Source organism: Gallaecimonas kandeliae, assembly GCF_030450055.1.
Classification (GTDB): domain Bacteria; phylum Pseudomonadota; class Gammaproteobacteria; order Enterobacterales; family Gallaecimonadaceae; genus Gallaecimonas; species Gallaecimonas kandeliae.
The window spans coordinates 2,674,116-2,899,937 of record NZ_CP118480.1 but is presented as its reverse complement, the minus strand read 5'-3'; the positions used below and the strand labels follow the sequence as shown (position 1 = coordinate 2,899,937).

Annotated in this window: 210 protein-coding genes, 2 tRNA genes, 1 pseudogene and 1 riboswitch (2 of these 214 running past the window's edge); of the genes and pseudogenes, 110 read left to right on the top strand and 103 right to left on the bottom strand. The window is 63.3% G+C overall.

Annotated features, from left to right (window positions below; all coding sequences use genetic code 11):
- Positions 1–397, bottom strand: partial view of a glutamate synthase large subunit gene (gene gltB / locus PVT67_RS14320; RefSeq protein WP_301494668.1) — the start only. The gene continues 3,929 nt to the left of window position 1, outside the view; 397 of the gene's 4,326 nt are visible here — the first part of the coding sequence; the start codon lies at positions 395–397; its stop codon lies off the left edge, out of view.
- A 347-nt stretch (positions 398–744) separates the two neighbouring features.
- Between gltB and arcB the strand changes: the two genes are divergently transcribed.
- A complete protein-coding gene (arcB, locus tag PVT67_RS14315) occupies positions 745–3,066 on the top strand; it encodes an aerobic respiration two-component sensor histidine kinase ArcB (protein ID WP_301494666.1) in 2,322 nt (773 codons plus the stop codon).
- A gap of 63 nt (positions 3,067–3,129) precedes the next feature.
- Here the strand turns inward: arcB and arcA are convergent, their stop codons facing one another.
- Positions 3,130–3,855, bottom strand: coding sequence for a two-component system response regulator ArcA (arcA, locus tag PVT67_RS14310; RefSeq protein WP_301494664.1), 726 nt, complete (start codon positions 3,853–3,855; stop codon positions 3,130–3,132).
- Positions 3,856–4,173: 318 nt separating this feature from the next.
- Here arcA and PVT67_RS14305 point away from each other — a divergent pair, with 318 nt between their 5' ends.
- From PVT67_RS14305 to PVT67_RS14290, 4 genes are all read left to right on the top strand, one after another.
- Complete coding sequence (locus PVT67_RS14305; protein WP_301494661.1) at positions 4,174–4,587, top strand: DUF3293 domain-containing protein; 414 nt, start codon at positions 4,174–4,176, stop codon at positions 4,585–4,587.
- Positions 4,588–4,661: 74 nt separating this feature from the next.
- Entirely contained in the window at positions 4,662–6,095 is a 1,434-nt protein-coding gene (locus tag PVT67_RS14300; protein ID WP_301494659.1) for a coniferyl aldehyde dehydrogenase, read from the top strand.
- Positions 6,096–6,273: 178 nt separating this feature from the next.
- Positions 6,274–7,413, top strand: a complete 1,140-nt coding sequence (locus tag PVT67_RS14295) for an HD-GYP domain-containing protein (protein ID WP_301494657.1) — start codon at positions 6,274–6,276, stop codon at positions 7,411–7,413.
- A gap of 73 nt (positions 7,414–7,486) precedes the next feature.
- Positions 7,487–10,015 (top strand): EAL domain-containing protein, encoded by a 2,529-nt coding sequence (locus tag PVT67_RS14290; RefSeq protein ID WP_301494655.1) that lies wholly within the window; start codon positions 7,487–7,489, stop codon positions 10,013–10,015.
- Positions 10,016–10,225: 210 nt separating this feature from the next.
- Here the strand turns inward: PVT67_RS14290 and PVT67_RS14285 are convergent, their stop codons facing one another.
- Positions 10,226–11,404 carry an acetyl-CoA C-acetyltransferase gene (locus PVT67_RS14285; RefSeq protein ID WP_301494652.1) on the bottom strand — a complete coding sequence of 393 codons (1,179 nt, stop codon included), beginning with the start codon at positions 11,402–11,404 and terminating at the stop codon, positions 10,226–10,228.
- A 140-nt stretch (positions 11,405–11,544) separates the two neighbouring features.
- Here PVT67_RS14285 and tcdA point away from each other — a divergent pair, with 140 nt between their 5' ends.
- A complete protein-coding gene (gene tcdA / locus PVT67_RS14280) occupies positions 11,545–12,318 on the top strand; it encodes a tRNA cyclic N6-threonylcarbamoyladenosine(37) synthase TcdA (RefSeq protein ID WP_301494650.1) in 774 nt (257 codons plus the stop codon).
- Between the two features lie 102 nt (positions 12,319–12,420).
- On the opposite strand, the gene PVT67_RS14275 is transcribed toward tcdA, so the two are convergent.
- The 6 genes from PVT67_RS14275 to glgB form a co-directional block, all read right to left on the bottom strand.
- Entirely contained in the window at positions 12,421–13,374 is a 954-nt protein-coding gene (locus PVT67_RS14275) for a DMT family transporter (RefSeq protein WP_301494648.1), read from the bottom strand.
- Positions 13,375–13,752, bottom strand: a complete 378-nt coding sequence (locus PVT67_RS14270) for a SufE family protein (RefSeq protein WP_301494646.1) — start codon at positions 13,750–13,752, stop codon at positions 13,375–13,377.
- A complete protein-coding gene (locus PVT67_RS14265) occupies positions 13,749–14,948 on the bottom strand; it encodes an aminotransferase class V-fold PLP-dependent enzyme (RefSeq protein ID WP_301494644.1) in 1,200 nt (399 codons plus the stop codon). Before PVT67_RS14265 ends, PVT67_RS14270 begins: the two co-directional genes overlap by 4 nt.
- An 84-nt stretch (positions 14,949–15,032) precedes the next feature.
- Positions 15,033–17,585, bottom strand: coding sequence for an alpha-glucan family phosphorylase (gene glgP, locus PVT67_RS14260; RefSeq protein ID WP_301494642.1), 2,553 nt, complete (start codon positions 17,583–17,585; stop codon positions 15,033–15,035).
- 87 nt (positions 17,586–17,672) lie between these two features.
- Positions 17,673–19,100: a glycogen synthase GlgA gene (glgA, locus tag PVT67_RS14255; protein ID WP_301494640.1), complete on the bottom strand. Its 1,428-nt coding sequence runs from the start codon at positions 19,098–19,100 to the stop codon at positions 17,673–17,675.
- On the bottom strand, positions 19,101–21,284 hold the full coding sequence (glgB, locus tag PVT67_RS14250) for a 1,4-alpha-glucan branching protein GlgB (RefSeq protein WP_301494637.1): 2,184 nt from the start codon (positions 21,282–21,284) through the stop codon (positions 19,101–19,103). It lies immediately after the preceding gene.
- A 152-nt stretch (positions 21,285–21,436) separates the two neighbouring features.
- Between glgB and glgC the strand changes: the two genes are divergently transcribed.
- The 6 genes from glgC (at position 21,437) to glgP (PVT67_RS14220) (ending at position 29,653) form a co-directional block, all read left to right on the top strand.
- A complete protein-coding gene (gene glgC, locus PVT67_RS14245) occupies positions 21,437–22,702 on the top strand; it encodes a glucose-1-phosphate adenylyltransferase (RefSeq protein WP_301494635.1) in 1,266 nt (421 codons plus the stop codon).
- A 201-nt stretch (positions 22,703–22,903) separates the two neighbouring features.
- On the top strand, positions 22,904–24,628 hold the full coding sequence (locus PVT67_RS14240; protein ID WP_301494633.1) for a glycoside hydrolase family 57 protein: 1,725 nt from the start codon (positions 22,904–22,906) through the stop codon (positions 24,626–24,628).
- Positions 24,625–26,052, top strand: a complete 1,428-nt coding sequence (gene malQ / locus PVT67_RS14235) for a 4-alpha-glucanotransferase (protein ID WP_301494631.1) — start codon at positions 24,625–24,627, stop codon at positions 26,050–26,052. Before PVT67_RS14240 ends, malQ begins: the two co-directional genes overlap by 4 nt.
- A gap of 179 nt (positions 26,053–26,231) precedes the next feature.
- Positions 26,232–26,585 (top strand): PilZ domain-containing protein, encoded by a 354-nt coding sequence (locus tag PVT67_RS14230; RefSeq protein ID WP_301494629.1) that lies wholly within the window; start codon positions 26,232–26,234, stop codon positions 26,583–26,585.
- Between the two features lie 70 nt (positions 26,586–26,655).
- Positions 26,656–27,138 (top strand): CBS domain-containing protein, encoded by a 483-nt coding sequence (locus tag PVT67_RS14225; RefSeq protein ID WP_301494627.1) that lies wholly within the window; start codon positions 26,656–26,658, stop codon positions 27,136–27,138.
- 28 nt (positions 27,139–27,166) lie between these two features.
- Positions 27,167–29,653: an alpha-glucan family phosphorylase gene (gene glgP / locus PVT67_RS14220; RefSeq protein WP_301494625.1), complete on the top strand. Its 2,487-nt coding sequence runs from the start codon at positions 27,167–27,169 to the stop codon at positions 29,651–29,653.
- A 3-nt stretch (positions 29,654–29,656) separates the two neighbouring features.
- On the opposite strand, the gene PVT67_RS14215 is transcribed toward glgP (PVT67_RS14220), so the two are convergent.
- The 16 genes from PVT67_RS14215 to PVT67_RS14140 form a co-directional block, all read right to left on the bottom strand.
- On the bottom strand, positions 29,657–30,364 hold the full coding sequence (locus PVT67_RS14215) for a glutathione binding-like protein (protein WP_301494623.1): 708 nt from the start codon (positions 30,362–30,364) through the stop codon (positions 29,657–29,659).
- Positions 30,365–30,469: 105 nt separating this feature from the next.
- Positions 30,470–30,853, bottom strand: a complete 384-nt coding sequence (locus PVT67_RS14210) for a YciI family protein (protein ID WP_301494621.1) — start codon at positions 30,851–30,853, stop codon at positions 30,470–30,472.
- Entirely contained in the window at positions 30,850–31,674 is an 825-nt protein-coding gene (locus PVT67_RS14205; RefSeq protein ID WP_301494620.1) for a YciI family protein, read from the bottom strand. The genes PVT67_RS14210 and PVT67_RS14205 overlap by 4 nt, the downstream gene beginning before the upstream one ends.
- 83 nt (positions 31,675–31,757) lie before the next feature.
- Positions 31,758–32,978 (bottom strand): RNA polymerase sigma factor, encoded by a 1,221-nt coding sequence (locus PVT67_RS14200; RefSeq protein WP_301494618.1) that lies wholly within the window; start codon positions 32,976–32,978, stop codon positions 31,758–31,760.
- 63 nt (positions 32,979–33,041) lie between these two features.
- Positions 33,042–33,779 (bottom strand): COG4705 family protein, encoded by a 738-nt coding sequence (locus PVT67_RS14195; protein ID WP_301494616.1) that lies wholly within the window; start codon positions 33,777–33,779, stop codon positions 33,042–33,044.
- Between the two features lie 57 nt (positions 33,780–33,836).
- Positions 33,837–34,319, bottom strand: a complete 483-nt coding sequence (locus tag PVT67_RS14190; RefSeq protein WP_301494613.1) for a hypothetical protein — start codon at positions 34,317–34,319, stop codon at positions 33,837–33,839.
- A gap of 91 nt (positions 34,320–34,410) precedes the next feature.
- On the bottom strand, positions 34,411–35,757 hold the full coding sequence (locus PVT67_RS14185) for a diguanylate cyclase (RefSeq protein ID WP_301494611.1): 1,347 nt from the start codon (positions 35,755–35,757) through the stop codon (positions 34,411–34,413).
- A gap of 115 nt (positions 35,758–35,872) precedes the next feature.
- Positions 35,873–36,352: a DUF2059 domain-containing protein gene (locus PVT67_RS14180; RefSeq protein WP_301494609.1), complete on the bottom strand. Its 480-nt coding sequence runs from the start codon at positions 36,350–36,352 to the stop codon at positions 35,873–35,875.
- Between the two features lie 42 nt (positions 36,353–36,394).
- Complete coding sequence (locus tag PVT67_RS14175; RefSeq protein WP_301494607.1) at positions 36,395–37,243, bottom strand: patatin-like phospholipase family protein; 849 nt, start codon at positions 37,241–37,243, stop codon at positions 36,395–36,397.
- A gap of 67 nt (positions 37,244–37,310) precedes the next feature.
- Positions 37,311–37,520, bottom strand: a complete 210-nt coding sequence (locus PVT67_RS14170) for a zinc ribbon domain-containing protein (protein ID WP_301494605.1) — start codon at positions 37,518–37,520, stop codon at positions 37,311–37,313.
- A 65-nt stretch (positions 37,521–37,585) separates the two neighbouring features.
- A complete protein-coding gene (locus PVT67_RS14165) occupies positions 37,586–39,550 on the bottom strand; it encodes a sensor domain-containing diguanylate cyclase (RefSeq protein WP_301494603.1) in 1,965 nt (654 codons plus the stop codon).
- A gap of 146 nt (positions 39,551–39,696) precedes the next feature.
- The gene (locus PVT67_RS14160) at positions 39,697–40,968 is read right to left on the bottom strand and encodes a sensor domain-containing protein (RefSeq protein WP_301494602.1); all 1,272 of its coding nucleotides are present in this window, start codon (positions 40,966–40,968) and stop codon (positions 39,697–39,699) included.
- A gap of 149 nt (positions 40,969–41,117) precedes the next feature.
- Complete coding sequence (locus tag PVT67_RS14155; protein WP_473092208.1) at positions 41,118–41,639, bottom strand: GFA family protein; 522 nt, start codon at positions 41,637–41,639, stop codon at positions 41,118–41,120.
- Between the two features lie 42 nt (positions 41,640–41,681).
- Positions 41,682–42,113, bottom strand: a complete 432-nt coding sequence (locus PVT67_RS14150) for a hypothetical protein (protein ID WP_301494598.1) — start codon at positions 42,111–42,113, stop codon at positions 41,682–41,684.
- Positions 42,114–42,199: 86 nt separating this feature from the next.
- On the bottom strand, positions 42,200–42,583 hold the full coding sequence (locus tag PVT67_RS14145; protein ID WP_301494596.1) for a nuclear transport factor 2 family protein: 384 nt from the start codon (positions 42,581–42,583) through the stop codon (positions 42,200–42,202).
- A gap of 46 nt (positions 42,584–42,629) precedes the next feature.
- The gene (locus tag PVT67_RS14140; protein WP_301494594.1) at positions 42,630–42,938 is read right to left on the bottom strand and encodes a hypothetical protein; all 309 of its coding nucleotides are present in this window, start codon (positions 42,936–42,938) and stop codon (positions 42,630–42,632) included.
- 138 nt (positions 42,939–43,076) lie between these two features.
- Here PVT67_RS14140 and PVT67_RS14135 point away from each other — a divergent pair, with 138 nt between their 5' ends.
- Positions 43,077–44,339, top strand: coding sequence for a DEAD/DEAH box helicase (locus tag PVT67_RS14135; protein WP_336407757.1), 1,263 nt, complete (start codon positions 43,077–43,079; stop codon positions 44,337–44,339).
- A 212-nt stretch (positions 44,340–44,551) separates the two neighbouring features.
- On the opposite strand, the gene PVT67_RS14130 is transcribed toward PVT67_RS14135, so the two are convergent.
- The 6 genes from PVT67_RS14130 to PVT67_RS14105 all read right to left on the bottom strand — a co-directional run bounded on the left by PVT67_RS14130 (position 44,552) and on the right by PVT67_RS14105 (position 50,037).
- Positions 44,552–45,187 carry a YopT-type cysteine protease domain-containing protein gene (locus PVT67_RS14130; RefSeq protein ID WP_301494592.1) on the bottom strand — a complete coding sequence of 212 codons (636 nt, stop codon included), beginning with the start codon at positions 45,185–45,187 and terminating at the stop codon, positions 44,552–44,554.
- 743 nt (positions 45,188–45,930) lie between these two features.
- Positions 45,931–46,236 (bottom strand): panthothenate synthetase, encoded by a 306-nt coding sequence (locus PVT67_RS14125; RefSeq protein WP_301494589.1) that lies wholly within the window; start codon positions 46,234–46,236, stop codon positions 45,931–45,933.
- Positions 46,237–46,409: 173 nt separating this feature from the next.
- Positions 46,410–47,132: a YebC/PmpR family DNA-binding transcriptional regulator gene (locus tag PVT67_RS14120; RefSeq protein ID WP_301494587.1), complete on the bottom strand. Its 723-nt coding sequence runs from the start codon at positions 47,130–47,132 to the stop codon at positions 46,410–46,412.
- Between the two features lie 108 nt (positions 47,133–47,240).
- The gene (ribB, locus tag PVT67_RS14115) at positions 47,241–47,909 is read right to left on the bottom strand and encodes a 3,4-dihydroxy-2-butanone-4-phosphate synthase (protein ID WP_301494585.1); all 669 of its coding nucleotides are present in this window, start codon (positions 47,907–47,909) and stop codon (positions 47,241–47,243) included.
- A gap of 84 nt (positions 47,910–47,993) precedes the next feature.
- Positions 47,994–48,137: riboswitch (FMN riboswitch) on the bottom strand.
- A 105-nt stretch (positions 48,138–48,242) separates the two neighbouring features.
- Positions 48,243–49,106, bottom strand: a complete 864-nt coding sequence (locus tag PVT67_RS14110; protein WP_301494583.1) for an MBL fold metallo-hydrolase — start codon at positions 49,104–49,106, stop codon at positions 48,243–48,245.
- A 46-nt stretch (positions 49,107–49,152) separates the two neighbouring features.
- Entirely contained in the window at positions 49,153–50,037 is an 885-nt protein-coding gene (locus PVT67_RS14105; RefSeq protein ID WP_301494581.1) for a LysR substrate-binding domain-containing protein, read from the bottom strand.
- A gap of 101 nt (positions 50,038–50,138) precedes the next feature.
- Here PVT67_RS14105 and PVT67_RS14100 point away from each other — a divergent pair, with 101 nt between their 5' ends.
- On the top strand, positions 50,139–51,095 hold the full coding sequence (locus PVT67_RS14100) for a TDT family transporter (RefSeq protein ID WP_301494579.1): 957 nt from the start codon (positions 50,139–50,141) through the stop codon (positions 51,093–51,095).
- Between the two features lie 65 nt (positions 51,096–51,160).
- Here PVT67_RS14100 and PVT67_RS14095 read toward each other — a convergent pair whose 3' ends face one another.
- From PVT67_RS14095 to PVT67_RS14070, 6 genes are all read right to left on the bottom strand, one after another.
- Positions 51,161–52,201, bottom strand: coding sequence for an NAD(P)H-dependent flavin oxidoreductase (locus PVT67_RS14095; protein ID WP_301494577.1), 1,041 nt, complete (start codon positions 52,199–52,201; stop codon positions 51,161–51,163).
- 124 nt (positions 52,202–52,325) lie between these two features.
- The gene (locus PVT67_RS14090) at positions 52,326–53,006 is read right to left on the bottom strand and encodes a type 1 glutamine amidotransferase domain-containing protein (RefSeq protein ID WP_301494575.1); all 681 of its coding nucleotides are present in this window, start codon (positions 53,004–53,006) and stop codon (positions 52,326–52,328) included.
- A 15-nt stretch (positions 53,007–53,021) separates the two neighbouring features.
- Positions 53,022–54,056 carry an NADP-dependent oxidoreductase gene (locus PVT67_RS14085; RefSeq protein ID WP_301494573.1) on the bottom strand — a complete coding sequence of 345 codons (1,035 nt, stop codon included), beginning with the start codon at positions 54,054–54,056 and terminating at the stop codon, positions 53,022–53,024.
- 76 nt (positions 54,057–54,132) lie between these two features.
- Positions 54,133–54,729, bottom strand: a complete 597-nt coding sequence (locus PVT67_RS14080) for a TetR/AcrR family transcriptional regulator (RefSeq protein WP_301494571.1) — start codon at positions 54,727–54,729, stop codon at positions 54,133–54,135.
- Between the two features lie 106 nt (positions 54,730–54,835).
- Complete coding sequence (locus PVT67_RS14075) at positions 54,836–55,894, bottom strand: PLP-dependent cysteine synthase family protein (protein WP_301494569.1); 1,059 nt, start codon at positions 55,892–55,894, stop codon at positions 54,836–54,838.
- Between the two features lie 64 nt (positions 55,895–55,958).
- On the bottom strand, positions 55,959–57,059 hold the full coding sequence (locus tag PVT67_RS14070) for a glycosyltransferase family 9 protein (protein WP_301494567.1): 1,101 nt from the start codon (positions 57,057–57,059) through the stop codon (positions 55,959–55,961).
- Positions 57,060–57,350: 291 nt separating this feature from the next.
- On the opposite strand from PVT67_RS14070, the gene fusA reads away from it, so the two are divergent.
- Positions 57,351–59,450: an elongation factor G gene (fusA, locus tag PVT67_RS14065; RefSeq protein WP_301494565.1), complete on the top strand. Its 2,100-nt coding sequence runs from the start codon at positions 57,351–57,353 to the stop codon at positions 59,448–59,450.
- 101 nt (positions 59,451–59,551) lie between these two features.
- A complete protein-coding gene (locus PVT67_RS14060) occupies positions 59,552–60,355 on the top strand; it encodes a hypothetical protein (RefSeq protein WP_301494563.1) in 804 nt (267 codons plus the stop codon).
- 58 nt (positions 60,356–60,413) lie between these two features.
- On the opposite strand, the gene PVT67_RS14055 is transcribed toward PVT67_RS14060, so the two are convergent.
- From PVT67_RS14055 to PVT67_RS14020, 8 genes are all read right to left on the bottom strand, one after another.
- Complete coding sequence (locus PVT67_RS14055) at positions 60,414–61,148, bottom strand: outer membrane lipoprotein-sorting protein (protein WP_301494561.1); 735 nt, start codon at positions 61,146–61,148, stop codon at positions 60,414–60,416.
- Positions 61,141–62,352 (bottom strand): ABC transporter permease, encoded by a 1,212-nt coding sequence (locus PVT67_RS14050; protein ID WP_301494559.1) that lies wholly within the window; start codon positions 62,350–62,352, stop codon positions 61,141–61,143. Before PVT67_RS14050 ends, PVT67_RS14055 begins: the two co-directional genes overlap by 8 nt.
- Positions 62,353–62,371: 19 nt before the next feature.
- Positions 62,372–63,064, bottom strand: coding sequence for an ABC transporter ATP-binding protein (locus tag PVT67_RS14045; RefSeq protein WP_301494557.1), 693 nt, complete (start codon positions 63,062–63,064; stop codon positions 62,372–62,374).
- Positions 63,065–63,066: 2 nt separating this feature from the next.
- Positions 63,067–63,702 (bottom strand): hypothetical protein, encoded by a 636-nt coding sequence (locus tag PVT67_RS14040; RefSeq protein WP_301494555.1) that lies wholly within the window; start codon positions 63,700–63,702, stop codon positions 63,067–63,069.
- Positions 63,703–63,859: 157 nt separating this feature from the next.
- A complete protein-coding gene (locus tag PVT67_RS14035; protein ID WP_301494552.1) occupies positions 63,860–64,666 on the bottom strand; it encodes a LytR/AlgR family response regulator transcription factor in 807 nt (268 codons plus the stop codon).
- Positions 64,650–65,669 (bottom strand): sensor histidine kinase, encoded by a 1,020-nt coding sequence (locus tag PVT67_RS14030; protein ID WP_301494550.1) that lies wholly within the window; start codon positions 65,667–65,669, stop codon positions 64,650–64,652. The genes PVT67_RS14035 and PVT67_RS14030 overlap by 17 nt, the downstream gene beginning before the upstream one ends.
- Positions 65,670–65,678: 9 nt before the next feature.
- The gene (locus tag PVT67_RS14025; RefSeq protein ID WP_301494547.1) at positions 65,679–66,851 is read right to left on the bottom strand and encodes a hypothetical protein; all 1,173 of its coding nucleotides are present in this window, start codon (positions 66,849–66,851) and stop codon (positions 65,679–65,681) included.
- Positions 66,852–67,071: 220 nt separating this feature from the next.
- Positions 67,072–67,148 (bottom strand) — tRNA-Ile (locus PVT67_RS14020).
- A 166-nt stretch (positions 67,149–67,314) separates the two neighbouring features.
- On the opposite strand from PVT67_RS14020, the gene PVT67_RS14015 reads away from it, so the two are divergent.
- On the top strand, positions 67,315–68,205 hold the full coding sequence (locus PVT67_RS14015; protein WP_301494545.1) for a LysO family transporter: 891 nt from the start codon (positions 67,315–67,317) through the stop codon (positions 68,203–68,205).
- A complete protein-coding gene (locus tag PVT67_RS14010) occupies positions 68,205–68,528 on the top strand; it encodes a cupin domain-containing protein (RefSeq protein ID WP_301494543.1) in 324 nt (107 codons plus the stop codon). The genes PVT67_RS14015 and PVT67_RS14010 overlap by 1 nt, the downstream gene beginning before the upstream one ends.
- Before the next feature lie 43 nt (positions 68,529–68,571).
- Here PVT67_RS14010 and rpoD read toward each other — a convergent pair whose 3' ends face one another.
- The 4 genes from rpoD to rpsU all read right to left on the bottom strand — a co-directional run bounded on the left by rpoD (position 68,572) and on the right by rpsU (position 72,999).
- The gene (gene rpoD / locus PVT67_RS14005; protein ID WP_301499712.1) at positions 68,572–70,410 is read right to left on the bottom strand and encodes an RNA polymerase sigma factor RpoD; all 1,839 of its coding nucleotides are present in this window, start codon (positions 70,408–70,410) and stop codon (positions 68,572–68,574) included.
- A gap of 92 nt (positions 70,411–70,502) precedes the next feature.
- The gene (gene dnaG, locus PVT67_RS14000; protein ID WP_301494541.1) at positions 70,503–72,242 is read right to left on the bottom strand and encodes a DNA primase; all 1,740 of its coding nucleotides are present in this window, start codon (positions 72,240–72,242) and stop codon (positions 70,503–70,505) included.
- 68 nt (positions 72,243–72,310) lie between these two features.
- Positions 72,311–72,757 carry a GatB/YqeY domain-containing protein gene (locus tag PVT67_RS13995; protein ID WP_301494539.1) on the bottom strand — a complete coding sequence of 149 codons (447 nt, stop codon included), beginning with the start codon at positions 72,755–72,757 and terminating at the stop codon, positions 72,311–72,313.
- 26 nt (positions 72,758–72,783) lie between these two features.
- Positions 72,784–72,999, bottom strand: coding sequence for a 30S ribosomal protein S21 (gene rpsU / locus PVT67_RS13990; RefSeq protein WP_008485630.1), 216 nt, complete (start codon positions 72,997–72,999; stop codon positions 72,784–72,786).
- A 177-nt stretch (positions 73,000–73,176) separates the two neighbouring features.
- Here rpsU and tsaD point away from each other — a divergent pair, with 177 nt between their 5' ends.
- Positions 73,177–74,220, top strand: coding sequence for a tRNA (adenosine(37)-N6)-threonylcarbamoyltransferase complex transferase subunit TsaD (tsaD, locus tag PVT67_RS13985; RefSeq protein WP_301494533.1), 1,044 nt, complete (start codon positions 73,177–73,179; stop codon positions 74,218–74,220).
- Positions 74,221–74,359: 139 nt separating this feature from the next.
- On the opposite strand, the gene plsY is transcribed toward tsaD, so the two are convergent.
- The gene (gene plsY / locus PVT67_RS13980) at positions 74,360–74,956 is read right to left on the bottom strand and encodes a glycerol-3-phosphate 1-O-acyltransferase PlsY (protein ID WP_301494530.1); all 597 of its coding nucleotides are present in this window, start codon (positions 74,954–74,956) and stop codon (positions 74,360–74,362) included.
- A gap of 109 nt (positions 74,957–75,065) precedes the next feature.
- On the opposite strand from plsY, the gene folB reads away from it, so the two are divergent.
- Complete coding sequence (gene folB, locus PVT67_RS13975; protein WP_301494528.1) at positions 75,066–75,422, top strand: dihydroneopterin aldolase; 357 nt, start codon at positions 75,066–75,068, stop codon at positions 75,420–75,422.
- On the top strand, positions 75,419–75,901 hold the full coding sequence (gene folK / locus PVT67_RS13970; RefSeq protein WP_301494525.1) for a 2-amino-4-hydroxy-6-hydroxymethyldihydropteridine diphosphokinase: 483 nt from the start codon (positions 75,419–75,421) through the stop codon (positions 75,899–75,901). The genes folB and folK overlap by 4 nt, the downstream gene beginning before the upstream one ends.
- On the opposite strand, the gene PVT67_RS13965 is transcribed toward folK, so the two are convergent.
- Positions 75,902–77,134, bottom strand: a complete 1,233-nt coding sequence (locus tag PVT67_RS13965) for a multifunctional CCA addition/repair protein (protein WP_301494523.1) — start codon at positions 77,132–77,134, stop codon at positions 75,902–75,904.
- A gap of 89 nt (positions 77,135–77,223) precedes the next feature.
- Between PVT67_RS13965 and PVT67_RS13960 the strand changes: the two genes are divergently transcribed.
- The gene (locus PVT67_RS13960; protein ID WP_301494521.1) at positions 77,224–78,762 is read left to right on the top strand and encodes an ExeA family protein; all 1,539 of its coding nucleotides are present in this window, start codon (positions 77,224–77,226) and stop codon (positions 78,760–78,762) included.
- Positions 78,759–79,352: a general secretion pathway protein GspB gene (locus PVT67_RS13955; protein WP_301494519.1), complete on the top strand. Its 594-nt coding sequence runs from the start codon at positions 78,759–78,761 to the stop codon at positions 79,350–79,352. Before PVT67_RS13960 ends, PVT67_RS13955 begins: the two co-directional genes overlap by 4 nt.
- Positions 79,353–79,393: 41 nt before the next feature.
- Here the strand turns inward: PVT67_RS13955 and PVT67_RS13950 are convergent, their stop codons facing one another.
- The 5 genes from PVT67_RS13950 to PVT67_RS13930 form a co-directional block, all read right to left on the bottom strand.
- On the bottom strand, positions 79,394–79,912 hold the full coding sequence (locus PVT67_RS13950) for a porin family protein (RefSeq protein ID WP_301494517.1): 519 nt from the start codon (positions 79,910–79,912) through the stop codon (positions 79,394–79,396).
- 117 nt (positions 79,913–80,029) lie between these two features.
- Entirely contained in the window at positions 80,030–83,191 is a 3,162-nt protein-coding gene (putA, locus tag PVT67_RS13945; RefSeq protein ID WP_301494514.1) for a bifunctional proline dehydrogenase/L-glutamate gamma-semialdehyde dehydrogenase PutA, read from the bottom strand.
- 468 nt (positions 83,192–83,659) lie between these two features.
- The gene (locus tag PVT67_RS13940; RefSeq protein ID WP_301494512.1) at positions 83,660–84,226 is read right to left on the bottom strand and encodes a TIGR04211 family SH3 domain-containing protein; all 567 of its coding nucleotides are present in this window, start codon (positions 84,224–84,226) and stop codon (positions 83,660–83,662) included.
- Between the two features lie 101 nt (positions 84,227–84,327).
- Complete coding sequence (locus tag PVT67_RS13935) at positions 84,328–85,593, bottom strand: inorganic phosphate transporter (protein ID WP_301494510.1); 1,266 nt, start codon at positions 85,591–85,593, stop codon at positions 84,328–84,330.
- Positions 85,594–85,605: 12 nt separating this feature from the next.
- The gene (locus PVT67_RS13930; protein ID WP_301494508.1) at positions 85,606–86,286 is read right to left on the bottom strand and encodes a TIGR00153 family protein; all 681 of its coding nucleotides are present in this window, start codon (positions 86,284–86,286) and stop codon (positions 85,606–85,608) included.
- Between the two features lie 149 nt (positions 86,287–86,435).
- Between PVT67_RS13930 and PVT67_RS13925 the strand changes: the two genes are divergently transcribed.
- The gene (locus PVT67_RS13925; protein ID WP_301494506.1) at positions 86,436–87,926 is read left to right on the top strand and encodes a CYTH and CHAD domain-containing protein; all 1,491 of its coding nucleotides are present in this window, start codon (positions 86,436–86,438) and stop codon (positions 87,924–87,926) included.
- On the opposite strand, the gene PVT67_RS13920 is transcribed toward PVT67_RS13925, so the two are convergent.
- The 4 genes from PVT67_RS13920 to PVT67_RS13905 are packed head-to-tail and all read right to left on the bottom strand — an operon-like array spanning position 87,874 to position 89,981.
- Positions 87,874–88,668 (bottom strand): potassium channel family protein, encoded by a 795-nt coding sequence (locus tag PVT67_RS13920; protein WP_301494504.1) that lies wholly within the window; start codon positions 88,666–88,668, stop codon positions 87,874–87,876. The genes PVT67_RS13925 and PVT67_RS13920 overlap by 53 nt on opposite strands.
- Position 88,669: 1 nt before the next feature.
- Entirely contained in the window at positions 88,670–89,002 is a 333-nt protein-coding gene (locus tag PVT67_RS13915) for a hypothetical protein (RefSeq protein WP_301494502.1), read from the bottom strand.
- The gene (locus PVT67_RS13910; RefSeq protein WP_301494500.1) at positions 88,999–89,547 is read right to left on the bottom strand and encodes a hypothetical protein; all 549 of its coding nucleotides are present in this window, start codon (positions 89,545–89,547) and stop codon (positions 88,999–89,001) included. The genes PVT67_RS13915 and PVT67_RS13910 overlap by 4 nt, the downstream gene beginning before the upstream one ends.
- On the bottom strand, positions 89,544–89,981 hold the full coding sequence (locus PVT67_RS13905; protein ID WP_301494498.1) for a YjfI family protein: 438 nt from the start codon (positions 89,979–89,981) through the stop codon (positions 89,544–89,546). Before PVT67_RS13905 ends, PVT67_RS13910 begins: the two co-directional genes overlap by 4 nt.
- Before the next feature lie 58 nt (positions 89,982–90,039).
- Here PVT67_RS13905 and glnE point away from each other — a divergent pair, with 58 nt between their 5' ends.
- Positions 90,040–92,859 (top strand): bifunctional [glutamate--ammonia ligase]-adenylyl-L-tyrosine phosphorylase/[glutamate--ammonia-ligase] adenylyltransferase, encoded by a 2,820-nt coding sequence (gene glnE / locus PVT67_RS13900; protein WP_301494496.1) that lies wholly within the window; start codon positions 90,040–90,042, stop codon positions 92,857–92,859.
- Positions 92,860–92,906: 47 nt separating this feature from the next.
- On the opposite strand, the gene PVT67_RS13895 is transcribed toward glnE, so the two are convergent.
- Complete coding sequence (locus tag PVT67_RS13895; protein ID WP_301494494.1) at positions 92,907–93,536, bottom strand: TetR/AcrR family transcriptional regulator; 630 nt, start codon at positions 93,534–93,536, stop codon at positions 92,907–92,909.
- A gap of 94 nt (positions 93,537–93,630) precedes the next feature.
- Between PVT67_RS13895 and PVT67_RS13890 the strand changes: the two genes are divergently transcribed.
- Positions 93,631–94,002, top strand: a complete 372-nt coding sequence (locus tag PVT67_RS13890) for a cupin domain-containing protein (protein ID WP_301494492.1) — start codon at positions 93,631–93,633, stop codon at positions 94,000–94,002.
- Between the two features lie 150 nt (positions 94,003–94,152).
- On the opposite strand, the gene lpxL is transcribed toward PVT67_RS13890, so the two are convergent.
- The gene (gene lpxL / locus PVT67_RS13885) at positions 94,153–95,088 is read right to left on the bottom strand and encodes an LpxL/LpxP family Kdo(2)-lipid IV(A) lauroyl/palmitoleoyl acyltransferase (RefSeq protein ID WP_301494490.1); all 936 of its coding nucleotides are present in this window, start codon (positions 95,086–95,088) and stop codon (positions 94,153–94,155) included.
- Positions 95,089–95,203: 115 nt separating this feature from the next.
- On the opposite strand from lpxL, the gene hldE reads away from it, so the two are divergent.
- Both hldE and waaA read left to right on the top strand, forming a co-directional pair.
- Positions 95,204–96,628: a bifunctional D-glycero-beta-D-manno-heptose-7-phosphate kinase/D-glycero-beta-D-manno-heptose 1-phosphate adenylyltransferase HldE gene (gene hldE, locus PVT67_RS13880; RefSeq protein WP_301494488.1), complete on the top strand. Its 1,425-nt coding sequence runs from the start codon at positions 95,204–95,206 to the stop codon at positions 96,626–96,628.
- Positions 96,625–97,884: a lipid IV(A) 3-deoxy-D-manno-octulosonic acid transferase gene (waaA, locus tag PVT67_RS13875; RefSeq protein WP_301494486.1), complete on the top strand. Its 1,260-nt coding sequence runs from the start codon at positions 96,625–96,627 to the stop codon at positions 97,882–97,884. The genes hldE and waaA overlap by 4 nt, the downstream gene beginning before the upstream one ends.
- A gap of 88 nt (positions 97,885–97,972) precedes the next feature.
- Here waaA and tolC read toward each other — a convergent pair whose 3' ends face one another.
- Positions 97,973–99,319, bottom strand: coding sequence for an outer membrane channel protein TolC (gene tolC, locus PVT67_RS13870; RefSeq protein ID WP_301494484.1), 1,347 nt, complete (start codon positions 99,317–99,319; stop codon positions 97,973–97,975).
- 176 nt (positions 99,320–99,495) lie between these two features.
- Between tolC and nudF the strand changes: the two genes are divergently transcribed.
- The 7 genes from nudF to parC all read left to right on the top strand — a co-directional run bounded on the left by nudF (position 99,496) and on the right by parC (position 108,219).
- Entirely contained in the window at positions 99,496–100,107 is a 612-nt protein-coding gene (gene nudF / locus PVT67_RS13865) for an ADP-ribose diphosphatase (RefSeq protein WP_301494482.1), read from the top strand.
- Positions 100,104–100,541: a DUF1249 domain-containing protein gene (locus PVT67_RS13860; protein ID WP_301494479.1), complete on the top strand. Its 438-nt coding sequence runs from the start codon at positions 100,104–100,106 to the stop codon at positions 100,539–100,541. Before nudF ends, PVT67_RS13860 begins: the two co-directional genes overlap by 4 nt.
- Positions 100,542–100,598: 57 nt before the next feature.
- Positions 100,599–101,336 (top strand): 3',5'-cyclic-AMP phosphodiesterase, encoded by a 738-nt coding sequence (cpdA, locus tag PVT67_RS13855; RefSeq protein ID WP_301494477.1) that lies wholly within the window; start codon positions 100,599–100,601, stop codon positions 101,334–101,336.
- On the top strand, positions 101,336–101,905 hold the full coding sequence (locus PVT67_RS13850) for a YqiA/YcfP family alpha/beta fold hydrolase (protein ID WP_301494475.1): 570 nt from the start codon (positions 101,336–101,338) through the stop codon (positions 101,903–101,905). The genes cpdA and PVT67_RS13850 overlap by 1 nt, the downstream gene beginning before the upstream one ends.
- Positions 101,906–101,960: 55 nt before the next feature.
- Positions 101,961–103,850 carry a DNA topoisomerase IV subunit B gene (gene parE / locus PVT67_RS13845; RefSeq protein ID WP_301494472.1) on the top strand — a complete coding sequence of 630 codons (1,890 nt, stop codon included), beginning with the start codon at positions 101,961–101,963 and terminating at the stop codon, positions 103,848–103,850.
- Complete coding sequence (locus PVT67_RS13840) at positions 103,847–105,883, top strand: putative bifunctional diguanylate cyclase/phosphodiesterase (RefSeq protein ID WP_301494470.1); 2,037 nt, start codon at positions 103,847–103,849, stop codon at positions 105,881–105,883. The genes parE and PVT67_RS13840 overlap by 4 nt, the downstream gene beginning before the upstream one ends.
- A gap of 71 nt (positions 105,884–105,954) precedes the next feature.
- The gene (gene parC, locus PVT67_RS13835) at positions 105,955–108,219 is read left to right on the top strand and encodes a DNA topoisomerase IV subunit A (RefSeq protein ID WP_301499711.1); all 2,265 of its coding nucleotides are present in this window, start codon (positions 105,955–105,957) and stop codon (positions 108,217–108,219) included.
- A gap of 153 nt (positions 108,220–108,372) precedes the next feature.
- On the opposite strand, the gene PVT67_RS13830 is transcribed toward parC, so the two are convergent.
- Complete coding sequence (locus PVT67_RS13830; RefSeq protein WP_301494468.1) at positions 108,373–109,095, bottom strand: 3-deoxy-D-manno-octulosonic acid kinase; 723 nt, start codon at positions 109,093–109,095, stop codon at positions 108,373–108,375.
- A gap of 84 nt (positions 109,096–109,179) precedes the next feature.
- On the opposite strand from PVT67_RS13830, the gene PVT67_RS13825 reads away from it, so the two are divergent.
- The 3 genes from PVT67_RS13825 to rraB all read left to right on the top strand — a co-directional run bounded on the left by PVT67_RS13825 (position 109,180) and on the right by rraB (position 111,440).
- A complete protein-coding gene (locus PVT67_RS13825; RefSeq protein WP_301494466.1) occupies positions 109,180–110,202 on the top strand; it encodes a glycosyltransferase family 9 protein in 1,023 nt (340 codons plus the stop codon).
- Positions 110,203–110,279: 77 nt separating this feature from the next.
- Positions 110,280–110,984, top strand: a complete 705-nt coding sequence (locus PVT67_RS13820) for a 1-acylglycerol-3-phosphate O-acyltransferase (RefSeq protein ID WP_301494464.1) — start codon at positions 110,280–110,282, stop codon at positions 110,982–110,984.
- A gap of 60 nt (positions 110,985–111,044) precedes the next feature.
- Positions 111,045–111,440: a ribonuclease E inhibitor RraB gene (gene rraB / locus PVT67_RS13815; RefSeq protein WP_301494461.1), complete on the top strand. Its 396-nt coding sequence runs from the start codon at positions 111,045–111,047 to the stop codon at positions 111,438–111,440.
- A 168-nt stretch (positions 111,441–111,608) separates the two neighbouring features.
- Here rraB and PVT67_RS13810 read toward each other — a convergent pair whose 3' ends face one another.
- The 3 genes from PVT67_RS13810 to PVT67_RS13800 form a co-directional block, all read right to left on the bottom strand.
- A complete protein-coding gene (locus PVT67_RS13810) occupies positions 111,609–114,218 on the bottom strand; it encodes a DUF2339 domain-containing protein (RefSeq protein WP_301494459.1) in 2,610 nt (869 codons plus the stop codon).
- 149 nt (positions 114,219–114,367) lie between these two features.
- Positions 114,368–114,826 carry a response regulator gene (locus tag PVT67_RS13805; protein WP_301494457.1) on the bottom strand — a complete coding sequence of 153 codons (459 nt, stop codon included), beginning with the start codon at positions 114,824–114,826 and terminating at the stop codon, positions 114,368–114,370.
- A complete protein-coding gene (locus PVT67_RS13800) occupies positions 114,823–117,051 on the bottom strand; it encodes a PAS domain S-box protein (RefSeq protein ID WP_301494455.1) in 2,229 nt (742 codons plus the stop codon). Before PVT67_RS13800 ends, PVT67_RS13805 begins: the two co-directional genes overlap by 4 nt.
- A gap of 187 nt (positions 117,052–117,238) precedes the next feature.
- On the opposite strand from PVT67_RS13800, the gene PVT67_RS13795 reads away from it, so the two are divergent.
- Positions 117,239–118,798, top strand: a complete 1,560-nt coding sequence (locus tag PVT67_RS13795; protein ID WP_301494453.1) for an esterase/lipase family protein — start codon at positions 117,239–117,241, stop codon at positions 118,796–118,798.
- Here PVT67_RS13795 and PVT67_RS13790 read toward each other — a convergent pair.
- From PVT67_RS13790 to pepA, 5 genes are all read right to left on the bottom strand, one after another.
- Positions 118,725–120,650 (bottom strand): methyl-accepting chemotaxis protein, encoded by a 1,926-nt coding sequence (locus PVT67_RS13790; protein WP_301494451.1) that lies wholly within the window; start codon positions 120,648–120,650, stop codon positions 118,725–118,727. The genes PVT67_RS13795 and PVT67_RS13790 overlap by 74 nt on opposite strands.
- 221 nt (positions 120,651–120,871) lie before the next feature.
- A complete protein-coding gene (locus tag PVT67_RS13785) occupies positions 120,872–122,812 on the bottom strand; it encodes a putative bifunctional diguanylate cyclase/phosphodiesterase (protein ID WP_301494449.1) in 1,941 nt (646 codons plus the stop codon).
- A gap of 92 nt (positions 122,813–122,904) precedes the next feature.
- Positions 122,905–125,754, bottom strand: a complete 2,850-nt coding sequence (locus PVT67_RS13780) for a valine--tRNA ligase (protein ID WP_301494447.1) — start codon at positions 125,752–125,754, stop codon at positions 122,905–122,907.
- An 8-nt stretch (positions 125,755–125,762) separates the two neighbouring features.
- Positions 125,763–126,206, bottom strand: coding sequence for a DNA polymerase III subunit chi (locus PVT67_RS13775; RefSeq protein WP_301494445.1), 444 nt, complete (start codon positions 126,204–126,206; stop codon positions 125,763–125,765).
- A gap of 63 nt (positions 126,207–126,269) precedes the next feature.
- Positions 126,270–127,778, bottom strand: coding sequence for a leucyl aminopeptidase (pepA, locus tag PVT67_RS13770; protein WP_301494443.1), 1,509 nt, complete (start codon positions 127,776–127,778; stop codon positions 126,270–126,272).
- A gap of 231 nt (positions 127,779–128,009) precedes the next feature.
- Between pepA and lptF the strand changes: the two genes are divergently transcribed.
- Together lptF and lptG are read left to right on the top strand one after the other, a co-directional pair.
- On the top strand, positions 128,010–129,101 hold the full coding sequence (gene lptF / locus PVT67_RS13765; RefSeq protein WP_301494441.1) for an LPS export ABC transporter permease LptF: 1,092 nt from the start codon (positions 128,010–128,012) through the stop codon (positions 129,099–129,101).
- Positions 129,098–130,162 (top strand): LPS export ABC transporter permease LptG, encoded by a 1,065-nt coding sequence (lptG, locus tag PVT67_RS13760; RefSeq protein WP_336407755.1) that lies wholly within the window; start codon positions 129,098–129,100, stop codon positions 130,160–130,162. The genes lptF and lptG overlap by 4 nt, the downstream gene beginning before the upstream one ends.
- A 33-nt stretch (positions 130,163–130,195) precedes the next feature.
- Here lptG and PVT67_RS13755 read toward each other — a convergent pair whose 3' ends face one another.
- Positions 130,196–130,687: an RDD family protein gene (locus PVT67_RS13755; protein ID WP_301494438.1), complete on the bottom strand. Its 492-nt coding sequence runs from the start codon at positions 130,685–130,687 to the stop codon at positions 130,196–130,198.
- A gap of 98 nt (positions 130,688–130,785) precedes the next feature.
- Here PVT67_RS13755 and PVT67_RS13750 point away from each other — a divergent pair.
- A tRNA-Leu gene (locus PVT67_RS13750) sits at positions 130,786–130,870 on the top strand.
- A gap of 109 nt (positions 130,871–130,979) precedes the next feature.
- The gene (locus PVT67_RS13745) at positions 130,980–131,684 is read left to right on the top strand and encodes a substrate-binding periplasmic protein (protein ID WP_301494436.1); all 705 of its coding nucleotides are present in this window, start codon (positions 130,980–130,982) and stop codon (positions 131,682–131,684) included.
- Here the strand turns inward: PVT67_RS13745 and PVT67_RS13740 are convergent.
- Entirely contained in the window at positions 131,669–131,941 is a 273-nt protein-coding gene (locus PVT67_RS13740; RefSeq protein ID WP_301494434.1) for a late competence development ComFB family protein, read from the bottom strand. The two genes, PVT67_RS13745 and PVT67_RS13740, sit on opposite strands and share 16 nt — an antisense overlap.
- 84 nt (positions 131,942–132,025) lie before the next feature.
- On the opposite strand from PVT67_RS13740, the gene PVT67_RS13735 reads away from it, so the two are divergent.
- The gene (locus PVT67_RS13735; protein WP_301494433.1) at positions 132,026–132,691 is read left to right on the top strand and encodes a tRNA/rRNA methyltransferase; all 666 of its coding nucleotides are present in this window, start codon (positions 132,026–132,028) and stop codon (positions 132,689–132,691) included.
- On the opposite strand, the gene PVT67_RS13730 is transcribed toward PVT67_RS13735, so the two are convergent.
- Both PVT67_RS13730 and aceK read right to left on the bottom strand, forming a co-directional pair.
- Positions 132,659–133,987 (bottom strand): alkaline phosphatase, encoded by a 1,329-nt coding sequence (locus tag PVT67_RS13730; RefSeq protein WP_301494430.1) that lies wholly within the window; start codon positions 133,985–133,987, stop codon positions 132,659–132,661. The two genes, PVT67_RS13735 and PVT67_RS13730, sit on opposite strands and share 33 nt — an antisense overlap.
- 50 nt (positions 133,988–134,037) lie before the next feature.
- The gene (gene aceK / locus PVT67_RS13725) at positions 134,038–135,654 is read right to left on the bottom strand and encodes a bifunctional isocitrate dehydrogenase kinase/phosphatase (RefSeq protein ID WP_301494428.1); all 1,617 of its coding nucleotides are present in this window, start codon (positions 135,652–135,654) and stop codon (positions 134,038–134,040) included.
- Between the two features lie 71 nt (positions 135,655–135,725).
- Here aceK and ung point away from each other — a divergent pair, with 71 nt between their 5' ends.
- Both ung and PVT67_RS13715 read left to right on the top strand, forming a co-directional pair.
- A complete protein-coding gene (ung, locus tag PVT67_RS13720; RefSeq protein WP_301494426.1) occupies positions 135,726–136,388 on the top strand; it encodes a uracil-DNA glycosylase in 663 nt (220 codons plus the stop codon).
- A gap of 60 nt (positions 136,389–136,448) precedes the next feature.
- Positions 136,449–136,982: a hemerythrin domain-containing protein gene (locus tag PVT67_RS13715; protein ID WP_301494424.1), complete on the top strand. Its 534-nt coding sequence runs from the start codon at positions 136,449–136,451 to the stop codon at positions 136,980–136,982.
- A gap of 29 nt (positions 136,983–137,011) precedes the next feature.
- On the opposite strand, the gene PVT67_RS13710 is transcribed toward PVT67_RS13715, so the two are convergent.
- The 3 genes from PVT67_RS13710 to tal form a co-directional block, all read right to left on the bottom strand.
- Positions 137,012–137,194, bottom strand: a complete 183-nt coding sequence (locus PVT67_RS13710) for a DUF3545 family protein (protein WP_301494421.1) — start codon at positions 137,192–137,194, stop codon at positions 137,012–137,014.
- Positions 137,195–137,278: 84 nt separating this feature from the next.
- Positions 137,279–138,922 (bottom strand): glucose-6-phosphate isomerase, encoded by a 1,644-nt coding sequence (gene pgi, locus PVT67_RS13705; RefSeq protein ID WP_301494419.1) that lies wholly within the window; start codon positions 138,920–138,922, stop codon positions 137,279–137,281.
- A gap of 45 nt (positions 138,923–138,967) precedes the next feature.
- A complete protein-coding gene (gene tal, locus PVT67_RS13700; RefSeq protein ID WP_301494417.1) occupies positions 138,968–139,918 on the bottom strand; it encodes a transaldolase in 951 nt (316 codons plus the stop codon).
- A gap of 162 nt (positions 139,919–140,080) precedes the next feature.
- On the opposite strand from tal, the gene PVT67_RS13695 reads away from it, so the two are divergent.
- The 8 genes from PVT67_RS13695 (at position 140,081) to PVT67_RS13660 (ending at position 147,664) form a co-directional block, all read left to right on the top strand.
- Complete coding sequence (locus PVT67_RS13695; RefSeq protein WP_336407852.1) at positions 140,081–140,590, top strand: O-acetyl-ADP-ribose deacetylase; 510 nt, start codon at positions 140,081–140,083, stop codon at positions 140,588–140,590.
- Between the two features lie 216 nt (positions 140,591–140,806).
- Positions 140,807–141,817, top strand: a complete 1,011-nt coding sequence (locus PVT67_RS13690) for a porin (RefSeq protein WP_336407754.1) — start codon at positions 140,807–140,809, stop codon at positions 141,815–141,817.
- A 156-nt stretch (positions 141,818–141,973) separates the two neighbouring features.
- Positions 141,974–142,663, top strand: coding sequence for a phosphate regulon transcriptional regulator PhoB (gene phoB / locus PVT67_RS13685; protein ID WP_301494412.1), 690 nt, complete (start codon positions 141,974–141,976; stop codon positions 142,661–142,663).
- Complete coding sequence (phoR, locus tag PVT67_RS13680) at positions 142,664–143,983, top strand: phosphate regulon sensor histidine kinase PhoR (RefSeq protein ID WP_419181016.1); 1,320 nt, start codon at positions 142,664–142,666, stop codon at positions 143,981–143,983.
- Between the two features lie 72 nt (positions 143,984–144,055).
- Entirely contained in the window at positions 144,056–145,024 is a 969-nt protein-coding gene (locus PVT67_RS13675; RefSeq protein WP_301494408.1) for a PstS family phosphate ABC transporter substrate-binding protein, read from the top strand.
- A 120-nt stretch (positions 145,025–145,144) separates the two neighbouring features.
- Positions 145,145–145,585: a MarR family transcriptional regulator gene (locus tag PVT67_RS13670; RefSeq protein WP_301494406.1), complete on the top strand. Its 441-nt coding sequence runs from the start codon at positions 145,145–145,147 to the stop codon at positions 145,583–145,585.
- The gene (locus PVT67_RS13665) at positions 145,582–146,646 is read left to right on the top strand and encodes an HlyD family secretion protein (RefSeq protein ID WP_301494404.1); all 1,065 of its coding nucleotides are present in this window, start codon (positions 145,582–145,584) and stop codon (positions 146,644–146,646) included. The genes PVT67_RS13670 and PVT67_RS13665 overlap by 4 nt, the downstream gene beginning before the upstream one ends.
- Positions 146,636–147,664, top strand: a complete 1,029-nt coding sequence (locus tag PVT67_RS13660; protein WP_301494402.1) for a DUF2955 domain-containing protein — start codon at positions 146,636–146,638, stop codon at positions 147,662–147,664. Before PVT67_RS13665 ends, PVT67_RS13660 begins: the two co-directional genes overlap by 11 nt.
- On the opposite strand, the gene ppx is transcribed toward PVT67_RS13660, so the two are convergent.
- The 3 genes from ppx to PVT67_RS13645 form a co-directional block, all read right to left on the bottom strand.
- Positions 147,661–149,151, bottom strand: coding sequence for an exopolyphosphatase (gene ppx / locus PVT67_RS13655; RefSeq protein WP_301494400.1), 1,491 nt, complete (start codon positions 149,149–149,151; stop codon positions 147,661–147,663). The genes PVT67_RS13660 and ppx overlap by 4 nt on opposite strands.
- Complete coding sequence (gene ppk1, locus PVT67_RS13650; RefSeq protein ID WP_301494398.1) at positions 149,141–151,213, bottom strand: polyphosphate kinase 1; 2,073 nt, start codon at positions 151,211–151,213, stop codon at positions 149,141–149,143. The genes ppx and ppk1 overlap by 11 nt, the downstream gene beginning before the upstream one ends.
- 66 nt (positions 151,214–151,279) lie before the next feature.
- Complete coding sequence (locus PVT67_RS13645) at positions 151,280–151,792, bottom strand: glycine cleavage system transcriptional repressor (RefSeq protein WP_301494396.1); 513 nt, start codon at positions 151,790–151,792, stop codon at positions 151,280–151,282.
- A 130-nt stretch (positions 151,793–151,922) separates the two neighbouring features.
- Here PVT67_RS13645 and PVT67_RS13640 point away from each other — a divergent pair, with 130 nt between their 5' ends.
- The 4 genes from PVT67_RS13640 to phoU are packed head-to-tail and all read left to right on the top strand — an operon-like array spanning position 151,923 to position 157,361.
- Entirely contained in the window at positions 151,923–154,142 is a 2,220-nt protein-coding gene (locus PVT67_RS13640; RefSeq protein ID WP_301494394.1) for an ABC transporter permease subunit, read from the top strand.
- A gap of 8 nt (positions 154,143–154,150) precedes the next feature.
- On the top strand, positions 154,151–155,806 hold the full coding sequence (gene pstA, locus PVT67_RS13635; protein WP_301494392.1) for a phosphate ABC transporter permease PstA: 1,656 nt from the start codon (positions 154,151–154,153) through the stop codon (positions 155,804–155,806).
- Positions 155,807–155,840: 34 nt separating this feature from the next.
- A complete protein-coding gene (gene pstB, locus PVT67_RS13630; protein WP_336407753.1) occupies positions 155,841–156,641 on the top strand; it encodes a phosphate ABC transporter ATP-binding protein PstB in 801 nt (266 codons plus the stop codon).
- 9 nt (positions 156,642–156,650) lie between these two features.
- A complete protein-coding gene (phoU, locus tag PVT67_RS13625) occupies positions 156,651–157,361 on the top strand; it encodes a phosphate signaling complex protein PhoU (protein ID WP_301494388.1) in 711 nt (236 codons plus the stop codon).
- A gap of 24 nt (positions 157,362–157,385) precedes the next feature.
- On the opposite strand, the gene ppk2 is transcribed toward phoU, so the two are convergent.
- Together ppk2 and PVT67_RS13615 are read right to left on the bottom strand one after the other, a co-directional pair.
- Positions 157,386–158,147, bottom strand: a complete 762-nt coding sequence (ppk2, locus tag PVT67_RS13620) for a polyphosphate kinase 2 (protein WP_301494386.1) — start codon at positions 158,145–158,147, stop codon at positions 157,386–157,388.
- A complete protein-coding gene (locus PVT67_RS13615; RefSeq protein ID WP_336407851.1) occupies positions 158,144–158,581 on the bottom strand; it encodes an EVE domain-containing protein in 438 nt (145 codons plus the stop codon). Before PVT67_RS13615 ends, ppk2 begins: the two co-directional genes overlap by 4 nt.
- A 106-nt stretch (positions 158,582–158,687) precedes the next feature.
- On the opposite strand from PVT67_RS13615, the gene PVT67_RS13610 reads away from it, so the two are divergent.
- The gene (locus PVT67_RS13610; protein WP_301494382.1) at positions 158,688–158,858 is read left to right on the top strand and encodes a hypothetical protein; all 171 of its coding nucleotides are present in this window, start codon (positions 158,688–158,690) and stop codon (positions 158,856–158,858) included.
- A 52-nt stretch (positions 158,859–158,910) separates the two neighbouring features.
- On the opposite strand, the gene PVT67_RS13605 is transcribed toward PVT67_RS13610, so the two are convergent.
- Positions 158,911–159,426 carry a CAP domain-containing protein gene (locus PVT67_RS13605; protein WP_301494380.1) on the bottom strand — a complete coding sequence of 172 codons (516 nt, stop codon included), beginning with the start codon at positions 159,424–159,426 and terminating at the stop codon, positions 158,911–158,913.
- A 152-nt stretch (positions 159,427–159,578) separates the two neighbouring features.
- Here PVT67_RS13605 and PVT67_RS13600 point away from each other — a divergent pair, with 152 nt between their 5' ends.
- From PVT67_RS13600 to PVT67_RS13515, 18 genes are all read left to right on the top strand, one after another.
- The gene (locus tag PVT67_RS13600; RefSeq protein WP_336407752.1) at positions 159,579–160,487 is read left to right on the top strand and encodes a hydrogen peroxide-inducible genes activator; all 909 of its coding nucleotides are present in this window, start codon (positions 159,579–159,581) and stop codon (positions 160,485–160,487) included.
- Complete coding sequence (locus tag PVT67_RS13595; RefSeq protein WP_301494378.1) at positions 160,484–160,888, top strand: nucleotide triphosphate diphosphatase NUDT15; 405 nt, start codon at positions 160,484–160,486, stop codon at positions 160,886–160,888. The genes PVT67_RS13600 and PVT67_RS13595 overlap by 4 nt, the downstream gene beginning before the upstream one ends.
- Before the next feature lie 436 nt (positions 160,889–161,324).
- The gene (gene aceB / locus PVT67_RS13590; RefSeq protein WP_301494376.1) at positions 161,325–162,902 is read left to right on the top strand and encodes a malate synthase A; all 1,578 of its coding nucleotides are present in this window, start codon (positions 161,325–161,327) and stop codon (positions 162,900–162,902) included.
- A 15-nt stretch (positions 162,903–162,917) separates the two neighbouring features.
- Positions 162,918–164,237, top strand: coding sequence for an isocitrate lyase (aceA, locus tag PVT67_RS13585; RefSeq protein ID WP_301494374.1), 1,320 nt, complete (start codon positions 162,918–162,920; stop codon positions 164,235–164,237).
- Between the two features lie 159 nt (positions 164,238–164,396).
- On the top strand, positions 164,397–165,029 hold the full coding sequence (locus PVT67_RS13580) for a thermostable hemolysin (RefSeq protein WP_301494372.1): 633 nt from the start codon (positions 164,397–164,399) through the stop codon (positions 165,027–165,029).
- Positions 165,019–167,079 (top strand): AMP-binding protein, encoded by a 2,061-nt coding sequence (locus PVT67_RS13575; RefSeq protein ID WP_301494370.1) that lies wholly within the window; start codon positions 165,019–165,021, stop codon positions 167,077–167,079. The genes PVT67_RS13580 and PVT67_RS13575 overlap by 11 nt, the downstream gene beginning before the upstream one ends.
- Entirely contained in the window at positions 167,076–167,852 is a 777-nt protein-coding gene (locus tag PVT67_RS13570) for an SDR family oxidoreductase (RefSeq protein ID WP_301494368.1), read from the top strand. Before PVT67_RS13575 ends, PVT67_RS13570 begins: the two co-directional genes overlap by 4 nt.
- Complete coding sequence (locus tag PVT67_RS13565) at positions 167,849–168,487, top strand: tetratricopeptide repeat protein (protein WP_336407751.1); 639 nt, start codon at positions 167,849–167,851, stop codon at positions 168,485–168,487. Before PVT67_RS13570 ends, PVT67_RS13565 begins: the two co-directional genes overlap by 4 nt.
- Positions 168,488–168,495: 8 nt before the next feature.
- The gene (locus PVT67_RS13560; protein WP_301494365.1) at positions 168,496–169,158 is read left to right on the top strand and encodes a response regulator; all 663 of its coding nucleotides are present in this window, start codon (positions 168,496–168,498) and stop codon (positions 169,156–169,158) included.
- Positions 169,155–170,534: an ATP-binding protein gene (locus tag PVT67_RS13555; protein WP_301494363.1), complete on the top strand. Its 1,380-nt coding sequence runs from the start codon at positions 169,155–169,157 to the stop codon at positions 170,532–170,534. Before PVT67_RS13560 ends, PVT67_RS13555 begins: the two co-directional genes overlap by 4 nt.
- Before the next feature lie 292 nt (positions 170,535–170,826).
- Positions 170,827–171,891: a tRNA preQ1(34) S-adenosylmethionine ribosyltransferase-isomerase QueA gene (queA, locus tag PVT67_RS13550; protein WP_301494360.1), complete on the top strand. Its 1,065-nt coding sequence runs from the start codon at positions 170,827–170,829 to the stop codon at positions 171,889–171,891.
- A gap of 36 nt (positions 171,892–171,927) precedes the next feature.
- The gene (gene tgt, locus PVT67_RS13545; protein WP_301494358.1) at positions 171,928–173,046 is read left to right on the top strand and encodes a tRNA guanosine(34) transglycosylase Tgt; all 1,119 of its coding nucleotides are present in this window, start codon (positions 171,928–171,930) and stop codon (positions 173,044–173,046) included.
- Positions 173,047–173,065: 19 nt separating this feature from the next.
- Entirely contained in the window at positions 173,066–173,398 is a 333-nt protein-coding gene (gene yajC, locus PVT67_RS13540; RefSeq protein ID WP_301494356.1) for a preprotein translocase subunit YajC, read from the top strand.
- A gap of 31 nt (positions 173,399–173,429) precedes the next feature.
- Positions 173,430–175,277 (top strand): protein translocase subunit SecD, encoded by a 1,848-nt coding sequence (secD, locus tag PVT67_RS13535; RefSeq protein ID WP_301494354.1) that lies wholly within the window; start codon positions 173,430–173,432, stop codon positions 175,275–175,277.
- A 9-nt stretch (positions 175,278–175,286) separates the two neighbouring features.
- Positions 175,287–176,231 carry a protein translocase subunit SecF gene (gene secF / locus PVT67_RS13530; protein ID WP_301494352.1) on the top strand — a complete coding sequence of 315 codons (945 nt, stop codon included), beginning with the start codon at positions 175,287–175,289 and terminating at the stop codon, positions 176,229–176,231.
- Positions 176,232–176,314: 83 nt separating this feature from the next.
- A complete protein-coding gene (locus PVT67_RS13525; protein WP_301494350.1) occupies positions 176,315–176,614 on the top strand; it encodes a hypothetical protein in 300 nt (99 codons plus the stop codon).
- Positions 176,615–176,754: 140 nt separating this feature from the next.
- A complete protein-coding gene (locus tag PVT67_RS13520; RefSeq protein WP_301494348.1) occupies positions 176,755–177,099 on the top strand; it encodes a hypothetical protein in 345 nt (114 codons plus the stop codon).
- Between the two features lie 554 nt (positions 177,100–177,653).
- A complete protein-coding gene (locus tag PVT67_RS13515; RefSeq protein ID WP_301494346.1) occupies positions 177,654–177,920 on the top strand; it encodes a hypothetical protein in 267 nt (88 codons plus the stop codon).
- Between the two features lie 98 nt (positions 177,921–178,018).
- Here the strand turns inward: PVT67_RS13515 and PVT67_RS13510 are convergent, their stop codons facing one another.
- Positions 178,019–178,303: a hypothetical protein gene (locus PVT67_RS13510; RefSeq protein ID WP_301494344.1), complete on the bottom strand. Its 285-nt coding sequence runs from the start codon at positions 178,301–178,303 to the stop codon at positions 178,019–178,021.
- A 107-nt stretch (positions 178,304–178,410) separates the two neighbouring features.
- On the opposite strand from PVT67_RS13510, the gene PVT67_RS13505 reads away from it, so the two are divergent.
- Positions 178,411–178,779 (top strand): rhodanese-like domain-containing protein, encoded by a 369-nt coding sequence (locus tag PVT67_RS13505; protein WP_301494342.1) that lies wholly within the window; start codon positions 178,411–178,413, stop codon positions 178,777–178,779.
- 66 nt (positions 178,780–178,845) lie between these two features.
- Positions 178,846–179,748 (top strand): HDOD domain-containing protein, encoded by a 903-nt coding sequence (locus PVT67_RS13500; protein WP_301494340.1) that lies wholly within the window; start codon positions 178,846–178,848, stop codon positions 179,746–179,748.
- A 47-nt stretch (positions 179,749–179,795) separates the two neighbouring features.
- On the opposite strand, the gene suhB is transcribed toward PVT67_RS13500, so the two are convergent.
- Positions 179,796–180,593, bottom strand: a complete 798-nt coding sequence (suhB, locus tag PVT67_RS13495; RefSeq protein WP_301494337.1) for an inositol-1-monophosphatase — start codon at positions 180,591–180,593, stop codon at positions 179,796–179,798.
- A gap of 140 nt (positions 180,594–180,733) precedes the next feature.
- Between suhB and trmJ the strand changes: the two genes are divergently transcribed.
- The 20 genes from trmJ (at position 180,734) to PVT67_RS13395 (ending at position 197,595) form a co-directional block, all read left to right on the top strand.
- A complete protein-coding gene (gene trmJ / locus PVT67_RS13490) occupies positions 180,734–181,456 on the top strand; it encodes a tRNA (cytosine(32)/uridine(32)-2'-O)-methyltransferase TrmJ (protein WP_301494334.1) in 723 nt (240 codons plus the stop codon).
- A gap of 1 nt (position 181,457) precedes the next feature.
- The gene (gene cysE, locus PVT67_RS13485) at positions 181,458–182,270 is read left to right on the top strand and encodes a serine O-acetyltransferase (protein ID WP_301494332.1); all 813 of its coding nucleotides are present in this window, start codon (positions 181,458–181,460) and stop codon (positions 182,268–182,270) included.
- An 87-nt stretch (positions 182,271–182,357) separates the two neighbouring features.
- The gene (gene iscR / locus PVT67_RS13480; RefSeq protein WP_301494330.1) at positions 182,358–182,831 is read left to right on the top strand and encodes a Fe-S cluster assembly transcriptional regulator IscR; all 474 of its coding nucleotides are present in this window, start codon (positions 182,358–182,360) and stop codon (positions 182,829–182,831) included.
- 26 nt (positions 182,832–182,857) lie between these two features.
- Positions 182,858–184,072 (top strand): IscS subfamily cysteine desulfurase, encoded by a 1,215-nt coding sequence (locus PVT67_RS13475; RefSeq protein ID WP_301494328.1) that lies wholly within the window; start codon positions 182,858–182,860, stop codon positions 184,070–184,072.
- A gap of 19 nt (positions 184,073–184,091) precedes the next feature.
- Positions 184,092–184,478, top strand: a complete 387-nt coding sequence (gene iscU, locus PVT67_RS13470) for a Fe-S cluster assembly scaffold IscU (RefSeq protein WP_301494326.1) — start codon at positions 184,092–184,094, stop codon at positions 184,476–184,478.
- A complete protein-coding gene (gene iscA / locus PVT67_RS13465; RefSeq protein WP_301494323.1) occupies positions 184,479–184,802 on the top strand; it encodes an iron-sulfur cluster assembly protein IscA in 324 nt (107 codons plus the stop codon).
- On the top strand, positions 184,780–185,304 hold the full coding sequence (gene hscB / locus PVT67_RS13460; protein WP_336407750.1) for a Fe-S protein assembly co-chaperone HscB: 525 nt from the start codon (positions 184,780–184,782) through the stop codon (positions 185,302–185,304). Before iscA ends, hscB begins: the two co-directional genes overlap by 23 nt.
- 13 nt (positions 185,305–185,317) lie before the next feature.
- On the top strand, positions 185,318–187,183 hold the full coding sequence (gene hscA, locus PVT67_RS13455) for a Fe-S protein assembly chaperone HscA (protein WP_301494321.1): 1,866 nt from the start codon (positions 185,318–185,320) through the stop codon (positions 187,181–187,183).
- A 1-nt stretch (position 187,184) separates the two neighbouring features.
- Positions 187,185–187,520 carry an ISC system 2Fe-2S type ferredoxin gene (fdx, locus tag PVT67_RS13450; protein ID WP_301494319.1) on the top strand — a complete coding sequence of 112 codons (336 nt, stop codon included), beginning with the start codon at positions 187,185–187,187 and terminating at the stop codon, positions 187,518–187,520.
- A gap of 72 nt (positions 187,521–187,592) precedes the next feature.
- On the top strand, positions 187,593–187,796 hold the full coding sequence (gene iscX / locus PVT67_RS13445; RefSeq protein ID WP_301494317.1) for a Fe-S cluster assembly protein IscX: 204 nt from the start codon (positions 187,593–187,595) through the stop codon (positions 187,794–187,796).
- A 111-nt stretch (positions 187,797–187,907) separates the two neighbouring features.
- Positions 187,908–188,339, top strand: a complete 432-nt coding sequence (gene ndk / locus PVT67_RS13440) for a nucleoside-diphosphate kinase (RefSeq protein ID WP_301494315.1) — start codon at positions 187,908–187,910, stop codon at positions 188,337–188,339.
- Between the two features lie 103 nt (positions 188,340–188,442).
- A complete protein-coding gene (rlmN, locus tag PVT67_RS13435) occupies positions 188,443–189,564 on the top strand; it encodes a dual-specificity RNA methyltransferase RlmN (RefSeq protein ID WP_301494312.1) in 1,122 nt (373 codons plus the stop codon).
- 25 nt (positions 189,565–189,589) lie between these two features.
- A complete protein-coding gene (gene pilW, locus PVT67_RS13430; protein ID WP_301494310.1) occupies positions 189,590–190,369 on the top strand; it encodes a type IV pilus biogenesis/stability protein PilW in 780 nt (259 codons plus the stop codon).
- Positions 190,369–191,295 (top strand): RodZ domain-containing protein, encoded by a 927-nt coding sequence (locus PVT67_RS13425; RefSeq protein ID WP_301494308.1) that lies wholly within the window; start codon positions 190,369–190,371, stop codon positions 191,293–191,295. The genes pilW and PVT67_RS13425 overlap by 1 nt, the downstream gene beginning before the upstream one ends.
- 13 nt (positions 191,296–191,308) lie before the next feature.
- Complete coding sequence (ispG, locus tag PVT67_RS13420; protein WP_301494306.1) at positions 191,309–192,421, top strand: flavodoxin-dependent (E)-4-hydroxy-3-methylbut-2-enyl-diphosphate synthase; 1,113 nt, start codon at positions 191,309–191,311, stop codon at positions 192,419–192,421.
- Positions 192,422–192,518: 97 nt separating this feature from the next.
- Positions 192,519–193,751: a histidine--tRNA ligase gene (gene hisS, locus PVT67_RS13415; RefSeq protein ID WP_301499705.1), complete on the top strand. Its 1,233-nt coding sequence runs from the start codon at positions 192,519–192,521 to the stop codon at positions 193,749–193,751.
- 13 nt (positions 193,752–193,764) lie between these two features.
- Positions 193,765–194,376 (top strand): YfgM family protein, encoded by a 612-nt coding sequence (locus PVT67_RS13410; protein WP_301494304.1) that lies wholly within the window; start codon positions 193,765–193,767, stop codon positions 194,374–194,376.
- 2 nt (positions 194,377–194,378) lie between these two features.
- Positions 194,379–195,557: an outer membrane protein assembly factor BamB gene (bamB, locus tag PVT67_RS13405; RefSeq protein WP_301494302.1), complete on the top strand. Its 1,179-nt coding sequence runs from the start codon at positions 194,379–194,381 to the stop codon at positions 195,555–195,557.
- A gap of 66 nt (positions 195,558–195,623) precedes the next feature.
- Entirely contained in the window at positions 195,624–197,111 is a 1,488-nt protein-coding gene (gene der / locus PVT67_RS13400) for a ribosome biogenesis GTPase Der (RefSeq protein WP_301494300.1), read from the top strand.
- 85 nt (positions 197,112–197,196) lie between these two features.
- Entirely contained in the window at positions 197,197–197,595 is a 399-nt protein-coding gene (locus PVT67_RS13395; RefSeq protein ID WP_301494298.1) for an OsmC family protein, read from the top strand.
- 171 nt (positions 197,596–197,766) lie between these two features.
- On the opposite strand, the gene aguA is transcribed toward PVT67_RS13395, so the two are convergent.
- From aguA to xseA, 3 genes are all read right to left on the bottom strand, one after another.
- Positions 197,767–198,858 carry an agmatine deiminase gene (gene aguA / locus PVT67_RS13390; RefSeq protein WP_301494296.1) on the bottom strand — a complete coding sequence of 364 codons (1,092 nt, stop codon included), beginning with the start codon at positions 198,856–198,858 and terminating at the stop codon, positions 197,767–197,769.
- 1 nt (position 198,859) lies between these two features.
- Positions 198,860–199,738 (bottom strand): N-carbamoylputrescine amidase, encoded by an 879-nt coding sequence (gene aguB / locus PVT67_RS13385; RefSeq protein ID WP_301494294.1) that lies wholly within the window; start codon positions 199,736–199,738, stop codon positions 198,860–198,862.
- Positions 199,739–199,968: 230 nt separating this feature from the next.
- Positions 199,969–201,300 (bottom strand): exodeoxyribonuclease VII large subunit, encoded by a 1,332-nt coding sequence (gene xseA / locus PVT67_RS13380; protein WP_301494292.1) that lies wholly within the window; start codon positions 201,298–201,300, stop codon positions 199,969–199,971.
- Positions 201,301–201,436: 136 nt separating this feature from the next.
- Between xseA and guaB the strand changes: the two genes are divergently transcribed.
- On the top strand, positions 201,437–202,900 hold the full coding sequence (guaB, locus tag PVT67_RS13375) for an IMP dehydrogenase (protein WP_301494290.1): 1,464 nt from the start codon (positions 201,437–201,439) through the stop codon (positions 202,898–202,900).
- A gap of 62 nt (positions 202,901–202,962) precedes the next feature.
- Positions 202,963–204,540 carry a glutamine-hydrolyzing GMP synthase gene (gene guaA, locus PVT67_RS13370; RefSeq protein ID WP_301494288.1) on the top strand — a complete coding sequence of 526 codons (1,578 nt, stop codon included), beginning with the start codon at positions 202,963–202,965 and terminating at the stop codon, positions 204,538–204,540.
- Between the two features lie 451 nt (positions 204,541–204,991).
- Here the strand turns inward: guaA and PVT67_RS13365 are convergent, their stop codons facing one another.
- Positions 204,992–205,381: a hypothetical protein gene (locus PVT67_RS13365; RefSeq protein WP_301494286.1), complete on the bottom strand. Its 390-nt coding sequence runs from the start codon at positions 205,379–205,381 to the stop codon at positions 204,992–204,994.
- A gap of 123 nt (positions 205,382–205,504) precedes the next feature.
- On the opposite strand from PVT67_RS13365, the pseudogene PVT67_RS13360 reads away from it, so the two are divergent.
- A pseudogene (locus PVT67_RS13360) lies at positions 205,505–205,663 on the top strand (GMP synthase (glutamine-hydrolyzing)); the annotation flags it as partial.
- Positions 205,664–205,693: 30 nt separating this feature from the next.
- Here PVT67_RS13360 and PVT67_RS13355 read toward each other — a convergent pair.
- Entirely contained in the window at positions 205,694–206,074 is a 381-nt protein-coding gene (locus PVT67_RS13355; RefSeq protein WP_301494284.1) for a hypothetical protein, read from the bottom strand.
- 1,513 nt (positions 206,075–207,587) lie between these two features.
- Between PVT67_RS13355 and PVT67_RS13350 the strand changes: the two genes are divergently transcribed.
- Complete coding sequence (locus PVT67_RS13350; RefSeq protein ID WP_301494282.1) at positions 207,588–208,445, top strand: hypothetical protein; 858 nt, start codon at positions 207,588–207,590, stop codon at positions 208,443–208,445.
- Positions 208,446–208,931: 486 nt separating this feature from the next.
- On the opposite strand, the gene PVT67_RS13345 is transcribed toward PVT67_RS13350, so the two are convergent.
- The 5 genes from PVT67_RS13345 to PVT67_RS13325 all read right to left on the bottom strand — a co-directional run bounded on the left by PVT67_RS13345 (position 208,932) and on the right by PVT67_RS13325 (position 214,196).
- A complete protein-coding gene (locus PVT67_RS13345; protein WP_301494279.1) occupies positions 208,932–209,846 on the bottom strand; it encodes an IS5 family transposase in 915 nt (304 codons plus the stop codon).
- A gap of 842 nt (positions 209,847–210,688) precedes the next feature.
- A complete protein-coding gene (locus tag PVT67_RS13340; protein WP_301494277.1) occupies positions 210,689–211,066 on the bottom strand; it encodes a hypothetical protein in 378 nt (125 codons plus the stop codon).
- Positions 211,067–211,909: 843 nt separating this feature from the next.
- Positions 211,910–212,854: a GlxA family transcriptional regulator gene (locus PVT67_RS13335; protein WP_301494275.1), complete on the bottom strand. Its 945-nt coding sequence runs from the start codon at positions 212,852–212,854 to the stop codon at positions 211,910–211,912.
- A 75-nt stretch (positions 212,855–212,929) separates the two neighbouring features.
- Positions 212,930–213,730 carry an SDR family NAD(P)-dependent oxidoreductase gene (locus PVT67_RS13330; protein WP_301494273.1) on the bottom strand — a complete coding sequence of 267 codons (801 nt, stop codon included), beginning with the start codon at positions 213,728–213,730 and terminating at the stop codon, positions 212,930–212,932.
- Positions 213,731–213,842: 112 nt separating this feature from the next.
- On the bottom strand, positions 213,843–214,196 hold the full coding sequence (locus PVT67_RS13325; protein WP_301494271.1) for a DUF3147 family protein: 354 nt from the start codon (positions 214,194–214,196) through the stop codon (positions 213,843–213,845).
- Positions 214,197–214,277: 81 nt separating this feature from the next.
- On the opposite strand from PVT67_RS13325, the gene PVT67_RS13320 reads away from it, so the two are divergent.
- The 3 genes from PVT67_RS13320 to PVT67_RS13310 are packed head-to-tail and all read left to right on the top strand — an operon-like array spanning position 214,278 to position 216,160.
- Positions 214,278–215,018 carry an NRDE family protein gene (locus tag PVT67_RS13320; protein ID WP_301494269.1) on the top strand — a complete coding sequence of 247 codons (741 nt, stop codon included), beginning with the start codon at positions 214,278–214,280 and terminating at the stop codon, positions 215,016–215,018.
- 60 nt (positions 215,019–215,078) lie between these two features.
- A complete protein-coding gene (locus tag PVT67_RS13315; protein ID WP_301494267.1) occupies positions 215,079–215,627 on the top strand; it encodes a helix-turn-helix domain-containing protein in 549 nt (182 codons plus the stop codon).
- Between the two features lie 8 nt (positions 215,628–215,635).
- Positions 215,636–216,160 carry a GNAT family N-acetyltransferase gene (locus tag PVT67_RS13310; RefSeq protein ID WP_301494264.1) on the top strand — a complete coding sequence of 175 codons (525 nt, stop codon included), beginning with the start codon at positions 215,636–215,638 and terminating at the stop codon, positions 216,158–216,160.
- On the opposite strand, the gene yjjX is transcribed toward PVT67_RS13310, so the two are convergent.
- Positions 216,150–216,692 (bottom strand): inosine/xanthosine triphosphatase, encoded by a 543-nt coding sequence (gene yjjX, locus PVT67_RS13305; RefSeq protein WP_301494262.1) that lies wholly within the window; start codon positions 216,690–216,692, stop codon positions 216,150–216,152. The two genes, PVT67_RS13310 and yjjX, sit on opposite strands and share 11 nt — an antisense overlap.
- 147 nt (positions 216,693–216,839) lie before the next feature.
- Here yjjX and PVT67_RS13300 point away from each other — a divergent pair, with 147 nt between their 5' ends.
- Both PVT67_RS13300 and PVT67_RS13295 read left to right on the top strand, forming a co-directional pair.
- On the top strand, positions 216,840–217,715 hold the full coding sequence (locus tag PVT67_RS13300; protein ID WP_301494260.1) for an NAD(P)-dependent oxidoreductase: 876 nt from the start codon (positions 216,840–216,842) through the stop codon (positions 217,713–217,715).
- The gene (locus PVT67_RS13295) at positions 217,712–218,224 is read left to right on the top strand and encodes a dienelactone hydrolase family protein (RefSeq protein ID WP_301494258.1); all 513 of its coding nucleotides are present in this window, start codon (positions 217,712–217,714) and stop codon (positions 218,222–218,224) included. Before PVT67_RS13300 ends, PVT67_RS13295 begins: the two co-directional genes overlap by 4 nt.
- A 40-nt stretch (positions 218,225–218,264) precedes the next feature.
- On the opposite strand, the gene pyrC is transcribed toward PVT67_RS13295, so the two are convergent.
- The 3 genes from pyrC to PVT67_RS13280 all read right to left on the bottom strand — a co-directional run bounded on the left by pyrC (position 218,265) and on the right by PVT67_RS13280 (position 222,599).
- Entirely contained in the window at positions 218,265–219,302 is a 1,038-nt protein-coding gene (gene pyrC / locus PVT67_RS13290) for a dihydroorotase (protein WP_301494256.1), read from the bottom strand.
- A 169-nt stretch (positions 219,303–219,471) separates the two neighbouring features.
- Positions 219,472–221,661: an EF-hand domain-containing protein gene (locus tag PVT67_RS13285; RefSeq protein ID WP_301494254.1), complete on the bottom strand. Its 2,190-nt coding sequence runs from the start codon at positions 221,659–221,661 to the stop codon at positions 219,472–219,474.
- Between the two features lie 107 nt (positions 221,662–221,768).
- Positions 221,769–222,599 (bottom strand): mechanosensitive ion channel family protein, encoded by an 831-nt coding sequence (locus PVT67_RS13280; protein ID WP_301494252.1) that lies wholly within the window; start codon positions 222,597–222,599, stop codon positions 221,769–221,771.
- 102 nt (positions 222,600–222,701) lie between these two features.
- Between PVT67_RS13280 and tadA the strand changes: the two genes are divergently transcribed.
- Complete coding sequence (tadA, locus tag PVT67_RS13275; RefSeq protein ID WP_301494250.1) at positions 222,702–223,232, top strand: tRNA adenosine(34) deaminase TadA; 531 nt, start codon at positions 222,702–222,704, stop codon at positions 223,230–223,232.
- On the opposite strand, the gene PVT67_RS13270 is transcribed toward tadA, so the two are convergent.
- Entirely contained in the window at positions 223,190–223,348 is a 159-nt protein-coding gene (locus tag PVT67_RS13270) for a hypothetical protein (RefSeq protein ID WP_301494247.1), read from the bottom strand. The genes tadA and PVT67_RS13270 overlap by 43 nt on opposite strands.
- An 88-nt stretch (positions 223,349–223,436) precedes the next feature.
- Positions 223,437–224,894 carry a membrane-bound lytic murein transglycosylase MltF gene (gene mltF / locus PVT67_RS13265; protein ID WP_301494245.1) on the bottom strand — a complete coding sequence of 486 codons (1,458 nt, stop codon included), beginning with the start codon at positions 224,892–224,894 and terminating at the stop codon, positions 223,437–223,439.
- A gap of 131 nt (positions 224,895–225,025) precedes the next feature.
- Here mltF and purL point away from each other — a divergent pair, with 131 nt between their 5' ends.
- A protein-coding gene (gene purL / locus PVT67_RS13260; RefSeq protein WP_301499704.1) for a phosphoribosylformylglycinamidine synthase crosses the window boundary here: on the top strand, positions 225,026–225,822 show its start. The gene runs 3,076 nt beyond the window's last position; only the first 797 of its 3,873 coding nucleotides appear in the window; its start codon is at positions 225,026–225,028; its stop codon lies off the right edge, out of view.

Genomic DNA, 225,822 nt, shown 5'->3' with positions numbered 1-225,822 from the left:
CTTGCTCTATCACCGGCTGGCTCTGGCGGGCGATATGGCCGAGCACTGATGGGTCTACCGGCACAGGGCGCCAGCCCGCTACGGTCAGGGTTTCCTGGGCCAGCTCCTCGGCGATGATGGCCTTGGACCTTTCGCTGTCCCGGGGCAGGAAGACCATGCCGACGGCGAAGCGCTTGGCCAGGCGGAAAGCGTTTTCCTCGGCCACAGCGCGAAAGAATTTGGTTGGCAGGGCCAGCAGCAGGCCGCAGCCGTCGCCGGTACGGCCGTCGGCGGCGATACCGCCGCGGTGCTGCATACGGGAAAGTCCCTGCAGGGCCAGGCGCAGCAGCCTGTGGCTGGCTTGCCCTTCCTTGTGGGCGATCAAGCCAAAACCGCAGTTGTCGCGGGCTTCAACCATTTGTCCACCTCCATCATTTTTATGCATTAATGCAGCATAAAAAATGTTAATGCTCAGTTGCGGACTGTTCACCCTATAGCCAAGAATGGGGGCTGGTCAATGGGGTTTTGAATATAAACTCCAATATTCATGCAACCTTTACGTAAACGTAAGGCCGCCATTTTCCACCTTTTCAAGGGGTTGCTTTGGATGTTTAGCCGTCTGGAAGTGTTGGTGGTAGGTTGGCTGTTCTGGATGGCTGGTGGCTGGGCCGGGAACTTGGCGCTTCGGTGCTGTCTCATGCCTTGTTGATTGCCCAGAGGCCCTCTCTCTAGGACAATAGCGGTGATAAAGGAGGACTCTTCCCTATGATGACAGCCTGGGCGCAGAAGTTTACGGAGCTGCTGACCCGACTGGGCACGGCGCGCTTCAGTATCGCCCTGTTCAGCCTGATCCTGCTGGTGTGCCTGGTGGGCACCAGCACTGCCGATATCCTCTTGCACGGCAATGTCACCGTCTATGACCTGCTGACCCCGCTGCTGTTGACCCTGCTCACGGCCCCCTGGGTGCTTTATTTCTTCCTGGAGATGATTTCCCAGCTCGACGCCTCGCGCCGCCACCTCTTCCAACTGGTGGAACAGCTCGAGCAGCTGCGCGAGCAGGACCGCGTCCTCAACCAGAGCCTCAAGGACAAGGTGGAGCAGCTCAACTTCGAGATAGACGAGCGTAAGAAGGCCGAGTTTGCCCGCCAGGACGCCATAGACCGCCTGAGCCTGGAAGTGGTGGAGCGCAAGAAGACCCAGGAGTCCCTCGGCGAGCAGACGGCGCTGCTGCGCTCCTTTATCAACTCCTCCCCGGACATGATCTACTTCCGCAACGAGAAGGGCATCTTCTACGGCTGCAACAAGGCGGTGGAGCAGGTGACCGGCAAGAAGGAGCAGGAACTGATTGGCCTGTCCCCCTTCGAGGTCTATCCCAACGAGGTGGCCATGCGTGCCATCGAGACCGACAAGGTGCTGTTCGAGAACAACCAGCAGGTGACCTACGAGCAGTGGCTGCAATACCCGGACGGCCGCAAGGCCCTGTTCGAGATGCGCAAGGTGCCCTTCTTCTCCGCCTCCGGCCGGCGCCTGGGGCTCTTGGGCTTCGGCCGCGACATCACGGAACGCAAGAAGGCCGCCGACGCCCTGGAAAAGGCGGCCCGGGAGAAGACCCAGTTCATCGCCACCCTCAGCCACGAGCTGCGCACTCCGCTCAACGGCATAGTGGGCCTGGCGCGGATGCTGCGCGACACCCAGCTCACCGAGGAGCAGCGTTCCTACCTCAACACCATCTATGTGTCGGCCGAGACCCTGGGCAACCTCTTCAACGACATCATCGATCTCGACAAGGCCGACCGCCGCCGCCTGACCATAGTGCCGGACGTGCAGGACCTGCCCGCCTTCATCGACGACATCAGCAACCTGGCCCAGCTGATGGCCGAGCAGAAGGGCCTGGCCTGGCGCTTCGAGGGCCCGGCCCAACTGCCCAAACATGTGCTGATGGATGCCACCCGCACCCGCCAGATCCTCTGGAACCTCATCGGCAACGCCGTCAAGTTCACCGACCACGGCCAGGTGGGGCTTGAGGTCAGCCTGGAGGCGGAGGGGGCAGGCCAGGTGCTGGCCCGTTTCGCCGTCACCGACACCGGTATCGGCATCCCCCAGGGGGAACTCGACAAGATCTTCGCCATGTATTACCAGGTGGAGTCCGGCGGCAAGAAGCACGCCACCGGTACCGGCATCGGCCTGGCGGTGAGCCGCAACCTGGCCCTGGCCATGGGCGGCAAGCTGGAGGTGACCTCCAACCCCGGCCGCGGCTCCACCTTCGTGCTGACCTTGCCGCTGCCGCTGTCCGAGGAGGAAAAGGCGGCCGAGACGGCCCACAGCTGCGCCAAGCAGAGCCTGGACATACTGCTGGTGGAAGACATAGAGCTGAACGTGACCGTGGCCAAGGCGCTGCTGGAGAAGCTCGGCCACCAGGTGACAGTGGCCATGACCGGCCAGGCCGCCCTGGAGGCCTGCCAGGGCCATCTCTTCGATCTGGTGCTGCTGGACATCCAGTTGCCGGACATGACCGGCTTCGAGGTGGCCTGCGCCCTGCGCGAACAGCCCCAGTTCGGCGAGCTGCCGATAGTGGCCCTGACCGCCAACGTCATCAAGGACAAGGATGAATACCTGGAGAACGGCATGGACGACGCCATCTCCAAGCCGCTGTCGGTGGCCAGCGTGACGGCCATCATCGAGGAGTTCTACGGCGAGCCCGGCACCGGCCTGGTGCAGCGCAGCGTCGACGAGGACGAGGACAAGCTGCTGGACACCGAGCTGCTTGGCCAGTTCGTGGAGGCGGTGGGCGCCAAGGTGATGCTGCAATCCGCCGGCCTCTTCGCCCAGCAGATGCCCGAGTACCTCAAGGTGCTGGAATCCAACCTGATGGCCGGCGACCAGCAGGAGACCTGCGACATGGCCCACAAGATCAAAGGGGCCGCCGCCGCCATCGGCCTCAAGCGCATCCAGCAGCTGGCCAACCACGCCCAGCACGGTGACGCCCCGGCCTGGCAGGAGAACATCCAAGACTGGGTGGACGAGATAGCCGAGAACTGGGAATCGGATCTGGCGCTATTGAACGATTGGCTGGATAGCCGCAGCTAACAGAAAACCGGCCTGGGCCGGTTTTCTGTGGGCATGAAAAAGCCGGCAATGCCGGCTTTTTGCTTAGTGGTTCTCGGTGGCGTCTATCTCGCCACAGAAGCGGTAGCCTTCGCCGTGGATGGTGGCGATGATCTCCGGGGTCTCCGGCAAGGACTCGAAGTGCTTGCGGATGCGGCGGATGGTCACGTCCACTGTGCGGTCGTGGGGCTTGAGCTCGCGGCCAGTCATCTGCTTGAGCAGCTCGGCGCGGGTCAGGATCTTGCCCGGGTTCTCGATGAAGAACTGCAGGGCGCGGAACTCGCTGCGGGGCAGCTTGAAGCTCTCGCCTTTGGGGCTTATCAGGGAGCGGCTGTTCACTTCCAGGGTCCAGCCGTTGAACTTGTAACGCTCCACCTCGGACTGCTCTTCCGGCTTGGCGGTAGAGAGGGTACGGCCCAGCAGGTTGCGGGCGCGGATGGTCAGTTCGCGGGGGTTGAAGGGCTTGGTGATGTAGTCGTCGGCACCGATCTCCAGGCCCAGGATCTTGTCGACCTCGTTGTCGCGGCCGGTCAGGAAGATGAGGCCCATGTCGCGCTTTTCGCGGATCTCGCGAGCGAGCAGCAGGCCGTTCTTGCCGGGCAGGTTGATGTCCATGATCACCAGATCGATGGGGTTGTTGGCCAACACATCATGCATTTCGGCGCCATCGCTGGCTTCCACCACCACATAGCCTTCGGCTTCGAAGAGGCTCTTGAGGGTGGTGCGGGTTACCGTTTCGTCTTCAACAATGAGGATATGAGGGGTCTGCATGGGCTTACCTGATTTTTGGGCTCTAGTTTCGCATCAACTTGGCAAGGACTGTTCGTGCTCAATGAGATTTTAGCAACGAAGGGCTGACAATCCCTTAAATCAGCACTGACAACCGATAACTTGGGTACTGCCACTACCAGAAAGTTCAGCCGGCACTGCCGAAGTTCCAAAAGCAGACCCTACGGCTGGTCAGTTTTTGTCCCTGCTGTGGGGGGAGCAAGTATAAGCCATGTAACAGTGGCCTAACAAGCTGATGCATCAGGGTAAAAAACGTTTGCGTGCCTAAAATAAAGGGTGCAGGCCAAGGGAGAGAAGCAGATGGAACTCTGGGACGCTTACCAAAACACTGTGTTTCTGATGCAGCGGCCACCGTCGCGGCGTTTGAGTTTTGCCATAGTCACGGCCTACAACCCCAGGGGCAAGGCGCTTTGCGAGGCGGCCAACCACTACCGTGACCAGCGCCTGGAGGCCGAGCTGAAGGCCACAGGCCAGCACCCCCAACCGCTCTGGGGCTGCTCGCCGGATTTCCAGCATCGTGAGAAATCCTGGGCCCTGGTGATGCCGAAGGAACAGGCGGTGCAACTGGGCTGGCGCTTGGAACAGAACGCCATCTACTACGTGGAACACGACGTCCTCTATCTGGTGCCTTGCCTGATGGAGGACCAGGAGGAAAGCCGGCTGGGGCTCTTCTCCGAGCGCCTCTTCGAGCAGGCTCCGCCTGAGCTGGGCTAAAGGCCCTGCTGTTGCCCCTGATCCCACTGTGGCGCATATTAATTGACTTTCAGTCAGTTAATTGAGGCTCATTGATGAGCGCCACCGTCACTCCCTTGGCTTCAGCGCCGCCGTCCATCGACCTGTCTTCGCGCCTGGCCCTGGCCAGGGACGCCTTCGAGGCCGATCCCCATCCCAGTTTCAAGCAGCGCCGCGACTGGCTGAAGCGCTTGAAGCGGCTGGTGCTGGACAACCAGGAGGCGCTGATCCAGGCCCTGGACCAGGATTTCGGCGGCCGTCCCCGTTTTGAGACCCTGTTAGGGGAACTGCTGCCGGCGGTGGAAGGCATCAATCACCACCGCAAGTACATGAAACTCTGGCTGCAGGGGGAGCGGCGCCACGCCGGCCTCAGCCTCTGGCCGGCCAGGGCCTGCCTCGACTACCACCCCCTGGGAGTGGTGGGGATCATGGTGCCCTGGAACTACCCCCTCTACCTGGCCCTGGGCCCGGTCACCGCAGCCCTGGCGGCCGGCAACAGGGTGCTGGTGAAGGTCTCGGAGCACAGCCCCCATACGTCCAGGCTGCTGGCCGAGTTGGTGGAGCGGTATTTCCCCAAGGATCTCTTGCAGATAGTGGAAGGGGACGCCCAGGTGTCGGCGGCCTTCTCCCGGCTGCCCTTCGACCACCTGCTCTTCACCGGCTCTACCGCCGTCGGCAAGCTGGTGATGAAGGCCGCCGCCGAGAACCTCACGCCTTTGACCCTGGAGCTGGGGGGCAAGTCGCCGGCCCTGGTGGCCCCCGACATGCCGCTGAAGCTGGCCGCAGAGCGGCTGCTGTTCGGCAAATGCTTCAATGCCGGCCAGACCTGCGTGGCCCCCGATTATGTGCTGGTGCCAAAAGGCAAAGGCCAGGCCTTCGCCGAGCAGATGCTGGCCGCCTTCGAGGGCCGCTACCCACTCTGGCAGGACAACGGCGACTACGGCAGCATCATCAACGGCCAGCAGTACAGCCGCCTCTGCAGTTATTTGGACGAGGCCAGGGAAAGGGGGGTAAGGGTGTTGGGGCCTTCCCCGGGCCGGCACGATGGCCGCCACCGCCTGGCCCTGCAACTGCTGGTCAATCCGCCGCTGGACCTGGCCCTGATGGAAGAAGAGATCTTCGGGCCCATCATGCCTGTCGTCGAATACGGGAGCCTGGAGCAGGCCATCGCCTTCATCCAGGGCAGGCCCAAGCCCCTGGCCTTCTATCCTTTCAGCTTCGACACCAAGACCCAGGGCAAGCTGCTCAAGGCCGTCCATGCCGGCGGTGTCTGCATCAACGACAGCCTGCTGCAGGTGGCGGCCGCCGACCTGCCTTTCGGCGGCATAGGCCAGTCCGGCATGGGCCATTACCACGGCAGGGAAGGGGTCCTGACCTTTTCCAAGGCCAGGTCCGTATTGAAGAAGGGGCGGCTGTCCTTCACTGCTTTCATCTACCCGCCCTACAAGGAGGGCCTGCTGCGCTGGCTGCTGAGGGTGCTGCTGCGCTAGGGCCTGGCGGGGGCCAAAGCCACAAAGTGTGACAACCGTCAGTGACGCCTTCGCTTGCTTTGCTGATACACTTTTCCCCCTGGCTAAACAGGTGTTTAGTTAGAAAGTGTACATCCTGGGGGTCAGGCTCCGGTGCGAAAGCAACGGGGCCTTCAGTAAGACTGGGTTGAAGGTAAGAATGTCTGACAAGGTTGTATGCGTTGAGCTAGAGGCTCTGCAACCCGGCGATTACGTGGTACGTATCGAGGAAAGTTCAGGGTTCCGCCTGAAGCAGTCCGGCTATATCCAGTCCGAGCAGAGCCTGGAAAGGCTACGGGAAGCCGGGGTCAAATCGGTGTGGGTGGATCCCAGCCGCCGCAAGGCCTCGCCGCCGGACGAGGCCCCTGAGCCGCAAGGCAAGGCAGAGACCACCAAACCGCGCCGCCTCTACCTCGAGGCGCGCAGCGCCATGGCCCGCTTCTACGAGGCGGTGGCCGGCGATGCCATGCCCGACATCGAGGAAGCCAGCCAGTACGCCAAGGGCTTCGTGGACGGCGCCCTCAAGCACCCCACCACCATGTCCTGCCTGACCCGCATCCGCGAGAAAGACGCCTACCTGATGGAGCATTCCCTTAACGTCTGCATCCTGATGGCGCTCTTTGCCCGCCACTTGGGGCTGGACAGGGAGCTTATCGACAAGCTGGCCCTGGGGGCCTTGCTCCACGATCTCGGCAAGGTCAAGGTTCCGGAGTCCATCCTGATGAAGCCCGGTAAGCTGACCGACGAAGAGTTCGAGGTGATGAAGACCCATGTCACCCATTCGGCGGCCATACTGGCGGAGGAGCCTGGCCTGCCGCCCGAGGTGATGGACGTGGTGGCCAACCACCACGAACGGTTGGACGGTCACGGCTACCCGGCCGGCAAGGGCGCCGAGTCCTTGTCCCAGTACGCCCGGATGATCACCATAGTGGACGTCTACGACGCCCTCACCGCCGAGCGCTGCTACAAGTCGGCGATGCCGCCTACCCGGGCCCTGAAGATACTGCTGGATCTCTCGGGCAGCCATTTCGATCGCACTCTGGTGCAGCAGTTCATCAAGTGCATCGGCATCTATCCGGCGGGCACCCTGGTGCGGCTCAAGTCCCAGCGGCTGGCGGTGGTCATGGAAGTGCCGCCGGAAACCCCCCTGAAACCCCTGGTCAAGCTGATCTACAACGCCAAGAGCCGCACCCACCTGCCGGTGCAGCAGCTGGACCTGCGCACCAGCCAGGACAGCATCGAATGCGCAGAGGATCCGGCCCTCTACGGCCTGAACATAGCCCGTTACCTCGACGCCTGACTTTGATCCAGCTTAAGGTCATTGGGCCTGCCAGCGCCTAATATCAAGGGTCGTCTCATGGAAGGAAGACCCTATGGCCGGCCTAGCCGCACCTTTCGATTTCCAGACTGAACCCAATGTCGGCAGCCTTGTCAGCGGCGGCCTCTTGGGTTGCCCGCCCCAAACGCCCCTGGAGGAAGCCTGCCGGCTGATGAGCAAGGCCAGGCAAAGCTGCATCCTGGTCATGGACGGCCAGGCCGTATTGGGGATCTGGACCGAAGGGGACGTGCGCCGCCTCGATCTCGCCTCACCCCAAGCCCTTTCCCAGCCCATCGGCGAGCTGATGAGCAGCCCGGTGCACAGCATCGACCAGGACCAACCCCTGGGCCGGGCCGCCAACCTGATGAAGCGCTTCGGGGTGCGCCGGCTGCTGATCAGCGACGAGCAGGGCCAGGCCCTGGGCATGCTGACCCAGTCCGACATCATCCGTTTCCAGGGGGTGGAGCATTACCTGCTGATGCGCGACCTCGGGGGCTGCCTGCGCCGCCGGCCCGTGGTGGTGGACAGCAACATGCCCCTGGTCGAGGCGGTGCGGCTGATGGCCGAGCAGCAGGTGGACGCCCTGGTGGTGGCCCGGGGCGAGGAGCTCGGCATCCTCACCGAACGGGATCTGGTGGCCTGGATAGCCGGTGACAGGCGCACCAGCGCCGGCGCCCTGGCTCATTTCCCGCTTTTCGCCATGGTGGAAAACAGCAGCCTGATGCTGGCGGTGCAGACCTTGCAGGACAGGCACTTGCGGCACATGGGGGTGTTGGATCCGCAAGGTCGGCTGCTCGGCCTGCTCAGCTTCAGCGACGTCCTCGCCAGCATCGAATACGAATATGTCAGCCAGCTGCGGGGCCTGCTGGACCAGCGGGACAAGGCCCTGCGCAGCTCGGTGGAACACCTGCGCCTGGCCAGGCAGGTGATCAACGCCTCCCTGGACGGCATCATGATCACCGACGACAACGGTCATATCGAATCGGTCAACCCCAGCTTCTCCCTGGTGACCGGCTACCGTCCCGAGGAAGTGGTAGGCAAGACTCCGGCCCTGCTCAGCTCCGGCTACCATGACAAGAATTTTTACGGCGCCATGTGGGCCCAGTTGACGGACCAGGGCTACTGGCAGGGAGAGATCTGGAACAAGCGCAAGAGCGGCGAGGTCTACCCGGAATGGCTGACCATCACCGCCATCCGCGACGACGACGGCGAGATCCGCAAGTACGCCGGCATCTTCACCGACATCACCGACCGTAAGCACAAGGAGGCCAGGATCCAGGCCCTGGCCTACTATGACGAGCTGACCGGCCTGCCCAACAGGCGGCTCTTCACCGACCGGCTGCAGCTGGCCATCGCCAATGCCCGCCGCCACCACCACCAGGTGGCCCTGCTGTTCGTCGACCTGGATCTCTTCAAGCGCATCAACGACTCCCTTGGCCACCAGGCCGGGGACCAGGTGCTTCAGGAAGTGGCCAAGCGGCTTCAGGACAATGTGCGGGAGGGGGACTCGGTGGCGCGGCTGGGGGGCGACGAGTTCACAGTGCTGGTGCCCGAAGTGGAGGACCTCAAGAACCTGGAGCGCCTTGCCCTGCGGCTCATCGAGGCCCTCTACGCCCCCATCGCCATCGACGGCCGAGCCCTGTTCCTGTCCGCCAGTATCGGCATCAGCCTCTTCCCCGGCGACAGCAACGACGAGGACGAACTGCTGCGTTTTGCCGACACCGCCATGTACCGCGCCAAGGAGCAAGGCCGCAACAAGTTCCGCTTCTATAACAGTCAGATGGGTGACGTCACCCGCCAGGAACTGCTGCTGGAGGAACGGCTGCACGGGGCCTTGTCCAAGGGCGAGCTGGCCGTCCATTACCAACCCAAGGTGGACCTCAATAGCGGTGCCCTGCTGGGCATGGAAGCCCTGCTGCGCTGGCATGACGCCGTGCTGGGCCCAGTGTCGCCGGCCCAGGTGATCCCCCTTGCCGAGCGGCTGGGCCTTATCGAGGCGGTGGGCATGCAGGTGCTGGACAAGGTCTGTGCCCAACTGGCGGCCTGGGGCAGGGCCGGCCTGCAACGGGTGCCGGTTGCGGTGAACCTGTCGGTGCCCCAGCTCAGAGACGAAGGCTTCCTGGACGCCCTGGACGGTTGCCTGGCCCGCCATGGGGTGCCGGCCGAGCTACTGGAGCTGGAGATCACCGAGAGCTGCCTGATCCCGGAGCGGGCCGAGGCCATGCTGGAATTGCTGGGAGCCCTCAAGCAGCGGGGGATCCGCCTCGCCATCGATGATTTCGGCACCGGCTATTCGTCCCTGGCTTACCTGCGCAGGCTGCCCATAGACGCCCTCAAGCTCGACCAGGGCTTCGTGCGGCACCTGCCGGAGAGCGCCGAGGACGTGGCTATCAGCCTGGCGGTGCTGGGCCTGGCCAAGGGCCTGGGGCTGGAGGTGATAGCAGAGGGCATAGAGCGGCCAGAGCAGGCCAGCTTCCTGGCCCAGTACCTTTGCGATCAGGGCCAGGGCTACTGGTTCAGCGCCGCGGTGCCGGGCAAGGAGGCCGGGCAATGGTTAAAGGGGCAACCCTGGCCGCTGCCATGAGAAAAGGGCCCCGAAGGGCCCTTTTTTGTGGTCGCTTGGCTTAGCGCTCGACCGCCAGGGCCACGCCTTGGCCGCCGCCGATACGGCGAGGTGAAGAGTGCGGCGACCTTTCACCTGGCCCTTACTTAGCGCTCGACCGCCAGGGCCACGCCTTGGCCGCCGCCGATACGGCGAGGTGAAGAGTGCGGCGACCTTTCACCTGGCCTTTACTTAGCGCTCGACCGCCAGGGCCACGCCCTGACCGCCGCCGATGCAGAGGGTCGCCAGGCCCTTCTTGGCGTCGCGGCGGATCATCTCGTGCACCAGGGTCACCAGCACCCGGCAGCCGGAGGCGCCTATGGGATGGCCGAGGGCTATGGCGCCGCCGTTGACGTTGACCTTGTCTGCATCCCAGCCCAGCTCCTTGCTGACGGCCAGTGACTGGGCGGCGAAGGCCTCGTTGGCCTCGATGAGGTCGAGGTCGGCGACGGACCAGCCGGCCTTGTCCAGGCAGCGGCGGGTGGCGGACACAGGGCCTATGCCCATGATGGCCGGATCCACGCCGGCGTTGGCGTAGGCCTTGATGCGGGCCAGCACCGCCAAGCCCAGGCTCTGTGCCTTGGCGGCGCTCATCAGCACCACTATGGCGGCGCCGTCGTTGATGCTGGAGGCGTTACCGGCGGTGACGGAGCCGTCCTTCTTGAAGGCCGGGCGCAGCTTGGCCAGGCTCTCGGCCGTGGTGCCGGGGCGGGGCTGCTCGTCGGTGTCGAAGACGACAGGCTCGCCCTTGCGCTGGGGGATGGCGATGGGGGTGATCTCCGCCTTGAAGCGGCCCGCCTCTATGGCGGCCACCGCCTTTTGCTGGGAGGCGGCGGCGAAGGCGTCCTGCTCCTCGCGGCTGAGGCCGTATTTCTCCACCAGGTTCTCGGCGGTGATGCCCATGTGGTAGTCGTTGAAGGCGTCCCAGAGGCCGTCCTTGATCATGGTGTCGACCATCTCGGCGTGGCCCATGCGCAGGCCGGTGCGGGCGCCGGGCAGCACATAAGGGGACAGGCTCATGTTCTCCATGCCGCCCGCTATCACCACCTCGGCGTCACCGCAGCGGATGGCCTGGGTGCCGAGATGCAACGCCTTGAGGCCGCTGCCGCAGACCTTGTTGAGGGTCATGGCCGGCACGCCGTGGGGCAGGCCGGCGTGGATGGCGGCCTGGCGGGCCGGGTTCTGGCCGGAGCCGGCGGTCAGTACCTGGCCCAGCAGCACTTCGTCCACCTGGGCCTTGTCCAGGCCCAGCTTGGCCAGGGTTTCGGCGATCAGGGTGGCGGCCAGTTGCGAGGCTGGGATCTGGCTCAGCGAGCCCTGGAAGCTACCGACGGCGGTACGGGTCGCGGCGACTATGACTACGTCCTGCATGGGTGACTCCTTGTTGGGGCGCAAGGCGCCCTTGGTTGGGGGATAAAAACATGATGCCTGGGAATTATGTCAGTTTGGAATAGGCCATAGGTGCAGGAAAAAGCCATGCTAGAATGCGCGCCCTGCTTGAGGGGTAACAGATGAGCGATTTCGAGACCCGCTTCGGCGGCATCATCCGGCTTTACGGCCGAGAGGCTGCCGAAACGTTGAAAAACAGCCATATCTTCGTGGCCGGCATCGGCGGCGTCGGCACCTGGGTGGCCGAGGCCCTGGCCCGCAGCGGCGTCGGCGCCATCACCCTGGTGGACATGGACGACATCTGCACCACCAACAGCAATCGCCAGATCCACGCCCTGACCAGCACCATAGGCCGTCCCAAGACGGAGGTGATGGCCGAGCGCATCCGCCTTATCAACCCCGAGTGCACCGTCACCGCTATCGACGACTTCGTCACCCCCGACAACGTCGCCGAGCTGTTGGCGCCGGGCTTCGATTACGTCATAGACGCCACCGACTCCCTGGGGGCCAAGGCGGCCATGATCGCCTTCTGCAAGCGCAACAAGAGACGCGTCATCACCATAGGGGGCGCCGGCGGCCAGGTGGATCCCACCCAGGTGCAGGTGGCGGATCTCACCAAGACCATCCAGGACCCCCTGGCCCGCAAGCTGAAAGAGCGGCTGCGCCGCTCCTACCACTTCTCCAAGACCCGCAAGTTCGGGGTGGACTGCGTCTTCTCCTCCGAAGCCCTCAAATATCCCCAGCCGGACGGCTCTGTCTGCGGCACCAAGAACGCCGACGGCTCCATGCGCATGGACTGCGCCTCCGGCTTCGGCGCCTCCATGGTGGTGACGGCGACCTTTGGCCTGGTGGCCGTGGCCCGGGTCATCGAGAAGCTGACGGGCGTTAAAGCCTGACAGGTGGTGACCTCAGCCTCTTTCGGCCTGGTGGCCGTGGCCCGGGTCATAGAAAAACTGACGGGCGTTAAAGCCTGAAAAAGGGCCCTTGGGGCCCTTTTTTCATGGCTGCTGTGCCGCCTCGCTACGGGCCGAGGGCCCGGCCCTCATGGTCACCAGTACTCCCGCCACCAGGCAGGCCATTCCCAACAAGGTTTCCAGTGGCGGCCAGGCCTGGCGCAAGCCAAAACCGTAGGCCAGACCCGCCAGGCTCTCGAAGACGATGAGGGGCCCCACCAGCACTGTCGGCAGCCGCTGGCTGGCGCCGTTCCAGCACAGGCCCCCCAGCCAGGAGCAGAGCAGCCCTATGGCCAGCATCAGCGGTACGAAGATCTCGGGCCTGGGGCCCAGCAGGGCGAAGCCGGGCTGGCTCCAATGCAGTTGCAGCGCAGCCAGGGCGTAGCCCGCCAGTGACAGGGGCAAGGTCACCAAGCCCTGGGCCGTGGCCCAACTGGAGGGGGAGCGGCCGGGGTTGTCCCGCAGCCAGCGAGCGTTCTTGAGGGCGTACCAGGTCCAGCAGGCCACGGCCGCGAAGGCCAGCCCGCCCCCTTGCAGGTAGCCAGGGGGCATTTGGCCCTGGGCGGCCAGCTCGGCCCTGTTGACCAGCAGCACCCCGGCCGCCAGCAAGCCCAGGGCCCAGCCCAGGCGGCGCCAGGGCAGCTGGCCTTCCTGGCGGCGGTAGAGCAGGTTGGCCGAGAGGGTGATGGCCACCGGCAATGTGCCGATGATCATGGTGGTGACGGGGGCGCCGGTGCGCTGCACGGCGCTGGCCAGGCAGAAGAAATAGACGAGGTTGCCGACCAGGCTCAGGCGCAGCGCCTGCCACCAGTCGCCGGCCTGGAGCCTGGCCAGTTGGCGCCTGGCCTGCCAGGCCAGGGGCAGGGAGATGAGTCCCAGGGCCAGGTAGCGCCCGGCCGACTGCAGGCTGGCCGGGTAGTCCGGCACCAGCAGCGGCACTATGAAGATAAGGCCCCACAGCAGTCCCGCCGCCAGGGCCAACAGCGCCCCTGCCAGCATTCAGCCCAGCTCGCCGTGGATCTTGGCCAGCATGGCGTAGAGGCCGTTGGCGCGGCTGGGGCTGAGGAACTGCTCCAGGCCCACCTGCTCGAACTCTGCCCTGGCATCCACATGACGGGCGTCGGCCAGGGCCTGGCCCTGGTAGAGGCTGAAGAGCAGCGCCATCAACCCCTTGACGATACGGGCTTCGCTGTCGCCGCGCAGCGCCAGCTTGCCGTCTGCTACATCCACCCGCAGCCAGGTCCTGGCCTCGCAGCCGCTCACTTCGTCTTCGGGGTGCTTGTCGTCAAGCCTCGGCAGGCTGCGGGCCAGGCCCAGCAGGAAGCGGGTGCGGCCCTCGAAATGTTTCTCGGCGGCGAAATCGTCAAAGAGGCTCATGCCATCTCCTTAAAAAGGCTGATGCCGTCCGCCAGGGCGGCCAGGCAGGCGTCCACCTCGGCGGCGGCGTTGTAGGGGGCCAGGGCGATGCGCAGGGAGCCGGCAATGCCCAGCAGGCCGTGCAGCGGCTGGGTGCAGTGGTGGCCGGCCCTGACCGCTATGCCTTTACCGGCAAGGTAATGGGCGAGATCGCTGTGATGGACCCCCGGCACCGTTATCGACACCAGGCTGATGCGCTCCCCCTGGCCCAGCACCTGAACCGGCAACTTGGCCAGGCCCGCCAGCAGCCGCTCCGTCAACTGCCGCTCATGAGCCCCCGCGTCCAATGCTTGCACCAGCTTCACCGCCTCTCCCAGCCCTATCACCTCGGCGATGGGGCCAGTGCCTGCCTCCAGGCGGTGTGGCAGGGCATTGAAGCTGACGGCGTCGAAGCTGACCTTGTCTATCATCTCGCCGCCGCCCATGAAGGGCAGCAGCTCACCCAGGCTCGAAAGGCGCCCTGTCAGCACCCCGACCCCGGTAGGGCCGAACATCTTGTGGCCGGAAAAGGCGTAGAAGTCGCAGCCGATGGCCTGGATGTCCACCTCGAGGTGGGCCACGGCCTGGGCGCCGTCGATAAGGCTCAGGGCCCCGGCGGCGCGGGCCTTGGCGCAGATCTCAACAACGGGGTTGATAAGCCCCAATGTGTTGGAGACATGGCAGCAGGCCACCAGCTTGGGCTTCAGCGCGAGGAGCTGGTCATAGGCGGCCAGGTCCAGCCGGCCGTTTGCATCCAGAGGGATGACCTTGATCGTGGCGCCGGTGCGCCTGGCCAGCAGCTGCCAGGGCACCAGGTTGGCGTGGTGCTCCATGGCCGAGACCAGGATGAGATCCCCCTGCCGGACCTGGTCGATAAGGCCCCAGGCCACCAGGTTGATGGCGGCCGTGGTGCCGCTGGTGAAGATCACCGCCTCGCGGCGTTCCACCTTGAGCCAGTCCTTGACGGCGTCGCGGCTCTGCTCGAAGGCGGCCGTGGCCCTGGCCGCCCAGGGGTGGCCGGCGCGATGCACGTTGGCGCGGTAGCCCTGGTAATAGCCGGCCATGGCGTCCAGCACGGCCTGGGCAGTCTGGGTGCTGGCGCCGTTGTCGAGGTAGAGAAGGGCGTCCTCGGCGGCAAGGGCGGGAAACTGGGCGCGAAAGGCGGCTGGGTCGAACATGGAGGCGGCTTTTCCTGGCATTGAGGTGCCGATTGTCGGCAATGGCGGCACCCCGTGCAAGGGCGCCGCCATCCACGCCTTGGCTTAGAGCCAGATCATGGCCCCCATTTCGAAGGGGTGGCTGAGGTCCGGATGATGGGGGTAGGCGCGGATCCGGTAGTGCACCAGGCCGGGCCTTTCCGGCAGCAGATCCAGGCTGTAGTCGGCAGCGCCGCCCGCCTCCTTGCCGGCCTGCAGCAGCACCCTTTGCAGGCCGGCGTCGAAGTCGTCCAGCTCCTGCTCCGTGCCCAGCAGGCATTCCACCCTGACGTCCTCGGCGGCAAGGCCGCCCAGCTGTACCCGCACGGCCAGGGGCAGGGGCTGGCCGTGGCCGAGCTTGCCGGGAAGTGCCTGGATCAGCTCCAGCCCCACACTTGGCCAGTGCTGGCGCACCCTGGCCTTCCATTGGGCCAGGGCCTTGGCCCTGATCCCCTGGTCGGCGCCGAGCTTGGCCCCCTGGTGCTTGGCGGCGCAATAGAAGCGGGTGACATAGTCCATCACCATGCGCTGGGCGTTGAAATGGGGGATGGCGGACTTCATGGCGTTCTTGGATCTTTGCACCCAGGCCTTGGAGTAGCCCTTGCCGTCGTAGTCGAAGTAGAGGGGCTGGACCTCGTATTCGATGATGTCCAGCAGGTCGTCCGCTTCCTCGCGGTTGCGCTCTTCGTTGTCCCCTTCGGGGTGGCGAGGGTTGATGGCCCAGCCGTTGTCGCCCTGGTAGCCCTCGCCCCACCAGCCGTCCAGCACGCTCAGGTTGACGGCGCCGTTGATGCCGGCCTTCTGCCCAGAGGTGCCGCTGGCTTCCAGGGGGTATTCGGGGGTGTTGAGCCAGACGTCCACACCGGCCACCAGGCTGCGGGCCAGGGCCAGGTCGTAAGCCTCCAGCATCAGCACCTTGCCGATGAATTCGGGGCGTAGGGACAGCTCATGGATCACCTTGATCAGCTGCTTGCCGGGGTGGTCATTGGGGTGGGCCTTGCCGGCGAAGATGATCAGGGTGGGCCTCTGGGCATCCCCCAGCATCCTCGCCAGGCGGTGGGGGTCGGAGAAGAGCAGGGTGGCGCGCTTGTAGGTGGCGAAGCGCCGGGCAAAGCCCAGTACCAGCAGATCCTGCTCAGGATCGTCCAGCAGGGCTGTGGCCCGCTGGATAAGGGCGTGGCTGCAGCCGTTGCGTTCGAACTGTTCCACCAGCCGCTGCCTGACCTCCTTGAGCATCTGCTCCTTGAGGGCCCTGTGGATGCTCCAGTAGTGGTGGGCGGGGATCTCGTCGATGCACTGCCAGTAATCCGGGTCCAGCATCTCGCTTTCCCACTCGGCGCAGCGCATGTCCAGCAGGCTGGCCCATTCCCTGGCCAGGAAGGTGGGCACATGGACGCCGTTGGTGACGTGGGAGATGGGGTTTTCCTGGGGCGCTATCTGGGGCCAGATCCCCCTCTCCATGCTGGAGGCGACGCCACCGTGGATGCGGCTGACGCCGTTGTGGAAGCGTGACCCCCGCAAGGCCAGGGTGGTCATGTTGAAGCCCAGATCCTGGTCAAAGGTGCGGCCCAGGGCCAGCAGTTGGCCGAACTCGATGCCCAGCTCGTTGCAGTAGTGGGAGAGGTAGCGGGACAGCAGTTCGGGATCGAAGATGTCGTGGCCGGCGGGCACCGGGGTATGGGTCGTGAAGAGGGTGGCGCCGGCCACCAGCTCCAGGGCCTCGGCGAAGGCCAGCCCCTGCTCTGACTGCTGGCGGCAGCGTTCGAGGATCTGGAAGGCGGCATGGCCCTCGTTGATGTGCCAGACGCTGGGACTGAGGCCCATGGCGGCCAGGGCCCGCACGCCGCCGATGCCCAGCACCATTTCCTGCTGTAACCGCCGCTCCTTGTCGCCGCCGTAGAGCCTGTGGGTGATGGCGCGCAGGGCGGCGCTGTTTTCAGGGAGGTCGGTGTCCAGCAGGAAGAGGCGGATATGGCCGGCCCTGGCCTGCCAGACCCGCAGCTGCAGCTGTTCTCCCGGCAAGGCCAGGCTGAGGCGCAGCGGCTTGCCGTCCTGCATCACCTCGCTGATGGGCAGGTCGGTGGCGCAGTTGTCGTGGTAATGCTCGTGCTGATCGCCGTGGCCGTCGATGGTCTGGGTGAAGTAGCCCTGCTTGTAGAAGAGGCCTACCGCCACGAAGGGAATGCCCAGGTCGCTGGCGGCCTTGCAGTGGTCGCCGGCCAGTATGCCAAGGCCTCCCGAGTAGATGGGAAAGCTCTCGTGCAGGCCGAACTCGGCACAGAAATAGGCCACCAGATCCTGCTTGGGATCCAGCAACTGGGCGAATTCGGGGCGGATCCTGGCCTGGCAGTAAGCGTCGTAGGCGCCCACCACCCGGCTGAACTCGTCCATGTAGGCCCTGTCCTGGACGGCTTCGTCCAGCAGCTGCTGGGGCAGGCGGCGCAGGAAGAGCTTGGGGTTATGGCCGCATTGGCGCCACAGGGCGCTGTCCAGCCTGGAGAAAATGGAGCGCACATCGGCGTTCCAGCTGTAGAGCAGATCGTTGGCAAGATCCTCCAGCCTGGCCAGGGAAGGGGGCAGGCTGGGCTGGATCTCCAGCGAAAAAAGACGTCCGGGCATGGCGTGACTTCGCCTCTTGCTGATGGTCGGGGAGCGGCGCCGGCTGGCGCATTAATACAAGATAGTCCCCGCCCGGGGTGCGTCAATTTACCGGCAGCCGGCCAGGATCGCCTGGTAGAGGGCCTCGTAGTGCTTGGCGCTTTGCCGCCAGGAGGAGTCTCGGGCCATGGCCTTTAGCTGCAGGGCCCGCCAGTGGCCGGCTTGCCGGTAACGGCCAAGGGCCCTGTCCAAGGCCGCCAGCAGCGCCTGAGGAGTGGCCTCGGTGAAACAGAAACCGTTGGCCTCTGGCCCTTCTTCGAAGACGGTGTCGGCCAGGCCGCCGACCCTGTGCACCAGGGGCAGGGTGCCGTAGCGCAGGCTGTAGAGCTGGTTGAGGCCGCAGGGTTCGAACAGTGACGGCATCAGGAAGAGGTCGGCCCCGGCTTCGATGCGGTGGGCCAGGGCCTCGTCGTAGCCCTGTTCGAACCTGAAGTGCTGGGGGTGTTCCCTGGCGATGGCCTTGAGCGCCTGCTGGTAGTGGGGCTCGCCGCTGCCCAGCATCACCAGCTGCAGGGGCCTGGTCAGCAGGGCCGGCAGGGCGGCCAGCAGCAGGTCCAGCCCCTTTTGCTCGGCCAGCCGGCCGATAAAGCCGAGCAGGGGCAGATCCGGGGCCTGGGCCAGCCCCAGCTCCTGCTGCAGCGCCGCCTTGTTCTGGGCCTTGGCGTCCAGGTCGCGGCTGTTGTAGCGCCTGGCCAGGTGCGGGTCTGTGCCCGGGTTCCAGTGGTCGTCTATGCCGTTGAGGATGCCACACAGCGCCTGGCGGCGGTGGCGCAAGAGGCCGTCCAGGCCGCAGCCAAACTCCGGGGTCTGGATCTCGGCGGCATAGGTCGGGCTGACGGTGTTGACGAGGTCGGCAAAGACGATGCCGCCCTTGATGTAGGAAAACCAGCCGTGGAACTCCAGGGCCTCATAGGACCAGTATTCAGGGGGCAGCCCTGTCTGCAGGAAATGCTCGAAGCCGAAGAGCCCCTGGTAGGCCAGGTTGTGGATGGTGAAGAGGCAGCCAGGCCTGTCTTGGCGGCCGGCCAGCATGGCCGGGGCCAGGCCGGTCTGCCAGTCGTTGCAGTGCAGTATCTCGGGGCGCCAAGCGAGGCCCGCCTCGTCCGTGGCCAGCAGGGCCGCGGCCTGGCAGAGGGTCAGGAAGCGCTCGCCGTTGTCCGGCCAGGGCTGGTGGTGCTGATCGTGGTAGGGATCTCCCGGCCTGTCATAGAGGGCGGGGCAATGGAGCAGCCAGGTCTTGACCTTGGAGCCAGGCAGTCGGCTTTCCAGCAGCGCCACCTCATGGCGGCCCAGCTTCAGCGTCGCTATGGGCCTGGGAGTAGGGGCCTTCGCCAGCACCTGGCGGTAGGCGGGCAGCAGCAGCCGGACGTCGTGGCCCCTGTGCTGCAAGGCCCGCGGCAGGCTGCCGGAGACGTCCGCCAGGCCGCCGGTCTTGACCAGCGGGTAGGCCTCGCTGCTGGCGAAGAGGATGCGCATCTAGCCCAGCCTTTTCAGCACCAGGCCGGCCAGAGGCGGCAAGGTCAGGCTGATGCTGTGCTCCCGGCCCATCCAGGGCCTGGGCTCGCTGTCGATGCCCAAGCCGTTGCCGACGTCGCTGCCGCCATAGAAGCGCGAGTCGCTGTTGAGCAGCTCGACATAGCGGCCGGCCTGGGGCACCCCTATGCGGTAGCCCTGGCGCACCTGGGGGGTGAAGTTCAACACCACCAGGCATTGGTCGTCCCCGTCCCGGCGCAGGTAGCTCACCACCGACTGGGGGGCGTCGTGGCAGTCGATCCACTCGAAGCCCTGGGGCTCGAAGCTGTGGCGGTAGAGGCCGGCCTGGCCGCGGTAGAGGCGGTTGAGGTCGGCCACCAGGCGCATCACGGCGCCGTGGCGGGGCTGCTCCAGCAACTGCCAGTCCAGGGCGGCGCCGTGCCACCACTCGCTCTCCTGGGCGAACTCGCTGCCCATGAACAGCAGCTTGGCGCCGGGGTAGGTGAAGAGGTAGCAGTAGAGCAGCCGCAGGTTGGCGAAGCGCTGCCATTCGTCCCCCGGCATCTTGGCCAGCAGGGAGCGCTTGCCGTGCACCACTTCGTCATGGGAGAAGGGCAGCACGAAGTTCTCGGTGAAGGCGTAGAGCAGGCCGAAGGTGAGCCGGTCGTGGTGGTAGTGGCGGAAGACGGGATCCTTGGCCAGGTAGTCCAGGCTGTCGTGCATCCAGCCCATGTTCCACTTCATGGAGAAGCCCAGGCCCCCCAGCCAGGTGGGGCGGGTGACCTGGGGCCAGGCGGTGGACTCCTCGGCGAAGGTCAGGGTGCCTGGGTGCAGGCCGTGGGTCAGCTCGTTGAGATCTTTAAGGAAGTCCACCGCCTCCAGGTGCTCGTTGCCGCCGTACTGGTTGGGGGTCCATTCCCCCTCCTGCCGCGAATAGTCGAGGTAGAGCATGGCCGCCACGGCGTCCACCCTCAGGCCGTCGATATGGAACTCCTCCAGCCAGAAATTGGCGTTGGCCAGCAGGAAGTTGCGCACCTCCTTGCGGCCGTAGTTGTAGACCAGGGTGCCCCATTCCCGGTGCTCGCCCCGCTTGGGGTCGTCGTGCTCGTAGAGGGCGGTGCCGTCGAAGCGGGCCAGGGCGTGCTCGTCCTTGGGAAAGTGGGCCGGCACCCAGTCGAGGATCACCCCCAGGCCGTGCCGGTGGCAGTGATCCACCAGGAAGCGGAAGTCGTCAGGGCTGCCGAAGCGGCTGGTGGGGGCGTAGTAGCCTGTGGTCTGGTAGCCCCAGGATTCGTCCAAGGGGTGCTCGGTGATGGGCAGCAGCTCGATATGGGTAAAGCCGAGGGCCAGCGCGTGCGCCACCAGCTGCTCGGCCGCCTCCCGGTAGCCCAGCAGCCGGCCGTTTGGGCCGCGCCGCCAGGAACCCAGGTGCACCTCGTAGATGGACAGGGGTTGATGCAGCCAGTCGGCCTTGGCCCTTTTTTGCAGCCAGTCGCCGTCCTGCCAGACATGGCCCTGGGGCGGCGCCACCAGGGCCGCCGTCCTCGGCCTGTGCTCGAACTGGTTGCCGTAGGGGTCGGCCTTTTGCAGCACCTCGCCGCTGTGGCGGCTGCGCAGCTCGAACTTGTAGAGCTCGCCGGCGCCCAGGCCCGGGATGAACAGCTCCCAGACGCCGCTGGTTCCCCGCGCCCGCATGGGGTGGCGGCGGCCGTCCCAGCCGTTGAAGTCGCCGATGACGCTGACCCGCTCGGCGTTGGGGGCCCAGGTGGCGAAGAGCACCCCTTCGATACCGTCCACCTGATGGAGATGGGCGCCCAGCAGCCGGTAGATGTGCCAGTGGCGGCCTTCGCCGAAGAGGTGCAGGTCGAAGTCCGGTAGCTGGGGGCCGAAGCTGTAGGGGTCCTGCTCGCTGTGCCAGCGGCCGGCGCCGTCCTGCCACTTGAGGCGGGGATGGTCCGGCAACTTGGCCCTGCCTTGCCATTGGAAGAAGCCCTGGCCCAAAGGCGCCATGGCCAGCTCCCTGTGGCTGCCCTCCAGGAGCATGGCCTCGGCATGGGGGTTGTAGGCCAGCACCGACTGGCCGTGGCGCCCCAGCAACGAGAAAGGATCATGGTGGCGGCCGGCCAGCAGCAGGCGCTGCTCGGTGTCGGGGAAGGGGGCTTGGCTTGGGCGGACAGCAGGGGGCATGGCCACTCTCATCCTTGTGGGGTCTGCTCCGACTTTAGGATAAAAAATAAGCTGCTACAAAAGGATAGACAAATCAACCTTGTCTACACTGGCAAAAAAACACAGCGCCGCCCAAGGACAGCGGGCAGCCAGCCGACGAAGGAGCCACCACCTTGAGCAACGGAGACTCTCCCCGTTTTATCAGCCGCCTGACCCGTGAGACCCTGGCCCTGATCCTGGCCGGCGGTCGCGGCAGCCGCCTGAAACAGCTCACCGACTGGCGGGCCAAGCCGGCCGTCCACTTCGGCGGCAAGTACCGCATCATCGACTTCCCCTTGTCCAACTGCGTCAACTCCGGCATCCGCCGCATCGGCGTCCTGACCCAGTACAAGGCCCACTCCCTGCTCGGCCACGTGCAGCGGGGCTGGGGGTTCTTCCGGGGAGAGCTGGGGGAGTTCGTGGAGCTGCTGCCGGCCCAGCAGCGGGTGGGGGGCTCCTGGTACGACGGCACCGCCGACGCCGTGCTGCAGAACCTGGACATCATCCGTGGCCATGCCCCCCGCTACGTGCTGATCCTGGCCGGGGACCACGTCTACAAGATGGATTACGGCCCCATGCTGGCGGCCCATGTGGAGTCCGGCGCCGAGGTCACTGTCGGCTGTATCGAGGTACCGCTGAACGAGGCCAGCGCCTTCGGGGTGATGCAGGTGAATAGCGATCGCCGCATCCTGGAGTTCGAGGAAAAGCCGGCCCAGCCCAAGGCCATGCCGGGCAAGCCGGACAGGGCCCTGGCCTCCATGGGCATCTATGTATTCAGCGCCGAGCTGCTGGAGCAGGAGCTGACCCGGGACCATGAGCTGCGCCAATCCAGCCACGACTTCGGTAAGGATCTGATCCCCTCCCTTATCGGCACAGGCAAGGTCTTTGCCTTTCCCTTCAAGGGGGCAGGGGAGGAGGGTCGCCAGGGCTACTGGCGGGACGTGGGCACAGTGGATTCTTTCTGGCGGGCCAACCTGGAGCTCATCGACATCAACCCCGAGCTCAATCTCTACGACCGCAACTGGCCGATCTGGACCTATCAGCAGCAGGTTCCGCCGGCCAAGTTCGTCTTCGACGCCGACGAGAGGCGCGGCATGGCCGTCAATTCCATGGTGGCCGGCGGCTGCATCGTCTCCGGCTCTGTGATCCGCCACTCCATGCTATTTTTCAATGTGCACGTGCATTCCTACTGCGAGGTGGAAGACTCGGTGATCTTCCCCCATGTGGACATAGGGCGGGGCTGCCGGATCCGCAAGGCCATCATTGACCGCGGCTGCCAACTGGCCCCCGGCACCGTCATAGGTTTCGACAGGGATGCCGACAGGGAGCGTTACCACGTCACCGAGGAGGGGGTGGTACTGGTGACCCCGGAAATGCTGGGCCAGCGCCACCTCTGCTGAACCTCTGCGGCCAGGTCCCCTGGCCGCCTCTGCTTGGGAAGAGCCCCATGTCGACCAAGAGCCCGTTGAACCTGGCCCGGTGCAGGCGCAGGCCCCCCTCTGAACAACCTCGGGAGGCGGCGCCATGAGCGGCAAGAGTCCACTCAAGGTGGTGCTGTGCTGGCACAGGCACCGGCCTGAACAACTGGGAGGGATGGCGCCATGAGCGGCAAGAGTCCACTCAAGGTGGTGCTGTGCTGGCACATGCATCAGCCCGAATACCGCGATGGGCGCAGCGGCAGCTACCAGCTGCCCTGGACCTACCTGCACGCCCTCAAGGACTACGTGGACATGGCCGCCTACCTGGAGCGTTGCCCCCAGGGGCGGGCCGTGGTCAATTTCGCTCCCATACTGCTGGACCAGTTGGCCGATTATGGCCAGCAGCTCAAGGCCCACGGCCAGGGGGGCGCCATCCACGATCCCTTGCTGGCGGCCCTGGTGGAGCCGGCCCTGCCCACCAGCGAGGAGGGGCGCCAGGCCCTGATGCGGGCCTGCCTGCGCATCAACCAGCAGCGGGTCATTGCCCGCTTCCCTGACTTCGAACGCATTGCCGCCTTGGCCCAGTGGTTGCTGGATCATCCCGGCCTTTGCCATTACCAGGACGAGCAGCTGCTTGCGGATCTGCTGGTCTGGTACCACCTGGGCTGGCTGGGGGAGACGGTCAGGGACAGTGACCAGCGGGTGCAGCAGCTGCAGGACAAGGGCCGCCACTATTCCCTGGCCGATCGCCAGCAACTGCTGGCGATCATCACAGAGCAGATCCTGGGCCTGGGGCCCCGCTACCGCCGCCTGGCCCAGGCCGGCCAGGTGGAGCTGGCCATGAGCCCCTATGCCCATCCCATAATGCCGCTGCTGTTGTCCCTGGGCTCGGCCCGTGAGGCCATGCCCGGCGCCCCCCTGCCACAGGCGCCCAGCTACCCCGGCGGGGAAGAGCGGGTGCTGTGGCAGCTGCACAAGGGGCTTGAATGCTTCGAGGCCTTTTTCGGCATCAGGCCCGCCGGCTGCTGGCCCTCAGAGGGGGCCCTCAGCACCGACACCCTGCGGCTGCTGGCCAAAGAGGGCTTCAAGTGGGCCGCCAGCGGCGAGAGCGTCCTGCAGCACAGCCTGGACAAGGCCCGCCATGACCCCGGTTTCCACCTGCCACAGGCCCAGCACCGGCACTGCCTGTACCGCTTCGACGAGGCCGACATCGACTGCTTCTTCCGCGACGATCAGCTCTCGGATCTCATCGGTTTCAACTACGCCGACTGGCACGCCGACGATGCCGTCGGCAACCTGCTGCACCACCTGCAGGCCATGCAGCAGGGCATGGAGGCGCCCGAGAAGCACCTGGTGACCATCATCCTCGATGGCGAGAACGCCTGGGAGTATTACCCCGAGAACGCCCGCTATTTCCTCGGCACCCTCTACCATCGGTTGAGCGCCCATCCCGATCTCAAGCTCACCACCTTCGGCGCCCTGCAGCAGGAGGCCATGCCCAGGGTACACCTGCCGGCCCTGGTGGCCGGCAGCTGGGTCTACGGCACCCTCTCCACCTGGATAGGCAGCCACGACAAAAACCTGGGCTGGGATCTGCTGATCCAGGCCAAGCAATGCTTCGACAAGGTGGTGGCCGAAGGGCGCCTCGACCAGGCCGCCCTGCACAAGGCCGAGGCCCAGCTCGCCGTCTGCGAGGGCTCTGACTGGTTCTGGTGGTTCGGCGACTACAACCCGGCACAGACGGTGTCCGACTTCGAGCGGCTGTTCCGTTCCCACCTGGCCTATCTCTACCAGCTGCTGGGTGAGCCGGTGCCGGGCGAACTGTCCAGGGCCATCAGCCATGGCCGTGGCCAGCCCGTCCACGGCGGCGTCATGCTCCACGGCCAGGCCCAGGACGGCCACGGATGAAGGCGGGGATCTTCGCCAAGCGCCGGGCCGGGGTGCTGCTCCATCCCAGCTCCTTGCCGGGGGATCCCTGGCAGGGCGCCATGGCCTTTCTCGACTTCCTGCAAGAGGCGGGTTTTGGCCTCTGGCAGATGTTGCCCATAGGCCCTACCCACGGCGATCTTTCCCCCTATTCGCTGCTCTCTGCCCATGCCGGCAACAGCGCCTTCCTGAGCCCCCGGTGGCTGGCCGGGCGCGGCTGGGGCGGGGAAGGGGAGGGCTGGCTGACCCAGGGTGCCGAGCGCTTCTTTGCAAGCCTGGCGGCCGCTCCTGGCCTTGCCAGCCAGTACCAGGATTTTTGCAGCCGCCAGGCCCAGTGGCTGGAGGATTACGCCCTCTTCATGGCGCTGCGCGAAGCGCTGGGGGGCCAGTCCTGGGTGGACTGGCCCGAGCCGCTGCGCCGCCGCGACGACCAGGCCCTGGCGGCCGAGCGCCTGCGCCTGGCGACGCCCCTGGCCCGCCACAAGTTCATCCAGTTCGCCTTCGAGCAGCAGTGGCAGGCGCTGCGGGCCGAGGCCCACAGCCGCGGCATACTGCTGTTCGGCGACATGCCCATCTTCGTGGCCCACGACAGCGCCGACGTCTGGGCCAACCAGCGCCTCTTCAACCTGGACGAGGCCGGTCAGCCCCTGGTGGTGGCCGGGGTGCCGCCTGATTACTTTTCCGCCACAGGCCAGCGCTGGGGCAACCCCCTCTACCGCTGGCGGCGCATGGAGGAAGAGGGCTTCGGTTGGTGGCTGTCTCGGCTCGAGGGCCAATTGGCGCTGTTCGACCTGATCCGCATCGATCATTTCCGCGGCTTCGAGGCCTGCTGGGAGATACCGGCTGACGGCGAGGCCAGGGACGGGCGCTGGGTCAAGGTGCCGGGGGAGGCGCTGCTGGCGGAGATGGCCAGGCACCACCAGGGGCTGCCGCTGGTGGCGGAGAACCTGGGCATCATCACCCCTGAGGTGGAGGCGCTTCGGGAGCACTTCTCCCTGCCGGGCATGCTGGTGTTGCAGTTCGCCTTCGACGGCGGCGCCGCCAACCCTTACCTGCCCCATAACCACCAGGCCATGGAGGTGGTCTACACCGGCACCCACGACAACGACACCAGCCTGGGTTGGTATCAGGCCCTGAGTGGGGAGGCCAAGGAAGGGGTGATGGCTTACCTGGGCCTGCCGGGGGAACCCATGCCCTGGCCGCTGATCAACGCCGCCCTGGCGTCGGTGGCGAGGCTGGCGGTGCTGCCGATGCAGGATCTGCTGGCCTTGGACTCTTCCCACCGCATGAACACCCCAGGCACAGTGGAGGGCAACTGGCGCTGGCGTTTCGACTGGCAGCAGCTGCCGCCTGAGCTGGCCCAGGGGCTGCGCCGGCGCCTGGCCCGTTACGGCCGCCTGGGCTGATCTGCAGGACCTTTGATGGAGGTCAAAAATTGTCCTGTTTCGGCCTTGGACAAAGGGAGTCTCACTATACTTGGGGTTGGCCCGGGCCTCAGATCTCGGAGAGGAGAGCACGTCCGCCGTTTGGCAGGGAGTTGCTTTCAGGGTCCTTCAATCCCCCTATTTTTTCGAGGGAAGTTGTCATGATGGAACACCGCAAGAATCCCAGGATAAAAGCCTCCTTTAAGTTGCTGATCTACCGTAAGGGTGTACCTGTACTCACCGGGCGTATGGTCAACGTCTCCAGTGGCGGCCTCTACCTGAGGGCGCCGGATAACGGTCTGGAGATCAACCAGCGGGTGGAGGTGGAATTCCAGTACCCGGACGCCGGACCCATGGAACGCTGCCGGGTGCCCGCCATAGTGGTACACAAGGAGAGCAGCGGCCTGGGGCTCGAAGCCGAAGACGGCCACAGCCGTGTGGCTTTCAGCGACATGGTGTCGAGGCTGAAGAAGGAAGACCGCTTGACGCTGCTGCCACTGTGGCAGTTCTGCTGAAGACCGCCATATTCATCGACAGTACCAGGGGCCCATCGGCGGCCCCTTTTGCAACCTTGGAGGAATAGTCATGTATGTAAAGGACATCATGGTGACCCATGCCGCCACCTGTATGCCGGGCACCTCACTGCAGGACGTCGCCATGCAGATGTGGAACCACGACTGTGGCGCCATAGTGGTGGTGGATGCCAAGGAGCATCCGCTTGGCATAGTCACCGACAGGGACATCGCCATGGGGGCCGCCCTGCAACACAGGCCGCTCTGGGAGATGCGGGCCGAGGAGATCACCAACCACAGGGAACTGTACTGCTGCGTGCCCGAGGACAGCATCAAACACGCCCTCAAGCTGATGGAAAAGCACGAGATCCGCCGCCTGCCGGTGTTGGACAAGGACGGCCGCCTCTGCGGCATCCTCAGCATGGGTGACATCGTCGCCTTCACCAACGCCCGTGCCGGCAAGGCCGCCGCCAACCAGATCGCCGCCGCCGAGACCCTCGACTACTTGCGCCACGTCAGCAGCCACCACGGCCACCAGGTGACCGTCAGCCACTGATGCCGTAGTCAGGGACGCCAACCTCGCAATGCACAGCGAACATTACCTGCCACGCACAGTGCCCGCCCCCCTGCAGGGGTTGGTGGAGCTGGCCAAGGATCTGCGCTGGACCTGGTACCACGGCCAGGACAGCCTGTGGCGGCAGCTCGACCCTGCCCTGTGGCGGGCCACCGCCAATCCCTGGTTGATCCTGGAGTCGGTCTCCGAGCTGCGCTTGGACAGCCTGGCCAAGGACAAGGCCTTCCTGGCCCGCCTGCAGCAGCTGCTGGACGATCGCGAGGCCCACTTCCAGGCCGGCACCTGGTTTTCCCGCCAGTACGGCGGGCATTGGCAGGGCAACATCGCCTATTTCAGCATGGAATTCGGCTTGAGCGAGTCTCTGCCCATCTATTCCGGCGGCCTGGGGGTGCTGGCCGGGGACCTGCTCAAGACCGCCTGCGATCTGGGGGTGCCGCTCATCGGCATAGGGCTCCTCTACCAACAGGGCTATTTCCGCCAGGCCATCAATGGCGAGGGCCAGCAGATGGCCTTCTACCCCTACAACGATCCCACCATGCTGCCGGTGGTGCCCTTGCGGGACCAACAGGGAAGCTGGGTGCGGGTGCCCCTGGCCCTGCCGGGGCGGACTCTCTTCCTGCGGGCCTGGTCGGCGCGGGTGGGGCGGCGCTCCCTGTTTCTGCTGGACAGCAACGACCCCCTCAACGAACCCGGCGACAGGGGTATCACCAGCGAGCTCTACGGCGGCGGCCTGGAACTGCGGCTGCGCCAGGAGATGGTGCTGGGCATAGGGGGCATGCGGCTGCTGCAGATGCTGGGGATCTCCTGTCCCGTCTGCCATCTCAACGAAGGCCACGCCGCCTTCGCCGTGCTGGAGCGGGCCAGGCAGTTCAAGGAGGAGCGCCACTGTGGTTTCTTCGATGCCCTCCAGGCCACCAGGGCCGGCAACCTGCTGACCCTGCACACGCCGGTGGCGGCAGGCTTCGACCGTTTTCCCGAGGCGCTGCTGCGCTACTACCTTGGCCCCTACCTCACCGAACTGGAACTGGACATGGCCGAACTGCTGGCCCTGGGGCGCAACGGTGAGCAGGGTGAGGATCATCCCTTCAACATGGTCTGGCTGGCGGTCAGGGGCTGCGGCGCCATCAACGGCGTCAGCCAGCTGCACGGCCAGGTGAGCCGGCGCCTGCTGCAACCCCTATTTCCCCGTTGGCCAGAGGCCGAGGTGCCTGTGGGCCATGTCACCAACGGCGTCCATATGCCGAGCTGGGACTCGGCGGTGGCGGACAAGGTCTGGACGGCGGCCTGCGGCAAGCCGCGTTGGCGGGGGGAGCTGGAATGTGTGGACGAGGCGCTCAAGGCCGTCAGTGACGGCGAACTCTGGCGGATGCGCTGCGAAGGCCGCCGCCAACTGCTGGACTACCTGGCCCTGCGCCTGGAGCGCCAGCGCCGCGGTTGCCCGGCCCCGCCGGTCCTTGACCCCGACGCCCTGACCCTGGGCCTTGCCCGCCGCTTCGCCGAATACAAGAGGCCCTGCCTGCTGCTTGACGACCCTGACCGCCTGGCTCGGCTCTTGTCCAGCCGCGACAGGGCGGTGCAGCTGGTGGTGGCGGGCAAGGCCCACCCCAGCGACAGCCAGGGCCAGGCCCTGTTGCGCCGCTGGCACCAGTTCATGCAGCGCGAGGACGTCAGGGGCAGGGTGCTGTTCGTGGAGGACTACGACCTCAATGTGGCGGCCCAACTGGTTCAGGGGGTGGATCTCTGGATCAACACCCCCAGGCGGCCCTGGGAGGCCTGCGGCACCAGCGGCATGAAGGTGCTGGTCAACGGTGGCCTCAACCTGTCGGTGCTGGATGGCTGGTGGGCCCAGGCCTTCGAGCCCGGCTTGGGCTGGGCCCTGGGGGACGGCCGGGAGCACCGGGACGTCGCCGCCTGGGACGCCAGGGACGGGGCCCAGCTGCTGGCGCTGCTGGAGCAGGAGGTGATACCGCTCTTTTTCGAGCGCGACGAGCAGGGCATACCCAAGGGCTGGCTGGCCATGATGAGGCGCAGCATGGCCGTGCTGACGCCGCGCTTTTCCAGCAACCGCATGTTGCGCCAGTACACAGAGCAGTATTACCTGCCCCTGGCGGGCTCCTACCAGGAACGCCGGCATGACCATGCCGAGCTGGCGGCCTGGCAGAAGCGGCTGGCCGCCGCCTGGCCGCAGCTGCGTTTCGGAGCCCTGACGGTCGGCCAGGGCGAGGGGAGCCACCACTTCGAGGTGCAGCTCTACCTGGGGGAGTTGGACGTGGAGGCGGTGCAGGTGGAGCTCTATGCCGATGCCGCCGAGGGACTGCCCGCCTTTTGCCTGGCCCTGACCCGGGGCAAACCCCTGGTGGGGGCCAGGAACGGCTTCAGCTACCACGGCGAGGCGCCGGCAGACAGGCCTGCCGACGCCTACACCCCCAGGGTGGTCCCCCACCGCCAGGGGCTGTCAGTGCCCCTGGAGGCCAGGCAGATCCTCTGGCACCACTGAGGCTCAGGCCTTGGCGGTGCTGGCGGCTGTCTGGCCGAAGAGGATCTTCTTGCCTTCCTCCGTCACCGCAGCCCGGCTCTGGCTGACTGCCTCACCCCTGGCGTAGGCCCTTTTCGTGGCGGGGCGCTGGGCTATGGCCTCGAACCAGCGCTTGAGGTGGGGGAACTCATTGAGATCCTGGCGCTGGCGCTGATGGGGCACTATCCAGGGGTAGATGGCCATGTCGGCGATGCTGTAGTGGTCGCCGGCGACGAACTGGCGGCCCGTCAGGCGCTTGTCCAGCACCCCGTAGAGGCGGTTGGTTTCGTTGACGTAGCGGTTGACGGCGTAAGGGATGGTCTCGGGGGCATAGGTGCCGAAGTGGTGGTTCTGGCCGGCCATGGGCCCCAGGCCTCCCACCTGCCAGAACAGCCACTCGTTGACCGTCTTGCGGCCGCGTTGGTCCTTGGGCCAGAACTGGCCGGCCTTTTCCGCCAGGTACTGGAGTATGGCGCCGGACTCGAAGACGGTGATGGGCTCGCCGCCGTCGGCCGGGGCCTGGTCGATGATGGCCGGCATGCGGTTGTTGGGGGAGAAGGCCAGGAATTGTGGTTTGAACTGGTCACCGGCGCTGATGTCGACCGGGATGATGCGGTAGTCCAGACCCGTCTCTTCCAGGAAGAGGGTGATTTTGTGGCCGTTGGGGGTGGGCCAGTAGTAGAGATCGATCATGGTGGCTCCAAAATGGGGGCAGTTGGTTCCTGCCTGACAGTCCCGACCCTAGGGCCGGGACCGCCGCAAGTAAAATGCCCATTTGGCACAACTTATAGCCGCCGGCTATTTGCGTTCCTGGTAATGGACGTTGTCGCTGGCCGCCAGCTGGCGCACCGGGCGCACTTCCACGCAGCCGTAGCGGGCCGGGGGAATGCGCCCGGCCAGGCTGATGGCCTCGTTGAGATCCCGGGCCTCGAGCAGGTAGAAACCGGCCAGTTGCTCCTTGGTCTCGCTGAAGGGGCCGTCGGTGATCTGAACCCGGCCGTTGCGCACCCGCACCGTAGTGGCGCTGTCGACGCCGAGCAGGGCTTCGCCCCCCAGCATATGGCCGGAGCCCTGCAGCCCCGCGACGCAGGCCAGGCACTCCTGGTTCAGTTCGTCCCACTGGCCCTGGCTGAGTTCGGCCAGGGCCGCTTCCTGGTAATAGACAAGGGCGAGGTATTTCATGGTTGGGGCTTCTCGCAGTTGATCATCCAGGGAATGCCGAAGCGGTCCACCAGCATGCCGAAACCCAGGGCCCAGGCCGTCTCGGTGAAGGGCATGGTCGCCTGGCCGCCTTCCACCAGGGCGTCGTAGATGGTCCTGGCCTTGCCTGGGTCTGTGTAGTTCAGGGTGACGTGGAAGCCCTGGGGCTTCTGGTAGCGCTCCGGGGTGGCGTCGGAGGCCATCAGCTGCCAGTGGCCGACCCTGAAGCGGGTGTGCAGCACCAGGTCCAGGTATTGCTCGGGCATGCCCTCGGCCATGGGGGAGCCGCGGAAGGGCATCAGCATCTCCACCTTGGCGCCCAGGACTTGCTCGTAGAAGGCCAGGGCCTCGCGGCAGTTGCCGTTGAAGTCCAGGTAGGTGTTGACCTGGGCCGGGCCTTCGACGAGGCGCTGGAACTGGTCTTCGATCAGGTCGATGCCGTCGCCGGGCTCGAAGTCGGACAGCTCGAAGAGGGGGCGCAGTTCCAGGGTGACGTCGCCGTCTTCCCTGGGCCAGCGCTTGACCCATTCGATGGCCTCTTCCTTGGTGGCCGTCTCTATCATGGAGAAACCGGCCAGCAGCTCCTTGGTCTCGCCGAAGGGCCCGTCTGTGACCAGGGGCTGGCCGTCCTTGAAGCTGACCCTGACCCCTTCGCGGCTCGGCTTGAGGCCGACCCCGTCCTTCATCACCCCGGCTTCCATCATGGCCTGGTTGTAGCTGCCCATGGCGGTCAGCAGTTCGTTGCTGGGCATGACGCCGGCTTCGGTATTGGCGTCGGCTTTGCGCAGTATCATGAATTTCATGTGGTTCTCCTGTTCCCTTGAGGTTGATTCATTCCTTAGTCGAAGAAGCCTGGCCGAGATCGACAGGCTTTTTAAAAATTTTTTCAAAGGGCCGCCAGGCGCCGCTCCAGGAAGCGCCGCTCAGGCCCCTGCCGGGTCAGGGCCAGGGCCTGCCGGTAGGCTGCGCGGGCTTCTTCGCACCGGCCCAGGCGGCGGCAGAGATCGGCGCGGGCGGCATGGGCCAGGTGGTAGCCGCCGAGGTCCTCCAAGAGGGCGTCCACCTCGGCCAGACCCGCCTCGGCCCCCTGGACCATGGCCAGGGCCACGGCGCGGTTGAGGGCCACCACAGGGCTTGGCTGCAAGGCCAGCAGGCGGTCGTAGAGGCCGAGGATCTGCGGCCAGTCGGTGGCCTGGAAGCTGGCGGCCTCGCAGTGCAAGGCGGCGATGGCGGCCTGCAGGCAATAGGGGCCGGCCGGGCCCTGCCGGAGGGCGGCCATCACCAAGGCTTCGCCTTCTGCAATCTGGGCGCGGTGCCAGAGGCGCCGGTCCTGGTCTTCGAGGGTCACCAGCTCGCCTTGGGCGTCGAGGCGGGCGTCGCGGCGGGCGTCCTGGAACTGCATCAGTGCCAGCAGGCCCAGCACTTCGGGCTGGGGCAGCAGCTCGGCAAGCAACCGGCCGAGGCGGATGGCCTCCTGGCTGAGGTCGTGGCGCAGCAGGGCGTCGCCGGCCGTGGCCGAGTAGCCTTCGTTGTAGAGCAGGTAGACGACCTTGAGCACCGCCTCCAGGCGCCCCGGCAGGGCGGCAGGGCCCGGCACCTCGAAGGGGATGGCGGCGTCACGTATTTTGGCCTTGGCCCGCACTATGCGCTGGGCCAGGGTAGGGGCGCTGCTCAGGAAGGCGCGGGCGATTTCTTCGGTGCTGAGGTCGCAGAGTTCACGCAAGGTCAGGGCCAGCTGGGCTTCCAGGGCCAGGGCCGGGTGGCAGCAGGTGAAGATGAGCCGCAGCCTGTCGTCTTCCAGCCATTGGGGGTCGAAGGGGGCGGCTTCCAGGCGGCCGGCAAGGTCGGCCTGGCTATGGTCGAAACGGGCGCGGCGGCGCAGCTCGTCTATGGCCTTGAAGCGGCCTGTAGACACCAACCAGGCGCGGGGATTGGCGGGCAGGCCTTCAACAGGCCATTGGCTCAAGGCGGCGGCGAAGGCCTCGTGCAGGGCTTCTTCGGCAAGGTCGAAATCCCCCAGCAGGCGGATAAGGCTGGCCAGCACCCGCCGTGATTCCCGCTGGTAACCGTCTTTTAGCCAATCCAGTGCCGCCTGCCCTTCCGCCATCCCCTGCCTCCGACTTCCAAATCGGACTCCAGCTTGGCTTAGGCGGCGACGGAAGGGAAGGGCTTATTGGCGGGCCAGCACCCGGTGTTGGCGCCAGCTCCTTGCCACCAGCACCGTCAGTATGCTGGCCAGCACCAGAGAGGCACCCTGGGTGCCCAGCGCCAGGCCGCCGTCGTCCAGAGGCTTGGTCAGCAGGTCGCCGAAGGTGGCGCCGAAGGGGCGGGTCAGCACGAAGGCCAACCAGAACAGTGCCACCCTGTTGAGGGAGGTCCATTTGTAGGCCAGGGCTATGGCCAGTATGGCGCCGCCGATGACGCTGGCACCGCCGAGGAAGCCGAGGCCGGAGTCGTCCGCCAGGTAGTCGCCCAGCGCCGTGCCCAGGGTGTTGGAGACGAGGATGGTGGCCCAGTAGAAGGACTCGCTCCTGAGCCCCTGGATATGGTCAACCGACAGGCTCTTCTCGCTGGCTTTCCAGAGCAGCAGCATGGCCACCAGGGCGCTTGCCAGCAGAGTCGATCCCAACAGGTAGCCCAGCTCCAGGCTGCGGTCCATGAAGTCCGACATTGTGGTGCCGGCGGTGCTGGTGGCGAGGATCACAGTCCAGTAGAGGGCGGGGTGGAAGCGCTTGCTCCTGAGCTGGGCCAGCAGGGCGGCCAGGAAGAGGCCAAGCAGCAGCGCCGTGCTGGCGCCGTAGCCGAGCCCCAGGGTCATGGACAAGAGATCCCCCGCCGTTTCCCCCAGGGTGGTGGCACAGATCTTCATCACCCAGAAGGCGAGGGTGACTTGGGCGACTTTGTTCATGGCGGGCCCTTGCTTGGCGTGGACCCTCAAGCATGGCGGCCCAAGCTTAGGGAAAGCTTAGGGGGCCATGCAGCGCAGCTCGTGCCAGGCCTGGCTGAAGTAGCCCTCGACCCTTTGCTGCTGGATCTGGCCCAGGGTGCCCTTGAGCCTCAGCACCAGGCTGCCCACTTCCCGCAGGCCGGCGCAGTAGTCGTTACCCCTGACATGGGTCCAGAGCTGGCTGGCGACGTTGCCCACCACATAGGCGCCCAGCAGCACCGACTTCAACTGCTGGTCCAGCTGGCGGTCGGCCATCCAGGGCAGGGCCAGGTCGTCCACCGCCACCATCACCAGGGGGCTCTGCTGGGCAAAGTCCATGACCTGGCCAACGGCGGCGAAGCCCTGGGGTGTCAGCGGCGCCTGGCGATAATTGGCTACGGCCTTGGCGGCTTGGTTGAGGGTGACGTGGTTTTCATCGAAGCCGAGGCCTGTGCTCGGCCAGAGCAGGGCGGGTGCCAGCAGGGCGGCGAAGGCCCAGGTGGGTGCTTGCTTGGTTCTCATTTCTTGATGCCCCCATGGGTTGTGGCAACGGGGAGCGTCCCCGGTAACGGCTTGGCCGGGGGCATCTGGGCGCTAGCCCATAGGATCGATACTAGTTGCTCTGGGGGATCTTTGCGGGGGCTTGGGTGGCGAAGGTGACCTTGTTGCGGCCCTGCTCCTTGGACTGGTAGAGGGCGGTATCGGCGCACCAGAGCAGGGTTTCGGCCGAATTGCCCTGGTCGGGGTGGCTGGCGACCCCCAGGCTGATGGTGATCCTGGCCGAGACCCCGCCATCCAGCAGGATCTCCTGTTCTTCCACCGCCTTTCTCAGCCGTTCCGCCGTCTGCCGCACGGCCTCCTGGTCCCCTTCCGGCAGTATCACCACGAACTCCTCGCCGCCCAGGCGGCAGGCCTTGTCCACCTCCCTGACGTTGTCCTGCAAGGTCTTGGCCAGGGTGCGCAGGGCCTGGTCACCGGCCTGGTGGCCGTGGCTGTCGTTGAAGTCCTTGAAGTGGTCTATGTCACAGATGATCAGGCTGAAGGGCTTGCCGTAGCGCTGGCTGCGCTGGAGTTCCTCGGCCAGCAGCCGGTCGAATTCGCGCCTGTTGTAGAGGCCGGTGAGGCCGTCGGTGGCGGCAGCCCTGGCCAGGGCCCGCTCCTGTTCGAGGATCTGCTGGGTCATCTGGTTGAAGGCGGCGGCCACGTTGACCAGTTCATGGGGCAGCCGCACATGGACTTGGTGCTCCCTGTCGCCAGCGGCCAGGCGCTGGGCGCCCTGGGCCAGCTGCTCCATGCTGTTGACCAGGGATCTGTTGATCACCCAGACCCCCAGGCAGGCAAAGAGCAGGGACAGGCTGAATCCCCCTATGGCCAGGCGCTCCAGGAGCTGGAGGTCGGCCAGGGCCTGGTCGTGGTTCTGCTCGTTCTCGATGCGAAGATCGTCGAAGAGCTGGCCCAGATCCTGGCCAAGGCCGTCGATATCGGCCCCCCACTGCTCCAGGCTGACGCTGGCGGCATGGTCGCCGTGCAGCCCCTGTTGGGACAGCAGCTGGCTCGACTGTGCCTCCAGCAGCTGCCAGCCCCGCTCCGATGTCGCCAGATCCCGACCCGCCAGTATGTCGCCCTGGAGGGCACTACGCAGGGCTTTGAAGCTGTCGGCGATCTGGGCCGCCTGCTTGTGGTAGTCGTCGAGGTGGCTGATCTTACCATCGGCTTCGTAGTCGACGACTGTGTCCGACAGGCCCCAGAGGGAGAGTTGCAGCTGTTGCAGGGGAAGCAGTATCTGCCGGTGCTTGGAAGCGACCTCCGCCAGGGGCTGGATCACGGCCTGGTGGTAGAGCAGGTAGCCGCCAAGGGCCGAGAGGAAGCTGGGCAGGAAGGTCATCAGCATGCCCATGGCCAGCCAGAACTTCAGGGAGCGGTGCCGCCAGAAAGCCGAAAGCTGTTTGATTGGCCCCATCCCTTTCTCCCTTGCGGTGGCGTTGCGGCCCAGAGGCGAGCCGCAACGGATCTCTTAGTGCTTGGGCCAAGCCCTGTCAAAGCGGGCTTGGAGAGCGGCGGTTGCGCCGCCGGGCTCAGCCGCCCTTTTGGCTTTGCTGAAGCGACTGGATGCGCTCGGCTTCGGCTTTGATCATGTCCCTAAGCTCACCTGAGTGTTGCTGGACTCGCTGGTAGCCCAGTTGGGCGCCTTTGCTCATCAGTGCCGGCAGCTTCTCGACCGTCTTCTGGCCAGTAGGAGTGCTATAGAAGGCATTGATTTCCTTCAATTCCTTGGCTGTGAACGCCTCGGAATAGATTTTGGTCATGTCCTCTTTGAGGCTGTCGTAACCCATGTATTTCTGCATGAATTTCAGCATCACGCCTTTGTATGGCACCAGAACGGGTTTCTGCTTCAGCTGAAGTTCCAGCATCTGGTTCATGGCGTCGGCCAAGACGGTCTTCATGTGGATGATGTTGAGGAACTTCTCGGCTTCGGCCCGGGACGCTTCGTCGGCCATGGCCTGGGAAGAAAGCAGCAGTGAGGAGATAAGCAGGATGCGTTTGGTGATGTTCAAGGTCTAGTCCTTTAGCTGAGGCGGCCCTTTGTGGGCCTGAGCCTAGAGTGTATCCGTGCTCGGCTGTGGGTGCCAATTCGCCGCCGCCAGGCCCATGGCGTAGCCGGCGTCCAGCTTGCGCTTGTCGGTGGTGGTGCGGCCCACGGCGAAGCCGGGGGGCGGCGCTATCACCTTGAGCCGGCAGTCCGGCGGGGGATTTTCGATGAAGTCGATGGCGGCATTGTAGTTCAGGTGGCGCCTGAGCATGGCCTCGGCCAGGGCCGGGGTCTGGCGCAGCAGCCGGCGCACCAGCCAGGGGGCCTTGCTGGACCTCTTGCGGTAGCCAAGGGGCTGGGACAGCACCACTGTGATGTCCCTCGCCCCCATCTCGTAGGCCTTGAGCACGGGGATGGAATCGGCCACGCCGCCGTCTGTCATGGGCTGGCCTTCGATCTCCGGGTAATGGCGGTAGGCCAGGGGCACGGAGCAGGAGGCCTTGAGCAGCTGCTCGAGGTTGCAGGCATCGGCCTGGATGTAGGCGGCCTGGCCGTCCTCGACCCGGGTTGTGACCACGTGCAATGGCAGGGGCTGGGCGGCGAAGGTCTCGAGATCCAGGCGGATCTCGCGGATGGTGATCTCCCAGAGCCAGTCGAGATCCAGCCAGTGGCCGCCCTTGAGGAAGCGGCCCAGGCCGATGAATTCGGGGCGGCAGGAATAGTCGGTGATCACCTTGTAGTTGCGGCCCCGCTGCCCGGCCAGCCAGGCCGCCAGGTTGGTGGAGCCGGCGGAGACGCCGATGCAAAAGTCGAAGTCGTTGTGGCCTTGGTCGAGGAAGGCGTCCAGGACGCCGGTGGCGAAGATGCCGCGCATGGCGCCCCCTTCCACCACCAGGGCTTTTTTGTCTGCTTGCATGGGGCTTTGGCTGTGGTTGCCGGCCACTGTACCCCAGGCCGCCGGGGCGGCGCTGGAATGCACTGTTTCAGCCGGCGAGGAAATCGAAGAGGCTGCCGAGCTGGGAGCTGTCGCCCTTGTAGAACTCGGTGTAGCGGCAGCGGCCGCAGGTGACGGCGCTGTATTTCTTGTTCTGGACGTCGAACAGCTTGGACAGGAAGCCCCCTGCCACCCGTATTTCCCCTGTCTCGAAATGGCGGTTGCCGCATTTGGGGCAGGCCCAGTTCCGGTGCTCCATCTGGTGCTCCTCCTTGTGGTTGCGGCTTCCAGGCTAAGCCAGGTCTTGGGCTTGGGGCAAGGCTGTCAGCTCACTCCTTCCATGTGGAAACCGGCCTTGCCGGCGGCCTTGGCCTTGTACATGGCCTGGTCGGCGGCCTTGATCAGGTCGGCGACGGTCTGGCCGTGGAGGGGGTAGAGGCTGATGCCGATGCTGCAGCCGATGCGCAGTTCCAGGCCCTCTATCTGGTAGGGCTGGGTGATGGTCTCGATCAGCTTCTCGGCGATGAAGGCGGTGTTGGCCGGATCCTTGATGTCCTCCATGATCACCGAAAACTCGTCGCCGCCCAGGCGGGCTATCTTGTCGCTCTTGCGCACCGAGCCCTGCAGGCGCCTGGCTACCATGGTCAGCAGCTTGTCCCCCACCTCGTGGCCGTGGTTGTCGTTGACCGGTTTGAAGTTGTCGAGGTCGATGAAGAAGAAGGCGCAATAACCGCCTTTCTGCTGGACCCTGGCCAGGGCCTTGTTGGCCTGCTCCAGGTAGTAACGCCGGTTCACCAGGCCTGTCAGGTGGTCGTAGTGGGCCATGTCCTTGAGCTGCTTCTCGTAGATGATGCGGTCGCTGATGTCGGAGTAGGTGGCCACGTAGTGGATGATGTTGTTGCCCTGGTCCCGCACGGCACTGATGCTGAGCCGCACCGGCAGCTTGAGGCCGCGGCCCTGGGCCAGTTCGGTGTCGCCCTGCCAGTGGCCTTCCTTGGCCAGCTTGGCGCCGAACTGGGGGTCGTGCTCCTGGCCGTTGTGGAAGAAATGGGCGTGGCGACCCAGCAGATCCTCCCGGTTCACCCCGGCCATGGCGCAATAGGCCTGGTTGACGTTCATGATGCGCTGCTGGCGATCGGCGATGATGATGCCGTCCCTGCTGCCTTCCAGCACGGTGGCGGACAGCCGCAGCTGCTCTTCCACCTGCTTCTTGACCGTCTGGTCCAGCACGAAGGCGATACCCTTGTCGGCGTGGCCCTCGAAGAGGGTGCCGCCGATATAGACGGGCACCCGCCGCCCCGAGCTGTGCAGGAATTCCTTCTCGAAGGGGTGGCAATAGCTCATCTCGGCTATCTCGGCGCGGGCTATCTCGTCCTTGCCCTGGTGCTCCTCGGGTGTCAGCTTGCTCCAGTCCAGTCGGCCCTGCTGCAGTTCTGCCCTGCTGTAGCCGAGCATGTCGAGGAAGACGTCGTTGGCGTCCAATATCCGGCCTTCCAGGTCCCAGTCGAAGATCCCCAGCATGTCCGAGCTGAGCAGGCTCTGCAGACGGTTCTCGCTGAAGCGCAGCTTGGCTTCGGTTTCGTTGAGGCGGGCTACGATACGCCTGGAGATGTAGAGGGCGGTCAGGATCATCAGCACCAGGGCGACGAAGGACACCGACAAGGTGACCCTCTTGACCCACCTGGAGCCGTCGCTGAGCACCGAGGAGAATTCCACTTCCATCTCGTTGAGCTTGTGGTTGAGCCTGTCCAGCTCGGCAACCAGGCTGGGGTCACCCTTGCCGTGGGCCTGGTGCAGGGCCTCGCCTATCTGTTGCAGTTGCTTGATGTCCTGGTCGGCCCTGGTCCAGATGTCGATGGCCCTGGCCATGTAGTAGACGTATTGAAAACGTTCGAAAAAGCTGATGAGGCCGTCGACATCGTCGGGATGGTTGCCCCCTTCCAGGAAGCCTTGCCGGGCTATGGCCTCGTCGGGGCTGGGCAGTTGCAGGGCCTGGCGGGCCTTGCTGTCCCCCAGGTTGACCTTGAGGGCGGCCTGGAAGGCCTGGAAGTGGGCTTCGTCGCCGGACTGGCTGTATTGGTAGAGCTGCAGCACGGCGTCTTTCTGGGCCTTGGCCCAGAGCCCCTCGCCCCTGACATAGGCCCGCACGCTATTCATGGTTTCGGCTTGGAAGTAACCCAGCAGGAAGACGATGACGCTGATGGCCAGCAGCAGCCAGATGATGATCTTGACCTGACCCTTCATGGGGGACTTGGGCTGGTTTTCGGCCTTGTCTTGGCGTTGCGCCATACGGCTCCTCTGACGTTCTTCCCTGTGAGGAGGCCAAGGTCAGCGTGACCCTGGAGCCTAGGGGTGCTGCCTGAAGTCTAGCAGGCGCTTGTCATCCAAGCGTAAACGACGGATTTAGGGTCAAACTGTAGGATTTTGTACAACGGCTAACGGCCTCGCCCCTTGGCGCAGTACATGCTGGCATCGGCGTGGCGCAGCAGGCTGGAGCTGTCCTCGCCGTGCTCGGGATAGAGGGCCAGGCCTATGCTGGCGGAGAGGTTGAAGGCTTGATCCGCGACCTGGACGGGGGCAAGCAGGGCGGCGCTCAGTTTGTCCACCAGCCGGCCGGCCTGGGCCTGGTTCTTGACTTCGGTCATCAGCACTATGAACTCGTCACCGCCGAGGCGCGCTACTGTATCTGAGCTGCGCACCGCCTCGGTCAGCCGCCTGGCCACCTCGCAAAGCACCTTGTCGCCCGCATCATGGCCGTGGTTGTCGTTGATCGCCTTGAAATCGTTGAGGTCCAGGTAGAGCAGGGCCAGGGACAGCCGGTGGCGTTGGGCCCTGGCCATGGCCATGGCCAGCCGGTCGTGGAAGAGGGTGCGGTTGGGCAGCAGGGTCAGGGGATCGTGGCCGGCCATGTGCTTGAGCTGGGCCTCCGTCTGCTTGCGCTCTATGGCGGTGGCCACCTGTATGGACACGAATTGCAGCAGTTCCTGCTGGTGCGGCTGGAAGCGCCCCTCCTGGCCCTTGGCCTGCACCACAAGGGCGCCCATGACGCCCCTTTGGCAGCGCAGCGGCACCCCCAGCCAATCCGGTTCTTCCCCGCCAGGGCGCAGCACTGCCTTGTCTTGTGTTATCACCTCGGACAAGGCGCTATCGAGCAGCAGCGCCTTGGGCGGCTGGCTGCCAGACCAATAGGGAATGCTGAGGTTGTCGGCGTCGTAGAGCACCACGGCAAAGCTGCCGACCGGCAACAGCTCGTCGATGATCCTGTGGATCTGCTGGTAGAGGGCCGCCAGGCCCTCGGCGTCGTGGGCGGCTTCGGAGATCCTATACAGGGCCTGCTGCTGGCGCCGGCTCTGGTGGTGGACTGTCACGTCCCGGCCCACAGCCAGGCGCAGCTTGTCGTCTTCCGACCAACGGGCCGACCAGCTCATCCAGACGTCGTGGCCGTCCTTGTGCAGGTAGCGGTTCTCGAAGTGGCGCAGGGCCATGCCCTCGTTGATCTGGCTGGCCACCGCCCGGGTGCGCTCACGATCCTCGGGGTGGACCAGATCGATCATGTTGCTGCCCAGCAGCTCTTCGGGGCTGTAGCCGAGGATGGGCTGGCAGGCGGCGCTGACATAGACGAAGCGCCCCTGTGGGTCCACCACGCAGACCAGGTCCAGCAGCAGGTCCAGGGTTTTTTCCAGCAGCAGGGGAGATGCCAAGGCCATAGGGATCACCGGGAATGCAACAACGCCATAACCACTATTACAGTTTAGTGCCCGATAGCCAAGGGCAGCCCAGGCCCAGGGCGGCTTTTAAGGGGGGAGGAGGCAGTGCCGGGTGGCGGCGAAGCCGGCGGGCAACGATGGCCATGCGCCTAACCGGCCCTGCTTGGCAGCAGCATGGCCAGCCGGGCCAGGATCAGCTTGGCGACAAATTTGAACGGGAAGGTCGGGTAGGCCGGCAGGCCAGGAGGCAGCTCGGCCCCTTCGGCCTTGAACTTGGTGAGGATGCGCAGTTGCAGGGGCGGCGCTTCCCCTTCGAAGCGGGCCCGGCACAGCGAGAACCAGTGGCCTTTCTGGAATTCGAGGAACATGAAACTGTTGCAGCAGGACGCCAGCACCCGCCGTGACGGCGCCCCTTCCTTCAGCCAGCGGTCACGCAAAAGCGGCTCGCCCTTGACGCACTTCACCCTGTCTTTTCGGAACAGCAAAAACGCCGTGCCTCCGGCCTTGTCCAGCACCATTGGCGCTCCCGGCAAGGCCTCCAGCTCCCTGCCCGCCGCCTGGCAGTCGTCGCAATAGCAGGCCGCCCCGATAATGGGCTCCCCCAAAGTCTCGATCTCCACAGCGCCACAGCGGCAGCGCGCTATCCGTTTTATCTTTGCCGAAGCTGACATTGTGAGTCCCTTCTGTTTGGTACATTAAGTTGTTACCGCACCTTACATTCCGTCGATGGGGTGCTCTAAAAGGGCTTTGAAGCCTTGCTGCAAATCCTCGGTATTAAGAAAAGTGCCGCCTTGTGGCTCAAAGGTTGTGGCAGAAAAATTCTCCGACAGTAGGTAGGCCATTGCCATTGCCACTGTCATTTCGGAAAAGTCTCCCCCCCAGCGAAAGGTCACCACGACGGGGCTTTCATACTTGCCTGAATCGAAATCAGGGAAGTCAGCTGACACCGCACCGTAGTCACTAACATAAGTCTCAACGCCTGATTTTTTACCATTTAAAACCGCAGGGAGATAACCCGTATGCTTTTTCATATCAACGTGGGCATTAAAGATGATGGGTAGCGATTCCTTCACGGCCAACGCATTCATTTGGTCCGTATTGGGCATATCCTTCAGTGCCATAATGACGAATAACTCCATTGACATTTATTTACCCTCTTGTTCGATATATGCCGCCACAGTTTTCATGGGATGTTCTTGGAAGTCTGTCATTTGGCAGCGTGCTAGGGCCCCTAGGCCACAACAGTGCCCTGGTGGTAGACGACCTGCCAGCCATCGGGGGTTTGCCGCCAGAGGCTTGCCCTCTGGGTGATGCGGCCGGACTGGTCGAGGTTGTAGGAGGCCAAATAAAGATCGGCCGCGAGCCGCTGGCAGCGAAAGTTTGTGACCACTAACTCTTCTTTCGCTGGGCCGCCATGGCGCTGTTCCAAGGTGTCGAGGACAAAGGCCCGGGAATATACCTGGCCCGAAGCGCCGACCTCCCAGAACTCCTCGGCCATCATCCGCTCAAAATCCTGCCGGCTACTGCCAAACTCCGCCCGATGAAACAAAGGCTCCCGCGCCGCCAACTCGACGGTGATGTCGCTTAGCTCTTGGTTGTTACTGTCTGGTCTCATAATCATCTTGGCACAAAATGCAGCGGCGCATTTATGCGCCCGCCTGTCAGCTGATGATCTCCCCGAGAGCTTCTATCCACTGCTCGGCTTCGGCGACGATAAATTCGTAACATGACTCGTCTGATAAAGTGACTCGAATTGCGTCAGTCGTCACCGGCATTATGCCGCCACCTTTGCCTAAACACTTGGCCACGGATTTGATTTCATCGCGCTTGAACCGATACGGACCCAGTCCAAACTGCTCGTTGAAGGGGACAAAAGAAACGTCCGAATCCGTCAACGACAGCTTCCCATCTGCCCTGGCCACACCCAACTGCACTGTCGCTACTGAAGATCTCATCATTTTTTCAGGCATGGTGTTTTTTCCGGGTTTATGTTTGGAAGTTAATTCCTAATTTAGGGGGCGGAGCTGCGTATACGATATCATCTCTGATAGTCATCGCAGGCTTCCAGGGTTTCTATGCTACAATAGCGCCGCCCGGATTTACTATAAGTGGTTGATTTTATGAGTTTTTCCACCCTAGGTCTTCACGTGGATTTATTGGCCATCATCGATGTGCTTGGTTATCAAACGCCAACGCCGATCCAACAAGCGGCGATCCCAGAAGTCCTGGCGGGTCACGATGTGATGGCGGGGGCGCAAACGGGGACCGGTAAAACGGCCGCCTTTGCCTTGCCATTGATCCAACGTCACCTCGTTCGAGAAGCCTCTGAAAAAGCCATTCGTGTGTTGGTGCTGACGCCAACGCGGGAACTGGCTCAACAAGTACACCAAAGCTTTGTGAAATACAGTCAAGGCTTAGGTTTCAACTCGGTCGTGGCTTACGGCGGGGCCAGTATCAAGGCGCAGATCGATGCGTTGAACCAAGGCTGTGATGTCCTGGTGGCGACACCGGGCCGTTTGCTGGAGCTGGCCATCAAAGAGCTTATTGACCTGGGCACCGTTGAGACACTGGTTCTCGATGAAGCTGATCGCATGTTGGATATGGGTTTTATTGTCGATATCAACCGCATCCTGAAACGCCTACCCGAAAGGCGCCAAACCCTGTTCTTCTCCGCCACCTTCAACGATGACGTCTTTGCCCTCAGCAAAACCATTCTAAAGCAGCCAAAACTGATCGAAGTCGCCGAACGAAATGCGACGGCAGCGAAGATTGAGCAGCGCTTTTTTGAAGTCGACAACAAGCGCAAAGCGGCTTTGGTGGCGTACCTGATCGGCTCCAAAAATTGGCAACAGGTGCTTATCTTCACGCGCACCAAGCAAGCGGTGGACGAGCTTGCTAAAGAGCTTGCCAAAGATGGCATCAGCGCCACCGCTGTACATGGCGATAAATCCCAAGGCGCCCGCGACCGTGGCTTGGAAGAGTTTAAAGCTGGCCAAGTGCGTGCCCTTGTCGCCACCGACGTGGCCGCGCGCGGCTTGGACATCGAGCAACTGCAATACGTGATCAATTATGAGCTGCCTTACAACGCCGAAGACTATATTCACCGCATCGGCCGAACCGGCCGTGCAGGTCAAGCGGGCCTGGCCGTATCACTAGTCTCCAACAAAGAAAAATACCTACTCAAAGACGTAGAAAAACTCACCGGCGAACACTTTAACCTGCAGTGGATGGAAGGCTTCGAACCGGATCTCTTGGCGCAGGAAGAAGCCAGCAGCCCCAAGGGTAAATCCTCCAAGAAATCCCTACGCGCCAAAGCCCTTGGGCAAAGCGGCAGCAACAAAGCTAAATCAGGCAAACCGCGTCGCCGCTAGGTCTTTGTCGAAGTATTGGGAGAAAAGGGAAATGCTATGGAGCTGGAGATTCAAATAGATCCATGAGGAAAACGACAAGGTGAGCGGTGGGGTTTTCGGGGCGAAGCGGAGAAAACCCCGACCGACTCGACCGTTTTGTTATGTCGTTTTTCACTATATTGTCAAAATACTCGGGCGATTGCTGGTAAAGTGAGGATTAGTTATTTAATTCATTAGGTCACTCTAACCGCGATCCAATTCGTAATGAAGCCATAGGTATCGCAACCTTTCTTGACGTCAATTTGGAATTGCAACATCTCCCATGGAGCGTAGTTATCTACCGAGTATTGGCCATAATTGGGATCAAAAAAAATTAAATCTCGACCTTTATTCAAAACAGCTACAGCGTGTGCGCCTCCACCGGCAAAAATGAAAGCAATCACATAACATCCTTCTGTTGCAGTCACTACTTCAAGCCAGCCATTGTGATCACTCAAAATAGACCCTACATCTTTGCCGACCTCGGTGGCAGAAATACAGAATGCAGCTGCCATCGCTTGGTAATAGACTTCACTAAGCATGCCTTCTACCCCAAAAGTACCCTTCCTGTTCTGTCGTACCTGCCACGACTGCATAGCTTGTGCGGCGATCATTAGGGGGGTGTGTGTAATTAACTCACTCTTGTCCAGAATTTTTCGGTTCAATTTTATGCATTGACGGCACCAGAGCATTGAATAGGCAAAGCAGTTACCGGATTTTTTTTTGTCCTTCAATGCCTTTCGAAGTAAAGGGTTACTGCTAACGCCAAACTTGGTTCCAAAAGTGTGCTCGACGTTGTTTAAACCCAAGGCGGGCCAGTCTTGAATCATAGCTTGCTCTCCTTTTACTGTTTAAAAATATACCGAACGTTTATCGTTGAAAGGACGCTCTAGCCATCGGCATAACATTTTTATTAGCGACCGCGGTCGCTTTTACTCATTAGACCAGCCAGTATCAAACTGACAACTCGCTGATCCCCTTGCTTGCTGGAGCAGGGCTCTTGGGGCCCCTTTTAGTGGAGCGCTGAGCCGCCGGGAGCGTGAGCTGGCGTGACAAATTTGCCGGGAGCAAATTTGAACATCGGAGCCTGCGACGATGGCCCGTTAGGGCGAGGACCAGGAAGGTCCGAGTAACCAGGACGCCGAGCGAGCGGAATACGTGGTTGGACCCGCGTACGCAGCGGTCAGCGGCAAGCGACCAGAGGCGAAGAACAAGCGAAGCGTGGGGCCGGGTTTTGGGTACTTTTGCCGCAAAAGTACCGCGCCAGCGGGGCGCCCCCCGCGAACAAAAAGCCGTGCCGCAGGCACATTCAAGACACGCTACCGCCCTTGAGATGACGGGCCTCCACTCCCTCACTGTCCTTGTAATCTTCCTTAATCGTGCCAACTTACGGCTGGCTAGGCCGCCAGCATGGCACTGCCTAAAACTCAACCACCCCTACCATAAGCCACTGATCCCAAGCCGTAAAGCGGCGGCCAGGCCGAAAAAGCAATCCCGAACCTGGCCCCCCCCTCACCGCCGGTAAGGCAAATTCTTCAACCGCCAAACCGCCGCGAGGGCAAACCGCAAAACCTCAACGCCACTTGCGACCCAGATCCTCCAAGCCGGCGCGAGCCAGGTCATCAGGACTCATCACCGGATGGAAAAAGCACTGGGCACCCAACTTCAGGAAGAAGGGCTCGGCGATGGACGGGATCTGGGCCGGATCCTGGATATCGACGACGAGGATGCAGCCACGGCACCCCTCGGGCGCGAAGAAATAGGCCGACTCGGGCCTGATGGATTCCAGCATGGCGGCCAGGGTGCTGCCGGCGCTGCCGTCGCGCACCAACTGGTTGAAGGGCTCTACGGGCATCTGGACTTGCACGAGCATTTTCATGGTAACCACCTCGGGTTGGCGCTGCCGGTGGCGGCCACATCCTTGTCTGCCGGGCGGCAGCCTGGTGTGTGTCATGGGGCCTTCAAAGTGTAGTGGGGCTGGGCGGCAAGGTGGGGGCGTATTTGGGGCATAAAAAAACGGAGCCGAGGCTCCGTTTTTGCTACCTGTGGCGATCAGCCTTCGAAGCTGCCGTTGTGGTAGATCTCCTGGACGTCTTCCAAGTCGTTGAGCATGGCGGCGAAGCGCTCGAACTGCTCGGCGTCTTCGCCGGCCAGGTTGTGCTCGGCGTGGGGCAGGTAGGTGATCTCTTCCATCTCGAAGTTGATCTCCGGGTTCATCTCCTGCAGGGCCGTCTTGGTCTTGAAGAACTCGGTGGGCGGCACCAGCACCGTGATCATGCCTTCTTCGCTCTCGATGTCGGAGACGTCCACGTCCGCTTCCATCAGGGCTTCCAGGGCCGGCTCTTCGTCGTCGCCGGGGAAGACGAACATGGCGCGGTGGTCGAACATGTGGGAGACGGAACCCTGGCTGCCCAGCTTGGCCTTGCAGCGGGAGAAGACGCCGCGGATCTCGCCGAAGGTGCGGTTGGGGTTGTCGGTCAGGGCGCTGATCAGCACCAGAGCGCCGCCGGGGCCAATGCCTTCGTAGAGGGCGGGCTGGAAGTCTTCACCGCCGGCACCGCTGGCCTTGTCGATGGCCTTCTCGATGACGTGGGTGGGGACCTGGTCTTTCTTGGCACGGTCGATCAGGCTGCGCAGGGCCAGGTTGCCCGAGGGGTCGCCGCCGCCCTGCTTGGCGCAGACATAGATGTTGCGGCCGTACTTGGAATAGATCTTGGTCTTGGTTGCGGCCGTTTTGGCCATGGATTCTTTACGGTTGTTAAACGCTCGTCCCATGGGAACTTCATCCATTGACTAATTGGAAACCCCCGGATTGTAACCGCAGCGGGCCCTGGCGTAAAAAAAAAGCGGGCCTGGGCCCGCTTCTTGGCGATAAAGCGGGGCTCAGCTGGCCTGCTTCTGGGCAGCCAGGCGGTACTGGACCAAGTCTTCGATGCTCAGCACCGGCATGCCGTGCTTGTGGCCGAAGGCGATGATTTGTGGCAGCCGGGCCATGGTGCCGTCCTCGTTGGTGAGCTCGCAGAGCACGCCAAAGGGCTCGAGGCCGGCCAGGCGCATCAGGTCGACAGTGCCTTCTGTGTGGCCGCGGCGCTCCAGCACGCCGCCGCTCTTGGCGCGCAGCGGGAAGACGTGGCCGGGGCGGGCCAGGTGCTCGGGCTTGGCGCCGGGGGCCGTGGCGGTCTTGATGGTGGTGACCCTGTCGGCGGCGGAGACGCCCGTGGTGACCCCTTCCTTGGCCTCGATGGAGACGGTGAAGGCGGTCTGGTTCTTGCTGTTGTTGGCGGCCACCATGGGCGGCAGCTCCAGCTGGGCGGCCTGCTGGTCGGTCAGGCAGAGGCAGACGATGCCGCTGCATTCACGGATCATCAGGGCCATCTGGGCGTCGGTAAGGTGCTGGGCGCTGTAGATGAGGTCCCCTTCGTTTTCGCGGTCCTCATCGTCCACCACCAGTACCCCCTGGCCCTGGCGCAGGGCCTCGAGGGCCGCCTCGACACGCTCCAAGGGGGTGCCGAACTGGGCCAGCAGGGAAGGCTGTTGATTGGTCTGACTCATGGTACTCAAGCTCCTAAGGCTACCAGAATCAGGGCACAGGAAGGCCGCGGCCAGGCCGCAGCAAGGCACTGGCGGGGCCAGTACCCTTATCCTCTTTCATCCGGACTATGACCGTCGGCTCTGGACTTGGACCAGATCTGCTGACCCCGGCATGGCCGGGCGCTCGCGGGCTCGCTGCCGTGGCAGCCTACCGCCGGTGGGGAATTTCGCCCCGCCCTGAGAATAAGTTGATTGAACGCGCACTCCCGGCCAGGAGCCTGGGGTACGCGGCGGCCATGCTACTGCGCCTCGCGCCTCATGGGAAGCGGACAGTGGCGAAAACCGCTGTAACAATCAGAGCTGGTCCAGGGGCAGCTTGAGGTAATGGACGCCGTTGGCCTCGGCGGCGGGCAGGTGGCCGGCGTTGAGGTTGAACTGCACGGCCGGCAGCAGCAGCCTGGGCACGGCCAATGTCTGGTCACGGGCCTCGCGCATGCCGACGAAGGCGGCCTTGTCCACGCCCTGGTGGATATGGACGTTGTGCTGGCGCTGGTCCTCTATGCTGGTGCGGCAGTCGAAGTGGTCGCGGCCCGGCGCCTTGTAGTCGTGGCAGAGGAAGATGCGGGTCTGGCCCGGCAGGGCGTAGAGCCTGTGGATGGAATCATAGAGGGTGGCGGCGTCGCCGCCTGGGAAGTCGCAGCGGGCCGTGCCGTAGTCGGGCATGAAGAGGGTGTCGCCGACGAAGAGGGCGTCGCCGATGAGGTAGCAGGCGCAGGCCGGGGTATGGCCGGGGCTGTGCAGCACCTTGACTTCCAAGCTGCCGAGGGCGAAGCGCTCGCCGTCGTGGAAGAGGCAGTCGAACTGGCTGCCGTCCAGGGGTACATCAGGCCCCAGGTTGAAGAGGTGGGCGAACTGGCGCTGCACCACGGGCACCTGATCGCCGATGCCGATATGGCCGCCGAGGCGGGCCTGCAGGTAGGCGCTGGCGGTGAGGTGGTCGGCATGGACATGGGTCTCCAGCAGGTACTGAACCTCCAGGCCCTTGGCCTCCACCATTTCGGCTATGGCGTCGGCCCCTTCATGGCTGATGCGGGCGGCGGCCGGGTCGAAATTGAGCACGGGATCTATGATGGCGGCGGCGTGGCTGGCCGGGTCCCGCACCAGGTAGCTGTAGCTGTTGGTGGCCTCGTCGAAGAAGGGCGTAACGTCGGGTCTCATGGAAAACTCCAAAGCGGTACTAGCTAGAGGTTAAGCGCTGCGGCCATTATTGCCCAGCCTTGGCGGGCGGGCTTTGATCCAGGCAAAAGTCGACGAAGCGGCGTAGCAGCGTCGAGTGGTACTTCTGGCGGTGCCAGGCCAGGCGCAATGTCCTCGGGAAGCGCGCTGCCAGCCCGAGCTGCACCAGTTGGCCGCTTTGCAGCCGGGGCGCGGCCGCCAGTTTTGACACCAGGGTCAGCCCCAGGCCCTGTTCCACGGCCCCCATCACCGCCTCCAGGGTGTTGAGCTCCAGCACCTGGGCCGGCGCCACCCTGGGGGCCAGCTCCCGGTCGAACTGCTCGCGGCTGCCGGACTGGACTTCGCGCAGCACCCAGGGCTGGCCGGCCAGGGCCTCGAGCGGCAGCCGCGACTGGCCGGCCAGGGGGTGGCCGGGCCTTGCCAGCACCAGCATCTCGTCCTCCAGCCAGTCCTTCGTCAGCAGCGCAGGGTGGTGTACTTCCCCTTCCACCAGGGCCAGATCCAGCTCGAAGTGGGCCAGCATGGCGCAGAGGTTGTGGGTGTTGGTGATCCGCACCTGGGCCGTCGCCGCGGGCATCTTGGCCAGCAGGGCAGGGAGCAGGTAGTTGCCTATGGTCTGGCTGGCGCCGAGGCGCAGCAGCCCCTGGGGAGCGGCGTCGTCCTGGAACAGGGCCTGGATGTCCTGCACCCTGTCCAGCAGCTCCTCGGCCAGGGGCTGGAGTTGGCGGCCCTGGTCGTTGAGCTGGAGCCTGGGGTGGACCCGGTCGAAGAGGGGGCTGCCCAGTTGGCGCTCCAGTTCGGCCAGGGCCTGGGAAACGGCGCCCTTGCTGAGGAAGAGCTCTTCTGCCGCCGGGCCCAGGCCGCCGTGGCGGGCGATGCTGGCGAAGACGGCCAACTGCTTGAGACTGATCATGGTGTTCTTTATTTCTAAACGTTTAGTTTAAAACGTTTAGATATCATAGATGACGGCCGCTGCCTATGATGGCGCCATCTTCCCTGTACCGGACCGCCACCATGTTCGCCTTCAGCCGCCAACGCCTCGCCGCCGCCCCCACTCCCATGGCCGGCCTGGCCCTCGGCATCGCCAGCCTCGGCTGGTCCTGGGAGAGCGCCGCCCCCCTGGGGGGCCACGCCCAGGCCCTGGGGGCCGCCGTCGCCGCCGTGCTGCTGCTGGTGCTGGCCGCCAAGTTCCTGCTCCACCCCTGGCTGCTCTGGCAGGATCTGGCCCACCCCGTGGTGGGCTCGGTGGTGCCCACCTTCGCCATGGCGACCATGGTGCTGTCCAAGGCCTGGACCAGCCCTGGGCTCTGGTTGCTGGCGGTGGCGCTGCACCTTCTCTTCCTGGCCAGCTTCGCCTGGCACAGGCTCAAGGATTTCAGGCTGCATCACATGGTGCCCAGCTGGTTCGTGCCGCCGGTGGGGATCATAGTGGCGGCCGTGGCCAGCCCGGGCGGCGCCCTGGCTCCCCTGGCCACAGCGCTGCTCTGGTTCGGCATCCTCTGCTACGGCCTGATGCTGCCGCTGATGCTGTACCGGCTGGTATTTGCCGAGGCGGTGCCCCAGGCGGCCCTGCCGACCCTGGCCATCATGGCGGCGCCGGCCAGCCTGTCCCTGGCCGGTTACCTGACCCTGGTGGCCGAGCCTTCGCCGCTGCTGGTGGCCTTGCTGCTGGGCATAGCGGTGCTGATGACGTCCTTCATCTACCTGGCCTTCTTTCGGCTGCTGCGGTTGCCCTTCAGCCCCGGCTACGCCGCCTTCACCTTCCCCATGGTGATCGGAGCCACGGCGCTGTTCAAATGCAGCGCCCTGTTCGGCCATTGGGGCCAGGGGCCGGTGGCCCTGCAACTGCGCGGCCTGGCCGGGCTTGAGCTGGCGGTGGCCACCCTGGTGGTGGGCTACGTGGCCCTTCGCTACCTGCTGCACTTCAAACCCTGGAAGCCGGCCCTGGCCGCGGCCGGCGAGCAGGCATAGAGGAGCCTGGCCCGCTAAAGCATGAAAAAAGCCGCCTTAGGCGGCTTTTTTCATGGGCTGCGCCGTTATAGCGCGCCCAGTTCGGCGGCCAGGGTTTTGACCAGCTTGGCGGCGGGCAGGGCGCGGGCCAGGGGGGCGCCCTGGCCGGCCCACTGTACGGCAAAATCGGGGTTGCCTGCGGCCTGGGCGGCCGCTACCAGGGCCTTGCCGGCGTGGTAGGCGACGGGGTAGTCCGGCACCTTGCCGGCCAACTTCCAGAAGCGGTTGGGCAGGCCCCGGGCGGGGCGGCCTGAGATGGCGCTGGTAAAGGCAGTGTGGTGGGCGCGCCCGCTTTGCAATGCAGCGCGGTAGCTGTCGTTGGCGGCGGACTCGGGGCAGAGGATAAAGGCGGTACCGAGCTGGGCGGCGCAAGCCCCCAGGTTGAGGGCGGCCCGGATCCCGGCGCCGTCCATGATGCCGCCGGCGGCGATGATGGGCAGCGGGCTCCTGGCTGCCAAGAGCCGCACCAGGGCCAGGGTGCCGAGGCCGTTGTCCTTGGCCGGGTCGAAGACGCCTCGATGGCCGCCCGCCTCAATGCCTTGGGCCACCAGGGCGTCGATGCCGGCCGCCTGGGCCTGCTCGGCCTCGGCCAGGGAGGTGACGCTGGCCAGCAGCAAGGTCCCGCTGGCCTTGAAGGCCTGGATGGCCCCGGCGGAGGGCAGCCCGAAATGGAAGCTGACGACCTTGGGACGTACCGACAGCAGCAGGTCCAGCATGCCGGGGTCGGCCAGGAAGCTGGGGTAGGGTTCCTTGAGGGCTTCGGGTGCCTCGGCATTGAGCTCGCCAAAGAGCGGGGCCAGGGTGGCCAGCCAGTTGGCTTCCAGGGCCGGGTTGCGCTGGGGGACCTGGTGGCAGAAGAGGTTGAAATTGACCGGCCTGTCGGTGAGGGCGCGGGTCTGTTCGATAAGGGCCCTGGCCTGGTCGATGCTGCTGGCGCCCAGGGCCAGGGAGCCCAGGCCGCCGGCGCCCGAGACGGCCGCCGCCATCTGTGGTGTCGAGACCCCGGCCATGGGGGCCTGGATGACGGGGTGGCGCATGCCCAATGCCTTCAGCAGATCCTGCTCCATAGCTGGCTCCTTCGATTGTCTGCCCCAGATCTTATAGTCCAGCTCTGGCTTGCGGGTAGCGGCTGCGCCAAGGGGAGCGCCTGGTGCGGCAAGCATGAAAAAGGCTCCCGCAGGAGCCTTGTTCTCAGCTGCCCAGCAGCGCCAGCAGGGCCTGGGCCGTGGCCTCGGAGGAGGCGGGGTTCTGGCCGGTGACCAGCAGGCCGTCGCTGACGACGAAGGGAGCCCAGTCCTCACCTTTGCCGTAGTGGCCGCCATTGGCCTTGAGCATCTCTTCCACCAGGAAGGGCACGACTTGGGTCAGGCCCACGGCGTCTTCCTCGCTGTTGCTGAAGCCGGTAACGGCCTTGCCTTGGACCAGGGGAGCACCGTCGGCATCTTTGGTATGGCGGAAGATGGCGGGGGCGTGGCAGACGGCGGCCACCGGTTTGCCGGCCTGGATGGCGCCTTCGATGAGGGCGATGGAGGCCTTGTCCTCGGCGAGATCCCAGAGGGGGCCGTGGCCACCGGGGTAGAAGAGGGCGTCGAAGGCGTCCAGTTGGATCTCGGCCAGCTTGGCGGTGCTGGCCAGGGTGGCCAGGGCCGCGCTGTCGGCCTCGAAGCGGCGGGTGGCGTCCGTCTGGAAGGCCGGATCGGCGCTCTTGGGATCCAGGGGCGGCTGGCCGCCCAGAGGCGAGGCCAGGGTCAGCTGGGCGCCGGCGTCCTTGAGGGCATAGTAGGGGGCGGCCAGCTCTTCGAGCCAGAAGCCGGTCTTCTCGCCGGTGTCACCCAACTGGTCGTGGGAGGTCAGTACCATCAGTATCTTCATCTTGTTTTCCTCTTGTCAGTCGTCGGCGCCGACGCGGATCACCAGCTTGCCGAAGTTCTCGCCCTTGAGCAGGCCGATAAGGGCGGCGGGGGCCTGTTCCAGGCCGTCGATCATTTCTTCGCGGTACTTGATGCTGCCGTCACCGACCCAGCGGCTCATGTCCTGCCAGAACTCGCCGAAGCGGTGGCCGTAGTCGTCGAAGATGATGAAGCCCTGCATGCGGATGCGTTTTTTCAGCAGGGTGCCCATCAGCAGCGGCAACCGGTCCGGGCCGGCGGGCAGCTCGGTGGCGTTGTACTGGGAGACCAGGCCGCAGACAGGGACCCGGGCGCCGGTATTGAGCAGCGGCAGCACGGCGTCGAAGACCTTGCCGCCGACGTTCTCGAAGTAGACGTCGATGCCGGCGGGGCAGGCCTTGGCCAGTTGCTCGGCGACGTCGGGTGCCCTGTGGTCCAGGCAGGCGTCAAAGCCCAGTTCCTCTACGGCATAGCGGCATTTCTCCTCGCCGCCGGCGACACCCACCACGCGGCAGCCCTTGAGCTTGCCGATTTGGCCGACGGTGGCCCCCACTGGGCCTGTGGCGGCGGCCACCACCAGGGTTTCACCGGCCTTGGGCTGGCCTATGTCCAGCAGGCCCATGTAGGCGGTGAAGCCGGGCATGCCCAGTACGCCAAGGGCGTAGGAAGGGGCGGCAGGGGTTTGGCCGAGGTTGGTGAGACCGGTGCCGTCGCTCAACGCATATTGCTGCCAGCCGCTGTAGGACAGCACCCAGTCCCCTTCGCGGTAGTCGGGGTGTTTGGAGCTGAGCACCCGGCCGACGGTGCCGCCCACCATCAGCTCGCCGATCTGTACCGGCGGAGCGTAGGAGGGGGCGTCACTCATGCGGCCGCGCATGTAGGGGTCCAGGGACAGGAAGACGGTGCGCAGCAGCACCTGGCCCTGGGCCGGCTCGGGAATGGGGGCCTGCTCCAGGCGGAAGTTGTCAGGAGTGGGTTCGCCCTGGGGGCGGGATGCCAGCACGATGCGGCTGTTGGTGGTGCTCTGGGACATGGCAGTCTCCTTGGTTGTTTGAGTAGACCAGTCGTCTAGTGTCCGGGTAAATAAAGGGGCCGCGGTGCGGCCCGGTTCAGTCTTGGCCCAAGAGGCGCCTGGTGGTGGCCAGGGCCGCCAGCATGGGCTCGCGGCTGTGGCTGACCTTGGCCAGCATGCTGGCCCCCAGCCACAGCTGGTAGAGGGAGGCGGCCAGTACCTGGGCATCGCCGCCCTGGGGGATGGAGCCGTCGGCAAAGCCCGCTGCCAGGCTGCCGGCCAGGCGCGCCACTATGGCGCTGGTGCCCTTGTCCAGCACGGTGCGCATGGCCTCGGAAAGATCGCTGACCTCGGCCCCCAGTTTCACGGCCAGGCATTTGCTCTCCGGGTCGCCACTGGCCTGGGTGTCCAGCCAGTGCTGCCAGTAGGCCATCAGCCGCTGGGCGGCCGGCTTGCTGTCGTCGTCCAGCAGGGTGCCCAGGGCCTTGAGGTAGTCGCAGAAGTAGCGGTCAAGCAGGGCGACGCCGAAGGCCTCCTTGGAGCCGAAGTAGTGGTAGAAGGAGCCCTTGGGGACGCCGGCGGCGGAGAGGATCTCGTTGAGGCCGACGGCGGAAAAGCCCTTCTGGCCCATGATCCGCTGGGCGGTATCGAGGATCTGGGTCTTGACGTCTTGGCTGGGGGGTATGGCGTTCATGGCGGTATCTTAGTCTTGATTAGACCGGTCGTCTAGTGGTGTTTTTATGGCCAGGCCCCTGGCTTTGGGCAGGGCATTGTAGGCCAAGGCTGGCCGGCTTTCGAGGCTAGAGCCCCTGGCCGCTTTGCCAGAACAGGCGCAGCCGCTCCAGCCAGGGGGCGACGTCCAGGCCCTGGGCCTGGCGCCAATCCGGGTCGTAGTAGGTGTTGAGGTAACGCTCCCCCTGGTCGCAGATGAGGGTGGCGATGGAGCCTTCCTGGCCGGCATCGGCCATGGCCTTCATCTTCACCAGGGCGCCGTAGAAATTGGTGCCCGAGCTGCCCCCCACCTTGCGGCCCAGCAGCTCTTCGAGCAGCAGCATGGCGGCCAGGCTGGCCTCGTCCGGCACCCTGAGCATCTCGTCGATGACGTCGGGCATGAAGCTCGGCTCCAGGTGGGGCCGGCCTATGCCTTCGATGCGCGAGCCTTTGGTGCGCACCCCTGGGTCCCGGCTCTGGTAGTAGTCGAAGAAGGCGGAGTTTTCCGGGTCCACCACCAGCAGGCGGCTGTCCATGCGGGCGTAGCGGATATGGCGGCCCAGGGTGGCCGAGGTGCCGCCGGTGCCGGCGCTCATCACCAGCCAGTGGGGCTCGGGATGGGGCTCGTGGGCCATCTGATTGAAGAGGGTCTCGGCGATGTTGTTGTTGCCCCGCCAGTCGGTGGCCCGCTCGGCATGGGTGAACTGGTCCACGAAATGGCCGCCGGTCTCGGCCGCCAGGCGGTGGGACTCGGCGTTGATGTCGGCCGGGCAATCCACCAGGTGGCAGCGGCCGCCGTAGAACGCGAGCTTGGCGATCTTCTCTCTTGAGGTGCCCTTGGGGATGACGGCGATAAAGGGCAGGCCCAGCAGCCGGGCGAAGTAGGCCTCGGAGACGGCGGTGGAGCCGCTGGAGGCTTCGATGATGGTCTTGCCCTCCGTTATCCAGCCGTTGCAGAGGCCGTAGAGGAAGAGGGAGCGGGCCAGGCGGTGCTTGAGGCTGCCGGTGGGGTGGCTGGACTCGTCCTTGAGGTAGAGCTGGATGCCGGGGAAGGCCGGGCTGTCCAGCTTCAGCAGGTGGGTGTCGGCGCTGCGCTGGAAGTCGGCCTCTATCTTGTGGATGGCCTCGCTGACCCAGGGTCTTGGCATGGCTGGTCTCGGTAAGGGGAGCTTACCGATACTGTAGGCGCAGTTGCCCCGCCGGTCACCCGGATCAGGCGCTGGCCGGCAGCGCCTCTTGCCGCGGCTGGCGGGCCAGCTCCTCGGCGATAAGGCCGGCCAGCCTCGGCCAGTCGTCGTCGCCCTGGAACCAGAGGTTATGGCAGTTTGTCCCCAGGCAGCCGAAGATGGCCGGATCCGTCTCGTTGAAGAGGCCAAAGCAGCGGGCCCCGGCGGCGTCCGCCAGGTGCAGGGGGCCGGTGTCGGCGCAGATGAAGCCGTCCATGGCCGCCAGGGTGGCGCCCAGCTGGCGAAAATCGCGGCATTGGAAGTGGCTGCCCTTGTCCAGCAGCGGCGCCGGGATGTCGGGGCTCAGGATCTCCACCCATTGCACCGGCAAGGGCAGCTGCCGCTCCACCTCGGCCAGCAGGGCCTGCCACTGTGCATCTGCTATCTGCTTGCTGCCGCGGGCGCCTCGGAAGAAGGCCAACTGGACCTGGGCCTTGGGGCAGCGCAACTGCCTGGCGTTGGCGGTGCCGGCCAGCTGCTCCCCAGCAGACAAGGCCAAGTGGTGATCAGGAGCGGCGACGTCACAGCCCAGGGCCCCCAGCAGCGGCAGGGACGCCAGGGCGGCATGCAGGCCCTGGGGCGGCACTGAGACGGACTGGGGGAAGACGATATGGCGCTGGCCATGCTGGCGGGCGGCCTTGTTGCGGCCATGGATAAAGGCGGCCAGGCAGGTGTCGGTGGCGGAGCTGTAGGGCATCAGCAGCAGGTCGTAGCGCTGTTTGCGCAGATCCCGCAGCAGAGGCACCAGCGACCAGAGGCGGCGCAGGGACAGCCTGGAGCTGTAGATGTGGTTCAGCCCCAGGCCCTCGAAGAGGCTGGCCTGCCAGGGTTGGTGGAGCAGCAGGTCTACCTGGGCGCCGGGGTAGTTGCGCTGGACTTGGCGTACGAAGGGGATCAGGAACAGCATGTTGCCGATGCGCTTGTTGCTGCGCAGTATCAGCACCTTCTTGACCTCGGCCGGCTCGAGGGGTTGCTGGCTGGACTGGGAACAGCGGGCCAGCAGTTTGAGCAGCAGGGCTTCCAGGGCATCGTCCTTGCTGCGGCGGGCCTTGTCGAATTGGCGCAGGTAGCTTTTTAGTTTTTTCATTATGGTGCCTGTCTTTGAGCCTCGGGCAGCCGGGGAGTGCGGCGGCCAGCAAGGGGCAGACTAGGGCGGTACCATTAATGAAAGCTTAAATATGTGGGGGACTTTGTCGTTTCTTTGTGCAAGGCCGGCACGCGGCGCCCCTGGCGGGCAGCTATAGTCAGAGCCGGGTGGCAGTTAAACACGGCCACCCGTCAGGTTGGTGCTGAACCTGGCCAGAGTCGCCGGGTTTGCGCTCCCCAAAAGGGCCGGCACCGCCATGAGGAGTCCCCAGTCCCTGGCCAGGAGCAGCCCATGACCCGCAGCATTCCCATAGCCCGCTACCGCAATATCGGCATCAGCGCCCATATCGACGCCGGCAAGACTACCACCACGGAGCGCATCCTCTTCTACACGGGGATCAGCCACAAGATTGGGGAAGTGCACGAGGGCACGGCCGTCATGGACTGGATGGCCCAGGAGCAGGAGCGGGGCATCACCATCACCTCGGCGGCCACCACCACGGCCTGGAAGGGCATGGCCGGCAATTTCGAAGAGCACCGCATCAACATCATCGACACCCCCGGCCATGTGGACTTCACCATAGAGGTGGAGCGCTCCATGCGGGTGCTGGACGGCGCCGTCATGGTCTATGACGCCGTCGGCGGCGTCCAGCCCCAGTCCGAGACCGTCTGGCGCCAGGCCAACAAGTACGCGGTGCCGCGCATCGCCTTCGTCAACAAGATGGACAGGGTGGGCGCCGATTTCCTGCGGGTGGAAAAGCAGATCCGCGAGCGCCTCAAGGGCCTGGCCGTGCCCATCCAATTGCCTTTGGGGGCCGAGGACGACTTCCACGGCGTGGTGGATCTGGTGAAGATGCGGGCCATCCTCTGGGACGACGCCAGCATGGGCACCACCTTCAGCTACGAGGACATCCCAGCCGCGCTGATGCCCCTGGCCAGGGAATGGCGCGAGCACATGGTGGAGGCCGCCGCCGAAGGCTCGGCCGAGCTCCTGGACAAGTACCTGGGCGGCGAGGAGTTGAGCGAAGAGGAAATCAAGCGCGGCTTGCGGGCCAGGACCCTGCGCAACGAGATAGTGCCGATGCTGGCCGGCAGCGCCTACAAGAACCGCGGCGTGCAGGCGCTCTTGGACGCCGTGGTGGAATACCTGCCGTCGCCGGCGGACGTGCCGGCCATCAAAGGCCATGACGAGAAGGACAACGAGATAGAGCGCCACCCCACGGACGACGAGCCCTTCTCGGCCCTGGCTTTCAAGATAATGACCGATCCCTTCGTCGGCCAGCTCACCTTCTTTAGGGTCTATTCCGGCATCGCCAATGCCGGCGAAGCCGTCTACAACCCCACCAAGGGCCAGAAGGAGCGGCTGGGGCGCATCCTGCAGATGCACGCCAACGACCGCAAGGAAATCAAGGAGGTCCATGCCGGCGACATCGCCGCCGCCGTCGGCCTCAAGGGGGTCACTACGGGGGACACCCTCTGCGACATCAACAATCCCATCATCCTCGAGAAGATGAATTTCCCCGAGCCCGTCATCTCCCAGGCCATAGAGCCCAGGACCAAGGCCGACCAGGAGAAGATGGGCCTGGCCCTGGGCCGCCTGGCCCAGGAGGACCCGTCCTTTAGGGTGCGCAGCGACGAAGAATCCGGCCAGACCATCATCTCCGGCATGGGCGAGCTGCACCTGGAGATCCTGGTGGACCGCCTCAAGCGCGAATTCGGCGTCGAGGCCAGCGTCGGCCGGCCCCAGGTGGCCTACCGGGAGACGGTGCGCCAGGCGGTGGCCGACGTCGAAGGCAAGTTCGTCAAGCAGACCGGCGGCCGCGGCCAGTACGGCCATGTGGTGATCCGCCTCGAGCCCCAGGAGGAGGGCAAAGGCTATGCCTTCCTCGACGAGGTCAAGGGCGGGGTGGTGCCCCGGGAATTCATACCGGCGGTGGACAAGGGCATACAGGAGACCATGACCTCGGGAGTGCTGGCCGGCTACCCCGTGGTGGACGTGCGGGTGGCCCTGGTGGATGGCTCCTCCCACGACGTGGACTCCAACGAGAACGCCTTTCGCACCGCCGCCTCCATGGCCTTCAAGGAGGCCATGCGCCGGGCCCAGCCCCAGTTGCTGGAACCGCTGATGGACGTGGAGGTGGAGACCCCCGAGGAGTTCATGGGCAACGTCATCGGCGACCTCACCGCCAGGCGCGGTGCCATGCAGGGCATGGAGGATCTCCACGGCGGCGTCAAGCAGATCAGCGCCCTGGTGCCGCTGTCGGAGATGTTCGGCTACGCCACCAACCTGCGCTCCCTGACCCAGGGCCGCGCCACCTTCAGCATGGAGTTCAAGCACTATGCCCCCGCCCCCAAAGAGGTGCTGGAACAGGTGCAGGCCAAAGGCGGCTAGGCATGCCCCCGCTATCCCGACACACCGATGTTGTTGGTTTGTTAATGCGGCGGCGCTAGTATCCCTGCCGACCCAGGACTAAAAGCCCAAAAGGATTTTGGATGCCGTTATTACCCCTTGGCGCCCCCGGTGGGGCGCCCGCTTTTTTCCCGGCCTACCGCCACCTCGCCAGGCCCTTGCTGTTGCTTGCCGCCTTGCTGCTGGGGGGCTGCTTCTGGCTGTTCGACGATTCCTTCGGCTATCGCGGCCCCATCATCGTCACCGTCGAAACCCTGGACGGCAAGGTGCCCGAGCATCCCTTCGTCATCGACGTCGCCTATACCGAGGTGGGCAGTCATGGCCTGGGGGGCAAGCGGGGATACAAGCACATCAAGCTGGCCTATGCCGGCCGGCCCGTGACCTTCCCTAGGGAGCGGCTGGACCTGGCCCTGCCTAACGACGCCGCCAACATCGGCTTTCTGGTCTTTCATCCCGGTTATTTCTATAGCTACGACAGGTACGGCTTCCCCCCCAACAAGGCGGACAAGCCCTACCGCATCACCATCAAGATGCGGCCCCTGGAAATGGTGCTGGGCAAGGTGGAAAAGGAAGCCGACGCCGCCAAAGCTGAGCTGGCGACCCTGCAAGCCGGCACCGAGGCCTACCGTAAAAAGGAAGGTGAATACCAATACCTACGCTATCGCCTCGGTGACATCGTCGGGGTGCACAACGGACAGGTGAAGCGCCGTTACCTGCCCCATATCCCCGAGGCCCTGCGCCAGTCGGTTATCGATAAATACCACCCCATACTGGAAGCGCTTTATTACAGCATTCCGGAGACGGATTGCGGGATTATGGTATCTGGATGCCAAGAAGAGCTGAAAAAGAAAAAAGGGAAAAGGGAGTTCAAATACAACGGGATCTGAAGCCCTTCTCTCCTGTTTGGGTGCCGGTGTAAGAGGCGGGGCCTGGGCCCCGCCTTGTTCAGTCGGCCAGCAGCTGCTCCAGGTTGGCGCGCAGCAGGATCTGGGGGTTGAACAGCTTGTCCGGCATGGCCAGGGGCTGCACCTGCTGGTAGCGGACCACCGTCTTGCTGCCCTTCTTCATGTTGTCAGAGAGCGCCATGGCGACGACGCTGGGCTGGCCGTCCCGCTCGCCGCGCTCGAAGGTGGCGCTCTTGGCCAGCAGGCCGGAGCGCAGGTAGAGATCGGCGCTTAGGGGGAAGAGGTCGGCGGCGTCCAGGCGCAGCACTATCTTCTGGTAGCTGGCGGCGTCACTGATGGCGGTGAGGGTCAGCACCAGGCTCTGGCCTTGCGATTCCTTCTTTGCCACCTGGTACTGCTTGCTCCAGCTGAGGGTGGCGATGTCCCCCAGGGCCGCTTCCCCCAGCAGCTTCTGCATGGGGGTGATGCGGATGGGGCGGCGGCTCTTGGGCATCAGCATCCAGAAGTCATTGCCTTTCATCAGCACCTTCTGGCCGGCGTCGGCCTTGGATTTGAAGACCACCAGGGAGCGCTCGTCCGTGCCCAGGTAGACCTGGAAGAGGCGCGACTTTTCCAGCTGGTCGCCCTGGTAGAGCTCCACCTGGCAGTCCACCAGGGCGGAGCTGGCGCGCCCCCGGTATTGCTCGGCCTTTTGCAGCAGGGCCTGGTCGGCGGTGGCCGCCATTGTGGTGCCGGCCACCAGGGTCAGCAGGGCGAAAAGGGATGCTTTAAACATGGCTCAGTGCCTCCGTAATGTTCTTGGATGAACCCTTGTAGGCGGCCTTGACGGCGGCCAGTACGCAGATCAGGGTCAGGATCAGGCTGGTCAGGGCGGCCAGGGGCCAGGAAAATTCTATGGTCAGCGGGTAGCCCTTGCTGCTGCCCGGCGGGGGCGGCATCTGGATATGCAGTTGCAGCAGGGCCCAGGTCAGCAGGAAGGACAGGGCTATGCCGGCCAGGGCGCCGAGGATGCCGATGATGCAGGACTCCAGGGTGAAGTTGCGGATGGTCTCCCAGCGGTAGCCGCCCATGGCCGCGACTGTGCCTATCTCCCTGGTCCTTTCCGTGACCGTCATGCCCATGGTGTTGGAGATGGAGAAGAACACCAGCAGCACCATGACAGCCCCCAGCAGGCCGAAGATGCGGTTATAGAGGTCGCGCACCGACTGGTAATAGAAGGCCCTCTGCCACCAGGGGGTGACCAGCTGGGCGGGGAAGCGCTTGGCGTACTGGGACAGCTTGTCCGCCGTCTTATCGATATCGAACAGGTAGACGGCGAGGCTGCTGACCTTGTCGGTGTCCAGCAAGGATTTGGCGCTGGGGATATCGACATAGAGCTGGCGCTTGTCCAGGTCCGGAACCCCGGTGCTGTAGATGCCCTTCACCTCGAAGTCGAAGGCGTTGAGGGCGCCGCTGGTGGTGGTGGCCAGCAGGGTGACGAAGTCGCCGACCTTGACCTTGAGGGACTTCGCCAGGCCCTGTGCCAGCACCACCTGGGGCCTGGTCTCTTCAAAGGAGGACAGGGGCTGGCCTTGCAGCATGTCGAGGAAGGGGCCCTTGACGTGGAACTCCTGGGGCTCGACGCCGAGGCCGATGAAGATGGCCGTCTTCTCACCATTGGAGACCAGGCCGGTGAAGTTGAGCCGTGGCAGCACCGCCTTGACGTCGTCGTCCGCCAGCAGTTGGCCGCGGATACTCTCCACATCCTTGAGGCCGAATGCCATGGGCACCTCTTCTTCGTCGCTGAAGAAGCGCGGATCGCTGATGGTCAGGTTGCCCTCGTCCCGGGCGGCCTTTTCCGCCAGCGAGTGGTAGGTGAAGAGGGCGAAGCCGGCGCTGGTCATGATGGCCAGGGTGGCGATGGCGGTGACCAGCATGGTGAAGACGGAGCGGCGGGCGTTGCGCCAGACATTCAAAAACGCGAAATGTAACCAAAGCATGGGCTGTCCTCTTAGTCGGTCAGGCGCTGTGGGCCAGGGGGTGGGCGGCCAGCTCTTTGAGGTGGCCGTCGCTCAGTTCCAGCACGCGGTCGCAGCGCTCCGTCATGCGGTGGTCGTGGGTGGCGATGACGAAGGTGCTCCGGCTGCGCTGGCCCAGTTGGCGCATCAGGTCGATGACCAGGGTGGCCGTCGCCGTGTCCAGGTTGGCGGTGGGCTCGTCGGCGATCACCAGGGCCGGCTCCTTGACCAGGGCCCGGGCTATGGCGATGCGCTGCTGCTGGCCCCCCGACAGCTGGCCGGGGCGCTTCTTGGCGTGCTGGGCGAGGCCTACGGCATCGATCATCCTGGCCACCCGCTGGTAGCGCTGCTGCTTGTTAAGACCCAGCATCAGCAGGGGATACTCGATGTTCTCGAAGGCCGTCATCACGGGGATCAGGTTGTAGTGCTGGAAGATGAAACCTATCTTCTCGCGGCGAAGCCGGGTCAGGGCGGCCGGGTCCCGCGGCACCTGCTGGCCGTCCAGGAAGATGTCGCCGCTGTAGTTTGCATCCAGCAGGCCGCAGAGGTTGAGCAGGGTCGACTTGCCGCTGCCGGAGGGGCCGCAGAGGGCGACGGTGTCGCCCCTGGCGATATGGCCCTCGACCCCCTTGAGGGCCTGCACCTCGGCGTCGCCGCTTTGGTAGGACTTGGTCAGGCCGCTGAAACTCAGCATGGTCATTCCCCCTTGGCTTGGTTGAGCTGGTCTTCAAGCTGCTTGAGCTGCGCCATGTGGCGGCCCTGGGGCGCCAGGCTGGTGAGGGCCGCTATCTGCGCCTTGGCCTGCGCCGGGCGCCCGGCCTTGATGTCGGCCTCGATGGCGCACAGGTAGGCGCTGGCCTTGGCCTGGGGCGGCGCCCTGTCGAAACCGGGGGAGGCGATCAGCCCCTGGATGAGGCCATAGCCCTGGTCGAGGCGGTTGAACATCTTGGGCACCTTGATGAAGGTGCAGGCCGCCGTTGTGGTCACCCGAAAGATCTCTGCCGGTGTCGCCTTGACCTTGAGCAGGGCCAGGGACTTGTCCAAGTGGGCCATGCCCTTTTCCGCGGCCTGCATCTTCTGCCAGGGCTGGTCCTGGTAGCGGGCCGCCGCCGTCTCGCTGCTGCCCAGCAGGGCCAGGGCCAGGGCGTCGCTGCCGTCAGCTTTGACCAGCTTGCCGAGGGCCGAAATGGCTTCCTGGTTGGCCGCCTCGTCGCCGGCCAGGCCGGCCTGCTGGGTGGCCATCAGGCGCTGGGGGATCTCGATTGCCGCGGCCGGCAGGGTGAAGGCCAGGGCGGCGCCGATCAGGGTCAATTTGCCGATGAGCTGTTTCATGTCTTGTTCCTCAGTGGTTGGCTGTCTTCCATGGCCAAGAGACTAAGGGAGGCAAAAAGGCGGCGCCGGCCGAGGTGACCGAAGGCCAATAGGGGGGATGAACGGTAATGGGGGGCGACGGACGGGAATGAAAAAGGAGGCGCCTGGCCTCCTTGGCTCACATCTGCTTGAACAGCTGCTGGTAGCTGCGGCTGACGGTCAGGCGCCTGTTGCCCTGGCCTGGCTTTAAGTAGACGAAGAGGTGGCCCGAGAAGTCGCGTTCCACCTTGTGGATGCGCCCGACATTGACGATGCAGTTGCGGTGGATGCGCCAGAACTGGTCGCCGTCCAGCTGGGTCTCGAGTTGGCTGATGCTGGTCTTGATGAGGAAGTTGCCCTCGGCCGTGTTGACGGTGGTGTACTTGTCTTCCGCCAGCCAGTAGTCGACCTCGTCCACGTCTATCATCTTGACCACGCCGTCCTTGCTCGCCCTTACCCATTTCAGGCGCTCGCTGGACTGGGGCTCCTCCGCCTGGCCCGGCAGTAGGGTTTGCAGCAGGGACATCAGCTGCTGCTGCCTGGGATCGGGTTCCTGGCTTTGCCTGGCCTGGGCCAAGCGGCCCTTGAGGCGGCCTATGGTGACGGCGAGGCGCTCGTCTTCGATGGGTTTGAGCAGGTAGTCGATGGCCTCGTTCTCGAAGGCCTCGACGGCGTGCTGCTCAAAGGCGGTGGTAAAGACCACCAGCGGCATCTTGTCCAGGGAAGAGAAGCGCTTGCTGAGGCTGATGCCGTCCAGCGCCGGCATCCGGATGTCGAGGAATACCAGGTCGGGCTGGCACTGCTGCACCTGCTGCCAGGCCTGCTCGCCGTCGGCGGCCTGGGCCACTATCTCCAGCTCGGGCCAGACGTCCCCGAGCAGGTGGGCCAGGTGGCGCCTGAGCAGGGGCTCGTCATCGGCGATCAGCGCCTTATAGCCTTGTGACATTGAGGGGAACCTCCAAGTAAACCTGGACGCCGTGCTCCAGGTGATCCAGCGAAAACAGGGCCTGGTCGCCATAGAGCCGGGCGAGTCGCTCCCGGGTGTTGTTGACGCCTATCTTGTGGCCCTTGTGGTGACTCTGCTGCCCCTCTGGGCAGCTGTTGAAGAGGCTGATCTGCAGCTTGTCGGCGCTTGAGGCGATGCTGAGCCGCAGCTCGCCGCCGTCCTTGAGCGGCTCTATGCCGTGGACTATGGCGTTCTCGATCAGGGGTTGCAGCAGCATGGGGGGGAAGAGGATGCTCCCCGGCAGCTGATCAGGAATATCGAAGGTCGCCCTGAGCCGCTCGCCCAGGCGGATCTGCTGGACGGCCAGGTAGGCCTCGTTGAATTTCAGCTCCTGCTCCAGGGTCAGCCATTCGTCGCGGGTCCGGGTCAGGCTCTGGCGGAGCAGGGCGGTGAGGGCGCTCAGCATCTTGCTGGCGGTCTTGGGCTCCAGGGCGATCAGCGCCTGGATATTGGCCAGGGTGTTGAACAGGAAATGGGGCTCTATCTGCGACTGCAGCAGGCGCAGCTTGGTCTCCAGCAGTTCCTTGTCCTGCTTGACGCGCTCCAGTTCGGCCCTGTCCAGGGCCTGTTGCAGGGCGTGGGATTGTTCGCTGCGGTAAAAGAGGTAGCTGATGGCCAGGGCGATGAGGGCGCAGACCAGGATGATGCCCAGGTAGCGGTCCGGCGCTATATGGACGTCGCCGGGCAGGTACAGCTCCAGCAGCACCAGGGGCACCAGGCAGGAGACGAGGGCGGCGATAAGGAACTGGAGCGCCGGCGCCATGGCTGGGAAGCTGGCCGCCAGGAGGCGCCTGCCGTAACGCACCGTGAAGCCCATGCCGAGGGCTATGGCCAGGGACAGCCCCAGGCTTGCCGACCAGCCGATGAAATACAGGGTCCAGCCGATCACCAGGCAGACGGCGGTCAGCCGCAGGTCCTTCTTGTTGTCGTCACTCAGTCGCACTTTCCATCCTTAGAAAACCAGTTCGACACCCAGGTAGTAGGTGGTCTCGAAATCGAGCTGGCGGTAGACGCTGTCGGCCGCGCCCAGGTAATGCTTGGCGCCCAACTCCAGCTTGTCGCCGGACGCAAAGTAGTAACAGACTTTGCCGTGAATTGATAACCCTTTATCGATGGGATCCAACAACATAGTGAGCTCGGGGCGCCAGTGCTCGCCGCTGCTCCTGAGGTGCAGCATCAGGGTGTTGCGAAAGAGGTTCTGGCTGGCAAACATCTGCCGTTCGGCCATCAGCTGATAGGCCCTGAAGGGGCTGGCTTGCCCTGGCCTTGCCAGCATCTCCTTCCAGTCCCTGTCCGACGGGGAGCGGCCGTCGTACCAGTATTCGAGGATCAGGGTCGCGCCCCAGTCGGTGCTGTAGTTCAGGCCCACCAGCCCTTGCCAGGCGCCGCGCTTGTCGGCCGACACCACAGGGTTGATAAAGGTATCGGCGGCCAGCCGCTCGGGATGGAAGTCGGCCACCTGGTAAGCCTGCTGCCAGAGCAGGGAGCCGTGGAATTCGAGCCTGTCGCTCAGCACTGTGACGGCGCTGCCGCCGAGCCGCCATTTCAGCTTGCTGTCGTAATGGGCCAGGTATTGCAGCTCCCAGCCGCCCAAGTCGCTGTAGCGGCGCAGGCCGCAGCCGTTGCCTTGTGGCTGCCGGCCGGGCGCATGGTAATAAGGCCGGCTTTGGTTGCAGACCCAGGTCCAGTTGCCGTCGTCATCGAAACGGTCGGCGCTCAGCTGCCAGCTACCGGGGGCTACCGAGGTGTAGAGGGCCAGGGGATCGGTGGGCGAAAACAGGTCCAGGGGGCGAAATCCGTAGCCGACGCCCCAGTCGAGCTTCTTCTTGCCGGCCGAGACAAACCAGTCATCGATGCTGAAGTCGTAGAAGAGCTCGGCCAGCTCCAGGTCGGCGTCGCTGCCGCTGCCCTGGTTTTGATACCAGGCCGTGGCCGCCAGCCCAATCCCCTGGCTCTTAACGCCGAGATCCAGGGCGGCGAACTGGCTTTGGCCGCTTTCCGCCGGGAACAGGGCGCTGCCGCTGGCCCGTTCGGCCCGCTCCTGGGCGCGCAGCCGGGTATCCCATTCCGTGGCCAAGGCACAGTGCTGAACCAGAAGCAGTAAAAGGCAGAGTCGCTTGAGCATGGTGAGGTCCCGCTATCGAAAGGACCTCCAGTGTGGGGAATAGGCCAGGGAGCTTGGCGATAGGGCGACGAGCTGCCTTTTATAGCGACGGAATGCGCCAGGGGCCGATGGTCGGCTGGGGCGGGGGCAAAGCCGAGAACGGCGGAGGCAGGTCGATGGCGCTATAGAAGGCGCCGGAAATGAAAAAAGGCCAGCGGTTTCCCGCTGGCCTTTCGTGATTTGGTGGCCCCTCCCAGACTTGAACTGGGGACCTAACGATTATGAGTCGTGTGCTCTAACCAACTGAGCTAAGGGGCCGTGGCTGGGGAGTATAAGGGGTTTGGCGCCGCCTTGTCACCACCCTGGCCTGGCTAAAAGCCAGGGGATTGAAGCGTTTGGCGAATTCTTGAACGGCCCCCTGGCCCTGCCGGTGAAGGCCTGAAACTGCTATGCTGCGCCCTTTCGTTGCCGAGCCATATCGACCATGTTTGCCTCCCTTGCCGTGATACTGCTGCCCCTGCTGCTGGGCTACCTGCTGCCGCCTTTCAAGGACAAGCCCCTGGCCTGGGTAGGCCGCGGCGTGACCTGGCTGGTCTACGTCATCCTCTTCTTCATGGGCATGGGGCTGGCCGGTATCGACAACCTGGCATCGGCCCTGGCGCGCATGGCCGGTACCACGGCCCTGGTGTTCGGTGCCGTGACGGCGGCCAACGGCCTGGCGCTCTGGCTGCTGTCAAAGGCCTTCCATGACCATGGCCGCCAGGGGGAACGCCAACCCATCCGATGGGGCCAGGTGCTCAAAGATTCCGGCATCCTGGTGGGCACCGTCATAACGGGCACTTTGGTGGGGCTGGTGCTGCCGCTCAACGCCCACGCCTTCTCGGAAGGGGCCCTGGCGCTGTTGCTGCTGTTGATCGGTATCCAGCTGAGGGCGGCCGGCATGACGCTGCGCCAGCTCTTTCTGAACCGGCTTGGGCTCTTCATCGCCCTGACCCTGATGTTGAGCACCCTGGCTATGGGGGCCCTGCTGGCGCCTTGGCTGGGACTACCAGTCAACCACGGCATGGGCTTGGTGAGCGGTTTCGGCTGGTACAGCCTGTCCGGCATTTTGGTGAGTGACGCCCTGGGGCCGCTCTGGGGCGCCACCAGCTTCTTCGTGGATCTCTTCCGTGAACTGGTGGCCCTGGCCTTGATACCAACCCTGATGCAAAGGGCCATGCCGCTGGCCATCGGCTATGCCGGGGCCACGGCCATGGACTTCTCATTGCCGGTGATCCAGAAGAGCGGCGGCCCTGCCTGCGTGCCTGTGGCCATCGTCTCCGGTTTCCTGCTCAGCCTGGCAACACCGGTATTGATGGCCATACTCTTGGTGTGATGAAAGCCCAGAACCTTTTAAACCCCTTACCGGACGCCTTCGAAGGCGAGGTGTTCGACGACCTCTTGAGCCGCCCGGGGCTGCGCCTGGAGCGCATCGTCTCTCACGGCCAGGGTTCGCCAGAGGGTTTCTGGTATGAACAGCAGCAGCACGAGTGGGTGCTGGTGCTGGAAGGGGAGGCGGAGCTGGGCTTCGAGGGCGGCGAGGCCGTGCACCTGGCCAAGGGTTGCTGCCAGCTGTTGCCGGCCGGCGTGAAGCACAGGGTCAACTGGACGGCGCCCGACAGGCCCACCGTCTGGCTGGCGCTCTTCTTCGACCCATAAAAAAACGGCACCCTAGGGTGCCGTTCTTGTTGCCTGCCTGGGCTTACTCGTCCAGGAAGCTTTTCAGGATCTCGGAGCGGGAAGGGTGGCGCAGCTTGCGCAGGGCCTTGGCTTCGATCTGACGGATACGCTCACGGGTAACGTCGAACTGTTTGCCCACTTCTTCCAGGGTATGGTCGGTGTTCATGTCGATACCGAAACGCATGCGCAGCACCTTGGCTTCGCGGGGCGTCAGGCTGGACAGCACTTCCTGGGTGGCCAGCTTGAGGCTTTCGCTGGTGGCGGCATCGGCCGGCAGCTCGAGGGTGGTGTCCTCGATGAAATCCCCCAGATGCGAATCTTCGTCGTCCCCGATGGGGGTCTCCATGGAGATGGGCTCCTTGGCGATCTTCAGCACCTTGCGGATCTTGTCTTCCGGCATGGCCATGCGAATGGCCAGCTCTTCCGGGGTGGGCTCGCGGCCCATCTCCTGCAGCATCTGGCGGGAGATACGGTTGAGCTTGTTGATGGTCTCGATCATGTGCACCGGGATACGGATGGTGCGGGCCTGGTCCGCGATGGAGCGGGTGATGGCCTGACGGATCCACCAGGTGGCGTAGGTCGAGAACTTGTAGCCGCGACGGTATTCGAACTTGTCCACCGCCTTCATCAGGCCGATGTTGCCTTCCTGAATGAGATCCAGGAACTGCAGGCCGCGGTTGGTGTACTTCTTGGCGATGGAGATAACCAGACGCAGGTTGGCCTCGACCATTTCCTTCTTGGCGCGGCGGGCCTTGGCCTCACCGATGCTCATGCGGCGGTTGATGTCCTTGATGGCTTCGATGGTGAGGCCGGTTTCCTGCTCGATCTGCTGCAGCTTCTGTACGCAGCGGCGCAGATCTTCTTCCAGGGACTTCATCACATCGGAGTAGCCCTTGCCGGCCTCCAGGTGGCCGTCCAGCCAGCCCATGTTGGACTCGTTGCCGGGGAAGGTCTTCATGAAGACCTTGCGGGGCATCTTGGCGTCGTCCACGGTCAGCTTCATGATCAGTCGCTCCTGGGTGCGGACGCGGTCCATCATGTCGCGCATCTCGGCCACCAGGCGGTCGAACTGCTTGGGTACCAGGCGGAATTCCTTGAAGATCTCCGCCAGCTTCAGCACTTCATCACGGGCTTCGTCGGAAGCACGACCCTTGGCCTTGATGGTGGCGCGGGCGGCTTCGTATTGGCTGCGCAGGGCACCGAACTTCTCGCGGGCGACTTCCGGGTCCAGGGTGTTGTCGTCGTCACCGCCGTCGCTGCTTTCCTCTTCCTCGTCGTCGTCCTCGTCGTCCAGCTCTTGCTGGGACAGCTCGGAGCCCACATGGGTCGCAGAGGGGGCGGCATCTTCTTCGGCGTTGGGATCGATGAAGCCGGAGATGATGTCGGACAGGCGCGACTCGCCCGCTTCCACCTTGTCGTACTGCTCAAGCAGGTAGGTGATGGCTTCGGGGTATTCGGCAACGGAGCACTGGACCTGGTTGATACCGTCTTCGATGCGCTTGGCGATGTCGATCTCGCCTTCACGGGTCAGCAGTTCGACGGTACCCATTTCACGCATGTACATGCGCACCGGGTCAGTGGTGCGGCCCAGTTCGCTCTCGACGGTAGCCAGGGCCTGGGCGGCGGCTTCTACAGCGTCTTCGTCGGCAGCATCTTCAGACATCATCAGGGTATCGGCGTCAGGTGCGCTTTCGAACACCTGGATACCCATGTCGTTGATCATCTGAATGATGTCTTCTATCTGATCGGAATCGACGATGTCGTCCGGCAGATGGTCGTTCACCTCGGCATAAGTCAGGTAGCCCTGTTCTTTACCTTTGGCGACCAGAAGTTTAAGCTGCGACTGTGGGGTTTGCTCCATAGACATCATCCGCTCAGGTTGAATTGCCGTGCCAGAAAGTGAATACGACAGTATAGCGAGTCGCCTTCCTCACTGCTAGCACCGCATGAATCTCAGCCATTTCCCGCCTTCGCAGAAAACAACGCCTTAAGTTCTTGAATTTCTTCAGGTGTGGCCTGCTTTCGCGCTTGCTTGGCCACCAGTTCCTGGTACCGGATCTCCAAGGATTCGGTGAGTAGGCGCTCCACGGCGCCCAGCAATTCCGGGGTCAGATTGTCTTCCACAGCGGACAGGTCCAGCTCCGCCAATTTGGCGAAGATGGGGGCGTTGGCGCTGTTTTCAAGTCGCCGCAGCAATTGTCCTGTAGTGGGCACAGTGCCGTTCTTGATGGCCTGTACCGCTTCATCCAGCACCTCGGCGCCCGGGAGCCGCAGTGCCTTGAAATCGAGTTCGGGCAGTTCCAGGGCCAGGGCCGGATTCTGCACCAGTATGGCGATGGTCAGCCGCATCAAGGGCGGCCGGCCGGCCTTGGTGGCCTTCTTCTGCTGGGGCTGAGCCGGGCTCTTGGCCACGAAACGCTCCAGCTGTTCCTCTGCTACTGCCAGCCGTTTGGCCAGCTCTTCGCGCAGCATCACCCGGTACACCGAGTCCGGCAGCCGCTCCAGTAGCGGCATGGCTTTTTCGGCCAGGCGCGAGCGGCTGTCGGGGCTGGCCATGTCGACGCTCTTCTCCAGCTCCTGAAAGAGGAACTGGGAGAGGGGCAGGGCCTTGGCCAGCAGCGCCTCGAAGGCGGCTTTGCCTTCCTTGCGCACCATCGAATCCGGGTCCTCGCCGTCAGGCAAGAAGATGAACTTCAAGGTGCGGCCGTCGCGCAGCAGCGGCAGGGCGTTTTCCATGGCCCGCCAAGCCGCTTCCCGGCCGGCGCGGTCGCCGTCATAGCAGCAGATCACCTCCGGCGCCGAGCGGAACAGCAGTTCCAGCTGGTCGCTGGTGGTGGAAGTGCCGAGACTGGCCACCGCGTAGCTGACGCCGGCCTGGAACAGGGCCACCACGTCCATATAACCTTCGACCACCAATAGCCGCTGCAATTCACGGTTGGCCTGGCGGGCCTCGTAAAGGCCGTAGAGCTCGCTGCCCTTATGGTAGATACGGGTCTCGGGGGAGTTCAGGTATTTCGGTGTGCCGTCCCCCAGCACCCGGCCGCCGAAGGCGATGACCCGGCCGCGACGGTCGCGGATGGGGAACATCACCCGCTCGCGGAAGCGGTCGTAACGGCGGCCCTTGTCGTTCTGCACCAGCATGCCGGTGTCCATCAGCAGCTGCTGGCGCTCGAAGCTGGTGCCGAATTTCTTGAGAACCCCATCCCATTCGTCCGGTACATAGCCGATGCCGAACTGCTTGACGATGTCACCCGACAGGCCTCGGCCCTTGAGGTAGTCAACGGCGGCCGGAAAGGACTTGAGGTTCTGGTAGTAGAAACGCTGTATGTCCTGCATCAGGCCATAGGCGTCTTCTCGGCGTTCGGCGGCCTTGGGGTTGCGCTGGTGGCCTGCTTCGCGGGGCACTTCCAGGCCCTGCATGCTGGCCAGCTCTTCCACTGCTTCGGCAAAATTGATGCGGTCGAATTCTTCCACGAACTTGATGGCGTCACCCTTGGCGCCGCAGCCGAAGCAATAGTAGAACTGCTTCTGGGGGCTGACCGAGAAGGAGGGCGTCTTTTCGCTGTGGAAAGGGCAACAGGCGCTGTAGTTCTTGCCGGTTTTCTTGAGTTTGACCCTGGTGCCGATCAGCTCAACGATGTCGGTACGAGCCAACAGATCGTCGATGAAATCACGGGGAATGGTTCCAGCCATGATGCTCCGGTCAGCAGGATAAAAATGAATAAGGTGAAGGAGTTATCCTATCACCCGAGGCGGATTTGTCAGGCGCTTAATTTCGCCTTGACCAGGCCGCTGATAGGGCCCATTTCCGCACGGCCCTGCAACTTGGGTTTGAGCCAAGCCATGACCTTGCCCATGTCAGCCGGGCCAGTGGCACCGGTTTCGGTGACGGCCTGGGCGATGAGCTCCGCGATTTCGTCGCTATTGAGCTGCTTGGGCAGGAAGTCCTGGAGGACTGTGATCTCGGCAGCCTCGGCGTCGGCCAATTCCTGGCGGCCGGCACTTTCGTACTGGGAGATGGAGTCGCGACGCTGCTTGATCATCTTGGTGAGGATGACCAGCACTTCGTCGTCGGAGAGTTCGCGGCGCTCGTCCACTTCGACCTGCTTGATAGCGGCCAGGGCCAAACGCAGCGTGCCAAGGCGCTCTTTGTCCTTGGCACGCATGGCATCTTTCTGCGCGTCGGTGAGTTGCTCTTTGAGACTCATAACGGCTCCAGATGCTAAATCGCTAATCAGTACAGACGAACGCGACGGGCGTTTTCGCGAGCCAGTTTCTTGGCGTGACGCTTAACGGCAGCAGCCTTCTTGCGCTTACGCTCAGTGGTAGGCTTCTCGTAGAATTCGCGCTTGCGGCACTCGGCCAGGACACCGGCTTTCTCGCAGGAGCGCTTGAAGCGGCGCAGGGCTACGTCGAAGGGTTCGTTCTCACGTACTTTAATTACGGGCATGTACCATCACCTCAGGGGTTATACGGTTAGGTGGTCTGCAAATGACCACTGCGACTAAAAATGGTGCGGAATTCTAACGTACGCCGGCAGCGAATGTAAAGCCGGGATCGGCGGCAAAGGTGGAGATAGTGTCGAGCTGCGGTTAAGATAGCGGCCCCTGTGGTTATGAGGCTCCCCATGCGCGTTCTGGGCATCGAAACTTCCTGTGACGAAACCGGCATTGCCATCTTCGATACCGAAAAAGGTCTGCTGGCCCATCGGCTCTACAGTCAGGTGAAGCTGCACGCCGACTATGGCGGCGTGGTGCCTGAGCTGGCGTCCCGCGACCATGTGCGCAAGACGTTGCCCCTCATAAAGGAAACCCTGCAGGAAGCCGGCCTCAAGGGCGAAGAGCTGGACGGCATCGCCTATACAGCAGGCCCCGGCCTGGTGGGAGCCCTGCTGGTGGGCGCCACCATAGGCCGGAGCCTGGCCTACGGCTGGCAGATCCCGGCCGTGGCAGTCCACCATATGGAAGGGCACCTGCTGGCCCCCATGCTGGAAGAGACCCCGCCCCAGTTCCCCTTCGTGGCGCTGCTGGTATCCGGCGGCCATACCCAACTGGTGGCGGTGGAAGCCATAGGAAAGTACCGCATCCTCGGCGAGTCCATCGACGATGCCGCCGGTGAGGCCTTCGACAAGACCGCCAAACTGTTGGGCCTGGACTACCCCGGCGGCCCTCGCCTGGCGGCCATGGCGGAAAAGGGCAACCCCGACCGCTTCAGCTTCCCGAGGCCCATGACCGACCGCCCGGGGTTGGATTTCAGCTTCTCCGGCCTCAAGACGGCGGCGGCCAATGTCATTCGTGGCGCAGGCAGTGGCGCAGGCAGTGGCGAAGGGGATGACGAACAGACCCAGGCCGACATCGCCCGCGCTTTTGAGGACGCCGTCGTGGATACCCTGGCCATCAAGTGCCGCCGGGCCCTCAAGGAAACCGGCTTCAAGCGGCTGGTGATGGCCGGCGGCGTCAGCGCCAACAAGCGGCTGCGGGCCAAATTGGAGGAACTGATGACCGGCCTCAAGGGCGAGGTTTTCTATGCCCGCCCCGAGTTCTGCACCGACAACGGCGCCATGATCGCCCTGGCCGGGGCCCTGCGCCTCGAGGCCGAGGGCAGCCTGGAGCTGTCGGTCAAGGCCCAGCCCCGCTGGTCCCTGGAAAGCCTGGCGCCTATCGCGCCCTGATAACGGGCTAGGAAAAAGGCGGCCTGGGCCGCCTTCTTTGTTCCCCAAAACCCTCCCTGGTGCCGAACCCGGCCAGGCCATCCAGAGCCTGGCGTGAACCTGCACCCAAGCAGCGCTTAGGTTTCGAGGTTCACCCTTTTCATTTGGGTTTTCTAAACCGCATCCGTGGCTCTGTACCGTTCCAGAGCCGGCGCAGGTTGTCCTTGTGGCGGATGATGATGAGGGTCGCCAGCATGGCCACGGGGATCACGTAGGCCGGTTTGATGAACCAGGTATAGAGGGGAGACAGGGCCGCCGTCACTATGGCCGCCAGCGAGGAGAGCCGGGTCGCCATCACCAGCAGTATCCAGGTCAGGATCTGCAGGCCGCCGAGGGTCAGGCCTATGGGCATCATGGCGCCGAAGGCGGTGGCCACCCCTTTGCCGCCGCGGAAGCGGAAAAAGATCGGGAAGATGTGGCCCAGGCAGGCGGCAATGGCAATCACCCCCAGCCAGATGGCGTCGATGCCCAGGAAGAAAGAGCCCCAAACCGGTATGGTGCCTTTGAGCACGTCGCCGGCCATCACCAGGGCAGCAGGCCCCTTGCCGCCCAGGCGCAGCACATTGGTGGCGCCCGGGTTGCCGGAGCCGTGCAGGCGGGGGTCAGGCAGGCCGAACAGCTGGCAGACGATGACGGCGCTGGAAACAGAGCCCAACAGATAGGCGACCAGGGTCATCAGTACAGCGGTGGCGATCATTAAGGCCCTTGGTTTTTTCCGGTTAGGGGATAAGGTAAACTCGGCTGCCGTTGTCGTACAAGCAGGCCCGCGAGATTAGCAGGGCCGGCGCCAAAACGAGACCCGACCTGTGAGCGACCGCATCTTTATCGAAGGCCTGGAAGTCTACACCGTCATCGGTGTCTTCGACTGGGAAAAGGACCACAAGCGCAAGCTGGTGTTCGACCTGGAGCTGGCCACCGACATCAAGGCCGCGGCGCAAGGGGACGACTACGGCAAGGCGCTCTGCTACGGCAGTATCAGTGCCTTCATCACCCAGTATGCCGAGAGCCACCAGTTCGAGCTGCTGGAGACCCTGGCCGAGCGCATCGCCCAAAAGCTGGTCAGCGATTTCGGGGTGACCTGGCTGAAGCTGAAACTGTCCAAGCCCGGTGCCGTGCCCAACGCCCGCAACGTCGGCCTTATCATCGAACGCCGCGCGCCGTGACCGAGATCCTACTGAGCCTCGGCTCCAACGTCAGCCCTGAGCAGCACTTGCGTGCCGGCCTAAAGGCCCTGCGGGCTGCCTTCGGCGAGATAGCGTGTTCCCCTGTCTTCGAGGCCGAGCCCATCGGCTTCAAGGGCACCAACTTCCTGAACATGGCGGTGAGGGCCTGGACCGACTGGCCCCTGGAGGCGGTGCTGGCCTGGATAAAGGACGTGGAGTTTGCCCATGGCCGGCCGGCCAATGCCAAGAAGTACGCCCCCCGCACCTTGGATATCGACCTGCTGACCTTTGGCGACCTGGTCTGCCAGGAACCGGTGGAGCTGCCGCGCCCCGATATCCGCAAATTGGCCTTCGTGCTCTGGCCCCTGGCGGAGCTGGTGCCGGAGCAGTTGCTGCCCGGCAGCGCCCAGAGCTACCGGCAGCTCTGGAGCGATTTTCCCAAGACCCAGGCCCTCTGGCCCGTGCCCTTCGAGGGCTGATCAGGCGCCCTGACGGGCGTCCTTTTCCGCCTGCACCAGGCGGATCCGCTCGGCATTAACCGCTTCCCCCACCTGAGGGCCCTTGAGGCCCCTGGCCACTATGGCTTTGACGTCCACCATTCTCGCCGCTTTGAAACACTGGCGCAGCCAGTCCGCCTGGGAATAGGGTTTTTCCTCGAAGCCGGTACGGCCCTTGTAATCGGCGATGCAGGCGAGCACCAGCTTTTCCACCCGCTCGGGCTTGCGCCAGGCGTCCAGCTTGTCGAAGAGCCGTACCAGGGTGCTGGCCCGCAGTTCGAAGGCGGTATGCACCTGGCAGTGCAGATCCGAGACCAGCAGCGCCAGGTCGCGGCAGCCGTTGGGCACCCGGAAGCGGGTGCAGAAATCGGTGATAAGCGCCATGCCGCTCTGGCCGTGGCCGTGGTGGCTGGGCCACTTGTCGGGTGGGGTCAGGGCTTTGCCGAAGTCGTGGCAAAGGGCGGCGAAGCGCACTTCGATGTCATCGCTCAGCTTGGCGGCCTGCTCCAGCACCATTAATGTATGGATGCCGCTGTCCACTTCCGGGTGCCATTTTTCGGGGGCCGGTACCCCGAAGAGGTTGTCCAGCTCTGGGAACAGGGCCTGCAAGGCGCCGCAGTCCTTCAGTACCTCGAAGAACACCTGGGGCGAACCGGTGTTGAGGGCCTTTTCCATTTCCTTCCAGACCCGCTCCGGGGTCAGGGCGGCAAGCTCGCCGCTGTCCGCCATCTGGCGCAGCAGCGCCTGGGTTTGTGGGGCGACGGTAAAGCCAAGGTGGGCAAAACGGGCGGCGAAGCGGGCCAGGCGCAGTACCCTGAGCGGATCTTCGCAAAAGGCATCCGACACATGGCGCAGCACCCTGTTGTCCAGATCGCTCTTGCCGCCATGGGGGTCGATGAGGTTGCCGTCCTGATCCTGGGCCATGGCGTTGATGGTGAGATCCCGGCGGATGAGATCTTCCTCCAGGGTCACGTCAGGGCTCGCGAACACTTCGAAACCGGTATAGCCGACACCTTTCTTACGCTCGGTGCGGGCCAGGGCGTATTCCTCGTGGGTTTTGGGGTGCAGGAAGACGGGAAAATCCCGGCCCACCTGTTCGAAGCCCTGGGCCTTCATGGCCTCTGGGGTTTCCCCCACTACCACCCAATCCCGCTCGTGGACCTCAAGGCCCAACAGGGTGTCGCGCACGGCGCCGCCAACCAGATAACAGTTCACAAAACCTCCTATGTGGAGGGCCATTATACCTTGCCAAAGGGCCAGGGGCGCGCAACCATAGGGCGCAGAAAAGCAACCAACTGGCAGTTATGTACGAGTCATTCTTCGGCCTGACCGAAAATCCCTTCTCCATAGCCCCCAACCCGCACTTCCTCTACATGAGTGAGCGGCACCGGGAAGCCCTGGCCCATCTGAAATTCGGCCTGAGGGAGACGGGGGGCTTCGTGCTGCTGACCGGCGAGGTGGGCACCGGCAAGACCACGGTGTCCAGGCGGCTGCTCAAGGAGCTGCCGGACAACACCGATCTGGCCTTCGTGCTCAACCCCATGCTCACCGAGAGCGAGTTGCTGGCCACCCTTTGCGACGAGTTGGAGATCGCCTACCCGGACAACCCCAGCCTCAAGCAGCTCACCGATGTCATCCAGGCCTTCCTGCTCAAGAACCACGAGGCGGGACGCCAGACGGTGCTGCTGGTGGACGAGGCCCAGCACCTCAAGGTGTCGGTATTGGAGCAGCTGCGGCTGCTCACCAATTTGGAGACCGACACCCAGAAGCTGCTGAAGATCATCCTCCTCGGCCAGCCGGAGCTGAACCAGCTGCTGCGCCGCCAGGAGCTGCGGCAGCTGTCCCAACGCATCACGGCCCGCTATCACCTGCTGCCGCTCAGCCGCAAGGACTGTGCCCAGTACGTGCTGCACCGGCTGCGTATCGCCGGCCGCGAGCGCCCGCTGTTCACCGGGGCCGCCGTCCGGCGGCTGCACAACTACAGCGGCGGCATACCGCGGCTCATCAACCTGCTCTGCGACAGGGCCATGCTCGGGGCCTATGGTGCCCAGCAGGAGAAGGTGGACGCCAAGCTGATGGACGCGGCGGCCAAGGAAGTGCTGCACCACGACAGCCGCCAGCAAAGGCCCCGCCAATGGCTGCCCTGGGCCCTGTTGGCCCTGGTGGCCGGCGGCGCCATCGCTGCCTACCCCTTGTTGCAGCAAGGCGCTTCTCCCAAACCTTTGCCGGCAAGCAGCCAGGTGCCAACGACGCCTGTGGCGGCCAAGGTGACATTGGCCAGCCGTGACCGCATCTCCCTGGCCGCCTTCGACGCCCTTTTCAAGGCCTGGGGCATGCCGGCGGCCGACGGTGACCCCTGCCAGGCCGCCGAGCGCCTCGGTTTTCGCTGCCTCAGCCAGCAGTTGCCCTGGCGGGAGCTGGTGGCCCTGGGGCGCCCGGCGGTATTGGAGTTCCTGGACGACGGCGGCGAGCGTTTCTTCGCCACCCTGGTCGGGGCCGGTGACAGTTTCAGGCTGGCTCTGAGCGGTGGCGAAACCCAGGTGCCCAGCCACTGGCTGGATCAGCACTACCGCGGCAACGCCATCTTGCTGTGGCGGCCGCCCCAGCAGTTCAGCCAGGCCCTGGTGCCGGGCAGCCAGGGGCCGCTGGTGACCTGGTTGGACAACGCCCTGGCCCAGGCCCTGGGGGACCAGGCCCAGGACACCAACAGGTACGACGACAAACTCCAGGACAGGGTCCGCGCCTTCCAGCGCCGTTTTGGCCTCAAGGCCGACGGCCTGGCCGGGGAGAACACCTTGGTGCGTCTCAACCGCGCCCTGGGAGCGCCGGGGCCTGTGCTGTGACCCTGCTCAACAAGGCCCTGGCAAGGCGTGAGCCCCAGGAGCAGGCAAAGACCATCGAAGGCGGTTTCCACCGCGACACTGGCCTCGCCCGGCTCTGGTTGGAACGGCTGGTGATAGTGGTGGCGGCGCTGCTGCTGGGCCTTATCCTCTGGCAGCGTTGGCAACCGCTCTTGCCAAAAACGCCCGAGGCCAAGCCGCAAAAGCCGGCAGTCTCAGCCGAGGCGCCTCCCGCTGCGAAGGCACCCGAACCCGCCGCCCGGCCGCAGGCCGCCGATCCCTTCTTCAAGGCTCCATCCAAGGCTGAGCCAGCGCCTGTTCTACCCAAACCGGTCGCCGCTAAGCCCGCGGCTGTTCAAGAAGCCCCCTTCGATGCCGCCAAGGCACCGGCCACCCTCAGCTACACGGGGCATTTCTACGCCTCGGATCCCAAGCTGCGCTGGGTGATCCTGAACGGCCACAAGTTGCGCCAGGGGGAAGGTCTGCCTGGCCTCAAGGTGCTGGAAATAGCCCCGGACAGCGCCAACATCCAGCTCGGGGAGAAGCGCTTCTGGCTCAACGCCCTCACTAACTGGCCAACCACTGGGGAATGAAAAACGCGGCACAGGGCCGCGTTTTTTGCACCTTGGAAAACTCAGAAATGGTAGCTGACGCCGACGGCGAGGCCCGCCAGGTCGGCCTGGTCCTTGTTCAGCAACTGGGCGTATTCGATGAAGAGGTTGGCGTTGCGGCTGAAGGCAAAGGTGAGGCCGGCGCCGTAGCTCAGGTCGTCCTGGGAGCCGGTGTCGCTCCGGCCCTGGAACGATGCCTTGGCCCTGGCCTGGGTCCAGCCCAGCAGGCCATAGACGGAGACAAAATCGGAAACGGGGTATTGGGGCAGCAGGTAGAGACCGTACTGGTGCTTGAGCTCCACCTTGACGCTGGTGCCGCCGGTATTGACCTTGTCATCCCCCAGGCCAAAGGCGGCGCGGCCTTCGACGGCCAGGAAGGGGGTGAAACGAAAGCCCATCTGGGCACCCAGCAGATCCAGGTTGGCGTCGTTGCTGACCCCGGGATCCAGGGCTTCGGCGCTGAAGTGGAGGCCGCCATAGGGGCCAGGGGCATCGGCGAAGGCAGGGGAGGCCAGCAAGGCCAGCAGCAGCAGTTTTTTCATGTTTTTTGTCCTCATCCCGGAAATGGGCAAAGCCCTTATTGAGCTTAGCGTGCCGGCAAGAGGCCGATAAAAAAACGCGGCCCTAGGGCCGCGTTTTTTGTCTGTCGCCGAGCGCCGTTACTCGCCCAGGGTCAGCAGGGTGGCGTTGCCGCCCACCGCCGTGATGTTGTTGGTGCGGGTCTTCTCGGTGACGAAGCGGTACAGATAGTGCGGGCCACCGGCCTTGGGACCGGTGCCGGACAGGCCCTGGCCGCCGAAGGGCTGGGTGCCGACCATGGCGCCGATCTGGTTGCGGTTGATGTAGCAGTTGCCGACGTTGGCCTTGTCGGCGATGGCTAGGGCCAGGCCTTCGTTACGGCTGTGTACACCCAGGGTCAGGCCATAGCCGGTACCGTTGATGGCGTCGATGACCTTGTCCAGCTCTTCGGCCTGGAAGCGCACCACGTGCAGTATGGGGCCGAAGTTTTCCTTGTGCAGCTGCTCGATACCGCTGATCTCGACGGCGGTGGGTACCACGAAGGAGCCCTTGGCGGTCTCTGCGGTCATGGGGGCTGTGGCGATGGGCTTGGCGAAGCCTTTGAGCGCCTCCAGGTGTTCTTCGAGCAGGGCCTTGGCCTTGTGGTCTATGACGGGGCCTATGTCGGTCTTGTAGTGCCAGGGATCGGCCACTACCAGTTCCTGCATGGCGCCTTTGAGCAGCTCCAGGATGCGGTCGGCGACGTCGGCCTGGACGTAGAGCACGCGCAGGGCGGAGCAGCGCTGGCCGGCGGAGGTGAAGGCGGAACCGATGACGTCCTTGACCACCTGCTCGGGCAGGGCGGTGGAGTCGACGATCATGGCGTTCTGGCCGCCGGTCTCGGCGATCAGGGTCTTGATGGCGCCGTCGTGGTCGGCCAGGGACTTGTTGATGGCCTTGGCGGTGGCGGTGGAGCCGGTGAAGACGACGCCGGCGATGCGGTCATCACTGGTCAGGGCCGCGCCGACGGTGGCGCCGGTGCCGGGCAGGAAGTGCAGCACATTGGCGGGAATGCCGGCTTCCAGGGCCAACTGGATGGCGCGGTAGGCCACCAGGCAGGTCTGTTCGGCGGGCTTGGCCAGCACAGTGTTGCCGGTGGCCAGGGCCGCGGCCACCTGGCCGACGAAGATGGCCAGGGGGAAGTTCCAGGGGCTGATACAGACGAAGACGCCCTTGCCCTGGGAGTAGAGCTCGTTCAGCTCGCCGGTGGGGCCGGGCAGTACTTCGGCGCCGTTGAACATCTTGCGGGCCTGCTGGGCGTAGTAGCGGCAGAAATCCACGGCTTCACGGACTTCGTCGATGCCGTCCTGGAGGATACGGCCCGCTTCGCGGGTGACCAGGGCGATGAGTTCGGCGCGATGTTCTTCCATCAGGTCGGCGAACTTCTCCAGGGCCTTGGCGCGGTCTTCGACGTTGGTGCGGCACCAGGCCGGGAAGGCGGCGTGGGCGCTGTCGAGGGCGGCCTTGACGGTGGCTTCGCTTGCGAAGGCGACGGTACCCACTGTGTCTTCATGGTTCTGGGGGCTGAGGACCTGTTGGGCTTCGCCGGCTACATCTTTGCCGCCCACGATGGCGGCTGCCTGCCACTGCTTGGCCTTGAAGGGCTCCAGGGCGTCGAAGAAAGGCTTGGCTTCAGACTGGATGTGCAAGTTGATTCCTCCGGAGTTCTTGCGGGTGCCGTAGATGGCGGCAGGCATCGGGATCTTGTGGTTGGCGAGGCTCGGGGCCGCGGCCAGGGTCTTCAGCGGGTGGGTGGCCAGGCTTGATACCGGGGTCTTGGGGTCCACCAGCTTGTGTACGAAAGAGCTGTTGGCGCCGTTCTCGAGGAGGCGGCGCACCAGGTAGGGCAGCAGATCCTTGTGGCTGCCGACGGGCGCGTAGATGCGCACGTTCTGGCCCTTGTTCTCTTCCAGCACTGTGTCATAGAGCTCGTCGCCCATGCCCCAGAGGCGCTGGTACTCGAAGGGCCGGCCGGCGGCCATGGTCTTGATGGCGATGACGGTCTGGGCGTTGTGGGAGGCGAACTGGGGATAGATGACGCCCTGGGTGTGCTCGCTCAGCAGAAAACGGGCGCAGGCCAGGTAAGAGGCGTCGGTGGAGGCCTTACGGGTGTAGACGGGGTAGCCTTCCAGGCCGGCGGCCTGGCACAGCTTGATCTCGGTGTCCCAGTAGGCGCCTTTGACCAGGCGAACCGGAATGAGGTCCCCCTGTTCGCGGCCCAGGCGGGTCAGCCACAGCAGCACCGGCAGGGCGCGCTTGGAGAACGCCTGTACCACCAGGCCGAAGTTGCCCCAGCCCTTGGCGGCCTCTGAGCGGTAGACGGCCTCGAAGATGTCCAGGGAGATCTCCAGGCGGTCCGCTTCCTCGGCGTCGATCTGCAGGCCGACGTTGGCGGCGCGGGCCTTTTCCACCAGCTTGCGGACTATGTCCACCATCTCGGTGCGGACCCGGTCGAGGTTCTGCACGTCGTAGCGGGGATGCAGGGCCGAGAGCTTGATGGAGATGGTGGGGCGCGGCGCCTCTGACTCGTCGTACTGGGCGGCACCCAGGGCAGCGATGGCGTTGCTGTAGTCGTCGAAATACTTCTTGGCGTCGGCGCCGGTCAGGGCCGCTTCGCCCAACATGTCATAAGAGTGGGTGTAACCCATCTTGCGTGACTTGCGGCTGTTCTTGAGGGCTTCGCCAATGGTGCGGCCCAGTACGAACTGTTTGCCCATGATCTTCATGGCCGCGTACATGGCCTTGCGCACCACGGGCTCGCCCAGGCGGGTGATCATGCGGTTCAGCAGGTTCGCCGGGCTGCCGTCGAGGCGCTTGTCCATGGTGATGACCTTGCCGGTCAGCATCAGGCCCCAGGTGGAGGCGTTGACCAGCAGGGACTCGGACTGGTTGAAGTGGCGCGCCCAGTCGGCGCCGGACAGCTTGTCCTTGATCAGGGCGTCGGCGGTGTCGGGATCGGGAATACGGAGCAGGGCCTCGGCCAGGCACATCAGTATGATGCCTTCCTGGGTGTCCAGGCTGTACTGCTGCAAGAAGGCCTGGATGCCTTCGCCGGCGTCGTGGCGGCTGCGGATCTTGGTGACCAGGCGCTCGGTCTCGGCCGTGATGGCGGCGGTCTGCTCTTCATCCTTGGGCACCAGTTTCAAAAGCTCCGTCAGGTAGCTTTCCTCGTCGACGGCGTAGTTGTCGGTGATGACCTGGCGAAGATCATCGAGGCTGGGCACCTGGAAGTCGGGTGCAACCACTTGGCTTGCATTGAACATAGGGCTAGACACCTTGGCAACGAGGCCCCTTTCTTATGGATTGTCCGGGGCCTAAGGCTGACGATTTTGCCGCCGCAGGGGGGCAAGGTGCGCAGAGTATACAATATACACTCTGCATGAAAATCCCCTTTTCACCCCATTTTTTTGGCGGCTCAAAGCACCTTTAGATAGCACAGAAAACGGGGTGTCGATGACGCCGTTTTTTCATTAGTAGCCGTATGTTTTCGATGCTATCCGCAAGGGCGTTTTGGCGAGGAAAACAGCGGGCTGGCAGTGAACTGGTCTGTGCAGCGGGCCATGTCCGCCGCAGCGCTGGGGCTTTGAGGAGGGAACCTGCCTTTCTGGCTGTCAGGGATGCTATTTCTCCATGAATTTAAATTCATGCATTGTGGGTTTTTACTTTGATTTGCCTGGCGGTAGACAATAAAAAAGCCGCCCAAGGCGGCTTTTTTGTTTGGGGCCAAACAGTCAGACCCACATGTTCTTACGTTTCTTGCTGGGGATGAGGCGCGGCAGCAGCAATCCCAGCAGCAAACCGCCCCCGGCGACACCGCCGCCGTAGAGGAACCAGCGCATCAGGTTGCTCTGGTCCATGCCTTTGACCTCGGCCTGCAGCTTGTCAATCTGGGCCTGTTGCTCGCTGACCTGCTGAGTCAGCTGGGCCTTGTCCTGCTTGAGGTTGTCCAGGCTGCTGGCCAGGGACTCGCTGCCGCTGGACAGGGTCTCGATCTTGGCCTGGGCGTCCTTGAGCTGGGTCTCCAGCTTGGGGATGGTGACCCTGAAGCTGGGGGTCTTGGTCAGGTACTGGTTCTCCACCCAGCCTTCACGGCCGTCGGCCTCGCGGACCTTGGTGAAGTCGTTGCTGCTCTCCAGCGCTTCGAGGGGGGTACCGGCATTGACGGAGCCGATGATGCGGTAGTCCCGGGAGGGGCCTGAGTGCAGGTAGATGAAGATGTCTTCGCTGACATAGGCAGGATCGGCAAAGGACAAGCCGGGGGCCATGGCCACCAGCAACAGCAGCATGCGCTTCAGCATCGTTGTGATTGTTCCGTAAGAAAGTTGCCGCCACATCCTAGATAGGCTCGGCGGCCAAGGCAAGAACCTTGGCCGCCGGGTTCAGCGGCGGCTCAGGCGGATCAGAGGACCAGGGCCTCGAGGATCCAGAAGATGAGGATGGACAGGAAGGCACCGGCCGGCAGGGTGATCACCCAGGAGACGACGATGTTGCGGATCACGCCCATGTTGAGGGCGGCGATGCCGCGGGCCAGGCCCACGCCCATGACGGCGCCCACCAGGGTCTGGGTGGTGGAGATGGGCAGGCCGGTACCGGAGGCCAGCACCACAGTGGAGGCGGTGGCGAACTGGGCGGCAAAACCACGGCTGGGGGTCAGGTGGGTAATGCCGGTACCGACGGTTTCCATCACCTTCTTACCCATGACGGCCAGGCCCAGCACTATGCCGAAGCCGCCCAGGGGCAGTATCCACCAGGCGATGCTGGACTTGGCGGCGACGGCGCCGCCGGCTTCCACCACGCTCACCACGGCAGACAAGGGCCCTATGGCGTTGGCCACGTCGTTGGAGCCGTGGGCGAAGGCCATGGCACAGGCAGTCAGCACCATCAGTACGGCGAAGACCTTCTCCACGTTGGAGAAGTGCATGTCCTTGTCGTCAGAGGGGTTGTACTGCTTGCGGCCGATGTAGATGTAGCCGGCCACCATCACCACCAGGGAGGCCAGGGTGGAGTAGCCCCAGTCTTCCATGTTGCTCAGCTGCAGGCCGACGTGGGAGAGGCCCTTCTTCAGGGTCACCAGGCTGATCACGAAGGCGGTCAGGAACATGTAGAAGGGCACGAAGCGCTTGGCGTTCTTGAGGGGATCTTCGGTGTCGAAGATCAGGCGCTGCACGCTCAGGAAGATGAAGTAGGCGATAAGACCGGAGATGGCCGGAGTCACTATCCAGGAACCGACGATGCCGAGGGTCTTGTTCCACTGCACGGCGTCGTTACCCAGGGCCACCATGGCGAAGCCGATGATGGCGCCGACGATGGAGTGGGTGGTGGACACGGGCCAGCCGTAGTGGGAGGCGACGATCAGCCAGATGCCGGCGGCCAGCAGCGAGGCGATCATGCCGATCACCAGCAGGTCGGCGTGGCCGACGAAGGCATTGGCGTCGATGATGCCGGTGCGGATGGTGGAGGTGACCTCGCCGCCCGCCAGGTAGGAACCGGCGAACTCGAACACCATGGCGATCAGCACCGCCTGTTTGATGGTCAGGGAGCGGGTGCCCACAGAGGTGCCCATGGCGTTGGCCACGTCGTTGGCACCGATGCCCCAGGCCATGAAAAAGCCGACCAGGCCCGCAAGCAGCACCAAAGCGGTGCCGTAGTGAGTAATGATATCCATGAATTTTTCCTGTTAGCTGCGCGCCAGCAACAGCTCCAAGCGGGACCCCACGCCTTCGGCACGGTCAGCCAGATCGCCGACCCACTCGAGGATGGAGTAAAGGAACATGACGTCTACCGGGTTGAGATCCTTTTCGATGGCCAGCAGTTGGCGGCGCAGGCGGATCTGCAGTTCGTCGGTATCGTGCTCTATCTCGTCGAGTTCGCTGATCATACGGTTGACCAGCTCCACCTCACGGCCGCGGAAGCCGGTTTCCAGCAACTCGTCCAGCTCGTTGATGGCCTTGGCGGCCAGGGCGGTGGCGTCCAGGCAACGGGCCAGGTAGGCACGGAACTCGGTAGCGAAGAGGGCAGGGATCTTCAGTTGGCGACCCAGGACCCGGCCGGCGATGTCCTTGGCCTTGTTGGCGATGCGGTCCTGTTCCTTGACCAGTTCCAGCAGGTCGGTGCGTTCCACCGGCATGAAGAGACCGGACGGCAGGGTGAGGCGGATCTCCCGTTTCAGGCTGTCGGCTTCTTTTTCCAGGCCGCTGATGACGTTGCGCAGCTGACCGGCTTTTTCCCAGTCGTCAGCCAGCACGGCGTCGAAGAACGGCAGCAGGTTCTGGCAGCATTCGTGGACCTTGTCCATGTGTTGCTGCAGGGGCCTAATCGGTGATTTGGCGAAGAGACCCAGGATACTGTTGGCAGGCATGGTTGCCCCTCATGTTTGACGAAATTGTCGGCATCAGGCCAATGCGGCGCGAAGAATAGCGCATCAGCGGATTGTAATAAAAGGTTCACGCGTTTTTTTTGACGAGCAGGCCGTTATAATCAGGCCGACACCCGCCCAAGTAAAATCCCATGGCCATCGAAACCGAACTCAAGCTCCGCGTCGCCGATTCCGTCGATACCGATCAGTGGCTCCAGCCGCTGCTGAAGGGCGCCAAGCCCCGCCACCTCAAGAATAGCTATTTCGACACCCCGGACGGCCGCTTGGCCGGCTGGCGCATGGGGCTGCGCATCCGAGAAGTGGACGGCGAGCGCGAACAGACCTTGAAGCTGGCCGACCTGAGCGGCTCCGCCCTCTCGGCCAGGCCCGAATACAACCTGCCGGTACTGGGAGACAGGCCCGATCTCAGCGCCTTCCCCGCCGAGGTCTGGCCCCAGGGCACGGACCTTGCCGCCCTCCAGGCCGAGCTGGCGCCGGTCTTCAGCACCGATTTCGTACGCCATAAGGTGCTGCTGGCCGACGGCCAGGTGGAGCTGTGCTGGGATCAGGGGGAAGTGGTGGCCGGCGGCCAGGTGCTGCCTATTCGCGAGCTGGAGTTGGAGATGCAGGGTGAGGATCTCAAGCGCCTGTTCGACATCGCCGAGCCCCTGCTTATCGACGGCGTCCAGTGTTTCGGCCTGTCCAAGGCCGCCCGCGGCAACTGGCTGGCCAAGGGCCAGGGCCCCCTCAGCCTGTCGAGCCTGTCCCCTGTCATCGACCGCCAGATGAGCAACGAAGCCGTGTTGCAACAGGCCTTGGCCACGGCCCTTGGCCAGTGGCAGGAAGCCGAAGACGCCTTCCTGCTCCAGCCGGGCTGGCAACCGCTGCTGGCTCTCGGCCAGGCGCTCCAGTATTTCCGCCAGGTGCTGAGCCTCTTCGGCGGCCTGGTGCCCCGCAAGGCCTCCAGCGAGCTGCGCCAGGAGTGCCAGTGGCTGGCCGACCAGCTGTCCCAGGCCGAAGCCCAGGTACGCCTGGCCAAGCTGCTGGGGAGCAAGGGCGGCAGCTTCAAGAAGCTCAACATCGCCGAAGAATTGCTGGAGCAGGCGAAACTGCGCCAGCAGGGTTTGATGGACATCGCCGCCTTCACCCGCCTCTTTGCCTCGGAGCGGGCCAACCGCCTCAAGCTGAGCGCCATCAAGTTCGTGGCCCTGGGCCGCTGGCGGGAGCGGCTCGACAAGCCGGCCCTGGCGGAACTGGACAAGCCCATCAAGTGGTTTGCCGACACCCAGCTGGCCAAGGCCTTTGCCGAGCTCAAGCGCCACCTCACCAAGGGCATGTCCCTGGCCGACTATGTGGATCAGGAAAGCCGGGTGCAGCGCTATCTCTGCTGCTGCCGCACCTTCGCCGGCCTCTACCTGGATGAGGCGGCGGGCAACGCCCAGGAACAGTGGCAGGACTTCCTGTTCGGTGTGGAGGAGGCCAAGCGCCTGGAAGGCCTGTCCCAACTGGCGGCGCGCCTGGATCTCAGCGAGGAAGACAGCGAGCAGCTCGAAGGTTGGCTGGCCCGCAAGCGCCAGTCCCTGGTGCTGGCTATGGATCAGTCCCGTCAGTTGGGGCTGAACCAGGTTGCCTACTGGCCTTGAGTTCGGCGCTGAGCTCGGCTATCTGGTCGCTCAGCCCCTTGATCTGTTCTTCCAGGCTCAGTACCTGATGTTGCAGGGAGCGGGCCTGGAGTTCCTCTTCTTCCCTGTCCTTGAGCAACCTGGAGGCCATCAGGCCGCTCACGCCACCGAACAGCGACACCCCTGAGACGATGACCACGGCGCTGATGATGCGCCCGGCCGTGGTCACGGGGTAATAATCGCCGTAGCCGACGGTGGAGATGGTCACCAGGGCCCACCAGAGGGCGTCTTGTGCCGTCTTGATGTTGGACCCTGGCTGGCTTCCTTCGGCCAGCAAGATGGCGATGGAGCTGCCACCCACCACCACCACCAGTATCACCAGCATGGTGGCCAGCACCGTATTGGCGCTCTCGCGCAGCAGCTGGCGCAGCACCTGGTTGGCCATGCGCAGGATGCGCAGCACCCGGATCACCTGGAAGAGGCGGCCGTAGCGCAGTATGTCCACCATGGGCACACTGGACACCAGATCGATCCAATGGGTGCGCAGATAGGGCCATTTCTCCCTGGCCCTGAGCAGGCCGATGAAGAAGCGGCTGAGGAAGATGACGCAGATGGCGGTGTCGATGATGATCAGCAGCTGGCGCTCATCGTCGGCCAGGGGGGCAAACTGCAATACCAGCACCACCGCCACCGCCAGCAGCGACAGCACCATCATCGCCAGCTCTATGGGCGTCGGCGCCAGAACCCGCAAGTTTGTCTTCACGCTAGCTGTCCTTCAGCAGCAGGTCGGCCTGCTCCATCAATTCTTGCATCACCTTCTTCTTGATTTCCAATTGGGCGTCGGCGGCTAGGCCGTAACGCCTGGCCAGGCGTTCGTAATCTTCGCCGCTCAGGGTGACGGTCAGCCTGGGGCGCTTGGGCCTGGTGGTGACGGGCAGATCCAGCATGGTGCGGATCTGATCCGAGGGGCTCAGCCCTTCCTTGAGGGCCGCCAGGCGGATGGCGTACTGGAAGCGGCTGTCCAGATCGAAGGCCACCTGCACCGCCTTCATGGCGGCGATGGAGGAGGCCCATTTTTCCTGCAGTTTCTTGGTCAAGGCCGCTCCCCCTTGAGGCGGGCCAGCACAGAGGCGGCGCTGGCTGGGGGCTGTGGCTGGGCCAAGGGACGGCTGGCCTCGCGGGCCCTGATGGCCTGCAAGGTGGCCTGCACCGAGTCCTTGCGGCCCGGCCAGGCGGGCTCCAAGGTGGCCACCATCTTCTCCAGCCCTTCGGTGGCGTCCAAGAGGCTCAGCTGGCGGCGCAGATCCACCTGGCGGCGCTCCAGCTGCAGGCAGGCCTCCAGCTTGTCCTTCAGCACCTGCTGTTGCCGGTGGTTGTCCTGCAGCTGGTTTTCCAGGGCCGCCAGCAGCTCCGCCTGGGCCAGGGTGCCGGGGGCGTCATCGGCCAGCAAAGCCTTGAGGTGGGCTTCCTGCTGCCCGGCTTCAAGGGCCAACCCTTGCTGCTGCTGGACCAGGTGGGCCAGGGCCCCTTGCCAGCTGGCCTGGTGGGGCTGCTGTTGCGCCAACTCCGCTTCCACCTGGGTCAGGGCCTCCTTGGTGGCCTGGCGCTGTGTCGGGGAGTGACGCCGGCTGAGCAAGGTCATAGCGCCTCCAGGAAGTGGTTCATGTCGTCGAGGATGTCGAGGGTGTTGTCGGACAGCACCACCAGTTCGTGCTCTATGTCGAAGAGGCTGGAGTGGACCGACAGGGCCCCGAAGATCACGTAGCGGTCCCCCATCTTGGCGAAGGCGGAGAGGGGCATGGGGATGTTGAGCTCGAGCATGGTCTCCAGCATCGACAGCCGCATCTGTGGCTTCACCTCGGCCTCGTCCCAGAGGAAGCTCATCACCAGGATCTGCTCTTCGGCCACCGTCAGGAAGATGGGGATCTCTTCCCTGTCCTGCACCACTATCTGCAGCACTTCGACCTCGCCGCTGATGGGGGTGCAGTCGAAACGGCAGCCGGTGCTGCTGGCGGCGCCCAAGGCATTGAGATGCCGGGCTATGGTGTCGATGGAATTGGCGGTCTGGGCTGGCACTGCGGGGCCTTTGGGCTTTATGCTCGGGATGTCCCTTGTCTAGCAGATTTGACATAATATGTCCACCCAGACCCTGCTGTCGCACCAGGCCGACAAGGCCCTGGCGACCCTCAGCGAACGCCACCCCCATTGCCTCGACGGCCTCGACGAAAAGGCCCAGGCCCGGCTGCGCCGGGGCCTGGCCTGTTCCGACTTCCTGCTGGCCCAGCTGCTGCGCCACCCGCAGTGGCTTGCGCCTTTGTTGGCGGACAGCGCCGAGACCCTGATGGCCGGCCCCTGGCAGCCGGAACTGGGGGAGCTGCGCAGCGAGGCCGAGGCCATGGCGGCGCTGCGCCAATGGCGCAACCGCAAGCTCGCAGCCCTGGCCCTGCTCGGCGCCCTGGGGGAAATTGCGGAAGAGGCCAGGCTGCGCTGCCTGTCCGCCCTGGCCGAAGGCCTGATCGTCGCCGCCCGAGACTGGCTCTATATCCAGCAATGCGCCCTGCGCGGCACCCCCTGCGACGAAGACGGCAATGCCGTGCCGCTGCTGGTGCTGGGCATGGGCAAGCTGGGGGGCGGCGAGCTCAACTTTTCCTCCGACATCGACCTCATCTTCGTCTACCCCCGCAGCGGTGAGACCCGGGGCGGGCGCCGCGAGATGGACAACCATGAGTTCTTCGTGCGCCTCGGCCAGAAACTCATCGCCCTGCTGGACGCCGTCACCGAGGACGGCTTCGTCTACCGGGTGGACATGCGGCTGAGGCCCTTCGGCGATTCGGGCCCCCTGGTGTTGTCCTTCTCGGCGCTGGAGGATTACTACCAGTCCCAGGGCCGGGAGTGGGAGCGCTACGCCATGGTCAAGGGCCGGCTCATGGGCGGTGGCGCCGGTTACGGCGAGGAGCTGGAGCAGCTGCTGCGGCCCTTCGTCTACCGCCGCTACCTCGATTATTCGGCCATCAACTCCCTGCGGGACATGAAGCGGCTCATCGAGGCCGAGGTGCGCCGCCGTGGCCTCAAGGACAACATCAAGCTGGGCCCGGGCGGCATCCGCGAGGTGGAGTTCCTGGTGCAGGTGTTCCAGCTCATCCGCGGCGGCCGTGAGCCGGCGCTGCGCACCCCGTCCCTGCTGGCGGTGCTGGCCCTGCTGCCCAAACTGGGGGTCATGACCGAAGAGGAGACGGTGCAGCTGCGCGACAGCTACCTCTTCCTGCGTAGCGCCGAGAACAACCTCCAGGCCATCGCCGACGAACAGACCCAGACATTGCCCGAAAGCCCCCTGGACAGGGCCCGCCTCGCCGCCATGCAGGGCTTCCCCGGCTACAGCGATTTCCTGGCCGCCCTGGCCGGCCACCAGGCCTTCGTCCACAGGCTGTTCCGGGAGCTGATCAGCGAAGAGGAAAACGAGGACGAGCTGCCCCAGGCCCTGCGCAGCCTGGCGCTGGCGGACTGGTCCGAAGAAGAGCTGGCCGGCCTGCTGGCGGAAGTTGGCCTGGCGCCGGCTCTGGCCCCCGGCCTCTTTGCCCTGCGCCAGCAACTGGGGCGCAAGCCCATGGGGGAGCGGGGCCGCAAGCAGCTGGACAAGCTGCTACCGCAGCTGCTGCTGGCCCTGCAGGACGAGCCCGAGCCCCAGCGCACCCTGGCGCGCCTGGGCCGGCTGTTGGAACAGGTGGCCAGCCGCACCGTTTACCTGGAGCTGCTTTTGGAAAACCCCGGCGCCAGGCGCCAGCTGGTGCGGCTGATGGGGGCCTCTGCCTTCATCGCCGAGCGCCTGACCCAGATGCCGATACTGCTGGACGAACTTATCGACCCTCGCCACCTCTACTCGCCGCCGCCCCTGGACGCCTACGAGGGGGAGCTGCGCCGCTTCCTGCTGCGCATCGAGCCCGACGATGTGGAAGGGCAGATGGAGGCGCTGCGCCAGTTCAAGGCGGCCCAGACGCTGCGCATCGCCGCCGCCGACGTCACTGGGGTGCTGCCGCTGATGAAGGTCAGCGATCACCTGACCTGCCTCGCCGAGACGCTGCTGGCCACCTGCCTGCCTCTGGCCTGGCAGGATGTGGCCCGCCGCCACGGCCAGCCGCCGGGGCTGGACCCTTACCACACAGGCCTGCTGGTGGTGGCCTACGGCAAGTTGGGGGGCCTGGAGCTCGGCTACAGCTCGGATCTGGACCTGGTGTTCCTCACCGATCTCGACGAGGAGCAGGCCAACGCCCTCACCGACGGCCAGAGGGCCATCACGGTACGGGAGTTCTACCTCAAACTGGTGCAGCGGCTGACCCACTGGCTGGCCACCCGCACCTTGGGCGGCGTGCTCTATGAGATCGACATGCGGCTGCGCCCCTCCGGCGCCTCAGGTCTGCTGGTCACCACCCTGGCGAGCTTCGAGCAGTACCAGCAGCAGGAGGCCTGGCTCTGGGAACACCAGGCCCTGGTGCGGGCAAGAGCCGTGCTGGGGGATGAGGCCTTGCGCCAGCGCTTTGCCTCTATTCGCTTGGGGGCCCTGTGCCAGGCCCGCGAGGGGCAGCAGCTCAAGGAGGAAGTGCGGGCCATGCGTGACAAGATGCGCTTACATCTGGACAAGTCCGGCAACGGCCGGTTCGACCTCAAGCAGGGCAGGGGCGGCATCACCGACATCGAGTTCCTGGTCCAGTACTGGCTGCTGGCCAGCCACCAGCCGGGGCTGCTGACCTTCAGCGACAACATCCGCCAACTGGACGCCCTGGCCGAGGCCGAGGTCATAACCCCCGACCAGGCCGAGACCCTCAAGCAGGCTTACATAGGGCTGCGCCAGCAGCTGCACCGCCAGAGCCTGGATGACGGCGGCAACCTGGTGGCGGACGACGCCTTCAAGGCCGAAAGGGCGGCGGTCAGCACCCTCTGGGACGCCGTGCTGGGATAAAAAAAGCGCGCCAGAGGCGCGCTTTTTTCATCATGGACAGCCCACCTTCAGGCCTTGTGGGACAAGCCCAAATACCCTGCCAACACCTGGTAGATCTCGTCAGCCATACAGCCGTTTTCAAGGGACGCCGGCTCGGCCGTAACCGCCTTGTGGGTCAAGGCTTCGAGCACCGTTTCCATTGTGTGTGCTGCAATATCGGGATCTAGCCGCTTCGGCAAGCGGTGACTATGGCGTTTCAACAGGGCACCTATTTGCTTTGTCAGATGCTGGCTGGTGTCCATGGCCTGCTGGAGGCCCCCGACTCGCGGAACCTGCTCGACAAGGATCTTGTGCAGTTCAGGAGAAAGCCGCTGCCTGTCCAATGCCGTTGTGATCAATTGCCTCAGGGACTGTTCAAGGGATAACGCCGCGGTGAGTCCTAGGGCTTCATCCATCATCTGGGCGAGGCGCGTGGCGTGGTGTTCGATCAGTGCCACGACCAGGGCGTCTTTGTTGGGAAAGTACTGATACAGAGAGCCAACGCTGACACCGGCACGTTGCGCCACTTTCGCCGTCGTAGTGCCGTGATACCCATGAGCGATCAAAACCTGAGCGGTGGCTTCGATCAGCGCGGCAACCGTGGCTCGGGATCTGTCTTGAGATGGCCTTTTCCTGGGGATTGTGGAGCCGTCTGACATCACTTGGACCTGCTCTGTGGAATGCGAATATCAAATATGACGAAACATTCGCATACTGGATATCGCATCGCAAATGGACAAGGAGGAATTGAGGATGCAGCAGATACAGGCTTTTGATCCCGCCAAGCTACTTGAGCGAGCGCCTAAAGATCAAGCCATCCTGGCCACCGATCTGTATTCGAGCGACTGTGCCTCCCTGGTGGGGGTGATCCGGGTGACGAACACCAGGGAGCCCCACCAATGGGAACGACATGACAAGGGGGACGAATTGCTGGTGCTGCTATCGGGGTCCTTCAGGATGACGTTGCGCTATGGCCATGTGGAGGAGATCTATACCCTGAACCCCGGCAATGCGCTGCTGATCCCCCAAGGGGTCGCGCATTCTGCCGAGCTCGACAGCGAGCACATCGACGTGTTGTTCGTCTCGCCGGGCGAAGGCAGTATCGAATGGTCGGAGTGCCCTTGATGCCTTGTCGCTCCGAGGAATGAGCCTGGGTCGGCCAAGGCAAATGCAAACAGGGGAGCCGCTGTAGGAAGAAGGCTGACTTCGATGCCTATCCAGGACAGTCTGGCTCCTTATCCGGGGAGCCAGACTGTCCTCTTTGGGGAGGGGCTTTTAGTAGTAGGAAGGGTCGGCTTCGTTGGGCCGCGTCTTGAAGCGGCGATGCACCCACATGTATTGCTCAGGCTGCTTGCGGATCTCCCGCTCCACTATGGCGTTGACCAGCTTGGTGTCCTGCACCTCGTCGCCGCTCGGCAAGGTGTTGAGGGCGGGGGAGAAGCTCAGCTTGTAGCCGGAGCCGTCGGCCAGGCGGGTCTGCACGAAGGGCACGACCTTGGCGCGGCCCTGCTTGGCGAACATGGAGGTGGCGGTGACGGTGGCGGCGTCCGGTACCTTGAAGAAGGGCACGAAGACGGCGCGGCGGCGGCCGTAGTCCTGGTCGGGGGCGTACCAGACCACTTCCCCTTCACGCAGGGCCTGGACCATGCCGCGCACGTCCCGCTTGTCCACCAGGTATTTGTTGGAGCGGACCCGGCCGTGGTACTGCAGGTACTCCATCAGGGCGTTGTTGTGGGGTCGGTAGAAGCCCACCCCCGGCTGCATCTCGCCAAACATCCGGGCCCCTATCTCCAGGGTCACGAAGTGCATGGCCATCAGGATCACGCCTTGGCCGCTGTCCAGCACCTCCCGGACATACTCGAAGTTCTCCACCTGCATGTGCTTTTTGATGCGCCACTGGGGCCACCACCAGGCCATGCCGGTCTCCAGCATGGCGACCCCAGTGGCTTCCAGATTGGCCTTAAGGAGGGCCTCGCGTTCGGCGGCGGATTGCTCCGGGAAGCACAGCTCCAAGTTGCGCCTGGCAACCCGGACCCGGCTCTTGGCTATCTTGCCGAGGAAGCGCCCCAGGCCCCGGCCCAGGGCCAGTTGCGCCTTGTAGGGCAGCCAGGAGATCAGGTAGAGGACGGCCACCCCCAGCCAGGTGGGCCAATAACGGGGATGCAGCAATGCAAGGCGAAAGCGCGGCGCTTCGACTTTCTGTATAGCCAAGGCTTGTCTCCATAGGGCAGCGATGGGCGCCAGTTTACCCCAAAGCCCGGCGCGGCGCCGTGGCATTTGCCGTGGTAAACTCTCGGCCAACTGCATGTAAGGAATACGGATCCCAATGAAGCTGAATCTGCCGGCCTTCGAAAATGCCCACGTCCTGGTGGTGGGCGACGTCATGCTGGATCGCTACTGGCATGGCGCCACCAAGCGCATCTCCCCCGAGGCCCCTGTGCCTGTGGTCAAGGTGGAGCAGAAGGAAGATAGGCCGGGCGGCGCCGCCAACGTGGCCCTTAACCTGGCGGCCCTGGGCTGCGGCGTTGAGCTGCTGGGCCTGGTGGGCCAGGACGAGCCGGCCCAGACTCTGCAGGACAGCCTGGGCAGTGTCGGCGTCAAGAGCCGCCTGCAGGCTGTGGCCACCCATCCCACCATCACCAAGCTGAGGGTCCTGTCCCGCCACCAGCAGCTGCTGCGCCTGGATTTCGAAGAGCCCTTTGCCGACAGCGATGCCCAGCTGCTGCGCGCCCCCTTCGCCGTGGCCCTGGAAGCAAGCAAGGTGGTGGTGCTGTCCGACTATGCCAAGGGCGCCCTGGCCGACGTCCAGCACCTGCTGGCCCAGGCCCGCGCCGCCGGCAAGGCGGTGCTGGTGGATCCCAAGGGCACCGATTTCGAGCGTTACCGCGGCGCCACCCTCTTGACTCCCAACTTGAGTGAATTCGAGGCGGTGGTGGGCCTTTGCCCCGACGAGCAGAGCCTGGTGGAGCGCGGCCTGGCCCTTATCGAGAACTTCGAACTGGAAGCCCTCTTGGTTACCCGTTCCGAGCACGGCATGACGCTGCTGCAAAAAGGCGCCGAACCTGTGCACCTGCCGGCCACCGCCAAGGAAGTGTTCGACGTCACCGGCGCCGGCGACACCGTCATCTCCACCCTGGCCGCGGCCCTGGCGGCCGGTGCTCCCCTGGACCAGGCCTGCGCCCTGGCCAACATCGCCGCCGGCATCGTCGTCGGCAAGCTGGGCACCAGCACCGTCAGCACAGTGGAGCTGGCCGGTGCCATAAGCCACGACAAGGAGCAGGGCCTGGGGGTGCTGGGGGAAGAGCAGCTGCTGCTGGCGGTGCGCGACGCCCAGCGCCGCGGCGAGAAGGTGGTCATGACCAACGGCTGTTTCGACATACTCCACGCCGGCCATGTGGGCTACCTGCAGCAGGCCCGGGCCCTGGGGGACCGCCTGATCGTGGCCGTCAACGACGACGATTCGGTGCGCCGCCTCAAGGGCGACGGCAGGCCCGTCAACAACTTGGAGCGGCGCATGACGGTGCTGGCGGCCCTGGGAGCCGTGGACTGGGTCGTGAGCTTCGGTGAAGACACCCCCCAGCGCCTCATCGCTCATGTGCTGCCGGACCTGCTGGTCAAGGGCGGCGACTACAAGGTCGAAGACATCGCCGGCGGCGCCGAAGTCATGGCCAATGGCGGCGAGGTCAAGGTGCTGGGCTTCGAAGACGGGGTCTCCACCACCGCCATCATTGAGCGCATCAAGACCAGATGAGCCGCTTTTTCTACAACCTGATGCTGTGCCTGGCCTTCCCCCTGGTGCTGCTCTGGCTGAACTGGCCAGGGCGGCGCCAGGACTTCGGCGGCAGGGCCCGGGAGCCTTTCGGGCTGGTGCCACCCCAGGAGGTGGATCTCTGGGTGCATGCCGTCAGCGTCGGCGAGGCCATGGCCGCCATCTCATTGCTGAAGAAGTGGCGGGAGCGGCATCCCAAGGCCAAGCTGCTGCTGACCACCAGCTCCCGCACCGGTTTTGAACGGCTCAAAGCCGCCTTTGGTGACCAGCTCAACCATTGCTACGCCCCTTACGATCTCTGGCCCTGCGTGTGGCTCTTCTTCCACAGGGTCGAGGCCCGCGAGCTCTGGATCATGGAGACCGAGCTTTGGCCCAACTGGCTGGCCTTTGCCGCCAAGCGCAAGATGCCGGTCAGCCTGGTCAATGCCCGGCTCTCCGAGTCTTCCTTTCGCCGTTACCGCAGGTTTTCCGGCTTGTCCCGGCAGCTGATGGCAGGGCTGTCGCGGGTGCTGGTCCAGACCCAGGCCGAGGCCGAGCGCTTCCTGGCCCTGGGCCTGGCGCCTGGGATACTCGAGGTGACGGGCTCGGTGAAGTTCGACCTGGAGCTTGACGACCAGCAGGCAGAGGCGGGCAGGGCGCTCAAGGCCGAATTGGGCCAGCGGCCTGTCTGGATAGCCGCCTCCACCCACCAGGGAGAAGATACCCTGATGCTGGCGGCCCACAAGCAGCTGCGGGAACAGTTCCCTGACGCCCTGCTGGTCTTGGTACCCCGCCACCCCCAGCGTTTCATTGAGGTGGCCAAGCTGATGGAGCGCCAGGGCTGGACCTTTGCCCGCCGTTCAGAGCAGCAGCCGGTGTTGGGCGATACGGCCGTTTACCTTGCCGACACCATGGGCGAGATGATGACCTTGCTGGGGGCTTGCCAACTGGCGGTGGTGGGGGGCTCCTTTGTCCCCGTCGGCGGCCACAACCTACTGGAGCCGGCGGCCCTGGCTTTGCCGACCCTGACCGGCCCCCAGTATTTCAACTTCCAGGACATCACCGACGCCCTGGTGGCGGCCGGCAACTGCCAGGTGGTGGAAGCGCCGGCCCTGGCCGGCACCCTGGCCGCGCTTTTTAGCAACCCCGAGCAATGTGCGAAGGCCGGCGAGGCCGGCCTCAAGGTGGTGGCGGCCAACAGGGGCGCCATCCGGCGCAGCCTGGCGGCGCTCGACAGCAGTCCTGTGCCGAAGGCCTGATGCTAAGGCTGACGGCAAAGGCGGCTTAACAGCGGTTTCCAGCCAATAAAAAAGGCCCTCATCGAGGGCCTTTTTGCTGGAGCAATCCTTACTTTTCCTTGGGCGCCATGGCGGCGGGCATCAAGGCCTTGTTGACCGCTTCCACGTCGGCGTCGGCCAGGGTGCCGTCCGCCTGTTTCAGGGCCAGGTTGTTGAGGATGTAGTTGTAGCGGGCCTGGGCCAGCTGCTGCTTGGCCTGGTAGAGCTGACGGTTGGCGTTGAGCACGTCCACTATGGTGCGGGTACCCACTTCGAAGCCGGCTTCGGTGGCTTCCAGGGCGGACTGGCTGGACACCACCGACTGCTCGTAGGCCTTGACCGAGGACAGGCTGGCGCCCACGTTGTTGTAGGTGTTGCGGATGGTGCGCACCACCTGGCGATGGATGCGTTCCAGCTCCTGGCTGCTGATCAGGAACTGGCTCTGGGCCTGCTCGACCTGGCTGGAGGTGCGGTAACCGGAGAAGATCGGCACCTTGACGGAGAGGCCTATGCTGGCGTTGTCCAGGCGCGGCTCGTTGATGCTGGAAGCCCCGTCAGGATTGTTGGTGGTATCGCTCACGTCGTAACTGCCGCTCAGGCCCACTGTGGGGTAGTGGCCAGACTGGGCGTACTTGATGTTGTCGCGGGCGATGTCCACGCTCATGCGTTGGGCCTGGAGGCTCAGGTTGTTCTCTTCGGCGCGTTTGACCCACTCGGTCGTCTTGCCCTGGGGCAGGGAGGGGGCGAACTTGTCGGTGTTGAGCACGGACAAGTCATGGTAGTTGACGCCGGTGATCTCGGTCAGGCCTTCGTAGCTGTTGTCCAGATCGTTCTGGGCGCTGATCTCGTTGGCCACGGCGGCGTCGTACTGGGCCTGGGCCTCATGGACGTCGGTGATGGCGGTCAGGCCCACGGCGAAGCGCTGCTTGGTCTGTTCCAGTTGGCGTTCGATGGCGCGCTTCTCTGCCTGGCGGAAGGCCAGGGTGTCCTGGGCCTGCAGCACGCCGAAGTAGGCCTGGGCCACGCGGCTGATAAGATCCTGGCGGGCGGCGCCGTACTTGACTTCGGCCTGGGCGGCGGTCTTTTCTGCCTGGCCCAGTTTGACCCAGGTGCCCTGGCTGTAGATCAGCTGCTCCAGGGTGATGCCGGCGCTCCAGCCGTGGGTGTCACCAGAGAACTTGCCACCGCTGTACTGCTCGTATTTGTTGAACTTGTAGCCCAACTGGCCGTTCAATTGCGGCAGCAGATCGGCCTTGCTGATATCGACGCCGGACATGGCCACCTGGCGCTGGGCGTCTGCCTGTTGCAACAGCGGATCATGCTGCAGGGCCTGCTGGTAGACTTCCACCAGATCGACGGCTTGGGCCTGGGCCACGAAACCGGCACTGACCAGTAGACTCAAAAGGGTTCGCTTCATTCGTTGATTCCTTGTGTCCGCATGCTGCGACATTGGCTGGAACAGTAAATAACAGGCTGATTTCACATCAAGTCGCAAGTGTAACAGATTATAAATTCGGCACGGTTGCGGGTAACGCACTGTTACTTCAAGCCGCGTTTTGCCGGCATTTTAGGCGTTTAAGAGCGGGAGCTTCCATGGACCACCATTTCACCCCATCCGACGTTGAAATCAAGGAAAAAAAGCCGCTTTACCAAGGGTTTTTCACCATGATGCGTTATGTGCTGCGTCACCGTAAGTTCGACGGCGGCTGGAGCCCCTGGTTGACCCGGGAAGTCTTCGAGCGGGGCCACGCCGCCGTCGCCTTGCCCTATGATCCAAAGACGGACCAGGTGGTGTTGCTGCGCCAGTTCCGGGTAGGGGCCATGGCCACCAGCGAGGATCCCTGGCTCTATGAGCTGGTGGCCGGCATCATCGAAGAAGGAGAGGGCGCCGAGGAGGTGGCGGTGCGCGAGACCAAGGAGGAATCGGGCCTGGAGGTGGGGCGCATAGCGCCTGTGCTGAGCTACCTGGCTTCTCCCGGGGGCACCACGGAGCGGCTGCACATCTTCGCCGTGGAGGTGGACGCCACCAAGGCCGACGGCGTCCATGGCCTTGACGAGGAAGGGGAGGACATCGCCGTGCTGGTGGTGAGCCGGAACGAGGCCCTGGCCATGCTGGAGCGGGGCCAAATCGACAACGCAGCTACTGTCATCGGCTTGCAGTGGCTGGCACTCAAAGCGGAGGAACTGCGCAAGCAATGGGGTTGAAAAAGCGGTACAGACCCAGTCTCAAGGCCCTGCACACGACCTGCGAGCAGAACTACGCGGCGCTGATGAAGCTGTCGCGCCGCCTCGGGTCCGTGGGGGACCACATCTCCTACCTGGTGGGCAGGGGGCAGCGCTATTGTCTGCGCCTGACCGAAGACTTCCCCTACACCTCCACCATCACCATAGAGCAGCAGGGGGCCCTGCCGCCCTACCTCAAGGCGATGATGCAGGTGCGGCTTTACCACGATGTACGGATGGCTGAAGTGTGCGCAAGCCAGCACTTTTCACGCCTGGCACCTCGCTATGCCTACCCCAATGATAAGATGCTGCTGCCTGACGAAAAGATGCAGGTGAACCTCTTCCTGACGGACTGGCTCAAGCTTTGTCTCACCGAAGGAAGGTGCAGTTCGGATATGCTAGGCAGCTTGTTGTAGAGGCCCCTCTTGAAAGTACGGACCCAGTTGTTTGAAAAGGATATTCTCAGTTTTTGGGTGCTGACAGACCCCCACCTCTTCCAGGATCACCGCCATGCCCTGCTTGGCGTGCCCACCTGGCAGAGCATGCAGGCCGTGGAATCGGCCCTGGATGTCGATACCGACGCCTGGCTGCTGACCGGGGATCTGGCCCAGGATCACAAGGTGGAAACCTACCGCCAGCTCGCCGAGCACCTCACCGGCAAGCCCTGGTTCTGGCTGCCCGGCAACCACGACGACCCGGCCGCCATGGAAGCCGCCCTGGGCGCACCGGTCAAACGTTTGCTTGGCAAGCATTGGCAGGTCCTGCTGCTGAGTTCACACGATCCGGGTAAGGTCAGCGGTTGGCTCGGCGCAGAAGAGTTGGCCCTGATCGACAGCTATGCCGATGCCGATCTGCACACCCTGGTGGCGGTACACCACCACCCAGTGCCTTGTGGCTCCTACTGGCTGGATCACCACCAGCTCAAGAACGGCGACGAACTGCTGAGCCGCCTCGGCCGCCACAAGAAATCCAAGGCGGTGCTGTTCGGCCATATCCACCAGGAGCTGGACAGGATGGAAGGCGATATCCGCCTGCTGGCGAGTCCTTCCACCTGTGTGCAGTTCGCGCCCCAGAGCCAGGATTTTGCCCTCGACGGCCAGGGCCCAGGCGGGCGCTACCTGGCGCTGTTGCCGGATGGCAACATCGAGACCCGGGTGCTGCGCCTGGCGCCCGAGCATTTCCCCGCCGACATCGAGGCCGGTGGCTATTGATGCACCTCTTCTACCTGCACGGCTTCAACTCCTCGCCGGGTTCGGCCAAGGCCGTGCTGGTCAAAGATTACCTGGCCAAGCATTTCCCCGATGTGCAGGTCCATGTCCCCTCATTGCATTTCGCACCGGCCGAGGTGGCGGCCAGCCTGGGGGCGGCGTTGGAGGCCATACCCGGCCCCAAGGCGCTGATGGGCAGTTCCCTCGGCGGCTTCTATGCCACTTATCTGGCCGAGGCCTTCGATCTCAAGGCGGTGCTGGTAAACCCGGCCGTCCGCCCTTTTGAGCTGCTGGCCGACTACCTGGGGCCCCAGGTCAACCCCTATACGGGGGAGCATTTCGAGGTGCTGCCCGAACACATGCAGCAGCTCAAGGCCCTGCACAGGCCAAGTCTTCAGAAGCCGGAGCGCTTCTGGGTGCTGCAGAAGGAAGGGGATGAGGTGCTGGACTGGCGCCAGGCCCGCGACCATTACCAGGGCGCGCGCCTGACCATAGAGGCCGGCGGCGACCACGCCTTCACCGATCTGGACAAGCATTTGCCGCAAGTGGCGGCTTTTTTAGACTTTTATTGACAATATTTCCGGCTATGGTCGACCATTGCCGGAAGCCATTTTGATAAGCCCGCACATGAGCAACCAGTACACCTCACAAGATCTGGAAGTCCTGGAAGGCCTGGAGCCGGTCAAGCGCCGCCCCGGCATGTACACCGACACCACCAGGCCCAATCACCTGGGCCAGGAAGTCATAGACAACTCGGTGGACGAAGCCCTGGCCGGACATGCCAGCAAGGTGGAAGTGATACTCCACGAGGACCAGTCCCTGGAGGTCGTAGACGACGGCCGCGGCATGCCGGTGGACATCCACCCCGAGAAAGGGGTGCCCGGTGTGGAGCTCATCCTCTGCAAGCTGCACGCCGGCGGCAAGTTCTCCAACAAGAACTACCAGTTCTCAGGCGGCCTGCATGGGGTGGGGATCTCCGTGGTCAACGCCCTGTCCACAAGGGTGGAAGTGGGCATCAAGCGCGACGGCCAGGAATACAAAATAGCCTTCGAGCATGGCGCCAAGGTCGAGGACCTCACCGTCGTCGGCACCGTCGGCAAGCGCAACACCGGCACCCGGGTGCGCTTCTGGCCCGATGCCAGCTATTTCGATTCCCCCCGTTTCTCGGTCAATCGCCTCAAGCACATCCTCAAAGCCAAGGCCGTGCTCTGCCCCGGCCTGACCATCAAGTTCGACGACCGGGTCAACAAGGAAAGCTTCGAGTGGCACTATGAGCGGGGCCTGGAAGACTACCTGGCCGATGCCGTGGTCGATTGGCCCAAACTGCCCGAAGCCCCCTTCGTGGGCGCCTTCGCCGCCCAAACAGAGGCGGTGGACTGGGCCGTGCTCTGGCTCCACGAAGGCGGTGAGCTTACCCAGGAGTCCTACGTCAACCTCATTCCCACGGCCCAGGGCGGCACCCACGTCAACGGCCTGCGCCAGGGCCTGCTGGAGGCCATGCGCGAGTTCTGCGAGTTCCGCAACCTCTTGCCCCGCGGCCTCAAGCTGACCCCTGAAGACATCTGGGAGCGCTGCGCCTTCGTGCTCAGCGTCAAGATGCAGGACCCCCAGTTCGCCGGCCAGACCAAGGAACGCCTCTCTTCCCGCCAGAGCGCCAGCTTCGTCTCAGGCGTAGTGAAAGACAGCTTCAGCCTCTGGCTCAACAACCACACCGAAGTGGCCGAGCTGCTGGCCGAACACTTTATCTCCAACGCCCAGCGCCGTACCCGCAGCGCCAAGAAGGTGGCCCGTAAGAAGGTCACCTCAGGGCCGGCCCTGCCCGGCAAGCTCACCGACTGCACCAGCGACGATCCGGCCCGCACCGAACTCTTCCTGGTGGAAGGGGACTCGGCCGGCGGCTCCGCCAAGCAGGCCCGTGACCGCGACTTCCAGGCGGTGATGCCGCTGCGCGGCAAGATCCTCAACACCTGGGAAGTGGATTCGGCCGATATCCTCGCCAGCCAGGAGGTGCATGACATCTCGGTGGCCATCGGCATGGACCCGGACTCGGAGCAGGTGGACGGCCTGCGCTATGGCAAGGTCTGTATCCTTGCCGACGCCGACTCCGACGGCCTGCACATCGCCACCCTGCTGTGCGCCCTTTTCCTGCGCCACTTTCGGCCCCTGGTCGACAACGGCAATATCTACGTGGCCATGCCGCCGCTGTTCCGTATCGACCTCGGCAAGGAGGTCTACTACGCCCTCGACGAGCAGGAGAAGCAGGGCATACTCGACCGCCTGGCCGCCGAGCACCGCCGCGGCAAGCCCCAGGTCACCCGTTTCAAGGGCCTGGGCGAGATGAACCCCTTGCAACTGCGGGAAACCACCATGGATCCCGCCACCCGCCGCCTGGTGCAGCTGACCAATGACGACGCCGAGCAGACCCAGGCGCTGATGGACATGCTGCTGGCCAAGAAACGCTCCGGTGACCGTAAGGAATGGCTGGAACTGAACGGCCACCAGGCGGAGCTGGCGTGAAGCAAAGCCGCACCTTGCTGAGCCTGCGCTGGCAACTGCTGGTGCCTTTCTTCTGCCTGCTGCTGTTGCTGTTTTCCGGCTACGCGGCCATGAACCAGGCCAGCCTGGAGCGGGTCTACGGTGGGGTCAGGACCACGGCCAGCCAATTCATGCTGCAACTCTTCGACGCCGAACTGGCCAGGGACAAGGGGCCCTGGACGCTGCGCTGCGACCAGGGTTGTTCCCTCAATAGCCCCAGTACTGCGCTGGATCTCGAGGCCCTCAGCAAGGCGCTGGCCAGCCCAGTGCTGGTGGTGCGCCAGGGCGGCCAGCTGGTGGCGGCCAGCAGTGACGGCCTACCCGCCGTTGGCGCTCAGTGCCTGGACAGGCCTGTGTGTGAGCTGGACGGTTACTGGTTCGTCCGCCTCCATGAAGACCAGGGCCTGGTGCTGGGGGCGCTGCTGGACGGCCGCGCCATCAAACAGGACACGGACCACACCCTGGTGCGCAGCCTGGCCTTGGGGCTCGGCGGCCTCTGCCTCTGCATGCTGCTGTTCTACCTCCTGCTGCGCCGGCCCCTGGCGCGGCTCGGCGCCATCAGTGATGCCCTGCCGCTGCTGGCAAGGGGCGCCTACGAGGGCTTTCGCATCCGCCTGAGGGCCATTGGTCGCCACCAGAAGCTGCTGGACGAGCCCACGTTGCTGGCCCAGCGCCTGGAAGAGATGTCATTGCAGCTCGAAGGCATGGAAAGCCAGCTGCAGCGCCGCGCCGGCGAGCTGGAATGGCTGGCCAGCCACGATCCCCTCACTTCCCTGGTCAACCGCCGCCAGTTCGAGGTGGAACTGCAGGAACGCCTCAAGCGCCAGCAGTTGGTGAGCCTGATGTTCATGGATCTCGACAACTTCAAGTTCGTCAACGATGTGGCCGGCCACAAGGTGGGGGACCGCCTGCTGAAAAGGGTGGCCAAGGTGCTGGAACAGCTGATGCCGGACAATGCCTGCGTGGCCCGCTTCGGCGGCGACGAATTCGCGGTGCTGATCCCGGGGCTGACCCAGGCCGGGGAGGAAGCCCTGCTGGAACGGCTCTACCATGCCCTGCGGGAAGTGCGGGTCAGCGGCGGCGGCCAGCTCCATTCCCCCTCCGTTTCCATAGGCCTGGCCAGGCTGCCGGAGGACGGCGACGACATCGACGACATCATGGCGCGGGTCGACATGGCCATGTACAGCGCCAAGGAGCAGGGCAAGAACCGCCATGTGCGGGCAACCCGCCAGGACACCGACCAGGAGCTTGGCAAGCACCTGTATTGGCTTGAAAAGTCCAAACACGGCATCAACAACGGCAACCTCTGCCTCTACTTCCAGCCGATAGTGGACACCGAAACCCGGGAAGTGGCCCATTACGAGACCTTGCTGCGCATCCGCGACCGCGACGGGGCCTGGGTCTCGCCGGTGGAATTCATTCGCGCCGCCGAGCAGACGGGGCGCACCAGCGAGCTGGATCTCTGGGTCTTCCGCCAACTGCTGGCCCTGCTGGAAAGGCTGCCTAGCGACCGGCGGGTACGCTTCTCGGTCAACCTTTCGCCCAAGACCTTCGGCGAACCGGCGGCCATCCTCGCCATCGCCGAGGAGCTGGAGAATAGACCCGAGCTGGCCCGCAAACTCATCATCGAGATCACCGAAACGGCGGCCCTGACCAACCTGGATCAGGCCCGCCAGTCCATACAGCGCCTCAAGGCCCTGGGCTGCCACTTTGCCCTGGACGACTTCGGGGTCGGCTATTCCTCCTTCCACACCCTGAAGACGCTGCCGGTGGACTTCATCAAGATCGACGGCTCCTTCATCCGGGGCCTGGCCAGCCAGCACGCCGACTCCATCTTCGTGCGGGCCCTGGTGGATATCGCCGGCCAGTTCGGTTACCGCACCATCGCCGAATTCGTGGAAGAGGAAGAAGTGGCCGAGCTCTTGGACATACTGCAGGTCAGCTACATGCAGGGTTACCTCTTTGGCAAACCCCAGGCGGCAGAGAGCCTCTGGCCCGAGCTGGCGGTGGCATAATGTTTTGTTTTTCATGAACCTGGAAAAGGCCCGTGGACGAAATCGCAGCAAGTCTTGACGGCATCGAACAGATGCCGCTGCGCCGCTTCACCGAATCGGCGTACCTGAACTATTCCATGTATGTCATCCAGGACCGCGCCCTGCCGCACCTGGGGGACGGCCTCAAGCCGGTGCAGCGCCGCATCGTCTACGCCATGAGCGAGCTGGGCCTGAGCGCCGCCGCCAAGTACAAGAAGTCGGCCCGTACCGTCGGTGACGTCCTGGGTAAATACCACCCCCACGGCGACAGCGCCTGCTATGAAGCCATGGTGCTGATGGCCCAGCCCTTTTCCTACCGCTACCCGCTCATCGACGGCCAGGGCAACTGGGGGGCGCCGGACGATCCCAAGTCCTTCGCCGCCATGCGTTACACCGAATCGCGGCTGGCCAAGTTCGCCGAGGTGCTGCTGAGTGAGGCCGGGCAGGGCACAGTGGACTGGGTACCCAACTTCGACGGCACCTTGGAAGAGCCGGCGGTGCTGCCGGCGCGCCTGCCCCATGTGCTGATCAACGGCACCACCGGCATCGCCGTGGGTATGGCCACCGACATACCGCCTCACAACGTGCGGGAGCTGACGGCCGCCTGTATCCATCTGCTGGCCCACCCCAAGGCCAGCGTCCTCGACCTGATGCAGTTCGTGCCGGGCCCCGACTACCCGACCGAAGCCGAGATCATCACCCCCGCCGCCGACCTCCAGAAGCTCTATGAGAGCGGCCGCGGCAGCGTGAAGATGCGCGCCAAGTACGAGCTGTCCGACGGCGAGGTGGTGGTCACGGCCCTGCCGCACCAGGCCGGCTCCGGCAAGATCCTCGAGCAGATCGCCGCCCAGATGCAGGCCAAGAAGCTGCCCATGGTGGCGGACCTTCGCGACGAGTCCGACCACGAGAACCCGGTGCGGCTGGTGATAGTGCCCAAGTCCAACAGGGTGGACATAGAGGCGCTGATGGCGCACCTCTTCGCCACCACGGACCTCGAGAAGAACTTCCGGGTCAACCTCAACGTCCTGGGCCTGGACGGCCGGCCCCAGGTCAAGCCGCTCAACCTGATGCTCAGCGAGTGGCTGCAATTCCGCACCGGCATAGTCACCCGCCGCCTCCAGCACCGCCTGGACAAGGTGGAGGCCAGGCTGCACGTGCTGGCCGGCCTCTTGATCGCCTTCCTCAACATCGACGAGGTGATCCACATCATCCGCACCGAGGACGAGCCCAAGCCGGCGCTGATGGCCCGCTTCGGCCTCTCCGCCACCCAGGCCGAGGCCATCCTCGAGCTGAAACTGCGCCACCTGGCCAAGCTTGAAGAGATGAAGATCCGTGGCGAGCAGGATGAGCTGGCCAAGGAGCGGGATGAACTCCAGCACCTGCTGGGCTCGGAAAAGGCCCTCAAGGCCCTGATCAAGAAGGAATTGCAGGCGGACGCCAAGACCTATGGCGACGAGCGCCGCTCGCCGCTGGTGGTTAGGGCCGAGGCCAAGGCCCTGTCCGAGAAGGAGCTGATGCCCACTGAGCCGGTGACGGTGGTGCTGTCCACCAACGGCTGGGCCCGCACCGCCAAGGGCCACGACATAGAGCCGGACAAATTGAGCTACAAGGCCGGCGACGGCTTCCTGGCTGCGGCCAGGGGCAAGAGCAACCAGCCGGTGGTGTTCTTGGATTCCAGCGGCCGCAGTTTTGCCTGCGACGCCCTGGCGTTGCCTTCGGCCCGCTCCCAAGGGGAGCCGCTCACCACCCGTTTCAACCCGGTGGCCGGTGAGACCTTCGAGCAGGTGCTGCTGGGGGACGACGAGGATCTCTACCTGCTGGCCTCGGATGCCGGCTATGGCTTCATCTGCAAGTTCAGCGACATGGTCAGCCGCCAGAAGGCCGGTAAGGCCCTGGTGACCCTGCCAACCGGCGCCAAGCTGCTGCCGCCGGTGCGGGTACCGGCCGGTGACCAGGTGCAGGTGCTGGCCATCACCAACGAAGGGCGGATGCTGGTCTTCCCGCTGGCTGACCTGCCGGCCCTGGCCAAGGGCAAGGGCAACAAGATCATCTCCATTCCCAGCGCCCGTGCCGCCAGCCGCGAGGAAGTGGTGCGCCAGTTGGTGCTGCTGCATCAGGGAGACAGCCTGGTGGCCTATGCCGGCAAGCGCAAGCTGACCCTCAAGCCCAGCGACTTGGAGCATTATCTCGGTGAGCGGGGCCGCCGCGGCGCCAAGCTGCCACGGGGCCTGCAACGGGTGGACGAGGTGGCCGTGGAATCCACGGCCGCCGGTGCCGCTGCCGGCGCGGGCGACAGCCCAGCCGGGGAGGAGGAATAACAAAGGCGCCAGAAGTGGCCAGCAGAAAAGATTGGGAGCGACGGCAAGGCAAGGCCGAAGCCCTTGAAAAAGCGCAGTTTACAGAGAGTAAATGAGCATTTTGAGAGGGCTTTAACGCCGTGTTGGCAAGCGTACCCTTTTCGGCGCCTCTTCTCAGGCGCCTTTTTCGTAGCCGGCCATCAGCGCCGGCCAATCCCGCTCCTGGTCCCAGTGGAAGGAGGGCAGCCGGCCCTTCTCCTTGTTGAAGGAGCGCAGCAGCCTGGCCAGGTTGTCCTCCTTCCAGACCCCGCTTTTACGGAGGCGGCCGCGGTCGAAGTCGATAAGCCAGAGGCCGCCTGCCTCACCCAGCAAGATGTTGTGGGCGTTGAGGTCGGCATGAAAAACACCAGCGTCGTGGAAGCGGCGCACCAGGGCCCCTATGGCCTGCCACTGGCCCTCGGCGAGCTCGGCTTTTTGCAGCCAGGCCACCAGGTCCCGTGCCCCTTGGATGCGCTCGATAAGGATGTCGCCCTTGTAGAAGAGGCCGCGCCGTTCGACGTGGGCCGCCACCGGTTTGGGTACCGGCAGCCCCAAATCATGGAGCCGGGCCAAGAGCTTGTATTCGGCCACGGGGCGGCTGTTGTTTATGCCCAGGAAGAGGTAGCTGTCCTTGACCAATTTGCCCACCAGGCCGCCGCGGCGGTAGTGGCGCAGCACCCAGTGGGCCTCGCCCTGGCGCAGGAAGTAGGTGGTGCCACGGCCTGTGCTGGTGCCGGTGACGGCGCCGCGCTCGCGCCAGACGCGGGGGCGGAATTCGTCCGGCCCTACCTGGGGTAGCAGCGCCTTGTCGTGCAGCAGGAAATGGTTCTGGCTCCAGAGTTGGTGTTGGCTGTTCATGGTGTGGTCCAGGCGGGGTCGGGGCCATTGTACATCAGCAATTTAGCCCTGCATAATGAGCCCGCCCCCTGCCTCGGAGCCCCTATGAAGTCCATCTGCCTGCTGCGCCTTTCCGCCATCGGCGACGTCTGTCACGCCCTGGCCCTGGTCAACGTGCTCAAAGCGCGCTGGCCGGATTGCACCATCACCTGGGTGCTGGGCAAGGCCGAGGCCCAGCTGATGGCCGGCATCGAAGGGGTGGAGCTGGTAGTGTTCGACAAGAAGGCCGGCCTCAAGGGCATGAGGACCGTGTGGCGTCAGCTCAAGGATCGGCGCTTCGACGCCTTGCTGCATATGCAGATTGCGTTGCGGGCCTCCCTCCTCAGCCTTGGCATCAAGGCCAGGCGGCGCATCGGTTTTGACAAAAGCCGCGCCGGGGAGGGCCAATGGCTCTTCACCAACGAGCGTATCGGCCTGCCAAAGGGTCAGCACGTGCTGGACAACTTCCTGGAGTTCGCCCGCTATCTCGGCATCGAGGATCCCAAACCGGACTGGACGCTACCGGTGCCGGCCGAGGCGGTGCAAAAGGCCGAACAATTATTGCCCCAAGGCAAAAGGACCCTGGTGATTTGCCACAGTGCCTCCAAGGCTGAGCGCTGCTGGCCCGCCGAGCGTTACGCCGCCGTGGCCGATTGGGCCCATGACCAGGGCCTCAAGGTGCTGCTTTGTGGCGGGCCTGCCCCGGCCGAGAAGGCCCTGGCCCAGGCTATCGGCGACGCCGCCTCGGCGCCGGTGCGGGACCTCACCGGCCAGACCGATCTCAAGAGCCTCTGGGCGCTGCTGCGACGTGCCACCGTGGTGCTGGCGCCCGATACGGGGCCTGCCCATATGGCCTCCAGCCAGGGCACCCCTACAGTGGGCCTCTATGCCCATTCCAACCCCCGCCGCACAGGCCCCTACAACCACCAGAAGTGGGTGGCCAACCGCTATGACGCCAACATCCTGGCCCAGACCGGCAAGCCCTGGCAGCAGCTGCCCTGGGGGGCGCGGGCCAAGGGCGAAGGGCTGATGGCCGGCATCGGTGTCGACGAGGTCATCGCCAAGCTCAAGTGCATCCTGGCTGAGTGAACAATTGTTCGCTGATCGGAGTTTCACCCTGGCCCTAAACCGCTATAATGCCTGCCGTTTGGTTTACCGGTGTGCTCATGATTGCCCTGTTTCGTCTGCTGTTATTGGGTGTGTTTCTGGTCCTGGTCTCGGTGCTGGGCTGTCTCTATTGCCTGTTGAGGCCCTTCCATCCTGACCACGTCTACCGTTTCGCCCACCTGTTTGGCGCCCTGGCCCCCTGGCTTGGCGTCAAGGTGGAAATGGACGGCCTGGAAAACGTGCCCAAGGGCCCCGCCGTCTACATCAGCAACCACCAGAGCAGCTGGGATCTGGTCACGGCCTCCAACGCCGTGCGCCACCGCACCGTCACCATCGGCAAGAAGAGCCTCAAGTGGATCCCCTTCTTCGGCCAGCTCTACTGGCTGACCGGCAACATCCTCATCGATCGCAAGAACTCGGCCCGCGCCAAGGGCACCATCGACGAGGCCGCCCGGCGCATCCGCGAGGAGAAGCTGTCGGTGTGGATCTTCCCCGAAGGGACCCGCAGCTATGGCCGCGGCCTGCTGCCCTTCAAGACAGGCGCCTTCCATACCGCCATCACCGCCGGTGTACCCCTGGTGCCCATCGCCGTTTCCAGCCTGGAGAAGATGAGCCTCAACCGCTGGAACAACGGCACGGTTCGCATCCGTTTCCTGCCGCCTATCGATACCAGCAAGATGGAAAGGGGCGCTGCCCGCGAGCTGTCGCTGCACTGCCACGGCCTGATGGAAAAGGCCATCACCGAGCTCAGCGGCCAGCAATAAGGGCGCTGCGGCCTGGCGATTCCGTGCTAGGCTATCGCCAAATTGGAATTGGAGATTGCCATGTCCCTTGCCGCCCGCCTGGAAGCCCAACGCCAGGACAATCAGGATATCCTCGACACCCTAGTGGAAGACGGCGCCGACCTCGGCGACGAGTTCGTGGTGGAGCACCATTTCGCCAGCACCAGCTTCGACAAGTTGGAAAAGCTGGCCATCGAAGTCTTCAAACTGGGCTTCGACGTTTCCGACGCCGAGGAATTCCGCGAAGGCCGGGTCATCCTCTTCTGCTTCGACGCCGTCCGTGAAGGCCCCCTGGTGCTGGACGAGATCAACGAAGACACCGACACCCTGATGAAGCTGGCCGACCGCTTCGGCGTCGACTACGACGGTTGGGGTACCTTCTTCGGTGAGGAAGAAGACGAGGACTTCGACGAAGAGCTTGAAGACGAGGACGAATAAGAAAACCGGCGCAAGCCGGTTTTTTTCTGTCGCCGCGTCGGCGCCTGCCATCACGGACGGCTGGGGCCTCTTCTTCGGTGAGGAAGAAGACGAGGACTTTGACGAAGAGCTCGAAGACGAAGACGAATAAGAAAACCGGCGCAAGCCGGTTTTTTTATAGGGCAGGATTTAGGATGTGGGGGCTTCTGGGCTGCCGCCCTTGGGGCTTCGAACCCTTTGGAACAGCCAGCCTATGCCCACCAGCGCCAGGCCGAGGCCGATGAAGGAGATGGCGCGGTAGAGGCCGGCCAGGTGGGCCATGTCGACCAGGAAGGCCTTCAAGATCACCACCAGCAGTATCCCCAGCCCCAACTGGGTCAACTTCAGGTACTGGCGCCTCAGGCCGAAGACGACGAGGCCAAGGGCCACCAGCAGCCAGACCAGGGAGTAGCTGTAGAGCTCTGCCTGGGTGGTCGGCAGCCTCAGCAGCACGCTGTGGGCATGGAAGAAGCTGCGAATGCCGCCGTTGATGTAAAGGGCGGCGAAGAGGCCGCCAAGCAGGCTGAAGATCCGCTGCCAAAGGGCTGGAGCCAGGCGCAGCCAGGCCAGGCCGAAAAGGGCCAGGGCCGGTATGGCCCACTGCACAGCCAGCCAGTTCAGCATGGGGAGCGGCCCCAGGGGCTGGGCGTGCCAGAAGGGGTTCTCCACCAGGCTGATGCGCAACTGCATGACCGTTGCCGCCGCCAGCAGCCCCCAACCCCAGCAGCGCAGCACCAGGGCGGTGGTGGCGCTGCGGGGGGCGCGCCACAGGTAGACGCCGCCCAGCACAGTCCAGTTCATGGCCAGCAGGCAGGCTTCCTGGTAGCTGGGGTCCAGCAGGTCGGGATAACGGCCATTGAGCAGGTAGCTGGTTTCGGTGGTGACCAGCAGGGCCAGCAGGTGCAGCTGGGCGCCCCTGAACCAGCTCTGCAATGGCGCTGAGCCGACGTAGCCGGAGGCGAAGCGCACCAGGGCGATCACCAGGGGGTACAGAACCACCGACCAGTGCAGCCCCAGCAGGGTTTCGCTCGCGTAGGAATCGAGCCAGGGCGCGACGCTGAGGCGGGCCATGACCGCCACCAGCGCCAGCTTGTAGAGCCAGTCGGGCAACCGCACCTTATAGCTGTGGCTCAGATAGGCCATGCTGCCGAGCTGCGCGGCCAGGGCCAATGTCAGGGGGCCGGCCTCCAGCAGCATGGTCAGCACCAGGGTCAAAGCGAAGTTGGCCAGCAGCGCCAGGGGCAGTTGCAAGAGGGCAAACTTCACCCGGGTGATAGCGAAGGTGGCGGCCAGGGCGATCAGGGTAAGCTCTATGGACCAGGGCAGGTAGAGTTGGTCGGCGATGGCGGTTGGGGCCAGGGCATAACTCAAGCCATACCAGAGGACGGGAGCCACCACCAACAGGGTATGAAAAGCCCGGCGCTGCGGCTGGCGGTGCAGCATCCAGGCGCCAAAGAGCAGGCTCAGCAACGCGTTCCCCTGGACAAAGAGGAAGGGGAGGCTGAAGGCGGGCAAGCTGCCTTCTGGGGAGCTGACAGGGGCCACGGCGGTGAAGCTGACAAAGGCAAAAGCCAGGGCCAGGAAGGGTAGGGCGTCAAAGGCACTGTGGCGAAGGGGCAAGCCATAGAAGAGGGCCGTGACCAGGACGGCGGTGACCATCCACTGGTTGTCGGTGGCATGCAGTCCCAGGGCCACCAGCAGCATCACCAACGGCAGCACCAGGGCCAGCTGGGTCTTGTCCGGCCACAACAGGGCCCGCAGCGGCAGCACCGCTGACGAGCTTTGCCGCAGCAGCCAGCCGAGCTTTGGCACCAGGGCAAAGAGGTAGAGCGTCGCCAACGTAAAGAGCACCAGAAGGGGCAGATCGCCGCTGCCGGCAAGGCTGATGGCCAGGCCAAACCACAGGCTCTGGCCGGCGAAGGCCAGCCACCACAGCCAATATTGCTGGACGCGCATCGCCACCTGGAGGTTGTACGCCGAGATCAACGTGACATAACCCAGCAGCATCGCCAGGTGTGGCTCGCCGGTATTGACGATGGCCGGCACCAGGTAGGCGCCGACGGTGCCGAGGCACGCCAGCAGGGGGCCGAACCTGAGGGTCAGGGAGCTGGCGGCAAGGGAGACCAGGGCCAGCAGCAGGAAGGTCAGCTGCGGCGACAGGTAGCCGTAGCCTTCGAAGGCCACCAGTACCATGGCAAAGCAGGTGATAAGGCCGCCGCTGGCCAGGGCAGCCGGCACATGGGGGCTATGGATGTCGAAACGGGCGGCGTGGCGGGCCAGGTGATCGGCCCCCAGGGTCAATGCCACACCGAACAGGGCGCCGCCGATGATCCGCACCGCCGGAGGCAGCAGTCCGGCGTCTATGGCGTAGCGCGCCAGGAAGAGCCCGCCGATGGACAGTACTATGCCGCCCAGCCAGAGCAGCCCGTTGGCCTTGATGTGCCGGCCCAGGGCCTGGCTGAAGCCGGGGGCGCCCGCCGGGGCACCTGCAGGGGCGCCTGCTGAGGGAAGTGAAGCCTGGGGTAGGGGCTGGGCGTCTGGTTGGGGCCTGGCCTGTTGGTTGGTGGGCCCGGGGCTGGGTTGTGCCGCCGGCTTGGCGGGCGCGTCCTGTTGGCCCAGCAGCTGTTGCAGCTGCCTTCCCTGCTGCTCGACCCTGGCCTGCAGGGCAAGCAGCGCCGTCCGCAGCTGGCGCAGGCTCTGGTGTGTTGAAATGAGGGCCACCACCGCGATGAGCAGCAACAGCGCCAGTAATGCATCCATTCTCGGTTATCCGACAGCATGTCAAAAAATCACAACATCATGTCTGTGGGGGAATGTCTAGAGCCGCAGTGGCCTTGGGCCTTGGCACCCGCCGGGTTCTTTGGGCCTTTGATGAAGAAAGCCGGCGTCTGCCGGCTTTTCCTCGCTCATCATTGCCCTTTGCCCGGCGGCAGCACCACCAGGGTGAACCAGTAGTCGGTGAGGGACTGCACCACCTTGGCGAAGTTTTCGAAATCCACCGGCTTGACGATGTAGGAACTGCAGCGCAACCGGTAGGAGGTCAAGACGTCCTTTTCGGCATCGGAGGTGGTGAGCACCACCACCGGCAGGTGGCGCAGTTCGGGATCTTCGCTGATGGCTTGCAGCACCTCCCGGCCGTTCATGCGTGGCATGTTGAGATCCAGCAGTATCAGGTCCGGGGTCGGGACTTCGGCATACTGGCCCTGGCGGCGCAGGAAAGCCATGCATTCTTCGCCGTCCGGCACATGGTGCAGGTTGACCGCCAGGCGGGTGCGCTGGAAGCCTATCTTGGTCAGCTCTACGTCGTTGTCGTTGTCTTCCACCAGCAGGATCTCTGCTGGCCGTCCGCGGTTTAACATGTCGTTCATGCCTTGTCCTCTGGTTGTTCTGGAAGGGTGAAGTAGAAGGTACTGCCCTGGCCTGGGCTGGACTCCACCCAGATGCGGCCACCGTGGCGTTGTATGACCCGGCGACAGATGGCCAGGCCAATACCGCTGCCCGGGTAGGCGCGTTGGTCATGCAGGCGTTCGAAGATCTCGAAGATCCGTTCCAGGTAGCGCTGCTCCATGCCGATGCCGTTGTCCTTGATGGCGAAGCACCATTCCCCGTCCTGGTGGCTGGCGCTGATCTGCACCAGGGGCGGAGCGTCGCTCCGATACTTGATGGCATTGCCGATGAGGTTGGCCAGGAGCTGCACCAGTTGGGACCTGTCCCCTGTGACATCGGGCAATTCCCCACATTGGATCTCGGCGTGGGATTCGCGCAACGAGGATTCCAGCAGGGTGACGGCGATATCCACCAGCTGCCGTGCCGGCAATCGCTCGAAGGGATGGGACTGGGCATTGACCCTGGAAAACTCCAGCAGATCCTTGACCAGCAACTGTTGCTGTTTGACCGACTGGGTGATGCGCCGTATCCAGTCCTTGCCCTGGTCGTCCAGTAGTTGGCCATAGGTGGCGTTCAGCAGCTCCACGAAACTGGCGACGTTGCGCAGCGGGGTCTGCAGGTCATGGGAGGCCACGTAGGCGAAGCGCTGCAGCTCCACATTGCTGCGACCCAGCTCGTCGTTGAGTTGTTGCAAGGTGGCGTCGGCGGTGCGCTTGCGTTCGGTGAGATCCACTATGGCTGCCAACACCAGGGTGCCCGCTTCGGTACTTACCGGGTTGAGGCCGATCTCCACCGGGAATTCGCTGCCGTCCTTACGCAGGGCGAAGAGATCCCGACCACCCCCCATGCGCCTGGCCTGGGGGGTGGCGAAGAAGCCGGTGCGCATGGCCGGATGGCCAGGGCGATAACGCTCCGGGAGCAACTGCTCTATGGGCTTGTCCAGCAGCTCCGCCCGCTGGTAGCCGAACAACCTTTCCGTCTCGGCGTTGACCAGTTGGATGGCCCCATCGCCGCCTATCATCACCATGGCGATGGGCGCCGATTCGACTGTGGCGCGGAAAAGGCTTTCCAGGCGCTTGCGTTCGGTGAAGTCGCGGGTGACCTTGGCAAAGCCGCGCAGTTTGCCCTGCTTGTCGCGCAGGGCACTGATGATGACGTTGGCCCAGAAGCGGCTGCCGTCCTTGCGGATCCGCCAGCTCTCTTCCTCACAGCGGCCCTGGGTCTTGGCTATTTCCAGTTCCTTTTGCGGCTTGCCGGCCTGGATGTCCTCGGGGGTATAAAAACAGGAGAAATGCCGGCCCAGTATCTCGGCCTCATCGTAGCCTTTGAGGCGGTGGGCGCCCGAGTTCCAGCTGGCCACCCGCCCTTTTGGGTCCAACATGAAGAGGGCGTAGTCCTGGATGCCTTCCACCATCAGCCGGAAGTTTTCTTCGCTTTCCTTGACCGCGTCCTGGATCTGTTTGCGCTCTGTGATGTCGACTATGGCCGCCAGCACGAAGGTGCCTTCGTCCGTCTGCACCGGGCTGAGGCCTATCTCCACCGGGAACTCTTCTCCGTCCTTGTGCTGGGCGAAGAGATCCCGTCCGACCCCCATGCGCCTGGCCTGGGGAGCGGCAAAGAAACCGCTCCGCAACGAGGGGTGCTCGGCCTGGTAGCGGGGCGGCAGCAACATCTCCACCTTGTGATGCAACAGCTCGTCCCTTTGGTATCCGAACAAGCGTTCCAGCTCCTTGTTGATCAGCACCATGGTGCCCTGGGCGTCGATCATCACCATGGCGGTGGGGGCCGACTCTATGGTGGCGCGAAAACGCCTTTCCAAGCGCTTGCGTTCCGAGATGTCATTGATGGAACTGACCACCAGGGTACCTTCTTCCGTTTCCAGCGGGGTCAGGCCTATCTCCACGGGAAACTCGGTGCCGTCCTTGCGCAGGCCGAAGAGATCCCGGCCCGCCCCCATGGGCCTGGCACTGGGCTGGGTTTGGAAGCTGTCCCGCAGGGCCGGATGAGCCTGGCGATAGCGCTGTGGCAGCAGCATGTCCACCGATTGGCCCAGCAGCTCTTCGCTGCCGTAGCCGAACAGCTGCTGCGCCTGGTGGTTGACCAGGGTCATGGTGCCGCCCGGCGCCACTACTATGACGGCGGTGGGCACGGCGTTGATGATGGCGGTGAGCTGTTCGACCTGGTTGGCGAGGCTGGCATTGACCATGGTTGCAACTCCTTTGCGGCAGGGGAGGGTCCATGCAGTGGCAGTCGGGGCGGCCCCTAAGCATCGGATCTAAAAGGGCATCCCAAGCCAGCGATACCCTGCTGAGGATCTTTAGTACAAGGGGGGCCAAAGCGCCAACCGGGACCGGCGAACTACAGTTGAGTAGAGACATGCCGGGGAAATGAGGATGCGTTCACTGCTGTTGTTGCTGACGCTGCTGCTGGCGGCCTGTTCCATCACAAAAGAGCGCCAGAACCGGGAGCTGGCGCTCTGGCAGGAGCAGGCCCAGGGCCTGGGGTGGCTGGCAGAGCAGGACAAGGGCAGGGCCAACTGGATGGCCTTGGCTCTACTGGGAGCAGAGCCCGGCCAGGATCTCCGCCTCTACAACCAACTGCTACGGGAGCTGTTGGGCCAGTGCCTCTATGAGCATGGCAACAAGGCCTGCCAAGGGGCCAGTTTCGCCTGCGGCGGGCCCTGCAGCGCCCTGGTGGTGCCCAAGGACACCATGGTAGACGGCAAGGCCCTCGGCGTCTCCGGCTACCACTACCGGCCGCGTAACCCCAAGACGGAACCTTTCTATCCCTTCGAAGGGCTTTTCGAACCCCTTACCTTCGTGACCGAGATCCACAGTCAGTCCCTGGTGGTCAAACCCCTCTTCCTCTATGGCCTGCCGGCCGGCTACCGCCTGGATGGGCAGCCGCTGCGCCTGGACTACGCCATGCCCTACCAGGCCCTGCTGTCGGTGGCCTACATAGGGCGTTATGAGAACCCGGGGTTGTTCAACGCCGATGACACCAAGAGCTTCGGCATCTACCAGCTGCAACCCTTGGATCTGCACAAGGACATAGTGCTGATGCTCCATGGCCTGGATTCCAGCCCCCTGATCTGGCGGGAGCTGAGCCTGGCCATACTGCGTGACCCGGGACTGGTGGCCCGCTACCAGATCTGGCATCTCTTCTACGAGACGGGAGGACCGCCTCTTTACAACAGCGACCGAGTCCGCCGACTGCTGGAGGAAAGGCTGGCGCCTTTCCATGCCCAGGGGCTGCATCCCCACATCACCCTGGTCGGGCACAGCCTGGGCGGCATTATCGCCAAGGCCTTGGCCACCGACTCGGGGGAGGTGCTGTGGAACGCCACTTTCATCAAGAGCTACCCCCAGATGCGCCAGCAACTGGGGGAGAAGGTGGAGGGGGCCAGGCGGATCTTCCATTTCCAGCATGTACCCGAGGTGGACAAGGTGGTGTTCATGGATACGCCTCACAGGGGGGCACCGTTATCGCGCTCCCTGCTGGCCCGTATCGCCGCCTTTTTCGTGTCCCTGCCCAAGCGGCTGTCGTCGGCCTTTTCCTTCGTCGACCAGTACCAAGGCCTGGTGAAACCGCAGATGCGGCCCTATTTGCAGGGCAGGCGGCCGTCGAGTATCGAGGTGCTAAGGGCCGATCATCCGCTGATCAAGGCCTTGGCCGAGATGCACCCGGCGCAGGGGATCAGGGCCTGGTCGGTGTTGGGTAACCAGGTGCCGGGCTGCTATAGCGTTGCGGCCCATTGCAGTGACGATGGCGTTGTGAAATACCAAAGTGCCCACCAGGACTATGCCCCGGAGCTGATCGTCGAGGGGCACCACGACTCTTACCGCAACCCCCAGGCCATCGCCTTGGTGCTTAATATCCTCAGCGCTGGAAGCGGCGCAGCAGCTGATCCTGGGCCTGCACCAGGGATTCCATCTGGCGGCTCGACTCGGTGAAGGCCGAGACCCCCTGGTGATTGTGCTCGGTGATCTCGGCGATCTGCACCAGGCTCCTGGCGATGTCTTCTGTGGTGGCCTGCTGCTGGGCGGCGGCGGTGGCGATCTGCTCCGAGTTACCGCTCACTTCCCGCAACATGCCCTGCACCTCGCCCATGGCGTCCGCCGCCTTGGCGCTCTGCTCCAGGCCCCTGTCCATCTCCTGGCGGCACTCGGCCACCAGCTTGACGGCGCCCTGGGTGCTGCGCTGCAGGTTGTCGATCATCTGGTGGATGGTCTTGGCCGATTCCGCCGTCTGCTGGGCCAGGTTGCGTACCTCGCTGGCCACCACCGCGAAGCCGCGGCCATGTTCACCGGCCCTGGCCGCCTCTATGGCGGCGTTGAGGGCCAGCAGGTTGGTCTGCTCCGCCACGCCCTGGATGACGTCCAGCACACCGCCGATGCGCATGGAGTAGTCCTCCACCTCGTCTATGGCCTTGCCTGAGCTCTCCAGCTTGTCGGCCAGGGCCTGGGTGGCGTCGATATTGGCGCTCATGCGCTGTTGGCCCGAGGCCACCGCCTTTGCCATGTCCTGGATGCGGGTCAGGGTCTGGGCGGCGCTCTGGGCCACCTCCTGTACCGCCTTTTCCATTTCGCCCATGGCGACATTGACCTGCTGGGTCTGCTGGCGCTGCTGGTTCAATGCCTGGTGGGTGGCGGTGGACTGTTCGCGGTTGGTCTCCACTACTGAGGTCAGTCGGCCGGCCCCTTGGCTGATCTCTTCCAGCAACTGGCGGATATGACCCAACAGCTGGTTGGTGCTGGAGGACAGCAGACCGAACTCGTTGTGGCTGCGGTAGCCCACTTCCCGGGTCATGTCGCCTTGGACGGCGGCGTGTTGCACCGCCAGCAGTTCGGCCAAGGGCTTCTTGATGCTGCGGTAGATGCTGACGGCCACCACCGCCGCCAGCAGCAGGGAGATCCCGAGGCTGCCCAGGGACAGCCAACGGCTGAGGGTCAGGGCCTGGCCTATGTGCTCGGCGCCCTGGCCCATACGGTCGTGGGCCGTCTGGTCGACGGTGCCCAGCACGGCGGTGGCGTAGTCGATGGTGCTGACGGTCTGCTCCGCCAACTGCTGCACGGCATCGGCCAGCTCCAGCTGCCGGCCCTTGAGCTGGGCCAACTGCTGGCTGCTGGCCTTGAGCGGGTCATCGTTGACTGAGGCCAGGGCCTGTTGCTGATCGCCGGCCAGCTTGCTCAGTTCGAAGCTGTCGCTGGCGTCCAGCAGCGCCAGGGTGGCCTTGTCGAGGCTGTCCAGGGCGGCGCTGTCGGCGCCTTCCTTGGCCTGCAACTGGCTGAGTTGGGCACGCCACTGGCTGCGGATTGCCTTGATCTTGTCGCGGGTGTCCAGCAGTGCCAGCTGCTGCTTGCCCAGCTCCTTGCCCTGGTCGAAGTAGTCCGTATCCAGGGTATTGAGGGGATCGATCAGGGACAACAGGTCCTCGGAGCCCTGGGCCAGCCGTTTGAGCTCGGTCAGGGCCTGGTCGAAGTCACCCTGCAGATCGGTGAAGTTGTTCATGGTGGTGATGGCAGGGTGGCTGTCCTGGCTGCCGGGGACGCTGCGCAATTGGCGGTCGGCGTTGAGCAGCACCACCGAGATCTTGCTGGTCTGGAGCACCAGGGGGGTGGTGCGGCCCGTCATGTTGTCTATTTGGCTGCGGATCTGGTAGCCGGAGAAGAGGGTGGTAAGGCTGCCGCCAAGCAGGCAGAGCACCAGCAGCAGGAAACCCAGCATCACCTTCTGGGTGATGGAGAGCTGCAGGCGAAAGAGGCGCCTGAACGGCAAGGTGAGGACGGACAGCTTGAACGCCATGGGCCTTGATACTCCTCATAAGGTTACCGCTGGGGCATCAGGCCGGGAGCGGCTGTCCTTGGCCTGTGCGACGCGGGCACATTGTGAAGGCTTTAGTGCGTTCTAATATGACGATTATGTGACATTTTAGTTACGGTTCAGGATCTTAGGCATCAGGCCTCAAATTAGAAGAGGGGGCTTGGATGCCTTAGGTCAATAAAAAGGCGCCTGCCGGCGCCTTTTCAAGGTTGGATACCGCCCCTGACCAGATTGAAGTTGTGGTACCAGGTGATGAAGTCCTCGCCGCTCATGGGTTCGGAAACGGCAAAGCCCTGGACCTGGTCACACTTTTCGGCGCGCAGGAAGTTGAGCTGCTCCAGTTCCTCCACCCCCACGGCGCTGGTGCGGATCCCAAGATCCTTGCCCAGGCGCAGTATGGCCCTGACCATGGTCTGGGCCTCCAAGTCCCGGCCCAGCTTGGTGACGTAGTGCCTGTCTATCTTGATGGTGTCGATGGGCAGCTTGGTGAGGTTGTTCAGGGCGCCGTTGATGGAGCCGAACTCGTCGATGGACAGCCGCACCCCCAGCTTCTTGAGGTCATGCAGTTGCTGGGCATAGCGCTGGCCGTCGTTGTGGATGGCGGCCTCGTTCAACTCCAGCTCCAGGCTGAATTGATCGGTGCCGCCGAGCTCGGCCAACAGCAGCCGGGTCTTTTCGAAGAGTTCCGGGCCCTTTAGCTGCTGGGGCGAGATGTTCACCGTCAGGCAGAGGTCATAGATGCCGTAGTCCAGCCAGCGCCTGAGCTGCTCGGTGAGCAGATCCAGCACATGGGCACCCAGCTCGTTGATCAGGCCCTCGTGCTCGGCGATGTAGATGAACTCCTGGGGGACCAGGGTGCCATGCTTGGGGTGTTGCCAGCGCACCAGGGTTTCCACCCCCAGCAGCTTGTTGCCGTAAGCGCTGACGATGGGCTGGAAGCGCAGCATGAATTCGCCACGCCCGGCGGCGCCGCGCAGATCCTTGCCCAGCTCCCGGGTCAGCCGCACCATGGCGTCGATGCGCTCGTCATAGAAGCGCACCTCGCCACCGTCTTTCTTCAGCTGGTGCAGGGCCAGCTCGGCGTTGTTGAACAATGGACCGGCTTCGTCGGTGTCGTCGGGATAGATGGCCACCCCGGCCCTGAAGCTCAGGGGCACCGGCTTGCCGTCCAGTTCGAAGGGGCGCTCGAAGGCCATGGCCAGCTTGTGGTGGACCTGGGCCATGGCCTGGCTGTTGTTGAGGTGCACGGCCAGTATGGCGAAGCGGTCGCCGTCGAGGCGGGCCAGTATGTCGGTCTCCCGCAATGTCTGGTGGATGCGTTGCCCTGCGGCCAGCAGCAGGGCGTCCCCCACTTGCTGCCCGAAGTCGTCGTTGATCTGTTGGAAGTTCTTGAGATCCAGGAGGATCAAGCCCAGCTTCATCTTGATGCGGTTGGCGACCCTGACCTGCTCTTCCAACTGGTGCAGGAACTCGTCACGGGACAGCAGGCCGGTCAGTTTGTCGCCTTGGCCGGCGCTGAGTTCGGCTTCCATCTGCAGCTGGCGGGTCATGTCCCACATCTCGCTGATGATGGCGATGGGGATATTCCCTTGCCGGAGCAGCCGCTTCTGCACCCACCACAGCTTGCCATCTGGGCTGGTGACCTTGCTGGATGGCCCTTCGGTGCCGGCCAACAGTTCCTGGCGGCCGTTGTCCAGGCCCTGCTGCCAGTTAGCGGCGAAGAGCTTGCCTTTCGCCTGCCCCAGGAGATCCTGCCTGGCCTTGCCTATGAAATCGGCAAAGCCCTGGTTGCAGGCCAGCAGGCTGCCGTCCGGGCATTGCAGGAAGACAGGGTGGGCCAGCAAATCCAGCACAGAGCCGTGCAGATCCACCACCGGCTGGACATGGATCAGCACGGGACCGGCATCCGGCAACTGGCTGGCCTGAACCCGCACCAGGCTCTTGCCCGGCAAGCTTTCCTGCCAGGCGGCGGGCAGCTCCCGGCAATGGCTCAGCCAGGCCGTGCCCATCTCGCTCTCGAAGAAGGCCTGGGGCTCGCCCAGCAATTCGGCGAAAGCCTGGTTGAAGCCCAGCAGGCCGCCGTCGGGCGCCAGCCAGGCCAAGGGACAGGGCAGGTGTTGAAGCAAGGTATCCGTGCTTGCCACGGCAGTCCTCAATATCGTTATGCTGTCATTACTGTAGCCACTATTGGCGGCCAAGAAAAAGGCCCGGTCAATCTGGCCGGGCCTTTATTTGCTTAGAGGGCCTCGATGCTGGCGTACTGGGCCTGGAGTTTGGCCTGGGTATCCTGCAATTCCGCCATCCGCTCACGTTCCTTGGCGATCACCGCTTCCGGGGCCTTGGCCACGAAACCTTCGTTGCCCAGCTTGGCTTCCACCCGGCCCAGCTCCTGGACCACCTTCTCCAGCTGCTTGCCAAGGCGGGCCAGCTCGGCGTCCTTGTCGATAAGGCCGGCCATGGGAATACGCACTTCCATGGCGCCCACCAGTTGGGTGACGGTGGGGGGCAGTTCGCCGTCGGCGACGGTGATGGACTCGAGCTTGGCCATGTTGGTCAGGAAGCTCAGGTTTTCTTCCAGGCGGCGCTGGTCGGTCTCACTGACGTTGACCAGCAGCACTTCCAGCAGCTTGGAGGGGGCTATATCCATCTCGGCGCGCACGTTGCGGATGGCGACGATGAACTGCTTGACCCACTCCAGGTCCGCCATGGCGGTGGCGTCCACAGCCGCTTCGTCGAACTCCGGGTAGGGCTGGAGCATGATGGTGTCGGCATCGATGCCGGCCAGCAGCTTGACCCTCTGCCAGATGGTCTCGGTGATGAAGGGCATCACGGGGTGCATCAGGCGCAGCAGGGCTTCCAGCACCGTCACCAGGGTGTGGCGGGTGCCGCGCTGCTGGGCCTCGCTGCCTTTGAACAGTACCGGCTTGGTCAGCTCCAGGTACCAGTCACAGAACTGGTTCCAGGTGAACTCGTAGAGGAAATTGGCGGCCTGGTCGAAGCGGTAGCTGTCCATGGCGTGGCGCACCGCTTTGACGGTCTCCTGGAACTGGCCGAGGATCCAGCGGTCGGCCAGGCTCAGCTCCAGCTCGCCGCCGTTAAAGCCGCAATCCTTCTCTTCGGTGTTCATCAGCACGAAGCGGCTGGCGTTCCACAGCTTGTTGCAGAAGTTGCGGTAGCCTTCCAGGCGGCGCATGTCCCAGTTGATGTCACGGCCAGTGCTGGCCAGCGCCGCCAAGGTGAAGCGCAGGGCGTCGGTGCCGTGGGCGACGATGCCCTCAGGGAACTGGGCCTGGGTGCGCTTGGCGATTTTCTCGGCCAGCTGCGGCTGCATCATGTTGCCGGTGCGCTTCTCGAGCAGCTCGGGCAGGCTGATGCCGTCGATCATGTCCAAGGGGTCTATGACGTTGCCCTTAGATTTGGACATCTTCTGGCCTTCCTCGTCACGGATAAGGCCGGTGACGTAGACGGTCTTGAAGGGGACCTGGGGGCTGCCGTCTTCGTTCTTGATGAAGTGCATGGTCATCATGATCATGCGCGCCACCCAGAAGAAGATGATGTCGAAGCCGGTGACCAGCACGTCGGTGGGGTGGAAGACCTTGAGGTCTTCGACCTTCTCGGGCCAGCCCAGGGTGGAGAAGGTCCAGAGCGCCGAGCTGAACCAGGTGTCCAGCACGTCGTTGTCCTGCTTGAGGACGACGTCCGCGCCCAGGTTGTGCTTGGCGCGCACTTCTTCTTCGGTGCGGCCCACATAGACGGAGCCTGCCTCGTCATACCAGGCGGGGATACGGTGGCCCCACCACAGCTGGCGGCTGATACACCAGTCCTGGATATCGCGCATCCAGGCGAAGTACATGTTCTCGTACTGCTTGGGCACGAACTGGATGCGGCCGTCTTCCACCGCTTCGATGGCGGGCTTGGCCAAGGGGGCCACCCGCACGTACCACTGGTCGGTGAGCATGGGCTCGATGACAACGCCACCGCGGTCGCCGTAAGGCACGGACAAGGTGTGGTCGTCGATCTTCTCCAGGAGACCCAGCTCGGTGAATTTCTGGACTATGGCCTTACGGGCGGCGAAGCGCTCCAGGCCCTGGAATTCGGCCGGCAGGCTGCCATCCATCTCGGAGTTGGCGGTGCCGTCGGAATTGACGCACTCGGCCACGCTGCGGATATGGGCGTCCAGAGTCAGGATGTTGACCATGGGCAGGTTGTGGCGCTTGCCCACTTCGTAGTCGTTGAAGTCGTGGGCCGGGGTGATCTTCACACAGCCGGTGCCCTTTTCCATGTCGGCGTGTTCGTCACCGACGATGGGGATGCGGCGGCCCACCAGGGGCAGCTCGATGAACTTGCCAATCAGGTCTTGGTAGCGGGGATCGTCGGGGTTCACGGCCACGCCGGTGTCGCCGAGCATGGTCTCGGGGCGGGTGGTGGCCACCACCAGATAATCCTTGCCGTCCCGGGTCTTGGCGCCGTCGGCGAGCGGGTAGCGCAGCTGCCACATGTGGCCCTTCTGCTCCCTGTTCTCCACTTCCAGGTCGGAGATGGCGGTGTGGAGCTTGGGATCCCAGTTCACCAGGCGCTTGCCGCGGTAGATGAGATCGTCTTCATAAAGGCGCACGAAGACTTCCAGCACGGCATTGGACAGGCCTTCGTCCATGGTGAAGCGCTCGCGGTCCCAGTCCACCGAGTTGCCGAGGCGACGCATCTGGCGGGTGATGGTGCCGCCGGACTCTTCCTTCCATTCCCAGATCTTGTCGATAAAGGCGTCACGGCCCAGGGCGTGGCGATCCGGCTGGCCTTCGGCGGCCAGCTTGCGCTCCACCACCATCTGGGTGGCGATACCGGCGTGGTCGGTGCCCACCTGCCAGAGGGCATTCTTGCCCTGCATGCGCTGGTAGCGGGTCAGGGCGTCCATGATGGTCTGCTGGAAGGCATGACCCATGTGCAGGCTGCCGGTGACGTTGGGCGGCGGGATCATGATGCAGTAGCTGCCCTGGCCCTGGTCGCCGGCCGGCTTGAAGTAGCCCTTTTCTTCCCAGGCCTGGTAGAGGGCCTCTTCGATGGCGGAAGGATTGTATGTCTTGTCCATGTCTTGTCTCAGTGGGATTGCGCCAAAAAGTCCGCCAGCGTCATGTGCTTGGGTGCGACGCCCTGTTGCTGGTAGGCGCGAAAACGCGCCCTGGCCGCTATCTTGAGCGGCTCGCTGGCTGGCACTGCCTCAAAAATGTGGCCGCATTGTACCGCAACATGGGGTATGGCTTCATGGAGATTGATTAAAACCGCCCTGCCCCTGGGCTGGCCGGCCTCCGGCCAGAAGATGGCCACGGGCGAGCCGCTCTTGGGGCCTTCGTCCGCCAGGTTGTGGGGGATGAAGGAGGCGGGGTCGCGGGTCCAGAGGGCCTCGTCCACCGCCTCGGCCTGGGCCCTGTCCTGGCAATAGACCAGCACAGCTTGCTGCTGGCCATAGGCCTTGGCGGCGACGGCGCAGGCGAAGGCCACCCGGTCGTCGTCGGTCAGGGAACAGAAGGTGACAGTGTTCATGTTGGCTCCCGGTTAAAAGGAAAAAGGGCAGTTTGCACTGCCCTTGTGGTTGCCCTTAGCGGCTTAATCTTCGGGCTTCTCGCCGGCGCGGTTGAGCAGGAACTGGGTCAACAGCGGCACGGGGCGGCCGGTGGAACCCTTGTTCTTGCCGGAGTTCCAGGCGGTGCCGGCCACGTCCAGGTGAGCCCAGTTGTACTTCTTGGTGAAGCGGCTCAGGAAGGCGGCGGCGGTGATGGTGCCGGCCGGGCGACCACCGATGTTGGCCATGTCCGCGAAGGGGCTGTCCAGCATCTCCTGGTACTCGTCGTACAGGGGCAGGCGCCAGGCCTTGTCGCCGGACTGGTCGGCGGCGTTGGTCAGCTCGTGGGCCAGGGGGTTGTGGGTGGACAGCAGGCCGGAAGCCACCTTGCCGAGGGCGATGACGCAGGCGCCGGTGAGGGTAGCCACGTCGATGACGCAGTCGGGCTCGAAGCGCTCGACATAGGTCAGCACGTCGCACAGCACCAGGCGGCCTTCGGCGTCGGTGTTCAGCACTTCGACGGTCTGGCCGGACATGGTGGTGAGGATGTCGCCGGGGCGGTAGGCGTTGCCGTCGGGCATGTTTTCACAGCCGGCCAGCACGCCGATGACGTTGAGGGGCAGGTCCAGTTCGGCCAGGGCCGCCATGGTACCCAACACGCCGGCGGCGCCGCCCATGTCGTACTTCATCTCGTCCATGCCTTCGGAAGGCTTGATGGAGATGCCGCCGGCATCGAAGGTCAGGCCCTTGCCCACCAGCACTATGGGCTTGGCGTTGGCGTCAGCAGCGCCGTTATAGCGCATGATGGTCATCATGGACTCGTTTTCGGAGCCGCGGCCGACCGCCAGGTAGGAGGTCATGCCCAGTTCCTGCATCTGGGCTTCGCCCACCACTTCGATGCTGAGCTTGCTGAAGTTTGCGGCCAGCTCGGTGGCGGATTGGGCCAGGTAGGCGGCGTTGCAGATGTTGGGCGGCATGTTGGCCACGTTGCGGCACAGGTTCATGCCCTTGGTGACGCCGAGGCCGTGGCGGATGGCCTTTTCGCCCAGGGCCAGCTCACGGCGGGTGGGCACGTTGAAGGTCAGCTTGCGCAGCGGGCGGCGGGGCTCTTCCTTCTTGGATTTGAGCTGGGTGAAGCTGTAGAGGCCGGCGTCTGTGGCTTCCACCGCCTGGCGCACCTTCCAGTAGGTGTCGCGGCCCTTGACGTGCAGCTCGGTGAGGAAGCAGACCGCTTCCATGGAGCCGGTGTCGTTGAGGGTGGCGATGGTTTTTTGGATGATCTGGCGGTACTGGCGCTCGTCCAGCTCACGCTCCTTGCCGCAGCCGATCAGCAGGACCCGCTCGGACAGCACGCCGGGAACATGGTGCAGCAGCAGGGTCTGGCCTACCTTTCCTTCAAGGTCGCCGCGGCGCAGCAGGTTGGAGATGTAACCGTCGCTGATCTTGTCCAGTTGCTCGGCTACCGGGGACAGGCGGCGGGGTTCGTAGACGCCGACGACGATGCAGGCGCTACGCTGCTTTTCCGGGCTGCCACTTTTTACGCTGAATTCCATGCACTCTCCTTTGAGTCATAAAGACAAGGGCGGCGGATTCGTGGATAATGCAGGCAATTGATTAGATGGGGTAAGCGGCCCCAAAACCGCCTGAAATTTTTTCCGCCTGGACTTGTCACAAGGCCTGATAGGTCGATTAAAGCTACTTAAAGTTGCAAAAACAAGTGCTAGGTCCGGAGAACGGCCGGATTTTAATGAAACGGCAAATTTTCGTGAAAACAGGGCATTCTCTTGATAGTTTTCCGCTACCTCTTCGGTGAGGCATTCAAGTCCACTTTGGCCGTGACCCTGGTGCTGATGGCCATCTTCGTCAGCAGGGAATTCGTCTCGGTCCTCTCCGACGCCGCCGACGGCGATATCCCCGGCACCCTGGTGGCCCAGATCATCGGCCTGCACCTGCCGTCCCTGCTGGTGATGGTGCTGCCTTTGGGCCTCTTCATGGGCGTTATCCTCGCCCACAGCCGCATGTACGGCGACCATGAAATGACCGTCTTCCACGCCTGCGGCATCTCCGAATGGTATGTGGCCAGGGTGACCCTGGTGGTGGCGTTGCTGTTCTCGGTCATCGCCGGCAGCATCACCCTTTGGTTCGGTCCCTGGGCTCAGGAACAGGAATACCAGCTGCTGGAAAAGGCCAGTGCCGGCAGCGGCCTGGCCGCCTTGCAGGAAGGGCGCTTCCAGCGCACCGCCAACAACAAGGCGGTGGTGTTCGTGGAGAACATCGAGGACAACCAACTCGATTCGGTGTTCGTGGCCCAGTTGCCCGGTGACGGCCAGGCCACCTCGGTGCTGATGGCCAAGGGAGGCCAGGTCAACAAGAGCGACAAGGGCAACGACACCCTGGAGCTGAGCCAGGGTTACCGCTATGAAGGCCAGGCCGGCCAGGCAGCACTGCAGGAAGTGCGTTTTGGCCGTTACAAGATGCAGATAGGTGACCAGGAAGTGCAGAAGCGCCGGCGCCGGCTGGCGGCGCTGCCCCTGGCCAAGCTGTTGGCGGACGATTCCCGCGACGCCAAGGCGGAGTTGCACTGGCGTATGGCCATGCCCATCGCCATGGTGCTGCTGGCGCTGATCGCCGTACCCATGGCCCAGACAGGGCCGCGCCAGGGCAAGTTTTCCAAGCTGTTGCCGGCCCTGGGGCTCTTCCTTGGCTACCTGATGCTGCTGCTGGTGGGTAACAGATCCCTGGAAAACGGCAAGATCCCCATGGCCCTTGGCCTCTGGTGGATACACGGCAGCGCCCTTTTCATCGGCGTGGCCCTGATCGTCAAGGGCCGTTCCTTCGGCGCCAAGATCCGCAGCCTGGTGAGGAAGGGAGCATGATGCGTATTATCGACCTCTACATAGGCCGGGTGATCCTGACCACCATCTCCCTGTGCCTGGCCGTGCTGCTGGGGCTGTCCGGCCTCATCAAGTTCCTGGATCAGCTCAAGTTCGTGGGCCGCGGCAGCTATGACACTGTGGACGCGGCCCTCTTCGTGCTCTTCTCTGTGCCCCGGGATCTGACCACCTTCTTCCCCATGGGGGTGCTGTTGGGGGCCCTTATCGGCCTTGGCATGCTGGCCAGCAACAGCGAGTTGACGGTGATGCAGGCCTCCGGCATGTCCAAGCTCGACATCATCCTCTCGGCCATGAAGACCATGCTGCTGTTGATGGTGTTCATCGTCGCCTTGGGCGAATTCGTGGCGCCGGGGGCAGAGCGCTACGCCCGCGACATGCGGGCCCAGGCCATGTCGGGGGGAACCCTGATGTCGGACGCCAACGGCCTCTGGGCCAGGGACGGGCACAGGTTCGTGCACATCCAGCAGCTGATCGAGGCCAATGAACTGGGTGACGTCACCCTCTACGAATTTGACGGCCTGGAGCTCAAGCGCCTGGTCCATGCCGACCACGCCACCTGGCAGAAGGGCAGCTGGCGGTTGGAGCAGGTCAGCGAGACCCGGGTCTTCGATGACCACACCCAGACCAAGCACAGCCCCATGATGACGATGCCGTCCGAACTGACGCCGGACAAGCTGGGGGTGGTGACCATCAACCCCGAGTCCCTGTCCTTGCACGGCCTGAGCCAGTACATCGACTACCTCGAGGCCAACAAGCAGGACGGCTCCCGTTACCAGCTGGCCTTCTGGCGCAAGTTGTCGGCGCCTTTCAACCTGGCGGTGATGTTGCTGCTGGCCTGTTCTTCCATCTTCGGGCCGCTGCGTTCCGTGGCCATGGGCGCCCGCATCCTGATGGGGATAGTGGCGGGGTTCAGCTTCTTCCTGGTCAGCGAGATCTTCGGCCCTCTGAGCCTGGTCTACCAGATACCGCCGGTATTGGGGGCCTTGCTGCCGGGGCTCATCTTCGTGGGCCTGTCGATACACCTGCTGAGAAAGCCGGCCTGACCAGGCCGACAAAAAAGGCGCCTGACGGCGCCTTTATCCTATCCCCTGCAGGCGGTTGAGGCGGTTGGCCTCCACTGTCAGCAACACCACCTGGCTGCCGGAGAGCCCATCCTGTAGCGCCTGTCGTGTCTTGGGCCTCAGCAGCATCCACAAGAGTCCCAGCCCCAGCAGGCCGGTCAGGGCCCGCACCAGGGCCTGGCCCAGGCGGACCGGGGTGCCGTCGGCGTTCTGGAGTTTGAGGCGCCAGGCGCGCATGCCGAGGGTCTGGCCGCCATGGGTCCAGAACCAGAGGAAGCAGCCCAGCACGCAGGCCAGCAGGTAGCCCTTGTAGAGCAGGCTCGCATTGAGGAAGCTGGCCAGGTCCGGGTAACCGTCGGTGAGGGGCGGGTAGAAGTGGCTGGCCAGCAGCACGGCGGCGAAGCCGGCAAAATGGGCCAGAGCGAAGACTGAGGCCCCGACCAGGTAGTCGTACAAGAGGGCCGTCAGACGGCGCCAGAAGGGGGCGGGGGGGAAGGCCTCTGCCATGGGGTGCTCCGCTGCCTAAGTCCTGGCCAGTGTAGCAAATTTCGCCATCTGGCAAAGGCTTGCATGGCCAGGGCAAATGGGTATAATGCGCTGCACCTGCCTGGGTGGCGAAATAGGTAGACGCAGCTGATTCAAAATCAGCCGGGTAAAACCGTGCCGGTTCGAGTCCGGCCCTAGGCACCACAATCAAACCTGCGAAGCAGGTTTTTTTGTGCCTCTCGCTCGTGTCATTAACACTTAATTTACTTCTGGTCCTGGGGTAGGCTAGGGACAAGATCCCTGGAGTGTCCCTATGCGTGCCCTGATCGCCCTATTGCTGCTCTGGCCCAGCCTGGTGATGGCCGAGGTGCTGAAGATGGCCAGCCTGGAATGGCCGCCTTACGCTGGCGCCGAGTTGCCTGGCCAGGGGACCTTCATCAGTACAGTCCGGGCCGCCCTCAAGACCCAGGGGCATCAGCTGGAAGTGACCTTCCTGCCCTGGCAGCGCACAGTGCTGCTGGTCAAACAGGGGACAGGCTATCTCGCCTACGGGCCAGAATACAGTGACCCCAAGCGGGACAAGCTGTTCTACGTCTCTGATCGGGTCGGCCACGGGCCCCTGGGCATCGCCTACCGCAAGGCCAGCCCCCTGTTTTGGCGCCAATTGTCTGATCTCTATGCCTTTCATATCGGGGTGGTGCGGGACTACGTCAATACCCCGGCCTTCGATGACGCCGTGGCGGCCGGCCTGCAGAAGGTGGATCTTGCGGACTCGGACCGCCAGAACCTCCTGAAGCTGGTTTTTGGCCGCGTGGATGGGGTGGTGGTGGACAGCGCCGTCCTGGACTATTGGCTGGGCCATGACAAGAAACTGAAAGCCCATAAGGATGAATTGACCATGGGGCCCCAGTTGCTGGCGGACAAGGGACTTTTCCTCAATTTCCGCCGTTCAGAGGAAGGCCGCCGTTGGCAGGCCATCCTCAACAAGGGCCTCAAGGCCCTTCATTCCTCAGGGTGACGGGCATCCTGGCCGCGCAGGAACTCGATGGATTCCTTGATGGCAGCCCTTAGCTTGCGCTGGATGTGGTCCCATTCGTCGTCTGACATGTAATAGACGGCATCCACGTCGTGGCGGACATAACGGGGTGGCACCTTGTTCAGGACCAGGCAGCAGAGATCGGCCCATTCCTGGCTGGGCAGTTCGGGGGGATGGGTGTTGAGCTCGTCCAGCAGCATGCCTTCGACCAGGTTGTGAATATCGTCGCTCAGGTGCATAAGCCGTCCTCCTGCCAAAATTCCACTCTAGTGTAGACCGCTCTAAATCATTAAGCTTGTGGGCCTTTTTCTTGAGGAGTCGCCATGGAGATCTGTTTCGTGCTGGTGCGCCCGGCCAGGGCCGAGAATATCGGCGCTGCTGCCCGCGCCATCAAGACCATGGGCTTCACGGCACTGCGGGTGGTGGGCTCCCAGGCTCACTTGGAACCCCAGGCCCAGTGGGTGGCCCACGGTGCCCAGGATGTACTGGAAGGCATAGCGGCCTTCGACGACCTGGCCTCGGCCCTGGCCGACTGCGACCTGGCGGTGGGCACCACGGCCCGGAGCCGCAGCGGCAAGCACCAGTACCTGACCCCGGCCGAACTGGCAGTCCAGGCCAAGGCCCAGCAGGGGGCCGTGGCCAGGCTGGCTATCGTTTTTGGCTGTGAGGAGTCGGGTCTCGCCAACGAGGAGCTGGCCCTTTGCCAACTGCGCTCTTACCTGCCGTTGGCCCAGCCTTATCCGTCCTTGAACCTGGGCCAGGCGGTGATGCTCTACGCCTATGCCTTGAGCGGCCTCGAATCGGTGCCGGCCGACGACACTATTGCTGAAGGCCTGATGACCACGGCCAGGGAGCGGCTCAAGGCGGTGCTGGCCAAGGCGGCCATAGGGGAAGAAGAGATCCCCGCCCAGTGGGCCTTGGAGAGTCTCAGCCGGGCAGGGGAGCGGGATCTGAAACTACTGCTTTTTATCCTCAACAAGCTTGGCTGAGCCCAGGCTGCCGGGTTGCAGCAGGGCTATGAGGCGCCTGCCCACCTCGGCGTCGTCCAGCAGGCCTCGGAAGGCCTCGCTGCCGGCACCGTCGGCATAGAGGGGCACGTCCACCGCCGTATGGCCAGAGGTGGTCCAGCCGGTCAGGCTGCGCCTGTCGATAAGGCGCTTGATGGCCTTGACCAGGGCGTCGTCACCGTCGCCCTTGGCCTTCATCAGTCTCTCCACTTCGTCCTTGGTGGGCTGGAAGCCCAGCAGGGCAGGCAGGGCCTGTTCCGGCTCGGTTTCCTGGTTCAGCTTGCTGGCGATGACGCCGGGTGAGTGGGGGATCTTGCGCAGGAAGTCGGCACGCCACTGGTATTTGCCGCCCGCCCCCAGGGTCAGCCCGCCGGTGCTGTGATCGGCCGTCACCACCACCAGGGTGTCGTTCCTACCGTCGGCAAAGTCCTTGGCCCAGCGTACCGCCTTGGCGAAATCGTCCACCTCGTGCATGGCCGTGACCACGTCATTGTCGTGCCCGGCCCAGTCGATCTGGCTGCCTTCCACCATCAGCACGAAGCCTTTGGGGTTCTGGGCCAGCAGGGTGGCGGCCTTGGCCGTCATGTCCACCAGCCGCGGACCCTGGCTGTCGTCGATGGCGGCCGGCAGGGCCACGTCGGCGAAGAGCCCCAAGGCCGGCCCCTTAGTGAGGGCGGCGAGGCCGGTGGCGTCGGTGACGTACTGGTAGCCGCTTTGCTGGAATTCGGCCACCAGATCCCTGTCCTGGCGTTTGAAGTACTGGACGCCGCCGCCGAAGAGCACATCGGCCCTGAATTGGCCGCCGACGCGGTCGTCGAAGTAGGCGTCGGCGATGGCGTTGTAGTTGGAGCGGCTCTCGTTGTGGGCCAGGAAGGCGGCCGGGGTGGCGTGGTTGATCTGCGAGGTGACGGCGATGCCGGTGCTTTTGCCGAGGCGCTTGGCCAGTTCCATGATGGAAGCCAAGGCCACCTTCTGGCGGTCGACGGCGATGGCACCATTGTAGGTCTTGTGGCCTGTGGCCAGGGCCGTGGCGGCTGCGGCTGAGTCGGTGACCAGGGTGTCGGGCTCGTCGGGGTAGGTGCTGGACATGCCGGTCAGCATCTGGTCGAAGACGGTGCTTTCCACCTTGGGGGTCAGGGGATCGTCGGCGAAGTAGCGGTAACCCGTGGTATAGGCCGGGCCCATGCCGTCCCCGATCATCAGTATGATGTTCTTGGGCTCGCCGGCCTGGGCGGCGGCGCAGGCCAAGGCCAGGACGATCAGCAGATACTTGCGCATCTTATTGTCTCATAGCGTTTTTATAGGGCCAGTCTAGCAGCAAGGCCGGTTCAGAAGCGAAGGGATTGGGGGTAGGGAAAGAAATCCCCCAGTTGGCCCTCAACGGCCTGGCGCTGGGCCGTCAGCCAGAAATCGGGGCTGAACAACTCGGCAAATTCGCCGCCCAGAACTTCGGTGGCGTCCTGGCCCAGGCAGAGAAAATGGCGGAACTCCTCGGGAAAGACGTCGCCGGCCGCGGCGCTGTAGCCGCTGGCCAACTGGTCCTGGTCGTAGCCCGAGCGGGGAATGGCCCTGAAGTGGAGCTCGCCCAGGGGGCAGAGCTCGTCATAGTCGTAGAAGATCACCCGGCCGTGGCGGGTCACCCCGAAGTTCTTGTAGAACATGTCGCCGGGGAAGAGGCCTGCGGTGGCGATCTCCTTGAGGGCCTGGCCGTAGTCCCGCAGTATCGCCCGACGCTCGCCCGGCCTGCTGCGCAGGGCCAGGTTCATGGGCTCCATGCGCCGCTCGGTAAAGCAGTGGCCGAGGTGCAACCAGTCCCCTTCCACAAAGGCCCGCTGGGAACAGCTTTGCAGCAGCTCCGCCACTACCTCATCGTCGACCCTTGCCAGGGGCAGGCGCAGGTCCAGGAACTCCTGGGTATCGGCCATGCGACCGACCCTGTCGTGGCGCTGCACCAGGTGGTAGCGCGCTATGACCTGGGCGGCATCCACCGTCTTGGAGTCACCGAAGTGGTCGCGGATCACCTTGAACACCAGATCCTGGCCTTCCAGGGTGAACACCATCATCACCAACCCGGCGATGCCGGGGGCCCGTTTGAAGCGCCCGCCTTCGGCCAGGGCGTCCTCCAGTTCGCTGACCAGCAGGCTCTTGCCGTGCTTGTAGTAGCCGAGGGCGTTGTAGAGTTCGGAGCGCGGCTTGTTGGGCATCAGCGAATGGAGGAAGGCTACCTGTGCCGAGGGGATGGGGCTCAGGGCCAGGAAGTCGGAACGGGCGAAGCCGAACAGCACCGACAGGTGCTCCTGGCGGTAGAGCAGGGCGTCGGCCTTGAGGTAGCCGTCCCTGTTCAAGAGGGCTATGGCAAAGGGAATGGCCAGGTTGTCGGTGTTGAGCCTTCCTACCAGGTAGCAGCCCTTGTTGCGGTAAAAGGGCTCGGTCAGCAGATCCAGGTGCAGCGGATAATCGTGGCTCTCCAGCACGGGTGCCAGGGCCCCTGCCAACTGGGTGGCGGTGTTGCCGGGGTAGCGCAAGGGGAGCGGCAGGTTGGCGCAGGCCAGCACCGAGGCCAGGGTGTCGGCCAGCTCCCCTTTCATGGGCAGGCGCAGGTAAGGGGCCCTGCCCAGGGGCTCGTATTCGCGGCCGCTGAAGGGGCGAGCGGTATCGCCGGCCAGCCGGGCATGGACAGAGTTGAAGAAGGTCAGGGCCAGCTCCCTGGCCGGGTGGCCGGCCAGGTCGGCGAAGTAGCGGGCCTCTAGCGCAGGCCAGTCCAGCAGGCTGCCATGGAGGCTGGCGGCCAGTTCGTCCACTACCTGATCGTGGCGCTCGAAGCGGGCCAGGGCCAACTGCTGCATGGCGAGCCAGTCGCCGGCGGCGAAGCAGGCCCCGGCCTTGGCTGTCAGGTGCTGGAAGTCGCGCCAGTAGGCGGTAAAGGTCTGGCTGATGGGGTCCATGGGCATCCTTTTCTTGCACCTGCGACTGGCCTTGGGCAGCATGGGCGCCAATGCGATCGAGGACAGTTTCCATGACCACACAATGGGCCGACATCTTGGGCGGCGAAAAACAAAAAACCTACTTCCAGGCCGTCATCAGCAGGGTACAGGCAGCCAGGGACGCGGGCCAAGTCATTTATCCCCCCAAGGACGAGGTGTTCAATGCCTTCCGCTTCACCGAATTCGGTGACGTCAAGGTGGTGATCCTGGGCCAGGATCCCTACCACGGTCCGGACCAGGCCCATGGCCTGTGTTTTTCGGTCAAAGGGGAAGTGCCGCCACCCCCTTCGCTGCAGAACATGTTCAAGGAACTGGCCAGCGATATCTCCGGCTTCCAGCACCCCGGCCACGGCAACCTGGAGGCCTGGGCCCGCCAAGGGGTCCTGCTGCTCAATACAGTGCTGACGGTGGCCCAGGGCCAGGCTCACTCCCATGCCGGCTGGGGCTGGGAGACCTTTACCGACCAGGTGATCGCCAGCCTCAACGAGCACCGCCAGGGGCTGGTGTTCCTGCTCTGGGGCAGCCATGCCCAGAAGAAAGGCGCCATCATCGACCGCCAGCGCCACCATGTGCTGACGGCCCCCCACCCCTCGCCGTTGTCGGCCCATAGGGGGTTTCTTGGCTGCCGGCACTTCTCCCAGGCCAACGCCATACTGATGCGCCAGGGGCTGGAACCCATCGACTGGCAGTGCTGAGCGGAACACAAGGCCAGCTGCCCGGGTCTATCCTTAAAATTGAGTCGAGGAGGAGCCCCTATGCTGGATCTGTTGCGTCAAGACCACCACCGTATTCGCCGCCTGTTGGCACTTCTGGACGCCAAGGCGGCGGCGATCCGCGCTGAGCAGGAGGTCCAGTATGATCTGCTCAAAGCCGTGCTGGACTACCTGCACCACTATGTCGACGGGGTCCACCACAGCGAGGAAAACGAGTTGCTGGCGGCCTTGGACGATGACAACCTCAAAGAGGCCATCAGCAAGCAGCACCACAAGCTGGACGATGCCACCCAGTGCCTGGCCCAGCGGGTGGAGATGGTGCTGATGGATGCCGTGGTGCCCCATGACGAGATGCTGCGCTCCTTGGAAGAGTTCATCTGCGAGCAGAGGGCGCACCTGGCCTTCGAAGAAGAAAAGCTATTCCCCGTGCTGCAGGAGCGCCTGACCGAGGCCGACTGGCAAAAGGTCAGGGCACGTCTGGAGGAAAAGGCCGAGAAGGACCCCCTGTTCGGGGCCGAAGTCAGGGCCGATCACAGGGCCTTGTGGGAACGGCTAAACGAGGAAGCCGAAGAATGAAAAAAAGCCCGGCATTTGCCGGGCTTTTCTTAAATTTCCAGGGTCTCCAGCGAGTAATCGTGGTTCCAGTCGATGTCCTCGAGTTCGCGCTTCAAGCGATACCTGTCTTTCAGGTTCTCGATTTCACGCCACTTTCTCTTCTTCGCGCCTCTTCCTTTACCGTCGCGTTTGTCGCCGGCCAGTACAGATTGCAGATCCAGAATATCGTCCATGGAACCTCCCCGCTGTAGGAATTGTTGTCGAACAATTAATTACCACGCGAGGCTGGAAAATAAAACATCTTTGTTGCAAGGGTGTTACGCGTTGATGTTCTTCTGATGACGGCGATAGCGCGCCACCAACGCATTGGTGGAAGCGTCCAGATCCAGGGGCTGATCGGCGTCTTCCAGCCTGGCCAAAACGGCGTTACCCAGCACCTTGCCCAGCTCCACACCCCACTGATCGAAGGAGTTGAGATCCCAGAGGATGCCCTGCACCAGCACCTTGTGTTCGTAGAGAGCGATAAGGGCGCCCAAGGTTTGTGGGCTGACCTTGTCCATCAGCAGGGTATTGGAGGGCCTGTTGCCCGGCATCACCTTGTGAGGCGCCAGAGCGTCGATGACGTCCTGGTCCAGGCCGGCCAATTCCATTTTGGCCTCGGCCAGGCTCTTGCCCTGCATCAGGGCCTGGCTCTGGGCGAAGCAGTTGGAGGCCAGCATGGCGTGGTGGCGACCAAGCTTGTAGTGGCTTTCCAGAGGCAGGATGAAATCGGCCGGGATCAGCTGCTTGCCCTGGTGCAGCAACTGGTGGAAGGCGTGCTGGCCGTTGGTGCCCTCGGCGCCCCAGATAACAGGGCCTGTGAGGTGATCGATGGCGCTGCCGTCCTGGTGGCAGCCCTTGCCGTTGGACTCCATGTCCAGCTGCTGTACATAGCCGGGCAGGGCGCGCAAACCATGGTCATAGGGCAGCAGGGCATGGGAGGTGGCGCCCTTGTAGTTGATGTAGCAGATACCGATCAGCGCCAGCAGCTTGGGCATGTTGGCGGCAAAAGGGGCGCTCTGGAAGTGCTTGTCCATCTCATGGGCGCCGGCCAGCAGGGCACGGAAGTTGTCCATGCCGACGGCCAGGGCGATGGGCAGGCCTATGGCGGACCAGAGCGAGTAACGGCCGCCGACCCAATCCCACATGGGGAAGCAGTTGTCGGCGTGAATGCCGAAGGCCTCGGCCTTGGCCACGTTGGCGGTGACCGCCACGAAATGCTTGGCCAGATCGGCGAAGCTGGCACCGGCCGCCTTGAGCCAATCCCGGGCGCTTTCGCTGTTGGTCAGGGTTTCCTGGGTGCCGAAGGACTTGGAGGCGGTAATGAAGAGGGTGGTGCCGGGGTTGAGCTTGGCCAGCTTCTCACCCAAGGCGGCGCCGTCGATGTTGGCCACGAAATGGACATTGACCTTGTGCTGCCAGTAGGGCTTCAGGGCTTCGGTGACGATCTTGGGGCCGAGGAAAGAGCCGCCGATACCGATGCTGACCACGTCTGTGATGGCCTCACCGCCAAAACCTTGCCACTCGCCCTTGAAGAGGCTGGCTACGAAGGCTTCCATCCGCGCCAAGGTGGCCTGGACTTCGTCCCGGACCTTGGCGCCATCTACAGATACGCTTTCGGCGACGCTGCCCCGCAGTGCCGTGTGCAGTACGGCCCTGCCCTCGGTGTGGTTGATGGGCTGGCCGGCAAACATGGCGGCGACCTTCTCGTCCAATTGGGCTTCCCTGGCCAGTTTGGCCAACAGGGCCAGGGTTTCTTCGGTCAGGTGGTTCTTGCTGTAATCCAGAGTCAGGCCGGCGGCATCCAGGCTGAAACGCTCGCCGCGCTTGGGATCCTGGGCGAACAGGGTCTTGAGGTCGGGCAGGGCGGCCAGGTGTTGTGCCAGTGCGTCGTTGCTTGGGTAGCGGGTCAATCCGGTCATCATCTTCCTCTGGACATAACAAAAGGGGGCCTAGGCCCCCGGTGCTTAGAGTTTTTCCGCCAACATGGCGGCCAGTTTTTCCTGGTCCTCGGCGAACTTGCGGATCCCCTCGGCCAGTTTCTCCACGGCCATGGGGTCCTGGTTGTGCTGCCAACGATACTGGGCCTCGTTCAGGGGCTCAGGCCTGGCCTTGAGTTCCTGGGCCGGCCCCAGTTTGGCCTTGACGGTACCTTCCATCGCTTCCAGTTCCGCCAGCAGGGAAGGGCCTATGGTGAGGCGGTCGCAACCGGCCAGCTCCAGGATCTCCCCGACGTTGCGGAAGGAGGCGCCCATCACCACAGTGCCGTAGCCGTGGGCCTTGAAATAGTCGTAGATCCGGGTCACGGACTGGACGCCGGGATCTTCGGCCGGGCTGTAGTCCTTGCCGGTGCTGGCTTTATACCAGTCGAGGATGCGCCCTACAAAGGGGGAGATCAGGTAGACGCCGGCTTCGGCACAGGCGCGGGCCTGGGCGAAGGAGAACAGCAGGGTCAGGTTGCAGTTGATGCCTTCGCGCTCCAGCACCTCGGCGGCGCGGATCCCTTCCCAGGTGGCGGCGATTTTGATCAGGATGCGATCTTTTTCGATACCCGCTTCCTTGTAGAGGCCGATCAGTTTGTGGGCCTTGGCGATGGTGGCTTGGGTATCGAAAGACAGGCGGGCGTCCACTTCGGTGGAGATGCGGCCTGGGATCAGGTCCAGTATGGCCAGGCCGAAGTTGACGGCCAGCTTGTCCATGGCGTTGTCCAGCTGCGCCTCTTGGCTGCCGCCATTTTGGCGGGCGTAGGCAAGGGCGTCATCTACCAGGCCCTGGTATTGCTCCAGCGTGGCGGCCTTGAGGATCAGCGACGGGTTGGTGGTCGCGTCCTGGGGGCGGTAGCGGCGGATGGCATCGATCTCACCGGTATCCGCTACGATGGTAGTGAAGGCGCCCAGCTGGGAAAGTTGGTTGGCCATGGTTCCCTCTTGTGTGGATGTATGAAAATTACTTACAAAATGCCAGTCTATGCAACTGGAAAAGTCAGCTTAGCCAGGGCGGAAAATAATTTCAGCTAACAAAAATGGCGAAAACGCTTTCAGTCCCAACTGGTCGGATCAGAATAAATGAAAAGCAGCAACATCACCTTGGATCTGCGTGTCTGGCAGGGGGATATCACCACCTTACCCTTGGACGCCATCGTCAATGCCGCCAATCCCAGCCTCTTGGGAGGAGGGGGCGTGGACGGTGCCATCCACAGGGCGGCGGGGCCCGAACTCAAGCTCTATTGCGCCGGCCTCGGCGGTTGCGAGACGGGCCAGGCCAAGCTGAGCCCGGGATTTGGCCTGCCCAGCCAATACGTCATCCATACGGTGGGGCCTGTCTGGCACGGTGGCGGCCAGGGGGAGGCAGAGGCGCTGGCCAGCTGTTACCGCCAGAGCCTGTTGCTGGCGGATGCCGAAGGCATAGTGAGCCTGGCCTTTCCTGCCATCAGTTGCGGCGTTTACGGCTATCCGGCAGATCAGGCGTCCAAGGTGGCTGTGGCTGCCCTTCGCCAGGCGTTTGAGGAGTGCCATTTGTCCAAGCAGGTCTGGCTGGTGGGCTTCGACGAGGCGCAGTGCCGGCTCTGGCAGCAGGCCCTTGCAATCTGAGTGGATCTTTTCCTTCGCTAGCAGCTATAGCGCAACATGCTGATCTCCATTACTTTTTTATGAACTCCATCAAGCTTATGAGAAAACGTTTGCGTTTTTTATGAAGGAATGTTGGAGCAGGCAATAAAAATGTCATAAAGCTTTGCCAAGATGCGCCACGTTCGCCGCAAGGCCTTTGTGTGAATCCATAAGCACTTAATTTCCGGGGTAATAAAAATGACATTTGCAAAGTCTGCTCTCGCTGCTGCTCTGATGATGGGTTTTGCCGGCACTGCTGCTGCCGCCGACACCGCCACCGTCTATGGCAAACTGAACGTCTCCGTTGAAAGCATCGACAAAGGTCCTGCTGACGGTGGCTCCAGGAACGACCTGGTCAGCAACGCTTCCCGCCTGGGCGTGAAAGGTGCTGTTGGGCTGACCGACGGCCTGGAAGCCGTTTACCAGGTTGAGTGGGAAGTGAACGCCACCGACGAGTCCGCCTCCAAAGGTTCCACCAACAACTTCAGCGCCCGTAACCAGTTCGTGGGCCTCAAAGGCAGCTTCGGTACCGCCCTGCTGGGCCGTAACGACACCCTGCTGAAGCAGTCCCAAGGCAACGTTGACCAGTTCAACGACCTGGACGGCGATATCAAGCACCTGTTCACCGGCGAAAACCGCCTGGGTGATTCCATCACCTATATGACGCCTTCCTTCGGCCTCTTCTCTGCCGGCCTGTCCTACATCTCCGAGTCCAACAGCGCCCAGCGCGTAGACAAGGTTGATGCCAACGGCAAGGCTCTTAAATACAAGAGCGGTGTGTCCCTGGCTGCCATGTACGGTGATGCCAAGCTGAAGAAAGCGCCTTTCTTCGCCTCCGTTGCCTATGACAACGACGTCAAAGGCTACGACAACACCCGCGCCACCGTTCAGGGCAAGATGGGTGACTTCGTACTGGGCGGCATGTACCAGCACGGCAAGAAGAAAGACGTCACCATGGGTAAAGACACCTACTCCGGCTTCATGGTCAGCGGTGCCTACAAGGTTGGCGCTACTACCCTGAAGCTCCAGTACCAGGATTCCGACCTGTACAAGATCGGCGGCTCCAACTACAAGAGCACCTGGTCTGCCGGCGTTGACTACAAACTGGGCGACGCTACCAAGGTCTTCGGCTTCTACAGCACCTTCTCCGGTATGGAAGGCAAGCACGACGCCAACTACCTGGGCCTGGGTCTTGAGCACAAGTTCTAAGAACCCAGCTTGACGAGAAAGGGAGCTTCGGCTCCCTTTTTCTTTGATATCAAAAACTTAAATAAACAATTGGCGGCTTTTTGTGCCATTGAGTCATAAAAATGTCACAATGGATCACAATAATGTCAGCCGGTTGCAATGAACAGAGTAAAGCCCATGGCAAGACGCGTATTGATCGTTGAGGACGAAGCCCCCATCAGGGAGATGTTGGCCTTCATCCTGGACCAGAACGGTTACCAGCCGGTCGAAGCGGAGGACATTGCCTCTGCCCAGGCCAAGCTGCAGGAACCTTTCCCCGATCTGGTACTGCTGGACTGGATGCTGCCCGGAGGCTCAGGTCTGCAATTGGCCAAGACCATGAAGCAGAGCGAATACACCCGCCAGATCCCCATCATCATGATCACCGCCCGCGGTGAGGAAGAGGACAAGGTCCGCGGCCTGGAAGTGGGGGCCGACGACTACATCACCAAGCCGTTCTCTCCCAAGGAGCTGATGGCCCGCATCAAGGCGGTGATGCGCCGCGCTTCCCCCACCAACGTCGATGACATCATCGAGGTACAGGGACTGCGCCTGGATCCGGTCTCCCACAGGGTCACCGCTTTCGAGGACTCCCTGGACATGGGACCCACCGAGTTCAAGCTGCTGCACTTCTTCATGACCCACCCCGAGCGGGTCTACAGCCGTGAACAGCTGCTGGACAACGTCTGGGGCACCAACGTCTATGTGGAAGACCGCACCGTCGACGTTCATATCCGTCGCCTGCGCAAGGCCCTGGAAGGCCATGGTCACGACCGCCTCGTACAAACGGTACGCGGCGCCGGCTACCGCTTTTCCAGCCGGGTCTGATTGATGCACAACTTTTCCTGGTGGCGCCTGGGCTGGACTCTTCTGGCCTATGGCTTGGTACTGGGGGGCGTGGGGCTTTTGCTCGGCGCCCCCTTGCTGGTTTTGTTGCTGGGTGCCCTGGGCCTGGTGCTCTGGCACTATTGGCAGCTGCACCTTTTGAGCCGTTGGCTCTGGGACGGTCGCCAGTTCACGCCGCCCCGGGGCTCCGGGGCCTGGCAACACGCCTTCGACGGCATCTACTTCCTGCAGCGTAAGAACCTCAAGCGCCGCAAGGAGCTGGGCCGCCTGCTCAAGCGCTTCCGCGAGGGCACCGAAGCCCTGCCCGACGCCGTGGTGGTGATGAACGAAGAGCGGGAGATCGTCTGGTGCAACAAGCTGGCCACCAACATCCTCGGTATCCGTTGGCCTGAAGATAACGGCCAGAGGGTGGACAACCTGCTGCGCCGCCCCGAGTTCATTTCCTACATCAAGCGCGAGCAATACCAGGAACCTTTGATCATCCCCTCGCCGGTGCAGTCCATGGCCAGCATAGAGCTGCGGGTGATCCCCTACACCGCCAACGAGACATTGCTGGTGGCGCGGGACGTCACCCGGCTGCAGCAGCTGGAGCAGATGCGCCGCGACTTCGTGGCCAACGTCTCCCACGAGCTGCGCACGCCGCTGACGGTGCTGCGCGGCTACCTGGAGATGATCGGCGAAGATCCCCGCCTGGAGCAGGGCCCCTGGGGCAAGCCCCACAAGATGATGACCGACCAGGTCAGCCGCATGTACAGCCTGGTCGAGCAGCTGCTGGCCTTGTCGCGCCTGGAAGCCAAGAGCGAAGTGGACAACCTCAAGGTGGTGCCGGTGCCGGCGTTGATGACCAAGCTGGAAGCCGACAGCCAGGCCCTGAACAGCCATAAGCAGCACCAGATCCGCTTCCACGTGGACGAGCTGTCCATGCGCGGCGACGGCGAGCAGATGATGTCGGCCTTCAGCAACCTGGTGGCCAACGCCATCCACTACACCCCGGCTGGTGGCCAGATAGACGTGCGCTGGCAGGCCTTGCCGGACGGCCGGGCCCGCTTCAGTGTCACCGACACCGGCGACGGCATAGCCCCCGAGCACGTGCTGCGCATCACAGAGCGCTTCTACCGGGTGGACAAGGCCCGCAGCCGCAACACCGGCGGTTCGGGGCTGGGGCTGTCCATCGTCAAGCATGTGCTGAGCCGCCACCGCTCCCGGCTCGACATCGAGTCCACCCTGGGCAAGGGCAGCACTTTCTCCTTCGTGATCCCCAAGGATCTGGTGGTGAGAAATAAAAGTGTCATCAATGAGTAATGTCGCTGTCACCACCCTGTCAGATACTGCGCGCCATTCCCCCCAGGGCCGGCACCAACGAGGAGCGATGCAATGAAGTTGAAAGTTTGGCTTGGTGCGTTCGGCCTCGCCGCCTGTAGCCTGGCGTTGCCGGTCCTGGCGACCATCGACAAGGGCCTGCCTGACTACCACAAGACCACCGGCATCGCCGGCAACCTCTCGTCTGTGGGCTCGGATACCCTGGCCAACCTGATGACCTTCTGGGCCGAGGAATTCAAACGCCAGTATCCCAACGTCAACATCCAGATCCAGGCCGCCGGCTCTTCCACGGCGCCGCCTGCCCTGACCGAGGGCACGGCCCAGTTCGGGCCCATGAGCCGCAAGATGAAGTCAGGCGAGATTGAGGCCTTCGAGAAGCGCTACGGCTACAAGCCCACCATGGTGCGGGTCGCCATCGACGCCCTGGCTGTCTACGTGCACAAGGACAACCCCATCAAGGGCATGACCCTGGCCCAGGTGGACGCCGTCTTCTCCGCTACCCTCAAGTGTGGGCTCAAGCCCATCGAGACCTGGGGCCAGCTGGGCCTGACCGGCGACTGGGCGGCCAAGGACATCCAGCTCTACGGCCGCAACTCTGTGTCCGGCACCTACGGCTATTTCAAGGAAGAGGCCCTGTGCAAGGGTGACTTCAAGAACAGCGTCAACGAACAGCCGGGCTCGGCGTCCGTGGTGCAGTCGGTGAGCACCTCCCTGAACGCCATCGGCTATTCCGGTATCGGCTACAAGACCTCAGGGGTCAAGACGGTGCCCCTGTCCAAGGACGGCGGCAAGACCTATATCGACGCTACCCCGAGCAGCGCCGTGACCGGCGCCTATCCGCTGTCCCGCTTCCTCTATATCTACGTCAACAAGCAGCCCAACAAGCCCCTGGACCCCATGCAGGCCGAATTCATCAAGATGGTGCTGTCCAAGGCAGGCCAGCAGGTGGTGGAAAAGGACGGCTATGTGCCGCTGCCAGCCATGGTGGCCAAGCGCGAGCTGGCCAGTCTGGGCCTCGACTAGTTTCCAACATCAACACCACTCCCTTTGACGACCGGGCCCTGCCCGGTCTTTTTTTGCTATTTGCTTAGCCTGCTAACCATGCGCTATTATACTTAGCAAGCTAAGTAAATGAGGTGCCCCATGGAAAGCAATCTGGGTTGGTTGATGAACAGGGCCGGCCTGAGCTGGCGCCACGTCGTCGACAAGTACATGGCGAAGCTGGGCCTGACCCAGACCCGTTGGGTCGCCTTGCTGGTGCTGGACCGGATAGGGGAGGGCTGTACCCAGAGTGCGTTGGCGGCCAACGTGGGGGTAGAACAACCCTCCATGGTCCGCACCCTCAGCCAACTGGAAGAGGCCGGTCTCATCGAACGCCGCGCCAGCGAATCCGATGCCCGTTGCCGGACCCTCTGGTTCAGCCCCGAGGGCCGCAAGCTCATCAAGGAAATGGAGGCGGTGGCCAAGGAGGGGCGGGAACTGCTGCTCCAGGGGATCAGCCCCGAGCGGCGCCAGGTCTTACACGATGTGCTTGAGCAGGTGATCAGCAACGCCCAGGCCCTGTTGTCGGAGGAGTCGAAATGACAGCCGATCATGTCTTCAACCGTTGGATGCGCCGCTCCCTGGTGGCCTTCCTGGTGATCCTGGCCTACGTGCTGGTCGCAGACGTGGCCATCCCCATGACCCCCCACGCCATGGTGCAGCGCCCCGTGCTGGCCATAGCCCCCCAGGTGCCCGGCGAGGTGGTGCAGGTGGCGGTGAGCAACAACCAGGCCGTCAAGGCAGGGGACCTGCTGTTCCGCATCGATCCCCGCGACTACCAGTTGGCGGTGGAAAAGGCCGAGCTGGCCCTCAAGGTGGCCCAGCAGGCCAACGACAACCTGAGCGCCCAGTTGGCCCTGAGCGAAGCCGATCTGCGCCAGGCCCAGGTCAACGCCGAGGAGAAGGTCCGGGAGCGCAAGCGCCTGCAGGCCCTCAAGGCCAATAACCTGGTCAGCCAGCAACAGCTGGACCAGGCCGACACTGCCGTCCAGGCCGCCGAGGCCATGGTGATGGCGGCCCGCCAGAAGCGCGAGGCGGTCAAGGTGCAGCTGGGTGACAAGGGCGATCAGAACCTGCGGATCCGCCAGGCCCAGAACCAGTTGGAGCAGGCCAGGCTCAACCTGTCCCGCACCCAGGTGCTGGCACCGGAATCTGGGGTGATTTCCAACCTGCAACTGGTGCCCGGTATCCAGGCCCAGGCCAAGCAATCGTTGATGACTTTGGTGGTCAGCGGCAAGGAACAGATCTCGGCGGACTTTCGGGAGAAGAGCCTGAGCCGGGTGCAGCAGGGCGCCAAGGCCTGGGTGGTGTTCGACGCCCTGCCGGGCCAGGTTTTCCCGGCCGATCTCAAGAGCCGGGACCAGGGCGTGGCCCAGGGTCAGCTGTCCCCCAACGGCCAGTTGGCCAAGCCGGAAGACAACGACCGCTGGGTCCGCGATGCCCAGAGGGTGCGGGTCTACCTGTCCCTGGAAGAGCCCCTGCCTGGCGACCTGGTCTCAGGCTCCCGCGCCACCGTCATGCTGGCCGGCAGCCACAACGGCCTTATCGCCTGGCTGGGCAAGCAACAGATGCGCGTCGTGAGCCTGCTGCATTATGTCTACTAAGCTGAGCCACCAGGAACTGCGGCGACTGCTGAGGGTCACCCTCGGCAGCGCCCTCGGATTCACCATCGCCAAGCTGATGAACTGGCCCTACGGCCTCTTCTTCACCGTCTACCCCATGCTGCTGCTGGGGCTGGTGCCGGTGTTCAACCGCCTGGTGGCTTTTCAGATGCTGGCGGCCGCCGCCGTCAACCTGGTGGAGGTCTGGCTGCTCTACGCCCTGTTCCAGCACCATCCGCTGCCGATGACCCTGGGGGTCTTCGCCCTTTATTGCTGGCGCTTCCGGCTGATGGCCAGCACCCCTTACTTCGTGTTCGGCGCCATTGGCCTGGTGACATTGTCCACCCTGCTGCATTTCTCCAGCTACCCGGACACTTCCCCCATCGACATGATCACCTCGGTCAGCCTGGCGTCGCTGCTCTCCGTTATCAGCGCCGCCCTGCTGTACTGGCTCATTCCCGAGACGGAGCCGGTGGCCTTGCCGCCGCGCCAGGCCCTGTCCGGTGCCGAGATAAACCATCGGATGCTGATGGGGGCCGGTATCGGCACCCTGTCCTTCATCGTCTTCCAGGTGCTGGATCTGCGCGACTCGCTGTCGGCCCAGGTGGCGACTGTGCTGGTGCTCTTCCCCATGACCTACCAGGGGGCCATGACGGCGTCTTGGAAGAGGTTGAACGGCGTGGTGGTGGGCTGCGCCCTGGCGCTGGGGATGCAGGTGCTGATGTACGACCTCATCAACCACTTCCTGCTGGTGCTGGCGGCCCTCGTCGTCTGCCTGCTGGTAACAGCCCGGCTGCACTTTATGGAGCGGGCCGGCTCCGGCGCCGGCTTCGGGGCCATGACCACCGTCGGCATCCTCTTCGGCCAGTACCTGCTGCCCAACAAGGACATGCTCTATGGCGGTGCCTACCGGATCACTTCGGTGGCGGTGGCCCTGCTGGTTTTGATGATGGTCTCCTACCTGCTGGACAAGACCCTCAACCGGTTCGAGTCCACCCGCAACGCCCCTGCTGCCGCCTAGTCGTCCCTGGCTAGCAGCTGCAAGGGCCAGTTGGCCTGGGCCTGGTGCTGGGCCTCCTGGGCGAGATCGGCGGCGATCAGCTCCTGGCGCAGCAGCCACAGGGCCGGGATGTTGAGCTGCAGTTCGGCCTCCTGGCGGCTCAGCCTGAGCGCCGGCAGGCGCAGGCTCTGGCGGCGCCGGTTCAGCACCACCGCCAGGCGCAGCACCCGCACCATCAGCTGCACATCCTCTTCCTGGAAGAGGTTGAGGCGGGGCAGGGCGAACTGCTTGAGGCCCTTGCGGGAATAGCGGGCCAGGCAGGCCAGCACCAGTTGCTGTTCCTGGTTGAAGCCCACCAGATCGCTGTTCTCCAGTATGTAGGCCGAGTGGCGCTGCACCCCGTGGAAATTGATCTGCAGCCCCACCTCGTGCAGCTCGGCGGCCCAGCCCAGCAGCAGGGCCAACTCCCTGTCGCCACTCAGTTGGCGGAACAGCATCAAGGCGGTATTGCGCACCCGCACCGCCTGGGCCCTGTCCACATGGTACTGGGCGGCCAGGGCGGCGGCGGTGCGCTCCCTGGCATCCTGGTGACCAAGGCCTGGTTCCATCTGGAACATCAGGCCTTCGCGCAGGGCGGCGTCCGAAAACTCCAGCTGTTCCAGCCCCAGGGCCTTGAAACTTGCGGTCAGTATGGCCAGGCCCGCCGGGAACACCTGGCGGCGCTCGTCGTTCACCGCCTGCAGCTTGAGCTTGTTCACTTCCCCCGCCTGTATGCAGAGCTTGCGCAGCGCCTTGAGGCGCTTGAGGGTGATGGCACTCTCTTCCGGCCAGCGGGCCTGGATGCAGCCCAGCACTGCCTTGACGGTGCCGGAACAGCCGATGGCCTGTTGCCAGCCTTCGTCCCTGTAGCTTTGCTCTATGGTCTCCAGTTCCTGGGCCGCGGCTGTTTCGGCGGCGTGAAAACCGGCGTCGGTGAGCTTGTCGTCTTTGAAGAAGCGCTGCTGGTAGCTGACACAGCCCATGGACAGGCTGGCCAGGCGCCGCGTCTCCAGGCCGCGGCCAATGATGAACTCGGTGCTGCCACCGCCGATGTCCAGCACCAGGCGGTTGTCGCTGCCGGGCTGGGTTTGGGCTACCCCCTGATAGATGAGGCGGGCCTCTTCGGCACCGGAGATGACTTCTATTGGGTAGGGATAGACGGCGCGGGCGGCCTTGATGAAGGCGTCGCCGTTGGCGGCGCGGCGCAAGGTGTAGGTAGCGACTGTGCGCACCCGCTCCTTGGGGATGTCGCCGACGATCTCCCGGAAGCGGGCCAGGCAGTCCAGGCCGCGGGCCATGGCGGCCTCGTCCAACTGATGGTCTTCGCTCAGCCCCTCGGCAAGGCGTACCCTTTCCTTGACCTTGGTGAGGATGCGAAAGGCCCCTTTGCAGTAAGAGGCCTTCAGCAGGTGAAAGGAGTTGGAGCCCAGGTCGACGCAGACCAGGGGGGCTTCAAAATCATCCGTCAAGCTTGTCTCCTTGCTCCAGCTGGCAGAGGTAGTCGTAGATGGCGAGCTGGGAGCGAAGCTTGCGCCTGTTGCCGCGCCGGACGTATTTATTCTGTTGATCCATGTCGAGGATCCTGGCCTTGGTGGTGTCGCTGAAATGCAAGGCCAGGATATCGAGAATACGGCGCTTTAGCGTCGGGTCAAGTATGGGGGTGCCCACCTCCACCCTCAGATCCAGGTTGCGGGTCATGAGATCGGCGGAGCTGATATAGACGAGATCCTGGCCGCCGGCATGGAACACCATCACCCTGGGGTGCTCCAGCAGGCGGTCCACTATGCTGATGGCGCGGATGTTCTCCGACAATCCCGGCACCCCGGGGCGCAGGGAACACATGCCGCGGATGATCAGCCTGACCTTCACCCCGTTCTGGCTGGCGTGGTAGAGGCGCTGGTTCAGCTCTTTGTCCACCAGGTTGTTGACCTTGAAGGTGATGGCGGCCGGCAGGCCCTTCTTGGCGTTGTCTATCTCCTGGTCCACCAGGGCCAGCAGCTTGCGGCGGGCGTTGACGGGGGAGACCAGCAGGTGGTTGAACTTGAAACGCTTGTAGGAGTTGATGATGAAGTCGAAGACGTTGTCCGCTTCTGCCGCCAGTTCGTCATGGGTGGTGAAGAGGCTGAAGTCGGTATAGACCTTGGCGGTCTTCTCGTGGAAGTTGCCGGTGCCGATATGGGCGTAGCGCTTGAGGCCCGCTTCTTCCTCGCGGGTCACCACGCACAGCTTGCAATGCACCTTGAGGCTGGGGATACCGAAGGCCACCCTAATGCCGGCCTCGGTCATCTTCCTGGCCCACTCGATGTTGGCCGCCTCGTCGAAGCGGGCCCGCAGTTCGATGACGGCCAGCACCTGTTTGCCGTTGTGGACGGCGTCGATCAGCGACTGCACCACCCGGGAGTCCCTGGCCAGGCGGTAGAAGTTGATCTTGATGGTCTTGACCTTGGGATCGAAGGCGGCCTGGCGCACGAACTCGGTGAAGTGGCGGAACTTGTAGTAGGGGTAGTGCACCAGCACGTCGCCGGCAGCTATGGCGTCGAAGACGGTGTCGTGGTCGCGGAAAGCGCGGCTGGTGATGGGGGGCAGCTTGGGGTTTTCCAAGTACTTGCGGCCCACGTTGGGGAAGGCGATGAAGTCCTTGAAATTGTGGTAGCGGCCGCCCGGTACCATGGCGTCCAAGTTGGAGATCCCCAGTTCCTTGACCAGCATGTCCAGCATAGGTTGGGGCATGTCGCGGTCATAGACCAGCCGCACCGGCTCTGCGGTGAGGCGTTGCTTTAGCCCCAGGCTGGTCTGTTCCAGCAGGCTCAGGGAGATCTCCTCTTCCAGCTCATAGTCGGCGTCCCGGGTCATCTTCATCGAATAGGCCGCCAGGCTGTCGAAATCGAAGAAGCCGCGGAAGATCTGGTTGAGGCATAGGCGCAGGATATTGTCGAGCAAGATCAGGGTCTTGCGCTGGCGCGGCCTGTCGTCAGGCACCTTGACGAAGCGGGGCACCGAGCTGGCCGGCACCTCCACCATGGCGTATTGCACGGTATCGCCTTTTTTGATCTCCACCACCAGGTAAGTGGCGTCGTCCTTGAGGCTGACCACCAGATCCACGCCCTTGCGGATGATGATGGGGGCCACATGGCGCAGTATCTTCTGCTGGAAGTAGTCGTCCACCCAGGCTTTCTGGCTGTCGCTCAATTGCTGCTCATTGACCAGCACTATGTGGTAGCGGGCCAGGGCCAGCATGCATTCGTGGTGCAGCTCGTCGAAGCGGGCCTGCAGGCTCATCACTTTCTGCTGGATCTTGCCCAGCAGCTCCATGGCCTCAGGGTCGGAGCCGTCTTCCTCGTGCTGTTGGGCGCGGCGGCGCACGTCGGCCACCCGTACCCGGAAGAACTCGTCCATGTTATTGGAGAAGATCCCGAGGAAGCGGATCCGTTCAATGATGGGGACCGTCTTGTCGGCTGCTTCCTGCAGCACCCGCTCGTTGAAGGACAACCAGGACAGTTCTTTATCGAAAAAAGGCGAGACTTGGCTCATCGACCGTACATCCATAAGTCGGAGGAGTCCTCATTCTAGGGAAGCGGCAGGCGGCGAAGATGACATTTATGTTACAGTCGGTTCGTCCAGCTCCAGCATCCAGTCGTCACCGCAGGCTTCCAACTGTTGGCGGATCTCGTCCAGGGGAACCTCCTTGGGCACCCGCATCCTGGCCTTGGCGAAGAAGAGCTCGCCGTAGTTGTGGGCCGGGCGGCAACCGGTGGTCATCTCCTCGATGTTGACCCCCAGCCTCGACAGGGTGCTGGTGAATTCATGGACTATGCCGGTGCGGTCGTTGGCCACCAGGCTGAGGTTGACTTCCCTGGACTCGCCGCTGCCGGGCATCAGGTTGCCCTCGGCGATGCGGATATCCAGATCGGTCAGGTCCTTGGTGGCGGCCTCGAAGGCGATGAAGTGTTCCTCGGGGATCTTGACGTCCACTATGCCGGCGAAGCGGCCGGCCAGGTGGGCCAAACTGGCACCGTACCAGCTACCTTGGTGCTCGAATACCAACCTGGACAGTTTCTCGACGATGCCGGGCTTGTCGGGGCCAAAAACACATAAAGCCAAGTGGCGCATAAGGATTCCTTATCTTGCTGTTATTTAAAGAATTAACACCCCTTTGGCAGGCTGTAAAGCAAAGGGTCTGTAACTTAACTGTCATAAAACTTCCATATAATTCCCGCTGAATTCCCCTCCCGAGGTCTCCATGGCTCAAGCGCAATCCCTGCACCTGGCCGCTAACCGCCGTCGTCTTGTGAAAGACCGCCTTACCCAGTATGGCGTGACTTTGGGCGGCGTGATGGTGCTGGTGGCCTTGCTGCTGATTTTCTTCTACCTGCTCTACGTGGTCGCTCCCCTGTTCAAGGGCGCCAAGGTGGAAGAAAAAGCCAACTGGCCGGCAGGGCAGGGGGCCAGCCTGGCCCTGGGGCTGGACGAGCAGAATGCCGTGGGCTATCGCATCAGCGCCGATGGCCAGGTCCATTTCTTTGCCGTGCAGGGCAAGGACGCCGGCAAGGCCCTGGCCGACATCAAGCTGGATGGCCCCATCAGCGCCCTGGCCGCTGCCCTGCCGGCGCAGCAGAGCTATGCCCTGGTCCAAGGCGGCGACAGCGTCGTGATCATCAAACCCGACTTCAAGGTGATCTACGGCGATCAGGGCCGTAAGGTGGTGCCGGCCCTGAGCTACCCCCTGGGGGAGGCGCTGCGGGCCGTGGTGCCGGCCGGCCACGGCGTCCAGGCCCTGGGGTTCGAATACGGCAAGGACGGCGCCCTGATCCTGGCCCTGGATGACGCCGGCAAGCTTTGGCTTAACCGCCTGGATGCCCAGGAAAACTTCCTGACCGGGGAAACCGACTGGCAGCAGAGCCAAGTGGAGCTGCCCACCGACGGCCACAAGCCCAGCCTGCTCAAGGTCAACGCCAACCTGCGCCAGGCTTATGCCCTGGTCGGGGACAAACTGCTGGTCTACGACCTGTCCCAGCCGGACGACCCCAAGCTCGCCCAGGTGCTGACGGTGGCAGGATCTGGGGAAAAGATCACAGCCTTTACCCTGCTGTCCGGCTCCAGCTCGCTGCTGCTGGGCAGCGACCAGGGCAAGATCAGCCAGTGGTTCGAAGTGGTGGGTGACGAGGGTAGGCATTTTGCCCATATCCGCGATTTCGACCTGGGCCAGCCGGTGGCGGCCCTGGCGGCCGAATACAATCGCAAGGGCTTCGTGGCCGCCGGCAGCCGGGGGAACGTCACCCTCTTCCATGCCACCTCCGAAGCGAGGCTGGCCAGCTTCGACGGCCAAAGGCCGATACAGATGCTGGCCTACGCCCCCCGCGCCAACGGCCTGCTGGCGGTGGACGCCCAGCAGCTGCATTTCTACAAGGTGGTCAATCCCCATCCCGAGGTGAGCTGGAAGGCCCTTTGGGAAAAGGTCTGGTACGAAGGCTATGCCAAGCCGGATTACGTCTGGCAGTCCAGCTCCGGTTCCGACGACTTCGAGCCCAAGCTGAGCCTGATGCCCCTGGCCTTCGGCACCCTCAAAGCCGCCTTCTACGCCATGCTCTTTGCCACGCCTCTGGCCCTGGCCGGTGCCATCTACACCGCTTACTTCATGTCGGATGGCATGCGCCGCTTTATCAAGCCGACGGTGGAGATCATGGAGGCCCTGCCCACCGTCATTCTGGGCTTCCTGGCCGGGCTCTGGCTGGCACCGCTGGTGGAGGACCACCTGCCGGGGATAGTGGCGCTGCTGCTGGTGCTGCCCCTGACCATGCTGTTGGCGGCCTTCGGCTGGCACCAACTGCCGGAGCCGGTCCGCCACAAGGTGCCCGATGGCTGGCAGGCGCTGCTGCTGGTGCTGCCGCTGTTGCTGGTGGGCTACGGCACCATGGCCTTGAGCCCGCTGCTGGAGCAGTGGTGGTTTGGTGGTGACACCCGCCTCTACTTCACCAATGTGCTGGGCATCAACTTTGACCAGCGCAATTCCCTGGTGGTGGGTATCGCCATGGGCTTTGCGGTGATCCCCACCATCTTCACCATCGCCGAAGACGCGATCTACTCTGTGCCCAAGCACCTGTCCCAAGGCTCCCTGGCGTTAGGGGCCACGTCCTGGCAGACCCTGACCCGGGTGGTGCTGCTCACCGCCAGCCCCGGCATCTTCTCGGCGGTGATGATGGGCGTGGGCAGGGCCGTGGGGGAAACCATGATAGTGCTGATGGCCACCGGCAACACCCCCATCATGGACTGGAACATCTTCGAGGGTATGCGCACCCTGGCGGCCAACATCGCCGTGGAAATGGGGGAGTCCGAAGTGGCCAGCTCCCATTACCGGGTACTGTTCCTGGCGGCCTTCGTACTCTTCTTGTTCACCTTCCTGTTCAACACAGTCGCCGAATTCGTTCGCCAGCGGCTGCGTGAAAAATACAGCTCACTCTGAGGCCTGAGATGAAGAACTGGTTCAAATCGGGCAACCCCTGGATCTGGATGACGGCCGGCGCCGTCAGCTTGAGCCTTATCGCCGTGCTGGGCCTCTTGCTGCTCATCGCCTGGCGCGGCCTCACCTACTTCTGGCCGGCGGATGTCTACCGTTTCGAGGTAGCCCAGCCCGGCGGCGCCACCCAGGTGGTGATAGGGGAGCTGCATGACGGAGAAGAGGTGCCGGTGGCGCGGCTGAGGGCCAACGGCCGCAAGCTGCCCGGCCTGGCCGATGACGCCTTCGTCACCCGCTATCTGGTTAAGACCGGCAACAGGGACATTTTGGGGCTGGATTTTCGCACCCTGCTGGCGCCGGACATCCTGTCCAGGACTGCCCCCAAGGGGCTGGCGGTGCTGGAGCGGGAAGAGAACGGCAACTTCTACGGTTTTATCCAGTCCCTTCAGTTAAAAGGTCAGACCATTTCTGGTGAGGGCCTGAAAGCGGCCCTGGCCAAGGAAGCGGCAGACTTTACGCGGCTGCGGGCCCAGGCCGAAAGCCTGCAGAAGGACGACATAGGCCGTGTCAATTACCAGTTGGAAAAGCTGCGCCTCAAGGAGAAGCGCCTGCAGATGGACGGCCAGCTGACAGCCAAGGCCAAGGCCGATATCGCCGCCGGGCGCCAGCAGCTACATCAGCAGTACCAGGTGCTGGAGAAGCAGCTGTTCGCCCTGCGCGGGGCCATGGATGGTGCCTTCGTCACCGTAAAGGAGATGGGTGGCAAGGATATCCCGTTGCCGCTGGCCAAGGTGCTGGACGTCAGCTACCCCAACGACATGAGCCTCTGGCAGAAGCTGGGGCGCTACTTCGTCAAGCTGGGCCATTTCCTGTCGGATTCACCCCGCGAGGCCAATACCGAGGGCGGCGTCTTCCCGGCCATCTTCGGCACCGTCTTCATGGTGCTCTTGATGTCGGTGATCGTGACCCCTTTCGGGGTCATCGCCGCCATCTACCTCCATGAGTACGCGGGCCGCAACAACATCACCAAGGTGATCCGCATCGCCGTCATCAACCTGGCCGGGGTGCCCTCCATCGTCTACGGCGTCTTCGGCCTGGGCTTTTTCGTCTATTTCCTTGGCAGCAACATCGACAAGCTGTTCTTCCCCGAGGCCCTGCCCACCCCCACCTTCGGCAGCCCTGGGGTGCTCTGGTCGGCCCTGACGTTGGCCATACTGACGTTGCCTGTGGTCATCGTCTCCACCGAGGAAGGCCTGTCCCGCATCCCGTCGAGCCTGCGCCAGGGCTCCCTGGCCCTGGGGGCCACCAAGGCCGAGACCCTGTGGCGTATCGTCATCCCCATGGCCAGCCCTGCCATCATGACAGGCCTTATCCTGGCCGTGGCCAGGGCCGCCGGCGAGGTGGCGCCGCTGATGCTGGTGGGGGTGGTAAAATTGGCCCCCAGCCTGCCGGTGGACGGCAACTTCCCCTTCGTGCACCTGGACCGCAAGTTCATGCACCTGGGCTTCCACATCTATGACGTGGGTTTCCAGAGCCCCAACGTCGAGGCGGCCCGGCCGCTGGTCTATGCCACCGCTTTCCTGCTGGTGGCTGTTATCATGACCCTGAACCTGACCGCCATCGGGATCCGCAACCACCTGCGGGAAAAATTCCGGGCGCTGGACCATTAAGAGGCTGCGATACGTGATCTCCATCCGACCCGACATGACCCCTGACGAGGTGAAGCTGGATCTGGCCAACCTGCCGCCGGAACAGACCGCCCTCACCATCAAGGATCTCAACCTCTTCTATGGCCAGACCCAGGTCTTGTTCGACATCTCCATGGCCATCCCCAAGGGGCAGGTGACCGCCTTCATAGGCCCCTCAGGCTGCGGCAAGTCCACCTTGCTGCGCTGCATCAACCGCATGAACGACCTGGTAGACGGCTGCCGGGTGGAGGGGGAGATAGGGCTGCACGGCAACAACATCTACGACAAGAGCGTGGACGTGGCGGCCCTGCGGCGCCGGGTCGGCATGGTATTCCAGCGCCCGAACCCCTTCCCCAAGTCCATCTACGAGAACGTGGTCTATGGCCTGCGGCTGCAGGGCATCAACGACAGGCGGGTGCTGGACGAGGCGGTGGAAAGATCCCTCAAGGGCGCGGCCCTCTGGGGCGAGGTGAAGGACAGGCTCAATGAAAACGCCTTTGGCCTCTCCGGCGGCCAGCAGCAGCGCCTGGTGATCGCCCGCGCCATCGCCATAGAGCCGGAGGTATTGCTGCTGGACGAGCCCACCTCGGCCCTGGACCCCATCTCGACCCTGACCATCGAAGAGCTGATCAACGACCTCAAGAAGCGCTTCACCGTGGTCATCGTCACCCACAACATGCAGCAGGCGGCCCGGGTCTCGGACCAGACCGCCTTCATGTACATGGGGGAACTGATTGAGTATGCCGACACCAACAGCATCTTCACCAAGCCGATGAAGAAGAAGACCGAAGACTACATCACAGGCCGTTACGGTTAAGGAGCCGCCATGGATAACCTGAATCTTTCCAAGCACATCTCCGGCCAGTTCAACCAGGAACTGGAGCATGTGCGCAACATGGTGCTGACCATGGGCGGCCTGGTGGAAAAACAGCTGGACGACGCCATCCGCGCCGTCCACGACAGGGACGCCGTCCTGGCCGAGAAGGTGATCGAAGGGGATCGTCAGGTCAACGCCATGGAGGTGGCCATCGACGAGGAGTGCACCCGCATCATAGCCCGGCGCCAGCCGGCGGCCTCGGACCTGCGCCTGGTGGTCGCCATCATCAAGACCATCGCCGACTTGGAGCGCATCGGCGATACGGCCGAGCGCATCGCCAAGATCGCCCTGGCCAGCTATTCCGGCCAGCAGATCACCCTGCTGGTGAGCCTCGAATCCATGGCCCACCACGTGCTGAAGATGGTGCGCGACACCCTGGACGCCTTTGCCCGCATGGACGTGGACGCCGCCCTGTCCCTGCATGCCGAGGACGCCAGGGTCGACCGGGAGTACGAGTCTTTGTTCCGGGAACTGATGACCTACATGATGGAAGATCCCCGCTCCATCCCCAAGATCCTGGAAGTGATGTGGGCGGCCAGGGCCTTGGAGCGCATCGGCGACCGCTGCCAGAACATCTGCGAGTACATCATCTACTTCGTCAAGGGCAAGGACGTGCGGCACCTGGCCCGCGCCGATTTCGAGAAGGACATCAAGGGATAAAAAAGGCGCCGCAAGGCGCCTTTTTCAATAGCGTTCCGGCACCCAGCTGCGCTCCTTGCCCGGCGGCAGTTCCTTGCCCCGCACGTCCTCCAGATGGACCTTGGGATATTGGGTCCTGTGGTAGGGGATCTGGCTGAGTAGATGGCTGATGCAGTTGAGGCGGGCCTTTTTCTTGTCGTTGGCCTCGACGATGAACCAGGGGCAATGGGGATGGTCGGTGACGTCCAGCAGGCGGTCGCGGGCCTTGGCGTACTCCTGCCAGCGCTCCCGGCCCTTGAGGTCCATCTCCGAAAACTTCCAGCGCTTCAGGGGGTCGTCCAGGCGCGACTGGAAGCGCCGCTCCTGCTCTTCGGGGGACACGTTCAGCCAGTACTTGATCAGGATGATGCCGTCATCCACCAGCAGTTTCTCGAACTGGGGGCAGGCCGCCAGGAAGGCCTCGTACTGTTCGTGACTGCAAAAGCCCATCACCTTTTCCACCCCGGCCCTGTTGTACCAAGAGCGGTCGAAGAGGGCTATTTCCCCCGCCGCCGGCAGGTGCGCCACGTAGCGCTGGAAATACCACTGGCTGGTCTCCCGCTCTGTCGGTACCCCCAGGGCCACCACTTTGACGTGGCGGGGGTTGAGGTGCTCTGTGATGGTCTTGATGATGCCGCCCTTACCGGCGGCGTCCCTGCCTTCGAAGAGCACCACCACCCGCAGCCCTTGACGCTGCACCCACTGCTGGAGCTGCACCAGCTCCAGATGCAGTTTTTCCAGGGCTTCCAGGTACTTGTCCTTTTTCATGCTTTCATCCCCTGAATGTGCTGCCACTGGGCCTCGGTGACCGGCATTACCGACAGCCTGTTGCCCTTTTGCACCAAGGGCATTTCAGCCAGGGCCTCGTCGGCCTTGAGACGGGAGAGGCTCAGCACCCTGGGCCAGGCCTCCACAAAAGCCACGTCCACTCTTATCCAGCGGGGCTTGGCGGGGTCGGACTTGGCGTCGAAGTAGGGGCTGTCTGGGTCGAACTGGGTGGCGTCCACGTAGTTTTCCCGCACCACCTTGGCCACGCCCGCTATGCCCACGTCCTTGCAACTGGAGTGGTAGATAAAGGCGAGATCCCCTTCTTTCATCTCCTTCATGAAGTTGCGGGCCTGGTAATTTCGGACTCCTTCCCAAGGGCTGACATCTTGGCTGAGTAAATCCTTAATGGAAAAGACATCTGGTTCTGTTTTCATCAACCAGTAGGTCATCTTCTTTTTCCCTGTGCCATATTTTTAATTGGCAGCCTAGCAAGACAAAGGAGGAGCTTCCATGGTCAGTATGGAGAAGTTGTCGGTAGGGATGTTTTACAAAAGCCTTAACGGCATTGGTCGTATCGTCGCCATTGACGAAACCGATGATCTGGTCACCATCAGGGATCTGGATCATAGCCACACCACAGTCGCCCATATCTCACAGCTGGACCCAGGCCTGCTGCTGGATGAGCGCATGATGTGGGAGTGCGAAGACTAGCCCGCCCGACAATAGACTCCCATTAACAACGCCCTCTTTTATGCAAGTGACATCAGTCACTTGTTTTTTTATGGGGCTGTGGTGAGGGGGCTTTCCGGGTGGCATAAATGATCACCCAATAATCCACATAGGGTGAAAACCACTTATAAAAATGACCGACACCAAAGCGGTCAAATTCTTGGTAAGACGGATCTTCCCGCAGCAGCAGGTTGGCGTGGCCGACGGACTGGGTGAGGGCATTCCAGGCATCCCGGCCATTTTCCATGCCGCCGGCCAACACCTCCAGATTGTTGACGGTCTTGCTGGGAAAATTGTCGGGCAGGGGGTAACCGGCCAAGCGGACGAAGTCATTGACGCCGAGGCTGGACGTGATCATATGGCTGAGCTTGCCCCGCTGCGCCACCATGGCCGCCCTTGCCCTGGCAATCCAGGTCAGGTCCTGATCGCAATTCAGCGGCTTCTGAATATGGTGCTTGTCCGAGATCAGGGCTTTGGCCAGCTCTAGCTCTTCTGGCGTCAACTGGCAATTGCCAAGGCCCATGGCGAGGACAAGGAGGGAAGCTGTCATGGTCAATCCTTTAACCTGTTGTCATTTAAAGGATTAACCTTAATTAATCATGGATGCAACCTGGCCTTGCTTATAAATCACTACAGCGTGGAGTGGGGATGAACTATCATTATGGCGAAGGATATAGAGGTGTTTAATCGGAACTGCCTATAATGAGACTGCCCAGCATCAAGAACCTCACTTACCTGCTCGCGCTGGAAGAGCACCAAAATTTCAACAGGGCCGCCCGCGCCTGCAATGTTTCCCAGTCCACCCTCTCTGCTGGGATCCAGAACCTGGAAGAGCAGTTGGGCTGCCAGCTCATCGAGCGGGACAACAAGTCCTTCCTCTTTACCGCCACTGGCCTGGAAGCGGTCAGCCGGGCCAGGGACATCGTCAATCATACCCGGGACCTGGTGGAGTTCGTCCAACACCAGGCCTCGCCCATGAGCGGTGAAGTGCGCCTGGGCTGCATCCCCACCATAGCGCCCTTTCTGTTGTCCAAGGTGGTGACCCAGGTCAATACCGTTTATCCGGAGCTCAAGCTGCTGCTCAGGGAAGACACCACCCAGAACCTGATGGACATGCTGGAAAAAGGGGAGCTGGATCTGGTGCTGCTGGCCCTGCCGGTGGATACCAAGGGCTTCCATACCATGCGCCTGGGTAAGGACCCCTTCAGCCAAGTGATGCACAAGGAGCTGGCCGCAAAATGGGGCCAGGAGCCGGACTTGAAGAAACTGCCGGAACGCAGCGTCTTCCTGCTGGAGAAGGAGCATTGCCTGACCGAGCATGCCGTCAGTGCCTGCCACCTCACCGATTCCACCAAGATCAATCCCTTCGCCGCCACCAGCCTTCATACGCTGGTGCAGATGGTCAACGCCAAGCTGGGCACCACCTTCCTGCCGCAGCTGGCCATCGATGCCGGCATACTGACCGGCACCGAACTGGTGGCCAGCCGCCTCCACGACGACAACGCCTACCGGGAAATAGGCCTGGTGTGGCGCCAGACTTCCAGCCGTATCCGCACCTACCGCAGCCTGGGAGAGCTGGTCGCCAAGTCCTTGCCCGAGCCGCTGCTGTGAAAGGGTTGCGTATCGGCGTCGGTGTGGCCGTCGTCAGGGAGGGGCGGGTACTGCTGGGCCAGCGCCTAGGCAGCCACGGGGCCGGGCACTGGGCCTTTCCTGGTGGCCATTTGGAAGAGGGTGAGTCTCCCCTGCAATGTGCCGCCCGTGAGCTCAAGGAAGAAACGGGCCTTGAGCTCCTTGAGCCCCGCCTTTTTGCCGTGACTCATGACCTTTATCCAGAAGGCCCCCAGTACCTGACCCTCTTTGTCAGCGGCACAGTCGCCGGTGACCTGGAGCCGGCCTTGCTGGAGCCGGAAAAATGCACTGGCTGGCATTGGTTCAGCTGGGGCGCCATACCCCAACCCCGCTTTCTTTCCCTTCAGAACCTGCTGACCAGCGGTTTCCCCTTGCCTCAGTAACTCACTTTCCTTTCAACGCCTTAGCTTTCCATTTTCTCACTGCCTTAGGGTTGGCTCTCCAGCCACCCTGGCCAGCCGATGGCGCCAACTCTTTGATATCACTTTGTTTAAAACACAAAGCCAGTCTTTGCAGATTGTATATTTGTAATATAAATACAAAAAACTTTCACTTTGGCTTTCTATCCTGAAACTGATGTTCATGACGCGTGCTGACAAATGGTATTACCAATAAGAGTTTTGACTCTAATTGGTAAATCCAAAAATATTTATATAAAACAGTAAGTTAAAAAGTAAATTTGGTGTTGTTTAAATTTTGTTGTTGAACATTCTGGCAAGGTGCTTCAGGGTTAATGGCATCGGAGTGAGCCAGGCAAGGTGCTTTTGGGAAACTTGTTTGGTGGTTACAAGGTTACATATGAAAGTTTTTGGAGGCCGAATGCTGAAGGTGCAGAACGGGCTGACCCTGGAGCAGAAAGCGCTGCTGGGAGAAGCGGCCCAGGGGTGGATACAGGAATTACTGTCGGCCTTCGCCGGCCAGGTGCCCCAGTTGCTGACGACCAGGGACAGACGGCAGCAAGCCTTTGATGCCGGCGCCTTGCCGGACTTCCTGCCAGAGACCGAGGCTATCCGCGGCGGCCACTGGCAGATCCGCGGTATCCCTGCCGATCTGCAGGACAGGCGGGTGGAGATCACCGGCCCCACCGATCGCAAGATGGTGATCAATGCCTTGAACGCCGGCACCCGCGTCTTCATGGCCGACTTCGAAGATTCCCTGTCACCTACCTGGCCTGCGGTGATGCAGGGCCAGGTCAACCTGCGCGACGCCGTGGACGGGACCATCAGCTACACCGATCCCGCTTCCGGCAAGTACTACAGCCTGTGCGGCAAGCCGGCGGTGCTGATCTGCCGGGTTCGGGGCCTGCACCTGCCGGAGAAGCATGTGACCTTCAACGGCCAGGTGGTGCCCGGTTGCCTTTGGGACTTTGCCCTCTATTTCTTCCACAACCACAAGCGGCTGCTGGAAAACGGCTCTGGCCCCTATTTCTACCTGCCCAAGCTGCAGAGCCATCTTGAGGCGCGTTTCTGGAGCCAGGTGTTCTGCTTCACCGAAGACAGGTTCGGCCTGCCGCGGGGCACCATCAAGGCCACAGTGCTGATCGAGACCTTGCCGGCGGTGTTCGAGATGGACGAGATCCTGTTCGAACTCAAGGACCACATAGTGGCCCTCAATTGCGGCCGCTGGGATTACATCTTCAGCTACATCAAGACGTTGGGTAACCACCCTGACCGGGTGCTGCCGGACCGCCAACAGGTGACCATGGACCAGCCCTTCCTCAGCGCTTACTCGCGGTTGCTGATCCGCACCTGCCACAGGCGCGGTGCCCTGGCCATGGGCGGCATGGCCGCCTTCATCCCCGCCAAGGAGCCAGAGCGCAACCAGTGGGTGCTGAACAAGGTCCGCCAGGACAAAGAGCTGGAAGCCCACAACGGCCATGACGGCACCTGGGTGGCCCATCCCGGCCTGGTAGGCACGGCCATGGCGGTGTTCGACGCCGCGCTGGGGGACAAGCCCAACCAGCTGCACCTTAGCCGCGAAGGGGACGCCCCCATCACCGCCACCGAGCTGCTGGCTCCCTGCGAAGGGGAGCGTACCGAGGCCGGCATGCGCACCAACATCCGGGTGGCGCTGCAGTACATCGAGGCCTGGATAGGGGGCAACGGCTGCGTGCCCATCTACGGCCTGATGGAAGACGCCGCCACCGCCGAGATCTGCCGCGCCTCCATCTGGCAATGGCTGCGCCACGGCAAGGCGCTGAGCAACGGCCTGAAGGTTACGGCCGAGCTGTTCGGGCGTTGTTTGAAAGAGGAAATGGCACAGGTTCGCGAGGAACTGGGTGCCGAGCGTTTCGACAATGGCCGTTTCCGTGAGGCTGCGGAGCTGCTGACCCGGATCACCGTATCCGACAGCTTCGTGCCCTTTTTGACCGAACCCGGCTACACCCTAATCGACTGAAGGAAGGACCAACTGATGAACAGGCAACAGCAAATCGACACCCTGAAACAGGACTGGGCTGAAAACCCCCGCTGGAAAGGCATAGAGCGCACCTACAGCGCCGAGGACGTGGTGCGCCTTCGCGGCTCAGTCCAGCCCGAGCATACCCTGGCTCGTCTCGGTGCCGAAAAGCTCTGGCAGCTGGTCAACGAAGGGGCCCGCCCCAGCTTCAGGCCCGACAAGGACTTCGTCAACGCCATGGGCGCCCTGACCGGCGGCCAGGCCGTGCAGCAGGTCAAGGCCGGTATCCAGGCTATTTACCTGTCCGGCTGGCAGGTGGCCGCCGACAACAACAGCTACCAGTCCATGTACCCCGATCAGTCCCTGTACCCGGTGGACTCGGTGCCGGCCGTGGTCAAGCGCATCAACAATGCCTTCCGCCGCGCCGACCAGATCCAGTGGCATAAGGGCAAGAACCCGGGTGATGCCGGCTATATCGACTACTTTGCTCCCATAGTCGCCGACGCCGAAGCCGGCTTTGGTGGCGTGCTCAACGCCTACGAGCTGATGAAGTCCATGATCGAAGCGGGCGCCGCCGGCGTGCACTTCGAGGACCAGCTGGCCTCGGTCAAGAAATGTGGCCACATGGGCGGCAAGGTGCTGGTGCCTACTCAGGAAGCTATCCAGAAGCTGATCTCAGCCCGCCTGGCCGCCGACGTCGCCGGCGTGCCCACCATAGTGCTGGCCCGCACCGACGCCAACGCTGCCGATCTCATCACCAGCGACTGCGACGATTACGACAAGCCCTTCGTTACCGGTGAACGTACCAGCGAAGGCTTCTACCGGGTCCGCGCCGGCATCGAGCAGGCCATAGCCCGCGGCCTGGCCTATGCCCCCTACGCCGACCTGCTGTGGTGCGAGACCGCCAAGCCGGACCTGGAAGAGGCGCGCCGCTTCGCCGAGGCCATCCATGCTAAGTACCCCGGCAAACTGCTGGCCTACAACTGCTCGCCGTCCTTCAACTGGAAGAAGAACCTGGACGACGCCACCATCGCCAAGTTCCAGCGCGAACTGTCGGCCATGGGCTACAAGTTCCAGTTCATTACCCTGGCCGGCATCCACAACATGTGGTTCAGCATGTTCAACCTGGCCTACGACTACGCCCGCAATGACATGGCGGCCTACGTCAAGATGCAGGAAGAAGAGTTTGCCGCCGCCGACCGGGGCTACAGCTTCGTCGCCCACCAGCAGGAAGTGGGTACCGGCTACTTCGACGATATGACCACCGTCATCCAAGGCGGTCATTCTTCGGTCACGGCTCTCAAGGGCTCCACCGAGGAAGATCAGTTCCACTGAAACAACACAGTTCCTAAGCACTTGGCGGCCTTCAGGCCGCCTTTTTTTGTTCCCGAATTTTTCTCGAACGGATTGTCTCAATAGATGGAGGTGGGCCCTAAGGTTGCCTTAAGTTGCGCCAACCAGCCTTAAATGGCGGCTGACCAAGAGGTTTTTTCCATGCTAGCCAAATATGCAGAGGCGGATGTGCAGGTTCATCTGAGCCGAGAGGGAACGGAAACTTATGATCGTATCAAGCATTTTGCCTGCGCCCGCTACGCGGACGTGCACCAGGCCAGGCTCCGTCATTTCCTGCCTCTGCAGTACCTGCTGTCGAAAAACCAGCAGTGGCTGGCCAGTTGTGGCCTGCGCAATGCCGAGGGGCAGTCTCTCTACCTGGAACAATACCTGGACGAACCCATAGAGCGGCTGCTGGCGGCCAAGGTCGGCAGGCCGGTCGCCCGGGCCCAGGTGGTCGAAGTGGGTAACCTGGCCGGTGAGGCCGGCGGCGCCCGCTTGATGATCTTGGCTCTGACCCGTCACCTGGCCCAGTGCGGTGTCGACTATGTGGTTTTCACCGCGACCCGCGAGTTGCAGTCGGCCTTCGCCCGGCTGGGGCTTGAACCCTGGTTCCTGGCCGACGCCAGTGCCGAGCGCCTGAACGAAGGTGCCCAGGATTGGGGCCGCTATTACCAGAACAAGCCGGCCGTCTTTTCCGGCTCGGTACGGCTCGGCTGGGAAGCCATACAGCGCCAGCCACTGCTGATGCGGGTGCTGGCGAACATCAGCAATGAGGTTACCGATGTTGTATGAACACCTGGCACAGGCCTTGGCGCAAAGCCCCAAGGCCCTGCAAGGGAGCGATAGCACCCTGTCCGGCCAGGAACTGCTGGCCGCGGCCGGGACCCTTGCTGCTCGGCTCAAGGCGCTCGGGGTCAGGCGCCTTGGCCTCCTGATGGACAACGGCCCGGACTGGGCCATCGCCGATCTGGCCGCCCTCAAGGCCGGCCTGGTGTTGGTGCCCATCCCCACCTTCTTCAGCCGTGAGCAGCAACTGCACCTGCTCAAGGATGCCGGCCTTGATGCCGTGCTGGCTCCCGTGCCCTTGCCCCTGGCCAAGACGTCGGTGCAGATAGGGCAGGGGACTTTGAGCCTGCTGAGCCCGGATGAGGTGCAACCCCTGCCGGCCGGCACCGCCAAGATAACCTATACCTCTGGCACCACAGGCAAGCCCAAGGGGGTCTGCCTGTCCGAAGCCAACATGCTGGCGGTTTGCCAGGCGCTGCTGGGCGTTACCGACGAGCTGGGGGTGCAGCGACATCTCTGCCTGCTGCCCCTGGCGGTGCTCCTCGAAAACCTGGCCGGGCTCTATGTGCCCTGGCTGGCCGGAGCCTGCGTCACAGCCCTGCCCATGCAGGCTCTGGGCATGACAGGTTCCAGCGGCCTGGAGCCCGGCCAGATGCTGGAAACCCTGAGCCGTTACCAGCCCAACAGCCTGATCCTGGTGCCGGCGCTGCTGCCGGTGATCCTGGCCGGCAAGGCCAAGGGCCTGCCTGACAGCTACCTCTTCCTGGCCCTTGGCGGCGGCAAGACGGCCCTGGCCCAACTGGAGCAGGCCAAAGACTTGGGCCTGCCGCTCTTCGAGGGCTATGGCCTGTCCGAAGCCTGTTCGGTGGTGGCCCTGAATGGCCCCGGCACCAACCGCCTGGGCACTGTCGGCAAGGTGCTGCCCCATGTGACGGTGCGGCTGGCGGAAGACGGCGAAGTGCTGGTCCGCGGCAACAGCTTTCTCGGTTACCTGGGCCAGGCGCCCCAAACCGGCAGTGACTGGCTGGCCACCGGCGACCTCGGCGAGCTGGACCAGGGCGGTTTTCTCACTATCAAGGGCCGCAAGAAAGACACCATAGTCACCGCCATGGGCCGCAATGTTTCCCCCGAATGGCTGGAGGCCGAACTCTGCGCCTTAGCCGGCATCCGCCAGGCCTATGTGTATGGCGACGAGCAGAGCGAGCTCGCCGCCCTGGTGGTCACGGACCGCCAGGACCTGGACGCCCTGCTAACCCATTTCAATCAGCAGTTACCCGATTACGCCAGGCTGGCGCGGCTTATCGCTACGAGCGAACCCTTCAGCACCGAGCGCCAGGAGCTGACCGCCAATGGTCGCCTGCGCCGCGCCGAACTGGCGAAAAGGGTCAAGGAGTCATCCATGGGATTTTTCGAACGGCTCAAGGCCGAGACCCAGGCCGCCCAGCAATACCTGCTGGCCGCGCCTGCCATCCTCGCCTGCCAGCAGGGGGATGTGACATTGCCCCGCTACCAGGCCTTCCTCAATAACGCCTACCACCACGTCAAGCATACGGTGCCGCTGCTGATGGCCTGCGGCGCCCGCCTGGGGGACGACAAAGAATGGCTGCGCGAGGCCATCGCCGAATACATAGAGGAAGAATACGGCCACCACGAGTGGATCCTCGATGACATCCAAGCCGCCGGGGGCGACAGGGAGGCAGCCCGCCTCTCCAAGCCCAATTTCGAAACCGAGCTGATGGTGTCCTATGCCTACGACAGCGTGCAAAGGGGCAACCCGATCAGCTTCTTCGGCATGGTCTGGGTGCTGGAAGGCACCTCTGTGAACCTGGCCACCCCCATGGCGGATCTCATCCGCGCCAAGCTGGGCCTGAGCAAGTCCGCCTGCCGCTACCTCTATTCCCACGGCAGCCTGGACCAGCAGCACATAGGCTTCTTCGAGGGCCTGATGAACCGCGTCGATGACCCGGCCGACCAGGACGCCATCATCCACATGGCCAACCGCATGTATCGGCTCTACGGCGACATGTTCCGCAGCCTGCCCATGGAGGCGGCATGAAGCAGATACTCCTTACCGGCGCTACAGGCGGTATAGGCCAGGCCATAGCCCGGCAACTGGCAGGCGAAGGCCACAGCCTGGTGCTGGTGGCAAGGAATGAAGAGCAGCTCCAGGCCCTGGCCGACAGCCTGCCGGGGCAGCACCAGTGGCTGGGCATGGATCTGACCCGCCCAGACCTGAGTTCGGCCTTGGCCCAGGCGCTGGCGGCCCGGGATCTGCACCCGCAGATCCTCATCAACAACGCCGGCAGCAACGAGCTGCGCACCTTCGAAGACAGCGACTGGCAAAGTGTGGAAGCGCAGCTGCGCCTCAACCTGCTGGCGCCCATGGCGCTGGTCCACGGCCTGCTGCCGGGCCTGGAGCCGGAGGCGCAGATCATCAACATCGGCTCGGTGCTGGGGGAGATCGGCTATCCCGGCTACGTCGCCTATGGCGCCGCCAAGGGCGGCCTCAAGCGCTTTTCAGAAGCCCTGGGCCGGGAGCTCAAGGATAGGAACATCGCCGTCAGCTACCTGGCCCCCCGCTCCACAGACACCCCCCTCAACAGCCCCAACGTCGTGGCCCTCAACCAGGCGCTGGGTAACAAGGTGGACAAACCTGAGGTGGTGGCCAAGGCCGTCAGTCTGCTGATCAAAAGGCCCAAGGCCAACATGGTGCTGGGCTTTCCCGAAAAACTCTTTACCCGTATCAACGCCCTGCTGCCGGTCCTGGTGGACGGGGCCGTCGACAAACAACTGGCCGTCATCAAACGCCATGCCAAGGAGACCTTATGAATAAGTCCCTGTTAGCCGCCGTCAGCCTGCTGCTGAGCCCCATGTTGCTGGCGGCACCGCTCAGCCACTACCAGGACAGCTGGGCCCAGATCAAATACCAGATGGCCAAGAAGCAACAGGAAAAGGCCTTCGCTTCCCTGCGTGACGAGGTGCTGGCCGAGATCCAGGCCCACCCCGACAATGCCGACTACCTCATCTGGGGTGGTATCATCAACGCCAGCTATGCCGGGGCCAGAGGCGGCCTGGGGGCCCTGAAGTACGTCAAGGAGGCCAAGAAGGAACTGGAGCAGGCCATCAAGCTGGATCCCAACGCCTTGCAAGGCTCCGCTTATACTTCACTCGGCTCCCTCTACTACCAGGTGCCGGGCTGGCCCATCGGCTTTGGCGACGACGACAAGGCCGAGGCGAACCTGAAGAAGGCCCTGGCCATCAACCCAGACGGCATAGATCCCAACTTCTTCTACGGGGACTTCCTGCTCGAAGACAGGCATTATCAGGAGGCCAAGACCTACCTGGAGAAGGCCCTGGCCGCCAAACCGAGGCAGGGCAGGGAAGTGGCCGATGCCGGCCGCCGCGGCGAGATCCAGGAGCGGTTGGACAAGATCAATGCCAAACTCGGAAAAAGGAACAAGTAGCGAAGCCGATGCGATTACTGCTGGTTGAAGACGATGTACTGCTGGGCCAGGGCCTGGTGACGGCCCTGACTCGTGAAGGCTATGCCGTGGATTGGTTGCAGAGCGCCCTGGACGCCCGGCGGGCGGTGGCGGTGACCCACCCCGATATACTGGTACTGGACTGGCAGCTGCCGGACGGTACCGGCATCGAGCTGCTCAAGGGGTGGCGCCGTGAAGGCCTGGCGGCCCCCGTCTTGATGCTGACCGCCCGCGACGCCCTGGACGACCGTATCACAGGCCTCGACAGTGGCGCCGACGATTACCTGGTCAAGCCCTTCGAATCCCGGGAAATGCTGGCAAGGCTGCGGGCCTTGTCCAGGCGCCAACTGGCCCAGGTGGAGCCGGTGTTCAGCAATGGCCCCTTGTGCCTGGATCCCGCCCGCCACCAAGTGACGCTCGGCGGCGAGCCCGTTGCCCTGTCCCGGCGCGAATTCGCCCTGCTCCAGGAACTGATCCGCCAACCGGATCGGGTGCTGACCCGGGAGCAACTGGTGGAGCGGCTCTACAGCTGGGGTGAAGAGCTGGAATCCAATGCCCTCGAGGTCCATGTCCACCACCTGCGCAAGAAGCTGGGCAGCGAGGTGATCAAGACGCTGCGCGGCGTGGGTTACGTGATGCCCAAGCTGTCATGACCTCGATCCGCCGTTACTTTGCCCTGCGCTTCCTGTTGCTGTTCATCCTGGTCCAGGCCGGGGTCAGCCTCTTCGGTTACAACAGGGCGGCCCACGAGGCGGAGGAACTCTACGACGCCGAGCTGGCCCAGTCGGCCCGCATCATCATGGGCCTGGTGCAGCGGCCACTGGACACCGCCGGGCTGGAGGCCATCCGCAAGGCCCTGGCCACCGCCAGCCGCCAGCCCCTGGTGATGGGAGAAGACGAGCACGACCAGACCTTGTTCGGCCACCATTACGAGAAGAAGCTGGTGTTCCAGGTGTTCGGCCTGGACGGCGATTTGCTCTTTTCCAGCCTCGACAAGCCCATCGACCTCAAATCCCCCGGCTACCACTGGGTACAGACCGCTGACGGGGAACGCTGGCGGCTCTTTACCGTCTTCGACGACGAGGACAACTTCTGGCTGCAGACCGGCCAGTTGGCCGAAGTGCGGGAGGAGATCACCGAAGAGGCGGTGCTCAAGCCCAACCTCATTCAGTCGGCGATGATGATAGTGCTGGTGATGTTGATGTCGGGCCTGCTGATCACCCGGGGCCTCAAGCCCTTGCGGACCCTCTCGTCCCAAGTGGCCAAACGCACCCCAAGCCAGCTCTCGCCGCTGAAACTGGAACGCACCCCCAACGAGGTCAAGCCATTGGTCCAGGCCCTGAACGATCTGCTCCAGGCCCTGGAGGAAACCTTGATCAGGGAACGGCGTTTCACCGACGATGCCGCCCATGAGCTGCGCACTCCCCTGGCCGGAGCCCAGTTGCACCTGGACAATGCCATGGCTGCCGAGACGGAGCAGGAGCGCCAGGATTCCCTGAAGGCCGCCCGTACCGGCATTGCCCGCCTGAGCCACCTGGTGGATCAGTTGCTGACCCTGGCCCGCCTCGAAGGGGGCAAGCTGCTGCCCAAGATAGAGCAGGTGTCCATGGCCCAGCTGACCAAGGCGCTGCTGGTGGAGATGTATCCCCTGGCGGCCCGCAAGGAGCAGCAACTGTCCCTTCACGAAGCGGCGGATTGGCAACTCGATGGCGACAAGGCCCTGCTGGCAGTGATGGTGCGCAACCTGCTCGACAACGCCCTGCGCTACAGCCCGGAAGGCACCGAGGTCAGCATCAGCCTGGACGCCGGTGGTCTGATGGTGGACGACAGTGGCCCCGGCATAGCGCCACAGGACAGGGAGGCCTGCCTGGCCCGCTTCCATCGCCTGGCCACCAGCAACCAGAAGGAAGGAGCAGGCCTGGGCCTGGCCATAGTGGTGGAAGTGGTGCGCCGCCACGGCCTGGCCTTAAGCCTGGAAGACAGCCCCCTGGGCGGCTTGCGGGTGCGCATAAAAAAAGCCCGACCATAAGGCCGGGCATAAAAAAGACACAGGAAAGGTGACACAACAGGAATAAAGACTTGCTGTTCACAACAGCACTTCGTTGGGGGGAACAAATGTTTGCTCAATTACGAAGTGGCGCCAGTCTACCCCAGGATTTTCGCCGTCAACAAGGTAATTTGTAGTAAATTTACATCAAAACGTTTTCCCTACTTCGAGGGATCAGTTTGAGTTCAGAAAAGCCCCCCAGCGCCGGCAATACTGGCCTCTGAGGCGCTCAACGGCTAAACTGTCGGCCCTTTTTCCACCTCTGCTGTTTGTCATGCAACGCGCCGATTTTCATTTTGAGCTTCCCGAAGAGCTGATCGCCCGTCACCCCATGCCTGAGCGCAGCGCCAGCCGCCTGTTGATGCTGGACGGCCCCAGCGGCGCCCTGCGCCACGGCCGTTTCACCGATCTGCTGGGCGAGCTCAAGGCCGGCGATCTGCTGGTATTCAACAACACCCGCGTCATACCGGCCCGCCTCTTTGGCCAGAAGGCCAGCGGTGGCAAGCTCGAAGTGCTGGTGGAAAGGGTGTTGGACGACAGGCGGGTGCTGGCCCATGTGCGCTCAAGCAAGTCCCCCAAGCCGGGCACAGAGCTGCTGTTCGACGAAGACGTTCGCGCCACCATGTTGGCCCGTCACGACGCCCTCTTCGAGCTGGGCTTCGAAGGGGAGGAGCCGGTGATCGCCATCCTCGAGCGCATCGGCCACATGCCGCTGCCCCCTTACATAGACAGGCCCGACGACGAGGCGGACCGCGAGCGCTACCAGACCGTCTACAATCAGAAGCCCGGCGCCGTGGCGGCGCCCACCGCCGGCCTGCATTTCGACGATGCCCTGCTGGAGGCCATCCGTGCCAAGGGCGTGGACACCGCCTTCGTCACCCTGCACGTGGGGGCCGGCACCTTCCAGCCGGTGCGGGCCGACAGCATCTTCGAGCACAAGATGCACAGCGAATACGCCGAGGTACCGCTTGAGGTGGTGGAAGCCGTCAAGGCCTGCAAGGCGCGCGGCGGCCGGGTAGTGGCCGTCGGCACCACCTCGGTGCGCAGCCTCGAATCCGCGGCCCAGGCCTCGGAAAAGGCCGGCCTTGACCTCAGCCCCTTTGCCGGCGACACCGATATCTTCATCTACCCCGGCTACCGTTTCCTGGTGGTGGATGCCCTGGTCACCAATTTCCACCTGCCGGAGAGCACCCTGATCATGCTGGTCAGCGCCTTTGCCGGTTATCACGAAACCCTGGCGGCTTATCGTGAGGCGGTGAACCAGCGCTACCGTTTCTTTTCCTATGGCGACGCCATGTTTATCACCAAGAACCCCGAGGCCAAGGGCCCCGGGGCCTAAGGGGCCGGACTGTTTTTCCGGTACCCAGGAGCATCCATGAAATACGAACTCTTCAACACCGATGGCCAGGCCCGCCGCGGCCAGCTGGTCTTTGAACGCGGCACAGTGCAGACCCCGGCCTTCATGCCGGTGGGCACCTACGGCACCGTCAAGGGCATGACCCCGGAAGAAGTGGCCCAGACCGGCGCCGAGATCCTGCTGGGCAACACCTTCCACCTCTGGCTGCGCCCCGGCCAGGACGTGATGCGCAAGCACGGCGACCTGCACGACTTCATGAACTGGCACGGCCCCATCCTCACCGACTCCGGCGGCTTCCAGGTCTTCTCCCTGGGGGACATCCGCAAGATAACCGAGGAAGGGGTACATTTTCGCAACCCCATCAACGGCGACAAGATCTTCCTGGACCCGGAAAAGTCCATGGAGATCCAGACTGACCTCGGCTCCGACATCGTCATGATCTTCGACGAATGCACCCCTTACCCGGCCACCCACGATGAAGCCAGGAAGTCCATGGAGATGAGTCTGCGCTGGGCCAAGCGTTCCCGGGACCACTTCGATGCGCTTGAAAACCCCAACGCCTTGTTCGGCATCATCCAGGGCTCCGTCTATGAAGATCTGCGGGACGTCTCCATCCAGGGGCTGACCGAGATCGGCTTCGACGGTTATGCCGTCGGCGGCCTGGCCGTCGGCGAGCCCAAGGAAGACATGCACCGCATCCTCAGCCACGTGAACCCGCAGCTGCCTGCCGACAAGCCCCGTTACCTGATGGGGGTGGGCAAGCCGGAGGATCTGGTGGAAGGGGTGCGCCGCGGCATCGACATGTTCGACTGCGTCATGCCGACCCGCAACGCCCGTAACGGCCACCTCTTCGTCACCGAAGGGGTGATCAAGATCCGTAACGCCAAGCACCGCGACGACACCAGCCCCCTGGACGCCGAGTGCGATTGCTACACCTGTAAAAACTATTCCAAGGCCTACCTGCACCACCTGGATCGCTGCAACGAGATCCTCGGCGCCCGCCTCAACACCATCCACAACCTGCGCTACTACCAGCGGGTGATGGAAGGTTTGCGGGGGGCCATAGAGCAGGGTAGATTAGACGCCTTTGTAAAAGATTTTTATGAGCGCAAGGGTATGGAAGTACCCGCACTTTAAAGAAACTTAGGGAGACAACATGTTCATCAATTCCGCATACGCCGCCACCGGCGGCGCCGGCCAACAAGGCGGTGGCCTGCAGCTCATCATCATGCTGGTGCTGTTCGGCGCCATCTTCTACTTCATGATCTACCGCCCCCAGGCCAAGCGCGTCAAAGAGCACAAGGCGCTGATGGGCAGCCTGGGCAAGGGCGACGAAGTACTGACCAACGGCGGCCTGATCGGCCGTGTCAGCAAGGTCGAAGAGGGTAAGGACTTCATCGTCATCGCCCTCAACGACACCACCGAAGTGACTGTACAAAAAGCTGCTGTGCAAGCCGTGCTGCCCAAGGGCACCATGAAGTCACTCTAAGAACCAGACAAGAAAAAGAAGGAAGGCTGGTGTGTTGAACAAATACCCGCTGTGGAAATACCTGATGCTGATCTTCGTGATCATCTTCGGGTTCCTGTACGCGGCTCCCAACCTCTATGGTGAGGATCCGGCGATACAGGTTTCCGGGGTTCACAGTGCTGTTGTGGACAACAGTACCCTGGACAAGGTGCGTTCTGCCCTCAAAGAGGACAAGCTGGACGCGAAATCCGTCGCCATGGAAAACGGCCTGCTGCTGGCCCGCTTCAAGGACACCGACACCCAACTCAAGGCTCAGGAAGCGGTGACCAAGGTATTGGGCGACGACTACAGCGTGGCCCTGAACCTGGCCCCCGCCACGCCCGGCTGGCTGCGTGCCGTCGACGCCGGCCCCATGAAGCTGGGCCTGGACTTGCGTGGCGGTGTGCACTTCCTGATGGAAGTGGACATGAATGAAGCCCTCAACAAGGCCGAAGAGCAGATGCAACAGGATCTGCGCTCCAACCTGCGTGAGGAAGGGCTGCGTTACAGTGGTATCCGCCGTGTCGCCCAGGGCAAGGTCAAAGTGACACTGCGTGACACCGACACCGCCAACAAGGCCGAAGCCTTCCTTCAGAAGGGCGCCGCCAACGAGTACACCTTGGAGCGGGACGGTGACAGCATCACCATGACCCTCACCGAGGCGCGTATCAAGGAGATCCGCGAGTACGCCCTGTCCCAGAACATCACCATCATCCGCAACAGGGTGAATGAGCTGGGCGTGGCCGAACCTCTGGTTCAGCGCCAAGGCACCAGCCGTATCCTGGTGGAACTGCCTGGCGTTCAGGATACGGCCCGCGCCAAGGAGATCCTCGGCGCCACCGCGACCCTGGAATTCCACCTGGTGGATACCCAGCATGATCTGGGCGACGCCATCAACGGCCATGTGCCGGCCGGTTCCGTGCTCTACAAGAGCCGTGATGGCCGCCCCGTACTGGCCCAGAAGCACATCATGCTCACCGGCGACCATATCCAGGACGCCCAGAGCGGCTTTGACGAGTACCAGCGGCCCCAGGTCAACATCAAGCTGGACTCCCAGGGCGGCGACATGATGAGCCGTGCCACCAAGGACAACATCGGCAAGCCCATGGCTACCGTCTTCATCGAATACAAGCCGACCGGCGACAAGGATGAAAACGGCAAGCCGATGCTGAAGAAGGTGGAGCAGGTGATCCAGGTGGCCACCATCCAGGCGCGCCTGGGCCGCAGCTTCCGCATCACCGGCATCAACACCCCGCAAGAAGCCCATAACCTGGCGCTGCTGCTGCGTGCCGGTGCCCTGCTGGCGCCGATCCAGATCGTCGAGGAGCGTACCGTAGGTCCGTCTCTGGGCGCCCAGAACATCCAAGACGGCATGAACTCCCTGATCTACGGCTTCATTGCCATCGTCATCTTCATGGCCATCTACTACCGTGCCTTCGGCCTGGTGGCCAACATGGCGCTGCTGCTGAACGTGGTGCTGATCGTCGGTATCATGTCGCTTATTCCCGGTGCCACCCTGACGCTACCCGGTATCGCCGGTATCGTCCTGACGGTGGGTATGTCGGTGGATGCCAACGTGTTGATCTTCGAGCGGATCCGTGAGGAACTGCGGGCTGGTACCGGCATCCAGAAGGCCATCCACAACGGCTACGACAATGCCTTCTCCACCATCGCCGACGCCAACATCACCACCATGATCACGGCGCTGATCCTGTTCGGGGTTGGTTCTGGCCCGGTCAAAGGCTTCGCCGTGACCCTGGCCATCGGCATCCTGACCTCCATGTTCACGGCCATTGTCGGTACCCGCGCCGTGATCAACCTCATCTACGGCGGCCGCCGTGTTGAGAAGCTGTCGATTTAAGGAGGCCATATGGAAATCTTCAAGTTCAAGCGCGACCTCGACTTCCTCAAGCTGCGGCTGCCCGCCGCCATACTGTCGCTGCTGCTGGTCAGTGCCTCCATCGGCATTCTGGTGGTCAAGGGCCTCAACTGGGGCCTGGACTTCACCGGCGGTACCCTTATCGAGGTGAACTTTGCCAAGCCGGCGGATCTCGAGCAGGTCCGTGGCGAGCTGGCCAAGGGCGGTTTCGGCGAGCCTGCCGTGCAGTTCTTCGGCACCAGCCGTGACGTGCTGATCCGCATGCCGCCACAGGAAGGCGCCAAAGCGGCCAACCTGGGCGACCACATAGTGGCCAGCATCAAGGCCGGCAACGGCGAAGAGGTGACCCTCAAGCGCATCGAGTTCGTCGGCCCCAGCGTGGGTGACGAGCTGGTGGAACAGGGCGGTCTGGCCGTGTTCGTGGCGCTGCTCTGTATACTGCTGTACGTGTCAGTGCGGTTCGAATGGAAGCTGGCCCTGGGCTCAGTAGTGGCCCTGGCCCACGACGTGACCATCACCCTGGGTTTCTTCTCGCTGCTTGGCATCGAGTTCGACCTGACGGTACTGGCCGCCGTACTGACGGTGATCGGTTACTCGCTGAACGACACCATCGTCGTCTTCGACCGTATCCGGGAAAACTTCCGCAAGATGCGCAAGGGCACCCCGGAAGAGATCACCAACAACGCCCTGACCGCCACCCTGAGCCGTACCATCATGACCTCGGCCACCACCCTGTTCGTGGTGATCGCGATCTTCGCGGTGGGCGGCCCTGTGATCCACGCCTTCGCGGCGGCGCTGTTGATGGGTATCACAGTTGGTACCTACTCCTCCATCTACGTGGCATCCGCCGTGGCCCTGAAACTGGGCCTGAGCAAAGAAGACCTGATGCCGCCCCAGGTGGAGAAGGAAGGCGCCGATCTGGATCCTTTGCCTTGAAGGCCAAAAAATTTGCGATGAAAGGGGGGCCGCAAAGCCCCCTTTTTTGTTAGATTGCCTTCTCAACTCAACAAGGACGCTGTATGAAAACCTTAGCTGTTATCCCTCTCGTCGTGCTGGCCCTGGCTGGCTGTGCCTCCAACGCCACGGACACGGTCAAGCACCAGAGGACGAATCACAAGCTCGGCCAGAGTGAGAAAGTCAAACTGGTAGACGAAAAGGGTAAAGAAAAAGGACACTTGATCTGCTCTTACACCAAGCCCATGGGAAGCAATATCACCAAGAAGGTTTGCCGCACCCGTGAAGAGATAGAGCAAAGCGAAAAGGATACCGAGCGAGCTCTGCATGAGTTGAGCAAGTCGGGCAATCAGACCCACTCGTGACAAAACCGGCCCAGGCCGGTTTTTCAACAGTGGCAGCAATCATTTTTAAATTAACAAATTCTTAATTAATGACGTGGACTTGAGCGTTTAAAAATTTGTCTATATGTTAATTTTTTTGAACCATAAGCAAGGATGCCTGAATGAAACCTCTGTCCCTCGCTCCTCTTGGCCTGCTGTTCCTCGCGGCTTGTACTACTGCTCCTCAAAAGCCTTCCGTCGACACCGTCATGGTCAACGGCAAGGAAGTCCAAGTCGATCATGAGTTCAAGGAAGAAAAAGGCGTTCATAAGCTGAAAGATGAGCAGCAAGTGGTTGCCGTCGATGACAAAGGTGACGTCAAAAAGAGGCTGGTATGTGAGTACGTCAAGCCGACAGGCTCTCACTTCACCCAGCGCCTCTGCCACACCAAGGAAGAAATGCAGAAAGAAGAGGCAGAAGCCCAGGAGTTGCTGCGCCACCTGCCCAACCCCAAAGTTGTCAAATAACCTGGAATGCAGCTAAGAAAAAGCCGGCCGAGTGCCGGTTTTTTCATAAGCAGCTCGGGCCTTTAGGGCTTGAATTAACTCGCCGTAGCTTGAGCATGTCATGACCCCGGCTCGACGTAGATCGCCTGGGCTAGGGGAGCCGAGGCTTCAGGGTATAAGGATGCCCCCTCGTCTTATTCTTTTCGTCTGCGGCTTGTGGCTTTTGGCCAGCCACCTAAAGCCTTCCGGCGGCACTGTCTTGGTGACAGGTGATCTTCTACAAGCTTCACGAGGAACAGAGGGTGCTTGAGATAGACGGCAGGTAGTTCAAAGCACGGCTGGTTTGTGAGTACTCCCAGCCAACAATCGCGAATTGTTTCGAACTCAGAAGTCGCCGAGAAGGCGGCTCAGGCGCCTGAGCAGATGCTTGCTTCGAAAAACACCAAGGTAGGAGTGGGATGCAGTAAGATGGGGCTTCATGAGGTTCTGAATTAGCAATGCGTTAATCAAGGGGGTTATGTTATTGTTTCTTTGGTGTTATGTTCCTTCCTCGTTTTAATTGCAAGGAAGCCCTTATGAAAGCCTCTCTCCTTATTCCCTTTGGCCTGTTATTGCTCGCAGGCTGCAGCACCGCCCCTAAAGCCCCTTCAGCCGGCACCGCCATGGTCAATACCAAAGAAGTTCAGGTGGAAAAGGAAGAGCAAGGGGGACGCAAACTGAAAGAGGAGCAACAGGCAGTTGCCGAGGACAATAAAGGCGAGGCCAAGAAAAAGCAGGTTTGTAAAAATATCAAACCGACCGGCTCACATTTCACCCAGCGTGTTTGCCGCACTCGGGAATAGGTGAAAAAAGACGATGTCCTGAATTTGCTCCGCAAGCCCGTTTGGAGTTTATAAGAAGTAAACAAGGGACAACGGTAACCGGCCAAGGGCCGGTTTTTTTATGGGCCAGTTTTAAGCTTGCCTGCTTGTGGTGTCGAGGCCGAGCTCCGGGCGTTGAGCTGCTCCAGCTTAAGGCGCAGGCTGTCCAACCAGTTCTCGTTGAGGCGTTCACAGCTTTGCTGGCGCTGCAGGGTCAGGGTATCCCTGCTCTGCTGCAACTCGGCGTAGAGGCCCTGGACCAGGGGGCTGGCGTTGAGGTAAACCGTATAGTGCTGGGTTTCTGCCGCCTGCAGTATGGCGGGGGCAGACAGGGCGGCAAGCAGGGCAAGGTTGGCGATGTTCATGACGGCGATCCCTTTGCTGAGGTCCCCAGAGTAAAGCGCCTAAGCTTTGTCCTATCTTTTTCAGTCTGTGAGCAAATGTGCAAAGCCACTGCAATCAAGGAGTAAGCATGCAACATAGTCCAGGTTTCCAGGCCCTTTGCGAGCAAGTCAGGGCCCAGGTAAGGGAAGTTCAGGTCGATGAGCTGGAAGCGCTGCTGGCCGAAGCGGGGGCCCTGTTGCTGGATGTCCGCGAAGATCACGAATGGGTCAAAGGGCGTCTGCCCAGGGCTGAGCACCTGGGCCGGGGCATACTGGAGCGGGATATCGAGAAGCGGGTGCCGGACAAGGCCACCTCCCTCTACCTTTACTGCGGTGGCGGCTACCGCTCGGCCCTGGCCGCCCATAACCTGCAGCTGATGGGTTATACGGCCGTCTTCTCCGTCGCCGGCGGCTACAAGGCCTGGGTGGCCATGGGTGGGATCATCGCCGAGGATTAAACTCGCTCAGGTTGAGATCCCTTGGGCGGGCTATCCTGAAAAAAACGCCTTGTCGGAACCTTGCCCATGGACGACCTCAACCTCGACACCGCCTTCTACGATGCTCTTTTTGGCGACCAGGGCCAGGAGCTGAACCCCTTGGAGTTACAGGCCCTTGGCAACCTGCGGGCCGTTTTGGACGACAGGGCTGCCCTCAGCACCCATATACCGCCGTTGCCGACCCTGCTGCTGCAACTGGTGCAGCTGCTGGCCGATCCCAAGGCCGATTTCGACAAGATAAGCGCCCTTATCGAAGGGGATCCTGCCCTTTCCCTGGAAGTCCTGCGCATCGCCAACAGCGCCCTTTACAGCCGCGGCGGTGCCAGCCTTGATACCCTCAGGGCCGCCGTCGGCAGGTTGGGGGTGACGGGGGTCGCCGCTATCGCCAGCACCATCCTGGCCGAAAAGCTGCGCCCGCCCAAGCCCATCTACTTCAAGATGTTCGGCCGGGATATCTGGCTGCACTCCCTGCATTGCGCCTTCCTCTGCCGCGAACTGGCAAAAGAGCAGGGGGAAGATCCCTTCGTCGGCCATTTCCTTGGTCTTATCCATGACGTGGGCAAGATCATCGTCTTTAATTGCCTGCTGGATGCGTTCAGCCAGGGGGTACTGGATGGGGTGCCGGGCAGCCAGCTGTTCAAGGCGCTGATGTCGGAGATGTCCCTGGACATATCACCCTTCGTGGCCAAGGAATGGGGGCTGCCCGAGCAGTACTGCACCGCCTTGCAGCAGCAACGCTCTCAGCCAAAGACGCTTTTGGCCAGGATACTGCGCCAAGCCAACGGCTGTGCAGAGCTCTACCTGCTCAAGGAAAAGCGGCGCATCGGTGAAGAGCTGCTGGATGAGAAATTGGGCGGCTTGGCGTGTCCAGCGGAATGTTGGCAGCACTTCCTCGACAAGGCGCCGCTGCTGGCAGCGAGTGTCCGCTAGAAAAAAGAAAAGCGCCCTTGGGCGCTTTTCTTTTTGGGAGGCTTGCCTTACTGGCGGATGGCGTCAGTAAGGTTGGGCTTGATGGTGCCCAGCAGGGCCGGCAGCATGCGGGCGGGGGCCGCCACTATGTTGCCGCTCTTGAGGTAGTTGTGGCCACCGGTGAAGTCGGTGACGATGGCGCCTGCTTCACGGGCGATCAGTTCGCCGGCGGCGATATCCCAGGGCTTGAGGCCCAGCTCGAAGAAGCCATCGATGCGGCCGGCAGCCAGGTAGCTCAGATCCAGAGCGGCGGAGCCGGTACGGCGCACGTCGGCCGCCTTCTCGAAGATGGCGGTGAAGATGGTCATGTAGCTGTTGTAGTGCTGGCGCTGTTTGAAGGGCAGGCCGGTGGCCAGCACAGTGCCTTCCAGGTCGCGGACCTGGGATACGCGCAGGCGCTTGCCGTTCAGCTGGGCGCCGACGCCGCGGCTGGCGGTAAAGAGTTCACCACGGATGGGGTCGAAGACCACGGCCTGCTCGGTCTTGCCCTTAACGCGCAGGGCGATGGACACGCAGAAGTGGGGGATGCCGCGGATGAAGTTGGTGGTGCCGTCCAGGGGATCTATGACCCATTGGAAGTCACTCTCGCCCTGGATGCCGCCTTCCTCGCCGATGAAGGCATGGTCCGGGTAGGAGCGGCGGATGGTTTCAATGATGATGCGCTCGGCTTCCTTGTCGATGTTGGTTACCCAGTCATGGGTGCCTTTGGGGGTGGCTTCGACTTTGTCGGGTTGCTCGAAGGACTTGGCAATGAAATTGCCGGCAGCACGCGCAGCGCGCACCGCGATGTTCAGCATAGGATGCATAAGCGACTCACCAATTGAAAAAGAACGGGCCATGAAAAGCGACGGCGGAGTATAGCGGAGTCGGGCCCTAAAGAAAAGCAGCCCGGCTCACATTTGCCTGTGGTACACTGCGTGCCTTTTCCGACTAACGCGCTCAGGTAATGCTAGACAAGGTCCGCATCGTATTGGTGGGTACCACCCATTCCGGCAATATCGGCTCAGTGGCCAGGGCCATGAAAACCATGGGTTTGTCGCAACTGGTCCTGGTCGATCCCCAGTGTGAAATCGACGGCCAGGCCATGGCCCTGGCGGCAGGTGCCTCTGACCTGCTGCGGGACGCGCTCATAGTCCCGACCCTGACCGACGCCATCGCCGACTGTGCCTTGGTGGCCGGTACCAGCGCCCGCTCCCGCAGCCTGCCCTGGCCCATGCTCAGCCCCCGCGAGCTGGGAGAAAAAGCGGCCGTCGAAGGCCAGCAGGCCGGCGTGGCCCTGGTGTTCGGCCGTGAGCGCAGCGGCCTCTCCAACGACGAGCTGCAGCAGTGCCACTTCCACGTCTGTATCGACGCCAATCCCGAGTACAGCTCCCTGAACCTGGCCCAGGCGGTGCAAATCCTCTGCTACGAGGTGCGCATGGCGTCTTTGGCGGCCAAACCCGCCGTGGCAGAGGAAGAGAGCGTCGTTTACCCGCCGGCCAAGGCCATGGAAAATTTCTATGAGCACTTGGAGCAGAGCCTGGATCACAGCGGCTTCCTCATCAAGGCCCACCAGGGCAAGGTGATGGAGAAGCTGCGCTGCCTGTTCAACAGGGCCAGGCCTGACGAGCACGAGCTCAACATCCTGAGGGGCATCCTCTCCTCCATACTGCGTTTGAAGAGGGATTGAGATGGGCATTTGGCAACGCATCAAAGAGGACATCGACAGCGTATTCGACCGCGATCCCGCGGCCCGCAACGCTTTCGAGGTATTCACCAGTTATCCAGGCCTGCATGCGGTCTGGTGGCATCGCCTGGCCCATTGGCTCTGGCAGCGTAACGCCAAGTGGCTGGCCAGGGCCGTGTCCAACCTCAACCGTTTCCTGACCGGCATCGAGATCCACCCCGGCGCCCGCATCGGCCGCCGCTTCTTCATCGACCACGGCATGGGAGTGGTGATAGGGGAAACGGCCGAGATAGGCGACGACTGCACCCTCTATCACGGCGTCACCCTGGGGGGGACATCCTGGAAGGCCGGCAAGCGCCATCCTACCTTGGGCAAGGGCGTGGTCATAGGTGCCGGCGCCAAGGTGTTGGGCCCCTTGATGATCGGCGACAACGCCCGCATCGGCTCCAATGCCGTTGTGGTCAAGGACGTACCGGCCGGGGCCACCGCCATCGGCATACCGGGCCGCATCGTCACCCAGGCCGATTACCAGACCACAGAACAACGCCAGGCCATGGCCAAGAAGTATGGCTTCGACGCTTACGCCGTATCCCAGGACAACCCCGACCCCGTGGCCAAGGCCATAGGGGCCTTGCTGGATCACCTCCACGTGGTGGACGGCAAGGTCAACGACATGTGCAAGGCCATCAGCGACCTCGGCGGCGACGTCTGCCGGGAAAAACTGCCGGAGCTGGACCTGGAAGAGTTCGCCAAGGACGAGCAGGAAGCGGCCCACAAGCGCCAAGGCGAATTGGACAGTTTCGATCCCATCATCTGACGATGAAGGCAATCGGCTAAGCTAATAGTTGACCATTTTAGTCAGGCTTGGGACAATAGTCCCCAGACAAACCGCCCGGAAAGACCGATGAGACTGACCTCCAAGGGACGCTATGCCGTCACCGCCATGCTGGATTTGGCGTTGCATGCCGAAGGCGGCCCCGTGTCTCTGGCCGACATTTCCGAGCGTCAGGGCATTTCCCTGTCCTACCTGGAGCAGCTTTTCTCAAGGCTGCGTCGCCAGGGCCTGGTGTCCAGCGTCCGCGGCCCGGGCGGCGGCTACCTGCTGGGCAAGGAGTGCGCCGAGATCAGCGTCGGTGAAGTCATTATCGCAGTGGACGAGTCGGTAGACGCGACCCGCTGCCAAGGCAAGGCTGACTGCCAGGGTGGCAGTCAGTGTTTGACTCATTCCTTGTGGTCAAACTTGAGCAACCAGATCAGCCATTTCCTGGAAGGCATTTCCCTGGCGGATCTGGTGGCGCAGAAGGACATCAAGAAGGTGGCCGCCCGGCAGGAAAGCCACCATCAAAAAGACAGCATAACCGTGCAGTGCCAATTGTGAGCGGCGAGGCAGTAACGGAGAACGCAATGAAGCTTCCTATCTATCTGGATTACGCGGCGACTACCCCGGTAGACCCCCGTGTTGCGGAAAAAATGATGCAATACCTGACCCTGGATGGCCAGTTCGGCAACCCGGCGTCCAGGTCCCACCGTTTCGGCTGGCAGGCCGAAGAGGCGGTGGAAGAGGCGCGTAGCAACATCGCCGAGCTGATCGGTGCCGACCCCCGCGAGATCGTCTTTACCTCCGGTGCCACCGAGTCGGACAACCTGGCCATCAAGGGTGCCGCGCACTTCTACCAGAAGAAAGGCAAGCACATCATCACCTCCAAGATTGAGCACAAGGCGGTGCTGGACACCTGCCGCCAATTGGAGCGTGAAGGTTTCGAGGTGACTTACCTGGAGCCCAATGAAGACGGCCTGCATCCCCTGGAGCAGATCGAAGGCGCCCTGCGCGACGACACGGTGCTGCTGTCCATCATGCACGTCAACAACGAGCTGGGTGTCATTCAGGACATCAAAGCCATCGGCGAGCTGTGCCGCAGCAAGGGCGTCATCTTCCACGTCGACGCCGCCCAGAGCGCCGGCAAGGTAGCCATCGATCTCAACGAGCTGAAAGTGGACCTGATGTCCCTTTCCGGCCACAAGATGTACGGCCCCAAAGGCATCGGCGCCCTCTATGTGCGACGCAAGCCCCGTATCCGTATCGAAGCCCAGATGCACGGCGGCGGCCACGAGCGCGGCATGCGCTCAGGCACCCTGGCTACCCACCAGATCGTCGGCATGGGCGAAGCGGCCCGCATCGCCAAGGAAGAAATGGCGACCGAGGCCCAGCGCATCACCGCCCTGCGCGACAAGCTCTGGGCCGGTGTCCAGGACATGGAGGAAGTGCACCTCAACGGCACCCTGGCCAGCCACGTGCCCGGCATCCTCAACGTCAGCTTCAACTACGTGGAAGGCGAGTCCCTTATCATGGCCCTCAAGGACCTGGCCGTGTCCTCCGGCTCCGCCTGTACCTCCGCCAGCCTGGAACCCTCCTACGTGCTGCGTGCCATAGGTCGCAACGACGAGCTGGCTCACAGCTCCATCCGTTTCTCCATTGGCCGTTTCACCACCGAAGAAGACATCGATTACGCCATCAGTTGCATCCAGGGGGCCATTGGCCGTCTGCGCGAGATGTCTCCCCTGTGGGAAATGTACAAAGACGGCGTCGACCTCGAGCAGGTCGAGTGGGTAGCCCACTAACAGTTTTAAGGAGCGCATCATGGCTTACAGTGAAAAGGTCATCGACCATTACGAGAATCCCCGCAACGTCGGGTCCTTCGACAAGAACGATCCCAGCGTTGCCACCGGCATGGTGGGCGCGCCCGCCTGCGGTGACGTGATGAAGCTGCAGTTGAAGATCAACGACGAAGGCATCATCGAAGACGCCAAGTTCAAGACCTACGGCTGCGGCAGTGCCATCGCCTCCAGCTCTCTGGTCACCGAATGGGTCAAGGGCAAGTCCATTGCCGAGGCCGAGGAGTTGAAAAACACCGCCATCGCCGAAGAACTGGCCCTGCCGCCGGTCAAGATCCATTGCTCCATCCTCGCCGAGGACGCCATCAAGGCGGCCATCGCCGACTATAAGAGCAAGAAGGGGCTGGCATAAATGGCAGTCACCCTGACCGAGACAGCGGCCACCAGGGTCTCCACTTTCCTCGCCAATCGCGGCAAGGGCCTGGGTGTGCGCCTGGGTGTGCGCACCACAGGCTGCAGCGGCCTGGCCTATGTGCTGGAGTTCGTGGATGAGGCCAACCCTGACGACGAAGTCTTCGAAGACAGAGGCGTCAAGGTGATCGTCGATCAGAAGAGCCTGGTCTACCTGGACGGCACCGAGCTGGACTTTGTCAAGGAAGGCCTCAACGAGGGCTTCCAGTTCAACAACCCCAACACCAAAGGGGAATGTGGCTGTGGCGAATCCTTCACCGTCTAACCACTTCGCACTCTTCGACCTGCCCGAAGCCTTCATGCTGGACAGGGAAGAATTGGCCAGCCGCTATCGCCGGCTGGCCGCCGCCCTGCACCCGGATCGCTTCGCCTCCGGCTCCGAACGGGACAGGGCCCAGGCCCTGGCCAAGACGGCCCTGCTCAACGACGCCTTCGAAACCCTCAAGCACGCCACCCTGCGCGCCCAGTACCTGCTGAGCCTGAACGGCGTCGATATCCAGGGCGAGAGCCAGACCCTCAAGGACAGCGCCTTCCTGATGCAACAGTTGGAGTGGCGCGAGGCCCTGGCCGAGGTGGAAGATGCCGACGGCATCGACAGCCTGCGCACCGAGATAGTCCAGGCCCGCAGTGAGCTCCACCAGGAATTTGCCGGCCTCTATGGCCAGCAGGATTTCGACAGCGCCGCCGATACCGTCCGCAAGCTCAAGTTCGTCGACAAGATGCTCGTCGAGATAGAGCGGCTGGAAGAGTCCCTGCTCGACTACTGACATAGCGAAAACCATGGCATTACTACAGATAGCCGAACCCGGCCAAAGCGCCGCGCCCCACGAGCACCGCCTGGCCGTGGGTATCGACCTCGGCACCACCAACTCCCTGGTCGCCGCCGTGCGCAGCGGCACCGCCGTCGTCCTCAAGGATGCCGAAGGCCATGGCATAGTGCCTTCCGCCGTCCATTACGGCGCTGCCGAGCGCCAGGTGGGGCGCCAGGCCAAGGCCCTGGCCGCCACCGACCCGGCAAACACCCTGATCTCCGTCAAGCGCTTTATGGGCCGCTCCCTGGCCGATATCCAGGCCCGCTATCCCAAGCTGCCCTATGCCTTTTCCGCCACCGAGCACGGCCTGCCCCGCATCGAGACGGCCCAGGGGCCCAAGAACCCCATCGAAGTCTCCTCCCATATCCTCGGGGCCCTGAAAGAGCGGGCCGAGGCGGCCATGGGGGGCGACCTGATGGGGGCCGTCATCACCGTGCCCGCCTATTTCGATGACGCCCAGCGCCAGGCCACCAAGGACGCCGCCGAGTTGGCCGGCCTCAAGGTGCTGCGCCTGCTGAACGAACCCACGGCGCCCGCCGTGGCCTATGGTCTCGACTCCGGCGCCGAAGGGGTGATCGCCGTCTACGACCTTGGCGGCGGCACCTTCGACATCTCCCTGCTGCGCCTCTCCAAGGGCGTCTTCGAAGTGCTGGCCACCGGCGGCGATACCGCCCTCGGCGGTGACGACTTCGACCATGCCCTGGTGGACTGGCTGCGCGAGCAGTGGCAGTTGGCCGACAAGCTGGACATCCTCTCCGAGCGTGCCCTGCTTTCCGCCGCCTGCAGCGCCAAGGAAGCCCTGACCGAGAGTTCCAGCGTCTCCCTGGCCCTCAATATCCAAGGCCAGGACCGGACCGCCGAACTGAGCCGCGACCAGTTCGACGCCTTGGTTGAGCCCCTCATCAAACGCACCCTGCTGGCCTGCCGCCGCGCCGTGCGCGACGCCGAGCTGGAACTGGGTGACGTGCAGCAGGTGGTGATGGTGGGCGGCTCCACCCGGGTGCCCAAGGTGCGCGGCGCCGTCGGCGACTTCTTCGGCCGCGAGCCTTTGACCAGCATCGACCCCGACCAGGTGGTGGCCATAGGCGCCGCCATCCAGGCCGACGTGCTGGTGGGCAACAAGCCCGACAGCGAGCTGTTGCTGCTGGACGTCATTCCCTTGTCCCTGGGCCTCGAGACCATGGGCGGACTGGTGGAAAAGATAGTGCCCCGCAACACCACCATCCCTGTGGCTAGGGCCCAGGAGTTCACCACCTTCAAGGATGGCCAGAGCGCCATGGCCATCCATGTGCTGCAGGGGGAGCGGGAACTGGTCAAGGATTGTCGCAGCCTGGCCCGCTTCGTGCTCACCGAGATCCCGGCCATGGCGGCCGGCGCCGCCCATATCCGCGTCACCTTCCAGGTGGACGCCGACGGCCTGCTGTCGGTCACCGCCATGGAAAAATCCACGGGCCGCCAGACCAGCATCCAGGTCAAACCGTCCTATGGCCTCTCCGACAATGAGGTGGCCAACATGATCCAGGACGCCATGGTCCACGCCAAGGACGACATGGCCGCCCGCATGCTGGCCGAACAGCAGGTGGAAGCCCGCCGGGTGTTTGAGGCTGTCAGTGCCGCCCTGGCGGCCGACGGCGAGCGCCTGCTGGATGAGGCCGAGCGCGCCTCCATCGATGTGGCCCTGGCGCAGATGGTCGAGGCGGCCAAAGGCGCACAGGTGGACGCCATCAAGGCCAGCATCGAAGCGGTGGACAAAGCCACCGACGCCTTCGCCGCCCGCCGCATGGACGACAGTATTCGCAAGGCCCTGGCCGGCCACAAAGTTGACGAGGTTTGAGATGCCAAAGATCGTATTCCTGCCCCATGCCGAACTCTGCCCAGACGGTGCCGTCATCGAGGCCCCCAAGGGCGAGAGCATCCTGGACGTGGCCCTCAAGAACGGCATCGCCATCGAGCACGCCTGCGAGAAGTCCTGCGCCTGCACCACCTGCCACGTCATAGTGCGTGAAGGCTTTGACTCCCTGAACGAGTCCGACGAGCTGGAGGACGACATGCTGGACAAGGCCTGGGGCCTGGAGCCCGAGTCGCGCCTGTCCTGTCAGGCCAAGGTGGCCGACGAGGATCTGGTGGTGGAGATCCCCAAATACACCATCAACCTCGCCCGCGAGCATTGAGCAGAAGGCGCCGTCAGGCGCCTTTTTTCTTGGCTGTTAGACTTAAGGCAGATCCAAAGGGGAGGGGAGATCATGGGCTGGAAATGGACCGACACTCAGGCGATAGCCGAAGCGCTCTATGACCGGGATCCTGAGCTTGATCCGCGCACAGTGCGCTTTACCGACCTGCACCAGTGGATCTGCGAACTGGACGCCTTCGACGACGATCCCAAGGGCTCCAACGAGCGCATCCTCGAGGCCATCTTCCTGGCCTGGCTCGAGGAATTCGAGGGCTGAACTTGCCTTTATCTGCTTGTCATTGGTCTGACATTTTCTCCTGGCATAACTTCGCTTATACTGTGCGGCCATTTCTGAACCCTAAACCCAATTTCTGAGGACGGAGCCCCCATGGCTGTTCAACGTACCATCTCCATCATCAAGCCTGACGCTGTTGCCAAGAACGTGATCGGCGCCATCTACAACCGTTTCGAGACCTCCGGTCTGAAGATCGTTGCCGCCAAGATGCTGCACCTGTCCCGCGAGCAGGCCGAAGGCTTCTACGCCGAGCACAAAGAGCGTCCCTTCTTCAAAGCCCTGGTCGACTTCATGACCTCCGGCCCCATCATGGTCCAGGTCCTGGAAGGCGAGAACGCCGTCCTGAAAAACCGTGAGATCATGGGCGCCACCAACCCCAGCGACGCCCTGGCCGGTACCCTGCGTGCCGACTACGCCGTCAGCATCGACGAGAACGCCGTGCACGGTTCCGACTCCGAAGAGTCCGCTGCCCGCGAAATCGCCTACTTCTTCACCGAAACCGAAGTTTGCGCCCGCACTCGCTAAGCGCCACGGTTTTTGTGACAAAGGGGGGCTAAGCCCCCCTTTGTTGTCTTGGTTGTAAACTGTACAATGCCGGCCCTTGAGCCGTAGTCACTGAGGTCATGCCATGAGCGAAGGCAAAATCAACCTGTTGGATCTGAGCCGCGAAGAGATGCGCGCCTTTTTCGCCGAGATGGGGGAAAAGCCCTTCCGCGCCGATCAGGTCATGAAGTGGATCTATCACTTCGGGGTGGACGACTTCGACGACATGACCAACGTCAACAAGGTGCTGCGCGGCAAGCTCAAGGAGCGCTGCGTCATCGAAGCGCCCGAAATTTCCCAGGAGCAGCGCTCCAGCGACGGCACCATCAAGTGGGCGCTGCGGGTTTCCGGTGGCCAGGAAGTGGAGACCGTCTACATCCCCGAGAAGGACAGAGCCACCCTTTGCGTCTCTTCCCAGGTGGGCTGCGCCCTGGAATGCACCTTCTGCTCCACTGCCCAGCAGGGTTTCAACCGCAACCTCAAGGTCAGCGAAATCATCGGCCAGGTGTGGCGCGCCGCCAAGGTGCTGGGCCCTCAGGGCAACAGCGGCAACAAGCCCATCACCAACGTGGTGATGATGGGTATGGGTGAGCCCCTGCTCAACCTCGCCAACGTGGTGCCGGCCATGGAACTGATGCTGGACGACTTCGGCTTCGGCCTCTCCAAGCGCCGGGTGACACTGTCCACCTCCGGTGTGGTGCCGGCCCTGGACAAGCTGGGCGACATGATCGACGTGGCCCTGGCCATCAGCCTGCATGCCCCCAACGACGCCCTGCGCGACGAGATAGTGCCCATCAACAAGAAGTACAACATCGAGACCTTCCTCGGCTCGGTGCGCAACTACCTGTCCAAGTCCAACGCCAACCAGGGCAGGGTGACGGTGGAGTACGTGATGCTGGATCACGTCAATGACTCCATGGATCAGGCCCACGAACTGGCCGCCTGCCTCAAGGACACCCCGTCCAAGATCAACCTTATTCCCTGGAACCCCTTCCCGGGTGCGCCCTATGGCCGCAGCTCCAATTCCCGTATCGACAGGTTCGCCAAGGTGTTGATGGAATACGGTTTTACCGTCATTGTCCGCAAGACCCGCGGTGACGACATCGACGCCGCCTGTGGCCAGTTGGCCGGTGACGTTGTGGACAGAACCAAGCGCGTTATGAAAAAACAGATGCAGGATTCCGGTATTTCAGTAAAAATGGTGTGAAATCTCAACGCATTACGGAATGACTATGGCGAAACCACGGTATCGACTGGGCTTCCTGGCTCTCCTGCTGGCACTGGGGGGCTGTGTCTCCCAAACCCTGGACAGCCAAGGCAATGTGGTCGCGGAGAAACCGTTCGACCCCATAGCGGCCGCCAAATCCCGAATGCAACTGGGCCTGGCCTACCTGCGCAGCGGCAACAGCGCCCAGGCCAAGATGAACCTGCTCAAGGCCCAGGAATTCGCCCCCGACCTCCCCGACGTTTACTACAGCCTGGGCTACTACTACCAGGCGGTAGGGGAGAGCAAAGAGGCAGAAGAGGCCTATCGCCACGCCATCAAGCTGGACCCCGAGAACGGTGAAGCGCTGAACAACTTCGGCGCCTTCCTCTGTGGCATGGGCCGCTTCGACGAATCCATTGAATACTTCACCAAGGCCGTCCGGGCCCCCGGCTACATCAAGGTGGCCGGTGCCTATGAGAACGCCGGTACCTGCGCCAAGCAGGGGGGCGACCTGGACGGGGCCGAAAAATACTTCGCCAGCGCCTTAAGTCACGATGCCCGCCGCGCCGCTTCTCTATTGGGAATGGCCGAAACCCTCTATGCCAAGAAGGACTTCATCGGCGCCAAGGGTTACCTGGGGCGCTTCGAAGGGATCGCAAGGCCTGTACCCCGCAGTCTCTTTCTTGGCCTGGAGTTGGCAAAAAGGACGGGTGATGATGCCGGCGTTCAGCGTTATGGCGATGAACTTGTTTCAAAATATCCGGACTCACCTTTAAGCCAACAATACCGGAGCAATAAATACTGATGGCAGAACCAAACGACGAAAAGGAAACGCTGAGCGCCGGCCAGCGCCTGAGACAAGCCCGGGAAGCGCGGGGCTGGTCTGTCGAAGAGGTTGCCAAACGTCTCAACCTGCGGCTGTCCGTGGTTGAGCAGCTGGAAAACGACGATTACGACAGGAACTCTCCCGCTACCTACACCAAGGGCTATATCCGCGCCTATTGCCGCTTGCTGGATCTTCCCGAAAGCGAAGTGATGGCCGAGCTCTGTGCCGATCAGCTCAAGAGCCAGACCGAAAGCAACATGCAGAGCTTTTCCCGCCGCACCACCAGGGAAAAGTCCGACAGCTGGCTGACCTTGGTCACCTGGTTGATTGGCCTGGCCATACTGGGGCTCCTGGTGTACTTCGGCTGGCAACAAGCCACCACCCGCACCAGCCTGGTCAACACCCAAGCCGGCAGTGTCCAGGCCCCGGTACAAAGCCAGGCCAAAGCCACAGAGCCCGAAGCCAAGCCAGGTGAGGCCCAACCCGATGGGACCCAGGCCGATGACGGCGTCGACCTCGGTACCCCTGTGGAAGAGGGCGCCGGCCCCGAAGGGGACGACGGCAGCCAAGGCAGCCCAGCTCAGCCCCAACCCCAGGATACGGCCAGCCAAGAGGCACCGGCAGCTGCGGTGCCAAGCCCGGCAGAGCGCACAGCCATTGCAACCAGTACATTGGAAATCTCCTTTCGCGGCGACTGTTGGGTTAGAATCGAAGACAGTACCGGCAAGAGGGTACTGGAAGGGGTCAAGAAGAATGGCCAATCCTTCAGCCTGCAAGGCCAAGCTCCCTTTGCCGTGAAGTTGGGCGCCCCCGAGGTGGTTGATATCCAATACCAGGGCGCGCCAGTCGATTTGTCCGGGTTCAAGGCCGGCCGGCTTGCCAAGCTGACCTTGCCCCAGAACTGAGGTTGAGTAGAGCATGCAGCATCAGCCGCCCATCCAGCGCCGCCAGTCCACCCGCATCTACGTAGGCAATGTGCCCATCGGTGACGGGGCGCCCATCGCCGTCCAGTCCATGACCAACACCCGCACCACGGACGTGGACGCGACAGTGGCCCAGATCCAGGCCATACAGCGTGCCGGTGCGGACCTGGTACGGGTGTCCGTGCCCACCATGGACGCGGCCGAAGCCTTCAAGCTGATCAAGGAAAGGGTGGATATCCCCCTGGTGGCGGACATCCATTTCGATTACCGCATCGCCCTCAAGGTGGCCGAGTACGGCGCCGACTGCCTGCGTATCAACCCCGGTAACATCGGCAAGGAAGAGCGCATCCGTGCCGTGGTGGACGCGGCCCGTGACCGCAACATCCCCATCCGTATCGGCGTCAACGGCGGCTCCCTGGAGAAAGACATCCAGGAAAAGTACGGCGAGCCGACCCCGGCGGCCCTGGTGGAATCGGCCATGCGCCACGTGGAGATCCTCGACCGCCTCAACTTCGAGAACTTCAAGGTCTCGGTCAAGGCTTCCGACGTCTTCCTGGCCGTGGATGCCTACCGGCTGCTGGCCAAGCAGATCAAGCAGCCCCTGCATCTGGGCATCACCGAGGCGGGCGGTGCCCGCAGCGGCGCCGTCAAGTCCGCCATCGGCCTTGGCATGCTGCTGGCTGAAGGCATAGGCGACACCCTGAGGGTGTCCCTGGCCGCCGATCCGGTCGAAGAAGTGAAAGTGGGCTTCGATATCTTGAAGTCCCTGCGCATCCGTTCGCGCGGCATCAACTTCATCGCCTGCCCCAGCTGTTCGCGCCAGGAGTTCGATGTCATAGGCACCGTCAACGCCCTGGAAAACCGCCTGGAAGACATCACCACGCCGCTGGACGTCTCCGTCATCGGCTGCGTGGTCAACGGCCCGGGTGAAGCCCTGGTCTCCGACATGGGCATCGCCGGCGCCACCCGCAAGAGCGGTTACTACGTGGACGGCGAGCGCCAGAAGGAACGCCTGGACAACGAGAACCTGGTGGACGAGCTGGAAACCCGCATCCGTGCCCGCGTTGCCATGATGAGCCAGCGGATACCGGTCAAGAGCGGCGACTGAACCCAAAGCCCATGAGTTTGCCTGCCCGAAGTGTATAATTCGGGCATTTTTGTGATTGCAGAGTCCCACAGTGAAAAGCATCCAAGCCGTTCGCGGCATGAACGACTGCCTGCCCAGCCAGACCCCGCTCTGGCAGCAGGTGGAAAGCGCCATCCGTGCCACCGTTTCCTCCTTCGGTTACAGCGAGATCCGCACCCCCATCGTCGAGTCCACCGATCTGTTCAAGCGCAGCATCGGTGAGGTGACCGATATCGTCGAGAAGGAGATGTACAGCTTCGACGACCGTAACGGCGACAGCCTGACGCTGCGCCCCGAGGGCACCGCCAGCACGGTGCGTGCCGGCATCGAGCACGGCCTGCTGTACAACCAGGAGCAGCGCCTCTGGTACATGGGCCCCATGTTCCGCCACGAGCGCCCCCAGAAAGGCCGCTACCGCCAGTTCCACCAGTTCGGAGTGGAAGTCTATGGCCTGGCCGGCCCGGACATCGACGCCGAGGTGATACTGCTGTCCGCCGCCCTCTGGGACAAGCTGGGCCTGCGTGACCACGTCACGTTGGAACTCAACAGCCTCGGCTCCAACGAGGCCCGCGCCCAGTACCGTGAAGTGCTGATCGCCTACCTGGAACAGCACATCGACAAGCTGGACGAGGACGCCAAGCGCCGCCTCTACAGCAACCCGCTGCGCATCCTCGACTCCAAGAACCCCCAGGTGCAGGAAGTGGTGGCGAATGCCCCGCGCCTGCATGACCACCTGGACGAGGAATCCCAGGCCCACTTCGAGGCCCTCAAGGCGCTGCTCGACAGCGTCGGCATCGGCTACCGCGTCAACGAGCGCCTGGTGCGCGGCCTGGACTACTACAACCGCACCGTCTTCGAGTGGGTCACCGACAGCCTCGGCGCCCAAGGCACCGTCTGTGCCGGCGGCCGCTACGACGGCCTGGTGGAACAGCTGGGCGGCAAGGCCACCCAGGGCGTGGGCTTCGGCCTTGGCCTGGAACGGCTGGTGCTGCTGGTGGAGGCCCTGGGCACCCAGGCCCCTGCCGCCGTCGACGCCTACCTCTGCCCCATGGGCGAGGCGGCCGAGCGCCAGGCCTTCGTTCTGGCTCAACAACTGCGCCAGCAGTTGCCAGGGCTCAGGCTGATGTGCCACTGTGGTGGCGGCAATTTCAAGAAACAGCTCAAGCGGGCCGACAAGAGCGGCGCCCGTTGGGCCTTGATCCTGGGCGATGACGAACTGGCCCAGGACCAGATCACCATCAAGAACCTGAAAGATGGCAGCCAAGCCACCGTCGCCATGGGCGAGTTGGCCGCACATCTCGAACAACGATAACAAGGACTCAGGCGTGGAAATTTACAGCACTGAAGAACAACAGGTCGAAGCCATCAAGAGCTTCTGGAAAGAGCACGGCAACGGCATCATCCTCGGTACCCTCATCGGCCTGGCCGCCATCTACGGCTGGCGCTGGTACGGTCAGCAGCAGCTGGCCAAGCAGGAGCAGTCCTCTGCCGCTTACGCCGCCGCCCTCAAGAAGGTGGACGCTGGCGATCTGTCCGCCGGTGACGCCTTCCTCAAAGGCGATAGCGCCGGCCAGTACCAGACCCTGATGGCCGCCCGCCTGGCCAAAGCCGCCGCCGACAAGGGCGAGCTGGACAAGGCCCTGGGCTACCTGGACCAGGCCCAGGCCCACGCCGACACCGAAACCCTCAAGGGCATCTTCACGCTGCGCAAGGCCCGTATCCAACTGGCCAAGGGCGACCTTAAGGGTGCCAAGGCCAGCCTGGCGCTGGTCAAAGATGACGCATTCAAGGCCGAGTCCCAGGAACTTTTGGGTGATATCGCCGTCAAGGAAGGCGACAAGGCTGCGGCCCGTACTGCCTACCAGGCCGCACTGGCCGGCCAGGCAGGCTCCCCTGCCTTGCAACTCAAACTGGAATCCCTGGATAGCAAAGGCTGAAGATGAGCGGATGGTCTAAATGGTCGGCCCTGGCCGGTGTGGTGTTGATCGGCCTGGCTGGCTGTGCCAGCGACGAGGACGTACGTAAGCCGGCCGAGCTGGTGTCCTTCGACAACAAGGTCAACGACAACGTGGTCTGGAGCACCTCGGTGGGGGACGGCATTGGCCCTTACTTCTCCAACCTGGCTCCCGTCTACGCCTACGACAAGGTCTTTGCCGCCTCCCGTGAAGGCATAGTGGAAGCCCTGGACGTCGAGAACGGCGACAAGATCTGGAAAGTGGACCTGGGCGCCGCCGACTCCTTCTTCTCCAGCCGCCACGACATGCGCCTCTCCGGTGGTGTTTCCGCCGGCTTCGGCAAGGTCTATGTCGGCTCCGAGAACGGCATCGTCTACGCCCTGGACGAGAAAACCGGCGAACTGAAGTGGCAGGCCGACGTGCCCGGCGAAGCCATGGCCGCCCCCGTGCTGGACGAAGGCCTGGTGCTGGTCAACACCACCTCCGGCAAACTGGTGGCCCTGGAAGAGGGCACCGGCAAGCTGAAGTGGACCTACGAGCAGACGGTACCGTCCCTGAGCCTGCGCGGCGTGTCCGAGCCTTCCACCGTCAAGGGCGCCGCCCTGGTGGGCACCCCCAACGGCAAGCTGGCCGCCGTGCTGCTGGACAGCGGCCTGCCGGCCTGGGAACAGGACGTCTCTCCCGCCAAGGGCCAGAACGTGCTGGAACTGCTCCGTGACGTGGACGCCACCCCCATCGCCGTCGGCCCCGTGGTTTACGCCGTGGCCTACAACGGCGAGCTGGTGGCCATCGACCTGCGCTCCGGCCGCCCCATGTGGAAGCGGGACTACTCGTCCTATCGCGCCATGGCCATCACCGGCTTCGACCTCTACCTGACCGACGCCCACGGCACCCTGTTCGACATCGACAGGCGCACCGGCCTCGAGAAGTGGAGCCAGCCGATGCTGCTCAACCGCCGCGTCACCGCCCCTGCTATCCTTGGCGACAAGGTGCTGGTGGGTGACTTCGAGGGCTACCTGCACTGGTTCGACAAGAACAGCGGCGAGCTGCTGGGCCGTGACAAGATAGACGGCGACGGCCTCTATGCCCGCCCTGTGGTGGTCAACGACAAGGTGTTGGTGCAGAGCCGGGACGGCGAGCTTTACATGATTAAGCTGGACTAAAGCAGCCAAAACCTGAACAATACGCGGCCGCATTTTGCGGCCGTTCGTCTTTGAGAGAGAAACAGCATGCTTCCCGTAGTGGCCCTGGTAGGTCGCCCCAATGTGGGCAAATCGACCCTGTTCAACCGCCTGACCAACAGTCGCGATGCCCTGGTGGCCGATTACCCCGGCCTGACCCGGGATCGCAAGTATGGCCAGGCCCGCTACGGCGAGTACGACTTCATACTGGTGGACACCGGCGGTATCGAAGGCGACGAGAAGGGCATTGACGCCGCCATGGCCAAGCAGTCCCTGCTGGCCATGGACGAAGCGGACGTGGTGCTGCTGCTGGTGGATGCCCGTGACGGCCTCACCGCCGCCGACGAGGCCATTGCCCGCCATATCCGCCAACTGGGCAAGCCGGTGTTCCTGGTGGCCAACAAGATCGACGGCATCGACGCCGACTCCGCCTGTGCCGAGTTCTACGGCCTGAGCCTGGGCGAGGTCTGGCAGATCGCCGCCGCCCACGGCCGTGGCGTCACCCAGCTGCTGGACAACGCCCTGATCCCGGTGGTGGCCGAGCTGGCCCAGGCCGAAGAAGAAGCCTCCGAGGCCCTGGCCGAAGCCCTGGGCCAGGAGATGGTGGACGTGGACGCCATCGAGGACGAGGAAGAAGCGGAAGCCATTCCCTATGCCGACCTGCCCGTGAAAATAGGCATCATCGGCCGCCCCAATGTCGGTAAATCGACGTTGACCAACCGCATCCTCGGCGAGGAGCGGGTGGTGGTGTTCGACATGCCCGGCACCACCCGCGACTCCGTCTACATCCCCATGGAGCGGGGCGGCAAGAACTACGTGCTGATCGACACCGCCGGTGTGCGCCGCCGCGGCCGCATCGACGACGCCGTCGAGAAGTTCTCCGTGATCAAGACGCTGCAGGCCATCGAAGACGCCAACGTGGTGCTGCTGGTGATGGACGCCCGTGAAGGCCTCTCCGACCAGGATCTCAACCTGCTGGGCCACGTGCTCAACGCCGGCCGCGCCCTGGTGCTGGTGGTCAACAAGTGGGACGGCCTCAGCCATGACGACCGTGAAGACATCAAGCGCGAGCTGGACCGCCGCCTCGGCTTCATCGACTTCGCCCGCCTGCACTTCATCTCCGCCCTGCACGGCTCCGGTGTCGGCAACCTCTTCGAATCCGTGGACGAGGCCTTTGCCTCCGCCACCCAGCGGGTCTCCACCTCCAAGCTGACCCGTATCCTGCAGATGGCCCAGGACGACCACCAGCCGCCTTTGGTGTCCGGCCGTAGGGTCAAGCTCAAGTACGCCCACGCCGGCGGCTACAACCCGCCGAGGATCATCATCCACGGCAACATGGTGGAAAAGCTGCCCAACTCCTACAAGCGCTACCTGATGAACTACTACCGCAAGAGCCTGGGGGTCATAGGCACCCCCATCCATGTGGAGTTCCAGGAAGGGGACAACCCCTTCGCCGGGCGCAAGAACAAGCTGACGTTGACCCAGCAGCGCAAGCGCAAGCGCCTGATGAAGTACATCAAGTCGCGTAAGAGCTGACAGAACAAGGGGCGCCATTTGGCGCCCCTTTGCTTTATCCGGCCGTCCCCTTATGCTGGGTTCAACAACCAGTTGAGGGAACCCCATGATCACCTTGAAGACAGTCCAAGCCGGCAAGCTGCGCCACGAGATCCAGGTCAAGGACTTCGCTGCCCTCTACAGCGACATGCCCGAGCCCCAGGGGGGCGAAGGCTCGGCCCCCGAACCCCATGATTACTTCGACCTCTCCCTCGGCGCCTGCAAGGCCCTGACCGCCATCCTCTACGCCCGCCACAAGGGCATGGCCCTGGACGGCCTCACCGTCACGGTGCACAGGGACGACAGCGAAGAGCGCCAGGGCCTCTACCGCCTGGCCGTCACCCTGGAGCTGCAGGGACAGCTGACCGACGCCGAGAAGGAGCGCCTGGTCACCATCGCCGACCGCTGCCCCATCCATAAGCTGATGACCAGCACTGAGGTGCGTATCGAGACGGCTTTGGGCTGAAAAACAAAACCCCGGCACCAGGCCGGGGTTTTTAATGTTTGAATGCTACACCACTCGTTTGAAGCGTCGTGAGCGAAGTCAGAACAAGGCGGGTGTCTTTGAAAAAGCGCAGTTCGAGTAAATGAGCATTTTGAGAAGACACCCAACGCAGTTATGACGAGCGCAACAGCTTCAAACCCGGGGGATCTGCTGGGTGATGCAGTGGATATTGCCACCCCCCAGCAGTATCTCCCGGGCGTTGACGCCGGTGATCAGGTAGCCGGGGAAGATCTCGCCCAGCAGGGCGGCGACCTGGGCGTCCTTGGCCGGGTCCAGCAGTGGGAACACCACCTGCTTGTTGGTGATCAGGAAGTTGGCGTAGGAGCCGGCCAGGCGCGCGCCGCCGAGGCGGTTCATGCCGTGGGAGGCGTCTATGCCGCTGGCCTCTTCGTCGGTGAGGTACAAGGGGCCCGGCATGGGCAGCTTGTGCACCACCAGTTGGCGGCCGCGGGCGTCCACCGTCTCAGAGAGGATACGGTAGGCTTCCTGGGAGCTCTCGTACTGCTCGTCTTCGGGATCGTCGCACCAGGTCATGGCCACCACGCCGGGGGCCACCACCTGCATCAGGTTGTCCACGTGGCCCGTGGTCTCGTCTTGGAAGACGCCCCTGGGCAACCAGACCACCTTCTCCACCCCCAGGTAATCCTTGAGCAGCTGCTCCAGCTGCTCCTTGCCGAGGCCGGGGTTGCGGCCCGGGCTCAGCAGGCATTCCTCGGTGGTGAAGAGGGTGCCCTGGCCGTCGACGTGGATGGCGCCGCCTTCCATGACGAAGGGGGCCTTGTAGAGGCTGTCGCCGTAGATCTCGCAGACCTTCTGGGCCAGGGCGTTGTCGTTGTGCCAGGGGAAGTAGAGGCCGTTGGTGAGGCCGCCCCAGGCGTTGAACTGCCAGTCCACGCCGCGGCGCTCGCCCTTGTCGTTCACCACGTAGCTGGGGCCTGTGTCACGCAGCCAGGCGTCGTCCGTGGTCATCTCCACCACCCGGATCTGGGGCGGCAGCTGGCGGCGGGCGTTGGCGTATTGGCCGTTGCTCACCACCATGGTCACGGGGGTGGTCTGGGCGATGGCGCTGGCCACCTCCACGAAGGCGCGCTGGGCCGGTTTGGCGCCGTAGCGCCAGTTGTCGGAGCGCTCGGGCCAGGCCATCCAGACGCCGTCCTGGGTCTCGAATTCCGCCGGCATGCGGAAGCCGTCATTGCTGGGCAGGGTATTCAGTTGAAAGCTCATCTCAGCGAACCTTGCCGTCCAGGGTCAGCAGGCTGCCGTAGAGATCGGGACGGCGGTCACGGAACAGGCCCCAGGCCTCGCGCTGGTAGCGGATCTTCTTGAGGTCGAAGCTGTGCACCAGCACCGCCTGCTCGTCACGGCCGGCCTCGGCGACCTTGGCACCGCTCTGGTCGCTGATGAAGGAGGAGCCGAAGAAGCGGATCTCGGTGGGGGTGCGCACGCCCTTTTCGGCGCCGATGCGGTTGGAGGCGATGACCGGCAGGCAATTGGCGGCGGCATGGCCCTGCATGACCCGCTGCCAGGCGCCGCTGCTGTCCAGCTCAGGCTGGCTGGGCTCGGAGCCGATGGCGGTGGGGTAGAAGAGCAGCTCGGCGCCGGCCAGGGCCATGGCGCGGGCGGCCTCGGGGAACCACTGATCCCAGCAGATGGCGATGCCAATCTTGGCGTAGCGGGTATTCCAGATCTTGAAGCCGGTGTCGCCGGGGCTGAAGTAGTACTTCTCCAGGTAGCCGTCGCTGTCCGGGATATGGGACTTGCGGTAGACGTCCATCAGGCTGCCATCGGCGTCGATGACCACCAGGGAGTTGAAGCGGGCCACGCCTGCGCGCTCGAACCAGCTGAAGGGGATCACCACCTCAAGTTCCTTGGCCAGGGCCTGCAGGCGCTTGACGGTGGTGTTTTCCTCGAGGCTGGTGGCCAGGGCATGGAAGTCTTCGTTGACTTCGATGCAGAAGTAGGGGGTTTCGAAGAGTTCCTGCAGCAGCACTATCTGGGCGCCTTGGGCGGCGGCCTCACGCACCAGGGCCTCGGCCTTGGCGACGTTTTCTTCTTTGTCCCAGCTGCAGCTCATCTGGGTGGCGGCGACAACAACCTGATCCATATGGGTTCCTCAATCAAAAGGAGAACAACAACAAAGTTAGATAGACCATTTGGCCCCAAAGGGCCCATCCACAAGGGACGCTGTCGACGCCAAAATGTATCGAACAGGCGCGCTTTATAGGGCCGTGCAGGCCCAGCGTCAAGCGCTATTTTCAGGCAACGAAAAGGCCCCGGGCGGGGCCTTGGTAAAGGGGCTTGGGCAAGGGCGTTTTCCGCTTGCCGGGCAAGGGCTTAGGAAGGCTCCACCGCTATGACCTCTGTCCTTATCAAACCGTCCTTGACTCTAAGGTCCAGCCCTTGGCCCACGGCCACCTGGCGGACGCTGTCCAGCACCTGGCCCTGCTCGTCCTGGGCTATGCCGTAGCCGCGGCCGAGGGTGGCCAGGGGGCTGACCAGTTGCAGCTGCTCTATGAGCCGCTGCTGGGCCTGGCGCTTGCCGGCCAGCTGTTGCCTGAGGGCCTGGGCCAGGCCGGCGTCGAGGCGGGCCAGCCGCTCTTCGGCCTTGTCCAGGTGCTTGGCCGGGTGCTGGTGGGCAAGCCTTGCCTGGAACTGGGCCAGGGGCTGGCGCTGGCGGGCCAGCAGCCGGGGCAGGGCGCGCTGCAGGCGCTGGCCCAGCTCGTCCAGCAACTGGCTGTCCCGCTCCAGCTTGCGCTGGGGCGAGAGGCGGCCCAGGCGCTCGGCCAGGGCCTGCTGCCGGGCCTGCTGCTGGCGAAGGTAACGCTGGCCGCTGGCGGCCAGGCGCGCGCTCAGGGCCTGGAGCTGGTCGGCGATGAGGCCGGCCTGGCTGGACACCAGCTCGGCGGCGGCGCTGGGGGTGGGGGCGCGAAGGTCCGCCACGAAGTCGCTGATGGTCACGTCCGTCTCGTGGCCCACGGCGGAGACCACCGGAATGGGGCTGGCCGCTATGGCCCTGGCCAGGGCCTCGTCGTTGAAGCACCAGAGGTCTTCTAGGCTGCCGCCGCCGCGGCCGAGGATGATGACGTCCACCTCGTCCCGCTCTGCCGCCACCTCTAGCTGGCGGCTAAGCTGGGCCGCCGCCTTTTCCCCCTGCACCTGGGCCGGGTAGAGCACCACTTCCAGGAAGGGGGCCCGGCGCCGCAGTACGTTCAATATGTCGTGGACGGCGGCGCCCGAGGGGGAGCTGATGATGCCGATGCGCTTGGGGTGGGGCGGCAATGGCCGCTTGGAGGCGTCGGCGAAGAGGCCCTCGGCGGCCAGTTTGAGTTTCAGGGCCTCGAACTGCTGCTTCAGGAGGCCGTCACCGGCCGGCTCCATGAATTCCACTACCAGCTGGTAGCTGCCGCGCGGCTCGTAGAGGGTAGGGCGGGCCCGCACCAAGAGCTGCATGCCGTCCTGGGGCCTGAAGGTGACGCCCATGTTCTTGCCTCGGAACATGGCGCAGCTCACCTGGGAGCGCTCGTCTTTTAATGAAAAGTACCAGTGGCCGGAGCCGTAGGCCTTGAAGTTGGACAGTTCGCCCGAGAGCCAGACCAGGCCGAGGCTGTCTTCCACCAGGTGGCGGACCTGGGTGTTGAGCTGGGTGACGCTGAGGATTTGGCGCATGCAATGACGGGCTGATGGCTTTGCGGCAGTCTACCAGATGCAAAAAGCATTTGCCCAAAGGCCATCTCGACGCTAGAATGCCGCGGCAACACCTATACCAGGTCCCTTCCACCCTTCCATCGGTGAGGCTGTTGCCATGCTACGCGTTATCAAAGAAGCCCTGACGTTCGACGACGTCCTTCTGCTCCCCGCACATTCCACTGTTCTGCCCAATACTGCCGACCTGCGCACCAAGCTGACCCGCAAGATCGCGCTGAACATCCCTATGGTCTCCGCCGCCATGGACACAGTGACCGAAGCCAATCTGGCCATCGCCCTGGCCCAGGAAGGGGGCATCGGCTTCATCCACAAGAACATGAGCATCGAGCAGCAGGCCGAGGAAGTGCGCAAGGTTAAGCGTTACGTCGCCGGCATGGTCACAGACCCCGTCTGCGTCAGCGCCGATCACCAGATCACCGACGTGCTGCGCCTCACCGAAGAAAACGGCTACGCCGGTTTCCCCGTCGTTTCCGCCAGTGGCGAGCTGGAAGGCATCATCACCGCCCGTGACGTCCGTTTCGTCACCGACCACAGCCGCAAGGTCAGCGAAGTCATGACCCCCAAGGCCAAGCTGGTCACCGTCAAGGTGGGCACCCCCCGCGAGGAAGTGCAGCGCCTGATGCAACAGCACCGCGTCGAGAAGGTGCTGGTGGTGGACGACAACTTCCACTTGAAGGGCCTCATTACCGTCAAGGACTTCCAAAAGGCCGAGCGCAAGCCCAACGCCTGTAAAGACGAGCGCGGCCGCCTGCGGGTCGGTGCCGCCGTCGGCGCCGGTGCCGGCAACGAAGAGCGGGTCGCCGCCCTGGTGGCCGCCGGTGTGGACGTGGTGCTCATCGACTCCTCCCACGGCCATTCCGAAGGGGTGCTGCAGCGTATCCGCGAAACCCGCGCCGCCTTCCCCGACATCCAGATCATCGGCGGTAACGTCGCCACCGCCGCCGGCGCCAAGGCCCTGGCCGAGGCCGGCGTCGACGCCGTCAAGGTCGGCATTGGCCCCGGCTCCATCTGCACCACCCGCATCGTCACAGGTGTCGGCGTGCCGCAGATCACCGCCGTGTCCGACGCCGTCGAAGCCCTGGAAGGCACCGGCATCCCCGTCATCGCCGACGGCGGCATCCGCTTCTCCGGCGACATCTGCAAGGCCATCGCCGCCGGCGCCAACTGCGTCATGGTCGGCGGCATGCTGGCCGGTACCGACGAAGCCCCGGGCGAGATCGAGCTCTACCAGGGCCGCGCCTTCAAGAGCTACCGCGGCATGGGCTCCCTGGGCGCCATGACCAAGGGCTCCAGCGACCGCTACTTCCAGACCGACAACGCCGCCGACAAGCTGGTGCCGGAAGGCATCGAAGGCCGGGTGCCCTACAAGGGCAAGGTCAAGGAGATCGTCCACCAGCAGATGGGCGGCCTGCGCTCCTCCATGGGCCTGACCGGCAACGCCACCATCGACGACATGCGCACCAAGGCGCAGTTCGTCAAGGTGACCAGTGCCGGCATGGGTGAGTCCCACGTCCACGACGTGACCATCACCAAGGAAGCCCCCAACTACCGTATGGGTTGATCTTTCGGCGCCGGCGATTTGCCGGCGCCCTTCTATTCAGCGTTTTAAAAGCAGGGCCAACGATGACCAAGAACATCCATGAAAGCCGCATCCTGATCCTGGATTTCGGCTCCCAATACACCCAGCTCATCGCCCGCCGCATCCGGGAGATCGGCGTCTACTGCGAACTCTGGGCCTGGGACGTCAGCGAAGAAGACATCCGCGAATTCGCCCCCAACGGCATCATCCTCTCCGGCGGCCCCGAGTCCGTCCACGAGGACAACAGCCCCCGCGCCCCCGAATACGTCTTCAACGCCGGCGTGCCCGTGTTCGGCATCTGCTACGGCATGCAGACCATGGCCCACCAGCTGGGCGGCGCCGTCGAAAGCTCCATGGAGCGCGAGTTCGGTTATGCGCAGATAGAGCTGCTGACCGACTCCAAGCTGACCCACGGCATCGAAGACGCCATCAGCGCCAGCGGTAAGGCGCTGCTGGACGTCTGGATGAGCCACGGCGACAAGGTCGTTGCCATCCCCGACGGCTTCGAGACCGTCGCCAAGACCGACAACTGCCCCTTCGCCATCATGGCCAACGAACAAAAGCGCTTCTATGGCGTGCAGTTCCACCCCGAGGTCACCCACACCCGCCAGGGCAAGCGCCTGCTCGAGCACTTCGTGCTGGAGATCTGCGGCTGTGAAGCCCTCTGGACCCCCTCCGCCATCATCGAAGACGCCGTGGCCCGCATCAAAGAGCAGGTCGGTGACGACGAGGTGATCCTGGGCCTCTCCGGCGGCGTGGACTCCTCCGTCGTCGCCATGCTGGTGCACCGCGCCATCGGCGACAAGCTGACCTGCGTCTTCGTCGACAACGGCCTGCTGCGCCTGGGCGAGGGCGAGCAGGTCATGGAGATGTTCGGCGACCACTTCGGCCTCAACATCATCAAGGCCGACGCCGAAGAGCGCTTCCTCTCCGCCCTTAAAGGCATCGACGAGCCGGAAGCCAAGCGCAAGACCATAGGCCGCGTCTTCGTGGAAGTGTTCGACGAGCACGCCAAGAGCATGAAGAACGCCAAGTGGCTGGCCCAGGGTACCATCTACCCCGACGTCATCGAGTCCGCCGCCTCCAAGACCGGCAAGGCCCACGTCATCAAGTCCCACCACAACGTCGGCGGCCTGCCCGAAGACATGAAGATGGGCCTGGTCGAACCCCTGCGTGAGCTGTTCAAGGACGAGGTGCGCAAGATTGGCCTGGAGCTGGGCCTGCCCTACGACATGCTCTACCGCCACCCCTTCCCGGGGCCGGGCCTGGGCGTGCGGGTGCTGGGCGAAGTCAAGAAGGAATACTGCGATCTCCTTCGCCGCGCCGACGCCATCTTCATCGAAGAGCTGCACAAGGCCGACCTCTACCACAAGGTCAGCCAGGCCTTCGTGGTCTTCCTGCCGGTGCGCTCCGTGGGCGTCATGGGCGACGGCCGCAAGTACGACTGGGTCGTCAGCCTTCGCGCCGTCGAGACCATCGACTTCATGACAGCCCACTGGGCCCACCTGCCCTACGATCTGCTGGGCAAGGTGTCCAACCGCATCATCAACGAAATAGACGGCATCAGCCGCGTCGTTTACGACATTTCTGGTAAGCCGCCGGCGACGATTGAGTGGGAGTGATCGCACCGGCCTGGCTGTAAGGCAGGGCCCAGATCAAAAGCATTAAAAAACCCCGCGAAAGCGGGGTTTTTTTATTGGGTGTGGGGGAGGGGCTGCTGTTCTTTTCGAAGCTGCTTTAAAGCTGATGATTCGTTTAGTCGCCGGGTCCCGGCCCGGCAGCCGGGTTACTTTTTTTTCGGAAAAAGTAACCAAAACCACCGCCCCAACGTTACGCGGTGTCCTTACCTCTGGTCGCTTGCCGCTGACCGCTGCGTACGGTTCCCGACGCGTCCTCCGCTCGCTCGACATCCCTGTCTCGCGCCAGCTCACGCTCCCGACGGTAAGGCGCTCCACTTAAAAGGGGCTCCGGGGCCTGACCCGCAGGATCTCATAGGCTTGAGGGACTATTAGCTTCGTTCCTTGGCTGGTAGACGGATGGCTTCCAACACGGCTTAGAGTGGGGGCTGCTGAGCTACTGGTCCACCCTGAACAACATCGCGGGCCCTTTTGTCGGCTTTCTTGGCGGCATGGGTGGACGGTATTCGTTGTCCTTTATCTGATAATTGCACTGGACCACTTTTGTTTTGATTGTTGCATCGAATAGGCGTGGATTGCATCCCATGCCTTCGGGAGCAGGCACCACGTCATCGTCCGGGAAATAAAGATCGACACAGGCGCAACGTAACCTCATCTCGTTTGCCCACTGGGCCTGTGTCTGGTGTCTATCGGCCAACGCTATGGTGACAACACCCAACTCCCGGTGGCTTTCCTCATGCACCAGGCCTTTCATCGCCAAGACAGTCAACAGTGTTGCCAGCATGGCGCCAAAGAGGATGGCGACTTTGGTCAATACAGATCTCATGACCGTCTTCCTTGGGGGGTGATTTGCTCTCTAAGGTAACAGCTCTACGTCGAAATGGCGCACCACCAGGGCGAATAGACTAAGTAGAAAAGGAGGCTGGCTGCCAAGATTAGCCACGCCAGCGCCGTCGAGATCATCGATTTCATGACCGCCCACTGGGCCCACCCGCCCTACGAGCTGCTCGGCAAGATGTCCAAACGCATCATCAACGAGATCGACGGCATCAGCCGCGTCGTTTACGACATTTCTGGTAAGCCGCCGGCGACGATTGAGTGGGAATAAGAAAAGGCGCCGCAAGGCGCCTTTTTCATTTCAGTCCAAATCCACTCTAAACAAGCCTGCTGGTTGCTTATAGGGTCTCCTTGGCAGTATGCGGTAATCATCAATAGGAAAGCTGCACTGCTTTGCCCCTTTCCTGCCTGATATCGCTATGTACCTGGGATTGCAACCCATTCCTTCATTTGCCTCTGGGAAGAGCCATACAGGCATGTCTTCTGCGACGCAGGCGCACGTCAATACTGATTGCTTCAGCCACTCATCCTGTGCCTGGTGTCTATCGGCTAACGCCAGGGTGACAACACCCAATTCCTGGTGGCTTTCCTCATGCACCAAGCCTTTCATTGCCAAGACGGTCAACAGCGTTGCTAGCATGGCGCCAAAGAGGATGGCGGCTTTGGTCAAGATGGAATTCATTGGCCTTCCTTGGGACCGCAACTTTCCCCCTAATATAACAGCTCTAAGCAAAAATGACGCCCTTGAAGGGCGAAGAACATAGTCAGCTGGGAGCAGGCCCCAGGGGCAGCCAGAAGCAAATACGCGATAAAAAGCTGGGGAAGCAGAGAGCAGGGATATCTCCGGCAAGCCGCCCGCCACTATTGAGTGGGAGTGAGTTGTCAGTGTTTGGCTTTTCTTTCGAGCTGTTTTAACGCGGATGATTCCTTTATTGCCGGTAATACTCGGGCCGTCCAGGCCCTCGCCCGAACGGGCCATCGTCGCAGGCTCCGATGTTCAAATCTGTTCCTGACAGATTTGTCGGCCCGGCAGCCGGGTTACTTTTTTTAACTCGGACCATCCCTGGTCCTCGCCCTTCGGGCCATCGTCGCTGCACTCCGATGTTCAAAATTGCTCCCGGCAATTTTGTCGGCAAAAGTCAGCGGGGCTGCCCACCCAAAACCACCGCCCATGTTTACTCAGACCATCCCTGGTCTTCGCCCTCCGGGCCATCGCTAGCGATGTTCAAACCTGTTCCATACAGGTTTGTCGCTTCTTCTTCGCCTCTGGTCGCTTGGTGCAATAGTTAGATGAGGGTCTTTGAAACCATCCCTGGTGATTGTTCCCGGCTCGCACGTCCTGTGCTCGCGCTCAGCAGCATCAAAGCAGCGCTTTGATGCACAAGCTTCGCCCCGACGCGTCCTCCGCTCGCTCGACATCCCTGTCTCGGCTGTCCTTCCACGTCAGTTCGCGGACAAGCCGCTCTCGCTCACCAGCTAAAATCAGTCCACCGGACTGATTTCTTAACGCGCTCGCCCCACCGTCTCAGCGCTGCACTTAAGGGGCGGAACGCCACTACCAGTTGGACCGAAGAAGCCACAGTGCACTGCCACTTCGATCAATCTCCATCTAAGCAACAGATGCAGTAGTAGCTCAAAATAGATATCCATTTTGAGCTACTACTGAACTTCATTGACAATTTTTTAAGAATGTCACAAAGTACTTTGGCAATATTATGGAATGGCATATAAGGAAATGCACTGTGCCTGGAAAAAATTCTTCTATCGAAGCTAAAACTGCAGCCCTTGGCTATATCCAAGGGATAATAAATAGACTCTCTGATAAATCATTCCAAGTCAAAGTTTGGTGCTTGACTGTAACAACGGGGTTTGTAGCATTTTATTCTACAAATTACCTTTACCTTAGCTCGATATTTTCATTTGTTCCTCTGCTATTGTCAGTCGCATTTTGGTATTTGGATTCGTACTATCTTAGTTTAGAGAAAAAATTCAGAAGGCTCTACAGCGAACTAGCTTGCAAAGAATGTTCGGATAACAATGAAGTGAACTATTTTGACTTTGACACGATGCTAGCTTCATTTGTAGATGATCGAAATTTCAAGCCACATACAAAAAGCCTTTACGGAAAATCTGTCATTCCAATATATATAATCAATGCTATTGTATCTACTTATATTTGCTGGGAGTAATCACCAATGTATAAGCGTTATGTTTTAGAAATTGATGATTTTGAATATTTAATTGAAAATTTCAAAGGGGATGAGTTAGAGTATGCAAGTAAAGAAGTAGAGCAACGCGGCCACGTACTGGAATTAGTTAATGGAAAAATAAGTGCTTCAGAAATATCGGCAAAACTTCTAAATAATTCCTGTAAACCTCACTTTTTCCTCTCTCATAGCTCTCAAGACAAAGAACTTGTCACCAAGTTTGCCAACTACCTTTATGAAACTTTTGAAATTAAGTCTTTTATCGATTCCCAGTTGTGGGGAAATATTCGTGAGGCAACAACCGAATATTTAGAGAAATACTGCCGTGGTGATGGTGATTATTATTTTTTGGATCCTGCTTTGCGGGCTATTAATAATACGGATTCAATCCTTTCTTCAGCATTACTGGAAGCGATGGACCAGTCTGATTGCATTATTTTTGTAAAATCGAATAATTCAGCGGAGTTGAATTTTGAATTTAATAAAATACCAGAAAGTGAAGTGAAGTATAATCAGTATACATTGTCTCCTTGGATTGCCATAGAAATAAGATATGCAAATTTCTTGAGAGTCAAAAGGCATGAGGAAATATACTCTGAAATTTCAATGGAGAGTGCATCGTTCACTTCGAAATCAGTGAAAAATTCAATTGAACCACCTCACTTTGAGCATTCTCTGGATTTAAGAGACTATAGAGTTATCCCCTTGGAGGCAGTTGAGATTGCATCGGAGGCCATAAAAGAGCGAAGCACATACGACCCACGTTTATATACACCTGTAGGTTTCAATGTAGATATTCTTTATGCAACAATTGATAAATTTGATACGATAAAAAATATCAATTGATAGAGGGATAACCAAGATCAGAATTCAACGGAACGCCCACTTTGAGTTCTTATCTAAATCAGGTGCTTGGCAAATGGTTGGTCGAAGCAGCTGTGCGTCTGAGTTTCTACGGCCTTGCTGGTGGTGGCGTTCTGCCTGTTAAGGGCCTTGTTGAACAATTCCCCCCTGAGGCAAGCAAGCCCCAACCCCATCCGGGGTCAGCGCACCATCTCGCTGACCATAACTCAACATAACTCAAGGGGACACCCACTTTGAGTTTTTATCTAAATCAGCGAGTTAGACGACGGTTTAGCGAAGCGGCCATGCGTCTTGGTTTCTGCAGCCCTGCTGGTGGTGGCTTTTTGCCCGTTAAGTGGAGCGCTGAGCCGCCGAGAGTGGAGGGGCAGCCGAGACAGGGATGGCAGGGGGCCGCCCAGGTGCAGGTGAGTACGGCGTTGTTGATCAAATCAGAGCCTGGAAAGCCTGCTCCTAAAGGGCTTGCTGCCCTTAACTGACCTGGCGAACAGGCATGCCGAGGCCCAGCATTTTGTTCATCACCTTCACCCCGGCCAAAGCCTCTGCCACTTGGCCGTTGTAGTCGCGCAGACTCAGCTTCGGGCTGATGAGCTGCTTGTATCGCGACATGGCCGTTTCCGCTTTTGAGCGTTGGTGATAGCCGCTTTCCCTTTTCCACTCGGCCTGTTGCCCGGCTTTCAGCGCCGCCACTGCCTCGTTCCTTGGGTGACCTTGCTCCCAGTACCCCGCTGTCTTGCGAGGCGGGATGCTGGCTTTGGCGCCTTTTCTTTGCAGTAGCCGGTGGCAGGCTTTGCTGTCGTAAGCCCCGTCGGCGCTGACTTGGTCGATACGGCGGCGCAGTGGATTGAGCAGGCCGGGCAGTACCTCGCTATCACCGACGTTTTCCAGGCTGACTTCGGCGGCGATAGCCTCATGGGTCTGCGCATCGACGGCCAGGTGTAGCTTGCGCCAGACACGGCGCTTCTCCTTGCCGTACTTGCGTTGCTTCCACTCGCCTTCGCCATAGACCTTGAGCCCGGTGGCGTCGATAACCAGGTGGGCAACTGGGCCCTTGCTGGGCAGGCGGTAGCGGATGTTGACCGTCTTGGCGCGCTTGCTGATGCAGCTGTAACTGGGCGAGGTCAACGGCAGTTCCATCAACTGGAATAGCGAGTTGATAAAGCCTTCCAAGGCACGCAGCGGCAGGTCGAACAGGCCCTTGAGCATCAGCGCTGTCTCGATGGCGGTGTCGCTGTATTCGAAACCACGACCCCGACCGCCGTGATGCTGTTGGCAATGCCAATGGCGGGTAGCCGCTTCATCCATCCAGAAGGTTAATGAGCCTCGGTTAACCAAGGCGCGGTTGTAGTCTGCCCAATTGGTGATAGTGCGTTTAGCCTGACCCATCTGCTGTTCCCCATCGATACGTCGGGGATCGGATCACAGTCAGGCGGATTGGTTCACCGGATTTGGGAAACAACGCCGGTGAGTACGTGTCTGGACACGCGTATGAACCGGTGCACCGGGAACGACCAGAGGCGAAGAAGAAGCGACAAAATCGCAGGACGCGATTTTGAACATTGGAGCTGGCGACGATGGCCTGGAGGGTGAGGGCCAGGGATCAAGGAACTCAAGGGGACACCCACTTTGAGTTTTTATCTAAATCAGCGAGTTAGACGACGGTTTAGCGAAGCGGCCATGCGTCTAGGTTTCTGCAGCCCTGCTGGTGGTGGCTTTTTGCCCGTTAAGTGGAGCGCTGAGCCGCCGAGAGTGGAGGGGCAGCCGAGACAGGGATGGCAGGGGGCCGCCCAGGTGCAGGTGAGTACGCGTCGGGGCGAAGCTTGCACATGATAGCACAGCTTTATGCAGCTTCGCGCGAGGCCCTGGATGGCCGAGTTGGGCCCAACCACCATGGACGGTCCGCACCACCATGACCATTCAGGAGTTGGGTCAGCGGCAAGCGACCAGAGGCGAAGGAAAAGCGCAACGTGGGCGATGGTTTTGCCTGGGAAGCCCCGCCTACTTTTTCCGAAAAAAAAGTAGGGCGCATGCAGGGGCGCCCCCCTGCAAATCGATAGCCCGTGCTCGAAGGGCGAAGGCCAAGGATGGCCTGAGTAAACCCGGCATCTAAAATCAGCGCCCGATAAGGATGGGATTGAAGGCTCAATACCTTGTCCACAACAGGCCGCCTTCCGTCTTTTTACTGCCCATCATTCCCGTAAGCCGCTGCCTGGTACTAATCGCAGCGTTCAAGCTCCAACCCTGAATAACCCGGCAGGTATTCTGGGGACGGGCCTTGGGAGCATTCGGTAGTCAATGATGTCTTTAGGGCAGTGGCAGGGGCCAATGGCCTGTCGATTGGCGATTGCCATGTAGGCGGGGCTACAGCCCACTTTCTGCCCCACTTTCACAAAGCTGCGGAACCAGCTGCCGTCCGAGACGCAGTCACAGGTCATGGCGGCTGCTTTTACGCCTTCTTGCTGATGCCGTTCTATCAACGCCAGTTCGATGCTGTTTAATTCAGGCTGGCTTTCTAGCTTCACCGAGGCCACCAAACCCCAGAAGGTCAATGCCGTTATCAGCATGGCGCCGAAGAGAATGGCGGCTTTGGTCAATACAGATTTCATGACCGTCTTCCTTGGGCGGGTGATTTGCTTTCTAAGGTAACAGTTCTATACCGAAATGACGCCCCAGCAAGACATGGGGCGTCGTCAACATCGGACCCAAGGCGTCGTTGGTGCCCCACTTATCTACGAGCTGCAGGGGCGCTGTGCTTGAGCTAGAGGGCCGTTGTCAGCAAAAGCGACGTAATACCAGCACCGATCATGAGGTCTTCAGGCGGTATATTTACCTTCCTCTCTATCCATTCATGAACGGGTCGGCACATCAGTGCAAAGGCCAGTATCCCGGTAACAATGAATAGCAATATGCTCATACTGTGTTCCTTTGAATGCAGAGATAAAGGTCTATCCTATGGCCATTTTCGCCCGCTGTAAATGCACGTAAGTGATTGTTTTAATTTGCTATTCTACGGGTGTTACCATGGGCTTTGCTAACGTTGCCATTCTTAGAGACCCAACGGGACACCCACCTTGAGTTCTTATCTAAATCAATGGCTTAGATCGCGGTTGTGCTGGGGAAAGGGCACCTATCTTCTGAGTGCCATATCGGAGAGTGCCTGAGTTGGACATCACACTGAGAGTTGCAGGTAGGGCCCCGGGGCCCCTTTCAGTGCAGCGCTGAGCCGCCCGCCGTGGCGACAACATCGATGGGAATGATGGGGGCCGCCGAGGCTTGAACATCGGAGCTCGGCGATGATGGCCCGAAGGGCGAAGGCCAAGGACGGCCTGAGTAAAGCCGGCATCTAAAACAATCTACCGATATGGGTAATCTTCACTCAACGCCCAACCTCGTTTCTTATCTTGCCGAGAGAGGCACTGGGAGCGGCCAAGCCGCTGGCAAGCGGGCGGTTAGGACGTGCGGGCGTGCTTGCGCAGCACCAGGGGTGAGACCCCGAAGCCGCGGATAAAGACCTCGCGCATATGGCGGCGGTCACGAAAGCCCGTTTCCCTGGCGATCTCCTCCAGGGAGTGGCGGCTCTGCTCCAACATCAGCCTTGCCGCCTCCAGGCGCAGCCCCTCTATGGCTTTGGCCGGGGTGCGGCCCGTTTCTTCGCGAAAGAGGCGGCTGAATTGGCGCGGGCTCAAATGGGCGGCCTCGGCCAGGGTTTCTACCGTCAAGGGCTGGGCCAGGTGCTGGCGGGCATAGGCGAGGGCGCTCTGGATGCGGTCGGAGCGGGGTGCCAGCGCCAGCATCTCCGAATGCTGGTTTTGGCCGCCGGCGCGCTGCTGGTTCATCACCAGGCGGTGGGCCACGGCGCGGGCCACCTCGCCGCCCAGATCCTTTTCCACCATGGCCAGGGCCAGATCCAGGCCGGCTGTCATGCCGGCCGAGGTCCAGATATTCCCCTGCTCTATGTAGATGCGGTTGGCATCGACGTCGATGGCGGGAAAGCGCTCGGCCAGCTTGCCGGCCAGGGCCCAATGGGTGGTGGCCCGCTTGCCGTCCAGGAGGCCCGCTTCGGCCAGGACAAAGGTGCCGGTGCAGATGGCGGCCAGCCGCCTCGCCTTGGGGGCGGCCTGGCGCAGGAAGGCCAATGTGGCAGGGGAGGCGGGCTGGGCCAGGGGATCGTTGACGCCGGCCACTATCCAGGTGTCGGCCCAGCTGTCGGCCCTGACGGCCAGGGTGTCCATGGCCATGCCCAGGGAGGTGCGGACGGGGCCCCCGGCCAGGGAATAGTTGGCTATCCGGTAAAAGGGCTCGCCGCTGGCGAAGTTGGCGTGTTCGAACACCGCCTGGCTGGAAAGGGCGAGGATCTGGAAGCCGTCGTCCAGTAGATATCCGATGTTGTGCATGCACTCCTCCCGGCTCCATCATCGGGCCTGGTCGCCGTGGCGGCAAGAAAAAGCCGGGCCAGGCCCGGCCTTTGCTCAGGCGACAGTGCCGTAGCGCTCGGCCGCCTGGCGGCGGGACAGGTTGGGCATCATCGTCTGGCGGGCCGATTCAAAGGCCTGCCACTGGCCGGCGTCGGGCAGGGCCGGGATGGTGATGAGCTCACCCTGGTCAAAGCCGGCCAGGGCGGCGGCCACCATGTCCTCGGCACGCATCACTATGTTGACGTCCAGGTGCTCCAGGGGTAGGCCGCCCGTCTCCCAGAAGTCGGTGGCCGTGGCGCCGGGCAATACCGCCTGGACCCTGACGCCCTTGCCGGCCAGCTCGTGGTGCAGGGACTGGCTGAAGGCGATGACGAAGGCCTTGGTGCCACCGTAGACGCCGTTGAGGAGTTCGGGGGCCAGGCCGACGATGGAGGCGATGTTGATGACGGCGCCCCTGCCGCGGGCCACGAAGCCCGGCACTGCGGCGTAGGTCAGGCGGGTCAGGGCGGTGACGTTGAGGCTGATCATCCTCGCCATCTGCTCCACGTCGCTGTCCAGCAAGGGGGTGTGGGTGCCGACGCCGGCGTTGTTGACCAGCAGGCTGATGTCGCCGTCTTGGCGCAGTCTCGCCTCGACGGCGGCCAGGCTGTCCTTGTCGTTGAGATCGGCGGCCAGCACCTCGACGGTGCGGCCTGTTGCCTGGATGAGGCGGTCGGCCAGGGCCTGGAGCTTGTCCTGGCTGCGTGCGACCAGGATCAGGTCGTAGCCGCGGCGGGACAGCTGCTCGGCATAGAGGGCGCCGATGCCGGTAGAGGCGCCGGTGATGAGGGCGGTGCCCAGGTGGTCAGGGTTCATGTGTTTTCCTCCAACAGGGGATGACCAGAAGGTAGGGCACAGCTTAAAGGCGGGCATCGGTGTCTCAAATGACGTTTAGGGTATTGATTTGAGACGGCGCGGCTTTTCTATCTCAGGGCAGCAGCTCTATGCCGAAATGGCGCACCACCAGGGCGAAGAGGCCGAAGCAGACCATGGTCAGCAGGGCGCAGGCGCCTAACGTCAGCCAGAAGCCGAGGCGCGGCAAGAGGGCGGGGAAGACCAGGAACATCGGCAGGGTCGGCACCACGTACCAGAAGGTGTACCAGGCGTGGTTGGCGATCTTCTCCATGGATTGCTTCTCCACATGGAGCCAGATCAGGGCCAGCACCGTCACCATGGGCAGGGCGGCGATCAGGCCCCCCAGCTTGTCGCTGCGCTTGGCGGCTTCTGAGACCAGCACCACGACGGCGGCGGTGATGAGGTATTTGCTGATCAGCCAGTTCATGGGCGTTCCTGGTTGTGGCGGGATTTGGGCCGCTATCCTAGCCCATTGACAGGAGCGGGGCCAAAGGGCTTTGATGGAACCATGTGCACCCTCGTCATATTGCGCCGCCCCGGCCATGCCTGGCCCGTGCTGATCGGCGCCAACCGCGATGAAATGAAAGACCGCCGATGGCGGCCGCCGGGCCGCCATTGGCCGGATCTGCCGGTGGTGGCGGGGCAGGACATCAGCGGCGGTGGCACCTGGCAGGGGGTCAACGACGCCGGCCTCCAGGCGGCTGTGCTCAACCGCTTCGCCAGCCTGGGCCCCGCGCCCGGCAAGCGTTCCCGCGGCGAGCTGCCCTTACTGGCCCTGGCCCATGGCGACGCCGAAACGGCCGCCCAGGCCATCGCCGAGCTGGACGCCGGCCAGTTCAGGCCCTTCAACCTCCTGCTGGCGGACAAGGATGCGGCCTTCTGGCTGGCGGGCCTGGGGCAGGGGGGCATAGCGGTGCGGCCGGTGCCGGAGGGCCTGTCCATGCTCACGGCCCATGACCTTAACGACATTAAGGCCAGCCCCCGCATGGCCCACAACCTGCCCCGCTTCGCCAAGGCCCAGGTGCCCGACCCTGCAATGGGGGACTGGCGGGCCTGGCAAGATCTGCTGGCCTTCAAGGGCGAGCTGCCGCCAGACCCCGAGCATTTCGACATCCGCGCCGATGCCGTCAAGATCCAAAGCAGCATCGGTTTCCAGACCGTTTCCTCTTCCCTCATTGCCCTGCCGGCCGAGGGCAAACCCCTCTGGTGGTTCGACGCTGGCCAGGGGCCCAGTCCCGTCTTGCTATAAAGCCTTCCTTTTTCTCAAATAAGATCATAGATTCTCGTTTTTGAGAAATGGGGCGCCACCATGACCATGGAACTGCGCCTGGCCGAGCGGCTCAAGGGGCTGCGCCAGGAAAACGGCTGGTCGCTTGACGAACTGGCCAGCCACAGCGGCGTCAGCCGCGCCACCCTGTCCCGTATCGAGAAGGCCGAGGTCAGCCCCACCGCCGCCGTCCTGGGGCGGCTTTGCAGCTGCTATGGATTGACGCTGTCGCAGCTGATGGTGATGGCCGAGGGCCAGGGCCAGGCGCTGATCCGGGCCGCCGACCAGGCCGTCTGGGAAGACAAGGCCAGCGGTTTTGTGCGGCGGCTGCTGTCGCCGCCTGAGCCCGGGCTCAAGGCCGAGGTCATCGGCTGCACCCTGGCCGCCGGCGCCGCCTTGCACTACCCCCAGCCCCCCCGGCCTGGCCTGGAGCATCACTTGTTGATGCAGGCCGGGCGGCTGCGCCTTAGCGTCGGAGAAGACAGCTTCGAGCTGGGCCCAGGTGACTGCCTGAGGTACAGGACCTATGGCGCCACCGACTTCCAGGTGCTGGGCAACGAAGAGGCCAGCTACCTGCTGGTACTGGTGTAGGAGGGACCATGAGGGTTTTGGAAGTCACAGCGGCGGATTTCGAGTGCCATGTCGCAGGCCTGGCCGAACTGCTCCATGACTGCGTCGCAGGCGGCGCTTCTGTGAGCTTCATCTCCCCCTTTTCGCCTGCCGAGGCCGCCGCCTTCTGGCAGAAAAAGGTGCGGGCCAGGCTGGGCCGGCCCCGTTTTTGCCAGTGGTTGTTCCTGGTCGACGGTGAGGTGGCGGGCACTGTGCTGCTGGACGCCGACTTGCCGCCCAACCAGCCCCACCGCGGCGAGGTGAGCAAGCTGCTGGTCAGCCCCCGCTTTCGCCGCCGCGGCATAGCCCGCCAGTTGATGGCGGCGCTGGAGCAAAAGGCCAGGGACTGGCGGCTGACCCTGCTGACCCTGGACACCGCCACCGGCAGCCATGCCGAGCCGCTCTATCTGTCATTGGGCTTCGAAGTGGCCGGGGTTATCCCCCAGTTCGCCCTGGCGGTGGACGGCAGCCATTACGACGCCACCACAGTGATGTATAAGCGGCTCAGCGGCTGAACAGCGCCGGGTTCATAAAGGGCGCCATGGCCAGGGTCAGGGCCTGGGTGTAGGTGCTTTCGCGGGTGGCGAGGCCACCGGTGAAGAGGCCTATGGCGCCCCCTTGGTGCTTGATGTTGGTGGTGCCGAACAGCTTGTCGATGAGGGGCCCCAACTCTTCCCCGGCCTGGAGGCCTTCAAAAAGCACCGGCGGCAGCGGCAGGCTGGCGCTGCGCCCCACCGACTGGCGCTGGCCGTCGTCTATGACCACGTAGGCGAAGGTGGCCGGGCCGTCCTCGAACAAGTCCACGCCCCCTTCCATGGCCACGTAGAAGTCGGCCTGGCCCTGGGCCTTGCAGTTTGCGACGCGGTTGACGGCGCCGAGGCGGGTGTCGGCGGCCGTCATGGGCTGGTCGGGCACCCCTGACGCCACCTCGATGCCGGTCGCCTCCAGTTCCCGGCCGGGGAAGAAGGGCCCCAGGGCCCCCCGGACGGCGGCGACTTTGACCGGGTTGGTGGAGCCCACCAGTATCTTCAGGGGTTGGCTGGTCATGACATCACCTCTCTGTCTGCATGGCGGCGGCATTCTAACAGCTGGTGGTGACCCTTGGCAGCGCCGCCTTGGCGACAGAGCGTTTCGGGCCACCGGTGGCGGCCGGCTTGTGCCATGCTATGGGCGCTTTTCCCCAAGGAGGTGGTTATGAAAATCGGTTTTATCGGCCTTGGCACCATGGGGCTGCCCATGGCGGCCAACCTCTTGAAGGCGGGTTACCCGCTCAAGGTGTGGAACCGCGGCCAGGAGCCCGTCCAGCAGTTGGTGGCCAAGGGGGCCGAGGCGGCGGCTGGCCCGGCGGATTTCAAGGACGTCGACGTGCTGATCTCCATGCTGGCGGACGACAAGGCCGCCGAGCAGGTGCTGATCGGCGGAGGCACCCTGGACGCCCTGGCGGCCGGGGCCGTCCACGTCAACATGGCCACCATTTCCCTGGCCCTGGCCGGGCGCCTCGACGAGGCGCACCGGCAGCGGGGCCTGGGCTATGTGGCGGCGCCGGTGCTGGGCCGGGTCAACGTGGCCGAGGCCGGCATGCTCAACATACTGGCGGCCGGCCAGGCCGGGCACCTGGCCAAGGTGGCGCCGCTGCTGGACGTGCTGGGGCAGAAGACCTGGCATTTTGGCGAGGTGCCCAGCCAGGCCAACGTGGTCAAGCTGGCCGCCAACTTCTGCCTGGCCAGCGCCATCGAGACCATGGGCGAGGCCTCTGCCCTGGTGCGGGCCCACGGCGCCAGCGGCAGCGACTTCATCGCCATGCTGACCAATACCGTCTTCGCGGCCCCGGCCTACCAGGGCTATGGCGCCATGATCGCCGAGGCGCGCTACAGCCCGGCCGGCTTCAAGCTGTCCCTGGGCCTCAAGGACATGCGCCTGGCCCTGGAGGCGGCCGAGGCCGGCAAGGTGCCGCTGCCCTTCGCCAGCACCATGAAGGACAACTTCATCGACGCCCTGGCCCACGGCGACGGCGAGCTGGACTGGGCGGCCCTGGCGACGGTGGCGGCGCGGCGGGCGGGGCTGGCGTGACCTACCTGCTGAGCGACATCTTCGGTGACACCGCTGCCCTGCGCCGGCTGGCGGCGGAGCTGGGGACCGAGGTCATAGCCCCCTATGAAGGCCGGCAGGGCTCGGAAGACGACGCCTACCGGCACTTCCTGGCCCAGGGCGGCATCGACGGCTACCTCGAACTGGCCCGGCGCCAACTGCCTGGCGAGCCCTGCCGCCTGGTGGGCTTTTCCGCCGGCGCCGCCGTGGCCTGGCTGCTGGCGGCCGAAGGCCGGGCGTCGGAGGCGCTCTGCTTCTACGGCGGCCAGATCCGCCACCATCCCCAGCTGCGCCCGGCCTGCGAGGTCAGCTTCGTCTGGCCTGTGGCTGAAGATCACTTCTCGGTGCCCGAACTGGTGGCCAAGCTGCAGGGGCCCGGCCTTCACCACCACCAGACCCAGGGCCGGCACGGTTTCATGAATCCCTTGTCCAAGGGCCATGAACCCGAGCTGGCGCGGCACTGGCAGGGCTGGCTCAGGGAAAGGACATGAAAAAAGCGGCCCTGGGGCCGCTTTTTCTTTGGGGGCTTGGTCAGCCCTCGAACTTCCAGCGCAGGGTCTCGCCGGCGCGCAGCGGCACTATCACGTCCGAGCCGAAGGGCATGTCGGCCGGCACTGTCCAGGCCTCTTTGACCAGGGTGATGCGGTCGGTGTTGCGGGGCAGGCCGTAGAAGTCGGCGCCGTGGAAGCTGGCGAAGGCCTCCAGTTTGTCCAGCACGCCCAGATCTTCGAAGATCTCGGCATAGAGTTCGATGGCGGCGTAGGCGGTGAAGCAGCCGGCGCAGCCGCAGGCGTTTTCCTTGGCGCCCTTGGCGTGGGGAGCCGAGTCGGTGCCCAGGAAGAACTTCTCGGAGCCTGAGACAACGGCGTCCTGCAACGCCTGCTGGTGGATGTTGCGCTTGAGGATGGGCAGGCAGAACAGGTGCGGGCGGATGCCGCCCACCAGCATGTGGTTTCTGTTGTAGGCCAGGTGCTGCACCGTGATGGTGGCGCCGACGTTGTCGCCCTGGCTGTTGACGAACTGGGCGGCGTCCGCCGTGGTGATGTGCTCCACCACCACCTTGAGACTGGGGTGGCGAGCCACCAGGGGAGCCAGTATGTCGTCCAGGAAGGCCTTCTCGCGGTCGAAGATGTCCACGTGGTTGTGGGTGACCTCGCCGTGGACCAGCAGCGGCATGCCTTGTTCGGCCAGGGCCGCGCAGACGGCGTCCAGCTTGCCGAGATCGGTGACGCCGGAGTCGGAGTTGGTGGTGGCGCCGGCCGGGTAGAGCTTGGCCGCCACCACCTTGCCGCTGGCCTTGGCCTGGCTAATCATCTCGGGAGTGGTGTTGTCGGTGAGGTAGAGCACCATCAGCGGCTCGAACTGACTGCCTGCCGGGCGCTGGGCCAGGATGCGATCGCGGTAGGCCAGGGCCTGCTCGGCGTTCATGACCGGGGGGCGCAGGTTGGGCATGATGATGGCGCGCCCCATCTGCCTGGCCGTGGCCGGCACCGTATGGGCCAGTACGTCCAGGTCGCGAAGGTGAAGGTGCCAGTCGTCGGGGCGGGTCAGGGTCAAACGCTCGGTCATGCTCAAATCCAGGCAGGGTAGGGTGGCGCCATTATAAACAAAAGCGGCCCCTGGCGCAGGGGCAGGAAAAAGCGGCCGTCGTTGGCATTTATCACTGGTACTTGGGCTGTCTTGAACGCCGTAAAAAAGGGCCTGGCGGCCCTTTGTCATCTCAGCGCAGGTGCGCCTTTTACCGCTGTGCCAGCTGGCCGGGGCGGCCACCGGCCGCTTTGGCCTGGGCCATGGCCGCTTCGCCTTCTTCCAGGTTGAGGCTGAAGCGCATCTGGCCGGCGGCGTCGCTGATGGCCGACAGCCGGACGGCGGCGCTGGGCGCCAGCTGCCTCTCGCCTTGGGCACCCGGGTAGCAGCCCTGGCCAACAAGGTGGGGGCCAGTGGCATCCACCCGGGTGATCATCAGGCCGCGGCAGCTGTCCTGCTGGCAGTTGTCGCCGCTCCTGACTTCCAGCAGCAGGTAGCCCTGCTCGGGCTTGGCCTGGTCCAGGTAGACCAGGGCGACTTGGCCGGCGGCCAGATCGTAGTTACCGCTCTGGCTGAGCACCTTGGGGCTCACCAGCCCGGCCTGGTACAGGGCCCAGGCGCCGAGGGGGGCCGGGCTTTGGCCGAGGTAACTGTCGCCCTCTGCCATCTGCCAGGCGCCCTGGCCCATCAGGTCCTGATCCCCCAGGCTGCTGCCCTTGGGCAGATCCGGCAGGCCCAGCAGCAGCTGGCCGAGCTGGCGGGCCATGACCCCCAGGGTGGCCCTGTGGCCCCATTGCATCTCGCCGAGGGCGGCGTAGCTGTCCAGGCGTTCGCCGTCCAGGGTGACCGCCGGCATAGTCCTGCTCTGGGCCCAGATGGCCTGGCGATCGTTGCCCGAGGCGGCGGCCTCGTTGCCGGCAAAGATGAACTGCACGGCCAGTTCGTCCGGGCTCAGGCGGCCGTCACCGTTGCGGTCGAAGCGTGAAAAGTCCAGCTCGGTGTCGGCCTGCGCCAGGGCCTGGGCCAGGGTGCCGTCCAGGCCGTAGCCGCAGTGGCCGCCGCAGCTGGGATGGTCCCTGTCCAGCTGGACCTGGACTATGCCGTCGCTGCCAAGGGCCGGCACCAGTTGCAGCTTGCCGCCGGTCTGGTCATGGAAGTAGGCCGCTAGGGACTTGTCGCTCCACCACAGCAAAGAGCCGAAGTCGCTTCTGGCCTGGACGTCGTTGAAGCTGACCACCAAGGTCAGCAGCGGCACCCTGATGGCGCCGCCTTCCTGCAACTGGGGCAGGCCGGTGTCCAACTTCTTGATGATGGGGGGCGGGAACTTCTTCTTGCTCCTCTCGAGGGCCGAGACGAGGGTTGGCTCCTGCACGTCCAGCTTCTTGATGACGGGCGGCGGGAACTTCTGCTTGCTCATCTCGGCGGCCGAGACGAGGGTTGGCTCCTGCACGTCCAGCTTCTTGATGACAGGCGGCGGGAACTTCTGCTTGCTCATCTCGGCGGCCGAGACCAGGGTTGGCTCCTGCACATCGAGCTTCTTGATCTTGGGTCGGGGCGGTGGCGTTTTCTTGCTCATCTCGAGGGCCGAGACCAGGGTTGGTTCCTGCACGTCCAACTTCTTGATGACGGGCGGCGGGAACTTCTGCTTGCTCATCTCGAGGGTGGAGACCAGCACCGGCTCCTGCACATCCAGCTTCTTGATCTTGGGCCGCGGCGGGGGCGTCTGCTTGCTCATCTCGAGGGTGGAGACCAGCACCGGTTCCTGCACATCCAGCTTCTTGATGACGGGCGGCGGGAACTTCTGCTTGCTCATCTCGGCGGCCGAGACGAGGGTTGGCTCCTGCACATCCAGCTTCTTGATGACGGGGGGCGGGAACTTCTGTTTGCTCATCTCGGCGGCCGAGACCAGGGCTGGCTCCTGCACGTCCAGCTTCTTGATCTTGGGTCGGGGCGGTGGCGTTTTCTTGCTCATCTCGGCGGCCGAGACGAGGGTTGGCTCCTGCACATCCAGCTTCTTGATGACGGGGGGCGGGAATTTCTTCTTGCTCATCTCGAAGGTGGAAACCAGCCCCTGCGGGTCCCCGGCCAGGCCTGAGGTCTTGGTGCTTGCCCTGTAATGGACCAGGGCGTCTGCCGGTGGCGTGGCGCCAGGTCTTGCCAGTACGGTCGTGGCCTTGAAGCCCTGGCTGCCGGCCTTGCCGTAGTACCAGTTGCCGCTCTTCTGGACCAGCAGGTGGCCGCTTTCGTCTTCGTACCAATTGAGTAAGGGACCGCCCTTGAGCTGGGCGTGGATCTCGGTGCCGTCGGCCTGGCGCAGCACGTGGGTGATGGGCGCCGGCCCTATGGCCATGGCCGCCATGGGTGCCAGCATCAGGCCGGGCAAGCAATACCTTGTTTTCATCTTCCGCTGTCCTTGTAGGTTATTTTTCAGCGGCAAGAGAGGGGGAGAAAACTTAAGGTAGCCCGTAATGGCGAAAAGAAAAACCCCGGCAGGGCCGGGGTTTGTCGTCAGGCATTGTGCTGGTAGAGATGCAGGTCCCGCTGGGGGAAGGGGATCTCGATGCCCTTGGTGTCGAAGGTCTTCTTGACCGCTTCCTGGGTGTCGAAGAAGACGCCCCAGTAGTCGGCGGCGTTGACCCAGGCCCGCACCGTGAAGTTCACCGAGCTGTCCGCCAGGGCGGAGAGCACCACCATGGGTGCCGGATCCTTGAGGATGCGGCTGTCGTTGGCCAGGATCTCGCCCAGGGTGCTCTTCACCTCGTCGATGTTGGCGCCGTAGCTGACCCCGAACACGAAGTCCACCCGGCGGGTGGGCTCGCTGCTGTAGTTGATCAGGCTGTTGTTGGACAGCTGGCCGTTGGGGATGATGACGCGCTTGTTGTCAGGGGTGTTGAGGATGGTGTTGAAGATCTGGATCTCCCTGACGGTGCCGATATGGCCGCCCGCTTCTATGACGTCACCCACCTTGAAGGGGCGGAAGAAGAGGATCAGCACGCCCCCGGCGAAGTTGGCCAGGCTGCCCTGCAAGGCCAGGCCCACGGCCAGGCCGGCGGCACCGACCACGGCCACGAAGGAGGTGGTCTCGATACCTATGATGGAGGCAACCGAGATCAGCAGCAGCACCTTGAAGCCGATGCGGGTCAGGTTGGCCAGGAAGTGGCGCAAGGTGGGCTCGACCTTGCGGACTTCCATCCCCTTGGTCATCAGTTTCACCAGGCCGCCTATGAGCCAGAGGCCCACCAGCAGCACTATGATGGCCAGCACCAGTTTCGGCGCGTAGGCCATCACCAGGTCTACGGCTCTGTCGACGTATTTGTCGGCGTCTTCGACTTTCAACATGTTCAATCCCTTAGATTATTATCCGGCGTTATCAGCATGGAGCAGGGCCCGGTCCTCGTCAATCTGGCGGGGCTGGCGCCGCGCTCAGTATAATAACGCCCTATGAACGAGATCTTGCTAGAAGACGATATCCGCTGGATGCGCCATGCCATGGCCCTGGCGGACAAGGCGGCCGACTGTGGCGAAGTGCCGGTGGGCGCCGTGCTGGTCAGGGACGGCGCCGTGGTGGGGGAGGGCTACAACCTCTCCATCAGCCGCCATGACCCCAGCGCCCACGCCGAGATGCTGGCCTTGCGCCAGGCGGGTCCTGCCATCGGCAACTACCGGCTGCTGGATTGCACCCTCTACGTGACCCTGGAGCCCTGCGCCATGTGCGCCGGGGCCATGGTCCACGGCCGGGTAAAGCGGCTGGTGTTCGGCGCCAGCGACGCCAAGACAGGCGCCGCCGGCTCGGTGATGGACATCTGCCGCCATCCCGCCCTCAACCACCAGTTGGAGGTGAGTGGCGGGGTCTTGGCGGAAGAATGTGCGGAGCAGTTGAGCGGGTTTTTCAGGATGCGCCGGGCGCAGAAGAAGGCCGACAAGGCGGCTCAGGCGGCGGCCTCGGCCTCTTGCAGCTGCATCAAGGAGTAGATGCGGCTGCGGTGCAGGTTGTGTTTGTGCAGGCGTTTCATCTTGAGATGGCGCCGCCAGTCATGGCCGCGCAAGGTGCGTTTTTTGTTGAGCAGGGCTGTTCTGCGTCTCAGCATAGGGTACCTCCAGGGCGCTTCCTTGGCCGTTATCGCCGCCTTTGACGGCTGTTCTTGCCATCATAAATAAGGCCTTTCCAACGGATTTTCAATCCTGGGGTGCGACCTGGCTTGGGTTTTCGTCAGGGGCCTGGAGGGTGGGCTGGGGGCTGCCTGGGGCGACGTTCTTGTCCGCCAGCTGCTGATCCTGGATCCAGACCAGGGTGTCGTAGTAGCGGCGAATGTTGTCCACGTACTGCACCGGCTCGTCGCCGCGGGCGTAGCCGTGGCGGGTCTGGCTGTACCAGGCCTTCTTGCGCAGCAGCGGCAGGCTGTCCTTGACGTCGGCCCAGGCGTTGGGGTTGCCGCCGCGCTTCTCGGTGATGCGCCGGGCGTCCAGCACATGGCCTTCGCCGACGTTGTAGGCGGCCATGGCGAACCAGACCCGCTCGCTGGCCGGTATGGACTCGGGCATGCGGTCATAGAGCTGGTGCAGGTAACTGGCGCCGCCGCGGATCGACTGGGCCGGATCCAGGCGGTTGTCGATGCCGAGCAGGTCGGCCGTGTCCAGGGTCAGCATCATCAGGCCCCGCACCCCTGTCACCGAGGTGGCGTTGGGGTTCCAGTGGGACTCCTGGTAGCTCATGGCCGCCAGCAGGCGCCAGTCGAAGTCCCCGGCGTATTTCTCGAAGCTCGGCTGGAAGCGGGGCAGCTTGCGGTCCACGGCGCGGATGAAGGAGCGGGTGTCCACGTAGTCGAAGGTGCGGACATGGCCGTAGTACTTTTCCTCGAGCCGGGCTATGACCCCGGACTGGCTCATCTCCCCGAAGAACTCGATAAGGGCGGCGTAGAGGCTGTCGTCGTTGGTCTTGGGGAAGGCCCAGGCCACCGGTTGTTCCTCGGCGACGGTGAAGCCCACCATCAGGTCCGGATAGTAGCGGCGGTTCAGGGCCAGGTTGTTGGAATCGGCCACAGTGTAATCGAGATGCCCGGCCAGCACCTGCTGCAGCAGTTCGTCCGAGTCCATGTCGGAGGTCTCGGTCCACTTGAGGTTGGGGTGGCTTTTGGCCACCTGGGCCAGGCGCTCGGCGTGGGCCGAGTAGGCCATCACCATCAGGCTGCCGTTGAGGTCGTCGAAATCGCGGGGCCTGGGGCTGCCGCGCTTATAGACCAGCTTCTGGCTCACCGCCTGGTAGGCGGGGGCGAAGCGGAAATGCTTGCGCCGCTCAGGGGTGACGGTGAGGCCTGCGGCCAGCAGGTCGTACTGGCCCTTCTCGAGCTTGGGAAAGAGTTCGGACAGGGAATAGCTGGGATCTATGACCAGTTTCACCCCCAGGTAGTCGGCGAACATGGCGGCCAGCTCGTAGTCGAGGCCCGCCGGGCCGTCGGCCCCTTCGTAATAGGTGGTATCGGAAAAGCGCGTGCCGACGCGGAGCTCACCCCTGGCGAGGATGCTCTCAAGCTGGTTGCTGGGCGCCTGGGGTTGGGGACTGGCGTCCTGGCAGGCGGCAAGCAGCAGCGCCAGCGACACCAGAAAAAGGCGCCATGGGCTCGTTATTCTGGTCATGTGCTGGCGTTTATATCAGAAAGTCGCGAAAGCGCGAAATCTGGCCGACAGTCCCGATGGGAAAGCAAACGTTTTTCCTCTATAATGCGGCGCCCGAGAAATTCCTCGTTCTGCCCAGGTGACCCATGCCCATTCAAATCCTGCGAGGCGCTCCCGCCCTGTCCGAATTTCGACTGGAAAAGCTCCTTGCTGCCTGCCACGGTGCCAAGCTTCCGGTAAACCAGATTGCGACCTGCTTCGTGCACTTTGCCGAGCTGGCCGAGCCCCTGACCGACGACGAGCAGCACAGGCTCGAAAAATTGCTGACCTACGGCCCCCGCCTGGCGGCAGCCGAGCTGGCAGGCCAGGAATTCATCGTGGTGCCCCGTCTGGGTACCATATCCCCCTGGTCGTCCAAGGCCACCGATATCGCTCATAACTGTGATCTGGCCAAGATCAAACGCCTGGAGCGGGGCGTCCGCTTCCAACTGGATGTCAGCCTGAGCGACGCCGACGCCAAGATCTTCAAGGCCCTCATCCACGACCGCATGGTCGAGGCCGTGCTGGCCGGCGAGAGCGAAGGGGAGAAGCTGTTCAAGAAGGCCGAGCCCGGCCACCTGGCCAGCGTCGACATCCTGGGGGAGGGCAAAGCGGCCCTCGAGAGCGCCAACCAGCGCATGGGCCTGGCCCTGGCCGACGACGAAATCGACTACCTGGTAGAGAACTTCAAGGCCCTGGGGCGTAACCCCAACGACATCGAACTCTACATGTTCGCCCAGGCCAACTCCGAGCACTGCCGCCACAAGATCTTCAACGCCGACTGGACCATAGACGGCCAGGCGCAGCCCAAGTCCCTGTTCAAGATGATCAAGAACACCTTCGAGCAGACCCCGGACTATGTGCTCAGCGCCTACAAGGACAACGCCGCCGTCATGACCGGCTCCACCGC

Coding starts and splice junctions, on each gene's coding strand:
- pstB (WP_336407753.1), top strand. CDS start 155,841: ATGACCCCTGACGAGGTGAAGCTGGATCTGGCCAACCTGCCGCCGGAA.
- PVT67_RS13795 (WP_301494453.1), top strand. CDS start 117,239: ATGCGTTCACTGCTGTTGTTGCTGACGCTGCTGCTGGCGGCCTGTTCC.
- PVT67_RS13280 (WP_301494252.1), bottom strand. CDS start 222,599: ATGTTGAAAGTCGAAGACGCCGACAAATACGTCGACAGAGCCGTAGAC.
- PVT67_RS13940 (WP_301494512.1), bottom strand. CDS start 84,226: ATGCTGAAGCGCATGCTGCTGTTGCTGGTGGCCATGGCCCCCGGCTTG.
- PVT67_RS13320 (WP_301494269.1), top strand. CDS start 214,278: ATGTGCACCCTCGTCATATTGCGCCGCCCCGGCCATGCCTGGCCCGTG.
- PVT67_RS14155 (WP_473092208.1), bottom strand. CDS start 41,639: ATGTCAGCTTCGGCAAAGATAAAACGGATAGCGCGCTGCCGCTGTGGC.
- PVT67_RS14195 (WP_301494616.1), bottom strand. CDS start 33,779: ATGAACAAAGTCGCCCAAGTCACCCTCGCCTTCTGGGTGATGAAGATC.
- PVT67_RS14095 (WP_301494577.1), bottom strand. CDS start 52,201: ATGGAGCAGGATCTGCTGAAGGCATTGGGCATGCGCCACCCCGTCATC.
- PVT67_RS13745 (WP_301494436.1), top strand. CDS start 130,980: ATGCGTGCCCTGATCGCCCTATTGCTGCTCTGGCCCAGCCTGGTGATG.
- guaA (WP_301494288.1), top strand. CDS start 202,963: ATGACCAAGAACATCCATGAAAGCCGCATCCTGATCCTGGATTTCGGC.
- iscA (WP_301494323.1), top strand. CDS start 184,479: ATGGCAGTCACCCTGACCGAGACAGCGGCCACCAGGGTCTCCACTTTC.
- guaB (WP_301494290.1), top strand. CDS start 201,437: ATGCTACGCGTTATCAAAGAAGCCCTGACGTTCGACGACGTCCTTCTG.
- PVT67_RS14210 (WP_301494621.1), bottom strand. CDS start 30,853: ATGAAATACCTCGCCCTTGTCTATTACCAGGAAGCGGCCCTGGCCGAA.
- phoU (WP_301494388.1), top strand. CDS start 156,651: ATGGATAACCTGAATCTTTCCAAGCACATCTCCGGCCAGTTCAACCAG.
- fdx (WP_301494319.1), top strand. CDS start 187,185: ATGCCAAAGATCGTATTCCTGCCCCATGCCGAACTCTGCCCAGACGGT.
- tcdA (WP_301494650.1), top strand. CDS start 11,545: ATGAGCGATTTCGAGACCCGCTTCGGCGGCATCATCCGGCTTTACGGC.
- suhB (WP_301494337.1), bottom strand. CDS start 180,593: ATGCATCCTATGCTGAACATCGCGGTGCGCGCTGCGCGTGCTGCCGGC.
- rraB (WP_301494461.1), top strand. CDS start 111,045: ATGTCCCTTGCCGCCCGCCTGGAAGCCCAACGCCAGGACAATCAGGAT.
- lptG (WP_336407755.1), top strand. CDS start 129,098: ATGATGCGTATTATCGACCTCTACATAGGCCGGGTGATCCTGACCACC.
- PVT67_RS14105 (WP_301494581.1), bottom strand. CDS start 50,037: ATGATCAGTCTCAAGCAGTTGGCCGTCTTCGCCAGCATCGCCCGCCAC.
- PVT67_RS13995 (WP_301494539.1), bottom strand. CDS start 72,757: ATGAGTCTCAAAGAGCAACTCACCGACGCGCAGAAAGATGCCATGCGT.
- PVT67_RS14160 (WP_301494602.1), bottom strand. CDS start 40,968: ATGGCCTTGGCATCTCCCCTGCTGCTGGAAAAAACCCTGGACCTGCTG.
- rpoD (WP_301499712.1), bottom strand. CDS start 70,410: ATGGAGCAAACCCCACAGTCGCAGCTTAAACTTCTGGTCGCCAAAGGT.
- PVT67_RS14240 (WP_301494633.1), top strand. CDS start 22,904: ATGAGCGGCAAGAGTCCACTCAAGGTGGTGCTGTGCTGGCACATGCAT.
- PVT67_RS14110 (WP_301494583.1), bottom strand. CDS start 49,106: ATGAGACCCGACGTTACGCCCTTCTTCGACGAGGCCACCAACAGCTAC.
- PVT67_RS14060 (WP_301494563.1), top strand. CDS start 59,552: ATGCCGTTATTACCCCTTGGCGCCCCCGGTGGGGCGCCCGCTTTTTTC.
- PVT67_RS14070 (WP_301494567.1), bottom strand. CDS start 57,059: ATGAAAAAACTAAAAAGCTACCTGCGCCAATTCGACAAGGCCCGCCGC.
- PVT67_RS14090 (WP_301494575.1), bottom strand. CDS start 53,006: ATGAAGATACTGATGGTACTGACCTCCCACGACCAGTTGGGTGACACC.
- PVT67_RS13825 (WP_301494466.1), top strand. CDS start 109,180: ATGAAGTCCATCTGCCTGCTGCGCCTTTCCGCCATCGGCGACGTCTGT.
- parE (WP_301494472.1), top strand. CDS start 101,961: ATGAGCAACCAGTACACCTCACAAGATCTGGAAGTCCTGGAAGGCCTG.
- PVT67_RS14150 (WP_301494598.1), bottom strand. CDS start 42,113: ATGTCAATGGAGTTATTCGTCATTATGGCACTGAAGGATATGCCCAAT.
- PVT67_RS14175 (WP_301494607.1), bottom strand. CDS start 37,243: ATGCAAGCAGACAAAAAAGCCCTGGTGGTGGAAGGGGGCGCCATGCGC.
- PVT67_RS13645 (WP_301494396.1), bottom strand. CDS start 151,792: ATGCGCCACTTGGCTTTATGTGTTTTTGGCCCCGACAAGCCCGGCATC.
- PVT67_RS14295 (WP_301494657.1), top strand. CDS start 6,274: ATGTCTGACAAGGTTGTATGCGTTGAGCTAGAGGCTCTGCAACCCGGC.
- PVT67_RS13910 (WP_301494500.1), bottom strand. CDS start 89,547: ATGACCTTGCTCAGCCGGCGTCACTCCCCGACACAGCGCCAGGCCACC.
- PVT67_RS13665 (WP_301494404.1), top strand. CDS start 145,582: ATGACAGCCGATCATGTCTTCAACCGTTGGATGCGCCGCTCCCTGGTG.
- ppk1 (WP_301494398.1), bottom strand. CDS start 151,213: ATGAGCCAAGTCTCGCCTTTTTTCGATAAAGAACTGTCCTGGTTGTCC.
- PVT67_RS13425 (WP_301494308.1), top strand. CDS start 190,369: ATGGCAGAACCAAACGACGAAAAGGAAACGCTGAGCGCCGGCCAGCGC.
- PVT67_RS14300 (WP_301494659.1), top strand. CDS start 4,662: ATGAGCGCCACCGTCACTCCCTTGGCTTCAGCGCCGCCGTCCATCGAC.
- tgt (WP_301494358.1), top strand. CDS start 171,928: ATGAAATACGAACTCTTCAACACCGATGGCCAGGCCCGCCGCGGCCAG.
- PVT67_RS13820 (WP_301494464.1), top strand. CDS start 110,280: ATGATTGCCCTGTTTCGTCTGCTGTTATTGGGTGTGTTTCTGGTCCTG.
- PVT67_RS14265 (WP_301494644.1), bottom strand. CDS start 14,948: ATGTTCGACCCAGCCGCCTTTCGCGCCCAGTTTCCCGCCCTTGCCGCC.
- plsY (WP_301494530.1), bottom strand. CDS start 74,956: ATGATCGCCACCGCTGTACTGATGACCCTGGTCGCCTATCTGTTGGGC.
- PVT67_RS13570 (WP_301494368.1), top strand. CDS start 167,076: ATGAAGCAGATACTCCTTACCGGCGCTACAGGCGGTATAGGCCAGGCC.
- PVT67_RS14055 (WP_301494561.1), bottom strand. CDS start 61,148: ATGTTTAAAGCATCCCTTTTCGCCCTGCTGACCCTGGTGGCCGGCACC.
- PVT67_RS14045 (WP_301494557.1), bottom strand. CDS start 63,064: ATGCTGAGTTTCAGCGGCCTGACCAAGTCCTACCAAAGCGGCGACGCC.
- PVT67_RS13580 (WP_301494372.1), top strand. CDS start 164,397: ATGCTAGCCAAATATGCAGAGGCGGATGTGCAGGTTCATCTGAGCCGA.
- PVT67_RS14290 (WP_301494655.1), top strand. CDS start 7,487: ATGGCCGGCCTAGCCGCACCTTTCGATTTCCAGACTGAACCCAATGTC.
- PVT67_RS14145 (WP_301494596.1), bottom strand. CDS start 42,583: ATGAGACCAGACAGTAACAACCAAGAGCTAAGCGACATCACCGTCGAG.
- cysE (WP_301494332.1), top strand. CDS start 181,458: ATGGGCATTTGGCAACGCATCAAAGAGGACATCGACAGCGTATTCGAC.
- PVT67_RS13775 (WP_301494445.1), bottom strand. CDS start 126,206: ATGAACACTGTCACCTTCTGTTCCCTGACCGACGACGACCGGGTGGCC.
- hisS (WP_301499705.1), top strand. CDS start 192,519: ATGAACGACTGCCTGCCCAGCCAGACCCCGCTCTGGCAGCAGGTGGAA.
- PVT67_RS13350 (WP_301494282.1), top strand. CDS start 207,588: ATGTATAAGCGTTATGTTTTAGAAATTGATGATTTTGAATATTTAATT.
- PVT67_RS13930 (WP_301494508.1), bottom strand. CDS start 86,286: ATGCCTGCCAACAGTATCCTGGGTCTCTTCGCCAAATCACCGATTAGG.
- PVT67_RS13830 (WP_301494468.1), bottom strand. CDS start 109,095: ATGAACAGCCAACACCAACTCTGGAGCCAGAACCATTTCCTGCTGCAC.
- PVT67_RS13615 (WP_336407851.1), bottom strand. CDS start 158,581: ATGAAAACAGAACCAGATGTCTTTTCCATTAAGGATTTACTCAGCCAA.
- PVT67_RS14080 (WP_301494571.1), bottom strand. CDS start 54,729: ATGAACGCCATACCCCCCAGCCAAGACGTCAAGACCCAGATCCTCGAT.
- PVT67_RS13790 (WP_301494451.1), bottom strand. CDS start 120,650: ATGGCGTTCAAGCTGTCCGTCCTCACCTTGCCGTTCAGGCGCCTCTTT.
- yjjX (WP_301494262.1), bottom strand. CDS start 216,692: ATGACCAGCCAACCCCTGAAGATACTGGTGGGCTCCACCAACCCGGTC.
- glgB (WP_301494637.1), bottom strand. CDS start 21,284: ATGCCCCCTGCTGTCCGCCCAAGCCAAGCCCCCTTCCCCGACACCGAG.
- ispG (WP_301494306.1), top strand. CDS start 191,309: ATGCAGCATCAGCCGCCCATCCAGCGCCGCCAGTCCACCCGCATCTAC.
- PVT67_RS14225 (WP_301494627.1), top strand. CDS start 26,656: ATGTATGTAAAGGACATCATGGTGACCCATGCCGCCACCTGTATGCCG.
- waaA (WP_301494486.1), top strand. CDS start 96,625: ATGAGCCGCTTTTTCTACAACCTGATGCTGTGCCTGGCCTTCCCCCTG.
- iscR (WP_301494330.1), top strand. CDS start 182,358: ATGAGACTGACCTCCAAGGGACGCTATGCCGTCACCGCCATGCTGGAT.
- aguB (WP_301494294.1), bottom strand. CDS start 199,738: ATGGATCAGGTTGTTGTCGCCGCCACCCAGATGAGCTGCAGCTGGGAC.
- PVT67_RS13300 (WP_301494260.1), top strand. CDS start 216,840: ATGAAAATCGGTTTTATCGGCCTTGGCACCATGGGGCTGCCCATGGCG.
- PVT67_RS13395 (WP_301494298.1), top strand. CDS start 197,197: ATGATCACCTTGAAGACAGTCCAAGCCGGCAAGCTGCGCCACGAGATC.
- mltF (WP_301494245.1), bottom strand. CDS start 224,894: ATGACCAGAATAACGAGCCCATGGCGCCTTTTTCTGGTGTCGCTGGCG.
- PVT67_RS13890 (WP_301494492.1), top strand. CDS start 93,631: ATGCAGCAGATACAGGCTTTTGATCCCGCCAAGCTACTTGAGCGAGCG.
- PVT67_RS13505 (WP_301494342.1), top strand. CDS start 178,411: ATGCAACATAGTCCAGGTTTCCAGGCCCTTTGCGAGCAAGTCAGGGCC.
- PVT67_RS14185 (WP_301494611.1), bottom strand. CDS start 35,757: ATGGGGCCAATCAAACAGCTTTCGGCTTTCTGGCGGCACCGCTCCCTG.
- pyrC (WP_301494256.1), bottom strand. CDS start 219,302: ATGACCGAGCGTTTGACCCTGACCCGCCCCGACGACTGGCACCTTCAC.
- PVT67_RS14085 (WP_301494573.1), bottom strand. CDS start 54,056: ATGTCCCAGAGCACCACCAACAGCCGCATCGTGCTGGCATCCCGCCCC.
- PVT67_RS14050 (WP_301494559.1), bottom strand. CDS start 62,352: ATGCTTTGGTTACATTTCGCGTTTTTGAATGTCTGGCGCAACGCCCGC.
- PVT67_RS13740 (WP_301494434.1), bottom strand. CDS start 131,941: ATGCACCTGAGCGACGATATTCACAACCTGGTCGAAGGCATGCTGCTG.
- PVT67_RS13895 (WP_301494494.1), bottom strand. CDS start 93,536: ATGTCAGACGGCTCCACAATCCCCAGGAAAAGGCCATCTCAAGACAGA.
- arcB (WP_301494666.1), top strand. CDS start 745: ATGATGACAGCCTGGGCGCAGAAGTTTACGGAGCTGCTGACCCGACTG.
- PVT67_RS13950 (WP_301494517.1), bottom strand. CDS start 79,912: ATGAAAAAACTGCTGCTGCTGGCCTTGCTGGCCTCCCCTGCCTTCGCC.
- aceB (WP_301494376.1), top strand. CDS start 161,325: ATGCTGAAGGTGCAGAACGGGCTGACCCTGGAGCAGAAAGCGCTGCTG.
- PVT67_RS14130 (WP_301494592.1), bottom strand. CDS start 45,187: ATGATTCAAGACTGGCCCGCCTTGGGTTTAAACAACGTCGAGCACACT.
- PVT67_RS13935 (WP_301494510.1), bottom strand. CDS start 85,593: ATGGATATCATTACTCACTACGGCACCGCTTTGGTGCTGCTTGCGGGC.
- PVT67_RS13735 (WP_301494433.1), top strand. CDS start 132,026: ATGGAGATCTGTTTCGTGCTGGTGCGCCCGGCCAGGGCCGAGAATATC.
- tadA (WP_301494250.1), top strand. CDS start 222,702: ATGAACGAGATCTTGCTAGAAGACGATATCCGCTGGATGCGCCATGCC.
- aceK (WP_301494428.1), bottom strand. CDS start 135,654: ATGGACCCCATCAGCCAGACCTTTACCGCCTACTGGCGCGACTTCCAG.
- aceA (WP_301494374.1), top strand. CDS start 162,918: ATGAACAGGCAACAGCAAATCGACACCCTGAAACAGGACTGGGCTGAA.
- PVT67_RS13335 (WP_301494275.1), bottom strand. CDS start 212,854: ATGCACAACATCGGATATCTACTGGACGACGGCTTCCAGATCCTCGCC.
- PVT67_RS13690 (WP_336407754.1), top strand. CDS start 140,807: ATGACATTTGCAAAGTCTGCTCTCGCTGCTGCTCTGATGATGGGTTTT.
- PVT67_RS13640 (WP_301494394.1), top strand. CDS start 151,923: ATGGCTCAAGCGCAATCCCTGCACCTGGCCGCTAACCGCCGTCGTCTT.
- PVT67_RS13520 (WP_301494348.1), top strand. CDS start 176,755: ATGAAACCTCTGTCCCTCGCTCCTCTTGGCCTGCTGTTCCTCGCGGCT.
- yajC (WP_301494356.1), top strand. CDS start 173,066: ATGTTCATCAATTCCGCATACGCCGCCACCGGCGGCGCCGGCCAACAA.
- bamB (WP_301494302.1), top strand. CDS start 194,379: ATGAGCGGATGGTCTAAATGGTCGGCCCTGGCCGGTGTGGTGTTGATC.
- xseA (WP_301494292.1), bottom strand. CDS start 201,300: ATGCGCCAAATCCTCAGCGTCACCCAGCTCAACACCCAGGTCCGCCAC.
- secF (WP_301494352.1), top strand. CDS start 175,287: ATGGAAATCTTCAAGTTCAAGCGCGACCTCGACTTCCTCAAGCTGCGG.
- PVT67_RS13325 (WP_301494271.1), bottom strand. CDS start 214,196: ATGAACTGGCTGATCAGCAAATACCTCATCACCGCCGCCGTCGTGGTG.
- iscU (WP_301494326.1), top strand. CDS start 184,092: ATGGCTTACAGTGAAAAGGTCATCGACCATTACGAGAATCCCCGCAAC.
- PVT67_RS13330 (WP_301494273.1), bottom strand. CDS start 213,730: ATGAACCCTGACCACCTGGGCACCGCCCTCATCACCGGCGCCTCTACC.
- PVT67_RS13575 (WP_301494370.1), top strand. CDS start 165,019: ATGTTGTATGAACACCTGGCACAGGCCTTGGCGCAAAGCCCCAAGGCC.
- tsaD (WP_301494533.1), top strand. CDS start 73,177: ATGCGCGTTCTGGGCATCGAAACTTCCTGTGACGAAACCGGCATTGCC.
- glgP (WP_301494625.1), top strand. CDS start 27,167: ATGCACAGCGAACATTACCTGCCACGCACAGTGCCCGCCCCCCTGCAG.
- malQ (WP_301494631.1), top strand. CDS start 24,625: ATGAAGGCGGGGATCTTCGCCAAGCGCCGGGCCGGGGTGCTGCTCCAT.
- aguA (WP_301494296.1), bottom strand. CDS start 198,858: ATGAGCTTTCAACTGAATACCCTGCCCAGCAATGACGGCTTCCGCATG.
- tal (WP_301494417.1), bottom strand. CDS start 139,918: ATGGCCAACCAACTTTCCCAGCTGGGCGCCTTCACTACCATCGTAGCG.
- arcA (WP_301494664.1), bottom strand. CDS start 3,855: ATGCAGACCCCTCATATCCTCATTGTTGAAGACGAAACGGTAACCCGC.
- PVT67_RS14035 (WP_301494552.1), bottom strand. CDS start 64,666: ATGTCACAAGGCTATAAGGCGCTGATCGCCGATGACGAGCCCCTGCTC.
- pilW (WP_301494310.1), top strand. CDS start 189,590: ATGGCGAAACCACGGTATCGACTGGGCTTCCTGGCTCTCCTGCTGGCA.
- PVT67_RS13525 (WP_301494350.1), top strand. CDS start 176,315: ATGAAAACCTTAGCTGTTATCCCTCTCGTCGTGCTGGCCCTGGCTGGC.
- parC (WP_301499711.1), top strand. CDS start 105,955: ATGCCGCTGCGCCGCTTCACCGAATCGGCGTACCTGAACTATTCCATG.
- PVT67_RS13780 (WP_301494447.1), bottom strand. CDS start 125,754: ATGGACAAGACATACAATCCTTCCGCCATCGAAGAGGCCCTCTACCAG.
- glgP (WP_301494642.1), bottom strand. CDS start 17,585: ATGCCCGGACGTCTTTTTTCGCTGGAGATCCAGCCCAGCCTGCCCCCT.
- PVT67_RS14010 (WP_301494543.1), top strand. CDS start 68,205: ATGAAAGCCCAGAACCTTTTAAACCCCTTACCGGACGCCTTCGAAGGC.
- PVT67_RS13340 (WP_301494277.1), bottom strand. CDS start 211,066: ATGAAATCTGTATTGACCAAAGCCGCCATTCTCTTCGGCGCCATGCTG.
- PVT67_RS14170 (WP_301494605.1), bottom strand. CDS start 37,520: ATGGAGCACCGGAACTGGGCCTGCCCCAAATGCGGCAACCGCCATTTC.
- PVT67_RS13755 (WP_301494438.1), bottom strand. CDS start 130,687: ATGGCAGAGGCCTTCCCCCCCGCCCCCTTCTGGCGCCGTCTGACGGCC.
- PVT67_RS13800 (WP_301494455.1), bottom strand. CDS start 117,051: ATGGTCAATGCCAGCCTCGCCAACCAGGTCGAACAGCTCACCGCCATC.
- PVT67_RS13810 (WP_301494459.1), bottom strand. CDS start 114,218: ATGGATGCATTACTGGCGCTGTTGCTGCTCATCGCGGTGGTGGCCCTC.
- fusA (WP_301494565.1), top strand. CDS start 57,351: ATGACCCGCAGCATTCCCATAGCCCGCTACCGCAATATCGGCATCAGC.
- PVT67_RS14025 (WP_301494547.1), bottom strand. CDS start 66,851: ATGCTCAAGCGACTCTGCCTTTTACTGCTTCTGGTTCAGCACTGTGCC.
- PVT67_RS13805 (WP_301494457.1), bottom strand. CDS start 114,826: ATGAACGACATGTTAAACCGCGGACGGCCAGCAGAGATCCTGCTGGTG.
- PVT67_RS13555 (WP_301494363.1), top strand. CDS start 169,155: ATGACCTCGATCCGCCGTTACTTTGCCCTGCGCTTCCTGTTGCTGTTC.
- PVT67_RS13515 (WP_301494346.1), top strand. CDS start 177,654: ATGAAAGCCTCTCTCCTTATTCCCTTTGGCCTGTTATTGCTCGCAGGC.
- PVT67_RS13600 (WP_336407752.1), top strand. CDS start 159,579: ATGAGACTGCCCAGCATCAAGAACCTCACTTACCTGCTCGCGCTGGAA.
- PVT67_RS13660 (WP_301494402.1), top strand. CDS start 146,636: ATGTCTACTAAGCTGAGCCACCAGGAACTGCGGCGACTGCTGAGGGTC.
- PVT67_RS14015 (WP_301494545.1), top strand. CDS start 67,315: ATGTTTGCCTCCCTTGCCGTGATACTGCTGCCCCTGCTGCTGGGCTAC.
- PVT67_RS14120 (WP_301494587.1), bottom strand. CDS start 47,132: ATGGGACGAGCGTTTAACAACCGTAAAGAATCCATGGCCAAAACGGCC.
- pgi (WP_301494419.1), bottom strand. CDS start 138,922: ATGACCGGATTGACCCGCTACCCAAGCAACGACGCACTGGCACAACAC.
- ribB (WP_301494585.1), bottom strand. CDS start 47,909: ATGAGTCAGACCAATCAACAGCCTTCCCTGCTGGCCCAGTTCGGCACC.
- PVT67_RS14275 (WP_301494648.1), bottom strand. CDS start 13,374: ATGCTGGCAGGGGCGCTGTTGGCCCTGGCGGCGGGACTGCTGTGGGGC.
- PVT67_RS14165 (WP_301494603.1), bottom strand. CDS start 39,550: ATGGCGCAACGCCAAGACAAGGCCGAAAACCAGCCCAAGTCCCCCATG.
- nudF (WP_301494482.1), top strand. CDS start 99,496: ATGGACCACCATTTCACCCCATCCGACGTTGAAATCAAGGAAAAAAAG.
- hscA (WP_301494321.1), top strand. CDS start 185,318: ATGGCATTACTACAGATAGCCGAACCCGGCCAAAGCGCCGCGCCCCAC.
- PVT67_RS13925 (WP_301494506.1), top strand. CDS start 86,436: ATGGCCATCGAAACCGAACTCAAGCTCCGCGTCGCCGATTCCGTCGAT.
- PVT67_RS13670 (WP_301494406.1), top strand. CDS start 145,145: ATGGAAAGCAATCTGGGTTGGTTGATGAACAGGGCCGGCCTGAGCTGG.
- PVT67_RS13475 (WP_301494328.1), top strand. CDS start 182,858: ATGAAGCTTCCTATCTATCTGGATTACGCGGCGACTACCCCGGTAGAC.
- PVT67_RS14285 (WP_301494652.1), bottom strand. CDS start 11,404: ATGCAGGACGTAGTCATAGTCGCCGCGACCCGTACCGCCGTCGGTAGC.
- PVT67_RS14305 (WP_301494661.1), top strand. CDS start 4,174: ATGGAACTCTGGGACGCTTACCAAAACACTGTGTTTCTGATGCAGCGG.
- PVT67_RS14215 (WP_301494623.1), bottom strand. CDS start 30,364: ATGATCGATCTCTACTACTGGCCCACCCCCAACGGCCACAAAATCACC.
- PVT67_RS14125 (WP_301494589.1), bottom strand. CDS start 46,236: ATGAAAATGCTCGTGCAAGTCCAGATGCCCGTAGAGCCCTTCAACCAG.
- PVT67_RS14270 (WP_301494646.1), bottom strand. CDS start 13,752: ATGAGCCTCTTTGACGATTTCGCCGCCGAGAAACATTTCGAGGGCCGC.
- dnaG (WP_301494541.1), bottom strand. CDS start 72,242: ATGGCTGGAACCATTCCCCGTGATTTCATCGACGATCTGTTGGCTCGT.
- PVT67_RS13610 (WP_301494382.1), top strand. CDS start 158,688: ATGTTTTACAAAAGCCTTAACGGCATTGGTCGTATCGTCGCCATTGAC.
- trmJ (WP_301494334.1), top strand. CDS start 180,734: ATGCTAGACAAGGTCCGCATCGTATTGGTGGGTACCACCCATTCCGGC.
- PVT67_RS14200 (WP_301494618.1), bottom strand. CDS start 32,978: ATGGCGGAAGGGCAGGCGGCACTGGATTGGCTAAAAGACGGTTACCAG.
- PVT67_RS14040 (WP_301494555.1), bottom strand. CDS start 63,702: ATGAAACAGCTCATCGGCAAATTGACCCTGATCGGCGCCGCCCTGGCC.
- queA (WP_301494360.1), top strand. CDS start 170,827: ATGCAACGCGCCGATTTTCATTTTGAGCTTCCCGAAGAGCTGATCGCC.
- der (WP_301494300.1), top strand. CDS start 195,624: ATGCTTCCCGTAGTGGCCCTGGTAGGTCGCCCCAATGTGGGCAAATCG.
- hldE (WP_301494488.1), top strand. CDS start 95,204: ATGAAGCTGAATCTGCCGGCCTTCGAAAATGCCCACGTCCTGGTGGTG.
- PVT67_RS13730 (WP_301494430.1), bottom strand. CDS start 133,987: ATGCGCAAGTATCTGCTGATCGTCCTGGCCTTGGCCTGCGCCGCCGCC.
- PVT67_RS13960 (WP_301494521.1), top strand. CDS start 77,224: ATGTACGAGTCATTCTTCGGCCTGACCGAAAATCCCTTCTCCATAGCC.
- PVT67_RS13355 (WP_301494284.1), bottom strand. CDS start 206,074: ATGAATTCCATCTTGACCAAAGCCGCCATCCTCTTTGGCGCCATGCTA.
- iscX (WP_301494317.1), top strand. CDS start 187,593: ATGGGCTGGAAATGGACCGACACTCAGGCGATAGCCGAAGCGCTCTAT.
- putA (WP_301494514.1), bottom strand. CDS start 83,191: ATGTTCAATGCAAGCCAAGTGGTTGCACCCGACTTCCAGGTGCCCAGC.
- pepA (WP_301494443.1), bottom strand. CDS start 127,778: ATGGAATTCAGCGTAAAAAGTGGCAGCCCGGAAAAGCAGCGTAGCGCC.
- PVT67_RS14100 (WP_301494579.1), top strand. CDS start 50,139: ATGTTCGCCTTCAGCCGCCAACGCCTCGCCGCCGCCCCCACTCCCATG.
- glgA (WP_301494640.1), bottom strand. CDS start 19,100: ATGCGCATCCTCTTCGCCAGCAGCGAGGCCTACCCGCTGGTCAAGACC.
- PVT67_RS13710 (WP_301494421.1), bottom strand. CDS start 137,194: ATGGACGATATTCTGGATCTGCAATCTGTACTGGCCGGCGACAAACGC.
- PVT67_RS13560 (WP_301494365.1), top strand. CDS start 168,496: ATGCGATTACTGCTGGTTGAAGACGATGTACTGCTGGGCCAGGGCCTG.
- PVT67_RS14140 (WP_301494594.1), bottom strand. CDS start 42,938: ATGCCTGAAAAAATGATGAGATCTTCAGTAGCGACAGTGCAGTTGGGT.
- PVT67_RS14190 (WP_301494613.1), bottom strand. CDS start 34,319: ATGAGAACCAAGCAAGCACCCACCTGGGCCTTCGCCGCCCTGCTGGCA.
- glnE (WP_301494496.1), top strand. CDS start 90,040: ATGTCCACCCAGACCCTGCTGTCGCACCAGGCCGACAAGGCCCTGGCG.
- PVT67_RS14230 (WP_301494629.1), top strand. CDS start 26,232: ATGATGGAACACCGCAAGAATCCCAGGATAAAAGCCTCCTTTAAGTTG.
- PVT67_RS13285 (WP_301494254.1), bottom strand. CDS start 221,661: ATGAAAACAAGGTATTGCTTGCCCGGCCTGATGCTGGCACCCATGGCG.
- PVT67_RS13510 (WP_301494344.1), bottom strand. CDS start 178,303: ATGAACATCGCCAACCTTGCCCTGCTTGCCGCCCTGTCTGCCCCCGCC.
- pstA (WP_301494392.1), top strand. CDS start 154,151: ATGAAGAACTGGTTCAAATCGGGCAACCCCTGGATCTGGATGACGGCC.
- PVT67_RS13565 (WP_336407751.1), top strand. CDS start 167,849: ATGAATAAGTCCCTGTTAGCCGCCGTCAGCCTGCTGCTGAGCCCCATG.
- ppk2 (WP_301494386.1), bottom strand. CDS start 158,147: ATGAAAAAGGACAAGTACCTGGAAGCCCTGGAAAAACTGCATCTGGAG.
- PVT67_RS13365 (WP_301494286.1), bottom strand. CDS start 205,381: ATGAGATCTGTATTGACCAAAGTCGCCATCCTCTTTGGCGCCATGCTG.
- PVT67_RS13675 (WP_301494408.1), top strand. CDS start 144,056: ATGAAGTTGAAAGTTTGGCTTGGTGCGTTCGGCCTCGCCGCCTGTAGC.
- PVT67_RS14075 (WP_301494569.1), bottom strand. CDS start 55,894: ATGCCAAGACCCTGGGTCAGCGAGGCCATCCACAAGATAGAGGCCGAC.
- PVT67_RS13315 (WP_301494267.1), top strand. CDS start 215,079: ATGACCATGGAACTGCGCCTGGCCGAGCGGCTCAAGGGGCTGCGCCAG.
- PVT67_RS13270 (WP_301494247.1), bottom strand. CDS start 223,348: ATGCTGAGACGCAGAACAGCCCTGCTCAACAAAAAACGCACCTTGCGC.
- tolC (WP_301494484.1), bottom strand. CDS start 99,319: ATGAAGCGAACCCTTTTGAGTCTACTGGTCAGTGCCGGTTTCGTGGCC.
- rpsU (WP_008485630.1), bottom strand. CDS start 72,999: ATGCCCGTAATTAAAGTACGTGAGAACGAACCCTTCGACGTAGCCCTG.
- PVT67_RS13605 (WP_301494380.1), bottom strand. CDS start 159,426: ATGACAGCTTCCCTCCTTGTCCTCGCCATGGGCCTTGGCAATTGCCAG.
- PVT67_RS14205 (WP_301494620.1), bottom strand. CDS start 31,674: ATGAAATTCATGATACTGCGCAAAGCCGACGCCAATACCGAAGCCGGC.
- phoB (WP_301494412.1), top strand. CDS start 141,974: ATGGCAAGACGCGTATTGATCGTTGAGGACGAAGCCCCCATCAGGGAG.
- rlmN (WP_301494312.1), top strand. CDS start 188,443: ATGAGCGAAGGCAAAATCAACCTGTTGGATCTGAGCCGCGAAGAGATG.
- PVT67_RS13715 (WP_301494424.1), top strand. CDS start 136,449: ATGCTGGATCTGTTGCGTCAAGACCACCACCGTATTCGCCGCCTGTTG.
- PVT67_RS13500 (WP_301494340.1), top strand. CDS start 178,846: ATGGACGACCTCAACCTCGACACCGCCTTCTACGATGCTCTTTTTGGC.
- PVT67_RS13310 (WP_301494264.1), top strand. CDS start 215,636: ATGAGGGTTTTGGAAGTCACAGCGGCGGATTTCGAGTGCCATGTCGCA.
- PVT67_RS13850 (WP_301494475.1), top strand. CDS start 101,336: ATGCACCTCTTCTACCTGCACGGCTTCAACTCCTCGCCGGGTTCGGCC.
- PVT67_RS13345 (WP_301494279.1), bottom strand. CDS start 209,846: ATGGGTCAGGCTAAACGCACTATCACCAATTGGGCAGACTACAACCGC.
- ung (WP_301494426.1), top strand. CDS start 135,726: ATGACCACACAATGGGCCGACATCTTGGGCGGCGAAAAACAAAAAACC.
- ndk (WP_301494315.1), top strand. CDS start 187,908: ATGGCTGTTCAACGTACCATCTCCATCATCAAGCCTGACGCTGTTGCC.